We start from the raw sequence: 230,686 nt of genomic DNA on the forward strand, positions 1-230,686 counted from the left end.
GAAAGGTGAGGATAGCTAGGATGGAAGTGAAAAGCAATTTTGACTCGAAATTATCCCAAGGGATCGATCGCATTTAACGAAACCCTTACCCCAACAGCATAAGACAAGAGAAGGACTTATTAAGGAGAAACCCAGCCATGAAAATCGGCGTAATCAAAGAAAGTGACCAAGGCGAGGCGCGGGTGGCGCTAGTGCCGGATACCGTCGCCCGTTTAGTCAAGGCGGGATTTGAGGTAATTGTCCAAAATGGGGCGGGAATTAGTGCCAACTTTGCCGATAGTGCCTATAGTGCCGTGGGAGCCGCCCTGAGCGAAAACGGCGAATATATCTATGAAACTGCCGATATTATTCTCAAAGTCGTCCCTCCTAGCGATAGCGAGATCGATCGCCTGAAAAATGGTGGTATCCTCATCGGCTTTCTCGATCCCCTGCGGCAACCCCGGCGCATTGCCAAATTAGCCGATCGCGGAATCACCGCTTTGAGCATGGAATTAATTCCCCGCAGTAGTCGCGCCCAGAGCATGGATGCCCTCTCCTCTCAGGCTAACCTCGCCGGTTACAAAGCGGTACTCCTCGCCGCCGTGCAGCTGCCGAAAATGTTCCCGATGATGACTACCGCCGCCGGTACGATCGCCCCAGCCAAAGTGCTGGTATTGGGGGCAGGAGTTGCCGGATTGCAAGCTTGCGCCACCGCCCGCCGTTTGGGGGCAGTGGTGGAGGCTTTTGATATTCGTCCCCAAGTCAAAGAAGAAGTGCAGAGTGTCGGGGCGAAATTTATTGAAATGCCCCTAGAAGAAGATACCGTCGCCGATAACGGTTACGCCAAAGAGGTTTCTCTTAGCACACAGGAGCGCATTTGTCAAGCCCTAACGGAACCAATTAAGCGGGCTGATGTGGTGATCACCACAGCCCAAGTACCGGGGAAACAGGCCCCGCTGCTAGTCACCAAAGAAATGATCGCCACCATGAAACCGGGGTCGGTAATCGTTGATTTAGCGGCGGAACAGGGCGGAAATTGCGCCTACACCCAACCGGGACGAGAAATCATCGTTAATGGGGTAAAAATCGTCGGAGCCGTTAATCTTCCTGCCACAGTGGCCACCAATGCCAGCCAGATGTACGCCAAAAACCTGCAAATGCTGCTACAGCTTCTAGTCAGCAAAGAGGGCAGTTTAAACCTCGATTTTGCCGATGACATCATTGATAGTGCCTGTGTCACCCACGCTGGCGAAATCCGCAACCAACGCATTAAATCCGCCCTCAGTGAACAGTTATCCGCTTTTTAGCTATCAGGATTCAGGAGGCAAAAGGCAAAAGGCAAAAGGCAAAAGGCAGAAGGCGCAGCTTTGTTCTCCCCACACCCCACACCCCACACCCCACACCCCACACCCCAATCCCCAAACCCTATCCCCTTTTTACTTAACCAATGACTGCCCAACTTTTAACCGCTTTAGTGGTATTTGTCCTCGCTTCCTTTGTCGGTTTCGAGGTGATCAATAAAGTTCCTCCCACTCTCCATACACCCCTGATGTCGGGAGCCAATGCAATTTCAGGTATCGCCGTTGTCGGTGCGCTCCTCATCGCCGGAGGCACGGATTGGCACGAATTAACCGTAATTTTAGGGTTAATTGCCGTTATTTTGGCGATGGTTAACGTGGTCGGTGGTTTTGTCGTTACCGATCGAATGCTGCAAATGTTCAAGAAAAAAGAGGCTAAATCATGAATAATGCCCTGATCACAGGGATCGAGTTATCCTATCTACTCGCCGCCATTTTATTTATCATCGGTCTTAAACAATTATCTTCCCCCGCTACCGCCCGTCAAGGCAATTTTCTGGCTGCCATCGGGATGCTAATCGCCGTTATTGCCACCTTAATCAATCAAGAAATCCTCAGCTATGGTTTAATCGCCGTAGCGTTGGTGATTGGTTCAATTATCGGCTTAGTTTCGGCGCAAAAAGTCCCGATGACAGCTATGCCCCAAATGGTGGCGATTTTTAACGGTTTAGGCGGTGCTGCCAGTGCTTTAATTGCCATGGGCGAATACTGGCGTTTACTGCAAAGTGGTGAAAATATTGCCTTTGACTCGATACTGATCGCTATTTTGGGTATATTGATCGGTGGTGTCACTTTTACCGGTAGTGTCCTCGCTTTTGCCAAATTACAGGAATTAATCAGTGGTGCACCCGTAACTTTTCCTTTCCAGCAACCCTTTAACATTCTCTTACTACTCACCTTTTTAGGGGGTAGTGTCTATCTCTTTTTTAATCCCACCTCGATCGATGTTTTCCTGACTTTGGTGGGACTTTCCCTAATTTTCGGGGCTTTATTCGTGCTTCCCATCGGCGGCGGCGATATGCCCGTGGTTATCTCCCTCTTAAACTCTTTTTCGGGACTTGCCGCCAGCGTAGTCGGTTTTATCCTGATGAATAGTATGTTGATCATCGCCGGTGCTTTGGTGGGTGCGTCGGGGATTATCCTAACTCAGATCATGTGTAAAGCCATGAATCGATCGCTGGCTAGTGTACTATTTGGGGCATTTGGTACAGGTGCTAGTGCCGGAGGCGAAGCGAGCGCCACTTCTAGCCTCGATAAATCGGTTCATGCTATTGATTCAGAAGAAGGGGCTATGATGCTCGGTTATGCGCGTTCTGTGGTGATTGTACCAGGTTACGGCATGGCAGTGGCCCAAGCACAACACGCAGTGCGAGAATTGGCTGAACAGTTGGAAAAAAATGGCGTTGAGGTTAAATATGCTATTCACCCCGTGGCGGGAAGAATGCCAGGACACATGAATGTACTACTGGCCGAAGCTAATGTTCCCTATCCGCAGCTCTACGATATGGATGATATTAATCCTGAGTTTGAGCGCGTCGATGTGGCGTTAATTATTGGGGCGAATGATGTGGTTAATCCCGCTGCCCGTCATGATAAAGCTAGTCCGATTTATGGAATGCCGATTCTGGACGTGGATAAGGCACAGCACACGATCGTGATTAAGCGCAGTATGCGATCGGGTTTTGCCGGGGTAGAAAACGAATTATTCTACAATCCTAAAACTTTTATGCTCTTTGGTAGCGCTCAAGATGTGGTAGCACAATTAGTATCACAAGTCAAGGATTTGTCATAATTCTTGACAAATAGGACGGGGTTTTCACCCCGTCTTTTTTTTATCGGATTTTTCAGAGTTTAAAGATAATCAAGAACTAATTCCCCTTTGCTCACTTTTTCGGTAATTAAAGTTCTGACTAACTCTAATTCTTCCAGGGTCACTTTACCATCAGACCTCATAGCTAGAGCAATTCTTTCCCTTTCCCCTTGAGTGATCACGCCATCAACACTAGCCTGTTCGATAATAGCGCGCAACTTTTCTAGTTCCTGTTGTTCTTCGGCGGTTAATTCTGCTTGATTAGGACGAGATATTTCCATAAAAATTTCTCCTTGAGGGATCAACACAAACTTGGTAATTTTTTCTAAGTAGTGGAACCCATGGCAGTTATCCCCAGTCAGCATCAGGAATTAGGGACGATGCCTAATCAGTTTACGCTTCATATTTGCTCGGAAACCCTCTCAACAAATACGTTTGTATTAAGAAACATTAATAAAGCTGAGAGCCTTGACTATTGCCTCTGGGTTATTCCCTTGCCTCACGGTTAACTTTAATTTTGTTCGACCACTTAGAGTTGGCGAATACATTATAGCAGTTATCTTAATGGTGAGAGAAACGCTGTAGTATAACTTTGTGTCTTTGTGCTTGACGAAAAAAGCTGTCTTGTCCGCTCCAGAAACTAGGTTAATTTAATCTAATTCTACCTGCAAGGCTCGCAATTTCGCCTCTAGCATTTGCCCTCGTTGTTCAGCAGTTTCTGCCCGTTACGGAATGGGAATGTTTTTTAAACTTAGGGTAGCCTTTCTTTACTTTAACTTTATTTTGGCAATTATCGTAAAAACGAGTAATTGCCCGCAAGGTTCTTTCTACAGCAGTCTGGCAAGCATGGGAGTTTAAATCATCAACAAATTTAAACTCTTTTCTTAATGCTGTGTTGTACCGAAATAACTCTGTTTTGCCAACACCAGGATTATCCATCCAATAACGCAGGACTTTATTCCGAACAAATTGGGTTGTCCGTATTGCTTCGTTAATGGCTTCTATCTGATTAGGTTTTGGCTTAACTTTGTATTTTAGTACAAACATTTTGACAATGCTTGACCGAGTATCAACATCTTAATACAAAATTCCTTAAGTTGACAATACATATTTATTTAAAGCTGCCCGACCCTACACTAAAGGAAGGGTTTGTACCCAAATTTTCGATCAAACTAATCCTATTGAAAGATTAAAAAGGGTTTTACCATTATTCAGCAAGCCCTAATTTAGGTTATACTTCTGGCTGAATGGAAATTAATTTTGCACCACTACAAAATGTGAGACGGGGACGATCACGGAGTTACAGAACCGGTTAGGTTAAGATAAAATACCAGTGGTCGCTTTAATATCACCTAAATAGTCGGTTTTTTGTGTCTTTCCCTCGACTATCGGCTGCTACCACTGGTTTGCTGTTGTTTGTTGTTGTAATCTGAGGAAATATAGTTCTTGCGTTCCCAAGCGCCTGAACTGCATTTATCTCTCTAGTAAAAATTGTAACAGACAATACCCATTTTGTGTAAAAAAAAGTAAACGATTTGGTAAAAAATTATTTTTTGCGGTAATCCTCAACCCTCTGAGGACAGCCCCAGATTACTGTTTCCTGTTTGTAAACCACCATACCGGGCTTTGCGCCCTTGGGTTTATAGACGTATTTGGGACGGGTATAGACAACGGGAACCTGTTCACTATGGCGCGCGCGGCTATAATAAGCGGCGTAATCAGCGGCAAATTGCAGATCGGCGGCTTCTGGAACTGTACCGGGGGTTAAACGGAGTAAAACGTGACTACCAGGGATTTCTTGGCTATGAAACCAGATATCGTAATCGCTGGCACTACGAAAAGTTAGCCGATCATTTTGACGGTTATTTCTGCCAATCCATAATTCGACTCCAGAGGGAGTAGTAAAGCGCATGGGTTCGGATTCTTTGTTATTCGCCCGATTACGCTGGTAATTGCTTTCTAGATACTTCTGTTGAATTAATTCTTCTTGTATCTCGTCTAATGCCTCTAAATCTTCGCTGCTGCTATAATTTTCTAGTTGACTTAAACTCGATCGCACCTGTTCAAGATAATTAATTTCACTGACCACTTCCTCTAATAAAGGTTTCACCGCTAACCGGGCCCTTTTTAATTTCTGATGTTGTTTATACAAATATTGGGCATTCTGCACGGGATTTCTTTCGGGATCGAGAGGAATAATGACAGGTTTTCCTGTTTGGAAATCCGCCAAAGTAATGCTAGTCATTCCCTGCTGTATTTGCTGTAAATTTGCCATTAATAAATCCCCTTGCTCTTTATAGCGATCAGCATGAGCAGATTCTGCTAGTCTTGTTTGAAATCCTGCCGCTTTAGTTTGCAGTTTAGTCAGTAAAGAGGTGATTTTTTGGTTTAATTTTTGCTGTAGTTGTCGAAAGTTTTCTTGATTAATTTGGTCGCTATAATAACGGTTTAATAATTCTTGGACATTTTTAGCCGCTGCCAGCATCTCCCCACCGATAACTGTATAACCTTCTCTCGTCCATCCCGGTTGAAAAGTTTTATTTTCAAGGATTTTTAACCATTCTTGCCAGGCCGAAAAGAGCTTTTCCCAATCATTATTATCTAACTGATCCGTGTTTAATTTTGGGTTAATTTTGGCTTTTTGTAACAGCGATCGAGCGATAACGGGACTAACCCCACGATAGGTACTAACTAGCTGTTTTTCGATAGTTTTAGGGATTAAACTAACTTTCGCTTGCCAACTGCTCAAGGATTCTTCTAAACTGGGGTCTGTTGCCAATAAAACGGGGGGTAGTTGATAGGTTTGTCCCGTTTGTACGGTGCGAACACTAGACTGGGTAGCATTAACTTGATGGGCAACGGTGACAATTTGATTGTCAGCTGCAGTTAAAATGACATTGCTATATTTGCCCATAATTTCTATATACAAATGCCACAGCGCCGGATCATCGGGACGTTTGGCAAATTGCAGATCAATGACTCTTTCCCACGGGGCAACAAATGCTAATTTTGTCAGGGCAAAACCATTGAGTTGATGACGCAATTGATCGCTGAAAGTGAAGGTATCAGGGACTTTCGGCGGTGGATCACCAATATGCAGCCGCGCCCCTTGGGGATGCCAAGAAATAATTAACCATCCCTTGCGATCGAAGGTTCGTAAATGGAGGGCGATGGTTTGGCGATCAATTTGATACACTTGTTCTAGTCTGGCTGGCAGCCAAGGGGCGGCAATTTCGGCACAAGTGGCACTGAGGGTGGTAAAGTCTAGGGATTGCATTTTCAGGATTCAGGAAATCTTCTCGATGCCAAAGTTGGCACCGCCAAGCATGAAAATATAATAGCTTCCCACTAAGGCTAAGACAAAAAAGTTGTTTCCTCAATTAAAAACAGATTTGGTGTCAGAATCTATCGGTGGAGGTATCCCAGTCTTAGCCGAAAAGCTGAGGAGTGCCTTTTCTGAGTTTTCTCTAGATGGCTATTAGCAACTGCACAAGCGTCCATCTTCCATGTGAACAATGCGATCAGCAATATCTAAAATCCGATTATCGTGGGTAACGAGTACAATAGTACGGCGCTGTTCTTTGGCTAAACGTTGCATCAAATTTACCACGTCTCGTCCCGTTTTACTATCGAGGGCGGCTGTTGGTTCATCGGCTAAAACTAATGGGGGATTACCGGCCAAAGCTCGCGCGATCGCTACCCTTTGCTTTTGTCCCCCGGATAAGCTATCTGGATAATAGTCGATCCGATGTCCTAAGCCGACTTTTTCTAATATCAAAGCAGCGCGTTCTTCTGTTTCCCGTCCGCCGAGATGTTCCTGAAGCTCGATCGACATTTGTACATTCTGTCTTGCGGTCAGAAAGGGTAACAAATTATGGGCTTGAAAAATATAACCAATTTGACGGCGGGTTTGGACTAATTGTTCTTCACTAGCCCCCCGTAATTCTTTTTCAAAATGCTGTAAGCTTCCTTCTTGAACAGAGCGTAGGCCACCGATTAAGGATAGTAAGGTTGTTTTTCCGGAACCAGAGGGGCCAGTTAAAATAACGATCTCTCCCTCTGTGATTTTTAAGTTGATCTGAAAAAGAACTTGTTTTTTCAGCGTTCCTTGACCGAAATAGTGATTGAGGTTTTGAATATCAATAACGTCCATAGACAGCCTCTTTCCTTGAGATGAGGTATAGATATTTGTTTCTTTTTTCTAAAAAATATCGGCTGGATCGGCATCTTGCAATTTTTTAACAGCAGTGGCTCCTGAAACGAAGGCCATGACTAAGGTTAAGATAAAGACAAAAACCGCTCGATCAAGCGACATATTGACAGGTAATAAGGTGGCATTTTTAGTCAACTCATATTGAATATTAGCGATCAAAAAACCTGGAATATATCCGAGAACAGCAATTAAAAAAGCCTGTTGTAAAACCATTGATAAGAGATAGCTATGACGATAGCCCATCGCTTTTAGGGTGGCGTATTCTGAAAGATGTTCCGAAACATTTGTATAGAGAATTTGATAGACAACGACAATTCCAACAATAATTCCCAGGATAACACCTAAATTAAAAATGAAACCAATCGCCGTACTACTTTGCCAATAATTCTTCTCAAATTGAATCAACTGTTGCTTTGATAAAACTTTAATATCATTAGGTAAATATGCTTGAATATCTTCGATAAATTTATTGATATTAGTTCCTGGTTTTAGACGAATTAAGCCAATATTAATTAATCCATAAGAACGGTTGCTAAAAATTCTTAAAAAATTCAAATGGCTCATGATTAAATTACCATCTGAACCAAAAGAAGTTCCCAGTTTAAATAAGCCAGCGACTTCTATTTTGCGGTTGTTACCCTTATTGCTAACCTCAGTAATAACCGATCCCTTTTTTTCAAAATCAGCAACAATAGGACCAAATTCAGAGCGAGAATCTTGATCAAATAAAACTTGATCGGGAAGTTTTAATAGATCCATATTTTCTGCGAGACCGGGTAAATCAAATGCCAAATGTTTAAGATCAAATCCAATCACGAATATATTACGCCAATAATTACGAGTTTCAGGGTTTTTCCACTGAGCAAAATCTAAATAAATCGGGCTGACAAAATCTACTTCTTCAAAAGCCAAGGTTTGGAGTAATCGCCGTTGAGGAAAACTTTCCATGCCAATCAGTGAAGTGGTACGAGGACTAATTAAAAAACAGTCCCCTTGTAGAGCTTGGTGAAGCCGAACAGCACTATCAAACAAAGCATCCCGAATCCCCAATTGCATAAAGACAATTACAACCGCAAAAATAACCCCCGATAGAGCCACCAGTAACCTGGTTTTTTGGTAGCGTAATTGCAACCAAGCTGTCGGTAACTTCCCGTGGAATATTTTCATCTTTTGCTCCTCCTAAAGATTCTAGATTGCTCGCGGCTGACTTGTTGACAAATACTACTCCTTATTTAAGACTTTGACCTAACATTATCTCAAGGCTAAAAGTCTTTCTAGATAAGAAATTTAACTAAATAGGTATTCATTTCATATATAGAACTATTTAGTTAGCGCACAACCTAAAAGCAGGCTGTGATTGGGTTATAATTTTTCGATAGCTCTTTTAAAGATTAGTTTTGTTCGTATCGATCACCACATTGACTTGTAAATTAGTCAAGTTAGCCACTTTCTTACTAGAAGATGGATCGAGACGAATTTTGACTTCCACCACTCGCGCATCTGCATCAGCAACTGGATCGGTACCCAAGACATCTTTTTTGCCAATTTGTAAGCCAATTTCAGCGACGGTTCCCCTTAGTTCCCCAATCAATCCATCGGTGGTAATTTTTGCCCGTTGTCCTAGTTTAACCCGACTCACATCGGTTTCGTAAACTTCGCTAGTGACATACATTTGACTGGTTTGACCGAGATCGAGGATGCCTTTATCACCAATTAATTCACCAGGCCAAGTATAAATTTTGAGAATTTGCCCCGCTTTGGGAGCTTTGACAAAAGCTAAATCTAAATCAGCTTTTGCTTTTTGGACAGCACTTTTAGCGGCGATTAATTGGGATTGAGCAACTTCAACATCTACGGGACGGACTTCCGCAACCGCATCTAAGGTCGCTTGATTTTCTTTGATTTTCTGATCTAGAGTTGCTACCGTGCGCTGAAGATTAGCTTCAGCTTCATCAATTCTTGCGGTTAGAGTGGTGACAATTCGACTTAAATTAGCGTTGGCTTCTCGCAGACTTTCTTGGCTAGTTTGAGCCATCAGACAGAAGCGATCGCGTTCTTGCTCTGAGACCGCACCTTCTTGGTATAGAGTATGGTAACGCTGACAATCTTTTTGAGCATTGTGAAACTCAGCTTTAATGCGCTCAATAGTGGCATACTGAGCCATTTTTTCCCCTTGTAATTGAGCCGTTAAACTGGCAATAGTAGCTTTTTGGGTGATAATTTGCCCTTCTAATTCGGAGCGAGTCCCTTCAAATCTGGCATTTTGGGCAATAATATCCCCCTGTTTTGCGCCAGCTTTTACCTGAGCTAAAAGGGATTGAGAGATGCGAACTTCGTCCTGTGCTTGTTTTAGTGCTGCTTGCAGTCTATCCCGACTGTCGAGGATAGCCAAAACTTGTCCAGCTTCAACCTGGTCCCCCCGTTTTACCAACAGTTGATTAATGCGAGACCCTTCCATAAAAGCAGGAGCAGAAATCTTGATTGTTTCTCCCGCCGGTTCTACATAGCCTAAAGCCGCCACGGCTTTCAGCTTTCTCGGAGTAGTGGAAGCGACAGCCGGGGATGTTGTTTTTAAAGATTGATAGCGCCAAATTGAATAAGTCGCTACAGCGCCACTTGCCATAGTCCCGGTGGTGAGACAGGTAATAAGTAGCCAATTAGTTGGTTTGACAAAAAGTGGAGATTTCATAAGAAGCTTTACTCTCTTTAATTATCTGGTTTCATTGAGGTCTTTTCTTCTCGGTCGAGTTATTCGTTCCAAGATTTGCACGGTTATACTGCGTGGCATTAAGCGAGGAACGCTGTGAGCAAGCCAGTAATTTTTTAGTCCGGGAATGACATAATTGCGCCCGTCTTCAAGAGCTTTGAGAGCAACTGCTACCACCCGCTGAGGAGAGGTGGCACTCTCATCATCAAAGATCTTAACTAAAGATCGTGTTGCTGTCGGTCCAGGACAGAGTGCTAAAACCCTTAGTCCTCGATGGCGATACTCAGCCCAAAGCGCTTCACTCAAGGAGAGGACGAACGCCTTACTCGCTCCATAAACGGCCATGTAAGGCATGGGCTGAAAGGCTCCACTAGAGGATAAATTGATTACCGCTCCTTCCCCTTTAGCCAGCATTCCTGGGATAAATTTATGGGTTAAATCAACTAAAGCCACTACGTTAACCATCACCTGTGCGTGATCTTGCTCAAGGGGAATTTGCTCGAAGGGCGCATAGTTAAGAAACCCGGCATTATTAACAAGTAAATCTACAGTAAGTGCCTTTTCCTCGACAGCGCTGAAAACGTCCTGAGCAGCATTTTCACGACTGAGATCGACAACAATTACTTCAGTGCGGACACCGTAAACTTGATAAAGATCGGTTGCTATTGTGCGTAGTTTTTCTTCGGTTCGTGCTACTAAAATGAGATTCATGCCACGTTTAGCAAGCTCGCGGGCGAATATCTCGCCAATCCCAGATGATGCTCCCGTGATTAATGCTGTTTTGCCGCGATAATTGAACATAAACTTTTGCCTTTAAATAAAAAGTTGAACGCCGCTGCTTAGACTGCGAAGTTATTACTAACAAAAATGTTATTGTTAGTCAAATCAAGTCCAGATGATAGTTTAGCAATCTGAATTTGAGCGATTCCGCCTACACCATCGACATCAAAGAATAAAGTGGCGTTAGCTCGGTTATAGATAAATCTATCAGCTGATAGCTACTGCAGAATAAAGGGAAACATAGGGTAAAGTTGACCCTGAAGGAGTCGGAGCTAAATCCGGCACTCCATCCCCAGCTAAGGCAGTAATCAGGGGGACAAAAGGAGTAGTACCTGAAGATATATTGTGGAAGACTTCCAGTTGAACTACGTCGGCAATACCATCAACACTGCCTACATTACCCAGTAAAGGATCGCCAATAATGGCATCAACGGGATTTCCTAATAAAATCTGGGTGTTTCCCTGAAGAATTGCGGTAAAATCTGGTAAATTATTTGGACTAAAGCCAAAGTTAGCACTAACGATAACTGTGTTGAAAAAATTATAGATCTGGCTCGAGCAATTAGAAATCCAATTGTTCCCTGAACCACAGTTTAAAGAAGATGCATTGGCGGGAGTGATTGCTCCTGGCAATAGGGAAACTGTTAAGCTTATAATGCTTGGAACAAGGGGCAGTATTTTAATTTTAGAGTTTTTCATTTGTCTTCTCCTTGAGGTTAGTCTGTTGTAAGATTTTCCTGATTGCATCAACAACTAATTCAGGTTGATCAATATGAATATTATGACCACTGCTGTGAGCGATTTGTAAGCTTCCCGAAGTCGAAAGCTGGGAGGTTTCTGCCTGTAATTGCCGCCAGATAGACTCAGACACTTCTACATTTTGCCCGGAAAACATATTCAGTCCGTGAGAAATTACGACTAAGGGTAAGTGAGAGGGAAAGGAAGTTTTACTGACCAATGCAGCATCTTTTTTCATTAATGCGCTTTCGGCTAAGGCAGTATTAAAGCTTTGGGGTAGGAACTTTGCTAAAACAACAGATTGTACAGACGGGGGCAATTTTTGGACAAATTCGGGAGCGACATCACTGCCTTTGAGTTGAAGCAGGAGGCGCAAGATTCCCAGGCGAGAAATGATGGATAAACTGCGAAACATTTGCCGCGTTGCTGCCATATTTTTCCTAAATTCATTCCCCAGACGGCTATAGACATTTGCCGGTACCGCATCCACTAAAACCACTCCCACTACTTCTGAAGGATACTGGCTGGCAAACAGGCGCATATTCAACCCTCCCAAGGAATGACCCACCAGTAAATAAGGCCCGGCTATTCCCCCTTTTGTTAGTAGAGTGTGTAGTTCTTGAACCATAATCAGGCTGGTGCGAGGATGGGGACTGGGTTCACTCCAGCCGTAGCCAGCGCGGTCGTAAACACAGACAGAGGTGAACTTTGCCACTTCCGATTGAACCCAATGCCAGAGGGGAGATATTCCCCCTAGTCCATAATCCATCACCACAGTGGGACTACCTTGACTTTTACAGTGGAGATGCAAGCGATAACCCCCTACATCTATCAATTGACCAGGTGGTGGATACTTACTTAGGTCTTTAATTGTGGCAACTTGCTGGTAAACCAGTCCTAAAAGTACCAGTAGTGCCACCAAAGTAATAAGTATTCCGCCGAGTAGCCAAAATTTCATCTTTTTTCCCTATGATTCATTAGTTAACTGATAAAATTCTCTGCTAAGACCCGATCTGGAGAACTGGTTTACTATCGGTTAAGGTGAGATAAACACAACGTTTTTTGTCTAAGTCAGAGAGCCAACAGTAAATCGGAATTCCAGGACAACTAGCATTTTCAGGCGGAATGTTTGGCTCAACAAGAGTCGGTAAATCAGAAAACTTAAGCAGCGTTCTCGGCTTACCTAAATTAAGTGGAGCAACAGCGGCTGCCATGATAAATATTGAGCCAATTTCACTCAGTCCTCTACCTTCCAAGTCAACTGAGTTCCCCTGCACGAGTGCATTGAATTCTGATTCGGAAAGATTCAAGCCAATGCGGTTAATTCCCCGGCGCAATTCATTAGGCTCTAAGATGAATTGGGATGAGACAAAGGTGGCTAATTCCATGATAATTACCTCAACTAAGAGCAGGAATTTTACGGGTGAACAGCGATCATTAGTCTCAAATTAAGTAAAAATGATGATTTTTTGAATGTCATAGCGAGGGGGGGATTGACAAAAATGCCGTCTCGCCATGACAGATTATAGTTTGGCTTTGCTTAAGTTGACACCAGTGACAGCTATTCGCTCCTACTAAGCAGGAAAAGACTCAATTGTTACTCTTTCACCGACCACGTTTTGAACAACAGAAGGCGATTTCTTCTGCGGTTGATAGTGATAGTTTTTGAATTCCTCACGCATCTTCTCAATTTGGCTGTTATCAGCTATTCCTCGGGTTTTGCGCTTATAAATTACTTCGGCGATTGTGGCTTGAATCGATAGCTTCAACATCCGACCAAAGTAATACCAATGTTTCGGATTTAACCAACCAGCGATGCCAAAAGCTTTCCATTGAAAGAGAGCATACCAAATAGCAATGTAGAAGTAAGCGGCTTTCATGCTGGCAAAAACATTACAGCGCCGAGGCTCGAACTTGGTATTTTCTAAGAAATCGTCGAAGTGTTTTAAGGTTCCATAACCACCCAGCAATTGATCGGCCCGATAGGCATCCATTAAACCAATATTAGCACCCTGTGACACTAATTGATGAAATTCCTGACATAAATCAGCGAAAATTCCATTAACATTGCCATCGGCAATTGTCACGTAGCGGGGGATAAAATTTAAGTCCAGATGCCATTTACCAATATAGGTGGGAACATGGACACCAAACCACCACATATACTCGAAATAAATCCGCCAACTCATAACACTAGCATGACCGAGTTGATAGGCATGATCTCGGTAGAGACAGTTGACAGTACGAGCATAAGCTAGGTTGAAATCATTGTAAGCGGATCGTTTTTGTTCTGCTGCTGCTTCCTCAGCCAATTTAGCACGGATAATTTCTGTAACACTTTCTACCTCAAAAGCGATCATGGTCGTTCCATAGGAATAAAAAGCATCAAAAATATGGGCAGCATCCCCAATAACGTACCAGTTATCAGGAGAAAAAAGAACTTTGCTTTTGTGGGCAATTTTCGGCCAGTAATGAAAATCAACTACTTCCCCACTTTCAATCAATCGAGAGAGAATAGTATGATTGCTCTTGAGAAAATTGGAAAACTTCTCCAGGTTATTTATGCTCTGGGCGGGAATAACATCGTGATGGTGAATAATGCCAATAGATAGTTCCATCGAGTGCTTATCAATCGGAATCATCCACAACCAGTGACCCTGGCCAAAATAGTGATTGGTGGCATAATAATGGCTGGTAGATGCGCCTTCGGGATGATAGCCACTGTGGAAAATCGTGCGGTCGATATTTTTCACCCGCAGCCACGCTGAACCATTATTGAGTCCCAGGAGATTCTCTGGACCAGAAAGCACATTATCAGTTTTGCGTCCAATAATAAAATTCTTGCCTGCGGCATCGATGACGTGCTTGGCTTGAAGGGTAATATTTTCCTCGCCAACTTTGGAATAAACTGTTTTTAGCTCATCCCCTGAAGTAAGAGCGACATCTTTGACCCGTCCCTCGTAAAAATCGGCTCCCATCTGACAATTCATCACCAGTAAATCTTGCTCAAATTTAGCCCGTTGTAGGTGAAAAGACCCCACTGGAGTTTGACGGTTTGCCCAGACATGATAATAATCATCAAGGGTTTCTGTTTTTGCTGGATCTTTTGGCCAGTGGAAATTGAGACCAGATTTGGGGGGGTGGTTTTCGATTAAATAATCATGTAGTCCCAACTCTTTGCAGAGAAATAAAGCGGCAACTTCGATTAAAGACTCACCGATTTTTAAATCTTTGTCTGTACGTTCAACGGGACGGGGATCGATTAGTGCCACCCGAATATTAGGGATGTTGAGCATGAGATGTCGTGCTTGGCACAGTCCAGCAAAGCCTGCTCCCATAATGACAACATCGTATTCTCGGGATTGAGTAATGGTATAATTCATGGTTAACTCCTTGATAGTTGATGAGGTAATTGACACTCACAGATGATTGAGAGAAGAGCGTTGAATTTGATGCAAGTCAAAATCCTTAAGAATTGGTAGCTTCTGCCAGCCAAGGCTGGAGTTTTGGTTGATATTGATAAGTTTTAAACTCTTGACGCATCGCTTCAATTTCGCTGTTGGCGGGCAGTCCTTTGGTTTTAAACTTATAAATTAACTCGCCGATAGTTGCTTGTCCTGATAACCCTAATAGGCGCAAGAAATGGTAAATATGGCGGGGATTGAGACAACCTTGAATACCAAATCCTTTCCATTGAAAGAGTGCATACCAGAGGGCGGCATAAAAACAGGTAGCTTTTAAACCAGCAAAAACATTACACCGCCGCGGTTCAAACTTGGTATTTTCTAGGAAGTCATCAAAGTGTTTGAGAGTGTGATAACCCTTGAAAAGTTGATCGCCCCGGTAACAATCCATCAAGCCAATATTGACATCCTTGTCTGCTAGTTCGGTAAATTGTTCATTTAAATCAGCAAACAGTCCATCAATATTGCTGTTTAGAGTTTTGAGAAAGATGGGAATATAGGTGAGGTCCAAATGCCATTTACCTACATACATAGGAACTTGCACCCCAAACCACCACATATACTCAAAGTAAATGCGCCAACTCATCACACTGGCTTGTCCTAACTGTTTGGCGTGTCCCCGATAGAGACAGTTGACACTACGGGAGTAGGCTAAGTTAAACTCATTGTAAGCAGCCCGTTTTTGTTCCGCCGATTCTTCCCCTGCCAGTTTGGCCCGCACAATCTCCGTTATCCCTTCAATGGCTAAAGCAATCGTGGTGGTTCCGTAGGAATAGAAAGCATCGAAGATGTAAGCAGCGTCGCCAAGTACATACCAATTATCGGGAGAAAATAGGGTTTTGCTTGTGTGAGAAATCCTCGGCCAATAGTGGAAATCTACTGCTTCTCCACTGTCAATAATATTGGCAAGAATTTGGTGGTTATTTCGCAGGAAATCATGGAATTTTTCCCGGCTGTTTACCTGAGTAGAATTAATCACATCATGGTGATGAATCACGCCAATAGATAATTCCATTGTTTGGGTGTCAATCGGAATCATCCACAGCCAATGTCCTTCGCCAAAATAGTGATTAGTCGAGTAATAATGGCTGGTTGAGGCATTAAGAGGATCGTAGCCACTGTGAAAGATGGTACGATCTACATTTTTGACTCGCACCCAGGCAGAGCCCGTGTTTAATCCCATTAAGTTTTCTGGACCAAATAGGAGGTTGTCAGTCTTGCGTCCGATGATGAATTTGCGTCCTGCTGCATCGATAACGTGTTTGGCTTGCAGTTCCATTCTTTCATCGCCTACCTTGATTTTAACTGTTTTAATGGCATCGCCAGGAGTTAAATCAACATCAACAACTTGCCCGTTATAGAAGTTGATTCCCATGGCTTTATCCATTTTTAGCAAGTCTTGTTCAAACTTGGAGCGGTTGATTTGAAAAGAGGGAATGGGAACTTGTCGGTTCGAGCCAGCATGATAGTAGTCGTCGATTGTTTCAGTTTTTGCTGGATTTTTGGGCCAGTGAAAGTTAAGCCCTTGTTTGGGAGCATGATTTTCAATTAGGTAATCATGTAGTCCCAATTCTTTAGCGAGAAAAAGAGCGGCAATTTCAATGGTGGACTCGCCAATTTTTAAGTCCTTATCTGTGCGTTGTTCGGGACGAGGATCCACTAGAGCAACTTTGATATTGGGAATCTTGAGCATCAGGTGTCGCGCTTGACATAGGCCAGCAAAACCAGCACCCATAATGACTACATCATATTCGAGAGATTTTGATTGTGTTCGGGACATTTTAAACTCCTTTGAGAGAGAGATGGGGTTAATCAAGACTTAGAGTATTTCGAGTTTGTTCTATCTAGCAATTTTATAATCGGTTATTAGCCAGACTATAAAAATGGTTATTCCAGCAGCCAAGTAAAAATTACGAGCTGAAGAAATAGAGGCAAAACCAAGCAACCACGGTAGGACTATCAGAATGAACGGCACGATAAATTCAATGGTGCTGTGTAACTTGAAAGAAATTACTTTGATTAATCCCAGGGGGAAATCCGTGCTTATTGTCACCAATAGGTGAACGCCAGCAATTGCATAAGACATCTTCGCTGGTATGCCAGAAAAATTGAAAAGCATGGGGGCGAACAAAAAAGCAATAACTACGAAATAGTCTAGATACCCATGCACACGCGGACTGAAAATTTTCATTGCCATTTCCTTTGTGGTTTTGAATTGTACTAAAATAACAGCAATAATCGACAACTTATTGCTGTTAAGATTATTTTAGGCAACAACAAAGATGTCATTGTTAGTCAAGGTGAGACCAGAGGCTAGACTTGCTATCTGAATTTGCTGAGTCGCACCAATGCCATCAGCATCAAAGTAAAGAGACCCATTAGTATTGTCGTAAATAAAGCGTTCGTTAGCATTAGTAGCTGTTGTACCAATGACAAACTGAGCGACAGCCACCACATTTTCTGGGGAGATTCCACCGCCGAGATCGGCAGCAGAAACGAAGAGGGTATCGTCAGCGACTACAAAGTCGGTAATTTTAGTTCCTCCTGCGGAAGAAAGTCCAAACAAATCAGCACCACTACCACCAGTAAGAACGTCTGTGCCATTACCACCAATCAAAATGTCATCTCCTGTTCCACCGATCAGAATATCATTGTGATTGCCACCAATGAGGATGTCGTTTCCTGCTTCGCCATACATCGCATCGTTGTTATCTCCTCCATTGAGACGATCGTTTCCCTCACCGCCGAATATGACATCGTTGTTCAGTTCGCCGAAGAGAACGTCATCGCCTTTATTCCCAAACAAGCCATCGTCTCCAGCACCTCCATTGAGAATATCGTTGTCTTGACCGCCAAAGAGTGCATCGTTACCATTACCTCCATCCATGGAGTTAATCCCACTCCCACCAAACATGGCATCGTTACCATCTTCGCCAAACATGGCATCCTGACCGGCTCCGCCAAACATGGCATCGTTACCATCACCGCCAAACATGGCATCAAGTCCCTCCTCTCCGAACATTGTGTCCTCACCGGGACCGCCATTGAGAACATCAGTGCCAGCACCGCCAAAGAGAGCATCATTGCCATCGCCGCCGTTAAGAGCATCATCACCCAAACCAGCAACTAAAATATCATTGCCAGCATCCCCATCAATAGCATCATTACCTGTACTGCCTAATAAGAGGTCATTTCCTGGGGTTCCGTTGACGTAATTGATCAAAAATTCTTCCATGATTGGTTTCTCCTTGTACTTGTTGTTTTAGTTTTGGAATGTCTCTGAGTCTTAGTTTCTCTAAACTCTTGAGATAAGACCAGAGATGTTTAGGATTTTAAGAAGAAGTTAAGCTGGGTTAGTGGGACTTAAACGACAACAAAAGGCCAATCAAGGTATAATCATTGACAGATTAACGTTTCACATCGAGACTGCCCCTATGAGAGAGAACACTCCATCGGCTATGCCCCCCTGCTTTGACAACTGGTGTCAACGCTTCGATGGTTGCCTCAAAACCAAAGCCCAAAAAACAGGCTTTAGACATTACCTGGGAGGATTATTAGGGGAAAGCGAGCGAAAAACCTCAATTCAACTCAACTTAACTAAACCGAAAACAGTGTGGGTAGCTACCTTCAGTGCCAAGGTATCCAGCTTAAAAGGAACGCGGGATTTGGCGTTGTCAGATCAGAATATGAAAGATGCAATGCAATCCTTGCGGCGTTGTCAGATCAGAATATGAAAGATGCAATGCAATCCGGCTCTTCGTTACTTGCTAAGGTTTGATCGGGGGGCATAAATCGACTAAATCCTGATCTGACAAGAGACTTAATTGATTAGTTCGTTCTAGATCAACCACAAAGGTTTTCATCGCGTATAATCCCCGTCTATTACATAACACACACCGAAGAACCAGAATTACGTTAAGTTAGTTCAATTAAGAGGGAGAATCCTCTGAGGAAAGTATGGTTCGGCTCTCCATTAACCATTTTTCGATGCGTCGCCCTTGCCACATCCAAAGTCCAGTGAAGCTTAGGAGGGGAAAGACAACAATCCCGACGGCTATCAGCATTCCTGGATGATTGCGCCAGGGGGAATAGATAAAAATCCCTAACAGAAGTGATGCCAAAATGTGGATCAGTCGGAGTTGGCTTCTCAATGATTTATTCGGCTTGTACATGACAAATTTTCCTGGGCAGATAGATAGAGAAAAGTGAGAAAGCAGAATCTAGTCAGTAGGTTGGTCTGAGGATGGGTTTCCCCCCCATCCTAGAGAGCAGGTTTTTCTAGACCATTAACAGAGCGGCTTCCCTGGTGGTCGCCCTTGCGACTAAAGATTGCTTCACCGCCTCGGGCCAGGGTGCGGCTACAGCCGTTCCATCTTTTCGCCGCTCCACCCAAGCCACATCTTGTTGACCGACATGGAGTTTTTCCAAAGTGCCATCAGGCTGTTCCCGGAAGAACTCAAAGTTGAAGGATGCGCCACACTCGGACACTGAACGCACATAGAGAAGGGTGCGAATGCGGTCAAAAGGCATCGCTTCGCGTAGATAGTCCATGCGGGTATAGAGACAGACCATTTCCCCACAGGGATTAGAAATCCGCAAATATTCGGGAGCAACTGAGTAAAGAAACAGGTCGAGAATGCGTCCTTGCCAGATGAAATAATTGCCGTAGTAAACATTACCGACCAAATTCGATTCTTCCAGGGTGGTTTGGAAGACCTCAGACCGCAATAACCGTCCATAGCGGCTTTCTTGTTGTGGAATGTCATCAATGACAGCCCCCGGCTTGAGGGAAGCAAGGCTGGCGGGTAGGGGAGCCAGAGGCAGGGTTTCTGGGTGTTTTAAATCAAGGCTGGCGGGTTTGTCAGCGGCAAAGCGAGCCAAATAGTCTTGGAGATAGGGCGGGAAAGGCATGGGAGCAGGAACTCCATAGCTGACTAACCGCACCCAAGTGGCTTTAACTTCGGCAATCGCCAGACGCTCTAGGGAATTATCGGGCAGTACCTTACAAAACTCGATGTAAGTCTCAAAGGAAGAGCCGACAATATTGCCCACCCAGGCTCGCGCTTGAATCACATCATAGGAGGTGGCTTCTCCCACAACTCGCAGGCTAACGGAATTGGTAACCATGCCCCAATCTCCGGTTAAGAAGTCGGCTAACATTTGCTGGGCAATACTTTCCATCGGCAATTCCCGAATTTTGCCAATCCAGCGAAAATATTGGGCAAAGTAAACATGACGGCTAATGCTACCACTATCTTTGAAACTGACTTGATAGCGTTGCTCATAGACTAATTGTCCTTGCGGGCCATCATGGGTGTAGCGAGAGCTATGGCTGTCAATTTTCCCAGGCGTCGCTGGGATAATCGCCGCTTCCGTTGCTTGAGGAGACTGGAAATTAGCTTCTGTGGGTACAGACACTGGGGTGTGGGAAACCACCATCGCCACCATCCGTTCCGGTGGACGGGTTAACTTAACAGGGACAGTCAGCACTTGAGACTCGCCCTCCGGGGTTGAGGTGGATAACAAGACTCCATCTCCCTGTTTCGCCACTAGACAAAATTGCGGATCACTACCATTTAAAGCTTTGCGAACTGCTTCTGTGGCTGACCAAATCCTCATACCGGCCCGCTCTTGGGTGTCTCCTTGGCGCACTAATTGCTCCATCAGTTGACTGCGGCGATCACTTAAGAGGGCGACCCAGTCCTCGGTGCTGCGAGGGGTAATTGCTTCGATATCACAACCTTGGGGAGTTTCAGCCACAGTGCAGAGACAATAGCGATCGCAGTGAGATAAAGAAACATTTAACCCAGAAACTTGTGTCCCGCTCAGTTGAGGCTTACCAGAGGGGAGAGACTCAAGCTCGAAAACAAGTTTTTGCTCGGGTTTGAGTCCTAGCTTAGTTTTCAGCGCGCGTTCTACAATGGGTTTTTCCTGTTGGCGGCGCTGTTCTAAGGATTTCCCTTGCAGGTTAGGCGCATAACCAAGCGCAACGGTAGGCGGTGGAATCTCTAATCCCTGGCAAGTTGTCTGTAACACTTGTCGCAGGTGTTGGCGATCGCGAATTTCAGGATTAACTAACTCAGCCGCCGTCGGATTTTCTGGGTGTTCTTCGAGAATCCGTAGGCGATATCCACTCAAGCGTTCAATTAGGTTCCCCTGCTCATCGGTAGCAATCACTTCACTAATATACTCCCGATCTTCCCGCGCCAATAGGTTAACGGTGACAAGGCGGCGACCTTGATCGCTGCTGGCCGGTTTAAATCGCTCAATCTTGGCAATTTCCACGGGTAAACAGATATCTTGGGGAATGGTCAACTGTACCGATTGGAGCAAGACATCGCGAAAATAGGGATCGCCGAGGATTAAAGACTGATTCAATCCTTTGCTAAAGCTTTGATTGGATAAATCTTCTCCAGAAAGTTGAGCGTGGGAACGGAAGACACTCTGTTTTTCACTAAGGGTGTAAATTTCACCTAGGCGTTGAAAACGTTCTCCCTGGAAGAGTAAATCCCCGTAGAGATCGGTTTTGGGAGCGATTGGGAGAGGTTGGCCTAATTCGGGTTTTTCCTGAAAAGCAGAAGTCAACTCTCCGAGAATGAGATTGGCAGAAAAATGAGCCAGAGAAAAGCCCGTTTGCTCGGTATAAATACCCACTTTAACTCGACGTTCCCCATTGCTGGTAGCCTCGGCAATTTCTGCTTCAATTTGAATCTCAACCCCAGTCTCTGGATTAACGACTATTGGTCGTCGCAGAGAAATATCTTCCAGGCGAACAATTGGCGGGTTTGAGGTCCCTGTCAGGTAAGCTACAGCTTGGGCCATGGCACATAACCCAAACACGGTGGGGAATAAATAAGAACCGCGCCAAAGGTGATCCTTGACATAGAGATCCTTCTCTAAACTCAGATGAGTCCGCACAGTCAAGGCTACCTGTGGTTCCACATATTGGACATTTTCGATAAAGCGCAGTCCGGTGGGAGCGGGTAAGGGGGTTGGTAACCAGGTATCTAAGCCACCTAAACGAGCGGTAATCACTACCTGTGAGGTGCTTGGTGCGGTTTGGAAAAGCTGGAGAAAGCGGCTTACTCCTTCACGGGGAGAAATCGCCTTGATCCCCATGCGCTCTAGATGCTTGACACTGCCAAGACGCGCTCCCATGCCGATTTCATCCCAAACGCTATAAGCAAGCGCCAGCACCTGGGTTTGGGGGTGTTGCCGTTGGTACTGTTGTAACAGCAACGACAGGGATTCATTGGCAAAGGCATACCAAGCATTACCAGGCATTCCGGTAACGCCGATAATCGAACTAAAAGCGATAAAGAGCTTGGGTGGGTTAGAGGCTAATGCCTGCAATAAGTTGTAAGCTCCCAAAAGTTTGGGTGAGACTTCTGTTTGAGCATCTTGGGGTCTAACTTGTTCGACGCGACGGGGTTGATTGAGTCCGGCTCCGTGAATTACTCCCGTGATGGGTCCTAATTCCTGGGTCACTTGGTCAACTAACTGCTGAACCTCGGTAGGGTCGGCAATATTGCAGCGATAGTAAGCACCGGTGAGTCCTTGGGCTGCTAAGCGCTTGAGAGTTTGGGCAATTTCGCTGTTGCTATCTCCGGCTGCTGGCACTGCTGCTCGCCCCACCAAAGCCATTTTCACTCCCGTTTCTTGTCCTAAAGCGAGAGCGCATTCGGCGGTAATTCCCTTGGCTCCACCTGTCACCAGAATTACGTCTGAGGCCGACCAGGTGAGGGAACGGGGCGTATAATCAATCGGCTGCTGTAACTGAGCTTGGGGGATTAGCCTTACTTGTCTCGCATCATAGCCAACGGTTGTAATCCCCTCATCTCCGGCTAGTTCCTGAATTACTAATTTACCGGCCTGGGTTGGTTCAATTGCTGCCGCTAGGTCGATTACCCGGACTCGTGCTTCTTGGCGCTCTAGATGAACACTGCGGGCAAAGGCCGCGGCTGAAGCGACTGCGGGATGGTATTCTCCCTCGCTGGTGCCAAAACGCCCCCCACCAAATTGAACATAAGCTAAAGTTGCCGAGGGATTGGCGTGGCTAATGGTAGCAACGCTGCTGAGGCGAGTTACCATGGCGGCGAGGGGTAATTCCGATGGCAAGGGGGAAACACCGGGTAAAATCCCTAGATAGTGGGAGAATGAACCGATACTGGCGGGTTCTGCCGCTGCGATTTCGGCGTAGGTCTTTTGTTGGACTTGAGCGCCCAATTGCTCTAATTGCTTGGTAAGAATTTTAGCAATCGATGTGGCAGCATCAGAGACAATTAAGACTTGAGCTTGTGACCAATCAGTGGCAATTGTCGGAGGAGTCAGAGGTTGAGGCACATACTCAATGGCGTAGTTACGGACCCAGTTGCTTTCCGGGGGAGGATTATTTTGGCTCCCTTGCAGCACTGGTGTTTTCTCTGAAGCGGCAGTTTTGACAGAGGGTTGGTTTGATACCTTCTCCAGCGCCGCAATGACATCCGCTAAAGTTCCATTCGCTAAGGCTGAGGGATCTAGTTTTCCCGTTGCTCCCACTTGTTTGACTGCTGTAGCAACTAGCTCGGCTGCTTTAATAGAATCGAGGTTTAAATCATCAAGAAGACGCAAATCGAGGCTGAGGGTATCTTTAGGAAACCCAGTCTTTTCTTCGACTAATTCCAGTAATTTTTGGGTAATATCAAGGGAATCTGAAGGCGGCAAAACCAGAGGCGCAACTTCTATTTGCTCAGGAACTTCCGTTAGCATTTCCACAGAAACAACGGCATCAATAGCCTGTTTTACTTCTTGCAAAGTAGCATTAGCTAAAGCAGAAGGATCAATTTTTCCGCTCACACCAAAGGTTTTGGCGGCTGTCGCTACTAACTCGCCAGCTTTGATGGAATCTAAATTCAAATCATCTAGTAGTTTGGCATCAAGATTAATGCTGGCTACTGGATAGCCAGTTTTTTCGGCAACTAACTCAATTAAACGTTTTTCAACAGTTAAATTGGTTTGGATTACTGTTGTTTCTGGGATTCGCTTGCTATTGCCATTGCTATGACCATTGCTATTAACAGTGCTATGACCATTACTATTAACAGTGCTATGACCATTACTATTAACAGTGCTATGACCATTACTATTAACAGTGCTATGACCATTACTATTAACTGGGCTATTTACCTGAACACTGCTCTGAAAGGGAATCAGATTAGTTGCTGGACTTTTAAGCAAAATATAAGACTGAAGATCTGCTTTGATAACTTGGGACAAAAACTGGCTTCGGTTAGAGAAGTAATGGGAGAGAAGTTTAACAATCTCTTGATTGCCAACTGCTTGTTTGGAGTCAGAAGAATAAGTCATAATGTCCTCTAGGCATTGTGAGTGTTTACAAAGGGTAAGCTTTGGATATCGGCACTGATTAACTCAGAGAGAAAAGAACCACGTTCCAGCAGGTAATTTGCTAAGACTGTTGTTAGTTCATCATCTGCAAAAAGACTTTCTGGTTGGGAAAAATTCGAGGAATGAGCGAGAGCCGTATTTGGTGATGACTGTTGTATTTCTCTCCAAGAGAAGGCAGAACTCGACTCAATTTCTTCAAGAGATACCGGAAAAGATCGTTCGCAGGGATTATCAACAAACAGACGCTCAGCAGCCGGGACAAAAGGACGAACCAGTCGTTGTTCATACAACGCTTGCCAGTTGACTTCACCTCCTTGCACAAAGTAAGCGGCTAAAAAAGTATTCAAATCGCGAGCGATACCCGGTTTTGACTCTAGGGGAAAACAGAGGGGAGAAGGAACTATTGCTCCTACTAAACCAGAAAGCACTTTTCCCGTTCCAACTTCAACTATCAAGTCACATTTATTCTTCAGATTTTCGACCAGAGAAACAAAATTTACCTGAGCAACAATCTGATGAGCAAAGTGTTCTTTTAAGTTGAGTCCTGAATTAACTATCTGGCCGTTGACACTGGTAAATAGAGGCAGAGAAACCTGTTCTAAAATCTCAGGAATGGGAGCTTCTTTTCGCAAATATTCAGCTGCTTTCGCCACCATTTGGGAGTGAAAAGCATTTGCTACCGGAAGTTGGCGGACTTGAATTTCTTGGGCTAATGCCAGGTCACAAACAGCAGCAACACTGGTTTTTTCTCCAGAAATAACCGTCTGTTGAGGACTATTGATATTAGCAACGGTTACATAACCAGAAATCCCTTGTAAGAGCTTTTGCGCGGTGGCATCCGAGCAAGCTAAACTCGCCATTGTCCCGATAGAATCGCCCTTAACTGTCATTGCTTTTCCCCGCATTGCGGCAAAGCAAAGGAGGGTTTTTTCATCATAAGCACCAGCCGCTTCAAAAGCAGTCAATTCGCCCAAACTATGACCCCCTAGTGCCACTGGTTCCAGTCCAAGTCTTTTCAGGTAATGCTTCCACAGTAGTGAAGTCAAGCAGATTGCTTGCGGTGCAACATCGGTGAGAGCGTTAAACCATTGTTCTACTTGTTGTTGGTTAACAGCGCGGTCAAGAGGACGGTAAATTAATGGACTAATCGGTTCAAAACCAGATTCAATCAGCCATAAATCTGCCTGTTGCACTAACTCTCTTGCCCAAGAATATCGCTCCACCAAAGTCCGGGCCATGTTCAGCTTTTGTGAACCTTGTCCTGGAAAGAGAAAAGCTACTCGAGAACGCTGCACTTGATGGGCGAGCCAGATGTCTTTTCGCTGGGATATATATGTTTCTCCCTCGGCTGGGGGTTGAGAGTGAAGAATGTTGATTAAATGCTCCAAGCGCTCCAGTAATTCTCTGGGGTTTTCTGCCACAATGGCGGCGCGAATTGAAGTCTGAGGGGACAATGTTTGAGCATTCTGCGCTGCTAAATCCACCATATCTGCTAAACTCATCCCTTTGGCTTGTTCTGAGAAAATTTGCAGATATTCCAGCAGTTGGGCAAGAGAATTAGCCCCGAAGACAAAGATTTCGCTATCTTGGTTGGAGACTAAAAGCGAACGCTGGTCTAAACTGGGTTTTAACCGGGGGGAGGGTGCATCACCAGAAGAAAGGGTCACATGGGAGTTAATGCCTCCAAAACCCATCGCCGACACTCCCGCCCGTAAAATCTCCGTTTCCGGGTAGATTTCCCCTAGTTGCACTGGATATAAACATTGGGCGCTCTCCTCGAAAACGGGATTCGGTTCTTGACAGTTAACGGTAGGGGGAACGATCCGCTGATTAACCGCCATGACCGCTTTAATGAAACCCCCGATCCCGGCCGCTGCTTTCGTATGACCAACTAGGGATTTAAAAGAAGTCATGCCACAGGAACGAGGGGGGGCAGGTTTCGAGGCGTTCATGGCTAGGGCTACCCCTTCAATTTCAGCCCGATCGCCTACGGGGGTTCCGGTTCCATGTCCTTCAATAAAATGAAGAGACTGGGGACTATAACCGGCTTTTTCGTAAGCTCTTAATAGGGCTTTGGACTGTCCCACCTTAGAGGGTGCGGTAATGCCTCCTTTGCCGTCGGAGGACAACGCCCAGCCGTCCAACAGGGCATAAATGTAGTCGCCATCGGCCTGTGCGTCCGCTAAGCGTTTGAGGACAACAAAACCACATCCTTCTCCTGGAACAAAACCACTGGCTCGGCGATCATACACTTTCATATCCTGAGCCGTCAGTGCGCCGGTTTTGGCGAAACCAATTAATTCAAAGGTATCGAGACTGATATCAATGCCACCGGCTAAGGCCATGTCTAAATCGCCATTACTTAAAGCGTTGGCGGCAGTGACAACGGCGATTAGGGAGGAGGAACAAGCGCCATCGACGGTATAACCACCACCGTCAAAATTAAAAAAGTTACAGATTCGTCCGGCTATGGTGTTGGACAGTCCCCCAGCTAGGGTATCTTCGGTAATGGGTGGGAAAACGGATTTATAGAATTTCTCCATTGTTTCGAGAAGTTCTTCCACAATTGTTCCAGACAGTCCTTTGACTTCGGCAGCAGCCCGCAAGGCTCTTCGTACGTAGGGCCAACGTAACCGCATCACATTCGAGCGAGTATGTTCTCCAGTTAAGGAATTGCCGAGAATGACTCCAGTTTTCTGGGTGGGAACGGTATCTCGACGATACCCAGCATCTTCGATCGCTTTGTTGGCCACTTCTAAGGCTAACCAATGCACGATGTCGGTTCCATCGACCGTTTTTTTGGGAACTCGACGATTAATCCAGTCGAATTGAAAGCCATCAATGAAGGCCCCGCGTGTTCCGTAGGTTTTATCGGGAGTGGCGGGATCGGGATCATAATATTCCGAGAGTGGTAAACGTTGATCGGGAAACTGGCGAAATTGACAACGACGCGCTAAAATGTTCTCCCAAAGTTCGCTTAATTGGTTGGCACCAGGGTAATGGCAACCCATTCCGACAACGGCTATAGGATGAGCGATTTTATCGCTTTGAGTTTTCGGCATTTTTTTCCTTGTTTTGAGGACAATAATTGTGTTTGATAACTATCTGGTTATCCTAGGAGCGACGGAACCCAGCCAGGTCTTTTTTCGGTATTTCCCGAAAGCTTATGATTTATTGTCATTTAGCAATTACAACTATCTTATTGGCACTCAAAATAACCTTGATAAAATCACGGTATATAAGCCAAGGTATTCAATTATTCAAAGTATTTTCCAGAGAAATGTTAAAGGGAAAACTTTAGCATTTACTCTATAGTTGTAACTTGTTCACAAGTATATAGGTAAGTTTCGGCAGTGACAATCGAAGTTTAGGATGTTAAGCAAGAAGATAAGCGGCTCTTCTGGAAGTTTAGGATGTTAAGCAAGAAGATAAGCTGCTCTTCTCGACTTTGTGTGATCATCAGTGCTGATCATTCGTAGGAGTCTTGGCGACGGCAAGGCTTTGAAGAGTCAATTCGGGAGCATCTCATTTATGCATTAGACAAGGAAAATCAAGCTCTGCGGGAAAAGATAGCCGAGCTGGAGAGGAGACTGGGATTAAATACTCAGAATAGTTCTCAGCCTCCTCAACAGACGGACTTAAGAAGGAACAAGGAACAAACAAGTTTTTACTCAAGTTCTCAAGGGGGAAGTTCTGGTTTTTTCCTAATTTGTCAAGACCTCGGTAGTTACGTTACTTTTTACTTTTATAAAAGGGTTTTTTGACTACGGTAGCGGGGTGGGTGCTGCCGCGGATTTCCACTTCGATCGCCTGTCCGATCGAGGCGAAAGGTGTGGGAAGATAGGCTAAAGCGATCGCTGTGTTTAAAGTTGGTGATAAAGTGCCACTGGTGACTTTACCCACCACTTCCCCAGCGAATACTACCGGATAATCGTGACGGGCGATATGTTTGCCGGACATCTGCAATCCCACCAAGCGCCGATTGACACCATTAAGTTTTTGGTCTTCGAGGACATTGCGACCGATAAAATCGCCTTTTTCTGGCAGATGAACCAACCAATTTAAGCCAGCCTCTAGGGGACTCGTGCTATCGTCGATATCCTGTCCATAAAGGGCTAAAGCTGCCTCTAAACGCAGGGTATCCCGGGCCCCCAAACCGCAGGGAGTCACCCCTAAATTTAAGAATTCTGTCCAAAGTTGCTGCCCGATTTCAGGGGGGGCCATAATTTCAAACCCATCTTCTCCCGTGTAACCGGTCCTAGCGATAAAAACTTTTTCCCCGAAAAGCTGGCTTTCCCAGTGATTAAATAGGCCAAAATCGCTTAATTTTTCCCCGATCAAGGGCTGTAAAATTGTCGCTGCCTTTGGTCCTTGCAGGGCAATTAAGACCCTTTCTCGGGATAAATCCTTTAATTTGACCCCCGATCCCTCTAAATTGCCTAAAATCCATTCTCGATCTTTATCGGTGGTTGAGGCATTAACAATTAATACGCCTTGGCTTTCGCTTTGGTAGTAAAAGATAATATCATCGATTATGCCACCGTCTGGGTTAAGTAAAACGCTATACTGTGCCTTTCCTGCCCTTAAACGGGCTAAATTAGAAGGAACTAGGGTTTGGAGAGATTGAACCAGATTATCTCCAGTTAAGATAAATTTGCCCATGTGGGAAATGTCAAACATCCCGACACCGTTGCGGACAGCATTATGTTCGATTTTTAGGCCGCTAAACTGTATCGGCATCTCCCAACCCGCAAAAGGGGTAAATTTGCTGGTTTGTTGGGCAATTAAGTTGTATAAGGGGGTACGAATAGCGGGGGAAGTTGCTTCTTGGTTAGCCACGGTGTTCTCGATCGAATGGTTTTCTGCCTAGAGTAGCATAGCAGTTATCAGTTATCAGTGACCAGTTATCAGTTATCAGTTATCAGTGACCAGTGATCGATCACTATCCACTAAGCTAAGACGCATTTAAACCGCTTATTCTTAGATTAGCCGAACCTCCCCCAATCCCTTTACTGTTGCCTTTTGCCTCTTGCCTTTTGCCTCGTCTCAACAAGCAATTTAAATTACGAACAGCTTAACTACTATCCACTATCCACTATCCACTGATTACTGATTACTGATAACTGAAAAAGTTCCCCACTCCCTTAACCTTTCTCGCACTCTGTCAATGGGAATTGCTAAACCGCAGCCTAATTTAACGGCATTTTCTAGGGGTTTAGGAGTAGAGGGATTGGGACAAAATAAACCCGCTTGGGAAATCACTCCCACCACTTGATTTTTATCGTTTAAAACTGGACTTCCCGACTGTCCAGAAACGACAAACATGGACAAACTTAAGGATTTTTCGTTATTATCATTAACCGTGCCTTTGCTGACAGTCCAATCTTTTTGATTAAAAGGATTACCGATCAAGATTACTGGTTGATTAGGGGCAATTGGTAGGGGTGCTAAAGCTAAAGGTTTTAAATCTGGGGGGGGATTTTTTACCTCTAATACTGCTAAATCGAGCCAGTCGTTAGGGGGGGTAATGTGGAGAATTTTAGCTTTTGAACGCTTGCGGATTTTTCCTTGGGGTGGTTGGCTATAATACTCCACAAAAATGCGGGATTCTGCATCGATTTCTTGACGGGAATTCGTCACCACATGGCGGTTAGTCAAGATCCAAGCTGTGTCTTGATTTCGTTTTAATAACCAACCAGTGCCGATACCATTTTTATTTTTGCCGCGAATGACAATTTTAACAATTGAGCGTTTTAAATTCACCAGAGGATCACTCTTAACACTGGGAATTATCTCTGGCATTTTTAATAATTCGGGATTGTCGTGAATTAATCGCCCCCGTTGGATTTCCTGTAAAATAAATCTAGCTTCTGATAAATTGGGATCAATTTCTACGGCCTGCCGACACCAATTTAGACCCTCATCGATCTGACCGTTGTTGATATAGATATAACAGAGATTTTGGTAAATCTTAGCATTTTTAGGGCTAATTTGCCGCGCCTGTTGAAAAACTGCCATGGCTTCCCCTAGTTTTCCCTGTTCCGCTAAAGCTTTACCTAAATAATTATAAATATCCCCATCTTTAGGAGCGTAAATTAAAGCCTGTCGATATATTTGCTCTGCTTCCTGCCATTTTCCCTGTTTTGCTAGGGTTTCTCCTAATTTTTTGTAGGTTTCACCCTGATTAGGTATCAATTCTAGAGCTTGCTGATAGGCATAACTGGCCTCTGGCCAGAGTTGCTGTTCACTGTAGGCTTTTCCCAGATAAAAATAGGCTTTTCCCTGACTAGGATCGAGAAAAACCGCTGCTTGCAGAGCTTTCGCCGCCTCATCCCAACGTTGTAAACTATAAAGGGCTTTTCCTAGCTGAAATTGCGCTTTAAAAGTTGGTTTAATGATCATTGCTTTTTGGTAAGCATCGATCGCCTCTGACCATTTTTCCTCCCGCGCGAAGATATCCCCCAAAGCCACTAAATAATTACTTTGGGAGGGTTCCATCGGTGGTTTATGATTAACGATAAAGCCACGATCATAGGCTTGTAAGGCTTCAGAATAGCGTTTTTGACTTTGCAAGACCTGAGCGATTTTTATATGGGCTTGGACTGAATTTTCGTCAAAAGATAAAACAGTTCGGTAAGCAGACAGAGCCGATTCCTTCTCCCCCGCGGCCAAAAGTCGATCGCCTTGCCAGAGATAGGCCAAGGCAATAAGATAAAAAATAGCAAAGGGAGCGGCGACGATGAAGGCAATAATTAAAAATATTTGCAGGGGTTTGCTAGAATAGCGGCGACCGATTTTAATGTCTTTTCTTTTCATTTCTTGGTTAGGATAGACAACAGGCTAGAGGTGGTTCGATAATCGACCTAGACCAATTTAGATGCGCGGGCCGCTTATACATATTTTTCCCCTTTCCTGTTGCCCTTTCCGCAGTTCTAGCCCTCCTTCTTTCTGGGGTGTGGATGTAATTTTGTCCAACTACTTACCGATTACTGCTGCAAGCGCTGGGTAGGATTAACATAGCGTCACCGAAGGAATAGAAACGGAAACGCTCTTGGATAGCTGCTTGATACAATGCCAATAGTCTTTCCCGTCCGACTAAGGCACTGACTAACATCATCAAACTGGACTTGGGTAGGTGAAAATTAGTGATCATGCCGTCGATAACTCGCCATTGATAACCCGGATAGACAAATAAATTCGTTTTTCCCTGAAAAGCGGTTACTTTATCGCTCTTAGTTTCTTTAATTGCCCCTTCCAAGGCGCGAGCTACCGTAGTTCCTACGGCGATAACCCGGCCACCTCTAGCCTTTGTTTGGGCAATTTTTTCGGCAGTTTCGGCGGAAATCTCTAAAAATTCCCGGTGCATTAGGTGTTCTGTAATATTTTCCACTTCCACGGGGCGAAAGGTTCCCACTCCCACATGAAGGGTGATATAGGTGGTATCTATACCCTTCTGGGCGAGCTTATGGAATAATTCGGGAGTAAAATGTAATCCGGCCGTGGGAGCGGCTACAGAACCCTGTTTATCAGCGTAAACTGTTTGATAACGGTCTTCTTCCGCCTCCGATTCGGTGACGTAGGGGGGGAAAGGAATATGACCGTACTCCTCCAACATATCCCAAAAACTGCGTCCGGGATGACGTTGAAATTCCAGCAGACGACCACTGGTGTTCAGATCTCGATCGATTACTTTCGCTAACCATAATTTTTCTTTGTTTTCCGTTCGCCCTGTTTTCGGATAAAAAAGGACTTCTGAACCGACTTTAAAGCGTTTTCCTGGTTTCACTAGAGATAACCAACGATAGTTATCTTGTTCTTCCAATAGTAATATTTCTATGGGTGCGCCGGTGGTTTTACGACCAAATAAACGGGCCGGAATCACGCGGGTATCGTTGAGAACCAACAAATCCCCCGGCTCTAACCAAGTAGGTAAATCCCGAAAAATAGCCAAATTATGACTATTAGGAGAATCTACCACCAAAAGACGGGAACTGTCTCGGGGTTCTGCGGGATTTTGGGCAATTAACTCCGGAGGAAGGTGATAATCGTAGCTGGAGAGTGATTGGTCAGGGATCATCGTCGTTATCATCATAAAGATCTTCGCAAAAGTCGGGTAATTCTACCCAGGCGAACTTCACTAAATCGGGGATTTCTCCCCTTGGTATCTGGAACGGTTTATCGTCAGACTAGAGATATAACACTAATCGTGACTGTTAGCCAACATCCCAGCGGCCAATATGGACTATCTCTATTTTCTTGCTAACGCTAGTTTAACGCTACGAGTCACCGAATACCTGCGATCGATGACTCATCTACCCTCCTCCGTCATGACGGTTATTCATCAGATTAACGGTTGGGTGGTCAAGGTAAAGTTTAATCAAATGCTTACTCCTTGCCAACACGGGGATTTTCGCGCCTACATGAATGAGTTAGGGATTCCCTATCAACCGGAAATGCGTCTCCAGATGGTTTTTTGGAGTTTGGAAACGGGACAATCCCCCATTGATGTCATGCGTCGTTACCAAGTGGCGATCGTCTCCCATGGTACCCCGGATCAGCAAGATATAGAGGCTTTTCGGCAACAATTTACTAAGGGTTTAGGATACTGTCCAGAAACTCTGGCCTAGTATTTATTTTCTCTCGGGATGCTCTTCAAGGGCAACTACAGGACTTAAATCGTTGATGTGATCAATTAATTGATACAAGCGTCCGTAACTCTTGCCGTTGAAGTAAAAAACTAGACGAGGTAAATGGTGGCTGGAATCCCGATTCTCTCGTTCTAGAATTTGACTGGGTTCGATTTTCCCTTTAACTAGGATATCGCCGAAGTTTTGGTTAATTTGTTCGATCTGTTCCTCGCTTAGTTCGTGATTAAGACGAATAACAAAGGATTCTCCCACAAAACGGCTGGAGTGATAGACCCGATAGAAGTGGCGAATTGTTTGACAAGCGTGGTTTAGATCGTTGGTAATAGTATAAAAATTCCGATCTTCGGCGGATATCAGTCCTCTTTTTTGCAGATTTTCACTAATTTGTTCTTGCCAAGTTTGCCAGTAATCCCCATCAGGCTCATCAATTAATACTAGGGGTGCAGGTCCGTATTTACCGGTTTGACAGAGGGTAAGCGTCTCAAAGGCTTCATCTTGGGTGCCGAAACCGCCGGGGAATAAAGCTACTGCGTCACTTTCCCGCAGAAAAAATAGTTTTCTGGTAAAGAAATATTTAAAATCGATTAATTTGGCATCATTTATGATATAAGGATTAGCCCCCTGTTCAAAGGGTAGCTGAATATTTAATCCGAAGGAATTTTCCCGTCCGGCGCCTTCATTCCCTGCCTGCATGATGCCACCCCCAGCACCGGTTAACACCATAAAACCGTATTGACTGATACAGCGTGCGAACTCTACTGCCAGACGGTATTCACTGCTATCGGGTTTGATGCGTGCCGAGCCAAAAATGGTCAGTTTACGAATGTGACGGTAGGGGTAAAATACCTGAAATCCCTTTTCTAAATCTTCGATCGCATAGGTTAGAATTTTCCAATCGAGGCGATCGATTTCCTCCTCGGCAATTCTGACTATTGCTTCCAGAGATCTTTGAATCCATTTGCCATCTTTTAAGTGGGGCAAATGTTGCACCAATTTCAGCAAGTCTTCGGTTAATTGAGAATAAGAGTTGTCCATTTATCAGGTATCAGTTTTGCAGCAATCCAGATATGAATGCTAATTGTACAAAGTATCCACAAGTTAACTTGGTTTGGAGTTTGAAGAATTGCTCAGAAGACAATTCATAATTAAAATCAGCAACGCCGAATCATCTAAGGACTAATATGAATTTGACTGAGAATATAACGCAAGCGATCATAATCATCTTTAAGTAAAACACTTAACTGTCTGCCCACATTCACTAACCATTGTCGATCGGCTTGACGCAATTGATACATCTGACGGATAGAAGCGGCTGCCAAAGCTTCCACGGGAGTATTTTTGACCTGTAATAAAATTCTTAAAAAGTCTAATTGTTCACTAAAATAAACCACTTCTAACGACTCACATTGATAAACTGCCTGATGAATTTGTGGAGGGCGGGGAGGAATATATTGATAGATATAACCTCGACCGGAACCATTGCCATTAAATTGTCCGGATAGGGTTTCAAAACCGACAATAGTTGCCCGAAATTCCGTTTTTAACATAGCGAAAATCTGCGGCTGTTGTTCCCGCAATTCAGCCAAAGATAACCCCAAAGCTCTAGCACGATGTACCGAATCGATGGGGGCAGTGGTGGCAAAGGTGACAATCCCAAAAATCTTATTACCCGTTTCTTCATCGTAGGCTTTTACCCAACTACCAAAAGCGGGCATAAAAGGAAAGTTTAACTCCTCTGGTTCCAAACATTGCGCTAAGAACTCGGTCGTCGTCGTCTCGATAACTTCGGCGATATGATCGGGATGGCGGTTATCCGTGGCTAATTGCGGTAAGGGTGGACGCATGGTTATTTTTTGCCTTTAGCCGGGGCAATAATTAGTTCTTCTAATTCCGAGAGATTAAAGGTGACTAACTTATCCCAGTTGCCCCCCTCAAAAAGAACGGCCACTTTCCCATCGCTTAAACGCTGGGCTAAACCTTCAAATTTATAGTAGGTATCATCGGGATTGGTGACTCGAACGGTACTACCTGGCAAAATCATAGGATTGACGACGAAATTATATTATTAGGGGTCGAGAAGGTCGTCACCGACCTCCCCTCCCATTCAGAACCGTGCGTGAGACTTTCACCTCACACGGCTCCTAGTTTGACTGTTCCCTTGTTAAGGATACAGCTTGACTTCCTTTGGTTAACCTTGTATTATCTAGGTTGACTGTTGATGTCAAACCAGATGATTTTAGGCTTCCATCAGATGCCGATTTATCATCGTGACAGTGGCGGTGTAGTAATTGAAGGTTTTTATATTCATCCTTTCCGCCTAAGCTGAGAGGGTGAATGTGGTCAACTTCAATTAAATCCGATGGTGTGAAATACTGCCCACATCGGCTACACTTGCCTTGTTGCTTCTTAAGTAGTTTGGCTACTCTTGTCGGTGTGTCGATTGCTTGTCCTCTTCTGGTCGCCCAGTAAGTCCAATTTCCGTCGTAAGGTGAAGTTTCGGGGCGTACTAGGGTATGTCTGACAATTGGTGTCCAATTATGTTGCCATAAATGAAGACCATCTTTGGTCTTAAATAACCAAGTTTCATGTCTTTCTTTCCCATTGCTAAGTTTAACTGTACCCGGTCTAAAGTAGTTTCTCAGCTTTTCGTAGTTTGATTTACCGCATCTTGATACTGTCCATGCCCTTAACATTAACCAGATTGTATTGTCTAGTTTATTGAAGGTATCTGTGGATACTACTCCTGAGTAGTAGTTAGCCCAACCTCTAATGATTGGGTTTAAGTGACTAATCAGGGCTGATTGAGGTGCTGTTTTGTGTTTTTTGATTACACCTTTAATCGCTTCTGTGTGGGCTTTAACTGCTTTTTGGCTAGGTTTAATATGTGTTAGAAATGTTTTGGGTATTCCTTTATATATTTTCCCTGCTTTGTATTTTCCTGCTGGGTATTGCCTGATATTGAATCCTAGAAAATCAAAACCGGGTTCTTCAGTTTTCCCATTGTACTCAATGGGGTTGAGTGTATGAGACACTCTGGTTTTTTCTGGTTTGAGTTCTAATCCAATTGGTTTTAACCATTCAGAAATGGCAGTTTGGCACTGTTCAATGATTTCGAGTGATGGTGAAATCACCACAAAGTCATCGGTGTATCTTATTAGAACAGCTTGAGTTTTACTACCCTTTTTGGGGAATAGTGTTTCAATTAATCTTGCCATTCCATCCAGTGCGATGTTGGCTAGTAGTGGACTTATTACCCCTCCTTGTGGTGTCCCTGTTTCTGTTTCTTCAAATACGCCATTATCCAATACTCCTGCTTTGAGCCATTGTTTAATGTCTCTTTTCAAGGCAGTGGGACAATGAATTTTTGACAGTAGGAAGTTGTGATTAATTCGGTCAAAACACTTGGCAATATCAGCATCTAATACGAAGTAGCTACTTTTATTGATGCTAAGGTATATCCTCGATATTGCATCATGGGCAGACCTTCCGGGTCGAAAACCGTAGCTGGTTTCTTCCATTTTTGACTCCCATTCTGGTTCGAGTGCCGATTTAATCAACGCTTGTCTAGCTCTGTCTTTGATGGTTGGTATTCCTAGTGGACGTTTTTCATCCCTGCCGGGTTTAGGAATCCATACCCTTCTTAACGGTTTTGCTTTAAGTTTTCCCTTGATTTCTTCGGTTAGATTTAGCCTTTGTTCTGGGGATATTGCTATCACTCCATCGACTCCTGCTGTTTTCTTTCCTTGATTATCTTGGGTTACTTTGCGGACTGCTAATAGACGAGCGTAGTATGATTTCACCAATAGACGTTGCAACCTTCTAACCTTTGCATCCTGTCCCGATTTAGCCGCTTGGTATATCCTCTTTTGGAGCTTGAAAACATATCTTTGGATTTTACCCCAATTGATAGCTTTCCATACATTCGTAGTCTTAGTGGTTTTCGGTTTCCCGAACCCTTTACCTTCTCTCGATTTCGTCATATAGACTCCTACTAGACTCTATCCTTACAATCAAACCGTAACCTGTGAGCATATCCCGACTATTACCGTCAGGCGTTGGCTTTTGGTTACATCTCACACCCTTGAAGGCTTGCGCTTACACTTGTCACTACTGAGTATTTCGACCGATACTCAGAGCCTGAAAGGGCTTATCACGTTCCGTTTATATGGGCATTCCATCTTTAGATTTGTCCTATCCATCGGGGTACTTTTAAAGGTCTGTGTAAGTGAGTTAGTAAATTCCTTACTTTTCCCCTTGTTCTTTTGAACGCAGTGTATCAACCTATTTCACTACTAGCTAATTACGATGGTTCAGGTCGGACATTCGGTTCACACCTAATCATGGATGGTTGGCAGTGGTCTCGATTCTGGTGTTAGGTTACACCTCGGAGCCTTCCGTTCCCCGCTTCAGTCCCAGAATTGTGATTTCTGAATCTGGGGGTGGCTATCGCCGTTACTCTCACCTTTGTAACAATTTGTGAATAATTGTTACAAAGTGTATTGACCTTGAGTCCCTTTGCCTAGTTTGGTATCACGTTGATACTAAACGTCGGGACATATAAACAGTTATAAGGCTGGTCTGGGTTGACCTGTTAGATTCAGTCAGGGGACTGAAGACCTTACTAGGCGGTTATTTTTGGCATTTCAGCCCTATTTCATGCCTAAACGTTTCGCACTACTGTCTCTTAGCTTATCAAAAATTAGTTATCGCTCGTCGAGTGTCGGCTGGCAATAAAATGAAATATGACGGGATTTGGCATCATCCCCAGAGGACAGACTACTGTTCCCCACAAATAGCCTTAACTGTGTTGGGAGTATAGTGATGGCCGCCTTAGCCCAAGGAAGACTGCGGCAAAAACAGGATTTGCTGGCAGAAGCACTCTCCGGTCGGGTGCGTCCCGGTCAGCAATTTATTCTCGCCCAGTTACTAAGTCTGATTGACAGTATTGACGAGACGATTGCCCAGTTTGACCGAGAAATTTGTGAAAAAACGTCTGGTTAAACGTTTAGAGAAGCTTGGTTATCAAGTTACTTTTGAGCCTGTTCCGGTTGTCTCTTAAATTGGTCTAGAATATTTCCCAGTTGTGCTGTCGCCTTTTCCTGACTTCAGCCATCTACTGCCGTGGTTTTGTGACCACATTGTCATTTTCAAGTCAGTCAGGAGACAGGTTTTAGGTGTTGGGGGTTGGGGTTTTGGGGTTTTAGTTCAATTCCCTCACTTCCCCATTCCCCCACCTCCCCATTCCCCCACACCCCTAATTCTTATGAGAGATTCCCTATCGAGCTGTCTAAGAGTACAACAACACTGCCTCAATCAAGTTAAATTAGCCGTGAGAAAGCAGGGCTTTAGCAGTCAGCGCTCCTTAGCCAAAGAAGCTGAATTTAGTCTGGCTACTGTCAGCAACTTCCTGACTGGTAAACCGGTAGAACAAGCCACTTTTGAACAAATTTGTCGTCGATTATGCCTCGACTGGCAAGAAATAGCCGCCCTGAATTTTCAGCTAAAAACACCCCCTCAAGACAAAATTCCGGTTAATTCGGCAGCCAAGAGCGAAAAATTGGAGACATTGCCCCCCTATCCTAATGGGGCTGTTCCCCTTGGTTCCCCATTTTATTTAGAACGTCTTCCCCTCGAAGAACAGATAAGGCAGGAAATCAAGAAACCGGGGGCTTTAGTGCGGATAAAAGCTCCCAAAGAAATGGGCAAAACCTCCCTACTTTTGAGAATGCTCGATTTTGCTAAACAGCAAGGCTACCGCACGGTGAGTTTGAACTTAGAACAGGTGGACCAGACGATTTTGGCTGATTTAAACCAATTTTTGCGCTGGTTGTGTGCCAATGCCGCCCGTCAACTACAGTTAAAACCACAATTAGATGAGTATTGGGATGAGGATTTAGGTAGCAAGATTAGCTGTACGGTTTACATTCAAGACTATCTCCTGGAATCGATTACCGCCCCCATTGTCCTCGCTCTCGATGAACTGAATCAGATTTTTGAACATCCCCAAGTGGCCAAAGATTTTTTACCGCTGCTGCGTTCTTGGTACGAAGAATCCAAAACCCTACCTATCTGGCAAAAACTCCGTCTTATCGTCGTCCATTCCACAGAAATTTATGTTCCCCTGCAGCTCAATCAATCCCCCTTTAACGTGGGATTCCCCGCACAGTTAAGTCATTTTAGTCTGGAGGAGGTATTGCAATTAGCCCAACGTTATCAACTCACCTGGGAAAATCAGGAAAAAGTCCAACAACTAATGGAGTTAGTGGGAGGACATCCAGCTTTGGTACAAACTGCCCTCTACTATCTCAGTCGGGAGGAAATAACCATGACACAAATATTAACCAGTGCCACCTCTGTCACCGGGATTTATGCCCATCACCTGCGGCGCCATTGGGCGGTATTAGAACAACAGCCGGAACTAGCAAAAGCCCTCGACCGGGTGATGAGCGCGGTGGAACCCGTACAATTAGACCCAATTCTCGCTTACAAACTCAGCAGTATGGGACTACTCAAACAATCAGGAGATAAAGTAGTACCAGGCTATGAATTGTATCGACGCTATTTTTTAGAGGTGAAATCCTCTATCAGTTATCAGTAAACAGTAATCAGTTATCAGTGAGGGTGTAGGGTGTGGGGTGTAGGGTGTAGGGTGTGGGGGGAATAAATAAAATAATCTCCTGACGACCGGCTCCTATCTCCTGACTCCTATCTCCTGACGACCGGCTACTAACCCCACCAACAAACTTTTTGCCGCAAACTCTACTTATGAATATGTCAAACAAAGATACTGTCCAAAATACTGTCAACGTTAGCAATTTTAGTCGCTCGCAACTCGGTCAACCGGATGAGAACAATTTATATAAGGCAGTCGCCACAATTACCGAGGGACATTGGCCGGAAAATCTGTCGGGATACGTTTTTATCGTCTGTCCTTTTCATAGAAAAAATGACCGTCATTTGTTCTCTGGCGAAGGTGTAATTATTAAATGGGACTTGCAAGGTAAAAATAATCAAGTTAACGTTTACAGTAAAAAACTAAAAACTTGGGATAGTTTTTGGCGAAAAGTTTTACCGATATTTAATATTAGTCAAGCCACTTTTCCTGCCGTGGTCAGCATTTTGGGTTGTTCAGAAATAGCGAATACTGCTATGGTTAAACTAGAAAAAGTTGCCGAAGAGCAACAACTAGAAGAAACCCGATTAATTCTCACTGCCGATGCGGGACGTTACTGGGAAGTGGATCCGGTTTCCCTGGATACTATCACTCCGATTGGTTATTTTGACCAACATATTGTTTCCGTGCCTTTGTCTATTTTCCCAGTCCTAGAAAATACCGCTCACCCCTTCTACGACAAAAAGACCCAAGAATTTATCACCTGTGAATTAAAGCTAAAACTTATATCGGGAGGTATGTTAAAAGATTTAGATAAATCGGTGTATATTGTTCTTTGGGATCAACAAAAACAACTTAAACCCTGGAAACTACAGGGAACTACCCTCGATGGTAGCCCCCATTCGGTCATCGTCACCGAAGATTATATCATGATTCCCGATATGCCCTTTCAGATGGGAGTAGCCAAACTATTAGGTATCAGAATTAAGCCTGAAGAAACCTATCCGAAAACTCAAATTTATCTGGTTAAACGTCAAGATCTCAAGGAAGAAGAAACCACCGTTCCCTCGCGATTAATTACCTTCAATGGCGACAGTTATCACTTCCTTTGTAGTTACTATAGTACCAACGGTCAAATTCAGATTGTGGCCATCCAAAATGCCACTATTAGTTTAACCGAAGCGATCGAAAAAGACGATATCCAACATTTTACCGGTCAGAGTTATCCCCCCGAATACCACGGCATCCCCTGGATGTTTTCCTTTGACCCCGGAGTGCTGCGCAAAGTGGTTATCGAAGATGCCAGGGTGATGAGCGAACAAGCTTTCATCCATCCGGGTTGGTTCTGTACCAGTCTCTACACCGCCGACCCCCGGGAATCGGAACAGGGATACAGTGCCGTTTATCAAATTTATCTCGGTTATGTGCGCGAATTAATTTGTCGTCGTCAGTATATGGATTGTCGCGACCAAAGCAATCGCATCCTCAGCGATGCCGAACTTCCCTGTCATGACTTGCCCTCGGTATTAGCCAAGGTTCCCTTCGATAAGGATTGGAATCAGTTAACTGAACAGATTAGCCAAGAAAAAAATGCCAGTGATACTCATGTATCACATTTAGGTCGGGGACTACTGGATTTTTATGTTTGTCCCGATGGCTATATTTTAGATAGCATTCAGTTTATTCCCCAAGAACAGGCCTATCTATTGACGACGGTTTTAACCCCGACCAAAGTATTAGAAGCTTGGTTATTTAACCCTGACAATCTCAAGGACGGACCGATTGCTAAACTGAGTTTGCCTGAAGATGTTCACTTTGGTTTGACCTTGCATTCCGAGTATTTCGAGCAAGTGTTGCCTTCTCCCCGTCCTTCCGTCTCACAGGTAAATCGAGTCCTGTCAGCCTTGCGGAGTCTTGTTTTAGTTCCCGTAGAATTTTTCTTGGGGAGACCCGCAGCCGTTTACAATCGCCGAGTAAAAAAATGATTGTTCTCAAAGGATACGACATTCTTGCCCAGGTTTACGAAAGCGTTAACTCGGAAGTCTATCGGGCTATTCGCATCGCCGATAATCAACCGGTTATGCTCAAAATCCTCAAGCAAGAATATCCCACCACCCAAGAACTAACCCACTACAAACAGGAGTATAAAACCATCTGCGGTCTGAACTTCGAGGAGGCGATTAAAGCCTATGGTTTAGAAACCTACCGCAGAACTCCCGTGATTATTTTGGAAGATTTCGGGGGTGTATCCTTAAAAAAATGGCTAGAGGGCAAACCTCTGGCCTTACGGGACTTTTTAAGCCTTGCACTCCGAATAGTGGCTAATTTAGAGAAAATTCACAACGCCAAGGTTATTCACAAAGATATTAATCCTGCCAATATAGTTCTTAACCCCGAAACCGGACAGATTAAAATCATCGATTTTGGCATTGCCAGCGTCCTGCAGCGGGAAAATCCGGGGCTAAAAAATCCCAACGTCCTCGAGGGGACTTTAGCCTATATTTCTCCCGAACAAACCGGACGGATGAATCGCAGTCTCGATTACCGTACAGATTTTTATTCCTTGGGCGTTAGCTTCTATGAACTGCTCACCGGACAATTACCTTTTCGGGCTAACGATGCTTTGGAATTAGTTCACTGTCATCTGGCAAAACAACCTTTGGAGATTAATAGTCTCGTCAGGGAAGAAATTCCCCCGGTGGTGGAGGCAATCATCAGGAAACTGATGGCTAAAACCCCCGAGGAACGATACCAAAGTGCCTATGGTATTCGGGCAGATTTAGAAGAATGTTTAAGACAACTAGAAACAACGGGTAAAATTGAGGATTTTGTCATCGCTGGGCAAGATCTAGCCAATCAGTTCCAAATTCCCCAAAAACTCTACGGTAGGGAGACAGAAATCGCCACTCTCCTCACTGCTTTTCAACGGGTAGCCACGGCGGCTAAAAACTCCTCTCACACCGAACTGATGCTAGTTACGGGTTATTCTGGCATGGGTAAAACCACCCTAGTTAGGGAAATTTATCAGCCAATTACTGAAAAACGCGGCTTTTTTATCTCCGGTAAATTTGACCAATTTCAGCGCGATACTCCCTACGCTGCCGTGGTTAGCGCTTTGACTCATCTTGTCAAGCAACTTTTGGGGGAAAGTCAGCCACAACTGCAACTATGGCGACAAAAACTCTTAAAGTCTTTGGGGGCGAATGCACGGGTTATTATTGATGTGATTCCTGAACTAGAATTAATTATCGGTCCACAACCAGAGGTGTTACAATTAGGAGCGATCGCTACTCAAAATCGCTTTAATTTAGTCTTTAAAAATTTTATTCGGGTCTTTTGTTCCCCAGAACATCCCTTAGTCATCTTTCTCGATGATTTACAATGGGCAGACTTGGCTAGTCTCCAGTTAATAGAATTAATTATGCTCGATGGCGATATGGACTATTTATTTTTAATTGGTTCCTATCGCAGTAACGAAACTAATTCCACCCATCCCCTAAGTGCTACTCTCGATAAATTAGAGCAGGGGGGCATAATTATCAATCAAGTTATTTTAAAACCTCTGGGTCTTGAACAGGTCAATCAGTTAATTGCTGACACCTTAAACCATTCACCAGAATATGTGCAATCCTTGTCCGCTTTAGTCTGGCAAAAAACCCACGGAAATCCCTTTTTTGTCAATGAATTTCTCAAAACTATCTACTGGGAAAATTTGCTATTTTTCCAATCGGGGCAGCAAACAACCACTAAAACCGATAATAATAGGGGCTATTGGCAATGGCATCTCGGGCAAATTCAAAGGATTGACAGTACCGATAATCTGATTCAATTTATGATGGGCAAAATGCAGAAATTACCTCCCGAAACTCAGGAAATTTTAAGTTTAGCGGCCTGTCTTGGGGCAGAGTTTAATTTAAATATTCTAGCATTAATCTCTGAAAAATCACCCCCAGAACTTTTACCAATTTTAACTTATAGTAGTGAAGCTGGTTTAATTATTCCCCTCTCAGAATTATCAGAATTAGATGAACAATTACTGATTCAAGAATATAAATTTGCTCATGATCGCATTCAACAAGGAGCTTACGCTCTCATCGAAGACAGCCAAAAATCTTTAATTCACCTAAAAATTGGTCGCCTACTTTGGGAGCATAGTTCTGTCAACGAATTATCGGAAAAGATTTTTAAAATAGTCGATCATCTCAATCTTGGTTATCAACTAATTAGCGAGGAAAAAGAACGAGAGTCAGTGGCTAACTTGAATTTACTAGCATCCCAAAAAGCTAAAGCCGCTAATGCCCAAACTGGAGCCTTAAAATATATTAAAATCGCTCAAAAACTTCTCAAAAAAGCAAGCTGGAAGAATAACTATCAACTGACTTTAGATATTTATTCTGAAGCCACAGAAATCGCCTATTTAAGTGGGGATTTTGAGCAGATGCAGTGCTGGGCTAATCTCGTGTTAAAACAGGCAAAAACCACCCTAGATAAAGTAAAAGTTTATGAAGTCATCATCGAAGCCTATCACGCCCAAAATCACGAACTAAAAGCGGTACAAATTGGCTTATCTGTCCTCAAAAGCTTAGATTTCGAGATTCCTGAATCCTTACAATCATCAGCTATCCAGGAAGAACTCACTAAAACTCGACAAAAATTAGCGGGTAAAAATATCGAAGATTTAATTAATTTACCGCAGATAAATGAAGAAGAAAAATTAGCAGTAATGAAGATAGCGGCTGCCATATTTTCTCCTGTTTTTATTGCCGCCCCGCATCTCTTACCTGTCCTAGTATCAAAACAGGTTAACTTATCAATTCAGTACGGCAATAGTTATCTAGCGGCTTTTACTTATGTTAATTATGGCTTAATTCTTTGCGGTCTTTTAGAAGATTGGGAAACGGGTTATCAATTTGGAAAATTGGCTTTAAACATTGCCGATAAATTTCATGCCAAAGCCCTGATGCCGAAAATAATTGCCGTCTTTTCTACCACTATTAGTATCTGGAAAGAACCGATTAAAAATTCCCTGTCTTTGTTAAAATCTTCCTATCAAACCGGTTTAGAAATGGGCGATCTCTACTACGGAACAACCTGCGCCTATCTTTACTGTTTTCATTCCGCCTTTATCGGACAGGAATTAACCGAATTAGACCGAGAAATAGCTAACTATGATCTGGCTTTTGTTAAGCTCAAACAAGAAAACACCCGCAACTATCTAAAAATCTACGGACAAACAGTTTTAAATCTGCTGGGGCGCTCGGAAAATCCCAGCCGTTTAGAAGGAAAATACTATCAAGAAACTCTTATGTTACCGTACCATCTAGAGGCTAATGATCTCTATGGTCTCTGTGCTTTATTTGTCAATAAATTATACCTTTGTTATCTATTTGGACAGTACGAACAAGCTATTAAAAATGCTAACCAAGCCCAACAATATCTAGGAGGAGCCACCGCTACTTTATTGATTTCTCTACATAACTTCTATGATTCTCTCGCCCATTTAGCTATTTATAATCATCTGGACAATGACCAAAAAAAGCAAGTATTAGAACGAGTGACGAATAATCAGAAAAAGCAACAGGAATGGGCTAATCAAGCCCCCTCTAACTATCTTCATAAATTTTATTTAGTGGCAGCGGAAAAGGATCGAGTGCAGGAATCCTATCTAGAAGCCATAGAAAACTACGATCTAGCCATCGCTAAAGCCAGGGAAAATGAATACATTAATGAAGAAGCACTGGCTAACGAACTAGCGGCGAAATTCTATCTCGATTGGGGTAAAGTAAAAATTGCCAAAACCTACATCAATGAAGCTGCCTATCTCTATTCTCTTTGGGGAGCAACAGCTAAAGTCAAAGATATAGAAAGCCGCTATTCTCAGTTAATGGTCAATAATTATGGTTCCAATTCCCTGACCGAAACCACGAGAACTACCACCAGAAAAAATTCAGTTAGTCATGCGGGAGAACTGTTAGATTTAGCCACGATTATGAAAGCATCCCAAGCCATTTCTAGTGAGATAGTTTTAGATCAATTACTCGCCACCCTGATGAAAATTCTCATCGAAAATGCTGGGGCGCAGCTGGGCTATCTTATCCTAGAAAGCGGCGGACAACTATCGATCGAAGCCTCCGGTTCAGTGCAGGAAGATAGGGTGACAGTCTTTAAATCTAATGCGATCGAAGAACATCTTCCCGTCTCAATTATTAACTATGTGGCCCGGAGCGGTCAAACCGTTCTTAATAACGATGCTGCCCATCAGGGCAATTTTAGCAACGATCCCTATATTAAAATCCATCAAACCAAATCGCTGCTTTGCACACCCCTACTCGACCAAGGACAACTGCGGGGAATTGTCTATCTAGAAAATAATCTCACCGTCGGGGCTTTTACCCAAGAAAGATTGGAAGTGCTGCAACTGCTCTCTAGCCAAGCTGCCATCGCAATTACTAACGCCAAACTCTACGCCGAAATCAAAGCTAAACAGAGACAACTAGCGCAATTTTTAGAAGCCATGCCAGTGGGGGTATTTGTCCTCGATGCCGACAGTCAACCCTACTACGCCAATCAAACTGCCCAGGAGATTTTAGGAAAAGAGATAGTTAATATCACCACGGCTAATCAGTTGGGGGAAACCTATCAGTTATATCAAGCTGGAACCGATCGATTGTATCCCACAGAATACCATCCGATTGTCCGAGCTTTAAGGGGGGAAAAAAACACGGTGGATGATATAGAAGTTCACCAAGGAGAGAAGATTATCCCCCTAGAAGTGTATGCCACGCCCGTTTTTGACGAAAAAGGAGAAATTATCTATGCGATCACCGCTTTTACCGATATTAGCGAACGAAAACAGGCGGAAGCGGAACGGATTCGCTTTACCCAAGAATTAGCCGAGTATAGCCGCACCCTAGAACAGAAAGTGCAGGAGCGCACCCTGGAACTCAGCCAAACCCTAGAAATTCTCAAGGCCACCCAAGCAGAATTACTGTTTGAAAATGAACTGCTCAGAAGTACCGAAGAATCTAGCACCTTTGACTACCAAGTGGGGGGCAGTTTGCCTATGGATGCACCCACCTACGTGGTCCGCGCCGCCGACCGTTATCTCTATAAAGCCCTCAAACGCGGCGATTTTTGCTATGTTCTCAATCCCCGTCAAATGGGTAAGTCTAGTTTAATGGTACGCATGATCGATCACCTCCAACACGAGGGCATCTGTTGCGCTCCCATTGATTTAACCCGTATCGGCAGCGAAAATGTCACTCCCGACCAATGGTACAAGGGGATAGCCTTCGAGTTAGGACGACGTTTTGGCCTGCTCAAAAGGGTCAATCTCAAAGCTTGGTGGCAAGAACGGGAAGATGTCTCGGCAGTGCAGCGCTTGGGGGAATTTATCGAAGAAGTGTTATTGCTGGAAGTGGGGATAGTAGAAGGTTCTCCCCCGAAACCAATTGCGATTTTTATCGATGAAATTGATAGCGTTTTGGGCTTAAATTTTGCGGTTAATGACTTTTTTGCCCTGATTCGTTCCTGCTATAACCAGCGTGCTTTTAACCCGCTCTATCGGCGTTTGACCTTCGCTTTCTTCGGTGTTGTCACCCCCTCCGATTTAATTACTGACCACCAAATCACTCCTTTTAATATCGGTCATTCCATTCAATTGGAGGGTTTTAAGGAACACGAAGCCCAGCCTTTACTGCGCGGATTGGCCGAGAAATTTAGTAACCCGCAAACTGTCTTAAAAGAAGTCTTTGCCTGGACAAACGGTCAACCTTTTCTGACCCAAAAACTCTGTCAGTTAATTCGCACCGCCACCTCACCGATTCCACCCAATGGTGAGTCCCTCTGGATTGAGGACTTAGTACAGAAGAAGATCATTGGCAATTGGGAGGCTCAGGATGAACCGGAACATCTGCGGACTATTCGCGATCGGCTTCTCAACAGTCATCGCTCCCAGTTGCTCCTGAGACTCTATGAACGGATTTTAAGGGAAAAAGAGGTGATTGCCGAGGATAGCCCCCCAGAAAAAGAGTTACTTTTATCAGGGTTAGTGATCAAAGATCAGGGCCAGCTGCGGGTCCATAATCCCATCTATCAAGCAATCTTTAACCTCCATTGGCTGGCCCGGGCAAAATCAACCTAGTAAGTAGGTAGATGTTAAAAGTTGTCAGATTTCCCCCCTTTATCAAGGGGAGATTAAGGGGGGGATCGGCACTTCCTTTATTAAGGGTGGCAGGGGAGATCGAAGGTAAAATCAGCCAATACTAAATGGCTCTTCGGTTTGTGTTATGCAATGAACGGGGGTTATAAGGGATGGAACCCTTATATAGAAAAGCATTTAGCGATTTTTGTCAATTATTTTCGATCTAGAGCGAACTAATCAATTAAATCCCTTGCCAGATAAGGATTTAGTCGATTTATGCCCCCCTATCGAACCATACCAAGTAACGAAGAGCCTACTAAATCCTGTTTAATAAGTTATAGGATAGTGGGAAGTTAAAGTTAGATTGGGAGTTATCAAACTATTAAAAATAGATTTGCTATTACACCCTAAGCAGTCGCTGATTTAGCAGCACTCGCTCCTATCATTCGAGAGATCAAAACCCTGGAAGTCCCCAAAAACTCCAAAATCTGAATCGCTAGTTAGGGAGAGAAATGTCAAGATTTATTAAATATAGAGAAATTGCCGCATGGGATATAATATATATGGTTGCCTATTAGTCTAAGTCAAATGAACATTAGACCTCTTGCAAAAATCAAAAATCTTCCGTTAGGTGAGGAATCAGGTTTCGGCCGTGAGACTTCGGAGTGAGACTTCGATGGATCAGATAGTGATGCCATTCAGACTTAAATTGACCTTTTAAATACAGCAACTTTTTCTGAAATGTAGTGATTAGGAACAATTTAAGAATACTTTCTCACCTAGCCCGAGCTTTTATTTAACTAATTCCGAGGATAATTACCGTGAAAACAGCGAAATATCCCGAAAAAATTGCCGCTCTCTGGACAACATTCCTCTTGGGAACTCTATTTCACACCCAACTGGGGTTAATGCCACTCTTCCATGGTCAATCGATCGTCGAGAGTCATCAAACCAGCAATCTCGATCCGATTTTCTGGGGAATGTTGCTCTTTTTTTTGCTGCCAATGTTAGCGATTATCGGGGTCAATTTTAGCGAAAGTCGCTCCTTGCGAAAAGTCCATTTCTGGCTGACAATTCTCTATTCTGTCTTGAATTTAGCCCATCTGATCGCCGATCTTTTGGTTAGACCGATCGCCTGGTATCAAATTGCTCTCATGGCAATTTTATTGATCATCGGACTGATTTTAAATCTAGTTTCCTATCAATGGCTGCGGTTAGCGATCGCCCATCCGCACCATCTCTCGGAAAGTCATTAGTAGTGCCAAGATCAAAAGGTGGCCCGTTGACTAACTGATTCAGACAAAAGGATGCCTTTTGAGCTCAAGTTGGGGCTTATTAGGGTAAAAGCCAGCTTAAACCAGAGCTAAAGGGATTTTTTCTGAGAATTTAACTTAAAAAATCTAATTAATCCCTATTATTTCCCAGATCAGCCCGTAAATTGTTCCTGTTTCCGGGCTGACGCTGCCACCTCATCTCACCAAGTGCGGATCTTTTTAGCTATGATAGTTCAGAACCAAGCCAATAAAGGGAACTTTTGGGGCTGGTTATTCATCAGAAAACTCCTAATCGGAGGAGTTAAGCAGACGATATAGTTCAGATTAACGGCAAATATTGGTTAATAGTAATAACGAGGTAATTATTTTGATGAAATCTCTCATTCGTTGGACGGCAACTCTTGGTTTAGTAGGAACGACAATGTTGACTTCGCTGCTGGGCAGCTATTCTAAAGCACTCGCTTTACCGGAAGAACAAATCGTCAAAACCTTGCAGTCTGTACCTGTCTTCGCTATTGCCGATGATCAAGGAGTTCCCTTAATTGCCGTAGAAAAAGAACAGAAATTCACTGGGGTTTTTATCAGTAAGCAGGACGCACAAAACTTTTTTGAACAACTGAAAAAAGAGAATCCTGAAGTGGCCAGCAAAGTTAAAGTTCAGGCTGTTTCCTTGGCACAAGTCTATAAAATGCAAACCAGTCAAACCGATCAAAATCGTTTAATTATCGATTTTGTTCCCAAAGAGTCGGAAGTAGAATCGGCGAAAAAACTGCTCAGTGAAAGAGGTCAACAGTATCAAGGTGGTGTACCTTTATTTGTGCCGAAAGCAGGAAAAGAGAGTAATTTTCTGGTGGTCAATCGCAATAATCAGGATTTTATTCCTTTCTTCTTTGAAAAAGCCGCCGCTTTGCAAATGGTAGAACAATATAAAAAAGCTAATCCCGCCGAAGCAGCCACGGTGAAAATTGATGTTATTCCCTTAGAAAGTGTCATTGCCACCCTACAACAAAGTAACGATGAAGCTTTAACTAAAATTCTCCTCTATCCTAGCCAAGAAACGATTGATTTTATCCGAGCAAATAGTAACCAAAATGCTCCCAACCAACCCCCAGCAAATCAGCCACGCCCTAATAATAATACCAATAATCCCCCCGCCCCCAATCGTTAAGCCTTGTGTCTGCTAGTATTTCCGGTCAAGAATTAAGTCAATGGCGCCAACAGGCGATCGCGGATTTAGCGCAAGCGCAACTATCTCCGAAGGAAGTGGATATATTTCTGCAAGCAGTGACAGATTTAGATACTCTTTCCCTGCGCTTACAATCCTTTCGCGAACGAGAAAAAATCCCCTTGAGTTATTCTTGGTCGGAAATTACTAAACGCTGGCAAAAACGCCTTCAAGCAAGGGTTCCCTTGCAGTATTTGCTCGAATCGGTGGTCTGGCGTGATTTTACCCTGAAAGTCTCCCCAGGGGTCTTAATTCCTCGTCCCGAAACCGAGTTATTAATCGATATCGTTGGAGAAACCGTCAGAGGAGACGACGGGGGAATCTGGGTAGATCTGGGAACCGGTAGCGGTGCGATCGCTATTGGTTTAGCCAGTATCTTGACAAAAGCAGAGATCTATGCTATTGATTACAGTCAAACGGCTTTAGCGATCGCCAAAGAAAATATCATCAAGACGGGTTTTGCCGACAGAATTATCTTAAAACAGGGTTCTTGGTGGACACCCCTAGAGAAGTGGAAAGGACAGATTAGCGGTATGGTGTCCAATCCTCCCTATATTCCCAGTGCAGAAATCCTCGACCTACAAATTGAAGTGCGGGAACATGAACCCCGTTTGGCCCTCGATGGAGGTGAAGACGGATTGACTGCGCTGCGCTATCTAGTGGCCACTGCTCCCGATTATCTGCGATCGGGAGGCCTTTGGCTAGTGGAAATGAGAGCCGGTCAAGGGGAAAAAGTAGCGCAAATGCTGGAAAATCAGGGCAATTATCGACAAATTCAGATTATTAACGACCTAGCAGGTTTCGATCGCTTTGTTTTGGCCGAGCGAATTTAGCGCAATGCAGCCGCTTCGCAGTCCCGCAGCCAGAGACGCACCGCTTGGCCGATGGTCCCTTGACTGGTTTCTAGGGGAGGTAAGGGGACTTGAGCAGGTTCAAGGGAAGCTAATTGACTGTAAACCGTCACTAATCGCCATCCTTCCCCAGTTTTAGTTAAAAATAACCAGTGATAATTCTGGAGGCTGACAGAGCGATTTTTGCTATACTGACGCTCTAAAGTCGTAAAAAAAACCTGTTGAGTGTCATCGGCAATTTGACCGGAATATTGACTAGCAGTTAAAGGTAGGGGTGCAAATTCGGGACGACCAGCAATAATCACAAAAACCGGTGTAGATAATTCTTGATCGATTTGGGAACGGCTAATAACTCGATTAGCATAACCGGGTAAATCTGACAAGAGGCGATCAACTAAAAGATTTAAATCCTCCGGACAGCTAGAAAGAGGAAGACTAACTACTGGCGAGTTAATCCCGAACATAACCAGTAATAACCCTAAATATCGGCTAATTCGTGACAAATTTTTGCCCATGCTACTTTTGGCTCCTCAGCACCAGTGATCGGTCGTCCAATTACTAGATAATCAGCCCCAGCTTTAAGCGCTTGGGCCGGAGTCATCACCCGACTTTGATCCCCTTTGATTGACCAGGAGGGACGAACTCCGGGGCAAACTAAGAGAAAATCCTCTCCACAGACGCGACGCAATTGCGCCACTTCTTGGGGAGAACAAACCGCCCCATCAATTCCCGATTCTTTGCCCAATAATGCCAGATTTAAGGCATATTCCGATAGTTCTAGGGGAATTTTGAGGTCGAGGGCTAATTCCCTGGCGTTAAGGCTGGTTAAAACGGTGATAGCGAGAAGTTTTGGCGGCGATAGCAGGTCAGAAATTGCCTCCTTAGCCGCCGTCATTGCTTGCCGTCCGGCTGTTGCGTGCAGGGTGAGTAAATCCACTTGATAGCGACTGGCGGAACGACAGGCCCCGGCGACCGTATTGGGAATATCATGGAATTTAAGATCGAGAAAGCTCTTTTTTTGTCTTTCTTGCAGAATCCCTAGAATTTCTGCACCGCTACTAACAAATAATTCTAGTCCCACTTTCCAAAAATTGACTTCTGGCAGCAGATCAAGCAGTGCGATCGCTGATTCTAAATCCGGCACATCAAGAGGAACAATAATTCGGTCTGAGTTGGTCATATTGGGGCGATAAATCAGAGAAAAATCCAATCGGCAAAAGTGGCAGCCTGTCCGCAATAAATGCCATCACGATCGATGATATTCCAAACGATCGCTTTTTCAATACGAAATAGTTGACCGTTTTTCGTGATCCTTACCCCGTGATAATCGTTGATATAGCCCTGTTTTTTGACTAAATCCAGCATTTTTTGGCGTTCTTGGGCGATTTCCTCTCCCTCTACCGTCGCTCGCGAAGGAGTTGTTAATAATTCTGGCCAAGTTAAACCCCAGAGATCGAGGGCACCGCGATTACCATAATTGAAGATTGGATTAGTTTGCGTACCGTGGGAAACCAGCACAAAAGGGGCATAAAAGAGCATTTTACTCTGTTCTTTGCCAGTACCGATCCGGGGTAAAAGCGATCGCCCGATTAACCGTTCATAATTATCCAGCAGCAATTCTGTCCAAGCTATAATAGCTAAATCTTGCCAAATTTCCATAAAATTATCTTGAAAAACCGGTTTAATCTTCCCTTTGCCAATATTTATAGGCCGCGTAGGCTAAAGTAATCACTCCCGTCAGAATTGCCGACTCATCCACTAAAAATTCCGGATGGTGAAGGGGGGGATTGAGGAGGTGAGGAGAACCCACTCCCAGACGGAACATTGTCCCCGGGGCCTGTTGCAAATAAAGGGAAAAATCCTCGGCCCCCATGGAGGGTTCCGAGAGAATTAAAACCCGATCCCGTCCCCAAGCTTCTAAACCAGCTTCTTCCACCAAACGAGTTAAAAATTGGTCATTTTGTACCGATGGCACACCCCGACGATAATTTACTTGACATTTAGCGTTATATGTGCTACAGACATTCGTGACCAAACTCTCGATCCATTCTGGGAGATGGGCGTGGGTTTCTGGGTGCAGCGATCGCACTGTTCCTGCCATGCGTACCTGATCGGCGATGACGTTGGGGGCGCGACCACCGCTAATCTGGCCGATGGTGAGGACAATGGGACGCAAAGGGTTTTGAGTCCGACTAATTGCCTGTTGCAAAGTGGTGATTACTTGCGAAGCGATCCAGATAGCATCGATCGCCTCGTGGGGCCGGGCCCCGTGGCCGGATTCCCCTTGAATAAAAATCTCCAGATCGTCGGCAGCCGCAGTTAAGGCCCCGTAACGAACCCCGATCGATCGGGCCGGAATCGAGGGGAAAACGTGCAGCCCGAAAACGGCGCTGACATCCCGCATCACCCCTTCCCGGATCATCCAATTGGCCCCCTGGGCGATTTCCTCTGCTGGTTGAAAGAGAAAGCGTATTTTTCCCTGCAAAGGTTCCGAGAGACGGGAAAGCACCATCGCCGCCCCTAAACCGACGGTAGCATGAACATCGTGACCGCAGGCGTGCATAATCCCCGGTTTACGCGAAGCAAAGTCTAAATCGGTCTTTTCTTGGATCGGTAGGGCATCCATATCGGCCCGGATGGCTAAAATCCTTCGATCACTGCCTTTTCCCGCCAATTCTCCCTTAACTCCCGTTTTTCCCACCGCTTCCTGCACCGATAGACCACAGGAAGACAAAACCCCGGCAATATAGGCGGCAGTTTGATATTCTTGCCCGCTTAACTCTGGATTCGCGTGAATGTGGCGGCGAATCTCCACTAATCGGGGTGCGAGACTCTCGGCTATGTTTTTAATCTCGGAGAGCATGAAACCAGTTTTACAGTATCTTTAGGGTTAATCATAGAGCATTTTTTACCTGAAAATTGGGCTTGGCTGATTTTCAGTCTCAACTGTCTTCTCGGGACTCTTTCAACCTAGGACTAAGCTAATTTGTCAAGAGGATGCAGGAGTTACTATTCATCTGTTGATTCGGTAACGCCTCTTGAGAGAATATTCCAGCTATGATAGAAAACAGTGTCTAGTTAGGAAAAAAACATGGTTCAGTCTTCCGAAAAAATTGAAGTTAAGTACGGGGAAAGAGAAATTGCCGAAGGAACATTAATTACTTTCCCTAATCCACGTCCTGGCAGAAATTATGATATTCAGATCACCCTGCCGGAATATACCTGTAAGTGTCCCTTTTCCGGTTATCCCGATTTTGCCACTATTTATCTTAGCTACGTTCCCGATCAAAAGGTGATGGAATTAAAGGCGATTAAACTTTATATTAATAGTTATCGCGATCGTTATATTTCCCACGAAGAAGCAATTAACCAAATTTTAGATGATTTGGTGGCCGCTTGCGAACCCTTGCAGATGAAAGTTAAGGGGGATTTTCATCCCAGAGGTAACGTTCATACCGTGGTGGAGGTGATGTATAAAAAAGAATAGCATAATTGTCTAGTTTGGGGATGGGGTTGCTCCCATCCCTTGCTGTTCTAGTTTTTGTTGTTCAAGTTTTTTGCTGTCCTTGTTTTCAATACTTATTTTAAAATTGTCCTCTATACTTAGAGCTTGAATCTTATCGTTAAGAGTTGGTTGATTGCCTTTGACTGCTGCTAGGTAAACTGCCCGCGCATTTAAATTGCTTATTGAGATGAGGCAAGAGGCAAGAGGCAAAACGGAGAATAAATCATCAGTTTTTAATAACCAGATTTAGTATAAGTAGGGCTGGCTGAATAAATCTAAAAACCTTGTTGGATAATATTTTTAGGCTTTTTTGCAATCAAAAACTGCCAACCCTTGGCGTGATCTACACTCCACACCCTGCCCCCGGGAAAAACTTTTTCAGCCAACCCTAAGTAGAATTTAAAATCATCCCCAGTGAGGAACTAGCCATGAAATCCTTTGCCCTTCTTACCACCCTTAGCCTAATCAGCCTTTCCACCCTCGCGACTGTTCGCCCCGTCATGGCGCTAGAGAGCCGACAACCAGCCGAAACCCGGATCGCTCAAGGGAACAATCAAGACGCAATCGGCTACTATAACCGGGGAGTTGGCTACATCCAACAAGAAAAATACGATCTCGCCCTCGCTGAATTCACCAAAGCGATCGAACTCGATCCTAACTATACCGAGGCTTACAACAATCGCGGGTTTCTTTACGCCGGACAGGGGAAACCCGACCTCGCCCTGTCCGATTACAATCAGGCGATCAACATCAATCCCCGATACGCCGAGGCTTACCTCAATCGCGGGCTTCTTTACCAACAACAGGGGAAACCTGACCTCGCCCTGTCCGATTACAATCAGGCGATCAACATTAATCCCCGATTGGCCCTGGCTTACAACAATCGCGGGTTTCTTTACGCCGGACAGGGGAAACCAGACCTCGCCCTGTTCGATTACAATCAGGCGATCAACATTAATCCCCGGGACACCCGTGCTTACGTCAATCGGGGGCTTCTTTACGGCGAACAGGGGAAACCCGACCTCGCCCTGTCCGATTTCAATCAGGCGCTCAACATTAATCCCCGAGATGCCGATGGTTATCTGAATCGGGGGGTTCTGTACGCCATACAGGGGAAACCCGACCTCGCCCTGTCCGATTTCAATCAGGCAATCAACATTAATCCCCGAGATGCCCAGGCTTACAACAATCGCGGGCTTCTTGACAAAGAACAGGGGAAACCAGACCTCGCCCTGTCCGATTTCAATCAGGCGCTCAACATTAATCCCCGATTGGCCGAAGCTTACATCAATCGGGGGAATCTTTACCAACAACAGGGGAAACCTGACCTCGCCCTGTCCGATTACAATCAGGCGATCAACATTAATCCCCAATTGGCCCTGGCTTACGCCAATCGGGGGGTTCTTTATTACTCTCGACAAGAAACGGAAAAAGCGATCAGAGATTTCCGACAAGCCGCCGAACTGTTCCGCCAGCAAGGAAACACGGCGTTATATGAAGCGGTTATGGAAATCCTACGGCTATTAGGCGCGGTCTAGTCCTTTTTCTTGGGTTGAGCGAATCAATAGGTTAAAGAAAACCTCTCAATTTTAGGGGAGAGCGAAACCCAACATCCAACACCTCAATCCGTCTGAATAGGCGATCGCTTCTCATGGCTTTTTGTGGGGTTTCCTTGGGTCAATTCAACCTAGGATAATTGTTATCAGTATTTAGTTTTTTCTAGTCTAGTCTGTTAATTGTTCATTAAAAACCTTCGCGATGGATGTTATTTTATGACCCTAAAACAACTCATACAAGACAAACGAGAGGATATCCTAAAAATTGCCACCAAACATGGTGCTTTTAATGTGCGTGTATTTGGTTCCGTTGCTAGAGGTGAGGAAACCGAAAATAGTGATATTGATTTTTTAATTGATTATGATTTAGCTAAAACATCCCCTTGGTTTCCCGGTGGATTATTAGTTGATTTAGAGGATCTCTTAGGGTGTAAAGTGGATGTAGTAACTGAAAAAAGCCTTCATCATCTAATTAAACAGCGAATTTTAAAGGAGGCAATTAAGTTATGAATGAAGATCAAGGGCTCTTCTCGACTTTGTGTGATAATTTTTGCTTATGGAATCGTGAAATGTTGACGGAGAAAGACTTTTACGACTATTTTGCCGAAGAAACTATCAGTATAGGCTTCGTTTCCACACAGAAACCAGAAGAGCCGATCAAGTTTATCTTGGATACATTTTAGACTGTATTGATAAAATTAAGGAGTATTCCCAAGGAGGAAAACTGGAGTTTTTTGCTAATTCAATGATGAGTGATGCTATCATTAGACGCTTACAAACCTTGGCAGAATCAACTCAACGGCTTTCGGAGGAATTAAAGGCAAATATTCCCGATGTTGACTGGCGTAATATTTCTGGTTTTAGGAATATTTTAGTACATGATTATTTAGGAGGAATTGACCTTAATACAGTTTGGGATGTGGTAGAGAATTATTTGGATAATTTAAGAGAACAGATTTTAAGGCATCTAGAATCAGTCAATACTTAATCAAAGTCTAATTTTGTAGGTTGGGTTGACGCAAGGAAACCCAACAAATCCACCAGTTATGCTTTGTTGGGTTTTCCTTTGGTCAATCCAACCGACAAGGGGGATTATGCGCCAGAATAATCAATATTTATTATGCAGTATCGAAGGGCAAAAATTGAGGGAGGAACTTACTTTTTTACTCTTGTCACTCACAAGCGTAAAAAATTCTTGTGCGAACCAGAAAATATCTCCCTCTTGCGAGAAGCATTTCGCTACGTTATGCAACGTCACCCATTCACAATCGATGCCATTTTCATTTTACCCGACCACCTGCACTGCATTTGGACTTTACCCGAAGGTGATGCCAATTTTTCCACTCGTTGGCGTTTAATAAAAAGCTATTTTAGTCGTAACTGCGATTCACAATATTACGGAAACATGACTACTTCGAGAGAGAATAAAAAAGAACAAACTATCTGGCAAAGACGGTTCTGGGAACACTTAATAAAAAACGAGCAAGATTTCATTTTTCATGTAGATTACATTCATTATAATCCCGTAAAACATCGATTAGTTAATGCTCCTTCAGCTTGGGAATATTCCAGTTTTCACCGTTATGTTCAACAAGAAATCGGCTCTTCTCGACTTTGTGTGATAATTTTTGCTTATGGAATCGTGAAATGCTTATCGGGTAACACTTTTAGGACTATTTTGTCGAAGAAACTATCAGTATAGACCTCGTTTCCACACAGAAACCAGAAGAGCCAGAAATCTATCAGATTGACTGGGGCGCAAATGAAGAAATCATCTTTCCGGCGCCGATTGGCTATGAATAGAGCGATCGCCTCGTTTTCTAGGTTGGATCGTCGGAACGAAACCCAACACCCAACACCTAAATCCGTCTGAATCTTTTTGTTGGGTTTCCTTGGGTCTATTGTTGGGTTTCCTGACGTCAACCTAATACCATTTCTCTAAATGAAAACTACACATCGAATTTAAATCCCCCTTTAAGTTCCCCTTTTTAAGGGGGATTTAGGGGGATTAAACTTCTGTAGTCAGACTTTGGAGAATTGGTATAACTCATTGGACTTGCTCCAGGACTATCGCTATATTTGATCGGTGCAGCGGGATGGCAAGGAAGCAGCGATCGCCGATAAATTGCTAGGGAGCGGAGTCCTTAATCATGCACCCCCTGTGCGACAATATATCGAGTTTGCCCTTGGCTAAAACCATTAATTGATGACCTTGCCCATACAAGTTTTACCCCAAGACGTAATCGATTTAATTGCCGCAGGAGAGGTAATCGACTCTTTAGGCGCTGTGGTGCGGGAATTAGTCGAAAATGCCATTGATGCGGGGGCAGATAGGATTACCATCGATATATCTCCCCAAAATTGGCGAATACAAGTATCGGATAACGGTAGGGGAATGTCTAGAGAAGATTTGCAACTGTGTAGCTATGCCCACAGTACCAGCAAAATCCGCCAACGGGAGGATCTTTGGCAGATTACCAGTCTCGGATTCCGTGGTGAAGCTTTGCACAGTATCGCACAGGTGGCGCGTCTGCGGGTTGCCAGTCGCCATGACGGTGATTTAGGTTGTTATTGTCTTTACAATCACCAGGGTGAGCCGGATAATTTAGAAACGATTCCTATAGCTATCGGCACTATCGTCACGGTAGAAAATCTCTTTGGTAACTTTCCTGTGCGTCGTCAAGCTTTACCGTCAATTAACAAACAATTAAAGGATATACAGACTTTAATTCATAATTTTGCTCTCTGTCATCCCCAAATTACTTGGCAGGTTTTCCAAGATCATCAAGATTGGTTACGCATTAGTCCGGGTAAGGATGCCAGTCAAATATTACCGCAATTAGTTAAATCTCTGCATTTTAACGATTTAGCAGCCCTAAAACTTGACTTAACGACTCCTGACGCAGAATCTGCCCAAATTGAATTAGTCATTGGTTTGCCCGATCGCATTTCTCGCCATCAACCGAATTGGGTTAAAATTGCTGTTAATGGGCGAATGGTGCGCTCATCCGAGTTAGAACAGGCAATATTTCAAGCTTTCGCTCGTACAGTCCCTAAAGATCGCTATCCCGTTTGTTTTCTCCATCTACATCTTAACCCTCGTTCGATCGATTGGAATCGTCACCCAGCTAAAGCGGAAATATACCTGCATAACCTCGTTTTTTGGCAAGAACAGATAATTTCAGCCATAGACAAGGCTTTAGGACTAAATCCCGAACATATACCCGAAAAAGCGCAAAATCAGCGCGTCAGTCAAATTCTCAAGGCTGCCGAAGAAAAAAGCACCTATATAATAGGGGAGAAATCCAGGAAAAATCGGCTGGAATTAAAGGCATTAGCTCAAATTCACCAAACTTATATAGTTGCCGAACATCCTAACGGATTATGGTTAGTGGAACAACATATTGCCCATGAGCGGGTTTTGTACGAACGTTTAGAGGATAACTGGGAAATCGTGCCGTTAGATACTCCGATCATCTTAAATCAGTTAACTACTCGACAAATCGAACAATTACAACGTTTAGGATTAGAAGTTGCTAGTTTTGGCGATCGCTCTTGGGCAATTCGTAGTATTCCTGTTCTACTAAAAGAACGGGAGGATCGGGCTGATGCTTTACTAGAATTAAGTTTAGGGGGCGATTTACAAACCGCTCAGGTTGCTACCGCTTGCCGTAGTGCGATCCGCAACGGTACAGCTTTAAGTTTAGAAGAAATGCAGAATTTACTCGATGATTGGCAAAATACTCGTAATCCCCGCACTTGTCCCCACGGAAGACCGATTTACTTATCCTTAGAAGAAACTTCGCTCGCTCGCTTCTTCCGGCGTCATTGGGTAATCGGCAAAAGTCACGGCATTTAATCAGTTATCAGGATTCAGGAGTCGGGATTCAGGAGATTATTTTTATTTATTCTCCTCTCCCCTCTCTGGGCTCTTCTAGGTTCTGTGTGATAAGTTTAACTTATACCAATTCTCCAAAGTCTGACTACAGAAATTTAATCCCCCTAAATCCCCCTTAAAAAGGGTGACTTAAATTCGATGTGTAGTTTTCATTTAGAGAAATGGTATTACATATCAGGAAAGGCACTGCTGCAAGGGGAATGACTCTCAAATTATTACAGATGTATCAGCAGCTGCGTGTAAGCATCCCACCGAAAAACTAATGCGCTTCGGGGTTTGGGGGGTTCCACCCCCCAAAAGCTTGGATTGAGTGATATACTTTAGACGTTCATAATCTGAGATTTATTAAACTTCTGAAATCGTAGAGTCAGCAAGGAATCCAGTTCTTTTTTATGTTTCAGATGGGCATCATTCAGACATTCATAAATGGCTGAAGAAAAGTCAGAAAAGTTTTCATAATATTTACCATGTAAACATTTCTTTTTGACAAATTTCCACAGCCTTTCAATTAAATTTAGATTAGGCGAATAAGACGGCAGATAGAGTAGCTCTATTGACAAAGAAAGAGCCAATTCTTCAACAATTTTACATTTCTGATAGCGGGCATTATCTAAGACTAGAGTGATGGGAATCATTAGTCCTAAAGCAGCTATTTTTTCAAGAAGTTCACAGACTTGAGTTGCCGTAATATAAGTGTCATTAGTAACTAGAATAACTTCATGAGTTATTGCATTTAATGCTCCTAAAACATTGAAGCGTTTACGCCCGCTCGGTGACTTAACAAAAAGTCTCTCAAAACACCAAACAAAACCGAGAAATGCTCCCATGACGAAGTGAGCGGCATCAACAAAAAAAACAGCCCTTTTTCCTTCTTTAGCCTCATTTAGTCTGGGTTCTAGCTTTTTTTCTTTGTAGTCTTCTTGTTCATCTGGGTCAGCTTTAGAAGGAAGAGAACCTATTTTTAAACATTTCATTCCCAAGGATTTTAAGAATTTCCTCACTTGGGTAGGACTTCGTTTTATCCCTGTCAATTCTTCTATTCTATATACAGCTTCATTTATTGTGGCTGGTGGATTTTTCTCGAAATATTTTTTGAGTGTTTCTCTTTGAGACTCTAATTCACTTTTAGGGCGATAGAAGTTGATTTCTTTTAATTTTTCTATTCCGCCCTCTTGATAATCTCGAAGATAGGTTAATAAGGTATTTGGCGAGATTCCTGCTAACTGACAAATTTTTTTGTGCGGTATCTTTTGGCTTTTTAACCAGAGAACTTCCATCTTCAGTTGAACCCGGGGATGAGGATGATGAAATCTTTCATAATACAGTGAGTTCTTTTCTTCTTCCGTGAATTCTAGGTTAATCATGTTTTTAATGAGTGCTTTGCTTCTAATTATGACTCTTGAACTATATTATTGTCTTTGAGTAAAAAATGCAAGTTATAACCGTGCAAAGTATAGAATCGCAAGCAATACTAAATCCGTTGAGTATGGGCTACATATCAGGAGAGGCACTCCTGCAAAACGGAGAATAAATAATCAGTTTTTATAGCGTTTCCTAAGCTAGTGAGGTACACCTGTTTTTCTTCCCCTTAGCCTTTTGCCTCTTGCATGAGTGCCTAAAACCCATAACTTTTGTACCTCAGCAGACTGAAAAACGCTATAATAACTGGATTTAGTCTGATTACCCTAACGGCAAAAATGCTGTTGATAGGCAATAATCCCTGATCGAGATAAGATTAATTCTGGTGATGATAGGGAAGACAGTGGTGAATAAACTAAGCATTCTGGTTTTACACGGACCGAATTTAAACCTATTGGGGAAAAGAGAGCCGAATCTCTACGGTAACATCAATTTAGAAGCGATTAACCAGTTTTTAAGCGAAGAAGCTACCCGTTTAGGGGTGAATTTAACCGCGCACCAGTCCAATCAGGAAGGGCAATTAGTGGACTGGATTCAGCAAGCATGGGGTCAGCATAACGGTATTTTGATTAATGCAGCAGCTTATACTCATACCAGTATCGCCATCCGCGACGCACTCTTAGGCACAAAAATCGCCTGTGTGGAAGTACACTTAAGCAATATTTACAAACGCGAGTCTTTTCGTCATCATTCCTACATTGCCGATATAGCTATCGGACAGATTAGCGGTTTTGGGGCCGAAAGTTATCGCTTAGGATTATGGGCATTAGTCGATTATTTGCAAAAGAATGGGAAAATTTAAGACAAATGCTGGAACTTCGGGCTTTTAAACCCAAATTTTCGATAAACTAGCGTAGAGGCCGTCTTTAGTTAATAAATCTTCATGGGTTCCCGATTCGACTAATTCCCCGCGTTTCAGGACAAGAATTCGATCGACATTGCGAATAGTGGAGAGACGATGGGCGATAATAATAGCAGTACGATCGACTACAATCTGTTCTAAAGCTTCTTGAATTAATACTTCTGTCCCCACGTCTAAACTAGCAGTAGCTTCATCTAAAACTAAAATTTCAGGGTTACGAATAGCGACTCTCGCAAAAGCGAGTAATTGTTTTTGTCCTCCCGACAAATTTGCGCCCCGTTCGCGTAAAAGAGTATGATAACCATCCGGTAACTCCTCGATAAAGTGATCGATATTAGTTAATTTAGCCGCTGCTTTCACCTGCTCAAAATCATAATTTTCTCCTAAAGTAATATTGCGAGTCACATCTCCAGCAAAGAGAAAAGTTTCTTGGAGAATCACACCGATATAACGTCTTAATTCCGCTTGGGGAAGATAACGGATATCGATACCATCCACTAGAATTCTGCCCTTACTTGGTTCGTAAAGACGACAGAGAAGACGAATAATCGAACTTTTTCCCGCACCAGTGGGACCGACTAAAGCGACTTTTTCCCCCGGATTAATGGTAAAATTGAGACCTTTGATAATATATTCATCTGGTTTATAACCAAACCAAACATTTTCAAAAATAATCTCGCCAGTTTTAAGTTTTGCTGGGAAAGAAATCTCTTTATAATTGTTAGAATCAGTAATTTCAATGGGAATACTCATTAATTCCCCAATGCGTTCAATAGCAGTAAAACCCGATTGAAACATGGTAAATTTTTCGGCAAACTGACGCAGGGGATTAAAGAGACGTTGGGAGAATAAAATAAAAGCCGATAAAACCCCAAAATCAATGGTTTTTTGGAGAATAAAAATACCCCCTAACCATAATACTCCTGCCACGGCAATTAATCCGATCCATTCCAACGTAGCTGAGACGGCCGAATCATAAAAAATTGTTTTATCTAGGGAGCGACGATACTGAGTATTGGTAGCGCGAAACATTTCAGCGTTAAAGCGTTCGCGGCGAAATAATTGAACAATATTAACTCCGACTACATTTTCCTGTAATTGGGCATTAAGTTTTGATAATTGCTCGCGTACCTGATAGTTAGCCCTACGGTATTGTTTTTGAAAAAAGATAATTAAAGCAGTGACAGGAAATAACATCAACACCAACAATAGAGCTAATTGCCATTGCAGGGTAAACATGGTGAGGATAATAACTAAAATATTGACCAGATCACTGACAACTCCGATCGCCCCACTAGCAAAAACTTCTCCTAATGCTTCCACATCGCTGGTTAAACGAGTGACTAAACGTCCCACGGGAGAGCGATCAAAAAAACTAGAGGAAAGGGAAGTAACATGACTAAATAAATCTTCCCGGACATTAGCAGTAATTGACTGACCGACTTTCTGCACTAGATAACCTTGTGTTGTCCCTAAAATCAGTCGTAAAATAATCGAAACCGACAGGATAATAATTAGGGTATTAATGGCTGCTGTTAAGGGCATTTGAGACAAAAACCCCCAGGTTTGTTCCTTTTGCAAAAGGGAAACCGCTTGACCGATAATTAAGGGTTGGATCGCCCCCGTCAGAGATAGGGGAAAAAGAAGTATTAATGACCAAAATAGCAGGGCTTTTTGCTTTTTTGCGTAGGGAAGTAATCTTAATAATAAGCTCCAGTCATTTTCTTTGACCGGAGATGACACAGGGGAGGATGATAGACTCATGAAGTGATTTCCCATGAAATTCTGGGCAGCAGGGGAGAAATTACGCCCCTATTGTTAACTTTTCTAACAGGCGATCGATTTGGAAATGTTCCCCCATTAATTCGCGAATACAAGCGACTTTTACCTGTTCCTGTAAGCGAATTTTCCCGAAGGCCTGATCGACGATTTCCACGGTACTGAGAGTATCTAAATTTACCGAGAGAATCGGTACTTCTAAATCCTCGGCCCGTCCCAAAATTAGGGGATCTGGAGAGATAGAACCAGTTAAGATCAAACAGGTGGTAGAAGTTTCTAGGGCAGCTAACTGGAGGTCTGTGCGATCGCCGCCCGTGATCACGGCCATATTTTCCCCCTTGCGAAAATATTCTAAAGCGGCGTTGACATTCATCGCCCCGATCGCTAAACTTTCTACCATCCAATCTAAACGATCGGGACGACATAATACTTTGGCCCCCAAAAGATGGACAATTTCCCGAACACTAATACTACGCAATAATTTACTAGCAGGTAACAGTCCTAAAACTTCCACTCCTTGGCGGGACAAATAGGGTTTCAGGAGAGATTGTACTTCCTCCCAATCATCTTCCGGGATATCACTAATCACTACCCCCAGCAGCTGATTATTTAATTCCTCTCTTGCTTTCAGCAGACTCTCGGCAATTAGGGGAGAACTATAGCGGGCCACCAATAGGATTGGAGTCTGGAGAATTTTGGCCATCTCCCCCATCGATAACTGAAAAATACTGCCTTCCCAGAGAGTCCCCGGCCCTTCGAGGAGGATAATATCACTGTTAACTCGATCGAGATAACCAGCAAGAATATTGCCGTAGTCCTGTTGATCTACACCTTGTAAACGTTTAGCAACGGAATCCGCATCAGTGTAGATCAGGGGTAAACGCAGCTGCTCCGGGGATAATTCTAATAATTGCCGAATAAATTCTACATCCTCATCGACCAATTGCCCATCGACGTATCCCGGACAATTGCCCACTGGTTTGCCGTAACTTATCTCTAGTCCTTTTTGTCGCAAGAGATGCGCTAACCCGACGACAGTTCCCGATTTACCACTGAGGGGTTCCAGGGAAGAGATAAGTATAGATTTGGCTGATTTGGCCACGATTTGCTCCTTTTAACCCGTAAAATCCCGACTTTTATCATTCAAATTGCAGCAGTTTCCGATAAAATCCCTGCGAAAAGTCGGCCGAACCTAGCTGCTTAAAGGTTTTAATTGCACCGATGAGATACTCGATCAACTCGGCGTTAAGAATCGTCATTTCATAGCTTAGGTCGGCCTGTCCTTCAAATTGTAAACGACAACGGGTCAATTCCGAGGGCAATTTTGATACATACCAAGAGGCCACAAAGGGAATCCCTTCGCTATTTTCTATGTGACGACGACCTTCTAAAGATCCTCCTTGATACAAAGCGATCGCATAGGGCAAGATACTATGTTTGTCCTTGGCATAGTAGGGCATATATACTAACACATCAGCCTTATTAGCGGGTTCTAATTGTTCGATCGTCGGCATAATTAGTCAATTCTTTGGTTCACAGCCAAGTTACCAGTAAAAATGATATTTTCCCTATATTTTAACCGAACGCCCCCATAATCTCCCGATCAAGAAAATAGGCAGATTTTACGGCTAGATCAGCTTTCTCTACTGAGGTGATCATCGGCTATAACTGGCATACTAACCCGAAAAACCGTGCCGGGGTAAGGGGAACTTGTTGGATCGGGATTAGGACTGATAAATTCAATCGTCCCCCCCATGCTGGTAATTAATTCTTTGGCGATCGCTAAACCCAATCCCGTACCAGGTATATCTCCCCCTGCTTGCACTCCCCGGTAGTGACGTTGAAAAATTCTTTCTTGATCACTCCTCGCTATACCATAACCCGTGTCTTTAAAAACAATTTCTACACTATTCTTAACATTTTTTACCTCGACGGTGACTTTTCCGCCAGCAGGAGTATATTTGAGAGCATTATCAATTAAATTGCTGAATACTTCCCGCAAACCGGGGATATTGGCCCGAATAAGTGGTATGTCTTCCCCGTGAATCGTTTCTAGACTGAGATTTCTCTCTTTGGCTACAGCCTGGGCCGAAAGGAGCAGCGGATCGAGAATATCATGGAGATCGATCGGAGTTAGTTGGCTGCTGCCAGCAGGTAAGAGAAAGGTGGTGGGGGAAGATTGCGCTTGCAGGAGAGGAATATCGACGGTGGGGTAATTTTCGCTTTCTTGCTGAATTTGTGCCTCAAATTCGGCAATTAAGTCCCGAACTCGATCGCTTTCCCTCAATATACCGGTAATGGCAGGATCGTTACCTTCTTCGGCTAAAAGCCTTTTGAGTAGAAGTTTACCAAAGGTTTTTAAAGCGGTAAGGGGATTGCGGATTTGATGGAGAAAAGTATCGAGGCGCTGACGTTGCCATTGTCGATAATAACGTTCTTCTCCCAATTGGCGATCGAGTACACAGGCTAAAGCGAGGGTTTGGGTGATTTTTGCCATCTGGGTTAATTCCCAACTTTGCCAAGGTCGTTTTTCTCTGGTTGTCACCAATAATCCGATCATGCCCTCTTCATACATTAAGGGTAAAAACAAGCGATGACCGCTGACGGTCTCCTGATTACTCCAGAGGTGGGATAAATCTTCTAACTTAACCGCAGTTAACAAGTCAGCCGCCGGTTGCCCCGGTTGTAAGGAAAGCCGCTTTTTTTGGGGAGAAGGGGGATTAAAAGGCGGATAAACAACGACTGGAATTAAATTACTCGATAAAGGTTCAGTTAAATAAACCGCACTTCTGTCCGTTTCCATTTGCTCTCGCAAAAGTTCCATCTGTGTCTGACACAGGGCAATAAAATCATCACTCAGGGGAGTCCGGGAGGGGGAGGAGAAGGGCATACTAAGAAAGTAAAAAGTAAAAAATCAGAAAACCTTGATAAAGCTAGGGTTACGAGTTTTATTTCCCAGTTGACAGGGGAGAGAATGACTCTCTCCTTGGGTCGGGTGCAGCCAGTAAAAAGCAATTAGGATAAGGGTTTGGTCACTGTTTTCGGGGTGGATCACGGTATATATTAAAAAAAGTTTAAAAATAATAAGTTTTGTATCGGGATTTGGGGCTGTGTTTTTGTCAGAAAAACTTAAACATAGTCCCAGTCTAGCTTCCGGTCAAACTTGTCCGTAATTGGCTTTCTAAGGGACACTTGATTTCTCGATCTAGAAGGGATATAATCGCTACGGCTTTTGTAACTATCATTACAACGATTAGCCAAAACAGGAGGTAATTGGGTTGGCCAGAAAACGGAAACGTAAGAGTCGCCGTCGTCAAGAAGGACGTAAGATACTTGAACTTGTACCCCAGTATAGTATTGAAAGTGGCGAAGATAAACCCGTAACTGCGGCGCGTAAGTATATTCAAGCTATAGGCATTAGCCCACCAGCTTTATTGGTTGTTAAGCGTAACGAGCATACAACCGATCGCTATTTCTGGGCTGAAAAAGGACTGTTTGGAGCGCAATATGTGGAGGAAAACCACTTCCTTTTCCCAAGCTTGCGCGATCTGCAGCCCCAGCCTCAGCCCGTCAAAGCACCGGTAGCAGTTGCCAAATAACTCAAAGGACTATTAATCGTATCATGGAAAGTGAACTCGTTTACGGAAAAGTAAACGAGTTTTTTTTGAGGATAAGAGGAGCGGGGACCTTTAAGTGATCAGTAATCAGTAAACTGAAAACTCACATCTGATTACCGAAAAGGCGGACAGCTAAGGAGGGAATGGGGTTATGAGAATCTTTTAGGGGTTATTTAGGCTAATTTTGGCTTTAAATCGCTTTAATCAATTAAATTTTCTCATTTAAACCCGATAGGATTGCTGAGGTAATAAATTATTTTCGATCAGGATCGTAAAGTTCAACCTTTAAGGTATGATTGGGAACATTAATTATTTTTTTATGTATTGCACTAGAACGTAGAGGGCAAGCAGCAGTGATTAGAGTAGCGATCAATGGTTTCGGACGGATTGGACGTAATTTCCTAAGATGTTGGTTAGGACGGACTAATAGTGGCTTAGAAGTAGTGGGGATCAATGATACATCAGATCCCCGGAGTAACGCTCACCTGCTCAAGTATGACTCGATGTTAGGCAAACTTAACGCTAATATCGATGCCGATGATAATTCTTTAATTGTTAACGGTAAAACCATTAAATGTTATTCCGATCGCAATCCCCTCAATCTGCCCTGGGCAGAATGGGGTGTAGATTTAGTGATCGAAGCTACCGGTGTTTTCGTTGATGAAGAGGGCGCTTCTAAGCATATTGTCGCAGGAGCTAAAAAAGTCCTCATTACCGCACCGGGTAAAGGTTCGGGAGTGGGAACCTATGTAGTTGGTGTCAACGCTCACGAATACGAACACGATAAATACAATGTCATCAGCAATGCCAGTTGTACGACTAACTGTCTTGCTCCTGTCGTCAAAGTGATTCACGAAAACTTCGGTATCATCAAAGGGACGATGACCACCACCCACAGTTACACTGGTGATCAACGGATTCTGGATGCTAGTCACCGGGATCTGCGTCGCGCTCGCGCCGCCGCCGTTAACATCGTTCCCACCTCCACCGGTGCCGCTAAAGCTGTAGCCTTAGTTATCCCGGACATGAAAGGGAAACTTAACGGTATCGCTCTGCGTGTACCCACTCCTAACGTTTCTGTGGTGGATTTAGTGGCGCAAGTGGAAAAAAGCACGATCGCGGAACAGGTAAACGAAGTCCTCAAAGAAGCTTCGGAAAATTCTTTAAAAGGAATTCTCGAATATAATGATTTACCCCTCGTTTCCTCTGATTATCGCGGTGTTGATGCCTCCTCGATCATTGATGCTAGTCTCACCATGGTGATGGGTGGCGATATGGTGAAAGTTATCGCTTGGTACGATAACGAATGGGGTTACTCCCAACGGGTGGTTGATCTCGCTGAAGTCGTTGCCAGCAAGTGGAAAGGCTAAATCAGTGATCAGTCAACTGTAATCGGTGAACAGTGGGCGTTAATTAGGAGTCAGGAGTGGTTAGTGATAACTGACTAACTGATAACTGTTAACTGATAAGTGATAAATTCTCACCGAAAAAGCGCCGATAGATTCCCTCTGTCACCAATTGAGCGGTGATTAGGTTAGCTAGGGCAATCATAAACAGGATCAGTATCTGGTAGGAAGCGGCGTTTAAAGGTTCACTTCCTGCCAATACCTGTCCGGTGAACATTCCGGGTAAACTGACTAAACCCACCACCATCATCTGATTGAGGGTGGGTATTAAACTAGCTCGAATCGCTGCTTTTTGGTAAGATGCGATCGCTTGTTGAGGGGTTGCCCCTAAACAAAGATGGGTTTCGATTTCCAAACGGTGACTTTTAATGGCACTGCTTAATCTTTCCCCGGCTAAAGAGGCACTATTCATGGCATTGCCTAACACCATCCCCGTCAAGGGAATCAAGTATTGGGGTGAGTACCATTGTTCTGGTTGAATAATTAAAGCGATTGCATAACCTAAAGTTAGACAGCTACTAATCAATAAAGAGCCAAAAACTAGGGGTAATAAGCCTTTATCTCGGCTATCAATGCGATTTTTAGCAACAATAGTCGCGATAGTCATCATTACTGCCAAAATCCCCAGCACGGCTAGAGGATTATCCAGGGAAAAAATAAAGGCGATAACGTAGCCTACCACTAATAATTGCAGGATCGATCGACCAGTCGCCAATAATAATTGGCCCTCTAGAGCTAAATTTGACCAACGGGAGAGGATTAAACAAATACCCATCATCCCCAAAGCCCAACCCAAATCCACCAGATTTAGTTCTACTAATCCATCCATAAAAATAAAAGAAACAAATTACAACAATACTTAATCTATAAATAGCAAGTTTATAATTATTTTTGACTAATTATTCCTTCTTTTCCCCAACAAATCCCGATTAGTCTCTAATTTTGAGTGAAAGCGCGTGAGTACAATTCCCCCCGTCGATTTATCCCGTCAATACCAAGTCATCAGCGAAGAAGCTAACCATGCCGTGTTAGAAATCCTCCGTTCTGGGCGCTATATTGGCGGTGAAGCTGTGAGCGAATTAGAACGACAATTTGCCCTCTATCATGGTGTTAGCGATTGTGTCGCCTGTAATTCGGGAACCGATGCCCTTTATCTGGCACTGCGCTCCCTCGGTATTCAAGCGGGGGATGAAGTAATTACTTCCACTTTTTCGTTTATTGCCACCGCCGAAGCGATTAATTTAGTCGGGGCAGTGCCGGTTTTTGTCGATATCGATATTAATACTTTTAACCTCGATGTGGCACTGTTGGAAAAAGCGCTTACTCCCCAGACTAAAGCGATTATCCCAGTACACCTTTTTGGGCAATCTGTCAATATGTCTGAGGTAGTAAATTTCGCTCGTTCCCATAATTTATTTGTAATCGAGGATTGCGCGCAGGCAACGGGAGCAGAATGGCATGGGCAGAAAGTGGGGAGTATCGGCGATATTGGCTGTTTTAGCTTCTTTCCCACCAAAAATTTAGGCGGTTGTGGCGATGGTGGCGCAATTACCACCAATAACCCCGAGTTAGCGGCACAAATTCGCATGGTTAAAGAACATGGGAGCAAGGTGCGTTATTTTCATGAGGTAATCGGTGTCAATAGCCGCTTAGATGCCATTCAAGCGGTTATTTTGCAAATTAAGCTAAAATATCTCGATTTTTGGAATAATCAACGGATCGAGATTGCCCAACGTTATCGGGAATTACTGCAACCTTTGCCTAATATCACTTTACCTACCGCTTTAGCCGGAGGTAAGCACGTTTGGAATCAGTACACAATCCTAACGGAAAATCGTGACCAAATTCGGGCAGCTTTGCAGGAAAAAGATGTCCTATCCATGGTTTATTATCCGATTCCCCTACATTTACAGCCGGTTTATCAGTATTTAGGCTATAAAAAAGGTGATTTACCCATGGCTGAATTGGCCAGTGAAAAAGTGTTATCTTTGCCTATGTTCCCCGATTTAAGCTGCGAGGAACAACAACAGGTAGCCTACGCGCTGAAAGATTGTTTGCATAGTTCCTAAGTTATCAGTGGGAATTATGAATTATGAATTATGAATTAAGTAGGTAGGTGTTAAAAATTGTCAGATTCCTCCCCTTGATAAGGCTATCCATTAGTCACATCTTTCTTAACATAAAATTTGACAAAAAGAGAAAAGTGTGCAAGATGGCTCAAGGGGGTTCTATGGGGGGACTAATTTGATGAGATAGTTTCCAAGTCTGGCTGATATCATGTAACCTTCGCAGTCCCAACCAAATAGTTTTAACACTTGGTTCACCGTCACCTTTTCTACCTAAAAACCCCCCAAGAGAAGCAATCATTCTGACCGCTTCTCGAAAGGAGGGCGGCTTTTCAGGTGGCGGACTCTTTTTATGAATAGTGGCACACAAAGATTGCCATTCATGTTCTTCCAAAAAACTTTCACAACTCTCCTCTCCGTGTAAGCGTGCTTGATAGGTTAACCAAAGTAGTGCGAAACGTTTAGGCATGAAATAGAGCTGAAATGCCCGAAATAACCGCCTAGTAAGGTCTTCAGTCCCCTGACTGAATCTAAGAGGTCAACCCAGACCAGCCTTATAACTGTTTATATGTCCCGACGTTTAGTATCAATGCGATACCAAACTAGGCAAAGGGACTCAAGGTCAATACACTTTGTAACAATTATTCACAAATTGTTACAAAGGTGAGAGTAACGGCGATAGCCACCCCCAGATTCAGAAATCACAATTCTGGGACTGAAGCGGGGAACGGAAGGCTCCGAGGTGTAACCTAACACCAGAATCGAGACCACTGCCAACCATCCATGATTAGGTGTGAACCGAATGTCCGACCTGAACCATCGTAATTATACTTTAGACGTTCATAATCTGAGATTTATTAAACTTCTGAAATCGTAGAGTCAGCAAGGAATCCAGTTCTTTTTTATGTTTCAGATGGGCATCATTCAGACATTCATAAATGGCTGAAGAAAAGTCAGAAAAGTTTTCATAATATTTACCATGTAAACATTTCTTTTTGACAAATTTCCACAGCCTTTCAATTAAATTTAGATTAGGCGAATAAGACGGCAGATAGAGTAGCTCTATTGACAAAGAAAGAGCCAATTCTTCAACAATTTTACATTTCTGATAGCGGGCATTATCTAAGACTAGAGTGATGGGAATCATTAGTCCTAAAGCAGCTATTTTTTCAAGAAGTTCACAGACTTGAGTTGCCGTAATATAAGTGTCATTAGTAACTAGAATAACTTCATGAGTTATTGCATTTAATGCTCCTAAAACATTGAAGCGTTTACGCCCGCTCGGTGACTTAACAAAAAGTCTCTCAAAACACCAAACAAAACCGAGAAATGCTCCCATGACGAAGTGAGCGGCATCAACAAAAAAAACAGCCCTTTTTCCTTCTTTAGCCTCATTTAGTCTGGGTTCTAGCTTTTTTTCTTTGTAGTCTTCTTGTTCATCTGGGTCAGCTTTAGAAGGAAGAGAACCTATTTTTAAACATTTCATTCCCAAGGATTTTAAGAATTTCCTCACTTGGGTAGGACTTCGTTTTATCCCTGTCAATTCTTCTATTCTATATACAGCTTCATTTATTGTGGCTGGTGGATTTTTCTCGAAATATTTTTTGAGTGTTTCTCTTTGAGACTCTAATTCACTTTTAGGGCGATAGAAGTTGATTTCTTTTAATTTTTCTATTCCGCCCTCTTGATAATCTCGAAGATAGGTTAATAAGGTATTTGGCGAGATTCCTGCTAACTGACAAATTTTTTTGTGCGGTATCTTTTGGCTTTTTAACCAGAGAACTTCCATCTTCAGTTGAACCCGGGGATGAGGATGATGAAATCTTTCATAATACAGTGAGTTCTTTTCTTCTTCCGTGAATTCTAGGTTAATCATGTTTTTAATGAGTGCTTTGCTTCTAATTATGACTCTTGAACTATATTATTGTCTTTGAGTAAAAAATGCAAGTTATAACCGTGCAAAGTATAGCTAGTAGTGAAATAGGTTGATACACTGCGTTCAAAAGAACAAGGGGAAAAGTAAGGAATTTACTAACTCACTTACACAGACCTTTAAAAGTACCCCGATGGATAGGACAAATCTAAAGATGGAATGCCCATATAAACGGAACGTGATAAGCCCTTTCAGGCTCTGAGTATCGGTCGAAATACTCAGTAGTGACAAGTGTAAGCGCAAGCCTTCAAGGGTGTGAGATGTAACCAAAAGCCAACGCCTGACGGTAATAGTCGGGATATGCTCACAGGTTACGGTTTGATTGTAAGGATAGAGTCTAGTAGGAGTCTATATGACGAAACCCTTGAGAAGGTAAAGGGTTCGGGAAACCGAAAACCACTAAGACTACGAATGTATGGAAAACTATCAACTGGGGTAAAATCCAAAGATATGTTTTCAAGCTCCAAAAGAGGATATACCAAGCGGCTAAATCGGGACAGGATGCAAAGGTTAGAAGGTTGCAACGTCTATTGGTGAAATCATACTATGCTCGTCTATTAGCAGTTCGCAAAGTAACCCAAGATAATCAAGGAAAGAAAACAGCAGGAGTCGATGGAGTGATAGCAATATCCCCAGAGCAAAGGCTAAATCTAACCGAAGAAATCAAGGGAAAACTTAAAGCAAAACCGTTAAGAAGGGTATGGATTCCTAAACCCGGCAGGGATGAAAAACGTCCACTAGGAATACCAACCATCAAAGACAGAGCTAGACAAGCGTTGATTAAATCGGCACTCGAACCAGAATGGGAGTCAAAAATGGAAGAAACCAGCTACGGTTTTCGACCCGGAAGGTCTGCCCATGATGCAATATCGAGGATATACCTTAGCATCAATAAAAGTAGCTACTTCGTATTAGATGCTGATATTGCCAAGTGTTTTGACCGAATTAATCACAACTTCCTACTGTCAAAAATTCATTGTCCCACTGCCTTGAAAAGAGACATTAAACAATGGCTCAAAGCAGGAGTATTGGATAATGGCGTATTTGAAGAAACAGAAACAGGGACACCACAAGGAGGGGTAATAAGTCCACTACTAGCCAACATCGCACTGGATGGAATGGCAAGATTAATTGGCTCTTCGTTACTTGGTATGGTTCGATAGGGGGGCATAAATCGACTAAATCCTTATCTGGCAAGGGATTTAATTGATTAGTTCACTCTAGATAGAAAATAATTGACAAAAATCGCTAAATGCCTTTCTATATAGGGGTTCCATCCCTTATAACCCCCGTCCATTGCATAACACAAACCGAAGAGCCGATTAATTGAAACACTATTCCCCAAAAAGGGTAGTAAAACTCAAGCTGTTCTAATAAGATACGCCGATGACTTTGTGGTGATTTCACCATCACTCGAAATCATTGAACAGTGCCAAACTGCCATTTCTGAATGGTTAAAACCAATTGGATTAGAACTCAAACCAGAAAAAACCAGAGTGTCTCATACACTCAACCCCATTGAGTACAATGGGAAAACTGAAGAACCCGGTTTTGATTTTCTAGGATTCAATATCAGACAATATCCAACAGGAAAGTACAAATCTGGGAAAACAGGAGGGAGAGGAAGCCAATTAATTGGTCACAAAACCCACATCAAACCCAACCAAAAAGCAGTTAAAGCCCACACAGAAGCGATTAAAGGTGTAATCAAAAAACACAAAACAGCACCTCAATCAGCCCTGATTAGTCACTTAAACCCAATCATTAGAGGTTGGGCTAACTACTACTCAGGAGTAGTATCCACAGATACCTTCAATAAACTAGACAATACAATCTGGTTAATGTTAAGGGCATGGACAGTATCAAGATGCGGTAAATCAAACCACGAAAAGCTGAGAAACTACTTTAGACCGGGTACAGTTAAACTCAGCAATGGGAAAGAAAGGCAAGAATCTTGGTTATTTAAGACCAAAGATGGTCTTCATTTATGGCAACATAATTGGACACCAATTGTCAGACATACCCTAGTACGCCCCGAAACTTCACCTTACGACGGAAATTGGACTTACTGGGCGACCAGACGAGGACAAGCAATCGACACACCGACAAGAGTAGCCAAACTACTTAAGAAGCAACAAGGCAAGTGTAGCCGATGTGGGCAGTATTTCACACCATCGGATTTAATTGAAGTTGACCACATTCACCCTCTCAGCTTAGGCGGAAAGGATGAATATAAAAACCTTCAATTACTACACCGCCACTGTCACGATGATAAATCGGCATCTGATGGAAGCCTAAAATCATCTGGTTTGACATCAACAGTCAACCTAGATAATACAAGGTTAACCAAAGGAAGTCAAGCTGTATCCTTAACAAGGGAACAGTCAAACTAGGAGCCGTGTGAGGTGAAAGTCTCACGCACGGTTCTGAATGGGAGGGGAGGTCGGTGACGACCTTCTCGACCCCTAATATCTCCAAGCTACAATTGAATAGGTAGCTAAGGCCATCTCAATTCTACGACCCGTTTCTAATTGCAGTTTTTCTAATCCACAACCACTTTTTAAAACAAAATGATAGCGTTCTATTAACCAGCGATAACTATACCAGCGCACACAGGTTATCGCTGATTCAAAGCTACTAATGTCTAGGCTAGTTAAGAGGAGCCAACTGATAGGATTAACTCCAGGACGCGGATTTTCTTCTTCAGCTAAAATTACCTGTAATTTGACCGGTTGACGAGGGTTCGCTTTCGAGTGATGCTTAGGTACTTGTATTTCAAAACTGGCAAATCTAACTGTTAGTTTAGCTAGTCTAGCCTCGTGATTAGGATTGCGTTTTACTTGCACATCTAGGCTACCACAGGCTTTTATTTCTCTGATGGATTGATGTAAATATTTAGGCTCTGGATGCCCTGACTTTTGCTTGTCTTCGAGATAGTTAACTTTTCGGTTATGAGTTCCTCGGATTAATAAATGAGAGTTAGGACTTCTTGATTGGGCAAATAAATCAAATATGTCTGCCTCACAATCTCCGATTGTTACTACTTGAATTTCTTCGGGTATTTGTTGTTGTGTTTCTGACAAAGAATCTAACCATCTTTGACTTTCTTTTTCTTCGGTTTCTCTTTTTTTTCTTTGCTTGGCAATCCCTAAATTCTTTTCTTCTCTTGCCCAGACATATTGATTAATCAGTCCTAAAGGTATTCCTTGCGCTGACACTCCTAAGGTGGTATGAACTTTGAGACCAAAGGATTTTTTATAATCTAGATAACCCATTCCTTTTTTGGCTTTTTGCGTCGTAAAGTCTAAACTTGTTGTGTCTTGCACTGCCAAAACTATTGGATGTTCTTTGATTCTTTCTACTGTACTTTTGGCTTGGGCGGCAATTATATCTGAGGGGTGAAAATAGGGGGAATTCCAAAAGTCGTAGGTGGCACTCGCTGCGGCTAGATTTCCCGAAGCTTGTGGCACACTTGTACTAGGTTGGCTGGCCAAGTTTTCTACGATACTGATTAACCTTTTCTTTCTTCTGGTGTCCCCTAGGTCTGCATACTGTAATTCTTGGGCTGCCCATTTCTCCATTTTTTTGCTCACCTCCACCTTAATTCCTTCTTTCAAAACTATACCTATCAATCGTTTCCCCTTTTTTTAAGTTTCTTCTCTTTTTGTTAAGAAAGATGGTTCTTCGTTACTTGGTATGGTTCGATAGGGGGGCATAAATCGACTAAATCCTTATCTGGCAAGAGATTTAATTGATTAGTTCGCTCCAGATCGCAAACAATTGACAAAAATTGCGGTAATGTCTGTTTCTATAAGGGTTTCATCCCTTATAACCCCCGTCCATTGCATAACACAAACCGAAGAACCAGAAAGATCTGACTAATGGATAGCTTATTAAGGGGGGTGTCTGACAACTTTTAACACCTACCTACTTCCTAAATTTGGTTATTAAAAACTGATTATTTATTCTTCCTTTTGCATGAGTGCCTATCCTGATATGTAGCCTATACTCAACGGATTTAGTATTAGGTATAGACATCGACCTAATATTATCTCAGGCAATTAGACCCACTTTCTGCACTTCTTAACATTCAATTGATAATTTTTACTAATCTATTGCTGACAAACCTTTGCCAATCAGGATTATAGCTACAATGATGGATTTTTTATTAAGGTGAAGAATTGTAAATTTTTTTCTCAGAAAAAATCAATTATTGAAAATGTTCTTAATAGTAGTTTATACAATGAAGGTTTTTTGTCAAAACATCTTGGGGAATGTAAAAATATATAAAAGTATATGAAGATGTGCGGAATGTCGGCCCTGTCTGTGGAGATTTTAGATAGATAGTTTGATATTCAACAAGGGGAAAATGGCATGAACACAAATCACAACCAGAGTTATGGCCGGTTGAAATGGAAAGCGGTGTCGGCGCGGGAGGCCCAGCACCTGAACGAGCAGGGAGTTTCATCGTCAATCCCCCAGGGGCCGAAATTCCTTAAAGAGCTACCCCCCGATAGCGCAGTGTACGAGCCGAAGCAGCCGATCACAAAGAAACTTAAAAAGCTCATCGACGATTACGCCTATGGGGGAGCCTTCCAGAGCGCGATCTTGAAGATAAGACAACAGCGCATCCCCGAACTCGATCGGATACACAACCTCTACCAATTTTACTATTACATCGATGCCCTGGTAACGTGGATCCCCGGGTTGCGGGTCTGGGAATGGCAGGGCGACATTTACCACGAACGCACAGATTATCTGCACCTGACGCAGTTCTATTACTACTTCAACCAACCCGAACTCGTCTCCCTGCAAAGCCCGATCGCTCCCTTTACCGGCGAGGCTCTCACACCGCTATCCCTCTGGCTTCGGGAATTTGCGGTCGAATGGGGCGAATTTCTCGACACACCCGAATCGGCCAACCATCTCGTAACCTATAAGTTCGGGCCGGAATATACCTACCAGGACTACAATGGGGGCGAAAACGGGATCGAGAACTACAAGACATTCAACGAGTGGTTTTCCAGAACTTTCAAGGATATCGATCGACAGCGCCCAGTCGCCCAGCCAGACGATCCTCGGATTATCGTCTTCCCAGCCGAGTCCACTTTTGTCGGCCAATGGACTATCACCACTCGGGTGGGCGAGCCGATGCCCGCAGAGTCCTCAATCGTGGTCAAGCACGTCGAATGGCCTATCCCGGAACTGTTAAAGGGTTCCAAGTATGCCCAGGATTTCGAGGGCGGCATTTTCGTCCACAGCTTTCTCAATGTCTTTGACTATCACCGGCAGCACGCCCCGGCAGCGGGCAGGATAATTGAGGCCAAATTTATCCCAGGACAGGTTTACCTGGATGTCCAACTTGACCTACTCGATGCTGAGGGACGTGCCGATGAAAACTCATCCTTGGCCAACGTGGCCATGCCGCACCGTTATCTGGATGCACAGGATGCCACAGACTATCAGTTTGTGCAGTGCCGTGGGCTTTTTGTCCTGGAAACCGCTATCGGCAAGATCGCCGTGCTGCCCATTGGAATGGCACAAGTATCCTCCGTTGTCTTCGTCAAACCAGGGACGCAGGAACTTATCCGTCTTACCCAACAGGAAAAGAAGGGGCGATCTTATGATGAGCAGGTGGCACTGATCAACGAGAAGGTACGCCAGGAGGTGGTGGGAAAAACGGTGTCGAAGGGCGAGATGATCTCGACTTTCCTCTTCGGCGGCTCCGACATCGTGATGGTATTCGAGCGTCAGTCCAACGTCAACATCACGGCTACGGTAAATGTTCACTATCCGGTGCGGAGTCAGTACGCCTATTCAAATATCGCCAAACTGCTGTCGTTTTGAATGATGGGTTGAAGCAAAGGTTCTTCCAGTGCCTGGTTCACATCCAGGCGCAGAATTCCGAAAATTGATCAGGTAACAAGCCTACCCTTTCCAGGGGATGAAAATTAAGATAAAACCTTTGTGATTTCAAGCTACCTACAAGAGTGGCGATCACACTAAATCACTAAATCAGCAAGGTGCGTTCCCCCTCGTCGATTAGTTGCATAGTCGGAGTTGCAGTGGGGAACGCACCCTACGAAATCTTTGCTGTTAAATATGGGAGAAATGGTGAAGGCAATCATCGAGAATAGTTCGGCAGCTGCCGGTATTTCCGAATTGATGGTTCAAAAGGAATTAGAATTAGGCACATTGCGATCGATTCGAGTCATCGATACTTCCGGTTTATCCCCTCGCTATCTCGAATTTATGCGCCCTTTTTTAAAAATAAAACACCGTCAGCGCTTTCAACCCCGCATCTGTCAAGTTTTCGAGCAGATGTTGTAATCTGATAGAAGTCACCGAAAATTAACTGGAGAGAAAATAAAGCTATGTAGGGGAAATTATTTTTGGCAAAAGAGATGGGGAACGAGGTAATATAAATCTCTCCTTTTAACTCTCAAAAATTGTCATCTATAATATTTTTAGCCGACAAGTTCTTGGGCTTTCTGAGAAAGAACCTCATCCATCCAAGCATTGATACTTTTACCTTTTTTAGTTGCTGCTAAATAGATTTTACGATGAATTTCGGGGGTTGTTTGATAAGGTAGCTTTCCTGAAAAAGGTTGATCGGGTTCTTCTCCTAATTCTTGGCAAAATTCTAGATAGTCATCAACAGATTCATGAAAACACTGTACAGCTTCTTCAATAGTTTTGCCGTGAAAAGTAATCACATCTTTAATGTCAATGACGATTCCAGAGATCAGATTATCGTCAAAGTCAATTTCAAATTTACCTGTATATCCTTTATAAGTTGTGGTGTACATAGTTTTTGTTTCTCTCAATAAATAATCAATAATTGAGGCAATTAAATGATATTAGCATTTTCTAAAAAGAGGCGTATATCCTTGTCTGAATTGCATTCAGAACTCGCTGTTGCTTTTTTTTCATTGAGTAAGGTTCAGTAACTTTTTTTCGTATTATATCAGTATTTTTAGAAAAAGGAAGACTCTCTACGGTATTATTTAATCTATCAATAGGATTGGTTTGAACCCTTTACTTGTAATGCTGATTCTTTTTTCACTCTCTCCCTTCAATAATTTTAATTTCTTCCTCGCTTAATCCATAGAGTTTATAAACAATTATATCGATCAATTCATCGGTGGCGCTTAATTGTTGTTTTAGGGGCAAAAGTTTATCGAGACTGGTTTGATATTCTTTTTCTAGGGTTTCCTGTATTTGACGATCGAGCAAGTTAACGGTAATTTTCTTTTTGTTCTTTTTCAGTATCTCCCACAGTTGATCGCAGCTAAGATGAGGTTCGCTTTTTTGGTAGCCACCGAGATAGTTTTGGATTTTTGATTTGTTGGTTAAATTATCGATCGCACTGCCGATTATTCTCTCTAAATATCTCAAAAAGCTTTTGATTTCTTTTTGTTTTTCCCGATTTATCTCGATCATCTGTTCTGCTAAGTAGGCCAGAATATCATGGACTATATCGGTTTCCTCTCTCCTAATATGTTCCTCGATTTCTTTTAATATCTCTTGCTTTTCTTGATAACTTTTGATAAGTTTCTCTAAACTCTGTTGACGGCGATCGCTATTGGTGTTAAAAGATATTTTTCGGATGGGTATTGAGGCAAAATCATCTAATAAAATTTGAGGAAATGTATCTTCTTCTTGAATTGCAAACTTTTTTCTAAAAACAAATCCCGTTAATTTACTATTTAAAATAGCCAATAGTGATTTCAAGTTATAATTAACACTATCTTTCAACTTTACTACATATAATAGAGTATTACTATAAGCTTCTTCTTGATAAAAACATCCTAACAGTCTAGAGTCAACAACTTTTCTAAATAACAATCTATCCTGACAGAATAGTTCTTTATTTCTTGGTTCTGCTAACCATTTACCCCACTTGATCCAATTATTATGATACCAATCAATCGAATACCTTTGAATTGATTGACCTTCAAAAAATGGGGCATAGCTTTCATCTACTTTATTGTTATTTGTAAAGGGTTTAATCTCCATTACTTCTGTCGTTTGAGGAGGATGACCTTTCCCTTTTTGGTATGCTTTAAGACCATAATTTATGGCAGTTATTTGTTTTAGATCATTACTACAATCATTTATTTTATCTAAAATCACCAATTCTGATGACGAAAGGTAAGGATTGATAATATGTTCATGAAAACTCAACCAGTAATCTTGATTTCTCAAAAGTTGTTTAGTGTTACTATTTGATATTTCATTAATAACGTCTTTTTTTAGAAAAGTTGTGACTAACGTTTCGTGAGATTGAGAGTTAGGGGTTTTTTGTATAACATAAATTGTTGTATCAACTGTGGCACTCTTAAAAACAGTTCTCGGCAGTGCAACAATATTTTTTATAATTCCATTTTTTAAGAAATGAATTCTTAAATTTTCCGTAAAATCAAGATACATCCAGTTGTCGGGAACTATTAGGGAAACTACACCTCCTAATTCTATTAAAAAATTAAAAGTTTTCTCCATAAAAGCAACGTAACTCTCAACTCGATAACTAATGCAGTGGTAGGATTCTTTGAAATAAGTTATCTCATTGTTATTAAAAGGTGAACCATAAGGAGGATTACCGATTACTGCATCAAAACCGGGGTTATCCTTCCAAGAAGCGGAATCAAGATCGATAAAAACTTCAGGAAATTCCAGATCCCAATGAAAAAAACGCTTACTTTTATATAAACTAGCTGCTTGGTCTAAAATTCCTTGATCTGATCGGGGTATCTTATCCCAATTAATTGCCGATATATTACCACCGTAGCGCTGCAGAAACTCGATAGCAGTTTTAACCCCAAAAAAGCGAGAAAGGAAAACATCTAATAAACGCTTGTAGGGTTTAGCTTGACTATCAAAATCACGGAATAACTGTTCACTTGCTTCCACTTCAGCAAAAGTCGCATCGCTGAGGGTACTAATTCCCCGCATAATTTCTGCGGCCCGAAGTAACCCAACAAAAGGGCCAGTTAAAAGAGTTAATTGACCACTTTCCTCCTCAATCATAGCGGCTTCTGCGTCCTTGGCGGTAGTTCCGATCAGAGAGTTCCCACAACGCAAATGATGATCCAAAAAACTCAAAGGTGCGCCCACTGTGAAAGAATGTAACCAGAGACTAACTTTGGCCAATTCTACAGCCATCGGATTGATATCCACCCCATAAATACAGCGCTTCATCACCACTCTCTGTAATAATTGCGTTGGTTCAAGGGTGGGAGAATCGAGAATAATTCCCTGTTGTCGGAGATTGTCGATAATGTTTTGTCGGGTGGTTTCCAACATGGTTAAAACGGGATTATCTTCGGGATAAAGATTGAGAATTTGGATTAACTCATCGGTGAGATAGTCCACTGCTTCTACTAAAAAATGTCCGCTTCCCATGGCGGGGTCACAGAGTTTAAGATCAAGTAAGGTGGTGATCGCTTTTTTTTCTAAGCGTTGTAGCTCTTTTTCTAATCCCTGCTGACTGAGATTTCCTAAACGTCTATCGCTGCTTTCTTGTCTTCGGGTGGCGATTTCTGTCATCACATCCCCGAACTGTCGCGCTCTTTGCTCTAAAATTGGTTTGAGGGTATGACTGACAATATATTTAACAATGTAATCGGGAGTGTAATAGGAACCGGTGGCTTTTCTTTCTCCCCGATCATTTTCCAGATGCACCGATTCCCCCTCAATCACGATGCGATATTCCAGTAATCCTTCGTAAATTGATCCTAACTGTCGCACACCTAAAAAACTATAGTCGATCGGCTGTCCCTCAAAACGTGCTAACTTGTCTAGGATGGGCGCTAAAACCGCATCGGATAACTTATATTGACCGAGAAAACAATTCACCCGGCCTTCTTCCATGTCAAATAAACCCCCGTTGTAACGAGGTACAGCTAAATTAGCATCCCCTCGATCGACAATGCGGAATAAACTGAGGAGAGCATCGTATATTCCCGTCGAGGTGCCACTAAAGGCCTGCTGACGATCGATTTTAACGGCAATTTCTCGCGTCTTTTGCAATAAGCTGTAATCGCGATAGTCTCCCCTCACCGGCAGCAAGTCCCGCGCTTCTGCGTAGAGAAGAAATAATAATTTATACAGCAGGGATAAACTCGCTTCATACAATAAATCTGGCTGTATGTCTGTATTTAATGATACAAAACCTTGAGAAATATCGGGAAAAATGCGATCGAAGACTAACTCTTTTAACTCGTTACCCACTCTGGTGGCATAGGTGGTACTTCCCTCCCGGACCCGTTCAAGGAAATTCTGACCGTGAATATCCTTAATAAAAGCCTCTTGACGGAAAAATAACCAGAAATACCGAAATTTTTGCCGGTCTCCCCCTTCTAATAGTTCCATCAAGTCCACTGGATAAAATTCCGTGGCTGTGGAGGACGCTTGACGATAATATAAGCGCCATTCTCGACCATTAGTGAGAATACCCCAATCTACTCCCGTCCCCGTGAGATAATTGGTGATCTGAAAGGAAGGATTACTATTTTTCCAGATATCTCGCTGATCATTCTTAGAAACGTCACTAAGAGAACGTTGCCAGTATTTGGCCTCAGCGATCGCTAAAACTTGACTATAAAAGGCTCTTTCATTATTCTGGAGAGCATAGGCCTGATAACGGTCATTTTCTGTGGCAAATAGGGCATAATCTGGCCTTTCTGACCTTCCTTTTCCCCTACTGCTTACCTGCGGTATATAACTAAAACCGAGAATTTCTAGAATCGGTTGTATTAATTCTGCTTCCGTTTGCGCTTCGTTAAGAGTCGGCAAAATCGCCTTTTTTTGTTGATAAAGACTCTCTAAGCGGCAAAATACCACGGATACATCCTCTTGCCATTCCCCAGAATCCGGCAGCCGATGCTCAAGATAGTGTTGAGAAAAAAGTGGTTTATTGCCCGTTTGTCCTGACATGGCCGATTATCCTAACATTGAGGGTATCTAGCCTAAAAATGAAGGGTTCGCAGGCAGGCACGGATTCCCATTATACAAAAAGTATATGTCAAGTCTCCGATTTTGTCAAGAGTTTTGGCCAAAAAAAAATTGCCTCTGGGAGGCGGGGGTGAAAGGTATCACCCCAGAGAAATAATTAAACGCCAAAAGACTTACCACAGCCACAGGTTTGACTGGCGTTGGGATTAGTGAATTGGAAACCGCCGCCGATCATCGCGTTGCTGTAATCTAACATGAGACCGTAGAGATAGAGCAGACTTTTTTTATCAGAGACAATTTTAAAGCCATCGTAATCGAAAACCTCATCTTGGGGGCCAATATTGCTAGGATGCTCAAAATCCATCATATAGGACATTCCCGAACAACCCCCCTGACGCACACCCACGCGCAGACATAAATCCTTGCCCTGTTGCTCTTTGAGCGTGGTAAGGTGTTTGAGGGCAGCCTCACTGAGTAAAATTCCTTTTCCTTGAATCTGAGTAGCTTGTGTCATCTTTAGCAGGAACTCCTAAACGCAGTTGAAGGGGACATATAAAACTTTACCTTCTCCTATCCATCTTAACGATAGTTGAGGACTGTTGACTGGATTACTGTGTACTTTTCCCAGCCTCGCAGGAGTTATAGGGCAAAAAAAGCAAAAAACTGGGATTATTAATTAAATAGCGTTGCCAGAGACGACTAGATTCTTGAAACAAACCCTAGAGCCATTCTCAGCCGATTTTCATCACCCAACGGACAGGACAGCGCTGCCTTGGGGATGCCGAAAAAGCAGCCGGAAAAGAGCCAAAGAAATTCACTTTTCTAAGCGGAGATTAGTGCCGCTGCTATTGGTGCGATAAACCCAAGTTTTGTGCTTATAAGTCAGAATAATTCGCCATCCTTGCACCAGTGCTTGAGTACAGAATTCTCCCGGTTTAGCTAATCCTAAACAACCATCGGGCCAGGTTTGTGGTTGTGCTGCTTGAATTTGCAAGCGATTAACGGATATCTTAGTTTTCCGACTCAAATCTTGACGGGTAGCGGCGATGACCGAATTAGGTGGCTCAGGAGATGCTAAACTGGGTGGCACTAAGAGGAGAGAAAGCAGAGTCATTAGCATTAAAGTGCCAGTTGCTCCCTGAATAATTCTCGTTTTACCGATTGGTACTTGCTGGCTTTGGCTAAAATTTTTTCTAGATATCATATTTAGTGCTGCCTCTTTCCAGGGGGTGATAGTCTGAGCAAATTTTCCTGTTTATCATCAGTGTCAGATCCCCCCGCCTATCGGCACCCCCCTTATCAAGGGGGGCAGGGGGGATCGAACCTAAAATCCATTTTTAATTTAATTATAACCAGCTACTTATGTTCCCGCTCTGGTTTTCGAGCAGCGGCAGCAGTCAATGTCGGTTTTCGTTGTCATCTCCTGAAAACTTCCGTCTTTTTAAGGGGCGATGGCGATTAGAATAGATGAGGATGAACTATCTTAGATGGATGGACTTATGTTATCTTTTTTCCTCCGTTGGTTGATTACCGCCGTCTCTTTATTGATTACAGCGCAAATAGTACCAGGTATAGAAATTAAAAATTTTACCGTGGCTTTGATAGCTGCTGTCGTCTTGGGTTTAATTAATGCTATTGTTAGACCCCTGTTGATTCTTTTTACCCTGCCTTTAACTATTTTGACCCTAGGGTTATTTATTTTTGTGGTCAATGCCATTTCCTTTTCTTTAGCCTCCTATTTTATCCCTGGTTTTCAGGTAGAATCATTCTTTGCTGCTTTATTCGGTTCGATCGTGGTTTCGATCGTTTCAGGAGTTTTAAATAGCATTTTCAGTGACTAAAGTGGGCAAAATTCGCTTGTTTAAAACAGCTTGGCTTACTCTGATTGATTAATTTCTGATCTAGAGACGTTGCTATAATCAACGTCTCTCTATTTTTTTGGGTATGAGTAAATCTCTACTGATTTGCTTTGGCTTTTGTCGTTAAAAATCAGGAAAATTTAATCCCAAGATTTCTATCTCAAGCAGCCAGAGCAAGTTCAATTACTGTTAAAATAACTGGAATTGTTGAGCTAAGTTTAAATAATCTCAAGTCAGTTTTTCTCGATTCTCCTAAACCTTACACCCTGATCACTAAAAATCGATGAACCAATTAAACTTAGAAGTTGCGGGAAAAAAAGAACGTTTAGATGCTTGGATGGGGTCACAATTGCCCGATTTATCGAGATCTAGGCTGCAAAAACTGATAGAACAGGGATATATACAGTTAAATGGTCAAATTTGCACCAATAAAAATACTAAAGTTGGTCAAGGCGATCGCTTAAAGATTACCATTCCCGACAGTCAACCCCTCGAATTAAGCGCCGAGGCGATCGAGCTTGATATTCTTTACGAAGACGAATATCTGATTATTATCAATAAACCTGCCGATTTAGTGGTTCATCCGGCCCCCGGTCACGAATCGGGAACCTTGGTCAACGCTTTACTGCATCACTGCCCAAATTTAGCTGGAATTGGTGGAATTCAACGCCCCGGCATAGTCCACCGCTTAGATAAGGATACCACGGGTGCGATCGTTATTGCCAAAACCGACCAGGCCCATCAACACCTACAGGCACAATTAAAAACCAAAACTGCACGCCGGGAATATATGGCCCTTGTCCACGGTGTCCCTAAAAGCGAAACAGGTACAATCGATCTGCCGATCGGTCGTCACCGTAGCGATCGCCAAAAGATGGCTATTATTGCCGTGGAAAAAGGAGGTAGAAATGCCGTCACCCACTGGCAAGTCAAGGAAAGACTAGGCAACTACACCTTAATGGAATTTCGCCTAGAAACTGGCAGAACTCATCAAATTCGCGTTCATAGCAGCCACATCGGTCATCCGATTCTTGGGGATCCCCTCTATAGTTCCGGTCGTTCCATCGGAATTAATCTACCCGGACAATTACTCCACGCCTATCGTTTAATTTTAATACATCCGGTCACGGGAGAGAGCCTAGAAGCGATCGCTCCCTTACCCGCTATTTTCCCGAAAGTTTTAGCTATTTTACGCCAGAGAAACCCCTAGCGCACAAATTGCGGCATAATCTCCGCTGCTGTCCATAATCCGTAGATACCGCGACGATGCAGGGAAACCCCTGCTTTCAGATAACCGAAAGCGGGCCCACAGACATTGGCCGCCATACTGGTTTCATCACCTAAAGTGAAGGTATGGGTGGAAATTTTGCCTTCAAAAGTCCGCCCCGTGACTTTAACATTGGTACTTAAAGGCTTTTTCGGGTTGCGCGTATCCACCACACCCCCGACGGAAACGCGATCGCGTCCACAAATTCCAGCCAATTCCAGCATAATATCGTCCGCGTGTTCCATATTTTCGAGGCTAAGAATGCCATTGGTTTTATTTAACAGCATTTCCACTTCCGCATCACTCATCTGGTGGGCTGTTTCTGGGTTGTAACCGGGTAAATGGGCGATATCTTCGCGAATAGTGGCACGATAAGCCTCCCAGTTGGCAATTCCCACGCCAAAGGTAATTTTAACGCTATGAATCTCTGCATAACTCTGGGCAGCTAGGGCAGCGGCCGCAGTTAACAGTCCGGGGGTAGCACCGCAGCCGGTCATGTAGGTGATGCCGGCGGCTTCTAGGTCTGCTTGTAGTGCTAAGATTTGTGCCATGGCGCTGGTACGTTTGAGAGCATCGACTAAAACCCCGCGCCAACCTAAGCGAATGAAAGTTTTAGCGATATCGGCCATGAAATTGTTAGGTAAATTCGGTAAGGCGAGAAAATAGCCCTCTACGTCGGCAGTTTTGATTAATTCCTCGATACTGTTCTGGCTGAGACTGCCGTAATTTTCCAGATAACCAATCGAACCCCGGTCATGATAAATTTTGTTACAGGTATTGACATCTAGACCGTCTTTGTGGTATGCAAAACCGGCTTTATCGGCGGCGGCAGTCCAGAGCATTTCCTGTTTGGGGGCGAGAATTCTAGCGGCAGCCTGTCCCAAACCACCAAAACCTAAAACACCGATCCGAAGGCGATCGCTGGCTATTTGTTTATTCATATTTGTTCTGATTCCTATAGACAAAATTCTATGATCTCGGCGGTCGTGGTTCGCCGTTGCATCTCCTTTATTTTCAATTTATCGCTTCAGGTCGTCTTTTTTGTGTAGTTTTGTTAAATTATGCCCTCCGGGGATAGGTTCGCCGTTGACGATAAAGAAAAGTTACGCGAAACTTACAAAAAATGAAAGTGGTTAGGTGACGTAATATAAAGTTTTGCTAAAATTTTAACCAGATTGCTACGATTAGCAAACTATCGTAAATTAAAACGATAGGGAGCTTTGCAAACCCCAGATTACGCCGAGAAGACCTATGAGCATGGAAAGCCTAGAGTTTATTATCTATCCCGATGGTCGCGTCATGGAAAAGGTGACAGGCATAGTCGGTTCATCTTGTCAAGAGGTGACGGCGGCGATCGAGGCACAACTCGGGCAGCTGATGTCTCAAGAGAAAACCTCGGATTATTACCATCAAACCGTCAGCCAGTCAGAGAAAGTCAGCAACGCAGCCACTTTTAGCGACTGGTAATTTTTCATTTTTCCCAATCCCTTTATTTAAGCCACTGAAAAGCCATGTCACACTTTAGCAATATCAAAACCAAAATCCGCGATCTATCCTACCTAAAAGCCGCCCTGAGCGATATGGGGATGGAATGGAAAGAGGGTTCCCACCCCGTCAAAGGTTATCAAGGTCAAACTTTAAGCGCAGAGGTGGTAATCGAGCAGGATAACAATTACGATATCGGTTTTCGCTGGAATGGCAACGAGTACGAGTTAGTTGCCGATTTACAATACTGGCAACAACCTCTAACCGTAGAGGGATTTTTAAGAAAAGTAAATCAAGGTTATGCCTACCACACCATCCTGGCAGAAACTGCTAAACAGGGTTTTCAGGTGGCAGCACAGGAAAAAAATACTGATGGTTCTATTCGTCTAGTGGTACAACGTTGGAGTGCCTAATGGCTGATTTTTCTCCCGAACGCTCTGGTTTTGAACCAGAGTTAGGGGGATTCCTAAGAGATTCCCCTGATCGCACCGGTTTTGAACCCGAATTGGGCGGTTTACTGCGCCAGAAAGCGGTTTACGTCGATGAGGTCACTTGTATTGGTTGTAAACACTGCGCCCACGTTGCCCCCAATACCTTTTTTATTGAAGGCGAATACGGTCGCTCTCGTGTCTATAATCAGGACGGTGACGAAGAAGAAATTATTCAAGAAGCGATCGAGACTTGTCCGGTTAACTGTATTCACTGGGTTAATTATAATAATTTGCAATCCCTTGAGGAAGAACGCAAACATCAAGTGATTAAACAGTTAGGTTTTCCTCAGATTAACAAGAAATTTAGCCCCGCAGATTTAGATATCTAGGGTGGATAGGTACAGCCTCATCCACCCATTATTTCCTAGAAGTCATGGCAGCGGTTCTCGATCGAATCTGCTACAGTTCTCAGGGGAAATAATCCTATCTCGGATTTTAACGACAATGAACACCCAACTGATTGATTCTCTCGCGCGAATTATTCTCTCTCTCTCCGAGGAAGAAAGAGAGTTACTGAATCGGAAAATTGAGAGCGAACAACGGGAAAATTTGCAGATTAACGCTCAAATTTTGGATTTAGAAACCCGTGTCAAGCAATACGAAAATCAATATCGCATGAGTTCGGAAGAATTCTCTCCTAGATTTCGTTCTGGTGAGCTAGGGGACGCTATGGATTATTTCGAGTGGAATGTTTATTATGAAATGCTATTGGCAGCTAGAAAAGAGATAAGTTTACGATCAAATTAGATGGAGATAGCCGATTATATTCGCAAGGTTAAACGGAAATTATCTGAGAGTTCGATTGTGAACTCTTTCACGATTGTCGATGAAAGAATTTTATTCGATCGAGGCTATTTCCGAGCGAGAATCCTTTTAACGAACGGAGATTTTTTAGAAATTGCGGAGGCTTTTACCTCGATCGATCAACGCATCGTTACGATAAGCTATCGCTATCAATGGATGGACGCAAGCAAACAGAAGTTAAGAAAACGCTGGGATAACGTGGAACATTTTCCCGATTTACCGAATTTTCCCGATCATGTCCATGTAGGAGATGAGTTAAACGTTCAACCTGGCGAATCTAGAAATATTTTACAAATTATCACCGTAATCGAGCGCGAGATCGAGATTTTGTCAACATAACGCGTCCTAGAGCGAAACCAACTCCTATAACTCGCCAAATCCTGAGCAAGTTGCGAGAATTATCCGATTGGAGGATAAATACCTGACTATTTCCCGAAATATTGATCGATTGAGAATCAAGAGAGTTGTTTTTTCTTGTATTTGAATTGATAAAAATAAATTTATTTGATGTTGTCTGTGGAGATTTTTGGGGTAAGTAGCTGGTTATAATCTAATTGAAACCACTTAATTGGGTAGTATTTTGTTAAGTAAAGAGCCGCTATGTACGTTTTAATTGGTGGGGCGGGAATGGTGGGGCTAGGTTTAGCCCAACAACTTTTAGACTTGGGACACACCGTCGCCATCGTTGATGTGGATCCTTTAGCTTGTCGGTTTGCCCGGGAAAAAATTGGTGTCATGGCCTTTGAGGGGAGTGCTGTCAGTACGAAAGTTCTGCTAGAGGCGGGGATTCGACAAGCTAACGCGGTTGTTGCCGCATTGAGGGACGATGCGATGAATCTAGCCCTAGTTACCTTGTCCAGAAGTTATGGCATTTCCCATATTGTGGTGAGAATGTGCGATCGCGAATTTCTCGAAGCCTATCGTCTTGCTGGAGCTAGTCACATCATTAGCACGATTGATTTAGCCGTTGTCACTATGGCTAATGCGATCGAATACCCCGAAGTAGAATCGATGATGCACTTTGAACAGGGACAAGTGGAGGTGCTAAAGCTGCCCGTCCCCAAGTATTGTTATGTAGCTGGGCGTACCGTTGCCCAAATCGCTCAAGATGCCAACTTTCCGACCGGTTCGCTGATTATTGGCTATCAGTGTCACCCTTCTGCCAGTTTAGAGATTCCCAACGGCAATACCGTCCTAGAAGCAGACTCAACTATTCTGGTGGTTACTCGTCCGGAATTCGTCAAACCGATGATCGATTACCTCGGCATTCAAACTAATCATCGTCCAACGATAGAAGTTTCTCATCCAAACCTTTAACGTAGGATTGTACCAAGTCTTCCGGTACAATGCGTTTGCGAAGTGCATCGCTCAAGGCTGCTTTCTCAGCGAGGAACAATCGTCGTCGAATGGCATCTAACTGACTGTTGTTAGGCTCCATTTGCCCCGATCGAGACTGATTATAAGCATCCCGCAGCAGCCGTTCCGATACCGCCACTTTTGCCTGATAAGATGCCCACAGTTCTTCGTACACTGCTTTCGGTAAAACGCCAGATTTCAGTAAATTGGCTAACTCATCTTGTGCCGCTTTCGACGCGATCAACTGCAGCTGCAACTGGCCAATCTCCTGGGTTACTGCCGAAACCTGACTAATATTGAGCTTTTTAATTAACCAGGGTAAGGCTAATCCTTGGATAACCAGAGAAAATAACACAGAGCCAAAGACTAGCTCGATGATCAATTCCCTCCCTGTTAGAGTCAAAGGAATAGCAACCGCTAGGGCCATGGAGAGGGAACCCTTGATGTTGCCCAAAATCAGAATATGTTGCCAGCGCAAGGGGATCGGTCGATCAATCCAGCGAAGTACCCATAGTAAAGAATACACTGACAGAATACGCCCCAATTGATAAGCCAAAATGACCAGCACAATCGATGGCAAGGTTTGCCATAGGGTCAAGGGGTTGATTTCAATGCCAATGAGCAGAAAAATAAAGGTATTGACGATAAAACCGGCGTATTCCCAAAAACTGATCAGGGTAATGCGATCGGATGCAGAGGCGCTGCGAGGCAGCCCCAAGTTACCAAAGACAAGTCCGGCAATAACTACCGCTACCGCTCCCGATACACCCAAAAACTGCCCGAGTTGAAAAGCTCCCAAGGCAAGCGCAACCGTAAGCAAAAGGCTACTAAGCGGATCCCGTAAGCGCACATAGATAGGCAGACACAGGTAGCCTAGGACAGCGCCCACTAATCCCCCACCCAGAGCAACGATCAACACTTCCTTGATGACTTGTGTAGTGCTGATGGTTCCAGTCGCGTAAATCACCAAGAGCAAATTAAAGGTGACGAGTGCGGCTGCATCATTAAATAGTGTTTCCCCTTCCACAATAGTCGAGAGCCTAGAGGGAACCCGAATTTCTCTAAAGACGGCAATGATTGAGACAGTATCGGTGTTTGCTAGAATCACTCCCACCAATAAGGCGGGAATCCAATCTAGCCCCAGGCCAAATTTTACCAAAACTGCAATAACCGCCGCAGAAAAAACCGAACCAGGTCCTGCGAGCAGTGCGATCGGTTTAAAGGTGCTGCGAAGACGGCTGATATCCGTATTAATCGCCGCTTCAAAAATCAGAATCGGCAGAAAAAGGTTAAGCACTAAAAACGGATCTAAGCCAATACGACGAGATAACAGATCGGTAATCGGTAATCCTGCTAACACTAAACCTGCCACATAGGAAATGCGTAATCGCTGGGTTACTAGGGCCACAGCAGTGGCAATCAGTAGCAGCAGGATCAAGACAAGAACCAGTTCAGGAATGTCTCCCACCGTTTGGCTGTTCACAGCAGAATTGCTATCGAAGGATTTTTGTTGTGCTGCCCAGGCTACTAATAATTCTCCCCTCATAAGACGATATTCTCGGTAAGACCGACAATTAAGAACTTGACTATTTTTACAATATAAAGGGGCTCTTCGGGAATTGTTATGCAAATAATTAACTTAAAATAAAATTCGATGAGAGCAACTACGCTCAAAAGTAGCTGAAATTCATACAGGAAAAGACTTAAGGCACAAATAGGTTAATACCAAAAGATAGACAATCGAGTTAAGATTTAATATAATAGCCAAAAACGAGATTATTTTACTTATAATACTTGACAAATTTTTGAACCTACAAGGAACCTGTATTCAAGGCTATCGACACCTAGAAAATATCGGTATAGTTTAACCAGTCGAATCGAAAAATAAAAAAGCAGCCTGTCCTCGTTGTGGGTTAGAGAGCGATAAACTCCACCAAAATCATCGACATTTAGTCAAAGATTTACCGCTCTCAGGTCAACCAGTGTACCTACAAGTTAATCGTCGTCAATTTAAGTGCGGTAATTGTCAGAAATCCTTTAGCGAAGAGTTAGATTTTGTCGCCAAGAAACGAACCTATACGAAAAGACTAGCCGAGAATATACTCGAACAATTAAAAGAAGGAGATATTTTAAATCTTAGCCGAAGAAATGACGTAACGGAAGAAGAGATTCAAAGAATGATAGAGGACATCGCCGAAGAAATTACAGAGCCAGACCTATCGGAATTAAAAAGACTAGGAATTGACGAAATCGCTCTAGTCAAAGGACAAAAAAATTACTGTGCAGTTTTAGTAAATTTAGATACGGTAAAACTAATAGCTATTCTAGAGAAGCGAACACAAGAAGAATTGAGGGAAACGCTTACGGGGTGGGGAAAAGAGGTGTTAGAGCAAATTGAAGAAGTCAGCATAGACCTTTGGTTGCCCTATAAAAATTTGGTGAAAGAATTGATGCCATCGGCCGAGGTAGTCGCCGATAGATTTCATGTAATGAAACAAATTAATCAAGAGTTAGACGAACAGAGAAGAGCGGAAAAAAGAGCCGTAGAAGCGCAGAAAAATAAAAAACAGAAAACGGAAAAAGAAGCAAAGCTAGAAGTTTTAAAGCGAAGTAAATATAGTCTGTTAAAAAATGAAGAAGATTTAACGGAAACTCAAAAAATCAAACTAGAAGCTATCAAAGAAAAATTCCCAAATTTGAAAAAGATGCACGAGTTAAAGGAAGAATTTAGAAAGATTTATGAAACCTCAGAGAATCCGACAGAAGGACTGCTATCTATCTCGGACTGGTTGGCAAAATCCTCCAGTGTTTTTACCAAGAGTTGTCAAACAATCCGAAACTGGTTTGGAGAAATCATTAGTTATTTCGAGCGAAGGACAACTAATGGGGTGGTCGAGGGAATCAACAATAAACTTAAACTAATAAAACGGAGAGGCTATGGCTTTAGAAACTTTCGAAATTTTTGGGTTAGAAGTATGTTGTCTTGGCATCTTGTCTGTTGATTTAGCATAAAGGATAACGAAGAGCCTATAAAGGAGGTTATGGCAGTTACAGCCTTTCTCAGAAAGATGAGGTTAGTTATTGTTGCTAAAATACTTGATGAGTAAGGATTAATCTGTACTTCATCTTTAGGAGAAAGAATGAGAAATTTTCTACTTACCCGGTGATTGCTGTGGGGAGGGAAAAGTTAGAGGCAATCGGGGCAAAATGATAAGTATTTTATATACAAACACCTTCAATACTTAAAAATATTTCAATTTACAATTAGTAATATTTATTTTTACTCAAGAATTTATTGAGAATAATTTCTATTTATTTACGAGGTGGCAATACTTCCAGCGATTCTGGTATAATTTCGCATTATGCTATGGTGGAGTTTTCTGTGCTTTTTTGAAGTTCTCAAGTTCTAGCTTGCCTTGAAACCATTGCTAAATCTAGACTTTTCCTTTTAGCCAAACCAAACACTTCCGCTAATTCTCCCTTTTTTCCCTAACAACGTTGATCTAATTTTTGTGTAGTTTTGTTGCAAAGTCAAAATTTTTTTGACAAAATGCCTAAATTGTGGTAGGGACGAAATGACGGGATTTAGCATCATTTCTAGTTCCAGTGTTTCCTAAAATCAGAGACTTCGTACCTCACCCTTAAGATAACTGCTAAGTAGGGTTTGCTGGAAAAGGCCTAGGATGGGGTCAGGCAGAAGACAGGAGTTTAAGGCTTTGTTGCTCCCCTTTTTTTTACCAGTTTGCGTACCACAAAAAGGATAATGCAAGGTTTTTGAAGGTCTCAATCTATTTTCGCAGCATGAACATCGGCTCTTAAAAGGTCAAAAGTCTTATTTTAAAAGGGTTCTACCATTATCTAGCAAGCCCTAATTACTATAGCGTTTCCTAAGCTAGTGAGGTACACCTATTTTCTTCCCTTTTGCCTTTTGCCTAAAACCCATAACTTTTGTACCTCAGCAGACTGAAAAACGCTATATCATAATATTTCTTCTCAAAAAAAGAGGAGAAAAAAGCAAGTTCTGCCTTTCTCTCCTCCAGTCTAGCGATTAATTACATTGGAACAGTAGCCAGTAATCTTGAACTACTATTCACCGCTTTAGTAAGCACCGTTATTTTTGGGAAAAACCACAACACCGATAGTTCTGAAGATTACCCAGATATCGGTTAACCAGTTACGCGAATTAACGTAATACACATCCATCTGCACCCGCATGGGATAGGGGATGTCATTACGTCCAGAAACTTGCCATAAACCAGTTAAACCGGGGCGAATAGTTAAGACCTTGTCGATGCGATTGCCATATTTCTGCAATTCTTCGGGAACTAAAGGCCGCGGACCGACGACGCTCATATCTCCTCGCAGGACGTTCCAGAATTGGGGAAACTCGTCCAAACTGGTTAAGCGGAGAAACTTGCCAATCCAAGTTATGCGGGGATCGTCCTTGAGCTTGAAATTATCCTCGAATTCCGCCCGCAGTTGGGGGGAGTCTTCCATCAGTCTCTCTAACACCTTATCCGCGTCCATTACCATAGTACGGAACTTGATACAGTTGAAATGCTGGAAGTTTTGACCGACGCGCTTCTGCATATAGAAGACCGGACCGGGGGAACTAATCGCGATCAATAAGGCTAAGATCAAATAAAGCGGCGAAAAGAAAATTAGAACCGATAGGGAGAAAACGATATCGAATAATCGTTTTGAGGTATCGCCGTCTAAAGCTATTAACCAAGATTTTTGATGCCGTCTACCAGAGACCGAAGGTTTGAACCCTCGCTTCATCAAAGCTTGTAGAGCCTTGACGGAGATAAGTTGGCTATTAGCAGTCATCTTACTCCTTCACATCACACACACCACACAGTACCCATGATAAAGCCACAAGACTGAAAAAACAAGTCTTCGGGTCAATAACTGGCACGGGCCATTCTAGAGCCTTTGTACTAAAAAATCTCTAATTAGGGTTTACTGAAAAAGTTTCTTGGTGGAGTCAGCAGTCGGCAGTCAGTAGTCAGGAGATTATTTTTATTTATTCTCCCTTATCCCCACTCCCTGCTCCCCTATGCCTTTCAAACAGGATTTAGTATTGTAGGACGCTTTTGAATCAGCAAAAATTAATTATGCAAGAGGTTTAATAAAAAAAAGAGCATCGGCAAATGATACCCTTTGTGGCTGAATATCTAAGTAGTTACAGATTTGATCCTAAGGATTAAGTATGCTGTTGTCCGCGCTCGTCTGCTGAGTCCATTCGGAACTCGGCGTGAGCTTTTGTCGAACGCTGAGCTCCTGGCCGAAGCCCGAATTTTGGCTCCCGAAAACGAAAACTTTAGACTTCATCATTTAAGATAAATCCCCTACTTAGGCGATGGGTTGTTTCATACTACTTAGTTCTCGAATGCCTAACCAACCGATCAAACTATAGCAAATCGATAGCAACATACTTTGATTACCAATTCTTAACCACTGTTTCAAAGCCTCCAAGTTAGCTTGGCTTTCTGCCTGTTTTCGCCGCTCTTGCAGCTGAGTTTGTAGCTGATTTTTGATCTCATCTAATCGCTGTTTAAATTCCCTCGGGCTTTTGGATAAATCGCGTAAATTAGTTAATTGCTCTCTTTGTTGGCGAAGGGTTTGTAACTGTTCTGTGCTGATCGGTTGTCCTTGGACACGACCAGTTTCAATCACTTGAGTTCTCTGAGAGATCTGCTGGTCTAATAGTTGGGGATTTTGCGATAGAGTATTTAACTGGGCTAAGAAAGCTTGAATTTGTCCCTCCCCTTGGTCAACACCCTGTTCAATTTGAGTCAAAGCGTCGTTTTTAATCTGGTTGATATTATTGATATGAACAGGAATCATCAACAGAAAAACTAAGCCTAACAGTGTGGAAAGAATAAAGATCGGCCAACGCAATTCAAAGTGGTATTTCCTAGTAGTGAAATTTTTATTGTTATCGTCAATCCAGTAAGCGATTAAAACGAGAACGATACCCAGAAGAGGAACAATTCCTCGATCGACAAAGGTGGTGACGAACCCTACCTGCCATTGGGATTGACTGAATTGATAGGGCAGCGGCAGGATAAACGCATCCAAAAGGAAGGAAAGAATGAAAACCAATCCCGTTAATTTCAGGGACAAAGAAGTAAAACTGTTCATCGCTGTTTCTGTAATGGTATGTCAATGAATAGATTCATTAGTCTGTTTAAAAGTTCTCGCTGGGGGTTCCCAGACGGATTTTGCCGAGAGGCAATCTGACAAACTGCAATTTCTAATTAACTTTTGCTCAACCTCCCGCTAAACCCTACGCTAAATCGTTCTGCTTGTCAACCTCTTTCGAGAATCGACTCTAGAAATATTACCTCAATATGGCATCGGTAAACCTATCCCTGTCAAAGAATAAAATTTTCCCAAGCTCTCAGACTGGGTTTTCCCCAGATCTCTTCCCTAAGACAGAGACTGTCAAAGAATAAAATTTTCCCAAGCTCTCAGATGAGTCCTCAATGGTTAGCCTATAGTAAAGACAGCCCCCCTGAGTTGATAACAAAACCCATGCAGAAATTGGTGGAAGTTTTAGCTGATAAACAAGCTCTGATCGCAAAATCTCTGGCGCTGGTTCTGGAAAAAATCACAACCAGCCTCGACCAACAGGACTATTTTACCATCGCTCTGTCCGGCGGTAGTACCCCGAAACCTCTCTACGAGGCTTTATCCTCTCAACCCCTCGACTGGTCAAAAATTCACGTTTTCTGGGGAGATGAGCGCTACGTTAGTCCCGATCATCCTGACAGTAATCAACGCATGGCCCGGTTAGCATGGCTCGATCGCATACCGATCCCAGCCGCTAATATTCATCCCATGCCCACGGATGAACCCGATCCCCAGCTGGCCGCCCAAAAATACGATGATCATCTCCGCCAATGGTTTGGGGTCAATTCTCCCGATTTTCCCGTTTTTGACCTGATTTTATTGGGAATGGGCGATGATGGTCACACCGCCTCTCTCTTTCCCCACACGGCAGCTTTAACGGTGAGCGATCGCTGTATCACCGTCGGCGAGAAAGACGGCAATCCCCGCTTGACTTTTACCGTTCCCCTGATCAATCAGGCCCGTTGTGTGATCTTTATCGCTGCCGGCGAAAGTAAACGCCCCGCTCTACATCAGATTTTCTCTGCCTATGGTGACTCTTTCTCCTATCCTTCCCGTCTCATCCACCCCCCGGCCGGGGAATTATATTGGTTGCTCGATGCGGCCGCTGGTTCCTCTTTTGTCTAGAGAATAGGGGAATAGGGGAATAGGGAAATGGGGTAATTCAACTAAAACCCCAACACCCCAACACCCCAACACCCCAACACCCCAACACCCCAACCCCTAATCTGCTTTTTTACTTTTTACTTTTTCCTTTTTACTTTTTCCTTAAAAATGATCGTTTGTCCTAATTGCGAACATATTAACCCCGATGAGGCCACTCAATGCGAGGCCTGTTACACTCCCTTGCCGCGGATGTCTTCCTGTCCTAGTTGTGGGGCAACCATCCAAACTGATGCCACCTTTTGCGGTCAGTGTGGGTACAATTTACAGCCTAATTCCGTTCCCATGGTGGCAGCCCAACCCGAATCGGAACCTGAACCCGTCCCACCGGTCCCTACAGCCACCGGCGCCTCGATCGCACCTCCTCCTGTTGCCCCCCCACCGGTTCCGGCCGCCACCCGCTTGCAGACGGAAATGGCCAGTCTCCAGCACCTACAAACCGATAGCAAAATTGAATTACCCCTACATCTATCGGTAATTCATATCGGCAAACCTAACGATCGCATTCCCCCCGATATCGATGTTTCCGGTTTTCCCGATTCTGACATCGTCTCCCGGGTTCATGGCGATATCCGCGTCGAAGGGGGCATCTATTACCTTGAAGACACGGGCAGCGCTAACGGAACCTACGTTAATCACAATCCCCTACCCCCCGGCAATCGTCATCGTCTCCGGGCTGGCGATCGCATTTCCCTCGGTAAAGGGGACAAAATGACTTTTATTTTCCAAATGTCTTAAAAAAGGTTAGGGGTTAGGGATTTAGGGTGATGGGGAAATTTCAGCTAAATTTCCCATTTCCCCACTTCCCACTTCCCCACTTCCCCATTTCCCCACTGAAAATTATGCGTACAAATTGGCGAATTGGCTCTTTATTGGGCATTCCTCTCTATATTGATTCCTCGTGGTTTTTGATTCTGGCTTTTGTCACCTTGATCAATGCCACCGATGCAGAAATTCAGTCTCTGGCCGCCCATAGTGCTGTTTTAGCGTGGTTACTTGGTTTAATCATCGCTTTATTGCTGTTTATCTCGGTTTTACTCCACGAATTAGGTCATAGTTTCATGGCTCGCTCCCAAGGCATCCAGGTCAATTCCATTACCCTGTTTCTCTTTGGGGGTATGGCCTCGATCGAGCGAGAATCTCGGACTCCTCCCGAGGCCCTGCAAGTAGCGATCGCTGGACCCCTCGTCAGTTTTCTCCTGTTTTGTCTCCTCTCCCTAGCCAGTCACTTACCCTATTTAAACGCCAATTTAACCTATATATGCGGGCATTTAGCGATAATTAACCTGTTTTTGGCTCTATTTAATCTTATCCCCGGTTTACCCCTCGATGGGGGTCAAATTTTCAAAGCAATGGTCTGGCAAGCAACTGGCGATCGCTGGAAAGGTTTACATTGGGCTGCGATCAGTGGTCAATTCATCGGTTGGTTAGGGATTATTTTAGGGATTTTCTTGGTTCTCTTGACGGCAGATGTGGGGGGTGCCTGGTTAGGATTAATGGGCTGGTTTATCCTCAGAAATGCCCGCGCCTACGATAATTTAACTAATTTACAGGAAAGTCTCCTCAATTTGCAAGCGGGAGAGGTGATGAGCAGAAATTTGCGGGTTTTAAACGCCCATCAAACCCTAGAGGAATTCGCCCAAGAATACGTTTTAGACCGAGCGGCTGCCAATACTGCTTATTTTGCCGCTTCCGAGGGACGTTATCGGGGATTAATTCGGGTGGCAGATTTACAGGCGATCGAGCGCAGTTTCTGGTCAGAAAAACAACTGCTTGATATTGCCCATCCCCTCACGGAAATTGCCACTGTTGAGGAAAAAACCCCCTTAGTGACGGTGGTGCAGAAATTGGAAACCATCCAGGACCCAATGCTCACGGTGTTAACACCGGCCTCCGCCGTAGCGGGAGTAATCGATCGCGGCGATATCCTCAAGGCAATTGCGATAAAATACCAACTTCCCCTAGAGGAAACGGATATTAAACGCGCTCGCGAGGGAGTTTACCCCAGTTATTTGCCCTTAAATGTCATTGCTGCCGCTCTTGACAAGAGTGAACGGCCAAAAATCGGCGAACCGTCCTTAATGTCCTGACGTAGAGAGGATGGAAGATAATAATCTTGAATCTGGCTAATGCGAAAATTTCCTCGCTGGTTAACCTGCCACAATTTCCCCGTTTCCACATCTAAACAACTTAACCAGCCTTGGCCGTAGGCCCAAGTATCAATACAAATGGCATGGCCGAGATTAATCGGTTTCCCGCTTTTTTGGCTGGTATGGCCGCAAATCATGGTTTTTCCCGAACTATGGGCGGCGGGATATTGAAATTTCTCCCAAAAGAGCTTGTATTCTGGTTGTCTGGCTAGGGGTAGATGGGGATCGAGACTAGCGTGAACAAATAAATGATTTGCAGTTTCGTAGCTATTTATACAGACTTTTCCTAAAAAATCCCAGTGAGATTCAGGAATTTTAATCAGGTGGCCTTCACTATAGGATTTTAGAGTAGCTTTACCGCCTTTTTCTAACCAGAGACGCTGTTTGAGGGGGTTATGACGGGCTTGCAGCATAATAATCTCGTGATTACCTTTGAGGGGAATCAAATTTCCCTGTTTATGTAGGGAAATCAGGCGATCGATCACCCCTTTCGAGTCTTTGCCCTTATTAACGTAATCACCGAGGGTGATTAAAGTATCTTGCGGTTTGGGATTGACGATCTCTAGCAAGTGATCTAGAGCTTTCGAGCAACCATGAATATCGCCGATCGCTAAGGTTCGCATGAGGATTTGGTAGGGGATTAGGGCATAGGTAAAGGTAAAAGTATTAAAGAAATCTGTTCACGACAAACAGCGATTATCGGTGATCTTGCTTAGGGTAACAAAAAGGCTTAGAGTAAAATGTACCATAAATTATCAAATCTACTAAATTAATTAAGCTGTGCCGAAAGTTGTTATTGCAGGTAACTGGAAAATGCACAAAACCCAGAGAGAAGCTTTGGAGTTTTTGCAAGATTTTAAATCCCATCTAGATGAAACCCCCGACGACCGAGAAGTGGTTCTTTGCGCGCCTTTCACAGCTTTAGCTGTCCTCTCTAAAACCCTCCACGGCGGTCGTATTCGCTTGGGGGCGCAAAATGTCCACTGGGAAAAATCGGGGGCTTATACGGGCGAAATCTCGGCGGATATGTTAACCGAAATTGGGGTTCACTATGTGGTTATCGGTCACAGTGAACGCCGGCAATATTTCGGCGAAACCGATGAAACCGTCAATTTAAGGGTCATATCTGCCCAAAAACAAGGTTTAACCCCAATTATCTGCGTGGGAGAAAGTAAAGCCCAAAGAGATGCCGGAGAAACGGAAAAGGTAATTATCAAGCAAATTCAAGCAGGTTTAGTCAATGTTGACCAAAAAAACCTCGTTATCGCCTACGAACCCATCTGGGCGATTGGCACGGGGGAAACCTGCGAAAGTGAGGAAGCCAATCGGGTTATCGGTTTGATTCGGCAACAATTAGACAATCCCGAAGTCATCATTCAGTACGGGGGTTCGGTAAAACCGGATAACATCGATGAAATTATGGCTCAATCGCAGATAAACGGGGCTTTAGTCGGTGGGGCAAGTCTAGACCCCGCCGTATTCGCTAGGATTGTTAATTATCGTTAATTGATTTCTGCTGCCATGACGCTATTTTCCAAAACCCCGATGCCTTCTATTTCCACCCGAACCTTATCCCCCACCTGCATCGGTCCGATTCCTTCGGGAGTTCCCGTTAAAATTACATCCCCCGGCAGCAGGGTCATCACTTGGGAGATATAAGCCACCAAAACATCGGGGGGAAAGACCATATCACTGAGATAACTGCTTTGTTTGGGTTCGCTGCCATCATTGACAAAAGTGGTTAATTGCGCCCCGATACTCAATTCCCGGACAATCCAGGGGCCGAGGGGACAAAAACTGTCAAATCCTTTCGCCCGCGTCCATTGGCTATCTTTTTTCTGTAAATCCCTAGCGGTGACATCGTTAGCAATGGTATAACCCCAGATTTTGCTTCTGGCTTGGGCTGTGGTGCAGTTTTTGGCGGTTTCTCCCATAATTAATGCCAATTCTCCCTCATAATCCACTCTTTCCGATTGGGGCGGATAAAAAATCGTTTCACCATCGGCGATAATTGTCGTCGGTGGCTTGAGAAATAAAAGCGGTTCTTCCGGTACAGGTGTTCCCATCTCGGCGGCGTGGGCGCGGTAATTTTTGCCCACGGCAATAATTTTCGACGGGAAACAGGGGGCTAATAGTTGGTAGCTATCAGGTTCTAATTCTATTTTGGTTAGTTGCCCTCCTTGCCAGGGAGGGGCATCAAAGACAGCAACGCTACGGTTTAGCTGTAACAGTCCGTAGAAGATTTGTCCTTGACGATGTTTCACTCGTACATAGCGTTGCGCCATATTTTTCTGGGAATGACTAGCGATCGACTCTCGGATAGTAGTATGATCATATATCCTTGCTTCTTTATTAAAAGCTAGAGAGTTATGAAAATCAATTAACTCCTGGCCTTGACAAAGAAGCCTTCTAGTCCATAAGGATTCTGAGATGAGCAATAACTACGAAACTCTTTACATTCTCCGTCCCGATTTAGGGGAAGAAGTCGTTCAGCAACAAGTGGAACGTTATCGGACTCTGATTACCGAACACAGCGCCACAGACATTGAGGTTAAGGTGTGGGGTAAAAAACGTCTGGCCTATCCCATCAAAAAACTCAATGATGGTGTCTATGTGCAGATGAATTATCAGGCCAGCGGCAAACAAGTCGCCCCCATGGAACGGGCCATGCGTTTAAGTGATGAGGTTATTCGTTATTTAACCCTAAAACTCGATCGCGTGATGCCCCCCCCTGCGGATTTATCTCCCTTAACGGAAATTCCCCCCTCTCCTATCACCGAAGCGGTGGTGGAAGAGGACGGCATCTCCGCTGAAGATTAATTATAGTCACAACTGTGTCGGATCAATGCCCAATTCGCGTAATCGGGCAAAAGCGCGATCTCGTTCTTGTTGTGCTTGGTCGCGTTCTTGTTGTGCTTGGTTGCGCTCCTCAAAGAGGGTTTCAGGGTCTTTAAATCGTTCCCCATTGGGATAAAAGACCTCTAAACCCTCTTCAAACATCTCAAACCGAATTCCTAGGATTGGGGAAGTCCAAGGAAAATTCAAGGCCGTCACCGGGAAAAAATCCTCTTGCTGATTGGCCCGCACCAATCCCCAGAAATCGTGGGAGTCTGGGTCATAGAAAAACATTTCTAATACCCCATGCTCCCGATAGAAAGACTGCTTTTTGAGCATTTCCCTGGCACTATTGCTCGGAGAGAGGATTTCAAACACTACCTGGGGGGCAATATTGTCTTCTTCCCATTGTTTATAGCTGCCGCGCTCACCCGGTGGACGGCCGAAAACTACCATGGCATCGGGAGCTTGACGGGGAGCGGGTGGTACAGTTACCTGCTGGGGATACCAGAGCAAATCTCCGGCGACAAAGACGGTTTGCTCTTTAAATAAATACCTGAGATTGGCAACCAAGCGAACAATCCAGCGATATTGAACTGTGTTGTCGGCCATAGGTTTACCGTCGGAGTCAGGATAGAAAAGTTGGGGTTCGATGGGTGCTTGAACCATGCTTTATCTCTTGCGATCGCATTTTTGCCTAGCTTTATTGTATCACCGCAAATCCTCGGTTTGAAACCCTGTCCTTTTATACTAAATCCGTTGAGTAACGCACAGAAAACGGGTTTCTCCGAGAAACCCGTTTTCTGCTCAGGCAAAAGGCTTCGGCCGTGAGCTCAGCCGAACGGCAAAAAGGGGAATAAATAATCAGTCTTTAATAAGTACCTAGGCAAAATTAATTACATACTCGCCTCCAAAATTGTCCAGCACTTTTTTAACGTAAGCGAGGAGGCTCTTTCGGTCTTTATAGGCGCTAAATTCAATCCATTCATATTTTAAAAATCTCCATAATATTTCAATTAAATTTAAATGAGGTGAATAAGTGGGCAACCAAAATATTTTCAAATTTTTCTTTTCCCATTCCTCAAGTTTCTCCATAAATGCCTCGCTGGTATGAATGGAAGCTTGGTCAATTATTATGACAGTTTTTTTCTGTATATTTTGGCAATATTTATCCAGAAAATTAATAACTATCTCGCTAGTAACCGTTCCGACCTGTGTCTCATAAAATAATTGATTATCTCGTTTCATTATTCCTAAAATATTTAGTCTTTTACCTTCAATTGGTGGTAACTTTATCGTGGTTTTTTCTTCTTGCCAAGCGTAAGGAATACAAGGCTTTGAATCCCATCCCATTTCATCCAAATATCCTATCTCAATCTCTCCTCTTTTTTCCTGTTTTTTTAGTTCTTCTAAAATAGGTAGTTTGACCTCAAGCTCCCACTCATCAGGGGTTTTGGCGACCCCTCTTCTCACCCTTTTCCACCTCATGTTGATTTTTTTTATGAGTCTTTTTATCGTGTCTTTGCTTACGGTTAATTTCCATTCTTCTACAATTTTTATCTGGATTTTTTTTAAGCTTTTCGGTTCTTCTTTTACCCAGTCAATAACTTGTTGACCTTGTGCTTCTGTCAATTTAGGTTTTCTCCCTCTTCCTCGACGATTATAAAAACCAATTAGTTTTCTATCTTCCCAGGCCGTCAACCAATTATAGATGGTCTTTCTCGTAACTCCAAATATTCCGCTCAATTCTTCTATCGTGGTTCCCTGAAAACTTAAGAGTATACATTTCGCTCGCTCTCTTACTTGATGATGTTTACTAGCTCGATAAATTCTCTCTAGCATTTTCTGGCTCTCGGGGTTTAGGTCTCTAATCAATCTCATTGTATTTTCCTGCTGCTTCGTTTTTTTATGTATTATACTTCTTAATTTTTTATTTGGGTAATTAATTTTGCATGACTACTTAACCAGATTTAGTATTAGGACGACTTTGCCTTAGACCTCTGGCAAAAGTTGTATAAGTAGGGCGTGTTACGCTGTCGCTAACGTACCTTTATTTTTATAAGTAACTTAGAGTATTTTTAAGATTTATTAAAGTCAATGGTAAGATTAAGTAAAATCAATGGTTAATAGATATACCTCTAGGGGAATATCTATTACGGTTGAGGCAGAACCACATTTTTTAAGAGGAGAAAGAGAAAAATCTGCCCAACAGTATGCTGTTTTTGTGGTTAAAACTGCGTCCATTAACTCAAAAGTTGCATCTTTGGCAAGTCCAATCAAGTTATAGGTCTCTGTTCTAAATTTTTGAAGTTCCAGAATGTTATTATGGCTCTTCCGAACTTGTCATGTAAAATTAAAGAAAAAACAGACAATTATTGCTGACCAATAAAATAATAATTCATCTTTAAAAGCTGACTATGCTTGCAATACAGCAATTTATTGTTTAAAATATAGACAGCCAAGATCAGCAATTTTAGACACAAGCTATACTTATGCCATCAAATCCACAATTAAAGTTAATGACCGAGCTACTTCACCTAGAAGGAGTTGTCGTTACCAATTATCAAATTATTACCGATATAGGAATTGTTTTACATTTAGAAAATATGTCAAGAGAAAGCCAGTGCATTCATTGTGGAAGTAAAACGGAAAAAGTTCATCAAAACAATGAATTAACGATCCGAGATTTACCCTTTGGAGAACAGGCATTATATCTGAGAATCAATCGTCGTCAGATGAGATGCGAGAAATGTGGGAAAAAATTCACAGAAGAACTAAATTATTTGCCGAAGAAAAGAACCTACACAGACAGATTTAGAAAAAAAATAGTGGCCGAAGTCCTGAATAGTGATCTCAAAAATACGGCAGAAAGAAATGGAGTAAGCGAACAAGAAATAGAGACGATGCTCAAAGACTTAGGAGAAGAGCTAATAACCGCAAAACCTCAAGGGCTAAAAAAACTAGGAATAGATGAAATAGCCATGATAAAGGGAAAAGGAAATTACTATGCTGTGTTAGTAAATATAGACACAGGAAAAATTATAGGCTTAGGGGAAAAAAGAACAGAAGAAGCATTAAAAGAATATCTAAAACACTGGGGAGAAGAGGTTTTGAGCCAAATAGAGGAAGTAAGTATAGACTTGTGGATAGGGTATAAAAATGTGGCAGAAAAACTAATGCCTCAAGCTCAAATAGTAGGGGATAGATTCCATGTAATGAAACAAGTAAATAACGAGCTAGATGAAGCAAGAAAGGAGGTAAAAAGAGAGGCAGCTAAGATAAAAAATAAGAAAAATAAAGAAAATATCTTAGCAGGAATAGCCAAGAGCAAATATGCCTTATTAAAGAATGAAGGAGACTTAGTAGAGAAAGAAAGGAAAAAATTGGAAGAAGTATATAAAGTGTCTCCAAAACTTGGGGAAATGCACAAATTAAAAGAGGAATTTAGAGAAGTATTTGAGAAAAATACGGAGGGGAATGAGGGATTATTTGCCTTGAGTGATTGGCTCACAAAGGCGATGACTTACTTTCCTAAAAGCTGCCAGACAATTCGGCGGTGGATTGACGAAATAACTGCCTATTTTGATAACCGAACAACCCAGGGAACAGTTGAAGGAATTAATAATAAACTGAAGGTGATTAAAAGGAGAGGCTATGGATTTAGAAACTTTAAAAACTTTAGTCTTAGATGTTTATTAAATTGGCATTTTGCTAGTTGATTTTACATGGTAAGTTCGGAAGAACCGTTATTATTCATCTAAGGGAGTTTCTTTAATGCTTGTATTTTTTATTTTCTCCCTTTTTGTTATTCTTGCTTTATTAATATAAGGAAAGGGGCTCTCTTGGATTTGGTGGGTAAAATGTATTCTAAGATACAGTCCTGCTGGCGAGGGAGTAGAAGGAACCACTCCAGACACAGAGGACACAAAGATCGATCCTATGTAAGTTAAACTTATCACACAGAACCTAGAAGAGCCGGAAAGGTTACTATTGAGTAAATACTTGAGTTTGGCTATAAAAATTGCAAAATATGAAATGTAAAAATCCTTGACGACGGTGGAAAATTTTGCCATATTTTTCGCTAATAAAGATTCATATCCTGGGTTTGCTGGAGAAGGAAGCACTGTCTATTCCCTGTTCCTGAAAATGCCCAGACTTGTCTGTTCTCATTGGCGACGTGCCAAAAAAGGAAAGAGCAGCGAGTGTCAAAATCGCTACAATATATAGATAAAATCCTAATTGCGAGGAAAGCCTATCGATACCATCTTCGGCAATACCCAGGGACTAAAAGCTAGTCAGATGAAACAGCTACAAAGGCTGTACCATGAACGCTTGCCTATTGATACCCTCACCACCCCAGAATTCGCCCAAAGACTGGCGGCCATCAGTACCGATATCCATCAACCCCTCTGCACCTATATCAACCGTCGCGGCCAGGTAATTCGAGTGGGAGTGGGAACCCCCCGACAAACGCAATTTTCTCTCTTGGAACTACCCCGCTATGGTTCCGAACGTCTTTGCGGAATTCGTTGCATCGCCACGGAACTCAAGCAAGAACCGCCAAAAGAATCTAGTCTAACCGCCATGGCTTTGCAAAGATTAGACGCACTGGTGATCTTAACCCTAACTGGCACAGGCATGATCCGTCGCGGTGGTGGGGCGACCGGTTATGTGGAGCAAGTCTATCTGGCGCATCTCATACCACAAAGTCAAACAAATGTCAATAGTAATATATACTGGTCTGTCTCCCCGCCCTTAAATCTAGAGGATTTAAGCAAACAGGACTTTTTAGAGTTAGTGGAAGGACTAGAGGCGGAGTTTCAGCGAGAATTTACCGCTATAACCGTTGATACAGCCGAAGATCAGGTGCTATTGGTTGGTTTAATGACCGACGATATGAGCGATCGCCAGTTTGAGGACGGTTTAAGCGAATTAGAGCGTTTAGTTGATACCGCCGGGGGTAAAGTTTTGCAAGTCACCCGACAAAAACGGGATCATCCCCATCCTCAAACAGTGATCGGTTCGGGAAAAGTGGCAGAAATCGCCCTACAGGTGCAAACTTCGGGAGCTAACTTAGTTGTATTCAATCGCGACCTTTCTCCCGCCCAAATTCGCAATCTAGAGAACCAAATCGGGGTGAGAGTGGTCGATCGCACCGAGGTTATCCTGGACATTTTCGCCCAACGGGCCCAATCGCAAGCGGGTAAACTACAGGTAGAATTAGCCCAATTAGAATACACTTTACCGCGTCTCACCGGGCGCGGATTAGCCATGTCGAGATTAGGGGGAGGAATTGGCACTCGCGGACCGGGGGAGACAAAATTAGAAACAGAACGCCGAACTATTCAACGTCGTTTATCCCGTCTCCAGGATGAGGTGGATCAACTGCAAGCTCATCGTTCCCGTTTACGCAAACAACGGCAAAAACAAGATGTAGCCAGTGTGGCGATCATCGGTTACACCAATGCGGGAAAATCTACTTTAATTAATGCTCTCACCGCTGCCGAAGTTTATACCGCCGATCAACTGTTTGCTACCCTCGATCCCACCACCCGACGCTTAACTATTACCGATCCCCTCACCCAGGTCTCTCACACCCTGTTACTAACCGATACGGTGGGTTTTATCCACGAATTACCCCCCTCGCTGGTGGATGCTTTTCGGGCAACTTTAGAGGAAGTAACGGAAGCAGAGGCATTACTCCATCTGGTGGATCTCTCCCATCCAGCTTGGGAAAGTCAGATTGCCTCGGTGTTAAAAATCCTCTCGGAGATGCCGATTCAAACCGGTCCGATGTTAATGGTGTTTAATAAGTTGGATCAGGTAAAAAGCGACGATTTGGAAATAGCTAAGGAAAAATATCCCCAAGCTGTTTTTATCTCGGCTATTCGTCGCCTCGGATTGGAAACTTTAAAACAAAAGTTAATCGATTTAATCGCTTAATTAGGGTGATCAGCAAACCTGAGCGCTCGGAGGGCGCAGGTTCCTTGCGCCCCTACAGTAACGGATTTTGTCCACAATCTAGGGGCGAACTGCGTTCGCCCAAAAGGTACATTATCAAAGCGCAAGTCCCTTATGCCCGAATGCTTCGCCCCTACAGGACGCGGGCCGATGAATAAGAGCTTTGCGATCGCCAATAAAAATACCAGGTTTTTGAAGAGGGCGAATGCAATTCGCCCCTACAATCATATTATCGCGCCAATGGTAGGGGCGCACCGTGGTCTCGCGCTTAGAAATTAATTGAATGGAAACACATAAATAGTTGATTTATGTTCAGGATTTAGGGGGCAAAACTCAGTTTTCATCTCAAAGTTGCTGGCGAAATAACAGGAAACCCTTATTTTCTCGTTGGGGACTGTCCTTGAAAATTGAACATAAAATACTAGAATTATGTTCAAAAATCATCCTTCCAGGGGGTTGTCATCTGCTGGGAGAGCGATTAATCTAGGAACAGATGAGTGAGGTAAACCCAATCTCAAGCCAACTACTTTTTTCTTAATTAGGAGTATAATTCCAATGTCCCAACTTCAAATTACTGATTTGGTTCTTGTCAATTCAGAATACGATCAAGTTCAAGATATTACAGAATACGATTACCGAAATATCATGGGCGGAATAACAATCACAATAACGGAGTACGACAAGAACGGTAAGATTACGAAGGTAACTAAAGTTGAAATTTAAGTAAAAAGTGATTGCTTTTCTAGGAAAAGCAATCACCAATTCCAGATATTTTTAGGTAACTGTTCAGGGAGAGATTAATAACTCTTGCTCCAATGCTCTGCCTCAGAACGCCATATCTAAGGCTCTGCTTTATTTCCTTATTTATGTTCAAAAATAATCCTTCAAGAGGGTTGCCATCTGCTTTAAAAAGCATTATATAAAAATAGGTGAGTAAGGTAAACTCAATCTCAAGTTAACTACTTTTTCTTTGATTAAGAGGACAATTTCAATGGCTAGAATTTCGATTAACAATCTACACGCTGATGACCTTAACTCTTCACTTATTTCCTTTAGACCTCTTGCATAATTTTTTTATGGTATAATGTAAGGTTTTGCTTTTTTCTCAATTCTTAGATTGAAGTGGAAAAAAGAATAAAATGTGATCTTAGGTCAGGAAATCATCTATAATTTTGCTATGTTTATTAGCAAAATTATGGATTATCAAAACTTATCAGATGAACAATTCAAACGCCGTTTCGGTGTGTACAAACAAACATATAGAAAGATGGTAGAATCAGTAAAAAGTGTTGAAGCCGACTCTAATTCACCATCTAAAAGGGGACCGAAACCTAAACTATCTATAGAAGAACAAGTTTTAGTAACGTTAGAATATTGGCGAGAATATAGAACATATTTTCACATTGGTACAAGCTGGGAACTATCAGAATCAACTATATGTCGGATTGTAAATAAGACGGAAAAAATGCTTTTACAATCGGGAAACTTCCGTTTAAAAGGAAAAAAAGCTTTACTCAATCAAGCAGAGATACCGGTCATAACGGTAATGGATGTAACGGAAACTCCCATTGAACGCCCCCAAAAGAAACAGAAAGATTTTTTTTCGGGTAAAAGAGGTTATCATACTTTAAAATCCCAATTAGTAGCTGATCAAAATACAGAGGAAATTATCTGTGTCTTCTGTGGGAAAGGTAGAGGTCATGATTTTAGTTTATTTAAAAAAAGTCGAGTTCGTTTTCATCCTTTAACTACCAGCATAGAAGACAGTGGTTATCAGGGAATAGCTGCATACCATAGTAATAGTTATACACCGAAAAAGAAATCGAAAAATAGAAAATTAACAGAGTTAGAAAAAGAGTATAACAAGGCTTTAGCCAAAGAAAGGATTATCATTGAACCTATAAATAGGAAACTCAAAATCTTTAAAATCTTATCCTGTAAATATCGGAATCGTCGTCGAAGATATAGTTTAAGAGTTAACTTGTTGGCGGCTATTTATAACTGTGAGTTAGGGATAGGTATAGCAGCTTCTTAAAAGTTGCCTAAAGATTAATCAAGTCAAGGAGAATTTATTCTCAATTTTTATAATTGAGATAGTTTGTGCCGCTTAAATAAAGAGGTTTTGATAACCAAATTAAAGCAGCTCTAAAGAGTTTTGAGTTAAAAGTTAAACTTCAAGTTTTCATTCAGGACGAATGTACTGATTAACTAATTTTTTGGGGAAAATTAGTTAACCCATTATTATAACATATAATTAATTTGCAAGAGTTCTTTTGAAGACAAGGAAACTAACTTAGTTAAAGCCGCAGTTGAACCTTCGCTTAAACCGAACTTCTAGCTTGCGGTTCAGCTTATTGGTCATGCCATCTAACACAAATCGGTCCACTAATAGCGTGTTAGATTTGGACTGACGAAAAACGTAAATATGTTCCAGTGCGGCAATGACTTGTACTGGCGCAACTACGGTTATATTTTCGGTTTTGTAAAGGGATTTGAGGAGATATTGACTGGTATTTTGTTGGTGAGTCAGTTCGGCTTTTTCTTTCTCAACTACCGACTGGTCATCAGCTTCATCGGGAAATTCTAGTGTTTGCCAGTTTTCCCAGCCGGTTCTTTCATCGGCGGGGGTGTTGAGGTAGCTATCTTCAAACCCATCTTGCTTGACTGTGTAGGAAATTTTCCCCTCGGCATCGGTGGCGAACACCACTATCTTGCTCTCGTGGGTAATCGTACTAATATGTTGTAGTTTGTCTTTGAGTAGGTGCATAAGTGTCTTTTTAGTTAGTTGGTTTACAGATCCGACAAAACAAAAACGATGACCGCACTATCCCCGGCCATCTCGCCTAATCGGCCTTTGGGTTCCGGGATAACTACGGATTATTCAGAAAAGTTTCCTTGACTTTTACCTTTAATCCGCCAGCCGTCCTTAATCATAATTACCGATTATCCGCCCCGCCCCGATTTTTTAACAAATTCTTAGTTTTAACCGTTCAGGGCGGAGATATAATGATCTAGGAGACTGCTGGCTCTCCTCGACTTTGTGTGATAATCAGTGCTTATCATTCGTAGGAGTCTTGCTAGACAAGGCTTTAAAGACTATATTGCCAGAAAATTATGGTTCTTCGTTACTTGGTATGGTTCGATTGGGTGGCATAAATCGAGTAAATCCTTATCTGGCAATAGATTTAATCGAAAACAATTGACAAAAATCGCCAAATGTTTTTCTCTATAAGAGTTTCATTTCTTATAATCCTGTACGTTGCATAATACAAACCGAAGAACCAAAATTATCGGCTGCATCTCCTATTTGTGACTTTCCCTCACATATATGTGGGCAGCAGCAGTTAAGTAGCTGGTTATAATTAAATTAAAAATGGATTTTAGGTTCGATCCCCCCTGCCCCCCTTGATCTATCCATTAGTCACATCTTTCTTAACATAAAATTTGACAAAAAGAGAAAAGTGTGCAAGATGGCTCAAGGGGGTTCTATGGGGGGACTAATTTGATGAGATAGTTTCCAAGTCTGGCTGATATCATGTAACCTTCGCAGTCCCAACCAAATAGTTTTAACACCTGGTTCACCGTCACCTTTTCTACCTAAAAACCCCCCAAGAGAAGCAATCATTCTGACCGCTTCTCGAAAGGAGGGCGGCTTTTCAGGTGGCGGACTCTTTTTATGAATAGTGGCACACAAAGATTGCCATTCATGTTCTTCCAAAAAACTTTCACAACTCTCCTCTCCGTGTAAGCGTGCTTGATAGGTTAACCAAAGTAATCTCCAAGCTACAATTGAATAGGTAGCTAAGGCCATCTCAATTCTACGACCCGTTTCTAATTGCAGTTTTTCTAATCCACAACCACTTTTTAAAACAAAATGATAGCGTTCTATTAACCAGCGATAACTATACCAGCGCACACAGGTTATCGCTGATTCAAAGCTACTAATGTCTAGGCTAGTTAAGAGGAGCCAACTGATAGGATTAACTCCAGGACGCGGATTTTCTTCTTCAGCTAAAATTACCTGTAATTTGACCGGTTGACGAGGGTTCGCTTTCGAGTGATGCTTAGGTACTTGTATTTCAAAACTGGCAAATCTAACTGTTAGTTTAGCTAGTCTAGCCTCGTGATTAGGATTGCGTTTTACTTGCACATCTAGGCTACCACAGGCTTTTATTTCTCTGATGGATTGATGTAAATATTTAGGCTCTGGATGCCCTGACTTTTGCTTGTCTTCGAGATAGTTAACTTTTCGGTTATGAGTTCCTCGGATTAATAAATGAGAGTTAGGACTTCTTGATTGGGCAAATAAATCAAATATGTCTGCCTCACAATCTCCGATTGTTACTACTTGAATTTCTTCGGGTATTTGTTGTTGTGTTTCTGACAAAGAATCTAACCATCTTTGACTTTCTTTTTCTTCGGTTTCTCTTTTTTTGCGTTGCTTGGCAATCCCTAAATTCTTTTCTTCTCTTGCCCAGACATATTGATTAATCAGTCCTAAAGGTATTCCTTGCGGTGACACTCCTAAGGTGGTATGAACTTTGAGACCAAAGGATTTTTTATAATCTAGATAACCCATTCCTTTTTTGGCTTTTTGCGTCGTAAAGTCTAAACTTGTTGTGTCTTGCACTGCCAAAACTATTGGATGTTCTTTGATTCTTTCTACTGTACTTTTGGCTTGGGCGGCAATTATATCTGAGGGGTGAAAATAGGGGGAATTCCAAAAGTCGTAGGTGGCACTCGCTGCGGCTAGATTTCCCGAAGCTTGTGGCACACTTGTACTAGGTTGACTGGCCAAGTTTTCTACGATACTGATTAACCTTTTCTTTCTTCTGGTGTCCCCTAGGTCTGCATACTGTAATTCTTGGGCTGCCCATTTCTCCATTTTTTTGCTTACCTCCACCTTAATTCCTTCTTTCAAAACTATACCTATCAATCGTTTCCCCTTTTTTTAAGTTTCTTCTCTTTTTGTTAAGAAAGATCTGACTAATGGATAGCTTATTAAGGGGGGACTAAGGGGGGATCAGAGGCAAAATCTATCTTTAATTTAATTATAACTACTTACTTATAATCTCTCTTTTTTAACAAAAAATAATTTCCCCTACATAGCTTTATTTTTGCTCAGGTTAATTTTTGGTGATTGCTATCAGATTACAACATCTGCTCGAAAACTTGACAGATGCGGGGTTGAAAGCGCTGACGGTGTTTTATTTTTAAAAAAGGGCGCGTAAATTCGAGATAGCGAGGGGATAAACCGGAAGTATCGATGACTCGAATTGATCGCAATGTGCCTAATTGTAATTCCTTTTGAACCATCAATTCGGAAATGCCGGCAGCTGCCGAACTATTCTCGATAATCGCTTTCACCATTTCTCCAGTATTTAACAGCAAAGTCACCTTTAATGTGCGTAAATCGATACTCCAATTCCGTAGCGCTTCCTCGAATCTTTGTTGAGTTCCCGATCCCGATTCTCGCATTACCCAAGGGGTTTCCACTAATTCCGGCAATTCGATCGCTTCTCTTTTATACCAGGGATGAGAACGTCCGACAATAATTAATAGGCGATCGCTGCTGACGATCTCCTGTTCTAAACAATTTGTTAAATCACTCTTGACTTCTCCCTCGATTAATGCTAGGTCAAAACGTCCGTTAGCCGTACCCAGACAGATTTCTTCCGTATTAGCTAGGGTGCAGTTGATCTTAATTGCCGGATAGCGCTCCTGAAAATCGCTAATTTTTGCCGGCAGCCAATAGTTACCAATAGTCAAACTCGATCCTAATTGTAGTTCTCCCCGTTGCAAGTCGTTAAATTCCGCCAATCCCCTTTCTGTCAAAGTTACCTGGGTAAGAATGCGTTGCGCTTCTAATTGCAGTAAACGTCCTGTTTCCGTGATCTCGATATGACGACCGACGCGATGGAATAATTTCACCCCGTATTCACTTTCTAGGGAGGCAATGGCGGCACTGACGGCCGGTTGGGTGATATATAAAGCTTCTGCTGCTTTGGTGAAGTGGAGATGTTCGGCAGTCGCTAGAAAGATTTCCAGTTGATCTAGGGTCATTCTGGCCATGGCAAGGAGTTTTTCCGTCTCTATTGGTCTTTCCATCATTTTAATTTATTAAATCAACAAGAAAGAATATTTGATTTTATTAATAGCTCTTTCTAGAGTGGAAGTAGGGCGATCGAGACCAGAAGAGCCGATTAAGAAAAAAATCCTATGACTACCATGATTACTGCCATATCCACAGCAATAGCGGCCTTTATTGCCACCAATCTCGATGACATCCTGATTTTGACGATTCTTTTTACCCAGGTCAATAAACTTTTTCGCCGTCGTCATATCGTTATCGGTCAGTATTTAGGCTTTATCCTGCTGATTTTGGCGAGTTTAACCGGCTTTTTCGGGAGTTTCTTAATTCCGGCTCAGTGGATTCGTTTTCTCGGTCTGTTACCCGTGATTTTCGGGATTCGGAGTCTCTGGCAGCGAGAGGAAACCGAGACGGATAATCCTCTGGAGGTGACTGTAGAATCAGCACCTTCTTCTCCTTTGGCGGCCTGGTTTTCCCCTCAAACCGGCGCTGTGGCGGCAATTACCATCGCCAATGGTAGTGATAATATCGGCATTTATCTGCCGCTGTTCGCTAGTAATACCTGGCCAAATTTAGTCACTATCGTCAGCGTTTTTCTCATCTTGGTGGGTGTTTGGTGTTTTACTGCTCATCAGTTGACTAAATTACCGGCGATCGCTAATTTAATTACCAGTCACGGCAGCCACTTTGTCCCCTGTGTGTTGATCGGTTTGGGTGTATTTATAATCAAGGAAAGTCTTCCCCTCGCTTTCTTGGCCCTATCCTTAAGCTATGGATGGGCGCTTTTCCAGCAGCAAGCAGAATCTATTTAATTTTTGATTCAATACAAATACATTTAAAAAGAGATTTTAGATTTTTTCCATACCATCTATAACTCAAGTGCCATAGAATAACATCATCTTCTCAAGTGCTCCCCTTGAAACGGACCCCCAGTCATCTCGATCATGTTATTTTTTCTCAAATCACCAGTGACGGAAAGCAAGACCAGCATTAAACCGAAAAAAGTCAATCCCAATCGAGTCCGCGATCATCTGGCCAATGAACGCACCTATCTGTCTTGGATGCGAACGGCGATCGCATTAATGGGTTTTGGTATGGTTATCCTGCGTTTACGGGCCTTTCATCCTCCTCTGGTTCCCCGGCCCGGTTATGGCTGGAAATTAGGCTTAATGTTTGCTTTAGTGGGTTTATTGACCGTATTTTTGACCACAGCACATTATTTTACAGTCAGACGAGATATAGATGAAGATACCTACGAACCAGCCGATCGATGGGTGGTACTATTTAGTTTAGCGATCGTCATTCTCGGTGCGGGAATTATCTATTTTGTCGCCACCAGTCCCGATCTGTTGATCGGTAGTATGATGACTTTCGAGTAAACTCTGGGGATTAGGTGGGTTGGAGTAAGCGCCAACTGACCGTGACTAGAACCGTATAAAGCAGTATTTTTAGGGCATTTTTGGGCAAATATTCCGATAATCTTGCTCCCACTACCACCCCCGGTATCCCACCTAACCAGATGGGAAGTACCAGATTCCAATCTACCGTTCCTAATCCCAGATGACCGATGGAAGTACAGGTTAAGAGGATGGACGCTTGCGATAGATCTGTACCGACTAATTTGCGAGAATCAAGCTGAAAAAAGGTCATCAAGACCAATGCAAACAAGGAACCACTGGAAATACTGGTTAAACCGACCAAATAGCCTAAAACTGCCCCTAATATCGTTGTTTTTATCTGACCGGAGCGAGTGGTTAAATCTAATTTTGGCCAGGACCAAGGGGACAAATCGGGAAAAAACAAGGAGATTAGTAGTTCTAGGGCCGCTAGGACAGTCACGATCATCAAGACAAGACCGATGATATGGGGCAACCATTGATCGAGATTGAGGGAGCTATTCTGCTGAAAATAGCGAAAACCGACTAATCCTAACAGAGAACCGGGTACACTGCCAATTACCAGCCATTTTACCACCTCTAACTCGATCGTTTGCTGTTGCCAGTGACGAACGGTGCCGACCACTTTCATCAACCCGGCCGCCACCACATCGGAACCCACTGCGGTGGTAGCGGGAACCTGAAATACAAAGATCAATAGGGGTGTAATCAAGGATGAACCACCAATTCCCGTTAATCCCACGATAATTCCGATAAAAAAGCTAAATATTGCCAATAAAGAATAGTCCATTTTTGCCTCAGTCGTCTCTCTTCTCTAGTGCGTTTCTGGTCGTTAATGGACAAAATTAGTTAATTAAGCCTTTAAAAAAGTAAAAAAGAGTAATAGTAAGCTTTTATCGCTGTTTAATCTTTTTAGTCTCCGTTTATAACCAGTAATCTCCCGAATCGAAACTTAATTTTCTTGCTATCTTGTAAAATGTAATTGTATTTTAATACGACTGCGATTAAATCATGGTTAAAATACGGTCAAACCCTATACATTTTTTGCCAGAGGATTAGCCACCGTGAGTATCATCATCGAGCAAGTATCGAAAAAATTCGGCACCTTTACCGCTTTAGACAACATCAATCTAGAGATCAAATCGAATCGTCTGGTGGCACTGCTGGGGCCGTCTGGTTCAGGAAAAACTACTCTCCTGAGAGCGATCGCAGGATTAGAACCCCCCGACACAGGCAAAATTATCATCAACGGCAAAGACACAACCCATTTAAACGTCAGAAAAAGGAATATTGGCTTTGTTTTTCAGCATTATGCGCTTTTTAAACACCTGACGGTGCGTCAGAATATCGCTTTCGGTTTAAATATTCGCAAAGCTACCCCGAACTACATTCAAAAACGAGTGGACAATCTCTTGAGTTTAATTCAATTGCAGGGATTAGGCGATCGCTATCCGGCCCAACTATCCGGGGGTCAACGTCAACGGGTTGCCCTGGCCCGGGCCTTAGCGGTGGAACCGGAAGTATTATTATTAGATGAGCCTTTTGGGGCCCTGGATGCCAAAGTTAGAAAAGAGCTACGGATTTGGTTGCGACAGTTACACGAGGAAGTCCATGTCACCAGTGTTTTCGTCACCCACGACCAAGAGGAAGCCATGGAAGTGGCCGACGAGATCGTAATTTTCAATGAGGGTAAAATCGAACAGGTGGGAACTCCCGATCGAGTGTACGATCATCCTGCCTCTGCTTTTGTGATGAGTTTTATCGGCCGGGTGAATGTTGTACCACCAACCTCGGCTGCACTGTTCGAGCAGCTTGGGGGGGGTACTAACGGAGTCAAGATTTTTATTCGTCCCCACGACCTGGAAATTCTCTCTTCTCCCAATGGGTCTAGCATTGAGGCAAAAGTCGAGCGCATTATCCATCTGGGTTGGGCCATCGATGTGGAATTAATTCTACCGGATCGCTCTCTCCTGATTGCCCATCTGAATCGAGAACAACTGGCTCAACTGCATCTCAAAGTCGGGGAGCAAGTTTATGTTCGTCCTCGGGATGCTCGCGTTTTTGCCTAAAAGTCAGCCTTATTGTTAGCACCTGACTCGAATAAAATCGTCAACATTAAAGGTCCTAATAGGTGTAGGGTCATGAATGCACACGGCTGCTGGTAGCTTCGCATCATGTCCCTACACACCCTTAGGAGTCTTATAGACCTCTTGCAAAAGTCTTAAGTCGATCCTTGTACAGCAACATTTTTGAAGATTATCAACTACTAATAAATAATTAACTGAAAGTCCCTCCCATTATTGTTTCTATCGTTTGTTTTCGGATTTATGCAAGAGGTCTTATGCAAATAATACTAAATCCGTTGAGTATAGGCTACTTATAAGCATAGGCACTCATGCAAGAGGCAAGAGGCAAAAGGGGGAATAGATAATCAGTCTTTAGTAACTGGATTTAGTATCAGCTTTTAATATAGCGTTTTTCAGTCTGCTGAGGTACAAAAGTTATGGGTTTTAGGCAAAAGGCAAGAGACAAAAGGCAAAAGGGAAGAAAAACAAGTGTACCTCACTAGCTTAGGAAACGCTATAACTAGATTTAGTATAAGGCCTTTTTGAGTTGTAAATTAAAAGCTACCAACTCCAGTCCACAAAAGGGTTCTATCCAGCGATCAAAGTTTTGCTGATCTGCTAAACTTTTGGTCGATGATACCAGTTTAGTTTTGATACCTTGACATTTAATCGGGGGAACAATGACGGTTGTTTTCATTAACAACTAATAGATAATTAAATGAATACACTGGGGGAAACATTGAAAATCTCTCCTAAAATTTTACCTTGAGCTTTACTAATCGATCGCTTGCCATTAACAATTTCTGAAACCACACCCTTAGAACCAATTTTACCAACTAAATCAGCTTGTTTCCTGTTGTTAGCTGACATTAAGTGTAATAATACTTCCTGGGGTGAAGCTGGTTCGGGTTGAGGTTGTTTGGCATCAAAATCCTTAATAATTGTCGCCATTAATTTAACCATCGCGGTTTCTTCTGGTAGTCGCTCCTGTTTACTAATTAGATTAAGGAGAAGATGACGCACTTGCTCATATTCTTCTTCATTTTCAATAATCTTGGGTTGAAATTTAGTCAACAGTTGATTATAAATATTGTCATCAAGTGCTAGAGTCATTTTTCTTTCGGTTAGACTGAACTTTTTGGGTGTGTTACTACTTAACTTAAACCAGCGATTTTAACCAACCGTACCAAGCATCTAAACCTTCTCCTGTGGTAGCGGAAACTTGAAAAACTTTCAGATTGGGATTAACCTGATAGGCGTAATCTAAACAGCGATCGAGGTTAAAATTAACATAGGGCAGTAGGTCTATTTTTGTCAAGATCATGACTTGAGAAGCGTGGAACATATAGGGATATTTAATCGGTTTATCTTCCCCTTCGGTGACGGAAAGAATGACGACTTTGGCATTTTCTCCTAAATCAAATAAAGCAGGACAAACTAGATTACCGACATTTTCGATCATGACTAAAGAATTCATCGGTGGATCGAGTTCGATTAATCCTCTCTCTACCATTGATGCTTCTAAATGACAACCTGTTCCGGTGTTAATTTGGATAACCTGACAACCGGTTTCACTAATTTTTTGAGCATCATTAGCTGTAGCTTGATCTCCCTCAATCACACTGATAGGAATAGCGGTTTTTAAATCGGCAATTGTGCGAGTTAACAGGGTAGTTTTTCCCGAACCGGGGGAAGAAACCAGATTAAGAGCAACAGTTTTTCTACCCTTCAACCAACCGCGATTTTGTGCCGCTAATAGATTATTTTTTGCCAGCAGATTTTGCTCAACTTGGAGAATATTACCATGAATTTGAGCGTGAATTTCCGCAGGATGATGGGGATGCTCATGATCGTGAGCGTGAGCGTGAGCATGATCGTGAGCGTGAGCATGATCGTGAGCATGATGGCTATGACTAATAACAGTACCATCGGCTAAAATATGTTCATGGGTTCCCGTTTGCGGATTAGTTACCGTTACTTCCGAGTTATCAGAGCAACCACAGGTTATACACATAAGGATTCTGTCTCCAACGATTTAAGATTTAATTCTTGACCCTGTAAAATGATTATATTGCGACTACCACATCGATCGCAGATTCGGTAGGGATATTCTAGTTCTAGCTCATTTCCGCAATCTTGGCACTGTCCTAAACCGGAAATTTCCAGAATCTCTAACATTGCCCCCTCTATATTAGTACCTTGACAACAGGTATCAAAACAGAAAGCGATCGATTCTGGCATAATTGCCGTTAGTTTACCAATCTCTAACACCACGCGCTTAACTTTCATTCCTCGGGAATGTTCTAAGGCAAGTTCGATAATATTTTGGGTGATTCCTAGTTCGTGCATTTTCAGTTATCAGTTATCAGTTATCAGTTATCAGGGAACAGGGAACAGGGAACAGGGAACAGGGAAATTTCAACTAAAACCCCAAAACCCCAAAACCCCAAAACTCCAACTATCTGTTTTTTTAGTTTTCACTTTTTCCTTTAAAACTGTCTCCTGTCTAATTAACATATTCTCGGTAATTGTTCACCGACTAACATATCGAGAATCCTTTTAGTGCCGAAAGCGGTTTTTAAGTAAACTAAATTGGGGGGAGAAGCGACGACTTCCCCGATACAAGCGGCATTTTTACCGTCAGGATGGGAACGCATCACTGCTAAAACGCGATTTTCTGCCTCCGGAGGCACGACAAGGACTAATTTGCCCTCGTTTGCCAGATAAAGCGGTTCTAAGCCCAATAATTCGCACATTCCTCGCACTTCTTCCCGGATGGGGATCGCCGTTTCCTGCACCTCTATTCCCACCCCTGAACTTTGGGCAAATTCGTTTAAAACCGTGGCTAATCCGCCTCTAGTGGCATCCCGCATCGCTTTAACTTGTGGGCAAACGGCCAGAATTGCAGAAATTAAAGAATTCAGGGCTTGACAATCGCTTTCGATTGTGCATTGTAGGTCTAATTCGCCCCTGGCAATCAGAATGGCGGCGCCGTGATCCCCCAGAAAACCGTTAAGCAAAATGCGATCGCCAACTTGTAAATTATTCGCCCCAGAATTGATTCCGGCTGGAATTACTCCCACTCCAGAGGTATTAATAAATATTTGATCCCCTTGTCCCTTGGGAACGACTTTTGTATCCCCGGTGACGATTTTTACCGCTGCTTTTTCGGCGGCTATTTTCATGTTGGTAACGATGGTTTTTAGGGTGTCGATAGATAAACCTTCTTCGAGGATAAAACTACAACTGAGATAGAGAGGAATTGCCCCACCGACAGCCAAATCATTAACGGTTCCATTGACTGCTAAACTGCCAATATCACCCCCCGGAAAGAATAGGGGAGAAACCACATAGGAATCGGTGGTAAATGCCAAGCGATCGCCTATTTTAGCCAAATCTTTAATTTCAAATCGGGCTTGATCTTCAAGGGTTGCCAGTAGGTTATTATCAAAATTATTAACAAATATCTCATTAATTAAATCCCGCATTGCTCTGCCACCGCTGCCATGGGAGAGAGTGATATTTGTGTCGGTAATTTTTGTTTTTTTTAATTTTAAAGAAGCTGAAGGAGTGCTAGTCATAGGTGAGGTAGGAAGTTTTCATTTTGGCGAGTCGCTGGTCGATAGCAAATTAGGTTACACTTTATCTTGATCGGAAACGGTGTCATAGCTTACTGCTAGATTAGCTTAATGGGTTTCTGGTATTTCTCGCACTTTTTCTACAGTTAAGTCCAAGGCTTGAGCAATTTGTTCTACCGTTAAACCTAAAGCCAATAAACGCGGCACAGATTCTAGTTTACCTTCCAGTTTACCTTCCAGTTTACCTTCCAGTTTACCTTCTTCTCGAACGTCTTGAAAATAACGGGTTTGTTTCAGTTCATCTAAACTAAACATAGCTTCTATCTCCCGGCGACTTAGACGTGGTAATTTATAAATAAGGATCGTTTCTATTAATTGTAGGAGGTTTTGCGGTTGGGTAAATTCAGTTCGCACTCGTGTAATAAGTTGTTTGGCTGTTGCCACTGCTTGATTTTCTTTAGCAATAATTAATTTTATGGTGGCAATACCCAGGGAATCTTGATTAATATCATCTAGTTCATCTAAATAGATTCGCGTCACTCTCCCAGATGTCAATAAGTCTTGATAACGTACAATCTTATCTGATTCTACCCGACGATGGGGATAAATGACCACCCCGCGCCAATCATTGTTAAAAGCAGTTTTACTGAGATATAGGAAGATTTCAGCAAAGAAACGGCCATAAAAATTCTGATCATCTTGAAATTGCACCTCGCAGAAATAAATAGGAATGCTAGGATTGGTAATATTGGGCAAAAATACGCCATCAATACGAAAAGCTAGTTGCTTGATTTCGACGGAATCAAAGCGGTAATTCTCTGCTTCTCTGGGAGAAAGGTTGATTAATTCAAAGAAAATTGACGGATAAGATTGAAAAAGATCATAAAAAATACTGTCGGTTTTCATGCCCGGACTTGTGGTGTAAACTATGCAAAAATGTAGAGATAGAGAGTTTTCCTACTAATTAGCCTGATTATAGCAGTTATCTTTGCCAAAACCAATGCTAAAAGCCGATCCGGGAAAAGCTAAGTAGGTAGGTGTTAAAAGTTGTCAGATACCCCCCTTATCAAGGGGGCAGGGGGGATCCCCCCACCTATCGGCACCCCCCTTATCAAGGGGGGCAGGGGGGATCAGAGGCAAAATCTATCTTCAATTTAATTATAACTACTTACTTAATCGCTAAAATAACTGACAATCGATCAAGTCTGAGCATCTCCCCCTGGTCAGGGTGCTATAGCTGACAATGAGTCGCTATAATAGAATTCGCCGATCGCTAACTTCTCCCTCGGTAAAATTTCTATGACTGGAAGACTGAACAAGCTACAACAAGATTTAAAGAACATAGAAACGGAAGTGGCAAATTTAGCCGAAAGAATGCGGGAAAAATACCGAATTTATCTTGATTTACTCGGTGAATCTCTCTATAAACAGGCGATCGGAGCAGTGTATTATATCTGTACCCGTTACTATGGGGGGGAATTTCTGGCTCTCTCCCACAGCAATCGTCAGAAACTACAAGAGGAGATCAAAGCTCTAGGACAAGAGGCTAAAGCCAGTTTACAGCAATTGGGCGAGCAGAGCTTCGATCGAGGGACATTTTCAGGGGGAGGATTCTCTAAAAGTCCAGCAGAGACGAAAAATACCCCAGATTTCTTAAAACTTTTTCTAAACAAACCGGAAAATCTAGCCGCAACTGGAGAGATTAATAACCCCGATATTTTACTCCATTGTTGTCGAGTGCTGGAAAAAAACTGTATCGAGATTCTCAATCATCTCTCTAAACAAATTAATCAGCAACTACAAAAAGCTTATATTCTTCCCCCTTATCTACCCAGTCAAATTATCGATATGGCAATTCAAGCGGGAGAAGAGGGACAATCCCTAGGTGGAGGAAATAATATGTTAAACATTCTAGTGGAAGCTAAAACCCCTGAACCAGAGGAAGAAAAAGATGAAGATGAAGATGATGGGGATGGGGATGATCATGATTTTTCAAGTGGCAAAGTCACTAAAGTAACGGCGATTCATCTACGAATGGCTGAACTTGAATTTGCCGATGCGCGCTTAAGTGTCGAAAGAAATCAAATTCGCTCCCTTTGGGAACAATTAAATCGTCTAGGTAAACAATATTATCACCTTCGCAAAGAATATACTATTGCTCAAGCGGAAGCGGCGTGGCGCAGTAGTTGGTATGATTAATCAGTTATAATTAAACAGAGGTAAGCTATTAAGAATTTAAATTGCTTGTTGAGATGAGGCAAGAGGCAAGAGGCAATAGTAAAGGGATTTGGGGAGATTTAGCCAATCTAAGGATAGGCGGTTAAAATGTGTCTTAGCTTATTAGGGAAACATAATACTGGGAAATTTGGAATCAAGAGGCAATTATGAAAGGGGAAATACCCGACTGGGTGAGATTACAAAAAGCCTTATCTGTAGAAGCGGAAAAAGGTTATCCCGATCTTCAGGGAAATCAGTACCGTTTTAGCGAGTTTTTGTGTCTTAGTTTCGGGGATAATCCTCCCGTGGGAATTGCCACCAGTGAGAGAAATCGCTGGCGAGAATTAGCCCAAAAATTTGCCCAATATTCCCAATTTAATCCCAGACAAAGACAACAATTAGTCGCCGAAACTCGCAATTTTTTGCAACAATTACGGCAAACTTTAGAAGCAACCCCGACCCCAAAAGAACCAGCTGCGGCGAAAATTATTAATACCACTCCCATCACGGCAAAGGCTAATTCTCCACGGCAAGTCACCCTGGAACAACCCTTGAAATATCTAGCGGAAGTGGGAGAGAGAAAAGCCAGTCTTTTAGAAAGATTAAACCTCCACAAAGTTGAAGATTTATTATATTATTATCCCCGGGATCATGTGGATTACAGTCGTCAAGTTAATATCGCTAATTTAACCGAGGGAGAAACGGTAACTTTAGTGGGGAATGTCAAGCGCTGTAATTGTTTTAATAGCCCCAAAAATACCAAGTTAGCTATCTTTGAATTGCTCTTACAGGATCGTACTGGACAGATAAAATTAAACCGTTTTTATGCGGGAACTCGCTATAATAATCGTGCTTGGCAAGAAGGACAAAAAAAACTCTATCCCGTCGGTTCTGTGGTGGCGGTTAGTGGTTTAGTCAAAGCGGGAAAATATGGGTTAACTTTAGAAAATCCTGAATTTGAATTATTAGACAGTTCTGGGGCAAGTATTGAGTCCTTAAAAATCGGGCGTATCCTGCCGGTTTATCCCCTCACCGATGGAGTACCCGCCGACCTAATTAGGAAGGCTGTAGTCGCCGCTTTTGGGGCAGTAGAGGCGATAAAAGACCCCCTACCTTTCGGTCTAAGAAAACAATACGGATTAATCGATTTAAAAACAGCAATTACTAACATTCATTTTCCCAATAATTCCGAGATTCTCAGTCAAGCGCGACGGCGATTAGTCTTTGATGAATTCTTCTTTTTACAATTAGGTTTTCTGCGGCGGCGGCAACAGTATCGTCAGACACAGAAAAGTGCTATTTTTAGTGCTAGGGGTCAATTAATTGATCAATTTAATCAGATAATTCCCTTTCAATTAACCAATGCTCAAAAACGAGTTATTGAGGAAATTTTAGAGGATTTAGATTCTAGCACCCCGATGAATCGTCTTGTGCAGGGGGATGTGGGTTCTGGCAAAACAATTGTCGGAGTTTATGCCATTTTAGCAGCCCTACAATCCGGTTATCAAGCAGCATTAATGGCTCCCACGGAAGTTTTAGCAGAACAACATTATCGTAAGTTAGTTAGCTGGTTTAATCTCTTACATTTACCCGTAGAATTATTAACTGGTTCCACAAAAACCGCTAAACGGCGAGAAATTCACGCCCAATTAGAGACAGGAGAGTTACCACTTTTAGTGGGAACTCATGCCCTAATTCAAGATGCAGTTAATTTCCGCAAATTAGGTTTAGTTGTTATTGATGAACAGCATCGCTTTGGGGTACAACAAAGGGCAAGATTATTAAGCAAAGGAGAGTCTCCCCACGTTTTAACCATGACAGCAACACCGATTCCCCGTACTTTAGCTTTAACCCTACATGGGGATTTAGATGTGAGTCAAATTGACGAATTACCCCCCGGCAGACAACCGATTCAAACCACCGCTTTAAATGGGAATCAAAGAAGGGCTGCCTATGATTTAATTCGCCGTGAAATTGCCCAAGGCAGACAAGCTTATGTGATTTTTCCCTTGATTGAAGAATCGGAAAAATTAGATGTGAGGGCTGCGGTGGAAGAATATCAAAGTTTATCAGAAAAGATTTTTCCCAATTTTAATATCGGTTTACTCCATGGTCGCATGAGTTCCGCCGAAAAAGAGGAAATCTTAACAGCTTTTCGCGATAATATTCTACAAATTATTGTCTCAACTACGGTTATTGAAGTGGGGGTGGATGTTCCCAATGCCACGGTGATGTTAATTGAAAATGCCGAACGTTTTGGCCTTTCACAATTGCATCAATTACGGGGGCGCGTCGGCAGAGGTTCCCATCAATCCTATTGTTTACTTTTAAGTGGCAGTAATAGTGCTAATTCCCGTCAAAGATTGACGGTTTTGGAACAATCCCAAGACGGCTTTTTTATCTCGGAAATGGATATGCGATTTCGCGGTCCAGGAGAAGTTTTAGGACAACGACAATCGGGTTTACCAGATTTTGCCCTCGCTAGTTTAGTCGAGGATCAAGAGGTGTTAGTTTTGGCAAGAGATGCCGCCGAAAAAATTATGTTAGATGATCCCCATTTAATCACTTTGCCCAATTTGAAACAAGCTTTAGAAGCTAAATATCAACGGATGTTAGGAGCGGATATTTTAACTTGATTTAGATGTTCAGTGATCAGTAAACAGTAATACTAAATCCAGTTATTAAAAACTGATTATTTATTCTCCGTTTTGCAGGAGTGCCTCTCTTGATATGTAGCCCATACTCAACGGATGGCCGTATTACTTTCGATTTTATCACTCAATCCAAGCCTTTGGGGGGTAGAACCCCCCAAACCCCCCGTTGGGGGCGTGGCGCCGCCCCCAAACCCCCCGCGCATTAGTTTTTCGGTGGGATGCTTACACGCAGCCGCTGACTCATCTGTAATAATTTAGGAGTCACTGATAATTGCTGATTGTCGGTATTTCTACAAATGTGAGATGCACCCAATCAGTAAACAGTGATCAGTAATCAGTAAACAGTAATCAATAATCAGCGAAAAGACAGCAGCAAACTGGCATTTGATGAGGCTCACCTAATACATACTGCTCATTCAAAACTTAAAACTCAAATCTTATAACTGATAACTGATAACTGATAACTGATAACTGATTCAATTAACCAAATTTAATCATTTCTCGTCCTACCATCACCGGTAATTCCCCTTTTAAAATCGGAATTAATGTCTCGCGAATTCTGTCCGCATCGGGGGGGCATCCCGGCATAAAAATATCGATGGGAATGACTTGATGGACTGGCAGCACTTGATCTAATAATTCGGGAACGATACCGGGTTCTTCTGGTAGTTGAGGGGTGTTATCTCCTAACTCTAAATAAGCCCTTTTTAGCACGGGATCGGCAGTTCCTAACATATTCCGCATAGCGGGAACGTTAGCAGTCACGGCGCAATCACCAAAAGAAACGACGGTTTTGGTATTTTGACGGACTAGATGAATTAGTTCTAAATTATCCTGATTAGCGATCGCTCCTTCCACTAAACAGACATCGACATTTTCTGGATAGGTTTTCAGATCGCAGCCGACGGGACTATATACCACGTCAACTTTTTCGGCTAATTCTAACAGCCATTCGTCCAAATCGAGGAAGGACATATGGCATCCCGAACAACCGGCTAACCAGACAGTAGCGAAGCGAATTTTAGACATAATTTTAATTCCTTGTTTGTTAGGTTTTGGCAATAGTGATTACTAGCTAATAGAAAAGCGGCTGTTTACCGAGGGGCGGGTTTTTGCCTGTCTCGACAAGTTCCTGATTATCTGCAATTAAAGAAAAAAGATCGATCCCCTTCCATTCTTGCAAAAATTCACAGATTAGCTGTGGTGTCCAATTTTCACCTCTAAAAAACTTAAAATTTTTCGTGTGGACATTGAGAAAAAAATGCAAGATATTACATTGATCCTGCGCCCCGAAAATAGTCCCCTTGACTGTCCAATTATCCACACTACTGGCGTAATCCTCGATCGCCCGATCTGCCGCCGCCACAAGCTCTCGGTATTGATCACAGAATTGGCGAAGCATCTGGGGAAATCGCCCAACTTCGGCGAAAAGTTCGATCGCAGACCAAGCTAAATTGGTTGGTTGAGATTGATAATCCAGCAGGGATAGACAGCGATCCAAGGCTTGCAGAAAGATCTGTTCGAGATTTGTATCATTCATAACATTATTGATTCCCTTGACGCAGTAGGACAGACCAACCATATTGAGCTTGAGCGATTTCGTGAGCAGAAGGCTGATTCATACCCTGATTAATCACTAAATCCGATTCTAAGATTTCGTGTTGTAAAAAGACACGATCGATCGCCGTTCCCTGTCCTCGCGCCATCCTCAACCACGCCTTTGCCATATCAATACTAGGCCAAAATTCATACTGACTGACACCGCTACCGAAAGCGTAGTCCTTTGCTCGTTGAGTTTCCCGAGCAGAAATACCGCAGTAATCGGAAATCAAGGGAATATCTTCATTCATCCCCATAATCTCGTCATACAGAGCCATTTCCGCCCGCAGATACTTGGCATAAATACCTAGATGTCCCCAACGAGGGTTTTGAGAATCTACCATTTTTCGCTAACGCGTCCATTGGTGTTGAGTCCTAGCATTAACTAAAAATTCCAACTTCGATCGATCTTCCTCTTTTTCAGAAACGGCGGAACCCTTGCGGAATATCGCCCCGGTTGGACAAGCGGCAACACATTTGCCGCAGGAAGTACAGGCGGAAACGCTGCCCCAAGGCTGATCCATTCCCGCAATAATTTTATCTTTTTCGCCGCGATAAGCCAGATCCCAAACGTGCGCCCCTTCAATTTCATCACAGACTCGTACACAACGGGTACAGAGAACACAACGATTATGATCGATACCAAAAAGATGATGGGAAATATCTACTTCTCGCTTGGGAAAACGGTAGGGAAAACGACTATGATCCATACCCACTTCGATGGCTAAATCTTGCAATTCACAGTTACCATTAGCCACACAAACTGCACAAACGTGATTACCTTCAGCGAATAATAATTCCACTGTCATGCGGCGATATTCTTTTAGTTTTGGGGTATCGGTATGAACCACCATTCCTTCCGCCACTTCCGTTACACAGGCAGGTAATAATTTATTAATACCTTCAATTTCTACCAAACATAAGCGACAGGCAGCCACTTCGGAAACCCCATCGAGATGACAGAGGGCGGGAATTTTTATTCCTACCTGACTAGCGGCTGCGAGAACTCGCGAACCTGCTTCGATCGCTACATCTTTGCCATCAATGCTTAAAGTGATTACGGACATAAAAATTATTCTCCTTGAGGATAATATCCCTCTCCTTCCCATAGGCCACAATTTGTGGCCGAGGGTGGGATTTTTACAGAAAGTTTTAACCTAGACAAGCGGCTAAGTCTTTTGCGGGGGTGGTAATCGGCTGCAGATGATAGGTATCGGAGAGGAATTTGAGGACGTTAGGGGAGATAAATGCCGGTAAAGTTGGTCCCAGACGGATATTTTGAATACCTAGATGCAGCAGGGTGAGCAGTACAGCGATCGCTTTTTGTTCGTACCAAGAGATAATTAGGGAGAGGGGAATCTCGTTGACGCTAACGTTAAAAGCGTTGGCTAATCCTAGGGCGATTTTGATGGCACTATAGGCATCGTTACATTGTCCCACGTCCATCAGCCGGGGTAATCCTTCGATGCTACCTAATTGTTTGTCGAAAAAGCGGAATTTTCCACAGGCAAGGGTTAAAACGATGCAATCTTCGGGGACTTGTTCCACGAATTCGGTGTAGTAATTGCGATCGGGTTTTGCCCCATCGCAGCCCCCAACTAGGAAGAAGTGACGGATTTTACCCTGTTTAAGGGCATTAACCAGCGTATCAGCGACACTGAGAACGGTATTGTGGGCAAATCCCACCATTACCTGCCGAGGTTCGCTTATTTCAGTAAATCCGGGCAATGATTGCGCTTTAGCAATCACGGGACTAAAATCGATCGCACCGTCCACTGTTTCTAAGCGGTTAATATGGGCATAACCCACAGGTCCGAGGGTAAAGAGTTTACTTTCATAGTTTTCGTGGGGGGGCATGAGACAATTAGTAGTTAAAACTATTGCCCCCGGAAACTTAGCAAATTCTTTAGTTTGATTTTGCCAGGCGGTGCCATAATGACCGTAGAGATGGGGATATTTTTCTTTGAGTTTTGGATAACCGTGGGCGGGTAATAATTCTCCGTGGGTGTAGACTGTTATCCCAGTATTGGCAGTTTGTGCCAGTAAAGCCGCTAATTGTTTAATATCATGGCCGGAGACTAAAATGGCTTTACCTAGACGCGGATTTAAGGGAACATTTGTCGGTATGGGATGACCGTAGGTTTCGGTATGACCTTGATCTAATAATTCCATGGCCCGCAGGTTTGCTGCCCCAACTTTTAGACAGATTGCCACCCAATCATTCAGGTTTAAATCACTGCGGTCAATCGCCGCTAAAGTCTCTTGGATAACCTGATAAACTGAGTCATCCTCTTGACCTAATTCCTGAGCGTGGAAAGTATAGGAAGCAAGACCTTTAACTCCGTAGATAGCGGTTAACTTTAGGGAAAAAATATCGAGGTCTTGTACTTTTTCAATTAGTTCTAAGGATACTTCTTGACCTTGGCTGACTAGGCTCTCATTAAAATTAGGCTGATAGTTAGCAAGTGCAGACCAGTCCAGCGATCCCAATTGTGCTTTTAAATTTTCCCGAATCTCTAAACAACGCTGAATATAATCGGTAAAACGTCTTTGATCGAAGTTCACATTGGTCATGGTGGCGAAAAGCGACTCGCAGGTAAAAATATCGGCTTCGCGAGTAGATATCGCCGCTTCTTTGGCTTTTAAAACCACCGATGCTAATCCCCGCAGACAATAAACTAATAAGTCTTGAACAGCGTTGACTTCGGGACTTTTTCCACAGGCTCCCCACTGATGACAACCATTACCACTAGCGGTTTGTTCGCATTGTTCACAAAACATAAGTTTTCTCTCTTTTTTCAGTGGATTGACAGATTGTTGCGATTTTTTTCTACTAAATTTAATTCTGCTTTTTTGAAAGTTAGTTATCGGCCCTCACCCGGCAGGAATTGTGGATTTTACGACTGGAAAGCTTGTCTTGACAGCCTCTACTCTCTGAACTATGTTTTTATTCTCTCACTTTTTTTGCCAGTTGGGTTCTGATTTTAGATTTCCTCAAGAATTACCGATTAAACAATTATTTAGTTGTCTTATTAAATTAAGTATTTTTTGTGATTTTTATGATATAATGAGCGAAATTTTCGATTTTTAGGTGGGTGGTTGCCAGTGTCATAGCAATCGGTCTCCTGATTAGGATAGAAAGTTGGAACTTAAGAGTTATTATCGCCTAACTGTGATGATAGGATTGCTTTCGACATAGATAGTTATCTCTTTTGTTATTTACTTAACTTAGCAATGATTGAAACCGCTCATCTCCCCGAATCTGCTCGAAATCTTTATCTGTTTTTGCCAGATCCTGATATTTGACATCAAGACTGATGAACGATTTATTTTATTAGTGGTATTCCGATATCTTTGCAGATTTTATTAGCGAGAATATCCCTAATTTCCGTATGTCTTGGAATCGCAGATCTTTTATTTAATTGGGGGTTAAACCACCAAGAATGGCTAGGACTTGCTGAAAAAGTAGGGGCGAAGCATTCGGATAGAAAATCTACGGTTTCACCGATAGGTTATTGTCCGAATGCTTCGCCCCTACAGGACGCGGGCCGATGAAGACGCAAGGTTTTGAACGACGATTCTCTCAAAATCTTGCACCTGTGAGAGCAAAACAGAACCCTAAAACTCTTACCTCGTCTATATTTCACATTTATTCAGCAAGCCCTATCTACCAATCTATCTGAACAGGATATTTTGCTAATATTGAATCATGGCTAATCAGTCTAGCATTTTCAAGATTAGCTTGAGCAACTAACAAGCGGTCAAATGGATCTTTATGGATGTTAGGTAAAGTATTTAAAGCTAAAACATGGCTGACTGTAATTGATAAAAGGCCAATTTGGTTAGTTTCCTGCTGAGTATTAATCATTTCTGCTAAAGGTATCTTGAGTGATAGTTTACCTAGTTGTAGTTTGATTTGCATTTCCCAAATACTTGTAATACTAAGTAATAGCGTATTACTAGGATCTCTACACAGTTCTAAAGCTCTTTGAGAGAGTTTTTCTGGTTCGCTATCCCACCAAATAAATGTATGGGTATCTAAAAGAAATTTCATGATTCACCTGTCCAAAATTCTTCAGGAAGTGGCTCATCAAAATCTTCGCTAGTCCTAATTTTTCCAGCGTGTAGTCCTGGTTGTCGTAACTTAGGAGAAGGAGTTTCAGACGTTGTTTTTTCAGTATCTCCCCAAGGAATTAGACGAGCTACAGGCTTGTTTCCTTCGGTTATAATAATTTCAGTATCTACCTTTATTAAGGCAAGTAGTTCTTGTAAAGTTAACTGTACTTGATTGAGATCAATAGTTTTGTTTGACATGAATAATTTTCTCTCTTTATTTACTTCACAAAATAAAACAGGATTCAGTGATAACTGCCTCACAAGTTAATAAAGGTTTGGCAACTTTTTCCCATTGCTGAATTGCCCAATTGTGATAATTATCACTCCGGTCGAGAACGGCGACTAAGACCCCCGTATCTAGAATTACTCTTTTAAGCATATTAGACTAGATGCTTCTTTTTAAATTCCCTCTTTTTTAGGGATAAATCTCCTTTACCACTGTCTAAACACCCCACTAAGTCTCCGGCTGATTCTAAAGCAGAAATTTCTCTTTCTCCCTCATGAATTGCTGTCTTATCTGCTTTAAGTTGCAAAAATTCAATAAACTCTATTACTTGTTGTTGTTGTGGGTTGAGGGTTTGCAGTTTTTCTAAAATGGTTTGTTGGTGGGTGTTTGCCAGTGTCATAGCAATTGTTCTCCTGATTAGGATCGAAAGTTGTGACTTAAGAGTTATTATACCCTAACTCTGATGATAGGATTGCTTTCAACATAGATAGTTATCTCTTTTGTTATTTATTTAACTTAGCAATGATTGAAACCGCTCATCTCCCCGAATCTGCTCAAAATCCTTATCTGTTTTCGCCATATCCTGATATTCGACATCAAGATTGATGGCGCTTTGTAAGTTTTCGATAGCTAATTCCACATTATTTTGTAAGCCATAACAGCAAGCTTTATTGTAGTAAGCATCAGCATCATTTGAATTAATTTTAATAGCTTGATCGAAGGCTGCGATCGCTTGTTCAAATCTGCGTAAATTCCTTAACGCAATCCCTCGGTTGTTCCAAGCTTTATGGTAATCGGGTTTAAATTCTAAAGCTCGATCGAAGGCTGCGATCGCTTGTTCAAATCTGCGTAAATTCCTTAACGCAATCCCTCGGTTGTTCCAAGCTTGATGGTAATCGGGTTTAATTTCTAAAGCTCGATCGTAGGATGCGATCGCTTGTTCAAATCTGCGTAAATTATCTAAGGCAATCCCTCGGTTGTTCCAAGCATAAGGGTCATCGGGTTTAATTTCTAAAGCTTGATCGTAGGATGCGATCGCTTCTGCAAATCTGCCTAAATTACCTAACGCATTCCCTCGGTTGTTCCAAGCTTCATGGTAATCGGGTTTAATTTCTAAAGCTCGATCATAGGATGCGATCGCTTGTTCAAATCTGCCTAAATCATCTAACGCATTCCCTCGGTTGTACCAAGCATCATGGTAATCGGGTTTAATTTCTAAAGCTCGATCATAGGATGCGATCGCTTGTTCTAATCTGCCTAAATCATCTAACGCATTCCCTCGGTTGTTCCAAGCTTCATGGAAATCGGGTTTAAATTCTAAAGCTCGATCCCAGGATGCGATCGCTTGTTCGTATTCTTTTCCCATTTGATGAATTAAGCCTTTTTCATGCCACAATTCAGATGCTTGAACAGGATCGAGAGATGGGGAATCGCTTAAATAGGCTTTAATTTCGGCTAACTTTTCCTGTCGTTGTTGGGGAGTGAATTGTTGATAGGTATCGAGATCGCCGTCTAAATAAACCAGTCTTTCAATTTCTCTTTCCAATATGTCCTTATCCGTCGGAAATTCATAAACTCCCGAATACCAATCAAAAAAATCCGACGCACGACGAATAAAATACCGCAAGGCAAATTCCGGCAATAGGAATACTAAAGTAAAGGGAAATTGCCGCTCAAATCGCTCACGGGATAGGTTTAAATAGCCTAAAATCTTAGGAACTCCGGCCCAGGTTCCCCCATAAACCGGACTTTGACTCGACAAGAAATAGCCTTCACTTTCCGCTTCTTCGTAGCGCAGTAGTGCATTTTCTAAACCGCGCACAAAAAGAATGTTTAGATTTGTATAATTTGGTAGATCGACAATTTTCTCATACAAATTATCGGTTTCTGAATCAAGCTGCAGGACTTGAATATTTTTATTAGGTAAATCTTGACTGACTCTCCGAATAATCTCATCAGCTTGCACGGGAGAACAGCGAACAAAGAGTAAATTAAAGCCATTTTTTCGTCTCAGCGATCGCAGTAATGATTGATAGGATTCTGCTGCTGTTAGGGGTTGCTCTTCTCGCAATCCTTCAAAATCCGACTCCTGAAAGTTAGTTAAGGGTTTTACTTTTGGGTTTGTCATTATTATATATAGCTGTATTCAGATTTATGAGGTACACTAATTTTCTCACCTGTTCCCTGTTTCCCGCTCCCCATTCATCATTCATAATTCATCATTCATAATTCATCATTAAACTCCTTAATTTTGGTAATTAAAGGATGCACATCATACCAACTTTTCAACTCTGCATCTGCATCAAAATAAGCATATTGTAAAATACAACGATTGAATAATAATTTACGATGAGCTTCATCATTTTGAATTTCGTTGGTACGATATACCTTAGCCAGAATTTTCCACTGCTCATGTTCTACTGTTCTCTGATAGACATCTCTAGCTTGGGTTATTGCTCTTTGAGCAGCTTTTGCGGTAATAGGTAAAGCATCCACATGATCTAAAGCGGTTTGCATTAATAAAATTAGGTTTCGTACATGACCTCCAGTCATTAAACATAATCGCTCCAGAACTTCTTGACTTTCAAAAATATCTGTTTCTAGCTTTTTCGTCGGTAAAAATTGCTGCGTTCTTTTCTCAATGATAGCCTTAATTTTTGCCATACCATCAGGATTAATAGTACGATCAAGATTACGAAGCATAATCATCGGTAAAACCATCGGGTCATTATCATAAATATCGCGTAGATCATTGGCCCGATTAGAATAGGCCATTGAAATAGGTATAGTATAAATCAAATGACAATTTAACCCCTTTAATTGATTAGCTCGATCTAAAAAAATCTCATCATGATTAGTTTTATGATCTCGCCGATATATCGGTACAATGCGATCTAAGTTATCAACAATTACCACTAATTTTGTTGAATCATCTAAGACAGTTTTGCTATTATCAATAAACTCATTTAGTGCTGTTAACAGCGTAACAGTATGAGGATTGATTTTATTTCTTATTTCTTGTCTTTGACTGGGAATTGCCCGAATCGCCGCAGACATTTTACCAAAATATTTAATCAATTCTCCCGTTTCTAATTTGACATCTTCCACTTTAATCTCTGTTAAAGCTAAATCAATTAAATCCTGCCAACGGGATTTTATCCAGTTTTTTAATGGGGTTGAATTAGCCTGTTTTAGTTGTTCTAATAAATGGCGCGTACAGGCAATGAGAATATCTGTATATTGAGCATCTTCTGGATCGATATCGTCTTCATCTGCCGCAAAATAAACAACAAAACAATTTTTTTGCTCTAGATATTTTTTCAGCCGCAATAATTCCGTGGATTTCCCCCCTCCTCGATGTCCTGTGTAGAGTTGATGGGTGTAGTCTGTTGGCAGCGAACGAATAATTTTTCTGCCTAAATCTTGACAAACATCAGCATCCGCTCTCACTGCGTTTAGATCCACATAAAAGGGACTATCGGCAGGTAAAGGAACTGGTTTAAAGGCATTAGCAAGCCTAGCGATCAATTGTTCAGACATAGGCGACTATAGCTTAATTGATGTCATTATTATAACAATACTTATTGACAAGATGTTATACCGAATCCGCTTTTAATATTACGACTAACTCTCGATCGAACTTCAAAAACCCAGTTATGGATTTTTTCCCCACTTTCCTAGAATTGATTTATGAATCAACCCTACCTTTAATCCCCCCCTTGATAAGGGGAGTGCCGATCCCCCCTTAATCCCCCCTTGATAAGGGGAGTGCCGATCCCCCCTTAATCCCCCCTTGATAAGGGGGGTGCCGATCCCCCCTTAATCCCCCCTTGATAAGGGGAGTGCCGATCCCCCCTTAATCCCCCCTTGATAAGGGGGATGCCGATCCCCCCTTAATCCCCCCTTGATAAGGGGGGCATCTGATAGTTTTTAACACCTACCTAGTTAGAATAATCGACTAAACCTAATAAATCCCGATTAATCGGACAAAATAGGGAAATTTGCCCATTCATGGGCCAGAGGAGAGAAAAATTGTCAGACCATCGGGAAAAAGTGACAGGGGAAAAATTTTTCTAGACTGGAGTAGCCAAAAAATCCCAGTCCGGTTAAAATTGATTATCGATCGATTGTGTGAGGAGTCCGACCCCCATGACCAATAAACACACAGCAAGGCTGCTGGGTAGTTACCTGCAGCGCCTGCCTGCTCATAGCTGGCTCATCCTAGTTTTTTGGGCTTTGATTATCGCTCCAGTCCAAGCTGCTGTCGAATTACGCATTGCCATCAGTAAAGGTGTTAGCGCCGTCTCCGTGGGTAGTTCCACCGATGCTGTGGTGAAAGATGGGGCCGGGAGAGTCCTAGGAGAATTAACCGCCATGAATGCCCTCAATGCTAATCCCAGAGGAAAAGCGGTGGGTTTGGCCGATTGGCAGGCCAGTCAATTGATCATCGAACCGGAGAATGATGGTTACGTCTGGATTAATGATCGCTGGTATCGAGGACGCACAAGGATCATTCGGCAAGGTTCTGGGGTGACAGCCCTAAATTTAGTCGATTTAGAGGAATATCTCTATAGTGTCGTCGGTGCGGAGGCGATTCCCTCCTGGCCGCAAGAGGCCCTAAAAGCCCAATCTGTGGCGGCGCGTACCTATGCTCTCTACCAAATGAATACTTCTGGTAATCGCATCTACGATCTCGATACTACCACCCGCACCCAAGTTTATAAGGGTCTAGAAAGCGAGTTTACTAGCACCCACGAGGCGGTTAATGCCACCGCCGGACAAATTATGAGTTTCAACGGCAAACCGATTTTAGCGGTGTTTCACTCCTCCTCCGGGGGTCATACGGAAAATGTCGAAGATGTTTGGAATTCCCCCTTACCCTACCTGCGCGGTGTCGTCGATTACGACCAAGTCGCCCCGGTATTCCAGTGGTCAAAAAACTTTAGCGCCGGGGAATTAGGCCGTTTAATTGGTGGTGTTGGTCGTGTGCGATCGCTATCTCCCGAAAGAACCACTCCCCACGGACGAGTGATTAGAATGCGTATAGTGGGCGATCAAGGCTCTAAATTAATCTCTGATACCCAATTACGGCGATTCCTCGAGCTGCGTAGTACCCTATTCACGATTTCAGCTAATAACGGTACTTTTGCCATTAATGGTCGCGGTTTCGGTCATGGGATCGGTTTAAGTCAATGGGGCGCTTTTTCCCTCGCTGACCAAGGGGTGACTTATGACCGCATTCTCAGCCATTATTATCAAAATGCTCGTTTAACTGAAATGCCCAATTAAAAAGGCTGTCAGCCGTTTCCAGTAAACTGATCACTGATAACTGATAACTGATTGTGAGATAATGTCTAATCTCACTTGTAATTTTTGACTTGCATGACCATCGTTACCGAAGCCTTAACCGAGTTGGAACCAGTCATAAAAACTACCTTTACCGTTGAGGAAATTCGCCAACTACTCCCCCATCGTTATCCCTTTGCCCTGGTCGATCGGATTATTGACTATGTACCAGGTAAAAAGGCTGTTGGCCTAAAAAATGTCACGATCAACGAGCCTTTTTTTCCCGGTCATATTCCCAGTCGTCCCTTGATGCCGGGGGTGTTAATTGTGGAATCCATGGCCCAAGTCGGGGGAGTGATTTTGACCCAATTACCCGGGATGAAAGGGAAATTTTTTGCCTTCGCTGGCATTGATAAAACCCGTTTTCGTCGTCCTGTGGTGCCGGGAGATCAATTAATTATGACGGTGGAATTATTATCCTTCAAGATGAATAAAATTGCTAAAATGCAGGGGGAAGCAAGAGTCGATGGGCAATTGGCCGCCCAGGGTGAAATGATGTTTTCTGTCTTTGATTGACCTATGAATTTTGATCGAGATCGTCTCCGACAAGAACTAAATTTATTTGCTATTCTAGGGGCTTTTATTACCAATATTTTCGCTAATATTTTTCCTCTTAAGGGCGAAAATATCGGGGCTATCTCGAATACAGTTTTTCAAGATGTCTTAATTGTTCCCGCTAATTATGCTTTTGCGATCTGGGGATTAATTTATCTGGGTTTAATTAGTCTGGGAATTTACCAAGCTTTGGCTTTTAATAAAACTGAACCACGTTTGCGTCGGTTAGGCTACGAATTAGCCATCGCTAGTGCTTGTCAGATTCTCTGGGTAATTCTCTTTCAATTGCGTTTTTTTACCCTGTCTTTACTGGCAATGCTAGGCATTTTAATTCCTCTCATCCGGCTTTATCTTCGCTTAGAAATTAATCGCTTGATTGTGAATCGTAAACAGGGTTTATTAGTTAATGCTCCTATTAGTATTTATTTCGCTTGGATTAGCGTAGCCACGATTGTCAATGTCGCTTCGGTGCTAGATTGGATCGACTGGCAGCGATGGGGTCTAACTGACCAGATCTGGACGGTAATAATTCTGCTTATCGGGGCGATAATCGCGATTTTAGTCGGTTTAAAAAGAAAAGATCGGGCTTTTATCGGGGTGTTTATCTGGGCTTTTTTGGCGATCGCTGTTAAACAGATTTCTCTGCCTCTAATTGCGATAACAGCGATTATATTAGCGATTATCCTAACTTTTTTGGTTTTTCGTGGCAATTTTCGCCCTCTGAGTCGTTAAAATGCGGGATCACAGCGAATTTCGACGATAAAGCCATCGGGATCGTAGAAGTAAACCCCTCTCCCAGTCGGCCGGGTTACGGGTCCACTAGCAATAGTAATTCCCTGACTTTGTAGCACTTCTAGGGCAAAATCGAAGCATTCCGGGGCAATATCGAAGGCTAAATGGTTGGCACGGGTAAAAGCGATTTCGGGATTGTCGTCGGGAGGGTTTAAATCTGGTTCCCAAAATAGGTCAATTACTGTACCATCGGGGGTGATAAAATTGGCCACTTTTCCCTGGGCAACTAATTCTTTTAAGGTACTGGGAATTTTTTCCCCCACTAATTCCTCTAATCCTAATATTTCCCCATAAAAATGACGAGAGGCATCCATATCTTTGACGTTGAAAGCGATATGATGAACTTTTCGCAGTTGACCGATTTTGAGTTTTTTCGCAGTTACGAAAGGGCTAATAGTCATTTTAGTTATCATTTATCAGTAAAGGATTGGGGGATTTTTCAGTGAACAGTAATCAGTAATCAGTGAAAAGACAGCACTATTAATGTCATTTAATACTCCTCATTTAATACCGTTAACTGATAACTGATAACTGATTGGCGACTTAAGAGTTAATTTTTTGCAATAATTGTCGAATGGATTCGGCATCTTGAGCGTTGGGTAGGAGAGCGAGATAGAAGCCTAAATCCTGTTGCGCTTGGCTGAGTTGTCCAATTTGATAGTAAACTAAACCTCGATCGCGCAGCTCTAGGGGATGATTAGGAATGAGCAAAAGTAGTAGATCTATTGTCCGAATTGTCTGAGACCATTGTTGACGATTCAGGTAAATATATTTTAAATTAGTCAACAAACGTAATAAAATTTGCTGATTGGTAGCAATATTGAGAAAATGTTCTTCTAATTTAACTGGCTGTTGATAAATTTGACTTAATCTTTCTTGACAGTCCTGTTTAAATAGGATTTCACCACCGTGAAAGGGATCGACAAAGATTTCTACTTCCTCGAAATCGGGACGGATAATAAAATGCCCTGGCATACCAATTCCTACCATGGGAAAATCGATCTGTTTGGCAATCTCTAAATAGATAATCGAGAGAGTGAGTGGGATACCAGTGCGGCGATCAATTACGTCATTTAAGTAGCTATTGCGGGGGTCATAGTATTCTTGGGTATTACCGGTAAATTGTAAATCTTCAAACAAATATTGATTGATAACCTTGACTATTTTTAAAGGATATAATCTATCGGGTAGGCGTTTTTTTACCTCGTCAGCCATTAAGTTTATCCTATTTAAATAGTGATCAATCTTGAGACGGGGATATTCAAAATTGGCTATTTGTAGAGCTGCCCGAGCTAGATTTATCTCATGATCAGGATGTTGAATTGTTTCGATGAAGGCCTGGTATAAGAGTTCAAGGGTCATTAGAAAAGGGTATTAATCAGATTATCAACTATTTTAACCGATCCTTCTGGTTTTATCGCTTCTCTTTTCTGATCACTATTAAAGATTCAGCGCTTTAGATGAGCTTTCCCCGGAGGAGTAACGAGAAATCTTGTCAAGGTCTAGATTAACCACCGCTTTTTCTAAAGGGATCGTGCGACAATTTTTAGATTGATCCTGCACTTGATAAACTAATTGATTTGTCCAATCTAAAGCAGTTAACCAACCACTTTGGGGATGATAAACCCCAGTTTCAATGTCTAGCCAACCGCTGCCGCGAGCTAGTTGTCCCGGTTTGACATCAGGAAAGGTAAAGGTTAAAGTATGACCTGTGATAATTAGTTTATCCTTGAAATAGGGTTGGGTCATGGTATGAAATTCGTTTCTAATCCAACAAAACTCCTCGTTTGTTTGCTGTTCAAGGGGATATTCTGGGTGTACTCCCGCATGAACTAACCAAATATCTCCTAGGTCTAAATAAGCGGGTAGGGATTGGAACCAATTGATATGCTCGGCGGGTATATTGTTATTATAACTTAGTAGTGTCGCCGCCCCGCCACTCTCGATCCAACCGTTTAACCATCTTTCAGAAACTTCTTTTCCTGCTAAAGCTTTTAAGAGCATATATTCATGATTTCCTAGGAGACACTGGTAGTTATTTTTGATGACAAAATCCACCACTTCTAAGCTCTGCTCTCCTCGATCAATTAAATCCCCCAGAAAATAAACCTCATCCTCACTATCAGGAGCAACTCGGTTTAATAGTCGCAAAAGTGCCTGAAAATTGCCATGCACATCTCCGATAATAATACGACGCGGTTCTTGAGTTTGTTTCCCTATGTTTCTAAAAAACATACACCCCTCCCTAATCCCTGAGATTGCTACTCTTTTATTGCTAAAAAAGTAGTTTTTATATAGTCTTAATTTTATTATAGGACAAGCCTTTCCCTTTGACAGTCACTCCCTCCTAAGAACCGCCAGAGAAAGGCTGTAATTATTTTGTAAAGTATTTTTACAATCTCTGGACAGAGAGCGGTCGGGTTATGGTACTATTTTTTTATGATCAGTTTTTATATAATTGGACATCAGCACTCATAGCTAAACGCAAAGATTCCCATTGTATAAAAAAGTATCTCAAAAAAATGCTCCCTTGTCAAGCATCATCAAAAAAAAAGTTTTTTTTTGAGATTATAATAAAAAAAAATTAGTTTTCTGCTGCTATGATAACCCTAATTAACGCTAGAATTCCCGCCCATCAGGATCGACAACAAATAGAGATAAATGCTGCGGGAAAGATCAAGAGAATCACGGAGATGGGGGGAAGGAAAAAAGGGGAAAAGATTATCGATATGGAAGGGGATTGGCTATCCTTAGGAGGAGTAGATTTACAGATCAACGGAGGATTAGGATTAGCATTTCCTGACTTAGAAATAACAGATCTAGAAAAATTAGATAATATTAGCGATTATCTGGGGAATCAAGGAATTGATGGTTATCTTCCCACCCTAGTCACCACGTCCGTGGAGAAATTTCAAAAATCCCTCTCAGTAATTGCCAAATATATCGAAAAACAGCAACAGGAAAATCGAGCGAGCGCCCAGGTTTTAGGAGTACATTTAGAGGGACCATTTTTAAACTATGAAAAAAGGGGAGCGCATCCGTCCCAATATCTTTTAAACCCAAGTATAGAAACAGTAGATAAAATCTTTGGGGACTACTTATCGATTGTAAAAATTATCACTCTAGCACCAGAATTAGATAGTAGCGGTACTGTGATTAAATACCTAAGCGATCGAGGAATTACCGTCAGTTTAGGACATTCGCAAGCGAGTCAAGAAATAGCCAAAAAAGCCTTTTTCCAAGGGGCAAAAATGGTTACTCATGCCTTTAATGCCATGCCTCCTTTACATCATCGTCAACCAGGTTTATTAGGGGAAGCAATTATCAATCGCGAGGTGTATTGTGGGTTAATTGCCGATGGTCAACACATCCATCCAACCATGATAGAATTATTACTAAAAGCCAGTAATTATCATCGAGGAATTTTCTTAGTTAGTGATGCTTTAGCACCGATCGGTTTAGGGGATGGTGTCTATCCTTGGGACGAGAGAGAAATTGAAGTCAAACAGGGAACAGCAAGACTTTTTGACGGTACTTTAGCGGGAACAACCTTACCCTTATTACAAGGAGTAGCCAATTTAGTTAACTGGGGAATATGTGATTTAGAAACGGCAATTCTTCTAGCGACAGAATCCCCCAGAAAAGCGATCAGATTAGCTGGTTTATCAGTGGGACAACCTGCCAACTTTTTGCGCTGGCAATCGGCATCAAATTGGGAAAGATTGGATTTCCGTCAGCATTTTGGACTCTAACTGTTGAATGAGGGTATCAAGATCGACTTCGAGGCGATCAAAACATTCAGGAGGGGAAAGATCGGGTTGAAAATAAATCAATTTTACCTGACCATCACCGATAGCGACTATAGCCACTTCTTCGCTGGGATTATAGCGATAAATAATCCCAAGCATCTCTTGAATTTTACAATTAACCTTGCGATTTAATTTCTCTAGGGACTCCCTAGAACAACAGACAAAATGAGGCTGAGGTTTAAGATCGATGCCTAGGGTTTCTTGAGCATCTTCTCCCCATTCCGAGAGTAAACCCCACATTAAACCGGCTAATTCCTGTTGATTTTCTTGCACAAATTGATCTAATTGATAGCGCCATTGATTAGCGGGATCATCGGGTATTGCTTGTTCAAATCTCATCATTAGCCTCTTTTCAGTTATCAGTTATCAGTTATCAGTTATCAGTCATCAGTTATCAGTTATCCGTTATCAGTCCTTAATAAGGGGGGTGCCGATCCCCCCTGCCCCCCTTGATAAGGGGGGTGCCGATAGGCGGGGGGATCCCCCTTAATAAGGGGGGAAAGCTGAGAATTTTTAACACCTACCTACTTATAGACAACTTTTCCTCTAGATAGGGATTGAATAGGGATAGAACTATTCACCTTTTCAGTTAACGACGGTACTCATCGCCGCAATCACCGATTAACTGCAATAAATCCCGGGATTTTTCCAAGACATGATCAATTTTTTGATAGTCTTGGGGAGATAATTGAAAATCGAAAATACGGGCATTTTCTGCGATATGTTCAGCAACACCCAAACGCACCCCGATAATTGCTCCAGCTACGGCTTTTTGTTCAAGAACGTAACGCACTGCCACATTAGGAATGGTGACATGATAGGAATCAGCGATCGCTTTAAGAACAGTTAATAATTCTTGGAATAATTGCCAGTTTCCCCAAGCATCGATCATGTTTTTATATTTCCGTAAACTAGCGGTATTGAGACTCATGGCATTGGGTTCAGGATGACCGAGATATTTAGCTCCTAATAAGCCTCCTGCTAGAGTACCATAGGCCAGGAGATAGATGTTATGTTCTTGGCAAAACTGCGCCATTTTGACGAGGGGACGGCGATCAATCAGGGAAAACTGGACTTGATTGGAGACTATTGTAATCCCGGCGCTGAGAATAATTTTTAAATGTTCCGTGTCGAAATTAGTCAAGGCTAGGTGTTTAATTTTGCCTTCCTGTTGTAATTCCCCTAAAAAATATAAGGCATCTAGATAATTTTTATCGCGATAATCCCACCAGTGAAACTGCAATAAATCGAGACTATCCACATCCATGCGACGCAGGGAAATAGCGATATTTTTTGCGACTATTTCCTTAGTCATTTTACCCGGACGGGGAACCCATTTAGTGAAAGCTTGCAGATTATTTAAAGCATCAATACCCCTTTGAGCGACTAATTGACGACGAAATTCACCGATAAAATCTTCAGCCGGACCGTAATGATCGGCCAGATCCCAAGTGGTGAAACCGGCATCTAGATAGGAGAACATACTAGGGATCGCTTTTTGGGGTGCGATCGAACCATGGGTGCCTGAAACTTGCCACATTCCGTTCAAAATACGACAAATTTCCAGATCGGGGGTAAACTGTAAGCGACGAGATTCGGACATGGGGACTTTTCAGTGATCAGTAAACAGTAAACAGTAATCAGTGAAAAGACAGCAGAAAACTGCCATTGAATACTGCTCACTTAATATTCTATTCTCCTACTGACCACTAATCACCGATTACTGATTCAAGACAGATCGATCGTCCCTGTCTGGAAAAACGCAGTCAAGGGGAAGACTTTCGGAAAAATCTCCCCCTGTTTAGGTTTTTGCTGCTCAATTTTTGCCCGGTTAATATTCCACTTCCAATCGCGCTGCGGTGACAGCATCAAAAGCGAAAGCGAGAACTATAGGCATAGGACAAGCGAGGATGACACAGAGAATTAAAGCTGTCACAGTCAATCCAATCGCCATTCCTAACCAAAGTTTTTCGGCAGGGGATAGACCTTTTTGACGCTTAATATTTTGTAACACTTTGGTGGGAATTGGTTCTGGCATGACGGCATTGGGAGGGAATGCCCAATAATTACTGTAGCGTTCGAGAAATAGCTCTGTCCAGCCGTTTTCTTGACACCATTCTTGAATCCATGGTTCGTGAAAGTGTTTCATTGCTTCCCTGTTGACTTTTTCTGGTGATTACTTTAAACATCTCTTGATGCGAACTTCATCCTAGCAAAGCTATCTTAAGGGTCGATCGGATTCAATAAAACTTAATATATGAGTAGTCGGTGGGTAAAATGTATTCTAAGATACAGTGCCAGCGAACGACCAGAACGAACCACAAAGACACAAAGGACACAAAGATCGATCGCTCCTATATAAGTTAAACCGATCACACAAAAGGAAATAATTGTTAAAAAATTTCGGTTCTTGATTCGGTACAGATTGCCTGTAATTTTTGGTCCCAAGTATCGAGGGGAAGGGTATCGAGATAGGCAAAGTCAAAGACAATCCCGATCGAGGGGATAGCTTGCCATTCGGGGGAATGTAGGAGACGATCAAAATAACCTCCCCCGTAACCTAAGCGATAACCTTGGCGATCGCAAGCGACGGCGGGAATTAACAGTAAGTCCACTTCGGTCGGTAAAATGAGAGGAGCGATCGCTGTTGGTTCATAGATGCCATAACGATTTAATTCTAGGGGATCGTCGGCAGTCCAACAGTGCCAAGTCAGGCTATCTCCGTCACAACGGGGAAAACCCCAGCGATGGTGTTGACAAAATAAGGAACTTAAATCCGGCTCTTGACGATAACTGAAGTAAGCGAGAATGGTTTTAGCGTGTTGAAAGAGGGGTAAAGATTGTAAATTTTTGCAAAGTTGCTGACTATTTTCTTGCCAAATATGCTTAGGAAGCGATCGTCTTTGGGCAATTAGTTGTTTGCGTAATTGGGCTTTTTTGGTAGCAGAATCCATAAAATAAAGATAAATAGGAGAGTAAGTAGCTGGTTATAATTAAATTGAAGATGTATCCCCCCTTAATCCCCCCTTAATAAGCTGTCCTTTAGTCACATCTTTCTTAACATTTCAAACCTTTGTAGCACAAGGCTTTCAAGACTCGGTTAACAATTTGTAATATTCCTTGTTGACACCCTTACTGACAAAGAAAAAACTGAAATCAAGTCAGGATAAGGGTTGGAGTGCTTACTGCAAAAATTGTTAAGAAAGATCCCTATAAGGGATAGCTTAATAAGGGGGGTGTCGATCCCCCCTTAATCCCCCCTTAATAAGCTATCCTTTAGTCACATCTTTCTTAACATTTCAAACCTTTGTAGCACAAGGCTTTCAAGACTCGGTTAACAATTTGTAATATTCCTTGTTGACACCCTTACTGACAAAGAAAAAACTGAAATCAAGTCAGGATAAGGGTTGGAGTGCTTACTGCAAAAATTGTTAAGAAAGATCCCTATAAGGGATAGCCTTAATAAGGGGGGCATCGGACAGTTTTTAACACCTAACTACTTAGTAAGAACGATGCTAAATCTATTTAACTCGCTTTTTGGGCGTTATAACGAGAATATCAAGGCCAATGTGGAAATTTACACGTGGGCAACTTGTCCCTACTGTATTCGTGCTAAATGGTTGCTGGGTTGGAAAGGGGTAAAATACACCGAATACAAGATTGATGGGGATGAAAGCGCTCGTCAAGCCATGGCCGAACGGTCCAACGGTAAACGCAGTGTACCACAGATTTTTATCAATAATGAACATATCGGTGGTTGTGATGATTTGTATGCTTTGGATGGTCAGAAAAAATTAGATAATTTATTGGCTAAATGTGGGACTATCTAAAGTCTATTGACGAAAAAGCCTATGAGAAACATCGGCAATGGATGCAGTTAGCTTTAAATTTAGCGGCAACTGCGGGGGACAGGGGTGATGTACCTGTGGGAGCGGTTATCGTGGATAAACAGAGCAATTTAATCGCTCAAGGGGCTAATTGCAAGGAAAAACACCATGATCCCACCGCTCACGCTGAAATTCTGGCGATTCGTGCCGCTAGTCAAGTGTTAGGCAATTGGCACTTAAATGATTGTACCCTCTACGTCACCCTCGAACCCTGTCCCATGTGTGCTGGAGCAATCATTCAGGCTAGATTAGGATTATTAGTGTACGGTGCTGACGATCCCAAAACAGGAGTTATCCGCACTGTGGCTAATTTTATGGATAGTCCTTTTTCTAACCATCGTTTACTGGTAATCGCGGGAATTTTAGCCAAGGAATCCGGGGAATTATTACAAACATGGTTTGAGAAAAAAAGAAATGTTTAAAGGAGTCAGGGAGATAGGAGTCAGGAGTCAGGAGTCAGGAGTCAATCCTACTGTTAAAAGCGGATTGGGTAAGCTGTTGTGCATCTGAATTTGATATTCGTTTTACCTTGTCTCAACTAGAACTTGAATGCGGACTAGCTGATCACCGATCGTAATATGAGAACAGGAAATCGTTAATCTTCCCTCTGTGCTGATGATTGCCGCTTGTCCCTCGTAGGTGATAGTTATCGCATTACTGATCTGGAGTTACTCTGATTTTACCAATAAGGTAGTTGATATGTACGAGAAACAGGATCTACCTGCATTTGACAAAAGATTGCTACTTCTCCCTCCCAATTCATGTATCGAGAGCCAGGCGTTTCTAGAATTAACTCCGTATCTTTAGGATTGCGATAGAATTGGATATTAGGAGTTTCCTTGTCAAATTCATTTTGATAAAACAAAGATGGCAAATTACTTATTTTCTCTGCAATTGACTCTAGATCATATTGACAACTTGTATGTCGAATCGAACCTGGATACGGCAAGTCTATTGTCTCGACGTGATGTACGGTTTTTACGATAGCTTTCTTTAAATGACGACCGATTCGATATAAATTGGCAAAATGATAACGCAAATCACGGTTTAAAGAAATAGCCGATTTTCCATTCGGATGAATTTCGATATCGGGTCCGATATTGCCATTGGGATGAACTCCTTCCAAGAAATATCCTACGATACGAGCATCTCTGGGAAAAATTTGAATTTTTTTCCTGATCGGCTTTGTGACTATTCTGCGATCCCGTGAGTAAATTACGATAGAACGTAATTGACCGCCATTATGCTTGATTTTATTAACAATAGGGGACAATAAGTTTTTATAATCTTTAATATTATTTTCAAAGTCTTTTTTTGCAGGATTTTTAGCCTTATCTAGCCACTTATCATTATATTTGACTTGATTGGAACTATCATAAGGATGGAGAACCTTAAGAATACGGTAGCAATCATCAATATGAGCCATTAAAGCCTCTAGTAATTCTTTTTGTAAGATAGGCAGTTTCGCTAATGAATAATCGAGACGACCTTCAGCATCAAATAAAGCATGATTTATTCGCTCTATTTCATCTAAAATTGGCCAATTCAAGTCTGAATTGCATCACTGTCTGATCTACCTTTATAGAATACCTCATTCGGGGTACGATAGTCAAGACATTTTCGAGGACGATTGTTAATCAAGTTTACGGCTCTTTCCACCTCCTCTGGCTTAACGATTTTAAAATTCGTTCCCTTAGGGAAAAATTGTCTTAACAGTCCATTGGTATGCTCGTTTAATCCCCTCTCCCACGAATGATAAGGAGTAGCAAAATAAAAATCTGCTCCTAGTTTCTGACTCAACTCTTGATGTCCACAAAATTCTTTAACCTTGTCACAAGTAAAGGTTTTTCTTTTGTCAGGGTGAATCTCTTGAAAAAGTTTTTCTGTGACTCTATTGATTTCCGATGCGGTTTTGTTTTTGGCTAATCCTGCTACTAAAAATTTCGAGGCTTTATCTACATGAGTAACGAGAACTCCTAGATGATTGCCTCCAATCATTGTGTCACTTTCCCAATGACCGATTTCAGTTTTCTGGTCAGCAATTACTGGTCGCTCGCTGATATCTACACGCCCTGGAATCCCTCCACGCTTACTTTTTGCTCCGCCTCGACTCTTTCTTTGACAAAGCCCCCGGCGTAAATATTTCTGGTACTCTCCACATCCGTGATAGTTCTGATAGATCATTTGATAGATGGTTTCGTGACTGAGAGATTCTTGACTGGCTCTTTTCAGACGACCTGCTATTTGTTCGGGACTATGATAATCTTTCAATCCTTCTTTGACCAACTCTAAGGCTGACTCGCTGACATTTTTAAAGGGTTGTTTGGCATTTTTTCGCCTTGTCTCGCTTTCAGCTTGTGCTGTGTCAGGTAGATAGCAGCCAAGAGAACTTTGATTCCTTTTTAATTCCCGTGATATTGTGCTTTGATGACATCCGAGCCAGACGGCCATTTGCCGTTGAGATAAATTTCCCTCCTGACTAAGTTGGTAGAGCAAGTTTCTTTGTTCTATGTTAAGATGTTGGTGGCTCATTTTGGGTCTGATTTGTTTTTGTTAATGATCAGACAGTACCTGATGAGCCTTTCTTTGTCAACTCTTGAGGTTGATGCGTTTCATTTTTGAATTGGCGAAGACTGATCGGGTTCCAATTATTTTTATTAATAAATATTTTACACAATTCATACCAGGTAAGCAACAGAGCTACGCCACTACTACCGAATCATTACCGCCTTTTTCAATCTGTCCCTGAAAAGGTCTTAATTTTAGGGAAATACAGTTAAAGGAATCCATTCGTAGGTGTTGACAATGCCTTGAAAATAATCATTAATAGTTTCTCTGGAATAGGGAACAACACCATCTTCACCAAACCAACGTTCATAAATTGTCACCGCTTGTTGTTGGTCGCTAACGATCCCTTCCATGAATTTTAATAAGGTGTAATTCACTGTATCGCGCCATTTAGAATCATTTTCGGGTAAAGTACAGGCATAGGATTCGTAGGCGTAGGGATAGGAGGGAACTATGGCTAAATTATTAGGATTTTTAGCACTTTTCCTTAAACCTTCTAGGGTAATGCCATCACTGGCAAAACCATCAATTTCTCCCGCTTCTAGTTTTTGTAAACCCTCGCCACGATTTTTAACTTTGACCAAAATAGCGGCGGGTTGTTGGGTTTTAATTACCGATTCATTAGTAGTATTGGCAATCACTCCAATGCGTCTGCCTGCCAGGCTACCGATGTCATCGAGATTACTACCTTTGCGGGTGAGCAATTGAGTACCACCGGCAAAGTAACTAACGGAAAAATCCACTTCATTTTCTCTTTTCCAAGTAAAAGTAGTGGAGCCACATTCGATATCGATAACCCCTGTTTTCAACTTTTCAAAACGATTTTGGGGATTAATCTCAACAATTTTTAACTTAATTGGTTTTCCTAACTTCCGTTCGGTTTCCTTGCGAATTAACTCTAACATATCAAGGCTGTAACCCACCCACTTGCCCTGGGAGTTGACAAAACCAAAGGGAATAGCATCTTTACGAGCGCCGGCAATAATTACCCCAGTTTTTTGAATGCGATCGAAGATTGCTCCCGCAAGGCTAGAATGGTTACTGGTGACGGTTAAAGCTACTGTCATCGTCATGACGGCAAGTGTACGCTTCATTTTTTTCCCTAATCTGAAAGTGGCTCAAGTCTGGGACTGTTTTAGGAGACTGAGAGTTTCCCAGAGGAAGATTTTTTAGCGGCGATTGCTGGGGACAAAAAAAGAGGAGAGATGTTACTCTCTCCCCCTTTTAGTTTTTTCGACAACATTTTAAATTGTTTTTTCAGTTGTCGCTGTCGGGCCGAACCGCCCTTGCCTTTGTCGTTACGTCCCTGACGGCGGGGGGACTCCCATCGCTTAAGTCGCATAGTTTTTAATTCCAATTTAGTCAGTTATATTTTTTATTGTAACAGGTTTAACGTCAGTTTGGATTAAGGAATGCTGAACTCTAGTTAACCAACCTTGTCCACCTAATTAGTATTTTCCCATGCTTAGTCAGCAACTTTGGCACAGCCATCAAGATCTAGTACAAGCTTGTCTAGAACACCCTTTTGTGCGAGGTATCGCCACAGGAGAGCTTAAACGGGATTGTTTCGCTTTTTATGTCGGTCAGGATGCTTTTTTTCTGGAATCTTTCGCCCGTGCTTACAGTATCGCCGCCGCTAAAGCTCCCGATTGGCAGGGATTTACTAGCTTTCATCGGTTAGCGGCGGGGGTATTAAAGGAGTTAGAATTACATGAAAATTATGCTTTACAGTGGGGAGTTGACCTGAGAAAGGTTCAGCCCGCTAATGCCACCCGTCGCTATACGGATTTTCTTCTCGCTACCGCTTGGATGGGTGACATCGGTGCGATTGCTGTGGCGATGAGTCCCTGTATGCGTCTTTATGCTTATCTGGGTCAACAATTAGCCTTAGAACCAATTTCTGAGAATCCCTATCAAGCTTGGATTGATAGTTATAGTGGGGATGAATTTGAAGCTTTAGCAAGCCAGTTAGAGGAATTGGCGGATAAATACACCCTGATGACCGAAAATATCTCTTTATCCTATCGTTATGCCCTTAGTTGTGAACTGGATTTCTTTAGTGCCGCCTGCAGCTGGGGCAAATCTTAAAATTTTTCCGTCACAATGTTAAGAAATATAAATGACGCTAAGATTAAGGTAAGCAAAATCGTCATTATAAAAATAATGTTCCCTTCGCAACCCGCCGAAAACGAACTCCTGAAAACCATCTTGGAACCTCTACTAGAGGATTTCACCTATTGGTTTTCCCGTTCCCGTCTTCTCCTCGAATCCGAGAGATTATCCTTTCTCAGCCTCGAGGAACAAAACGATTTATTAGCAAGAGTCAAAAACGCCCAACAGGAGGTAGCCACGGCTCATTTACTCTTTAAAACCACAGGTGGTCAGGTGGGTATCGAGGCCAAGATGTTGTTGCCTTGGCACCAGCTGGTGGCAGAGTGTTGGGGGGTCAGCAGTCGTCGTCGTCGATTACAGGGTTGGGGAGAATATCAATCTCCTCAAACTGACGCTTAACCTGAAACTTTTTTGGTAAGCTAGAGAATTGAGCGAATTTTTAGCATAAAGTTTTGGCAATTAGGAATATTCACACATAATTCATGGGAGACTCGGCCAATGTTACATCTGCTCTATATCCTCGCCTTCACAGTTATCGCTTTTTTGACCATTAATAATTTAATTCGGAGTCTGATTACTGTCAGCATGGATTCCCAGAAACGTCCTGCTAAATCGGCTAATTCCTATAATCCCTACGGTTATCCCATGACTTCCCATCCAGAACTTTTGGACGAGGCCGGACAACCGATTAATGAACCTCTGTTAGTGATTCGTTCTCTCACTGTCGAAGATGCTCGTCAACAGTTAGATGCTATTTATAATTCTTCTCCCAGTGCTACCAAAGAGCAAGATGAAGAAATCTAATTGGGGTTGGCTGAATAAATCTAAAAATCTTGTTGGGTAAGACTTTGAGACCTTTTTGAAATCCAAAAGTGCTAGGCAAGAGAGTGATCAGGGGGAAAATTCAGGTGCTTTTTCCCCGAAAATTAGGTAATTGACCTCCTCAAAATCGGTAAAACCCTGCACCCCACACCCCACACCCTGCCCCCACCAGCAAACTTTTTCAGCAGACCCTAATTGGTTCTAGAATGGCAGTCCTTGAAAACAGATATATTTATCTACACGGTTTTGCTTCTGGCCCCCAATCAACAAAAGCGCAATTTTTGAGACATTGTTGGCAAAAGAGGGGTTTAGCAATGGAAATTCCCGATCTTAACGGTGATGACTTTTCTAGCTTAACTCTCACTCGTCAGATTGTTCAAGTCGGCCAATTGATTGAACAATCTCAGTTTCCCGTTACACTGATTGGTTCCAGTTTTGGCGGTTTAACGGCAGCTTGGCTGGCAGAAACTTATTTTCAGGTGCAAAGGCTCGTTTTATTAGCTCCCGCTTTTAATTTCGGGCCGATTTGGTTAGGACAATTGGGAGCAGAAACCCTAGCCAATTGGCAAAAATCTGGGAGTTTATCGGTTTATCACTACGGTTATCGCCGTTATCTGCCAATTGATTACAAGTTGATCGAGGATTTAGCCAATTATCCCCTAGAAAAGTTGATCAGGCAGCTGCCTACCCTGATTATTCCTGGTCGTGCCGATGAGGTGATTCCCCTAGAAAATAGTCGCCATTATTGCATGAATCGCCCTTGGCTGAAATTAAGCGCATTAGATAGTTAAAGATGCCCGCACTACTACATCTTATACCTAATTTAAATGCAGGACAGCTGACGACGGCTTTGTGCTAAAATGTTTTCAGGAGACTTGAAACGGACCTGGAGGAAGGCGTAAGACTACCGCTAAGGTAGCGGCATCCAGTGAAGCGTCAACAGACCTGAAGATCGTTCAATTAAGTTTGTTTGATCTGCCCGGAATCACCGTCCGATCAAGGCGGTGAGGATGCCAACGCAACCGTTCAATCCACATCACTATTACCACAGAAAAAAAATCAAATGCAACCCAGCGACAAAAGTGTTTTAACCCCTGAAGAACGGCTTCAAATTTCATTTTTACTCAAAGTAAGTGTTTTAACCCCTGAAGAACGGCTTAAACTTTCATCTTTACTCAAAGCAATGGAAAGCAAAGAACAGGCTCTCCGCAACCTTGACCCGATGGTGTTGGATCTTTCGATTCGCGAGCCTGCTGTAGGTTCCCCCATAGGCCATGTTCTTGAAAACAAACTCGCCCTTTTAAGCCTGGCGAGAAAATTCGGCTTTAAGGAGATTTTACTGGCAACTTTCAATGTGTCGATGCCAGAGATTGAGCAAGTTGACGATGCCTTCTGCAAATTACTCAACGAAAGGAAAGAAGACCTGACAGGTACTTTTGGATTCGCCTCGCCCGGGAAGTTTTCCGCTGACCAAAAGGTGTTTAATGCAGACATCAGCATGGAGAAGCTGAAAAAATATAAAATCCCTAACGCTATCTTTGATCTTGACATCACTAAGGCCTACGTCCGCGTAGAAGACCGCGACAATTACCTACGGGAACTTGCCGCCACCATTAAATGGACTCATGAAAATATACGCGGTGATAACGGAGGCGCTCCCCGCGTGTATATCAACTACCAGGATGGTGTAGATGCGTTTTTCGAGGATTGGGAATGGGTGGCAAGGGTTACGAAGTTTCTAGCGACTCAACCCATCGCCGCCATTCTCTACGAGGATGGAAAAGGAACGGCGCTACCTTTCCAGATCGCCACATTGACCGCCATGATCAAAGGACTTATGCCGCCCAATATCAAATTGCTAGTGCATATGCATGCGGGAAATGGTATGGAAAATGCGTCAATCATGGAAGCTTTGTTAAACGGAGCCGATGGCATTTGGGCTGGTTTCACACGCGAGGCAGCAACCAATGGTCATGCGCCAAGTTCCGAGCTGTTGGCGAATCTGCGCCGACTCGGCAACCAAATAGTGGAGAAAAAGTATGCTTTCAAGCAAATGGTTCCCATCGCCCACGAAATGACCAAAATCAACACTGGAGAACAGACCCAACCCGATGTTCCGATTATCGGCAGGAATGCCTACCGGACAATCCATACGTTTTTCATGCAAGACAAGAATCAAAAAATGGATTTGGCCCCAGAAGCCATAGGTGCCAAACCAGGCTGGCGCATCACAATGAGCAGCGACAATGCAGTATTGCGCAATCGTTTGAACGAAGTGCGGCCCGGCACGGAACTTGACGACGCGACTGCAAATCGTATGCGCGCCCTGTTGCGTAGCGATCTGATGGCAGGCAAGCGCATCGCCTATGACGAGCCGAACAACCTGATCGACCTATACGTTCGCGCTACAACCAAGCCTTAAAACTTAACGCGAGTCGAATTGGTCTGTGAATATCGAAAAATTTCCCTATCTGGATTCGGTCAGGGATTTCTGAAAATTCCAGAAGAGCATTAATATTATGGAAATGTCTAATAATAATGGTTCTTCGGTTTGTCTTATGCAATGTCTGTCTCTATAAGGAATGAAACCCTTATAGAGACAGACATTGCCGCAATTTTTGTCAATTGTTGGCGATCTGGACGAACTAATCAATTAAATCTCTTGCCAGATAAGGATTTAGTCGATTTATGCCCCCATATCGAACCATGCCAAGTCCCGAAGAGCCAGAATAATCCCCCTTTTATCTGAAAAAGAGGGATTTATAGCGGTTCTCGCATCTGGGCGGCACACTTAAACCTTTGCTGATTAAGCTGTTCAGGATCGGGAATGTACCTCTTGTGAATCAGAAACGCTATATTTAGTCCAAATTGGTTAGATTGTGAGGAAAGTTTTCACCCTTCTCAGTCTCAAGACAAGAGATTTTCTGCTGATGTCTTCCCACTACCAAAGTCCGCGGATAGGAGATACACTAGGCTCGGGAGCAGGTTGGGGAGCAACTTCAGTAAAGGTTCTGGTTTCCGGGGGTAAAGCGGGAAGTCCCCAAGCGGGTTGTTTTTCGTTGATTTCTCTTAAAAGTTGCGAGCGAGTGCTACTGACGGCGATTTCTGATTTTAGTTTCAAGCGGGAAACCCAATAGGGATGAGCTTTACCCACATAAACTAATTTGCCATCTACCACTTGCAAAATCACGTCATCACCACCCATGGCATCCCCAACAATACGAGTGGTGGTTCCGTCAGCAAAGTCGCCGTTGAAAATTTCTTTGCCATCCACTGTTACAAGTCTGATCAATTGGATGGACATAATGCCACCCACGGTTCCCCGGACGCGACCGAGTATATAGTCACCGGGGTTGAGTTGCGGCTCACCTCTGTAGGTGTCATGGCCGCGCAGTTGACTGATCAGGATTTCGTTATTTTGCGGTTCTGCTTGTACGGGTACAGCACCAACGGTAGTTAGGGCAACTAAACCGGCAAAACCAGCGACAAGGGAAATTTTGTTAAACACAATTACCTCAAGCAAAAAGTTAGTAAATTGTCTATAGACGTTTTAGATTATAACCTAGTTCCCAATTTTGTCTATATTGCGAAATATTAGTTTAATAATTTCTCGATCGAGCGGTTGGAGGTTTCAGTTATCAGTTATCAGATTGCAGTTTTAAGTAGACAGTGTTGGGTGAAAACTTCGGTGTCTTCTGGACATCAGGTGAAAAATGTTCACTATGTCACATAATGGGCGCAAGCAGTTCGATAAACTCACTGACCACCTTGCGCCCCTACAGCCGGCACGATGTTAATGGTAGGGACATAAGGCTTATGCCGTTTTTTCGATAAGATAAGCTTATCACTTTAACTCCAATATAACCAAACTTGGGAGCTTTCTTTTCACTGATTACTGATTACTGTTTACTGCTCACTGAAAAACCCCCACCCCCCCACTTCCCCTGAAAACTGGATTAAGCTAGGCTCTAAGACCGCTCGACATTGCTGAATAATTCAGGATCGAGGGTGGGTAGTTCGATATCTTTTTCTGCTGGGGAAGAGGCCAACTGGAAGCGGTTTAAGGTTTGTTGAACGCGATCAAAAATGGTGATTTTTTGCTCGCTATTGTTCTGGGGTTCGGGAATAGGTTCCACTTCTAGCGGAGGCTGAATCCCAGGGGCCGGTTCGTTAATCTCCTTTGTCTCTGGTATGGTGGTTAGGGGAGATTCGATCGCTTCAGGGGTTTCCTCTAGCTTTTCGACTGTTTCTGTCTCTACTGGTTTTTCTTCCACGATTGGGCTTTCTGGCTCAATAACAGGGTTTTCCTCAACTATGGGGCTTTCTGGCTCAATAACAGGGTTTTCCTCAACTATGGGGCTTTCTGGCTCAATAACAGGGGTTTCCTCAACTACAGGGTTTTCTTCCTCAACTATAGAGGTTTCTGGTTCGATAACAGGGGTTTCTTCCTCTGGACTGGGAATAGTTTGATAGTTGGGATCAACGATGCTACGGGCAATTGTAGGGGATAAATCGCCGCGGACTAATTGACTGAGGCCGTCTTGGTAAGAGGGATCAAAGCTAATCACGCGCACGCTGGTATTAAACTCGTTTTCGACTTTATTTCCCTGACCATCGATGAATTCTAGTTGTACCCAGTTATTGCCCTTGGCAAAACCCTTGAGATAAATCGGTTCCCAAGTATCAAGCAGAAAACTGTCACCGTTGACAGTGACACGAATGCGCCAATCTTGAAGATTATTATCCCCGTTGGCAGTATTGGACAGACGTAGAGGAGCATTACTCAGATAAAAATCGAGCAGGATCGGTTCCGCACCGTAGATTCCTTGCGGACTACTGTAGGTTAACAGGGGTAAGTTATGATCAGGGGCATTTTTGCCTGTTTTTGTCAGAATATGAAAGGTTGTTTCAGCAAATGCCCCATCATTTTTAAAACTTTCCTGCCAAGGACGCAGGGCCAAGACGCGCAGGGTATGAGTACCTGGGGCAAGATTTTCTAGGATAATCGGTTGCTTGAGGTCGTAAATAGCTGCTGCTGGTTCATTATCGACAATTAGACTCAAGTGGGGTCCTAATTTCAGGGTATCGTCTTGGAAAATTGGCAGATCTGACACTTGTAGTTTAACTATCACCTGGGTGTCATCGAAAACCTGTTCGGCCAGAGGGCTGAGAATCGTTACTTGGGGGGCGTAACGCTCTAAACTGGGGCGCAGTTCCTGAATTAGGGCCGGGGGAGCAACCTCAGAAATGCGGCCTTGGACGACGGGAAGATTAGAGGTTTCGGAAGTGGGGAGATTGGTGGCTGTCAAGCGATCGCCACAGGCGTTTAACAGAGTGGTCAGTAAACCGATCACAAGACATATATGAAGGGTTTTGACTGGGATTAATTTATGTAGTAGGGATAGCACGTTCCTCCTAGAGCCAAGGCCAAAATCTATACAAACCATTGATTTTTGCTAGAGTCATTGAATGCTCTGGTGTCAGCAAAAGCGCGAGAAGATGAGGTCATGGCCTCAATTTTACAGAATTGTTTGATTGTTTTTTGAGAATCTATCTATTGAATTTTCTATATGGTCTGGTGAGGGAGAAAAAGGTGAAATCGGCTTCTGGGGCGACAATTAATAAACTTTTGTAAAGAAAAATTACCGGTCTGACCCTGACTAAGACCGTCCATAGCAGAAAATGTCTCTCCTATCAAGGATTGAGAGAATTTTAATTATTGTTAAGCACAACGAACAGAGGAGAGAACAAAGACTTATCATCTACTATTGATGCTTTCGACTGAAATCTCACCCAAGAGGAAAGTCAAGCGACATTAACAAAAGGTGGGTCAGATTTCAACTTGCCTTTTTTAGGTTAAAAAATCTATCCTCAAATAAAACGCTAAGTCTATTGTCGAGAGAGGAGAATCCTCATGGCACTCCCCCCCAAAGAGGCGGTAGCTAAAGTGATTGTAGATAAAGACCCAGTACCTACTTCCTTTGAGAAGTGGGGTCAACCGGGGCATTTTGATCGCACTTTAGCCAAAGGACCCAAAACCACTACCTGGATTTGGAACCTACACGCCAACGTCCACGATTTTGATAGTCAAACCAGCGATCTAGAAGATATTTCTCGGAAAATCTTCAGCGCCCACTTCGGACATCTCGCCGTTGTCTTCGTTTGGCTAAGTGGAATGTACTTCCACGGCGCGAAATTTTCTAACTATGAAGCTTGGTTAACCAACCCGCTCGCCATCAAACCCAGCGCCCAAGTGGTCTGGCCGATCGTCGGTCAAGGCATCCTCAACGGCGATGTGGGCGGCGGTTTCCACGGGATTCAGATCACCTCTGGTCTGTTCTACCTCTGGCGGGCTTCTGGGTTCACCAACAGCTATCAGCTATACTGCACCGCTATCGGTGGTTTAGTGATGGCGGGCCTGATGCTGTTTGCTGGTTGGTTCCATTACCACAAAAGCGCACCGAAACTGGAATGGTTCCAAAACGTGGAATCGATGATGAACCACCACTTGGCGGGTTTACTCGGCTTAGGTTCCCTAGGTTGGGCCGGTCATCAGATTCACGTTTCTTTACCGGTGAACAAACTCCTCGATGCGGGAGTAGCTCCCCAAGATATCCCCTTGCCCCACGAGTTCATCCTCGAACCGAGCAAGATGGCGGAGTTATATCCCAGTTTCGCCCAGGGTTTGACCCCCTTCTTTACCCTTAACTGGGGTGCTTACTCGGATTTCCTCACCTTCAAAGGTGGCTTGAACCCCGTGACCGGTGGTCTCTGGCTTTCCGATACCGCTCACCATCACTTGGCGATCGCTGTATTATTTATCATTGCTGGTCATATGTACCGTACCAACTGGGGTATCGGTCACAGCATGAAGGAAATCCTTGAAAACCACAAAGGTCCCTTCACCGGTCAAGGTCACAAAGGACTGTACGAAATCCTGACCACCTCTTGGCACGCCCAGTTAGCGATTAACCTTGCTCTCTTAGGTTCGCTAACCATCATCGTGGCCCACCATATGTACGCCATGCCGCCCTATCCCTATCAGGCGACGGACTACGCCACCCAACTATCCTTGTTCACTCACCACACTTGGATCGGTGGCTTCTTAATCGTCGGTGCGGGAGCGCACGGAGCGATCTTCATGGTGCGCGACTACGATCCAGCCAAAAACGTGGATAACCTGCTCGATCGGGTGATCCGTCATCGCGACGCAATTATCTCCCACCTGAACTGGGTATGTATTTTCCTCGGCTTCCATAGCTTCGGTTTATACATTCACAACGACACCATGCGGGCTTTTGGTCGTCCCCAAGATATGTTCTCGGATACGGGAATTCAACTACAACCCATCTTTGCCCAATGGGTACAAAGTCTCCACACCCTAGCCCCCGGCAACACCGCTCCTAACGCTCTCACTACCGCTAGTTATGCTTTCGGTGGCGACGTGGTAGCAGTGGGTGGCAAAGTGGCCATGATGCCGATCACTCTCGGTACTGCCGATTTCCTCGTGCATCACATCCACGCCTTCACCATCCATGTCACCGTGTTGATTCTCCTCAAAGGGGTTCTCTACGCTCGCGGTTCCCGTCTGATTCCCGATAAAGCGAATCTCGGTTTCCGTTTCCCCTGCGATGGTCCCGGTCGCGGCGGTACCTGCCAAGTTTCCGGTTGGGATCACGTCTTCCTCGGCCTGTTCTGGATGTACAACTCCATCTCGGTCGTAATCTTCCACTTTAGCTGGAAAATGCAGTCCGATGTCTGGGGAACCGTCGCCCCCGATGGCACTGTCACCCACGTTACCCTCGGTAACTTCGCCCAAAGTGCCATCACCATCAACGGTTGGTTACGCGATTTCCTCTGGGCGCAAGCGGCGCAAGTCATTAATTCCTATGGCTCTGCTCTGTCTGCCTACGGAATCATGTTCTTAGCCGGTCACTTCGTCTTCGCGTTTAGCTTGATGTTCCTGTTCAGTGGTCGCGGCTACTGGCAAGAATTAATCGAGTCGATCGTCTGGGCGCACAACAAGTTAAGAGTTGCCCCCGCTATCCAACCTCGCGCCCTGAGCATCATTCAAGGTCGTGCCGTTGGTGTGGCTCACTACCTCTTAGGCGGTATTGTCACCACTTGGGCATTCTTCTTGGCCAGAAGTCTCTCGATTGGCTAAACTTGCCTATAAGGACTTGCCAGTCCCCCGGGGATTGGCAAGACTAGGCAGAACCAGCGTCGATTGACCGATACCTCTGTAAGCGTTTCCTATTACAGTAGGTGAATTGAAAAAAGGAAATAACCAGCACTCGTGTAAGAGCCTCAGTTATTTAGAGAGGAGAATTTCCTAAACAGCTATGGCAACTAAATTCCCTAAATTTAGCCAAGATCTAGCCCAAGATCCGACTACCCGTCGGATTTGGTACGGGATCGCCACAGCCCACGATTTTGAAAGTCATGATGGCATGACGGAAGAGAATCTCTACCAAAAGATTTTCGCGTCGCACTTCGGCCACATTGCAATCATTTTCCTGTGGACTTCCGGTACCATATTCCACGTCGCTTGGCAAGGTAACTTCGAGCAGTGGATCAAAGATCCCTTAAACATCCGTCCCATCGCCCACGCGATTTGGGATCCCCAGTTCGGTAAAGGCGCTGTAGATGCCTTCACCCAAGCTGGCGCTTCTAACCCTGTTAACATCGCCTATTCCGGGGTTTACCACTGGTTCTACACCATCGGTATGACCTCCAACCAAGACCTATACCAAGGTGCGGTGTTCCTGCTGATTCTCTCGGCGATTTTCCTCTTTGCTGGCTGGTTACACTTACAACCTAAGTTCCGTCCTAGCCTCGCTTGGTTCAAAAACGCTGAATCTCGCCTGAACCACCACCTCGCCGCTCTGTTCGGTGTTAGCTCTCTGGCTTGGACCGGACACCTCGTTCACGTTGCTATCCCCGAATCCCGCGGTCAGCACGTTGGTTGGGACAACTTCCTCTCCACTCCCCCCCACCCGGCGGGTTTACTACCCTTCTTCACCGGTGACTGGAGTGTGTATGCGGAAAACCCTGATACTGCTAACCACATTTTCGGTACTGCCCAAGGCGCGGGAACTGCGATCCTCACCTTCTTAGGTGGTTTCCATCCCCAAACCGAGTCCCTCTGGTTAACCGATATGGCTCACCACCACTTGGCGATCGCTGTGATCTTCATTGTGGCTGGTCATATGTACCGCACCAACTGGGGCATTGGTCACAGCATCAAGGACATCCTCAATGCACACAGACCCCCCAGTGGTAAGTTAGGAGCCGGTCACAAAAATCTTTATGACACGGTTAACAACTCTCTCCACTTCCAACTCGGTTTGGCTCTCGCTTCTTTAGGCGTGATCACCTCTCTGGTGGCGCAGCATATGTACGCGCTACCCCCTTATGCCTTTATCGCTAAGGACTACACCACCCAAGCGGCTCTTTATACGCACCACCAATACATCGCTGGTTTCCTAGCGGTGGGTGCTTTCGCTCACGGTGCTATCTTCTTCGTGCGTGACTATGATCCCGAAGCGAACAAAGATAACGTGCTGGCGCGGATGCTGGAGCATAAAGAAGCGATCATCTCTCACCTAAGCTGGGTTTCCCTTTTCTTAGGTTTCCACACCCTCGGCCTCTACGTTCATAACGATGTGGTCGTCGCTTTCGGTACTCCCGAAAAACAAATCCTGATCGAACCTGTGTTCGCTCAATTCGTGCAAGCAGCTTCGGGTAAAACCCTGTACGGCATGAACGTACTGTTGTCTAACCCCGATAGTATCGCTTACACCGCCTATCCCAACTACGGTGATGTTTGGTTACCCGGTTGGCTAGACGCGATCAATAGCGGCACTAACTCCTTATTCTTAACCATCGGTCCTGGCGACTTCCTCGTTCACCATGCGATCGCTCTTGGTTTACACACCACCGTTCTAATCCTGGTTAAAGGTGCTTTAGACGCTCGTGGTTCCAAATTAATGCCCGATAAAAAAGACTTCGGGTATTCCTTCCCTTGCGACGGTCCCGGCCGTGGCGGTACTTGCGACATCTCTGCTTGGGATTCCTTCTACCTAGCCATGTTCTGGATGTTGAACACCTTGGGTTGGTTAACCTTCTACTGGCACTGGAAACACCTCGGTGTCTGGTCGGGTAACGTGGCTCAGTTTAACGAAAACTCCACCTACCTGATGGGCTGGTTCCGCGATTACCTCTGGGCTAACTCGGCTCAGTTAATCAACGGTTACAACCCCTACGGTGTTAATAACCTTTCTGTCTGGGCCTGGATGTTCCTCTTTGGACACCTCGTTTGGGCAACCGGTTTCATGTTCCTGATCTCTTGGCGTGGTTACTGGCAAGAATTGATCGAAACTATCGTTTGGGCCCACGAACGCACTCCTCTGGCGAACCTCGTTCGTTGGAAAGACAAACCCGTGGCTCTCTCGATCGTTCAGGCTCGTTTGGTTGGTTTAGCTCACTTCACCGTTGGCTATATCTTCACCTACGCCGCCTTCTTGATCGCTTCCACTGCTGGCAAGTTCGGCTAAACCTTGAATTAGGTGACTAAAAAACCCCCCGCCCATTGGTGGGGGGTTTTGTTTATGATTGATCATAAAAGCGCGGCTCAATCTCAAAAATCTATGCAGTGGGAAGAATTAAAACAGCTTTATGATCAGGACTTTGTTTTGTGGATTGAGCGAACCACCGAACAAATTCGACGCGGGGAGATGAAAAATTTAGATTGGGAACATCTTTTAACGGAGATAGAAGATTTGGGGCGAGAACAAAGAAACCAAGTGGAAAGCTATCTAATTCAAACCGTTAAACATTTATTGATTTATCAGTATTGGCTGACGGAAAAAGGTAATTGTGGCTGGGGATGGGCCGATGAAATCGATAATTTCCGTCTAGAACTAGAAATTTTATTCCAGTCAAAAACCCTCTACAATTATGGGGATTCTAGGCTAGATATAATTTATGATAAAGCCAAGCGATCGGTGATCAAAAAAACTGGTTTATCTGTTGATACGTTTCCGCAAGTTTGTCCTTATACCTTTGCAGAAATTATAGATTTTGATTTTTTACCAGTTTAGAATAGGAGAATTAAAGGCAAGAAAGAAAATTATCGTTATAATGAAGTTGTGGCTTATTCTTGAATCAGCTTATTCTGTCAGCGATAGAGTATTATGGGTCAAAAATCTTACGCAGTTTTCCAAGCAGTGGAAAATAAAGCTAACCTTCTAGCGGGTTATTGGGGTGACTTCAAAACGGAGATTATTCAGCATTTGCCTGAATCCTATCATGGTGAAATCCACGAACTTTCTAGTAATCTAGAGAAAGCTTTAGAAGTTTTAATCAATGAATTGCGCCATCCTACCCTGATTTTAGCGACGACTGGCACGACGAGCAGTGGGAAGAGTACCCTAGTTAATTTCCTCTGTGGTGCTGATATTGTGCCGATGGCACAGCGAGAAATGAGTGCAGGAACAGTTACCATTGAGTATAGCGAAGAAAAGACTTTAATTATTGAAAAAACACCGGGGGCGTTGTGGGAATGCGGGAAATGGGAAAAGATTAGCGACGAAGATATTTATAGTCGCTTAAAACAGTTAATGAAGGCTTATATTAAAGCCAGAAAAAAACAACCTGATTTAGCTTATCCTCGATCTATTATTTATTATCCTTTTAGACTGGTTAAAGATGAAAGTTTCTTAGAATTGCCTAAAGGGGTTAGAGTTAAATTATTAGATTTACCCGGGTTATCTTATGTAGGAGATGAGGGAAATATTGGGATTATCAAACAATGTCGTGAAGCTTTATGTTTAGTAACATATAACAGCGCAGAAACAGATCCTTATAAAGTTGATAATCTGTTATCAGAAGTTGTTGATCAAGTTAAAGATTTAGGCGGCTCTCCTGCACGAATGCTATTTATTTTAAATCGTATTGATATATTCAGATCAGATGATGATTGGCAAGAAAGTGAAAGTGAGTTTGTTGAAGAAACGACTGAAAACATTAAGGAAAAACTGATCGAGAATTTAAGAGAATATACAAAAGATATTGAAAATTTGAGAATTGTAAAACTGAGTACATGGCCAGCTTTATTGGCTTTACAAATTCAGGATAATAAGAAATTGCTTCAGGATCTGTTAGAGGAATTACCTAAAAGAGAGGAAAATTGGTCAGAGTATGATCAAACTAGACTTGAGAAAGTATTAAAACCCTATGAGCAAGCCATAGATAACTTTCAAGTTTTAATTAAGGAAATCATGAAGCGAGGAAACTTAAGTCTTGATGCTAAACAATGGACTATCTCTCAACAAGAACAAATTGCCAAAGAGTTATTCAAACAATCCTATGCAGAAGAATTTGAAAAGAAACTAAGCAAGCACATAGCAGAACATTTTCCTAAATTAGTTATTCCCCAAGCTATAGAAAAATTTAATGTAGCGGCGGGAAATAGTATTGCACAATGGGCAGTACAAACTACTACGGCAATTCTTAACAGTTCGGAAGAAAATTATCAGCAAGAATCTGAATTGTTATCACAAACAAAAGAAAATCTTGATTCTTTTCTCCAAGCTAGTGATGCCAAATTAAGACAGCCCCTAGCCGTTTTTGAAAAATTAGATATTGATACCAAAACAGCCGATAATTTAGTAGCTAGTTTAAGAGAGGCTATCAATGAACTTCAATTTACTCCCCCTTATGACCAAATTCAAGAGAAATTAGTTCCCTTAGTTGAGTGGAGAGAGGCACTAAAGACTGTTATTAGAAACGTCTTAGAAGCAGTAGTTAAATCTTTAGATAATGGCAGAGTTGATTTGGACAATATCAACTTTAAAAATGCCAATGTTAATCAGGTTAATATGCTAAAAAACAACTTGGATATCCTGATTCAATTGGGCTATACAGGTTCAGATGCAAGAAATGTTTTATTAATCACAGCAAAAAGGGATAAAGAGAAATTAAGTCTTCAAATAATTAAAAAAGAGTTAAATAATTTATCAATTAATCTAACTATCATATTATCGCAAATATTAAAGAGAGTGTCTGCTCAGGAGATTAACAGAATAGAGGAATCTGTAGCTGAATTGTTTAGATTTCATATTAAACATATAGAAAAGGGTGCTGAAGAAAAAGCACCAAATTTTGTTATAAAATTTCCACAATCTGAACTTAATACATTTACTAGAAAACTGGAATTTGACTTTAATTTGGAGTCTGATATTGAAATCAGTTCTGGTACTTACAGAAGTTTTAAACACTGGCTATGGATGAAAAAAAAGGAAAGCATGATTGCAGAAATTCCAAGCACTGAAACTCTTTTACAGAATTGGATTCATCAATTCCAGCAACAGGGCGAACCTGAAATGTTATGTTCAATGTTTGAATGGCTATTAGAACAGATTGATAATTTAAAAAAAAATGTAGATCATAAAACCCATGACATTTTTAATAGCTATTTAGCCAGCCTAGAAAAAGCTCAACAGGAAATAACTACTAACTACGAGGAAACACAAATTATATGGAAACCTATCCAAGAAAGAGCTAAATTTTTAGAACAAAGCCTTGCGGAATTAGAAAATTTTGAAAAAGAGGAGGTGAATTAGTGAATAATAAATATTTTTCGAGTATTTGTAAAGATGTTTTTGCAATTGTGTATCCAAAAATAAAATCTAAAAAAGGAGGTGTACTCTATCATGTTTTAAGTATTATTCTTGAAAGAGAAGAATCTCAGAGAGATGATCTATGTCGTTATTTTGGAATTAATCAATCCTCTTGTTTAGATGAAGATAAAAGGTTGTCTGGTGAATTTCTTAATGATGTAACAAAGCTCGTTTATGTAGAAAGGCTTAAATTCGGGGACTTTAATTCAACAAATCTTGCAACTGGCATAAGTGATATCTTAGATAACGTTGATCTAACAAAATCAAATCAATCAAAGGAAGAACGCCAAATGGAATTAATTATTACAGTAGCTTGTTTAATGGTAGGGGCATTTACTTGTTTTAAATATCTACAAAGGACTCGTTCTAAAAATGAAATTAGTCCGACAGCTTCTTTATGTCTAGCTGTTCCTGCATCAGAAGTTTATAATTTACATGAAGGGTATGATCTTAATAGAGATGATGTTGTAAGATTAATTGATTGTGCTACAGAATTTTTATGTGTGCCAGAGTATAAAAAAATATCTGTAGAGACTATACCGGAGGAAGGACGCTCTCCTGAAAGTCGATTAAAATTCTACGTTAGAATTAATCTCAAAAATGGAGGTAATATCATTGGTAAAGAAACTCAGTATGGAATGAAGCGAGAACTTCCACTTAATGTAACAGGAAAAGTTATACAGATAGGGTTTCTCAAAAATGTCTCTATTCTCAGAGAATTCAACCGTATTTAAGGAGTTAATTTAATGGATTGGAAATCGGCCTCATCCTACTATGAAACCCGTCTCAGTGATGTCTTAAATATCCAACATTTTGCCGTTGACTTAGCCAAACTTCCCCAAGCTGAAGTTCCCTCTAAATTAACAGAAATCCTCCTGCAAGAGGCAATACCTGCTAACCGTCAACTCGAAAGACTGAGAAAAAGAGAATTTCGTATTGCTGTGGTTGGCTTAGAAAAGGCGGGAAAAAGTACCTTTATTAACGCATGGTTAGAATGTGATTTACTTCCTGCCAAAGGAGGAAGATGTACCTTTACCACCACGCAAATTTATTCCGTTAAAAGCGAATCTGAACAAAGATTAGAAGTGCAAACCCGCAGCGAAGAACAATTTATTCATCTTCTCAAAGAATTAGAAACCGTTGGCGCAAAAGAAGACTTAAACACCATTAGAGAAAACGAAATCACCCTAAAACAAGTCAGACGAGAAGGTAATTTAGTTATTCCTTTTACTCGACTAGAAGACATCCGAGAACAACTAAAAAAATACGTTGCTGATGAAAAATACGCCCATGCGGTCCTAGAAGCACGACTTTATACTAATAAACTCGCTCAAGCAGAAGGAATCGTCTTTTATGATGTTCCTGGTTCAGATTCTGGGTTAGCCAAGCACGTTGATGAAGCACAACAAATGTTATCAGACTGTGATGCAGTCATCGTGATTCAGCGTTTTCGCAGTATTAGAGAAGCCGAATTAGAAATTATTAAATTTACCGAACAAGGTGATAAGAATGTCACCATTGCTGATAAGTTATTTGTCTTTTTAAGTCATATTGACTCTCTTGGTAGCCCAGAAGCCCTTAAAACTCATATTACAGAAGCCTCTCAGGATTGGTCAAAACGCGCTAATTTACCGGTTAATCGCATTGTTTCTGGTTCAGCAGGAGCTTATTTAATCTTAAATAATCTGGCGGAAGAACATACTCAATTAGAAATCGGAAAAGCCAGCAATATTCAAGATAAATTAAAAACTTTGACTGGAATTATAGATGATGAAATGTTAAGAACTCAAGCGACAGGAATCCCTGAAATTAAACAAAAAATCTTTAATTATATTAATACTGAGCGAGTAGCAATTCTCAAGAAACGCTGTGAAGCTTCCATTGATAAAATTGTCAGCACCTCAGAAGATATTCACCATTTTGTCAGTCAAAGATTTCCCGAAAATCCTGAAGAAGCACAACGCTTTGAAGAGGAAAGAAGAAGAATTGATTTTTCAGAATGGTGGCATAGAAAATGGGAACAGATAAAAGCTGATTTACAAAACTTTTATGAAACATCTGCCATTAACAAACCCTTAGAAAAAGTTAATAACGAATCTTCTAGTAGTATCGAAAAGTTTAAAGAACGCTATGGGCAACTGTTAGCCAGTGAAATGGCAAAATTAAGACAAGAAACTTTAAGAAAAAAAGAAATTATTTTTGATGCAAATTCTTTTCCAGACTTCGACAAGGCAAAAGCTAATTATGCTTGGCGGGATGACTTGTATGGGGATGTTAGAAAATTTTTGGATGCCCTTGCTCGACAATTAGCGGCAGAATTAAAAGATGAAGCTTTAAAATTAGTCGATTATATGTCCTCTTTATTATGGGGAAGTTCTCAAGTAAAAGAACGATTAATTGGTTATTCAGAACAGGAGTTTTTAACTCGCTTAGAAAATAGCTTATCAGTGTTATTTTTAAGATTTGCTCGTCCCGTTGCTGAAGCATTAATTCGCGGTCCTGTTAACAGTGATACCCGCAGCCAAATTGTCAAATCCTTAGGAGCTGATGTGGAACTGATTGATAACTATTATCAAGGAGATGAACCTGCTTTTAGAGTCTTAAAAAAATACGTTAAGTATGGTTCTGATTTACTCTTTGATCCTAATCTTCGTCAACAGGTGTTAGGTGTAACAGAAATTGCCAAAAACGTTATCGGAATGACGGTAGATACAGTTGGGGTTAATTGGATCGATTTGGCTGACCAATTAACCCCACCCAGAGACGTTGTTACCTTTGAAGTAACTAATGATATTAACGCTTTTGAAGAATATCTACGCCATGGTATTTTTGAAGCTGCAGGATTTGAGTCCTACTGTATTCAAGAATTAAGAGGATTAGTGGATATTTTTCGAGAAAAAGAAGGAACATGGGCAGGTGTCGCCCAAAACGAATGGTATAAGGAGAATCCTCAGCTTGTAGCAGAATTACCCGCTAATTTGAAATCTCAAGAATTTAATTTAGAAGTTAGTGAACGACTGAGACAATTAGCAATTGCCTTGAAAAGAAATAGTTCCTCTTAATAACGTCAGTTCGGGTTAGGGGAATTTTCTCAGGACTCGGACGGGAGAAGGAAAGTTTTAACCCGGGACAGGATCAAGCTTTCAGCTAATCCAGGATTCGGGTTAAATAGACTCTAATAGATTGTATCCCGTTGACGGGCGGGGCGATCGAGGGATTTAATCGCCGTTTCTAACTCCTCGACGGTCAAACAGGTACCGCCCAGGGCCCCGGCCATAGTGGTAATATGTTCTTCCATGAGAGTACCACCGAGATCGTTGCAACCCCAGTTTAAGGCTTCTGTCGCCCCCTGTAAGCCCAATTTTACCCAACTGGGTTGATGATTTTTAATGCTATTGCCCAGATAAATCCGCGCCACTGCTGTTAATTTTAATGTATCGGCTAAAATTGGTTGATCCCGTCCGACTCGATTTCTCAGGGGTTTGGGGGCCGATTGTCCCACAAAAGGCAATAAAATAAATTCGGTGATTTTAGCCGGATAATTATTTGCTAGGGCGATTTCTTGCTGTTTTCTAATTTTTTCAAGGTGCTGCACCTGTTGACTAGGGGTTTCAATATGACCGCAGAGCATGGTACTGGTGGTATGTAACCCCAAGCGATGGGCAATACCGACTATTTCTAACCAAGTGGCGGCATCGATTTTTTCTGGACAAATTACCCGTCTTACCTCATCGACTAACACCTCGGCAGCCGTCCCCGGTAGAGAATTCACTCCTGCTTCTTGCAGGGAAGCGATAACTTTTTCGTAACTTAAACCGTCTTCTCTAGCGATAAATTGGACTTCTTGGGGCGAAAAAGCGTGTAAATGCAGGTTGGGAAAGGCTTGTTTCAGGTTTTTAACAATTTCTAGGTAATAGTCTAAGGAATTGCCCTTAATCTTGGCTTTTGGGTTTAATCCTCCCTGCATACAAATTTCCGTCGCCCCACGATGGACAGCATCCGCCGCTTTAGCGATAATTTCCTCTAAATTAAGCCAGAAGGCCCCTTCTTCATTTTCATCGCGTCTGAATGCACAAAAACTGCAATGCTGCTCACAAATGTTACTAAAATTAATGTTGCGATTGATCACGTAGGTGACGGTATCTCCCACCTGTTGACGACGCAAAAAGTCGGCCGTTTCCCGAATCTGGGCAATTAAACGGTTATCGGTAGTTTCTAGCAAGATAATCGCTTCTTTTGCCGATAAATTTGCCCCTGACCGCGCTTTTGCCAAAATATCGGTTACGGGTGCGGTGATGGAGGAGTTAGTCACGGGAAATAAATATTGAGGGTTGCCGATCCTAATTGTAGAACGAGGTCAGAAGGAACAGTAAAGAAAGAGAGCCGATTTAATCCTTTTTCTGTTCCCTATTCCCTTGTCTGCACGCGGTAATTTCCGGTTGAGAGCCTTTATTGCAGGGTGGTTTGTTTTTCCTGTTCTTTTTGTTGACGTTTTTTCTTTTCCGCTTCTAGAGCATCTTCGATAACCTTGAGCAGCTGATCCATTTTATCGAGATTACCGCGATAAACATCGAGGTCTTTTTGCAGTTTTTCGCTGGAGAGATGCAGAATTTCTGAGAATTTTTGCAAAATTGGTTCGCGTTTTTCTTTTTCCTTGATTATGTCTGGTTGTGCTTCGGCTAAAATAGTATAAAGACCGATGGCAAACAGGCGACTATACTTAAACTTGGGCGCATTAATCACCGAAACTAAACTATCAGACAACTGATTGTTACCACCTAGGGCAGGGTTTTGCAGTTGGGAAAGCAAGGAATCAATATTAGTTTCTTTGGCAATAGCGATCATATTTTCGGCATCATGACGATAGACTTCGGGATTACCGTTAACCGCTTGGCACAAAGCATTAAAAATATTCGGTTTATCTTCCCCCGGACGATAGCCTTCCATGAACTTCTCGAAAGAAGTAACCACACCAAGGGCATAAATTGGATCATAATGGAAATCTACATTAACAGAGAGCAGGTGCATCTCGACTAATAATTCCTCAACCACGCGCCGATACACCGAATTGATGGGGCGGGTGTGGCGAGTATAAAAATCACGCTTACTATCGGAAACAGTACGAATTTTGTCCACAGAACCAAACTTCATAAAAATTTAACACTGCTCTCATTTTCCCCCTTCTCGTTCCCCCTGACAAGGCCGGTGATCACCAAAGAGCCACCAGCAGTCAGTCCCCAGAGAGCAAAAGAACGAGTAAGATATAAAGATAAGGACATGGAAAAATCGAGATAATTAGCCGATACTGCCTCTACCAATCGCTTTTTTACTTTTCACTTTTCACTTGACTATATGGCCAATCAAGACGACAAAATCAAAATTATCACTGATAACCGGCAAGCACGCCATCTCTACGAGATTTTAGAGACTTTTGAAGCGGGGGTGCAGTTGCTGGGGACCGAGGTTAAATCTGTGCGCGCTGGTAAGGTAAACCTGCGGGATGGTTACGTTTTAGTCCGCAATGGTGAAGCGGTGTTAATTAATGTTCATATTTCCCCCTACGAACAGAGTAGCGAATATTTTAATCACGACCCGCGCCGGACGAGAAAATTGTTGATGCACAAAAAGGAAATCAGCAAACTCATCGGTCAAGTGGAACAGAAAGGCTTAACTCTTGTGCCTTTGAAGATGTATTTTAAAGGTAGTTGGGTAAAAATCAGCATTGGCCTCGGTAGAGGCAAGAAATTACACGATAAACGCGAAGATTTAAAACGTCGTCAGGATCAACGGGATATGGCACGAGCGATGAAGCGTTAACCAAGACACTTATCGGACTGGCAAAGGTCTAGGTAAGAAACGAGCGAGTTTTGTTAGAGTTGAACTGTATTCGGCTCCTTGCAGCCATCACCATCCCCCTCACCTTGGATTGAAATTTATGTTAAAACTCTTGACAAAAGTAATTAAATATGCTAGGACACCCGCTTTGATCGCTCTATCCTTAGGGGTGGGTGCGGGAATTATTTTACCAAAAACAACTTTAGCCAATGGCAACCCCGGCCTAACAATTTTTAGTGGAGTCGATCGCAAGGATATATTAGATTATTTTTTGCAATTTGGCGGTCGTCCCAAGCAAATGGATCGTTATAAACTCTATATTCCCGCGAAAAAACTCTCCCAAGGAGCTTCAGCTTTTTTTATTTCCTATCCCGATTATTTTAACGGCCAGTTTGACACCAATAAAATCGAGGTACGCATCAACGGCAAATCTTTACCTTTAAAGGAAGTGGTTTGGGATAAGGATAGTCGCGTTATTCAAATTGTCCCCGAACAAGCGATCGATCCCACCAGCAAAGTTGAAATCGTCATGTCTAATGTCAGAAATCCCGAATTAGGCACTTATTACTTTACCTGTGATGTGACTGCCTCTGGCAATATTCCCGTCCGTCTCTACGTCGGTACTTGGATTGTCAGTATTGAACCTTAAAGTATTTATTGGGGATGGGGAAATGGGGGAATGGGGAATTTAACTAAAAACCCCAACACCCCAAAACCCTAGCAAAAATAAATTCAGAACGATTTTGCGCCGTTTCAGCGATCACTAAAATTGTTAAGAATTGTACAACCCTCTTGTTATAAGGCTTTTTATGTCATGAAACCTTAAAATGAGAATTGCTGCCAAAACCCTCTCAGTCCCAGAAAAAGTCAACCAAAGTCAACTATTTGCTTCCGAGTTGCCAAAATCTGAGGAATTTTCACCTATAGACTCGTTGACTGGGGAATTTTCCCCGGAGTTTAAGTTTTTGCGACTGCCTTTGTGAGAATTTTTGCCCCCTTCCCGTCCAATAGCTGCCATGTGGGACCGATCTCGGCTAACCGCTTCACCACCTTTTCGTCCCGCTTCGCGAGCTTCTTCGGAGGTAAATTCGTGGGCTGTCCCTTTTTGATGAGCAGCTTTACCACCTTTACTAGCGATTTCCCTTTGTTTAGCTTGATCCATAGAGGCAAAACCGCGTTTACTCTTACCTGTCATAATATCCCTCCTGTGTGAATGCTGATTTTAAAAGTTCTTAAAGACTTATGCGAGATTTTTAAAAGATCAAAATCATGGTCTTGTGGGTGAGCAAAACATTGAGATTGCCCCGCTTTTTTCCTCTAAGAACTATGGATCCCTACCTACGATTATAACTCATTAGCTTGACTTCTAGGGAACCAATTACAGCAATCAAAGAGCAGATTTTATGTTAAAAAATATTAAGAGAATCGAGCATTTATCAGTCTAAAGATATAGAAGTTATCTTAATAGTGAGGTACAAAGTTTTCGTTTAGGGGAGTCAGTCCTCAGTTATCAGTTTTTTTCCCCCTGCTCCCATCTCCCATCTCCCCACTTCCCAATTCATAATTTCGAGGTTTTTTGGGGATTTAATCGGAAAAAATTAGGGTAAGACTTGGGTTTTTTCGATCAACCATTTATCTCCTTGCCGTACCAAATCATAGCGCACCTTCAAGGACTCATTATAGGAACGATTGACAATTTCCTTGCCATTATGGAAATACATGGCCTTTTCGTTGACTATCGCTTCCACCGTGGCTAAATTAGGATTTTTCGCATTATTAGTGACCGATCGCACATCCACTTGATGATCGTAGCGCCAATAGTTATTTCCCTGTAAAGCCGCCGCCCGTTTTTGCCAAATTTCCAAAGCTGAACCCGTTAAAACCTCTTTCAATGGCTCTTTTTGGTGTTCACTGCCAAAAGCCGCCGATTTTGCTGCTAACCAAGCTTGAATCGTCTCCTTGGCCTTTTCCTTGTCTAAGGGATTCCCTTCCATCACCTCCGCGTTAGCCGAAGGAATTTCTAGTATGGGAGTATTTAAAGAAATCGGTAACTGTTCCCCTTGCAAGGCTGCCAAAGGAGATTGACTATCGACAATTGCCTTTACCCCCAAGGACAAAACCACGAGCGTTCCCACTAATCCTACTCCCAATATCGCCACTCGATCGAGTCGTAGTTTTCTGCGGACTGGTCGTCTCCGTTTCGGTGCGACTAGGGCAGTTTTTACCGTTTCTACGGCTGCTGGCCCGGAGTTGCCCGCTGCTGGGTGGCGCGAGCGACTAGGACGACGACGGGGGGGATTAAGTGCTGGTTGACGATCGGCTGCTGTCACCACCACACTGCCCTGAGTATAGGGGGTGAAAGTTTCCTGCTGAGGGGTGGCTCTCAGGGCAGGTACAGCAGTGCCTGTCCGCTCACCGTTAGCTCTAGCTAAAGACGGTTTTTGGGGACGAGAATGGGAAGAATAAGCAGATTCCCTCATCGGTGTCGCTCCTGGCACTGGGTTTAAATGGGTGGGGGGGGTGTGGGTTTTGAGAACATTTACTTCCGATTCTAAAGGTTCCCCAACCTTTTCTTGAACTGACACGGGAACTTTTTCGTCAGGAAAACCTGACAATTCTTCCAAATAATTTTGTACCTCTTCCTCGGCAAAATACTCTTTGAGTGAGGCTTTCCGCTCGACTAAATCCCTAAAATGGCAGAAAACTTCTGTTTGTAACCAACGCTCACCGTAACGACATAACCCAGGTAGAAGATCGGGAGATTGCCCAGATTGTTCCTTAATATAATTTAATATTTCTTGCTCTTGACTTTTTTCTAAAATTGTGCTTGCTTGTTCGGTTTGACCGAGCAGCAGGGCGCAGATCGATCGCTCGATGGAAACATCCTGATGTTTTTGTAATTGCTGCAGGCGATCGCTGGCTGCCACAATAGCGGCGGGTTGTTTTTGGGCGAAACCGCGGGCAATCAAGGCATAAACCAGCAGATAATTACCCACCGCCGAGGGGCGTTCTGCCTCTTTTGCCCAGATTTTCTCCTGTTCGGCCTGAGTCAAATAAACCCGTAACTGTTGAATAAAGCGTAAAAAATTATCCACCCCCAACCCAGAGCGATCGTCGCCCTGGCCATCGATGCCACCGCGAGCGGCCAACATATCCTCCAAGAGATTTAAGCCCCGCTGACGGGCAAGACCGGGGTTTTTTTCTTGGGATAACAATTCCAGAACCTGGTAGGGACGCAAGCGATCGCAATCATGACGAATCTCGCCAGCCACTTGCGGGAACATTTGTTCTTGTTCCAAGCAGATCAAGGCCTTGGCTGCGGTGCTGGCCGCCTGTTCATAATTTTTATCCTGCCAATATTCCCGACTTAATTCCCCGTAGGCCAAAGCCAAGGTTAAGATCATATCTGGGCGAGTAGTTGGCTCCAAATCTAGATAAGTTTCAGCCAAACGAATCACTAACTCGTATTCTCCCAACTCTTGCAGGATGAGCAAAGCTCCCACCAGATCGGCGGGGGCAATGGTAATCTGGGGAGTGGGATATTCTGAGGAAGCGGCGGCCACCTCCCCACCCTGAGAATCGAGGTTTTCGGCGCTGCTATCTGGGTTGAGAAGCAGGGGATTGGGAGCGAAAAATTGGGCATCGTAATCACGACGGCGATCTGGATCACTTAACACTTGGTAAGCTTCATCTAACAAGTGCTGACGGGCAACGATCGCTGTTTGACTGTATTCTTGACGTGGCAATTGCCGTCCCCGATCGGCGTGGGCCAAATCAATCTGCTCGGCATTCACCTGAAAAGGGATTCCCAATATCCTGTAGTAGTCAAGAGGAATTCGCACGGTTAGCTGTACCTCAACTCTGGAGAGTCCTTAGTGAATTAAATGATGTAAGTGAGAGCGGAGCGAGTAAAATAACAAGATACCATCTTATCCTAGCCAATCTCTGACTGACTAAGATTAGATTTGAGAGAGAAAATACCAAGAACCCCTTGGTTTAAGACCAAAAAATTCACTGCCAGAATTCTCGAAAAATCTACCGCTTCCTCTCCCCTTGCCTTTTTGTTGTCTAAATGATACTACAGACCCTATGATTTCCGAACGTACTTTACCAACCTTTAATCCTGCTTCCATCATTATCACCAAAGCTGAAGGTCTTCGCCTATACGAGGATATGGTTTTGGGGCGGATGTTTGAAGATAAATGCGCCGAAATGTATTATCGGGGCAAAATGTTCGGTTTTGTCCATCTCTACAACGGTCAGGAAGCCATATCTAGCGGTATTGTTAAAGCCTTGCGTCAGGGAGAAGATTACGTTTCTAGTACCTATCGCGATCACGTCCACGCCCTCAGTGCCGGAGTTCCCGCTCAAGAGGTGATGGCGGAGTTATTTGGCAAAGCTACCGGTTGTAGTAAAGGACGGGGCGGCTCCATGCATATGTTTTCCGCCGAACATAAGCTTTTAGGGGGTTACGCTTTTGTGGCCGAGGGGATTCCCGTCGCTACCGGGGCGGCTTTTCAGAGTAAATACCGTCGGGAAGCCATGGGTGATGCCAGTGCCGATCAGGTAACGGTCTGTTTCTTTGGGGATGGGGCGAGTAATAATGGCCAGTTTTTTGAGTGTCTGAATATGGCCGCCCTCTGGAAGTTGCCGATTATCTATGTGGTGGAAAATAATAAGTGGGCGATCGGAATGGCCCACGATCGAGCCACTTCTCAACCAGAAATCTATAAAAAAGCCAGTGTTTTTAGTATGGTCGGTGTGGAAGTGGACGGTATGGATGTGGTCGCCGTTCATGCCGCCGCCAGAGAAGCCGTGGCCCGCGCCCGCGCCGGTGAGGGGCCGACTTTGATTGAGGCCTTAACCTATCGTTTCCGGGGTCACTCTCTAGCAGATCCCGACGAGTTACGCAGTGCTGACGAGAAACAATTCTGGGGCGAAAGAGATCCGATCACTCGCTTTGCCGCCTACCTCTACGAGCGAGATCTGGCCACGAGAGAAGAATTAAAAGAAATCGAGGAGAAAATTCAAGCTGAAATCGAGGCAGCGGTTAAATTTGCCGAATCTAGCCCCGAACCCGATCCTAGTGAACTAACTCGCTTTATTTTCGCCGAAGACGAGTAATTTCAGTGATCAGTTACCAGTTATTCAGAGTTGAGTTTTCAGTTCACTGATCACTGATTAGTGATCACTGATTACTTAAGGTATTCTATGAGGGGGAGCAGCAAAATCACGCCTTGAATCTGGTTGCTGTTGAAAAAATCCGTAAAAAATAGTTGCGCTCTTGTATAATTCGCTAAAATCCAGAGAAATAGCTTTTGCCATGGCGACTACAGAAGCATTGAACCCCAGTCAGTTCGCATTCTTAACCAACCTCACCGCTGATCGTTCAAGTTTACCCAACCCACAAGAAGAAATGGACAAAGTTATCATTCTCGTTAATGCCGAAGCTCAAGCCAGTGGTCAGATGTCTCGGCTATCGCCCGTTACCGAAAAAATGGTGATTGCCTTAAAAAATGCGGTTCCTAAATCCCTGGCGGTGGAGGTGACGGGGACGGCTTCCTTGTGGTCAAAAATGGAGTCGGGTAAAACCGGCCAAAATAATTTAATCTGGTGTCCCTTAACAATTCAATTGCCCAATTGGGTGAATTTTCCGGGTAAAAAAGTTTATCAAGCTTGTCGGGATATCGAAGAAAGACGCGCTTGGGTTGCCCATACCCTGCACTATAAAACCAGTCAGGGAGATTCTTCTTTTGGGGATCTTTGGTTGCCGATCACGGTGACATCTAAGGGTTTAGAATACGGTGAGGTAATCGGGGAGGGTATGATCCCTAACGCCTACAGTCAACCGATTAGTCTAGAAAGAGAGAGTCTTAAGTCTTTATATCGGCTGGCAGCGCAATTACTGGATAATTTACAGGCTCCTGCTTCTGTTTATTTGCTACAGTTTCGTTTGGCTCATCGGGAAGTGGTTTTTGATCGTCTCTGGCCTTTTCCTGCCGCACCTGCGATCGCTTCCCTACGCGGTCAACAGACGGATCTCTATGCAGCCTACTGGAATTGTTTACGTCGGCAAGCAATGGTCGATCATTCCTTGGCTATTTAATCCAATAGCAAAGAAAAACTGTCCAACTTTGGCCACAATAGCGATCAATCCCTCAACTATCTAAAATTAAATCCCTGTCGGCGTTAGCGATCGCAAATTCACTATAAAAACTTCTGGAGGGGATGTAAGACCAAAAGCTGGGCGTAAGTTCGTCTTAAGGCAGTCCCCCGTGAAATAGGAAGCTCTCAACGACCTTGAGAGTAGTTCAAAGGCACTGTCTAGCAGTAATCTATTAAGTTGACAAAAGGGATACTTTAGCAGAATATTTAGCGTAGCAGCCGCCATAAAAACACGGCTTTTGTCCGTTCAACCTCTCGAAAATGCCGAAATATTCGCTAATTATCCCGATTTATAACGAGGAAGAAACCATTCCAGAACTCTATCGCCGTGTCAGTGATGTCATGGATAGTTTAGATGATTCTGTGGAACTGATTCTGATCAATGATGGCAGTCGGGACTGTTCCTTAAATTTAATGCGGGAACTACAGGAAAGAGATGCTAGGGTCTGTTACATTAGCTTTGCTCGTAACTTTGGCCATCAGGCAGCAGTAACGGCAGGACTTAATTTTGCTAGGGGTCAAGTTATTGTTGTCCTCGATGCCGACTTGCAAGATCCACCGGAATTGATTCCCAAAATGATTGAGTCTTGGCAAGCAGGTTATCATGTGGTTTACGCCCAGAGAACAAAACGGAAAAAAGAAAGTTGGTTTAAACGCCTAACTGCCTACGTTTTCTATAGATTGCTGCGACAATTAGCCGACGTGGATATCCCTGCGGACACGGGGGATTTTTGTCTGATGGATCGTCAGGTGGTGGACGTATTAAATTCTATGCCAGAACGGAATCGTTATATTCGCGGTTTGCGCGCTTGGATTGGTTTCCGACAAACTGCTGTTAAATTTGAGCGGGATCCCCGGTTTGCTGGCGAAGTCAAGTACACTTTTAAAAAATCCCTAGCTTTAGCGGTTAATAGCTTGGTGTCTTTTTCTAAGATTCCCCTGCGTATTTCCACTTATTTAGGCTTATTTTCTGCTTTAATTGCCCTGTTGATGGCTTTACTGGTTCTCTACTGGCGCTTACAGCAACCCGACTCTCCTGTTACTGGTTTAGCTACTATCTTGATCGCTGTGTTTTTCTTGGGTTCGGTACAATTGATCAGTATTGGCATATTAGGGGAATACGTCGGGCGAATTTACGAAGAAGTTAAGGGCCGACCAGCCTACACGATCGCTGAGATCGCTGGGTTGGAAATTAATTAAACCTTCCCAACAACTATCAATTAATTCTTGTCGATTAAAGATTTTGTTAACTTCTTAAATAAGCAATAAGCTGTTGACTATCTAAATTACTGGTTAAGACCGTCTATGATCGAGGAGAGAGGGTTTGATCATTTGTCCTAAAATTTCTAATAGGCAGTGCAGCTTACCCCATTCGTACAAAAAAATTAGCAGAGCAGCTAATAGAAATTAAACTCCAATAGCAGAGAAAAACTGTCTAACTTTGCCCACAACAGCGATCGATCCCTAAACTATCTAAAATTAAATCACTAACGGCGTTAGCGATGGCAAATTCACTATAAAAACTTTCGCGGAAATCAAAAGCTTGCATCTCGGTAACGATCGCAATCACCAAGTTACCGAGATCGTTTTCCCCTTCCAAACGCTGACGCAGAAAAATTTGACTAGCACGTTCAGCGATAGTATCGTTAATAGCTTCGGGAATAAATTCCGCATCTAACCAACGATGCAAAGCGGTGCGCAGCCAAGTTTGTTCCTGTTGGGGATTTTCGATCGGTGGTAAAGTAATAGGCGGAATTGGTGCGGGATGATCGGGCATAATTAGAGAATGATCAGGCTACGAGACTGAATTCTTGGGGGGAGTTGTGGATACCGCCTCTATTATACAAGGATACGCACGCGGTTACTTTCTCATGGCCGATGAGGGGGGGCGATTGGATTGGTATTCTAGTAAAAATCGCGCTCTTATTCCTCTAGATCGGCGTTTTAGCTATCCCAAGTCCCTAAAACGAGTTTTGAATCAAAATCGCTTTACCGTGGCTATTAACCGCGATTTTGCTGGGGTTTGTGCCGGTTGTGCCGATCGCTCGCTGACTTGGATTTCCCCGGAGTTAATCCAAATCTATCAGCAATTACACCAAGCCGGTTGGGCCTACAGTTTCGAGACTTGGCAAGGGGATCAATTAGCGGGGGGGATTTTAGGTTTAGCAATTCGCGGGGTTTTTATCGGAGAATCGATGTTTTATAAAATTCCCGATGGTTCTAAGGTAGCCATGGTCAAGTTAGTTGAACACCTCAGAGAACGGGATTTCTGTCTATTTGATGCCCAAATGCAAAATCCCCATCTGGCTAGATTTGGGTCCTATACTATCCCCGAAAAAGAATATCATCTCCTATTGAAAAGCGCTCTGTTGAAGCATTGCCATTTTGTTTAAGTATTGTTTCCGATTGTAAGTAGCTAGACACAATCTAAGTACAGGACAAGGTGGCGCATCTTAACAATTTTTGACAAAATCAACTTTGTCTGAGTTGCTTACCCAGTCGGCGATTTAGGCATATTTGAGGAGAATTGGCCATCTCAATTGTTAAGCAAAAATCGACCAAATGTTAAGATTTCGCAACTATTTTGATTGACTTGTATCACCTGAAATGCCCATGAGGATCACAAAATTGGCCAATTGTCAATAGCTTTTGAGATGCTCTCATCCTGATTGGCGCGAGTTATGCTATACTATAAGCTTAGGCTTTTCGTTACTTGGCATGATTCGATCAGGGGGCATAAATCGAAGCAATGTCTTTCTGTGTAAGGGTTTTATCCTTTATAACCCCCCTCCATTGCATAACACAAACCGAAGAGCCTAAACTGCTAAAAGCTGAACTTTTTCTGGATCGGCTAGAAGAAATCACAGACCAAGCTTCTGACGGTATTCAGAAAGCCAAGCTTTAAACCGTTCGCAGTACCCAAATCAAACTATCTCTTTCATTTAATCAACTCAAACTACTGGAGAGGCTCATGGTTGAAACTACAACAAAACTCAAAAGGTTTACGATTTTACATTCCAATGATATGCACGGCGACTTTTTAGCGGAGGCTAAAACTGGACAAGGTGGTTTGATCGGCGGGTTATCATTGCTTTCTGGTTATATCAATCAAGTGCGTCAAACGGAAAAAAATACACTTTATGTTATTTCAGGTGATATGCTTCAAGGTTCGATGATTGATACCGAATTTAAAGGCTTATCAACCATGGAAATTATGAATTACCTAGCACCTAATGTAGTGACTTTAGGAAACCACGAATTAGACTATGGCTTTCCTCATTTGCTCTTCTTAGAAAAAATGGCAAACTTTCCTATTGTTAATGCCAACTTGTACATTAAAAAGTACGGTAAAAGGTTGATGAACCCCTATATCATCCTCAATGTAGATGGATTTGATGTTATGTTCATTGGTATTGTCACCGAAGAGGTTCTTAGTGCCTTAAAGCTGGACAAAAGCATTGGTACATTTGTTGGACTAGAAGATGCGGCGGCTGAAGTTGGTAAGATCTGTAATACCTACAAAAATGAAGATATTGATTTGACAATACTCCTAACTCACATTGGTTTTGAAGAGGATCAAAAGTTAGCGGCTATGTTAGACCCTGAGTGGGGGGTGGACATGATCATTGGTGGACATTCTCATACACTTTTAGAACAGCCTGCCCAAGTAAACAACATTTTAATCACCCAGGCCGCCGTTGGGACTGATCAGATCGGACGTTTCGATATTACAGTAGACGACGATACGAACAGCATTGTCGAATGGAAATGGGAGCTTATTCCTATTAATGATCAGGTAGCTAGTCCTGACGTAGATTTGCAAAATTTTATCAATACCTACAAAGAACAAGTAGATCGCAAGTACAATCGTATTGTTAGCCGTTTAAATCGTCAATTGACTCATCCCGTGCGCGAACAAGAAACTGAGTTAGGTAATTTAATCGGGCGTTGCATAATAGAGATATGAATGGAGGAAATCAAAATGCAATGCCCTGAATGTAAATCTACCCATATCCGTAAAAATGGCATCAATAAACAAGGTAAACAAAATCATATTTGTGTAACCTGTGGCCGTCAATTTATTGATAACTATGAAAAACAGAAAGGCTATGACGAAAAAACGAAGCGAGAATGCCTAACTGCCTATGTTAATGGGATGGGATTTAGAGGAATAGAAAGGCTAAAGGGAGTTCATCATACGACCGTAATTAATTGGGTAAAATCTGTGGGAGAATTATTGCCAGTCGCCTATGACCCAGAAACAATTCCTGAAGTAGGGGAACTGGATGAATTGGAAACCTTTGTTGGCTCAAAAAAAACAAAATCTGGGTGTGGACAGCCGTTGACCACTTTAAAAAAGGAATTTTAGGTTGGGTAATCGGAGATCATAGTAGCGAAACGTTTCGCCCATTATGGGAATTAGTTAAGTCTTGGGGATGCTATTTTTATGTGAGTGATGGATGGTCAGTTTATCCATGTTTTATAGCAGAGGGCGACCATATAATTAGTAAGACTTATATGACCAGAGTAGAGGGTGAGAACACACGTTTAAGACATTATCTAGCCCGATTGCATCGCAAAACACTCTGCTATTCTAAGTCTACAGAAATGTTAGGATACTCTATTCGTTTATTAATTCATTATCTGAAGTTTCAAGAAGTGCCTATTCCTTACTGATTCATAGCTTAATTCAGCAACGCCTTTAATCGCTGATATCTTCTTAGAAATAGATACGATTGATGTCGTGCTTGTCGGTAGTGGTTCCATACGAGGTAAAGAATTAGGGCCTGTGGTCACTCTTGAAGATCTTAAGAAGGTTTATCCCTATGATGGTTCTCTTTATAAAATTAAAGTTACCGGAGCGCAACTGACAAAGGTATTTACCCATTTTCTGCGCCCAGAAAACAGAAAGCCTGGGGAAAGTCAATGTTATCAAATCAGCAAAGGTGTTCGAGTAGTTTATAACAATACTAAGAAAGCAATTGAATCTTTCAGTATTAATGAACAACCTGTAGAGGCTGATCGTTTATATGTAATCTGCGTGCAAGATTATCATTATCAAAATTCACTGAAGAGTTTGAATCTCACGCCTGAAGAAATAGCTAACGCTAAAGTTGTTACTACTTCAAGCCAAGGTGTTCTTGAAGAATATTTAAGTACTCATCAACTTCTTGACGGTCAAGTGGAAGGACGCTGGACTTTTGTTAACTAGAGTTTATGACTCTAGCAAATTCGTGAAGCGTCTGAATGGAAACGATGTGTAGGGTTAATTCATGAATTAACCCTACAATTTTTTTACTTCTAATTAGTTAAGCGTCTGGTACTAAATTCGGTTATTAAAGACTGATTATCTATTCCCATTTTGCTGTTCGGCTATCCTGATATGTAGCCTATACTCAACGGATTTAGTATTAAACATCCGAAGTAACCGTGAGCGGCGATGCTGTATGCTTTTTTATGTTAATGGATTCTTTAAATCCTTTTATAATCCCTATTATTCGAGTTCTTGAGGTTCAATAACCAACTTAATTCCCTGAATAATTAATTTGATTTTTTTCCTTGTGGTTCTCCTAAATCAATCCAATAAATATCACCTTGAAAAATCGTCATATTTACTCAGATAATTGGCGTTGATGATGGCGTATTCCCTCTAACATCAAAGTTTCTGATTCGTCCAATCCATCACTATAAGCTTCATTCCAACTATCTATTAATCGTTGTTTAGTTGTTTTTTGATCATTCAATCCTAATTGTTGATGTAACTGTTCTAATAACCATTTTTTATCTTCAAGAGAACAGTCTCGTAACTTTTGTTCCAGTTCAATAATTTGAGGGGATATCATAAAATTAACTCCATTTAACATTGAGCTATATCATAATTCTAACAACAAAAAAGCACCCCCTCGCGGGAGTGCCTTTTCGTTCAGACTAGGAATTAACCATTGATAGCAGGAGCAGTCAGAGCTACAGGAGCCTGTTCACCACTAGCCAAGTCTAAGGGGAAGTTGTGAGCATTACGCTCGTGCATTACTTCCATACCGATACCAGCGCGGTTTAACACATCGGCCCAGGTACCGATTACACGACCTTGAGAATCGAGAATCGACTGGTTGAAGTTGAAACCGTTGAGGTTGAACGCCATGGTGCTAACACCCATTGCCGTAAACCAGATACCGATTACCGGCCATGCACCCAAGAAGAAGTGCAGGGAGCGGCTATTGTTGAAAGAAGCGTATTGGAAGATTAAACGTCCGAAGTAACCGTGAGCGGCAACGATATTGTAGGTTTCTTCCTCTTGACCGAATTTGTAACCGTAGTTCTGAGATTCGATTTCAGTGGTTTCACGCACTAAGGAAGAAGTTACTAGAGAACCGTGCATCGCGGAGAACAGAGAACCGCCGAACACACCGGCAACACCTAACATATGGAAGGGGTGCATCAGAATGTTATGTTCTGCTTGGAACACGAACATAAAGTTGAAGGTTCCAGAGATTCCTAAAGGCATACCATCAGAGAAAGAACCTTGTCCGATGGGATAGATTAAGAATACAGCAGTAGCGGCGGATACAGGTGCCGAGTAAGCAACACAAATCCAAGGACGCATTCCTAAACGGAAAGACAGTTCCCACTGACGACCGAGGTAGCAGAAGACACCTAGTAAGAAGTGGAAAATGACTAACTGGTAGGGACCACCGTTGTATAACCACTCATCTAAGGAAGCAGCTTCCCAGATGGGGTAAAAGTGGAGTCCAATCGCGTTGGAAGAGGGAACAACCGCACCAGAGATGATGTTGTTTCCGTAGAGTAGAGAACCAGCTACAGGCTCGCGGATACCGTCGATATCTACAGGAGGAGCGGCGATAAAGGCGATGATGAAGCAGGTGGTGGCGGTGAGCAGGGTGGGGATCATGATCACACCGAACCAGCCGACATAAAGACGGTTGTTGGTGCTGGTAATCCACTGGCAGAACTGCTCCCACAGGGAAGCACTCTCGCGCTGTTGTAAGGTGGTGGTCATTGGTTTATGATTCCTATTAAGTTATCGAGGTACGATTGATTGATGATGTCTCTATCTTAAGGAGTTTGTAACGGTTTGTAAAGGGGTTTGACAATATTGTTACTTATACCATTGATAAGCTGAGGTTATGTTAGGTTAGTTGGTCGCACTACCGACAATGAACTATGAAGCACCTTTTGTTTTAAGCCGGATGCGATCGCTTGTCCCGTTCGATCTTACCAGCGATCGCATCTAGTCTTGCTTTGATTCTGGTCATCCACTGGTTAAACTCGGCCGATTGCCGATTGATCGCTTCCTTGCGTTGTCTTATCTCATCGGTTGTTTTTTCGGGGGCCTCTAACCGGATATTTAATTCTGTAATCATCATTGCCTCAAGTATCCATGGATTCTTTACGGCAGGGAACTTGACATATTAATCAATGGGAATCACCCTCTTTACGGAAATTTTGCTGTTGACATCCTCACCACCTTAAAATGGACGGCAATACCACCCCAAAACCATGAAGCGCCTTTTCCTTTTAGCCGTAGGGTGCGCTCCCTAAGATGGCTCATACTACTCCACCGATAGATTTTTGGGAACGCACCCTGCACATTCATTGAAGCTGTGAGTTTAAGTGCGGTCGCTGATCTTATAGCGTTTCCTGTTCGCAAGAGGTACATTATCGATGTTGAAAAGCTTAATTAGCAAAGGTTTAAATGTGCCACACAGGTGTGAGAACTGCTATAATAAGCTACATTAACAACAATACTTAAAAAAAAGGCTTAAAGATGATCAGTAACAAGGGTAAAAAAACAAGTCGCTCCTGGTGTTTTTGCCCGACGATAGGCTCTCTTGGGTTTGGTGGGTAAAATGTATTCTAAGATACATTCCTGCGGGCGAGCGAGTGAAACGAACCACAAAGACACAAAGGACACAAAGATCGATCGCTCTTATATAATTTAAACTTATCACACAAGGTCGAGAAGAGCCGACGATATTGCAGATTATAATTAATGAAACAGGTTTTGTTGCTATGGGGATTCGTTTTGTCCAACCATTACCGATGAAGATGATTGGCAACCTTGCCAAGAATTAGTGGTACAATTACCAAATAAACAGTAATTTTTTCCATAAGTATCTAAGCACAATTAATTACACATCTAAGCCACTACTCCGTCAGACTTCTGCTGTGAGTAAACAGTGAACTGAAAACTCAAATCCGATCCCTAATAGCTTTATCCCGTCTCCCGTCTCCTGTCTCCCATTTCCCATCTCCTGTCTCCTGTCTCGACTAGGAAATTAGTTTTGCACGACTACTTAACCCTAATCCCTCACCCCCAATAGGATTATGATGCACGGTTTTATTCCCCCTCATCGTTATTTTCCCTATCTTACTTGGACTGATATAGATTCAATGCTAGATAAGGAAAATGTGGTAATTATTCAACCCATCGGTGCGATCGAACAACACGGACCCCATCTCCCTATTGCCGTCGATGCTGCCATTAGTTTAGGGGTTTTAGGCAAAGCTTTCGAGAAATTAAATACAAATGTTCCCGCCTTTGCTTTACCCTGTCTCTACTACGGAAAATCTAACGAACATTGGTCTTTCCCCGGCACGATTACCCTCTCGGCAGCCACCTTATTAACCCTCATTCAAGAGATAGCTGAAAGTCTCTATCGTTCGGGGTTTCGCAAGTTAGTATTAATGAACTCTCACGGCGGACAACCGCAAGTTATGGAAATTGCCGCTAGAGATATTCACCAACAATATCCCGATTTTTTAGTATTTCCTTTTTTCACTTGGCGAGTTCCCCACAATGCGGCTGAATTATTCTCGGAATATGAATTAGAATACGGTATTCATGCAGGAGATGTGGAAACTAGCATTATGTTATCATTACTGCCAGAACAGGTCAAAATTGAGCGGGCTGTCCGAGAATATCCCCAAGGTTTGCCAGAAAATAGTTTATTAACTATGGAAGGAAAATTACCCTTTGCTTGGTTAACTAAGGAATTAACTAAAAGTGGAGTGATGGGAGATGCTACTAATGCAAGTAAAGAAAAAGGCGATCGATTATTAGAATCTGTTGCTAATGGTTGGGTACAGGCGATCGCTGATGTTTATCAATTCCGTCAACCGAAGTTATAGCAAATTGAACATTCCGACACCAACAATTAATTTTTCTCAAGCAATATCCCGAACCTGTTGATAGCAGTTATCTTAATGATCGGGTACAAAATTTTCGTTTTCGGGAGTCGGTCTTCCATACCAGATTAGATTACACTTCATCTTTATGAGAAACACTGTAACACACAAAAATTAGCCGTTTCAGTCCCCTAAGGCTGCTGACTGAGAAACAATTGCGTTAGAATTAAAGAAATATTACAAGTGGTTGACAAAAATGAGCAGACATGAAAGGGAAACATCTCCTTACAGCTAGACAGCCCTAATTCTCAGGGGCGTTTCCCTGCTTTAGCCGAGTTTTTATTGGCGGTTGAATTTGCGCTTGAGCAAGGAACCGACACCAATAGCGACACCAACACCAAGAAGGGCAGAAAGATTGGAAGGTTCGGAGTTTGCGGTGGTCTTACTAGGTTGGAAAGTCCTCTCTATTCAAATTCCGAAAATTCTCATCATAATCTGCTTGTTCCCAATTGCGTGCTGTTTTTAGCTGTGCAATCTCAAGACCATTACAATTCTTAAAATTAGCCTTTTGTAACTCTGCTCCTTCTAAAATGGCATTAGTTAAGATTGCCCCTCCTAATTGAGATTGAGATAATCCAGCGCGATTCAAGTCTGCATTTGTTAGATCGGCATCTTTGAGATCTGCGCCTGATAAATCGGCTCCAAATAAGTGGGAGTTATTCAATTTAGCTCCCTTGAGGTGAGCGCCTCTAAGCTCACTTTTTTCTAGGTTAGCCCCTTGAAGATCAACGTGGTCCAAGTAAGCATTGTTGAATTTAGTCTTGATAAGATGAGAACCTCGCAAATCTAGCGTTCTGCTTGTAACACCATACTTTGGTTGGCGATACTCTAGTATGGTATCCATCGCTTTCTGAATTGCATAACTATATTCATTAGAAGGAGGAGCAGCAGTAGGGAGAGATTTTTCTCTAATAAATGCTGCCAAACCTTCTACTACGGTTGCGCGGTCTGTAGGAGAATCTTGGGCAACTTGCTCTAGTAAGTAAATCGCCCCCAGGCAAACTAGCGGTTTAGTTTCAGCCAAGTTTTTAAATGCTTCTCCTAGTCTTTCACTTATTTGCTTCTGGTCGGCAGTTTGAATGTTACGCCAGCTAAAGTAGGCCGTGACAATAAAGAAAAAAGCTCCTAGAATCTGAATTATGGTTAGCAGAAATGAATTTAAAACATTGACTTGTTCTTTTCTCAGTGCCAATACATCTTTATATTCAATTGCCTTGTTAATGTTCTGCTCGGGTAAGGTGTTTATCTCTTGAGAAATTTTACTAATATCTTCCAGTATTATCTTTTTCTCTTGTTGATTGAGAGATGAATTATTAATTTTTTCCTCTAACTTTTGAGTCTTGTTGGTTAGTAATGACTTTGAACCAGTCTTATTTAAGTTGCTAACAGAAGTATCTAGTGAGAAATATTCGTCTTTTATTTGCAGGAATATGTATGAGGCAGCAACTAATGAGATAGGTAAAATGATGAGAGCCAATAATAAAAAAATTAAAGGCTCTAGTCTGATTCTTAAAGGCGGGAGTCTGAACTGCAAAATCATAAGCTTCAAAGTTATAAGCTAATAGTGTCACTGCTGTCTACTAGGCTTAAAAATTTATTGGCTTCTGTGACGAATAGATAAGCACCTGCCTTAATGCTATTGACAGAAAATTCTGGTTGATTGTTGTAATATTTAATTCCATCTTCCATGATTAGGGTTGCACCAATTAAAATTCCCTCTATCGTCCTCAAATATGAAGGAAGCAGTGCATGGCTAATAGTTGCTTTTTGCTGGCAAGATTGAAATTTCTGTAAGCTTTTTTGAAAAGCAGTTACTGGAGACATTGAAAAGGTTGAAGGGACTTGAGCAGCGAGGTCATCGATTCTTTTTTCATTCAGCTTTAATTGGCTCTGTAGCCAATTTCTTTCATTAGGACCTATGTGAACTTGACCTTGAAAACTAATCAGTTTTTGGTCGATAGAAGAGAGCATTGGATCTTGCGGAAGGTTTTTATGATTTTGAAAATCAATATATTGTTTAAGATGCCGCAAGCATTTATCCAAAATCTCAAATTTTATCTTGTTAATATCTTGTTCATTTACCTTTGCCAGATTACGATCTGCTCTTTGCATTAAATTGCGCAGATAGTGAAATTGCTCAGTAACATACTTTAAATTTTCTTGGCGATGTTGACAAATTTGTTTTGGCCCTTGCCCTTTGTTTTTCTTATTGTTAGCCATGATTCCTCCCTGAGAGCGGCGATTACAATTACTGGCAGTGCCTAAGTATAATCCTAATTTGGTGTTTTAGTCAAGCTTAACCGCTGCACCGCCCACCGCTTCACCTTGTCAAGATGACACTTTAGGTATCTAACAGACAGAAATTAGCTGTTTCAGTCCACTAGGGCTGCTGACTTAGAAAAAATTGCGTTAGAATTAAAGAAATATTACAAGTGATTGACAAAAATGAGTAAGCCTGATATGGAAACCATTGCCCTGCAGTTAGAAAGCAGCAACTCTAAAGATCGTCTGCTGGCCTTGGCATCCCTGCGAGAAGTGGCCCCGGAGGAGGCTGTACCCTTGATCAAAAAAGTCCTTTATGATGAAATGCTGCCGGTGCGATCGATGGCTGTCTTTGCTTTGGGAGTCAAACAAACCGAGGAATGCTTTCCTATCCTCGTGGATTTGTTAGCCAATGATGCCGATTATGGCATTCGCGCCGATGCTGCGGGGGCCTTAGGTTATTTAGAAGATATTCGCGCTTTTGAACCCCTACAACGAGCTTTTTACGAAGATACGCAATGGTTAGTCCGCTTCAGTGCTGCCGTCGCTTTGGGCAATTTACGCGATATTCGGGCTAAACAGGTGTTATTATCGGCTCTCGATAGTAACGAAGCGGTTATTCAACAGGCCGCTATTGCCGCTCTTGGGGAAATCAAAGCAGTGGAAACCGTCGAGAAGCTTTTAACCTTTGTTAACTCCGATGACTGGTTAATCCGGCAGCGATTAGCGGAAGCTTTAGGCCAGCTTCCGGCGGAAAAAACGATCGCAGCCTTAAAATTTTTGGTCAAGGACGAACATCCACAAGTGCGGGAAGCAGCCCGTTTATCTTTGCAAAAATTGGCCAACGTCTAGGGATAGGATAGAATAAATAATCTATTCTTCCAGAGCGATCGATCTTTGCCTACAGCCATTCATGGACATTCAAGAATTTATTAATCTCTGTGCGGGTAAATGGTTTTCTCAGCGCACCAGTTATCAATTAGCTGCCCAAAAAGTTGCCAATAATAAAGCAGAAATCACCATCGATTTGCTGGCTGCCGATGCTGCCGATGTGGTGCAATTATGTTTAGAAAATAACTGTCAGTCCCAGACCAGTCTAGGGGGATGGAAAGCGACTTGGGATAATTCCGTGGACTATGGACAACCGAAAAAAATCGGTTCTAGCTATTTAGTTTGGCTACCCTCAGAAAATTCTTGGCAAGGAAAATTAATCACAGCGGTCGGTAAATCGGCAGCGCTGGGAGAATATCATCTCAGAAGCGATCAAGCTTTAACTTTAACCATCGAGGACAATCACCATCGTATCGAGGAAAGAATCTGGTTTGCTAGTCCTAATCTGAGATTGCGTACCAGTATTATTCAGTCGGCCAATGGCGATCGCCAAACGGTTTTCTATTCGGAAATTCGCAAAATGGTTGCTTCTTAAGTAGCTGCCATCCCCAATCTCTGAGGTGGGGAAGACAGGATTAATCTTCCACCACTCCAGTCAAATCCTCCTAACGTCGGCCGCGTCTGCTGCTGCCGAAACCACTGCGACTAGGGGTACGACGGGAACCAGAGGAACCGAAACTAGGAGAACGTTTGACATTATCAGATTTACCCGAATTCTTCAGGGTACTGGAACCATAACCGGAACCACTGGGTTTTGTGGTGGTGGTGCTGCTGCGATTGGGACTAGAGGGAGTATTGCTAGGATAACGACGTAAATTGCCGGTAGAACGGAGAGTTTGCCGGTTTTTGACCGCCGGAGGTGGACTATTATGTTTAGTCCGGTATTGATCCACTGCCTGATTATAGGTGGAACCGTAACCACCAAAACCGGTCATCACACCCCCCGGAGTATAGAGGGGAGGAACGTAGTATTGAGGACGAAAGAGCAAACTACCCAAAGCTTGACCAGCAACAGCACCGAAAAAAGGACTCCAAAAACTCGATTCTTGTCGAATCACCACGGTTTCCTGTTGTCCGGTTTGGGGATTGTTCCGCACTTCCGTGACATTATGGACATACTCAATTTTAAAATCTTCGGTCATGTACAGGGTAGCCTGATCACCGTTGATTTCTACTGCGGTTTTTTCCCCTTTAGCAATGTCCTCCTCGGTTAATCTAGCCATTTGCAGGTTAGTGGTGCGAAAGAGGGGTGAAGTCCCCCCGGGGGTGTTTAACAGCATTAAGGTATAAGTGCCATCTCCGTCATCGTAGGTAGCTTGTTGCACCTCGTAGCGACCGCTACTAACCTGATTGGATTCTCGTCTTACACTACTGTTATTAGCTGACGGTGACTGAGTTTGATTTGACGAGGAACCACAGGCCACCGTTGTCCAACAAAGGGTAAGAATTAAAAAAATTGTCGTTACTTGGCGCAGCATAAGGGCAAAATTAAGACTATAAAGGCAGCAATTCGGGGAAATTGAGTAATAGTTGCTCATTGGTCAATTCATCTCCCAATTGAGCAGGAGAAAAATGTACCTGAATCGCACGCAGCCGACCTTGGTAGTGAAGGTTAATTATTGATTTTAAACCATCTTCCAGGGCCTCTCGATCGGCTAGGCTAGTTTCTAAAGCAGCACTCTCACCCTCGAAGGCTATTGTGATCATAACAACTAAGTTATCGGTGACGGGTAAAGTTAAGGGTTCGTTTTCCCCCAACTGTGAAGACACCGATTCACTTAGGTATCTGGCCGCAGAATCGGTAAACAGTTCGTTAACGTAGTCTCCCGCTTCCCCCTCATGCCAAAAAACATCGCCCTCATTAGCCACAGAAAACCAATAGAGGTTCATCTGCAGCAGATTTTGACAAATTTCTACTAAACCCTCTCCCATGACCTCTAAATCGCCTTCGGAATCGATCGCCTCCCGGCCGGCACGATTAAGAATACCGATCAGCGGTGCGATTTCTTGGCCGTAGAGATGCAAAAATAAGCGACAGACCACATAGCGAGTTCTACCCGCAAATTTCTTGAAGCGATCGCCTAAAGAACCCATAATAGACCTCTGGTAAAAATCAAAAATTGTCGTTAAGGTTAGGAGTCAGGAGATAGGAGTCAGGAGACTTTTTTTTTATTTATTCTTCCCACTTCCCACTTCCCACTTCCCACTTTCAAGTCAGTAGTCTTGAAGCCATCAGCTAGATCAAGATGATAATCAAGTAAACAGCCAAAAAAGCCACCAGCTTTTATTTATCTTGCCATTTTCTAGGGTTCTATGCCTTGATGTCCTGTTAACAGTCTATAATGACTTAGAATCCTATTGGTGTGAGCAAATGGCTGTCCAACTACAACAAGCTTTAGTGGTTGCTTCCTATATCTTGAAACAGCGTCTAGCAGGAAAAAAGCGTTTTCCCTTAGTTTTAATGCTAGAACCCCTATTTCGCTGTAATTTAGCCTGTACTGGCTGCGGGAAGATTCAACATCCCCCGGAAATCCTCCGCAATCATCTTACCCCGGCAGAATGTTTCGCAGCGGTGGAAGAATGCGGGGTTCCCGTGGTTTCCATCCCCGGGGGTGAGCCGCTTTTACATCCACAAATCGATGAAATTGTCAAGGGGTTAGTGGACAGAAAAAAATTCGTCTATCTGTGTACCAATGCCCTGTTATTGGAGAAAAGCCTAGATAAATTTACTCCTTCACCCTATCTTACCTTTAGTGTCCATCTGGATGGTCTCAAAGAACATCACGATCGCTGTGTGGATCGAGAGGGAGTATTCGATAAGGCAGTAAAAGGGATTAAAGCGGCGAAAGCGAGAGGTTTTCGGGTTACTACTAATACCACGGTTTTTGAAGGCACAGAACCGCGAGAAATGCAGGAATTTTTCGATTTTCTCGCTACTTTGGGTATCGATGGCATGATGATTTCCCCCGGCTACAGTTATGAGTGGGCCCCGGATCAAGATAGTTTCTTAAAACGGGAGCAAACCAGAGCTTTATTCCGAGAAATTCTCTCACCCTGGAAATCAGGTCAGAAAAAGTGGAATTTTAACCATAATCCTCTCTTTCTTGATTTTCTCATCGGTGAACAGGACTATGAATGCACCCCTTGGGGTAGTCCTAGCTATAGTCTTTTAGGATGGCAAAAACCCTGTTATCTGCTCAACGAAGGTCATTACAAAAGCTTTCGGGAACTTTTAGCAGAAACCAATTGGGATAACTACGGTCGGGCCAGTGGCAATCCTCAATGTGCCGATTGTATGGTACATTGCGGCTATGAACCGACCGCGGCCATGGCAGCTTTTAAACCGGCTAATATGAGACGTGCCATGCAGAGTTTAATCGGAGTCTAATCCTAAACTGATTCTAACCAGACGGCGGGGACTTGACTAGGGCGATCGGGTAATTGCATCCATCCCATTTCGCACAGACGAATTACCGAACTTAATTTTTCTACCAAAGCGGGATCGAAACGAATCCCGCTATAATTTTGACAGCGCTCTAGGGCCTCTCCCAAATCTAGAGCTAGTCGGTCGCCTCGCGGTTGAGTTAATTCCTGAAAATAGGCTGATAATCCTAAAATTCGCGACTCTAGGCTGATTTCTTCCCCTTTTAAACCGTTGGGAACCCCGCTACCATCCCAGTATTCAAACTCATGGTAAATAATCTGTTGAATTGGGGCTAATTCGGGCATAGTGGCGAGTAATTGTGCGCCTAACACCGATCGATCCCGCCAAAATAACGCATTTGCTCCCTCTAACTGACTGGCACGCTGTCTAAAAACTTCGATCGGAGCCTCCGCTAGACCGATGCGGTATAATAAACCAGCTAATCGTAAGCGTCGTAATCTCAGGGTGGGTAAATCGAGCAATTGTCCCAACATTTCCGCTAAAGCGGCCACCTGTAGGGAAGCAAGGGGATTATCAATATCTCTTTCATCGACTTTTTGAGCCATTCTTAGAAAAGCTTGCAGTTTATTAGCGGCTAAATTTTTATTTAAACGGGATGCTTGTCCTTCTAAGTCGCTTAATTCTCGCGCTTGTCTGCTGACGGTGACTAACTGCTGTTGACTGGTTTGCAGATAGGTGACAATGCGAGAGACTACTCCGGTTAAATCCGTGGGAATGGGATTAATATTTTGACTAATTTCCTGCTGTTGTCTGCTTAAATCGGCCGCTAGACTGGGATTATAGGGATGCAGACGCTCAATTAAGATCCTAGCGGCTTTTTCAACTAAATCGCGATCGAATGTCCATAAACCGTAGAATTTTCGCTCCGTGTCTATTTGGGGTTGACTATCGGACCGGTATTCTTCCGGGGATAACTCATGACAGAGTACCATGGAGGCGTAATCGGGGGAAAGAATGATTAAATTCCACTCATTAACCAAACTATCGCTATTATCTAAGTTGACTAGGGAAACATTCTCTAAACTGCCGGTTTTATGCTCAGAAAAACCACTATCGGCCACGGCGGCGATCGCAATGTGACGAGAAGAGCGAGCAATATCTAAATAGCGCTCAGCTTCCTGTAAATACCATTTACCCTGTTGAAAGGTGACTAAGACCAGTGGTTTATTTGTACTATCAGGGCTGCTAGTTTGCAAGATATGATCTTCAAGAGCATGACAGAGGGCCACAAGGGTATTCTTAAAATAGACCCCGTAACTGCTGGGTAATCGTCCCGATGAAGCTCTTTTTAACTGTTGTAAACTGGATCCTACGGTCATAAGTGGCAAGATTAGGGGGAGTGGGGTGTGGGGAGTGGGGAGTGGGGAGAATAAATAAAAATAATCTCCTGATTTCTGACTCCTGATTACTGATGACTGATGACTGACTCCTCATAGCTTTTTACTTAATTTTATCTCAAATGTCAGGGACTCTTAACAGGTAAATTGGAGGCTTAACAGTTTACTTGGGCCCCTAGGGTATCTAAAGCCAAAATTTTGGCACTGGAGTTAATCCCCACTTCCTCCCAAGCATTGGTCATCTCTGTGGCTGTTTTTTGGGCATTTTCAGGGTTAGTTAAAGCTAATAGGCTCGGACCTGCGCCACTAATTACCATCCCGTAAGCACCCGCGTTAAGGGCGGCTTTTTTCACCTTTTCGTAACCCGGGATCAAAGATTGGCGATAGGGTTGATGCAGTTTATCCTCTAGGGCAATTCTCAGCCAATCGCCGTTACCCGTCTCTAATCCCCGCAATAATAAACCCAAGCGGGAAATATTGAAAATAGCCTCCTGACGGCTAATTTTTTCGGGTAAAACCGCCCTAGCTTTTTCCGTAGCCAGTTCAAAATCGGGAATCCCTAGGACGGGAATGAGATTTTTTTGCCAAAATACTTGACAAATAGCCCAATTTGTGCTATCACCTGCCGATAGCTGACAGTTGCCCCGCAAAGCTGGCACCACATTATCTGGATGGCCCTCCAATGCGATCGCTAATGCTTCGATTTCCCCCATAGATAAAGGATTGCCCGCGCATTGATTGGCGGCCAATAACCCACCGACAATAGCAGTGGCAGAACTACCTAAACCTCTAGCCAGAGGAACCCCTAAACCGATCTCGATGGCGATAGGGGGCGGATTCTGTCCTATTTTTTGATAAACTTGCAAAAAAGAAGTGTAGATTAAATTATCAGCCCCTTGGCTAACTTTAGCTGATTCATTTCCCTTGACACTAATGCTGACAGGGTTAGCTGTCGTTGCCGGCAGCAGGGTAAAAGTAAACTGATTATATAGGGTTAAGGCCGCTCCGAGACAATCGAAGCCGGGCCCAATATTAGCAGTGGTAGCGGGAACTGTTACCGTAAAAGTTGTCATGGTTAAGCTTTTGCCTGAAGATAGCGGCGATTTACCTCCTCCCAGTTAACCACATTCCACCACTGTTTTAAATACTCAGCCCGTTGATTACGATATTTTAAGTAATAGGCGTGTTCCCAAACATCATTGCCCATAATTGGCTGTAATCCCATCATTAGGGGGCTATCTTGGTTAGCAGTGCTGGTAATTTCTAGTTGTCCTGACTTATTTAACACCAACCATGTCCAACCACTACCAAAAAGTTTAGTACCTGCTTGGTTGAAAGCGTTTTTAAATTCCTCGAAACTGCCAAATTTAGCGATTATTGCCGCTCCTATTTCTCCTGTTGGTTCGCCACCGCCATCGGGGGACATAATCTGCCAAAACATCGTATGATTAAGATCGCCGCCGCCATTATTGCGGATAGTGATGCGAAGATCGGCGGGTAAAGAGTCAAGATTTTTAATTAATTCTACTACTGTTTTTTTCTGCAATTCTGGATATTTTGCCACTGCCGTGTTGAGATTATTAACGTAGGCTGCATGGTGTTTATCGTGATGAAATTGCATCGTTTCCTTATCGATATAAGGTTCTAGGGCATCATAGCTATAGGGTAGGGCGATAAGACCATAGGGACCAGTAGCAGCAAAAGCGGGACGGTTAAAACCGGCAAGAGTGGCTGTGCCAAGGGTAGCACCTAAAAGATAAAGAAATTGACGGCGATCGAGAGACATATTCTCAGAGCAGATGTTCCAATGATCAATTATCCTATCGATCGGTACTTCGGGAGACAAAAATTTTTATCGACAGACTCCCAGAAGTAATCAGAATCTAGTGGCAGTTCTCCCTAATTACCATAAACGATAAAAATTTTTCAACAAATGTGGCGGAATTTTTAGATAATAACCAATAATTATTAATTGATTAACTAAGGTAGTTTTGCCAACTCCTAATTTTTGCCAACGTCTTGCCGAGGTAATCACCGCAGTAGAAACTATGGCTATTTTACCCCTTTTTTTCAATCTTTGTATTAATTCAAAATCTTCCATAATTGGCAACTCAGGAAACCCCCCTAAATCGGTCAATATTGAGGCTTTTAAAAATATTCCTTGATCTCCGTAGGGAAGAGAAAACCAGTGAGAACGCCAATTAACTAATTTTTCCACTAAACGCAGGGTTTTTTCCTCTCCATCAATTTTTAATTCAAAAGCCCCCGCTACTATCCCAGATTGGGATAAAGTATTGATAATTTGTTCTTGAAATTCCTGGGGAAGTAAAGTATCTCCATGCAGAAATAACAAAATATTTCCTTTCGCTATTTTGGCTCCTAAATTCATCTGAAATGCACGACCTTTACTCGGTGAAATAATTACTTTTGCTCCCAATTTTTCAGCTATTTCTCTGGTTTTATCTATACTTCCCCCATCGACAACAATAATTTCTACTCCTTCACCTATCTGTTTTAACGTTGCTGCAATTCTTAACTCCTCATTAAGAGTCGGAATGATAATACTAAGATAATTCATGAGGTTTTGTACTAACTAAAGTCAGAGGATTTAGGGGCAACCATCGGGTAAATTTTCCTACAGATACCGAGGAATTGATTGGGATTGGTAATAAGTAAGTAGTTATAATTAAATAGAAGATAGATTTTGCCTCTGATCCCCCCTGCCCCCCTTAATAAGGGGGGTGCCGATAGGCGGGGGGATCCCCCCTTAATCCCCCCTTGATAAGGGGGGTGTCTGACAACTTTTAACACCTACCTACTTAACTGTTTTTCCGATATAAAAGTTAAACATTGCTGCCAGTTCTCCAGAGGGGCTAAAGCTGCAGTTAAAAGTTGATACCAAACTAGGTTACACTTCATCTTTATGGGAAACGAAACTCTGTTCTAAGATAGGTGGGACAATGCCGAATATTAAAGGAGACGATGGTGCGCTCAAAACCATTTTCAGCAATAGTAAAATTATCGCAGTGGTGGGGCATTCTGAGAAATCGAGTCGCGCCAGCTATCAGGTAGCCAAATTTCTGCAAGCGGTGGGTTATCGAGTCTATCCTGTCAATCCGATGGTCAAGCAAATTGATGGTCAAAGGTGCTATCCTTCTCTAGAGGCTATCCCTGAACCCGTGGATATTGTTAACGTTTTTCGTCATCCTGATTATCTACCTGAAATTGTCGAGTCAGCTATTGCTATTCAGGCTGCTACCCTTTGGACACAATTGAAAATTTATCACCCAGTTGCGGAAAAAAGGGCGATCGAGGCGGGTTTAAATGTGATTATGGATGCTTGTATCCAGATAGAATATCAGCGTTTAGGGATTTCCCAAAAATAAACTATAGCGGTTCTCGTACCTGTACGGCACATTTAAACCTTTGCTGATTAAGCTTTTGAACATCAATAATGTACCTCGTGCGAATAGAACACGCTATATACTTTTTGAAAAATGGTATTATCGGGGCTTGGTTGTCAGTCGTTTGAGCGCTGTTGCATCAAGCTTTTTTTGTTTGTGGTCTCTCCTTGGAAAAATTTGCTATGATGTAGAGACTTGTTTAGTATTTGGTAAAAATAACCATAAATCTCACCGTGTTCACAACTGTTCAACCCGCAAATCGATCGAGCTTACCTGATGACCTATTTACGGCAATTAAAGAGCTTAAAAGGGAATTAAACGCCGTTATTCTGGCTCACTACTATCAAAATTCTGACATACAGGATATAGCTGATTATATTGGTGATTCTCTAGGTTTATCCCAGCAGGCTGCCCAAACGCCAGCAGATGTAATCGTATTTGCGGGGGTTCACTTCATGGGAGAGACAGCTAAAATCTTAAATCCGGATAAGTTGGTATTGCTGCCGGATTTAGATGCGGGATGTTCTTTAGCTGATAGTTGTCATCCTGAAGATTTTGCTCGTTTTAAAGCCCAATATCCCGATCATATCGTGATTTCCTATATCAATTGCAGTGCAGAAATTAAGGCCATGAGTGATATTATCTGCACCAGTTCCAACGCAGTCAAAATAGTGAATCAAATCCCTGTCCATCAACCGATTATCTTCGCTCCTGATCGCAATTTAGGCCGTTATGTCAGTCAGCAAACTGGCAGAGATTTATTTCTCTGGCAGGGTAGTTGTATTGTCCATGAAACTTTTTCCGAACGCAAGATAATAGAATTAAAAGTTGCCCATCCAGAAGCAAAAATTATCGCCCATCCTGAGTGTGAATCATCGGTTTTACGCCATGCCGATTATATTGGTTCCACGACGGCACTATTAAATTATTCCCTGAAAAGTTCCGAAAAAACCTTTATTGTCGTCACAGAACCGGGGATTATTCACCAGATGCAAAAATCCGCGCCAGAGAAAGCATTTATACCCGCACCAGCTTTAAATAACTGTGCTTGTAATGAGTGTCCCTATATGAGACTGAACACTCTCGAAAAATTGTATCTCTGTATGCGAGATAAAACTCCAGAAATTACTATTTTTGAAGATTTAAGAGTTAAGGCACTGTTGCCGATTCAAAGAATGTTAGAAATGTCTTAATCAGTTATCAGTTATCAGTGCGCCAATTCAAAAACGAAAAGCATCAACCCCAAGAGTTAGCTCTTCTGGTGTTTGTCTGGAAGGAAAAAGAATAGGGATAATTTGGGTTAACCACAGAAACCAAAAACCTACCTAAAGCCTTTTAAAGTTACTCATTTCTGTAGCTAGATAACTAAAATAAGTAACTTTGGCCACCGATAGATTTTAAGAACGTTATCAGGTATAATCAAGATATGAAGCTAGTTGAACGTCATATTATCAGTCAAAACCATCCCTTATGGTCAGAAATCGACCATTATGCCTTCTTGTCAAAAAATTTGTTCAATCTAGCTAACTACCATTATCGCCAATATTTCTTTGAAAACTCCCAAAAACTGAGTTTTAATCAACTCTATCATCTGGTATCTAAAACCTCTTAGCTTCACCATGAGTGATTATTGTTGACTGATCACTGAAAAATCTCTCCAACCTCCCACTTAAAAAGGGGAAGAGCATAGCTCTTCCCCTTTTTTTAAGGATTTATTCAAGATGATTGTAGATGCACAGCAGTCGAGGCCGAAATTACATTAAGCCTAACTGAGCAAGGATGCCTTTGTGGGTTAAGTATTCCGTAGCTACGCCAATAACGAAACCGAGCATGGCTAAACGACCATTCCAGTTTTCAGCGAAAGCGGTGAAACCGAGTTTGTTTTCTTGCTTATCCATGGTGAATTGCCTTCCTATAAGAAAATTGCGTTTAAGTCAAGTGCTTGATATTTAATGTAACATAACTTTCCAGACTATGCAACATTTCTTTACATAAATTTTATTGATGTTGGCCATAAACTTTTATGGGGGTAGGGTCAAGGGTGGGCAATGGCGGCCGAAAATCAAGCCTGATCCTAGTTCTCAGACTAAATAACGGTTTTCCCATCCCTGACCGAAAAAGATTACAATCAAGCGAAAGGTCAAGAATCGATCGCCGTCGAGCGAGGAGTGAATATGCGTGCCTTACTGATTTATCCCGTTTTTCCGCCGACTTTCTGGTCTTATAACAAAATTCTGGAATTAGTCGATCGCAAAGTCTTACTTCCTCCCCTGGGTATGGTGACGGTGGCGGCGATTTTACCCCAGGAATGGGAATTTAAACTGGTTGATCGCAATATTCGGGCAGTGACAGAAGCAGAATGGGACTGGGCCGAAATAGTCATTCTTTCGGGTATGATCGTCCAACGTCAAGATTTAATCGAGCAAATTCACGAAGCCAAGCAACGGGGTAAACTGGTGGCCGTGGGGGGTCCCTATCCCACTTCTATCCCCCACGAAGTGGCCGAGGCCGATTTTCTGATTCTCGATGAGGGAGAAATCACCATCCCGATGTTTGTGGAAGCATTGGCAAAAGGAGAAACTAAAGGTGTTTTCCGCACCACAGAAAAACCCGATGTGACAATTACCCCGATCCCCCGCTACGATCTGCTCGATTTTGAAGCTTATGATTCCATGTCGGTGCAGTTTTCGCGGGGATGTCCCTTCCAGTGCGAATTTTGCGATATTATCGTTCTCTACGGTCGTAAACCCCGCACCAAAACCCCCGCACAATTATTAAAAGAATTAGATTATCTCTACGAGTTAGGTTGGCGCCGGGGCGTGTTCATGGTGGATGATAATTTTATTGGCAACAAGCGCAACGTTAAATTACTTCTCAAAGAATTAAAAGTTTGGCAAGAAGAACACCAGTACCCTTTCCGGTTTAACACGGAAGCGTCGGTGGATTTAGCCGCCGATCCCGAATTAATGGAAATGATGGTTGATTGTTACTTTGACGCGGTCTTTTTAGGGATTGAAACCCCCGACGAAGAAAGTTTACAATTAACCAAAAAATTCCAAAATACCCGTAGTTCGTTAACCGAGACGGTAGAAAAGATTATTAAAGCCGGATTGCGCCCCATGGCGGGATTTATCATCGGTTTTGATGGCGAGAAAAAAGGAGCGGCCGATCGCATTATTAATTTTGTCGAAGAAGCGGCCATTCCCACGGCTCTATTTGGAATGTTACAAGCTTTACCGAATACCGCCCTATGGACTCGCTTGGAAAAAGAAGGACGACTACGATTAACGGGGAAACAGGACATTAACCAAAGTACCCTAATGAATTTCGTTCCCACCCGGCCGATCGAAGATATTGCCACAGAATATATTGAAGCCTTCTGGAAATTGTACGATCCAGAGGTATTTCTTGATCGCACCTATCGCTGTTTCCTGAAATTAGGCGCACCTAAAGCTAAACCTGCCTTTAAACTGCCTCGTCGGGCCGATCTCTATGCCCTAGCGGTAATTATCTGGCGACAGGGCTTTAAACGTTCCACTCGCTGGAAATTCTGGCAGAATTTATTCGGTATTTTGCGCCATAATCCCGCCAACGCCGAACACTATATCACTGTCTGCGCCCACAACGAGCATTTCCTGGAATACCGTCAGATTGTTCGGGATGAAATTACGGCACAATTAGCCGAATTTCAACGCCAAGAGGCATTAACATCGGAAAAAACCGCCATAGCGGCCTAATTATTCCGAGGATGGGTAAATAACCCATCCTGAACATTTTCTGTCCTGATGGTGGGCGATCGATAAATCAATAATATTCCTAGTTTTCCGGTTAAAAATTCCCTCAATCTCTGCCAAAGCAATTCAGTATAATTTCTTAATTTTCTAGATATAATTACATTTTTTCCCTAAAATGTTAGCTGGAATACTGAATAAATCGAGAAAACCTGGATAAAGACAGTATTTTTAGCTCCTTAACCCTATCAATCAAGCTAAAATCAATGATTACTCGTCAAGAACTTAAGAAACTACAATCCCTAACTCAAATACCCGCCCTTTCCATTCTCTTACCTACCCATCGCACCTCACCGGATAACAAACAAGACCCTATTCTCGTTAAAAATTTGGTCGATGAAGCAAAGCGCCGATTATCAGCAGAATTCTCTAAACGTGAAATCGAACCTTTGTTCGATCGCCTCGATAGTCTAGTAGCTGAAATAGATTATCCTTATACTCTAGATGGGTTAGCTCTCTATATTGGTCCGGATATTGCCAAGCTTTATAACCTGCCTTTTTCTGTCCAGGCAAGGGTTGTCATCGATAAAACCTTTGCTACACGGGATTTAGTTTATGGATTACATCGAGAACAACCCTATTGGCTGTTACTATTAAGTCAGGGTTCTACTCGTTTAATCTCAGCTACAGGAGAAACTCTCGAAGAAATTCGCGATCAGAATTTTCCCTTAGAAATGACTGGACCGGGGGCCACCGCACCACTGCCCTTTGATGCCGATACCAGTTATCTAGATGATAGAATCCGGCGATTTTTCCAGCAGGTAGATAATGCTCTGGGTGAATACATTGACATTGATGATTCTTCCCCTTTGATTGTGGGTGGAGTGGTTCGTCAAATTTCCTTCTTTCAAGAAGTTTCACAGTACACATCAGCAATTGTTGGCACTTTAACCGGCAATTTTGACAAAACCTCACTGCCAGAATTAATTCCACAAGTATTGCCGATTATGCATTCAGTGCGTCAGACTCAAAAAACTGAAGCCCTGCAAGCTTTGGACGCGGCAGTCAGCGCTCAAAAAGTTATCTCTACCCTGGGAGAAGTGTGGCGTTTAGCGCAGGAAGGTCGAGGAAAATTGTTATTAGTGGAGAAAAATTACCATGTACCCGCAGTTTTAAGCGAAAATGGTGACTTGATACTGGTGGAAAACGTCGGTGGTACGGAGGTAATCGATGACGCAGTGGATGAAATTATCGAAGTGGTATTGGCCAAGGGAGGACGTGTAGCTTTAGTCGAGGAGGATTCCTTGAACGATTACCAAAAAATTGCCTTGATTTTACGTTATTAGACCTAACACTCCGTTTCACAGGCCCCAATACTAACCCATTGACTAGAACCATCAGACCAGTATTCTTTTTTCCAGATGGGGGCATTATGCTTGAGAGTATCAATAGCATAACGACAGGCTGCGAAAGCTTCCCCTCGATGGGGACAACCCACCGCTACTAAGACGCTAATTTCACCGATTTTGAGCTTACCAGTGCGATGGTGAATGACAACTCGATTGGTATCGGGCCAGGTTTGTCGAATTTGCCGAGCAATTTGCCGGAAAACCTCCATCGCCATGGGTTCGTAGGCCTGATAATCAAGATAAATAACCGGTTTACCGTCGGTTTGCTCTCGTACAGTGCCACTCATTAGTACAATAGCACCATTCGCCCCATCATCGGCTAATTGATATACTTCCTGCAAAGACAAGGGAGCAAAACTGATGCGAAAATTATCTAGCGTCATGGATGCTTTTTTCAGTAAATAGTAAATAGTAAATAAGTAGCTGGTTATAATTAAATTAAAAATGGATTTTAGGTTCGATCCCCCCTGCCCCCCTTGATAAGGGGGGTGCCGATAGGCGGGGGGATCCCCCCTTAATCCCCCCTTGATAAGGGGGGCATCTGATAATTTTTAACGCCTACCTACTTAGTAATCAGTGAAGTGACAAGACAGCACTGTTAATGCCATTTAATACTCCTCACTTGATACTGCTCACTGAAAACTCAAATCTGATAACTGCTCACTGATAACTGATAACTGATAACTGATTCCAGGCTGACAGCTATATTAATCCAGGGTGCGGCGAATTTCGATACAGCACCATTCTTGACGTTTCCACAGGGCAGCCACTGTCCAGCCTTGGGGTTCTAAAATATCTGTAACTGCTTGTGCTTGGGTGACAAGAATGCCGCTTAAAATTCCCCAAGTGGTGGGTTTTGCCAGACGGGTGATTTCGGGCATTAAAGCGATAATTGTCTCGGCTAAAATATTACAAACGATGCCATCAACACCATCGGGAATTAATTCTAATAACTCCTCGACACTACCCTGATTAACAGCTAAATTTTCGGGGTTAATCCCGTTGAGATGGCGATTACTGTACGTCGCATTCACCGCCAGGGGATCTATATCGACAGCATAAACTTTTTTAGCCCCCAATAAAATCGCCCCGATCGCCAGTATGCCAGAACCACAACCGATATCGGCGATAATTTTAGGCTCTGGATGGCTACTTAAACGCATTTCTAGGGATTCTAAACATAATTGCGTGGTGGGGTGCGTTCCCGTGCCGAAAGCGGAACCGGGGTCAATTTTAATCACCAATCTCTGGTTATTTTCCGGAGGATTTAACCAAGCAGGACAGATCAAAAAGCGATCGCCGATCTCGCTAATTTGCCAATGTTGTTTCCAACTGCTGGCCCAGTCTTCCTCGTCCATTAACTGCCAATAGCTGACAGGTTCAGAAAAACCTAAAATCAAAGCATCCTGCTTTAACCAGAGGCTTAGTGCCTCTAAATCGGGCAATTGCGCTTTAATTTCTGGTATATAGGCCTTAACCTCTAAAGAGGATTGTTTTTTAGCAGTGGCCGTTCCCGAACAGCCAAAATCTTCCAGTCTCCAGAAAACCGTTTCTTCGAGACTAGGTTCGCACAAAACCGTAATTTCCCACCAACTATTAGACATATATCAGTTATCAGCTTCTGAAGGCAAGAGGCAACAGGCAAGAGGCAAAAGACAGAATCTGACAATTCTCCTACCTAAAAAGAAGGTTAGAAACTAAGCACATCAAAGCTTTTAGCTTAACCAATTAGGTCTGAGATTCGGCCCTTGTTATCAGTTATCAGATTTGGGTTTTCAGTCAACAGTATTAAGTGGCAAGTGCAGAGCTTTCCTTTCACTGATTACTGTTGACTGTTTACTGATAACTGATTTAATCTAGAGTTTCACTGTGTAAGCATCGCGGATACCGGGGACTTTAGTAATTTCCGAGAGAAGACCTTCTGGTAGAGGATCATCGAGACTCAGGGCCATAACTGCATCACCGCGAATAATTTTGCGTCCTACCTGCATACTGGCGATATTGACATTAAAACTGCCTAAAAGTGCGCCAATTTTGCCGATAATACCGGGCATATCCTGGTGAAGGGTAAATAACATATGATTACTCGGTGGCACGTTAATGGGGAACTCATCGAGGTCAGTAATGCGGATTTCTCCCGTACTTAACAGCGCTCCGGTGACGGAATGGGTCCCCATGGAACCATTAGCTTCCAAATGAATCGATCCCGAATAGTCCCGGGTGGAAGCATCCCGGGTTTCGATTACCCGGATACCGCGTTCCTTAGCTTCGATCGCCGCATTAACATAGTTTACCCGTTCCCGGAGGGCTTGGGAAAGTAAGCCCTTAATTGCCGCTACCACCAGAGGTTGACTGTCTTTAGTGGCCAATTCTCCCTGTAAACGGACATTTAACGAGTCACAGCGACCTCCTGCCAACTGACTGACGAGATTACCCATAGTTTCCGCTAATTGCAGGTAAGGGCGCAGTTTTTCCATAACATCGGGAGTTAGTCCGGGGATATTAACGGCCGAACGCGCTGGCAAACCGAGGAGGACATCGCGAATTTGTTCGGCCACATCAACAGCTACACCCACCTGTGCTTCCGTAGTCGATGCACCTAGGTGGGGAGTGAGGATGACGTTAGATAATTCTCTTAATCTAGATTCGCCTAAAGGTTCCTGTTCAAATACATCCAAGGCTGCCCCGGCGATTCTACCGGATTCGAGGGCTTCAATTAAAGCCAACTCATCGATAATGCCGCCTCTGGAACAGTTAATGATGCGGACTGTGGGTTTCATCTTAGCGATGGTTTCCCGACCGATGAGATGCTGGGTTTCGGCAGTTTTCGGGACGTGGAGAGTGATAAAATCGGACTCGGCAAAGAGTAATTCTAGATCCACCAAGGTGCAACCGAGTTGATCGGCGCGTTCTTTGGAAATAAAGGGATCGTAGGCGAGAATTTTCATGCCTAGGGATCTAGCAACGGTGGCGACATGGGAGCCAATTTTACCTAAACCGACGACTCCTAGGTTCTTTTTATAAACTTCTGTGCCGATAAAGCGATTTCTTTCCCATTTATTCGCTTTTACCGACTGATTGGCATTGGGAATATGACGGGAAAGGGATAACATCATGGCCAAGGCGTGTTCGGCAGCGGCGATCGTGTTACCTTCGGGAGAGTTAACGACAATAATACCCTGACGAGTGGCCGCAGGAACATCGATATTATCGACTCCTACCCCTGCGCGGCCGATAATTTGCAGTTTGCTGCCCGCTTCGACGATTTCTTTGGTGACGCGGGTACTGGAACGGAGCATCAGTGCGTCGTATTCGGGGATAATTTGAATGATTTCCTCGGCGGATAGTCCTGTTTTCACGTCCACTTGGGCAACCTGTGACAGAATTTCTACTCCTACCGGATCGATCGAATCGGATACCAGAACTTTGGCCATAATCTTTATAACGTGCTTTTTTCAGTCTACGGGCAAATGCTAGACCAATACTGGTATCTAGCCGCAATAGCCCATTTTAGAAGCAAAGGGTGCAGTCTATGGCAAAATTAGCGAAAAGATTTTAGGTTGTTATTCTTAATTGTCGTCCATGGGGTTGATGTCAGGCTCTTGCCGTTGTCACTGAGATATGCCTAATTTAATCACGGTGGCGATCAAGTTTTTCGCTCCTTTTTCTAAGGCTTTTTCTAGGGCTGTCATTGCTTCTATTTGAAAATTTCTAAGTAGCTGGTTATGATTAAATTAAAAATGGATTTTAAGTTCGATCCCCCCTGCCCCCCTTGATAAGGGGGGTTTCTGATAATTTTTAACGCCTACCTACTTATGATATTCACACAGTAGAGAAAAAGCCAAAAACCTCCGTTATACTTAACGGAGGCTGGTTAATTAATTAACAATTTTCAGCTACAATTTCGCCCCACATTCAGGACAGAATTTATTATTCCAACTGTTAACCGCGCCACAACTGGGACAATTGTGCATTTCACAACCCCCGGTGACAATTTTCGGTAAACCAATCATACGCGCATTACTTTGGCCGGGGGCAACCATGGGATAACAATTTTCGTCTTTAGTCACGATCGCATTGACCAAAACTGGACCATCATGGGCCAACATTTCGGCAATTTTTGCGGCTAATTCATCTCGATGGCGAATAGTAATCCCTTTAATGCCGTAAGCTTGGGCTAACAGTTCCACATTTGGCATTCCCGCTTCCATATTGGAATTAGAATAACGTTCCCCATAGAAAGCTTCTTGCCATTGACGTACCATACCCTGCCAACCATTATTAATAATAATCGTCTTGGCATGAATATTAAATTGGGTTAGGGTGGCCAATTCCTGTAGATTCATTTGGAAACTGGAATCACCACTAATACAGATGACCTCCTCATCGGGAATAGCCACCTTTACCCCCATCGCAGCGGGTAAACCGAAACCCATCGTCCCCAATCCCGCGCTAGAAATCCAACGTCGGGGTCCATTTTTGAGGAATTGGGCTGCCCACATCTGATGCTGGCCCACATCGGTGGTATAGTAGGCGTGGGGTGCCTGACGGCCCACCTCAACGATTACTTCTTGGGGAGAAAGTCTGCCTTCCGGTAGGGGTACTTGCAGGGGATAATCTTGGCGCCAGCGCTCGATCTGGGCTAACCAAGCTTGGGTGCGATCGGAATTAGTGGGATAATCAAATTCTCTGGCTTTTTGGAGTATTTGTTCTAAAACTACCCGCACATCCCCGACAATCGGCACGTCAGGGGCGCGATTTTTGCCCACTTCCGCCGGGTCGATGTCCACATGAATTACCTTAGCTTTCGAGGCGAATTCGTCCAATTTCCCCGTTACTCGGTCATCAAAACGAGCGCCGACGGCAATTAATAAATCACACCCGGTCACGGCAAAATTAGCGTAGGCAGTGCCGTGCATTCCTAACATTCCCACCGAGAGGGGATGATGTTCATCAAAAGCACCGATACCCATTAACGTGGTGGTGACGGGTAACTGAAAACGTTCGGCAAACTCGGCAATTTGGGCGTGGGCATTAGCTGCGATCGCACCTCCGCCAACGTAAAGTAAGGGTTTTTCGGCGGTTTCCAAGAGGTGCAAAGCGGCCTCGATTTGACGGCGATTACCCTTAACCGTGGGACGATAACCGGTTAGTTTCACATCTCCCGGTTCGACGGGGATATAATCGCATAGTTCTAAACCGACATCTTTGGGAATATCGACTAAAACCGGTCCCGGTCGTCCTGTACTGGCGATGTGGAAGGCTTCAGCGACGATTCTCGCTACTTCCCGGGCATTTCTAGCCACATAGGAATGTTTAACAATCGGTAGAGTAATACCATAAATATCGGTTTCTTGGAAAGCATCGGAACCGATGGCCGCCCGGCTGACCTGACCGGTGATAATTACCATCGGGATGGAGTCCATGTGTGCGTTAGCGATGCCTGTCACCAAATTGGTCGCCCCGGGGCCGGAAGTACCGAAACAGACCCCGACTTTGCCGGTGGCCCTAGCGTAGGCATCGGCGGCATGGGCGGCCGCTTGTTCGTGGCGCACTAAAATATGTTGTAATTCTCCCCGCTCTTCAAAGCGGTAGAGTTCGTCATAGATGGGCAGGATCGCACCTCCGGGATAACCGAAGATGTGCTTAACGCCATGACGTTTGAGACTGTCCATCAAGGCATAAGCACCAGAACAACGCTGGGGAACCGTTGTTAAAGAGTTATTGGGCTTGGGAAGTGATGAAACCACAGGGCAAACCGTCCAATTTCTAACTAGAGGGATAATTGCAATTCTGTTGCCTAGGATGCAACTTGAAAAATAGCAAAATTGATAACCTTATACTTTTAGTGTATTCCATCTCACCTTTTTGGCTGCAGTTTTTTTTCTTTTTGCATCTTACCCATGCAATATCTGGGAAGTGGGGTGTGGGGTGTGGGGTGTGGGGTGATGGGTAAGAGGGGAGATAAGATAATAAATATTGGTGATTTCACCTGATCTTGACTGAGCCTGGGAGTTTTATGAATAGTCTTTTGATTGCGGCTACGGATACCGATGCGGGTAAAACCGTTGTCACCACTGCTTTAGTGGCTTATTGGCAAAAATACTATCCATCCAAGGCCTTGGGGCTGATGAAATTAATGCAAACGGGTCAAGGCGATCGAGAATGGTATGAGGGCTTATTTCAGGGTCAATTAGAAATGATCACACCGCTGCAATATCAAGCACCCTTAGCGCCTCCTGTGGCTGCTGATTTGGAAGGTCGAGATATTCCTTTAGGGACAGTGTGGCAAGCTCTGCTGAACCTACAAAAAAGCCAAGATTTGGTTTTAATTGAGGGTTTGGGGGGTTTAGGTTGTCCTGTCACCCACGAGCTAACTTTGGCGGATTTAGCGGCTCAATGGCGGTTAAAAACCCTTTTGGTGGTGCCGGTGAAATTGGGGGCGATTTCCCAAACGGTGGCTAATATTGCCCTAGCAGAGCAAAAAAAGGTCAATTTGGGCGGAATTATCCTTAATTGTCTCGAACCGCGCACGGAGACGGAAATAGAGCAGTTAACACCGATCGATTTAATTCAATCCTTGACTAATTGTCCGGTTTTAGGTGTTTTTCCCTTTATCGAAGATCGTCGGGATTTGGATAAATTGGCCTCAGTGGTAGCTAGTTGGCCAGAAATTATCTAGAGCAGGAAACCATACCAGATTTTGGAATTTTTGTCAAGAGATATTTGTTAAATATATATTATTTCTGATAAAAATATATATTTATTTGGAAAAGTTTAAGTTCTTTGGCAAAAATACAAAGTCTTATGAAAATTCTTGAAAAATTATGGCAAAACTTGGCAAATACGAGCAGAATTTCGGGACAATGGGAGCTAGAGGGATGGATTCGTCAATTAGTTAGCCGCACATTAGACCTCTTGTGAAAACTAAAAATTGTTGTTAGGGTTAGGAGTCAGTAGCCAGTAGTCAAGAGAATTAAGAATGAATAATAATTAACTAAATAGTCTATTTACAGATTTTAGGCAGTTTAGTTCTTATTTTTGCCGTTTTTGAACCCTCAAAAATTAATTATGCAAGAGGTTTAATAAAACGCATCCGTTCATCGCTGTTTGAGTTGCCTTTTTTCTTCTTGAGCATCACCAGAGAATGGGTATGACTACCAAATGACCAATTGGTGCGGTCAATACTCAATAGCCAGGGTTGAGGGATAGGGAGCCACTGGACTACAATGGGAGCTATTTCAATGGAGCGAGTAAAGAGAGTCTTGCTCCGTGCCATCCCTTTAGGAGGTTTGAGAGCTTGTTTCAAGGCGTTATACTGGGGAGCATCTCATTTATGCAAGTGAGTAATTATACTTGTCCCTAAAACTGGTTTCTGGCAAGGCTTTTAAAATAGCTTGACATAAAACCTGATTTAGGGGTTACAAAGGTGAGATGCTCCCTTATACTGGTTCACGGGGGTTTCGAGATTAGTGCTATTTCTCATAAAACCCTACTCCCGCCTACTTTTCAAGTTTTTCGTCCTGTACTTAGATGACTATTAACTATGGTGATCTGCAAGAACCCTTTAATAAATTCTCAACCCTAGTTGAATTACTCCGTTATCGGGCAAGCAGTCAACCGGAACGCCTCGCCTATATTTTTCTGCGAGACGGAGAAATCGAAGAAGCTCGTTTAACCTATGGGGAACTGGATCAAAAGGCTAGGGCGATCGCCGCTTATCTACAATCCTTAGAAGCCGAGGGCGAAAGGGGTTTACTGCTCTATCCCCCAGGACTAGATTTTATTTCAGCTTTTTTTGGTTGTTTATATGCGGGAGTCGTTGCCATTCCCGCCTATCCACCCCGACGGAATCAAAACCTTTTGCGTTTACAGGCGATTATTGCCGATTCTCAAGCCCGATTTACCTTCACCAATGCCGCTCTATTTCCCAGTTTAAAAAACCAATGGGCTAAAGACCCTGAATTAGGAGCAATGGAATGGATTGTTACCGATGAAATTGACCATCACCTCAGGGAGGATTGGCTAGAACCAACCCTCGAAAAAAACAGTCTCGCTTTTCTACAATACACCTCTGGTTCAACGGGAACTCCAAAGGGAGTAATGGTCAGTCACCATAATTTGTTGATTAATTCAGCCGATTTAGATCGTGGTTGGGGCCATGATCAAGATAGCGTAATGGTCACTTGGCTACCGACCTTCCATGATATGGGTCTGATTTATGGGGTTATTCAGCCTTTGTACAAAGGATTTCTTTGTTACATGATGTCCCCTGCCAGCTTTATGGAACGACCGTTACGTTGGTTACAGGCCCTTTCTGATAAAAAAGCAACCCATAGTGCGGCCCCCAACTTTGCCTACGATCTCTGTGTGCGGAAAATTCCCCCTGAAAAACGGGCCACGTTAGATCTAAGCCATTGGTGCATGGCCTTAAATGGGGCCGAACCCGTCAGAGCGGAGGTACTTAAAAAGTTTGCGGAGGCTTTTCAAGTTTCTGGTTTCAAAGCCACAGCCCTTTGTCCTGGCTACGGTTTAGCAGAAGCCACCCTGAAAGTTACGGCGGTTAGTTATGACAGTCCCCCTTACTTTTATCCCGTTCAGGCTAATGCTTTAGAAAAAAATAAGATTGTGGGAGCCACTGAAACGGATACCAATGTGCAGACCCTCGTGGGCTGCGGCTGGACAACGATTGATACTCAAATCGTCATTGTCAATCCTGAAACCCTGAAACCTTGCTCCCCTGAAATTGTCGGCGAAATTTGGGTATCAGGTTCAACAATTGCCCAAGGCTATTGGGGAAAACCTCAAGAGACTCAGGAAACCTTTCAAGCTTATTTGGCAGATACAGGAGCCGGGCCTTTTCTGCGAACAGGAGACTTGGGCTTTATCAAAGACGGTGAATTATTTGTCACAGGTCGGCTCAAGGAAATTATTCTGATTCGAGGACGCAATAATTATCCCCAGGATATTGAATTAACCGTCCAAAATAGTCATCCCGCTCTGCGTCCCAGTTGTGGGGCTGCTTTTACCGTTGAAAATAAGGGCGAAGAAAAGCTCGTGGTCGTTCAGGAAGTGGAGCGCACCTGGCTCCGTAAGGTAGATATAGATGAGGTAAAAAGAGCCATTCGTAAAGCTGTTGTCCAGGAATATGATTTACAGGTTTATGCGATCGCGCTGATCAGGACTGGTAGTTTACCAAAAACCTCTAGCGGTAAAATTCAGCGTCGTGGCTGTCGGGCCAAATTTTTAGAGGGAAGCCTGGAAATTTTGGACTAAGAAAATTTCTTGATCGGCACTTAATGTGTTAAATTCGTATATCGATTGAAACTTCGAGCAATTCTTTCTCTCCCCTTAAGTCCACGTCCCTAGACTTGGAAATTCCTTAAAAATTAGCTACATTTCTAAAGAAAGCAAACTGAGTCTAATGTCCACAGAAATTCCAAACAACAAAAAACAACCGACCCTAACGGCAATTCAAAACTGGTTAGTGGCTTATATGACAGAGATGATGGAAGTGGACGAAGATGAGATTGATCTAAGCGTTCCCTTTGATGAATATGGTCTCGATTCTTCTATGGCAGTTGCTTTGATCGCCGATCTAGAGGATTGGTTAGGACGAGATTTAGATCGCACCCTGATCTACGATTATCCAACTCTAGAAAAGTTGGCTAAACAGGTTAGTGAACCCTGACATTTTTATAAAGTTTGTGCTTAAAAATTTTGAGGAAGTTCTAAAATGACAAATTATGGCAAATCTATGTCTCATTACTATGATCTAGTGGTAGGACATAAAGGTTATAACAAAGATTACGCCACTGAAGTAGAATTCATTCACAATTTAGTTGAGACTTACACAACTGAAGCCAAATCTATCCTAGACTTGGGCTGTGGTACGGGTTATCATGCCGCTCTTTTAGCACAGAAAGGGTATTCTGTACATGGTGTTGATCTCAGTGCTGAAATGTTAGAGCAGGCTAAAACTCGCATTGAAGATGAAACAATAGCTTCTAATCTGAGTTTTTCTCAAGGAAATATTTGTGAAATCCGTTTAAATCGTCAGTTTAATGTTGTTCTTGCTCTATTTCATGTGGTTAACTATCAAACGACCAATCAAAATTTACTGGCAACGTTTGCAACGGTTAAAAACCATTTAAAAGCTGGGGGGATTTTTATTTGTGATGTGTCCTATGGGCCTTACGGACTGGGGGAATTTAAGAGTCGGCCTACAGCATCAATATTGCGTTTAGAGGATAATTCCAATGGTAACGAAGTAACCTATATTAGTGAACTAAATTTTTTAACCCATGAAAATATAGTGGAAGTTACTCACAATTTATGGGTAACAAATCAAGAAAATCAACTTCTAGAGAATTCACGGGAAACACATCCTCAGCGCTATCTTTTCAAGCCTGAAGTTGAATTGTTGGCTGATGCTTGTGAACTAACTGTTCTTGATGCGATGCCCTGGCTTGAACAACGTCCTTTGACAAACATTCCTTGTCCTTCAGTTTGTTTTGTTATTGGGCATAAAACAACCCATTCAGCTTAAATTCTGCTAAAAAAAATCCAACTTACCTTATTCTCTGAAACCACACAAGCCATGAATACAATTCAAGATGCCAAGACCGAAAATTACTCAATCTTAAATCAGTCAATTCCAAGACCTCTCAAACTGAGTAATATCCTATTATGATAAGATTTTGCGTTCTCCTTTGTTTGGAATGTCAGCAGAGGAGTCTCTATATTGGCTAGAAAGATGTTTATGTCAAGAGCATCAGGGCTTCGATGTACAAGTTAAGTATCATCAAAAAATGCTGAAGAATATGTTACGTTTGACCGATAGTTTGGATTATCTATGGCCAGTTAACCGTGAAATGCGGCTCATGAAAGCTGGGGGGTCAATTGAACGGGCGATCACCAATAACATTAAAGCTTTTCTTCAATTTAAAGAAACTGTAACCGTATTAAATTAGAAAAACCGCAGTGAGGAATTTGAATGGAACCCATCGCAATTATTGGTCTTGCTTGCCGCTTTCCAGGGGCTGACAATCCAGAAGCTTTCTGGCAACTCATGCGAAATGGGGTGGATGCGATCGCCGATATTCCTCCTGAACGTTGGGATATTGAGCGTTTCTACGATCCCACACCTGCCACTGCCAAGAAGATGTATAGTCGCCAGGGCGGTTTTCTAAAAAATGTCGATCAATTTGACCCTCAATTTTTCCGAATTTCTCCCCTAGAAGCCACCTATCTAGACCCTCAACAAAGACTGCTACTGGAAGTCACCTGGGAAGCCTTAGAAAATGCTGCCATTGTGCCTGAAACCTTAGCTGGTAGCCAATCAGGGGTTTTTATTGGCATCAGTGATGTGGATTATCATCGTTTGGCTTATCAAAGTCCTACTAACTTAACGGCCTATGTGGGTACAGGCAACAGCACCAGTATTGCGGCTAACCGTTTGTCCTATATCTTTGATTTGCGTGGCCCCAGTTTGGCCGTAGATACCGCTTGCTCTTCTTCCCTCGTCGCCGTTCACTTGGCCTGTCAGAGTTTGCAAAATCAAGAATCGAACCTCTGCTTAGTGGGGGGAGTTAATCTCATTTTGTCGCCAGAGACAACCGTTGTTTTTTCCCAAGCGAGAATGATCGCCCCCGACAGTCGTTGTAAAACCTTTGACGCAAGGGCCGATGGTTATGTGCGCTCGGAAGGCTGTGGAGTAGTCGTACTTAAACGTCTTAGGGATGCCATTCAGGACGGCGATCGCATTTTAGCAGTGATTGAAGGTTCGGCGGTGAATCAGGATGGTTTAAGTAATGGACTCACGGCCCCTAATGGCCCTGCTCAACAGGCGGTGATTCGTCAGGCCCTGGCAAATGCCCAGGTAAAACCGGCCCAGATTAGCTATGTCGAAGCCCATGGCACGGGGACAGAATTGGGGGATCCGATCGAAGTTAAATCTCTGAAAGCGGTTTTGGGTGAAAAGCGATCGCTCGATCAAACCTGTTGGCTCGGTTCTGTGAAAACCAACATTGGTCATTTAGAAGCGGCGGCGGGAATGGCGGGTCTGATTAAAGTCGTTCTCTGCCTACAACACCAAGAAATTCCCCCTAATCTCCACTTTCAAACCCTTAATCCCTATATTTCCCTAGCTGACACAGCTTTTGCGATTCCCACTCAGGCTCAACCCTGGCGGACCAAACCCCCTAAGCCTGGTGAAAACGGTGTCGAACGACGTTTAGCCGGTATCAGTTCCTTTGGGTTTGGGGGGACAAATTCCCATGTGATTCTCAGCGAAGCCCCTGTCACCGTTAAAAACAATCAACAAAATGGGCAGAAGTTGATGGAACGTCCCTGGCATTTGCTGACTTTATCTGCCAAGAATGAAGAAGCCTTAAAAGCCTTAGTCCATTGTTATCAAAAGTATTTAGTTGATCATCCTGAAATTTCTCTCACTGATGTTTGTTTTACGGCCAATAGTCGGCGATCGCACTTTAATCATCGTTTAGGAGTAGTGGCTAGAGATCGCTTAGAAATGTTGCAGAAGTTAGAGAACTTTAGTAACCAAGAAAGGATGAGAGAACCGAAGAATATTAACAAAAAGAAAAAACCTAAAATTGTTTTTCTATTTGCCGGTCAAGGTTCTCAATATGTAGGTATGGGTCGTCAACTGTACGAAACCCAACCCATCTTTCGCCAAACCTTGGATCGCTGTGCTGAAATCCTGCGACCCCATTTAGATCAACCCCTCTTAGAAATTCTTTATCCTGCTGACCCAGAAGCCGAAACAGCGAGTTTTTACCTAGAGCAGACTGCCTATACCCAACCCACTTTATTCGCATTCGAGTATGCCCTAGCACAGTTATGGCGTTCCTGGGGAATAGAACCGGCGGCAGTAATTGGTCACAGTGTCGGTGAATATGTGGCGGCTACTGTTGCCGGAGCCTTAAGCTTAGAAGACGGATTAACGCTAATTGCCAAACGGGCAAAACTGATGCAGTCTCTCCCCAAGAATGGGACAATGATCGCCGTTTTTGCCGCAGAAGAGCGGGTTAAAGCTACTATTGAGCCTTATAGGACTGATGTAGCGATCGCTGCTGTTAATGGACCAGAAAATTTTGTTATTTCAGGAAAAGCGCCGATTATTGCTGAGATTATCATTCATTTAACGGCAGCAGGAATAGAAGTTCGTCCTCTCAAAGTTTCCCATGCTTTTCACTCGCACCTGTTGGAGCCAATTTTAGATTCCTTAGAACAGGAAGCTGCTGCTATTTCCTACCAACCCCTGCAAATTCCCTTAGTTGCTAATTTAACGGGGGAAGTTCTACCAGAAGGAGCAACGATTGAGGCTCGTTACTGGCGAAATCATGCACGCAACCCTGTACAATTTTATGGGAGTATCCAAACGCTGATCGAGCAGAAATTCAGTCTTTTTTTAGAAGTTAGCCCTAAACCGACTTTATCTCGATTGGGTCAACAATGTTGTCCAGAAAGATCGACCACTTGGCTATTTTCCCTCGCCCCTCCTCAAGAAGAAGAACAAAGCCTACTAAATAGTTTGGCGATTCTCTATGATTCCCAAGGAGCCGAAATAAACTGGGAAGGTTTTAATCAAAATTATCCCCACCATTTACTGGCTCTACCGACCTATCCTTTTCAACGTCAACGCTATTGGCTTGAAACCGTTAAACCGACTTCTGAAGAAACAACCATGACGACCAATGCCACTAATGTCCAAGCTATCTCCAGCAATCAAAAACAACAGGAGATTCTAATCACATTGCAAACCCTAGTGGGAAATTTACTGCAATTGTCCCCTGCTGATGTCAATGTTCATACACCTTTCCTGGAGATGGGGGCAGATTCCATTGTCATGGTTGAGGCGGTCAGACGGATTGAAAATACCTATAACGTTAAAATTGCTATGCGTCAGTTATTTGAGGAGTTATCAAATTTAGATGCTTTAGCTATTTATTTGGCTCAAAATCTGGCTAATGATTTCCAGAATACTCAAGTTAATACCGAGGTGTTTTCTGCGCCCATTGCCTGCTCAAATAACCGATCGCCCAATGTCGTGCTGAGTTCTAATAGCAACGGCTTTCAACGTCAAACAGCTTCTCCAAAGGTTTCGGCGATCGCCGCCCTTGCAGGAATGGGAGGAGCAGGGGGAATGGGAGGAGTTGAAGTGCCTCAAGTTTCTGTGCCACAAACCAGTGCGGTAACAGCCTCAGGTTCAACCGTTTCTAGTTCTGCCCTGGAAAACATTATGGGTCAACAGTTACAACTGATGGCCAAACAGTTAGAAGTCTTGCAAACGGCCAATTTTGCCCCGACGACTCCCCGAACCACAGAAAATTCCCCATCTTCCGTCAGTCAAAATAGGTCAAACGGACTTACACAACAGTTAATTCCCCCCCAGCAATCAGCGGCGAACCTAGAGCCAATAGCCAGTCGCACCCGTCAAACCAGCAATCAAGCTTCTGCTCCTAAACCGACAGTAACAGCCACTCCCTGGGGGCCGAAAAAACCACCCACAGGTGGATTAACTCCCCAACAACAGCAACATCTAGAGGCATTAATTGCTCGCTTTACGGAACGTACCAAAACCTCTAAGCAAATTGTGCAACGTGATCGCCCGCGTTTAGCAGATAGTCGAGCCTCGGTCGGATTCCGTATGTCCATTAAAGAGATGCTCTATCCCATTGTGGCCCAACGTTCTCAAGGATCAAGAATTTGGGATGTGGACGGTAATGAATATATTGATATGACGATGGGGCAAGGGGTAACGCTGTTTGGGCATCAACCAGACTTCATTATGTCGGCCCTACAAAGCCAACTCACTGAAGGCATTCATCTCAATCCGCGATCGCCAATTGTGGGAGAAGTGGCCGCCTTAATTTGTGAACTAACAGGAGCCGAACGAGCTTGTTTTTGCAACTCTGGAACCGAAGCCGTAATGGCCGCTATTCGTATCGCCAGGGCAACAACAGGTCGGAGTAAAATTGCCATCTTTGAAGGCTCCTATCATGGCCATGCGGACGGAACCCTTTTTAGGAACCAAATTATTGATAACCAACTCCACTCTTTTCCCCTAGCTCTAGGCGTTCCCCCCAGCCTTAGTTCCGATGTGGTGGTATTGGACTATGGCAGTGCGGAAGCTCTGAACTATTTACAAACCCAGGGACAGGATTTAGCGGCGGTCTTAGTAGAACCGATTCAAAGTGGTAATCCTTTACTACAACCCAAGCAATTTCTCCAAAGTCTGCGGCAAATTACCAGTCAAATGGGCATTGCCCTGATTTTTGATGAAATGATTACGGGTTTTCGATCGCACCCAGGGGGAGCGCAAGCTTTATTTGGAGTACGGGCGGATATTGCCACCTATGGCAAAGTAGTTGCGGGAGGAATGCCCATTGGAGTTATTGCAGGTAAGGCCCATTATCTGGACAGCATTGACGGGGGAATGTGGCGTTATGGCGATAAATCCTATCCTGGGGTGGACAGAACCTTTTTTGGGGGAACCTTTAATCAGCATCCGTTAGCAATGGTAGCGGCTAGGGCTGTCCTGACCCATTTAAAGGAGCAGGGGCCAGGTCTGCAACAACAATTAACTGAACGCACTGCGGCCTTAGCCGATACACTGAATCATTATTTTCAAGCCGAAGAAGTTCCCATTAAAATCGAACAGTTTAGTTCTTTCTTCCGGTTTGCCCTCTCTGGCAATTTGGATTTACTTTTCTATCACATGGTAGAAAAAGGTATTTATGTCTGGGAATGGCGTAAACATTTTCTTTCAACCGCCCATACGGAAGCCGATCTTGCCCAATTTGTCCAAGCGGTTAAAGATAGCGTCACAGAATTGCGTCAGGGAGGTTTTATCCCCGCAAAAAAGCCTTCCTGGTCAATGCAAAGGCCTCAAACTGATCCCCCCCTAACCTCCCTTGATAAGGGGATTGATCCCCCCCTAACCCCCCTTGATAAGGGGATTGATCCCCCCCTAACCCCCCTTGATAAGGGGGGAGATGTTGATGTCACCCTTGATAAGGGAGGAAATTCTCGTTCTGTTAGGGACAGTAAGTTAGGGAAAGGGAGCGGGTCTCAAGACCAAAAAACGATACAGTTTAGCCTCTACTACTTTGGTAGCTATGAAGCGGAATTTAACCCGAATAAATATAACTTACTGTTTGAAGGAGCTAAATTTGGCGATCGCGCTGGTTTTACGGCCCTTTGGATTCCTGAACGTCATTTCCACGCTTTTGGTGGTTTTTCTCCCAATCCTTCGGTTTTGGCGGCGGCTTTAGCACGGGAAACCAAACAGATTCAACTGCGATCAGGCAGTGTGGTTTTACCGCTACATAATTCCATCCGAGTCGCCGAAGAATGGGCAGTGGTGGACAATCTTTCCCAGGGCCGTGTCGGTATTGCTTTTGCATCGGGTTGGCATCCCCAGGATTTTGTCTTGGCTCCCCAGTCCTTTGGCCAACATCGGGAATTGATGTTCCAAGAAATTGAAACCGTCCAGAAACTTTGGCGAGGGGAAGCGATCACCGTGCCAGACGGAAAGGGTCAAAGGGTAGAGGTAAAAACCTATCCCCAACCGATGCAGTCCCAGTTACCCAGCTGGATTACTATTGTCAATAATCCCGATACCTATATCAGAGCAGGGGCGATCGGCGCTAATATCCTTACCAATCTGATGGGGCAAAGCGTGGAAGATTTAGCTCGTAATATTGCTCTATATCGTCAATCTTTAGCAGAGCATGGTTATAATCCCGCGTCGGGAACGGTGACAGTTCTCCTGCATACTTTTGTTGGCAAGGATTTAGAACAAGTTCGAGAACAAGCTCGCCAACCCTTTGGGCAATACCTCACCTCCTCTGTCGGACTCTTGCAGAACATGGTCAAGAGCCAGGGCATGAAAGTGGATTTTGAACAATTAAGAGACGAAGATCGGGACTTTCTCCTCGCTTCTGCCTATAAACGCTATACAGAAACCAGTGCTTTAATTGGCACACCCGAAACCTGTCGTCAAATTATTGATCATTTGCAGTCCATCGGTGTGGATGAAGTGGCTTGTTTTATTGATTTTGGGGTAGATGAACAAACAGTTTTGGCCAATTTACCCTATCTCCAGTCCCTAAAAGACTTATATCAACCTCATCTCCCCCCTTATCAAGGGGGGTTAGGGGGGGATCAATCCCCTTATCAAGGGGAGTTAGGGGGGGATCAATCCCCTTATCAAGGGGGGTTAGGGGGGGATAAATCCCCTTATCAAGGGGGGTTAGGGGGGGATCAATCCCCTTATCAAGGGGGGTTAGGGGGTGATCAAGTCCCTCTCACCGAAGCCCAACGACAACTGTGGATTTTGGCTCAATTAGGAGACAACGGCTCGACTGCCTATAACCAATCAGTGACATTGCAATTAAGTGGCCCCTTAAATCTCGTTGCGATGACCCAAGCTATTCAACGAATCAGCGATCGCCATGAAGCGTTACGAACCAAAATTAATGCCCAGGGAGATAGTCAAGAAATCCTGCCCCAGGTCGAAATTAACTGCCCTATCTTAGACTTCAGTCTTGACCAAGCTTCGGCCCAACAGCAAGCAGAACAATGGTTAAAGGAAGAAAGTGAAAAACCCTTTGATTTGAGCCAGGGTTCTCTCGTGCGTTGGTATATACTCAAATTAGAACCAGAATTACATTTGTTAGTATTAACGGCCCATCACATTATCAGTGACGGTTGGTCAATGGGAGTAATCCTTCGGGAATTAGGAGAGTTATATTCAGCCAAATGTCAGGGGGTTACAGCTAATCTTAAAACCCCAAAACAGTTTCGAGAATTGATTGAATGGCAAAGCCAGCCAAGCCAAGGGGAAGAACTGAAAAAACAGCAGGCCTATTGGTTAACAACGCTTGTCAATCCGACCGTTTTGAATTTACCCACTGACAAACCTCGTCCAGCTTTACCCAGTTACCAAGCCAATCGTCAAAGTCTAACTTTAGATAGCCAATTTACAGAAAAACTAAAGCAATTTAGTCGTAAACAGGGCTGTACTTTTCTAATGACACTGTTATCAGTTTATAACATTCTCATTCATCGTTTGACGGGACAGGATGATATTCTGGTGGGTCTGCCAGCGTCTGGACGTGGCCTTTTAGATAGTGAAGGAATGGTGGGTTATTGCACTCATTTTTTACCAATTTGCAGTCAGTTAGCGGGTAATCCCACTTTTGCTGATTATCTCAAACAAATGCGGGGGGTTCTGTTGTCGGCCTATGAACATCAGGACTATCCCTTTGCTCTTTTGCTCAATCAGTTAGATTTACCGCGTAATACCAGTCGCTCTCCTTTAATTGATGTCAGTTTCAATTTAGAACCAGCCATTAATTTACCCAAAATGAAAGGATTAGAGATTAGTTTACTGCCTCAAAAGGTTAGTTTTAGGGATCGAGATTTGCATTTGAATGTGACAGAAATGGGCGGAGAAGCTCTAATTGACTGTGACTATAATACAGATTTATTTAAAGATGAAACGATTCAGCGTTGGTTGGGTCATTTCCAAACCTTACTTGAGGCAGTTATTAATGATTCGCAACAAAATCTGCGGGAATTACCCTTATTAAGTTCTGCTGAACGACAACAGTTATTAGTGGATTGGAATAATACCAAGACCGACTATCCGCAAGATCAGTGCATTCATCAATTGTTTGAAGCGCAAGTTGAACGGACTCCCGATGCGATCGCGGTGGTATTTGAAACTCAACAATTAACTTACAGTGAATTAAATTGTCGAGCCAATCAGTTAGCACATTATTTACAAAAATTAGGAGTAAAACCAGATGAATTAGTAGGGATTTGTCTAGAACGTTCTTTAGACATGATTGTAGGATTATTGGCTATTCTTAAAGTCGGCGGAGCTTATGTTCCTATTGACCCAGATTATCCTCAAGAACGCATTAGCTTTATGCTCCAAGATACCCAGGTTAAAATACTGTTAACCTGCGAATCTTTACAGACTTCTCTGCCAAATCATCAGTCCATTGTTGTCTGTTTAGATAAAGATTGGCAACCAATTAATCAAGCAAGTCAGGAGAATCTGAACAGCACAGTTTCTGCGGATAATTTAGCCTACATTATTTATACTTCTGGTTCTACAGGTAAACCTAAAGGCGTTGAGATTACTCATCGTAGCGTTAATCGTCTTTTGTTTGGTGTAAACTATGTACATCTAGATGCAACGCAAAGATTTTTACAAATGGCTCCCATTGCTTTTGACGCTTCTACCTTTGAGATTTGGGGTGCTTTATTACATGGTGCGAGATGTGTGATTTTTACGGAAAATATTCCTACCTCTACAAGTTTACAAAATGCAATAGACAAAAATGGCATTACTGTTTTATGGCTAACGGCTGCTTTGTTCAATAAGATTATTGACGATAATTCCCAAGCTTTATCAGGAATTAAACAGCTACTAATTGGTGGAGAAGCACTTTCAGTTGCTCATGTTCATAAAGCACTGGCTGCTTTGCCATTGACACAAATTACTAATGGATATGGACCAACGGAAAGTACAACTTTTACCTGTTGCTATCCTATTCCTAAACAACTAGAGGCAGCAATAAAGTCAATCCCCATTGGTCGTCCAATCTCCAACACACAGGTTTACATTCTAGATAGCTATCTCCAACCTGTACCGATTGGTGTAGTCGGAGAATTACATATTGGTGGATTTGGGGTGGCAAGGGGCTATTTAAATCGTCCTGAATTAACCCAAGAAAAATTTATTGCTAATCCTTTTAGTAATGACCCAGATGCTCGGCTCTATAAAACCGGAGATTTAGCTCGTTATTTACCCGATGGTGATATTGAATATCTGGGACGCATTGATAATCAAGTCAAAATTCGCGGTTTTCGGATTGAGTTGGGAGAAATTGAGGCTGTTTTGCTTTCCCATCCCCAGGTACGAGAAGCGGTGGTTTTGGTGAATGAAAGCGATCGCTCTGAAAATCGGGCTTTGGTCGCTTATATTGTCCCTAATGATCCTGCTTGTACGACTCAATCATTACGAGAGTTTGTTAAACGGCAGCTTCCCGACTATATGATTCCAGCTTATTGGCTTGTGCTAGAAAAATTACCGTTAACCAGCAATGGCAAAATTGATCGTCGGGCTTTACCGTTACCTAATCCAGAGTTAAATCGTTCGATAGACTATGTGGCTCCCAAAAATCCTACCCAGGAGGCGATCGCCGCTATTTTTGGTCAAGTTTTAAAACTGGAAAAAGTGGGAATTTATGATAACTTTTTTGAGATCGGCGGTAATTCTTTGCAAGCCACTCAAGTTATTTCAAGGTTACGAGAAAGTTTTGCCCTAGAGTTGCCCCTGCGTCGCCTATTTGAACAACCGACTGTGGCGGATTTGGCTTTAGCCGTAACGGACATTCATGCCACTTTACAAAAACTACAAACCCCTATTGATAACTTATCAGGCGATCGCCAGGAGATCGAAATATGAAATCCATTGAAACCTTTTTGTCAGATTTAGCCAATCAAGATATTAAACTCTGGATGGACGGCGATCGCCTGCGTTGTAATGCTCCCCAGGGCCTATTGACCCCAGAGATTCAAACAGAACTGAAAAACCGTAAAGCAGAAATCATTCAATTTCTTGAGCAACTGGGTTCAGAGGAGCAGGTTAGCTCTAGAACCATTCTTCCGACTGCCCGTGATACCCAATTACCCCTCTCCTTTGCCCAGGCGCGACTTTGGTTTCTGTATCAATTAGAAGGAGCCACGGGAACCTATAACATGACAGGGGCCTTAAGTTTAAGCGGGTCTCTCCAGGTAGAAGCCCTCAAACAAGCCCTGAGAACTATCATTCAACGCCATGAGCCATTGCGTACCAGTTTTCAATCGGTTGACGGGGTTCCAGTGCAGGTGATTAATCCCTATCCTGTTTGGGAATTAGCGATGGTTGATTTGACAGGAAAGGAGACAGAAGCAGAAAAATTGGCCTATCGGGAATCCCAAACCCCCTTTGATTTAACCCAGAGTCCTTTACTGAGGGTAACGCTCCTCAAATTGCAGCCAGAAAAGCATATTTTATTAATTAATATGCACCATATTATTTCTGATGGCTGGTCAATCGGTGTTTTTGTTCGTGAATTGTCCCATCTCTATGGGGCTTTTGTTGCGGGTAAAGAACCAACTTTACCGACTTTACCAATTCAATATGCGGATTTTGCTGTTTGGCAGCGAGAGTGGTTACAGGGTAAGGTTTTAGCGGCTCAATTGGAATATTGGAAGCGACAATTGGCAGATGCTCCTCCTCTGCTGGAACTGCCCACTGATCGCCCTCGTCCCGCAATCCAAACCTTTCAAGGCAAGACAGAAAGATTTGAGCTAGATAGGAAACTGACCCAAGAATTAAAGGCATTAAGTCAACAGTCGGGTTGTACTTTATTTATGACTTTGTTGGCCGCTTTTGGGGTGGTTTTATCCCGTTATAGTGGCCAGACTGATATCGTCATTGGTTCGGCGATCGCCAACCGTAATCGCCAAGACATTGAGGGGTTAATTGGCTTTTTTGTTAACACTTTGGCGTTGAGGTTAGATTTATCAGAAAAACCCAGCTTTGCCGCTTTTTTAAAACAAGTACAGGAAGTCACTCAGGATGCCTATGAGCATCAAGACTTGCCCTTTGAAATGTTAGTGGAAGAATTACAACTAGAGCGCAAATTAGACCGTAATCCCCTTGTTCAGGTGATGTTTGCCCTTCAAAATGCGGCCAATGAAACCTGGAATTTACCTGGGTTGGCTATTGAAGAAGTGTCTTGGGAGCTTGATTCTGCCCGTTTTGACTTAGAGATTCATTTATCAGAAGTTAACGACGGCATAGCTGGATTCTGTTGCTACAACATTGACTTATTTGATGGCTCAACGATCGCCCGTCTATTGGAACATTTTCAGAATCTTCTCAGGGCGATTATTGTTAATCCTCAAGAGTCGGTAAGCCTATTACCTTTATTGTCAGAACAGGAACAAAAGCAACTTTTAGTTGATTGGAATCAAACCAAAACTGATTATCCCCAAGAGCAGTGCATTCATCAATTATTTGAATCACAAGTTGAACGGACTCCTGATGCGATCGCCGTAGTCTTTGAAGAGCAATCATTAACTTACGGTGAACTAAATTGTCTAGCCAATCAGTTAGCCCATTATTTACAAAAATCAGGAGTAAAACCAGATGAATTAGTAGGGATTTGTCTAGAACGTTCTTTAGACATGATTGTAGGATTATTGGCTATTCTTAAAGTCGGCGGAGCTTATGTTCCTATTGACCCAGATTATCCCCAAGAACGCATTAGCTTTATGCTCCAAGATACCCAGGTTAAAGTAATATTAACCTGTAAATCTTTACAGACTTCTCTGCCAAATCATCAGTCTATTGTTGTCTGCTTAGATAAAGATTGGCAACAAATTAATCAAGCAAGTCAGGAGAATCTGAACAGCACAGTTTCTGCGGATAATTTAGCCTACATTACTTATACTTCTGGTTCTACAGGCACTCCCAAGGGTGTTGCCGTTACTCATCGTAGCGTTAATCGTCTTTTGTTTGGTGTAAATTATGTACATCTAGATGCAACGCAAAGATTTTTACAAATGGCTCCCATTGCTTTTGACGCTTCTACCTTTGAGATTTGGGGGGCGTTATTGCATGGTGGGAGATGTGTGATTTTTACGGAAAATATTCCTACCTCTACAAGTTTACAAAATGCAATAGACAAAAATGGCATTACTGTTTTATGGCTAACGGCTGCTTTGTTCAATAAGATTATTGACGATAATTCCCAAGCTTTATCAGGAATTAAACAGCTACTAATTGGTGGAGAAGCACTTTCAGTTGCTCATGTTCATAAAGCACTGGCTGCTTTGCCATTGACACAAATTACTAATGGATATGGGCCAACAGAAAGTACAACTTTTACCTGTTGCTATCCTATTCCTAAACAACTAGAGGCAACAATAAAGTCAATCCCCATTGGTCGTCCAATCTCCAACACACAGGTTTACATTCTAGATAGCTATCTCCAACCTGTACCGATTGGTGTAGTCGGAGAATTACATATTGGTGGAGCAGGGTTAGCACGAGGTTATCTCAATCGCCCTGAGTTAACGGCTGAAAAATTTATTGCCAATCCCTTTGATCCCCCCCTAACCCCCCTTGATAAGGGGGGAGAAGAACCCTCAAAACTCTATAAAACGGGAGACTTAGCCCGTTATTTACCCGATGGCAATGTAGAATTTTTGGGACGTATTGACAATCAGGTAAAAATTCGGGGTTTTCGCATCGAAACTGGGGAAATCGAAGCCGTTTTAAGTCAATATTTCCTATTAGCGGGAAATGTCGTCGTTGCCAGGGAAGATAATACTGGGGATAAACGTCTCGTTGCTTACCTGGTTCCTGCCTTGCAAAAGGTCGCCCTACCAGAGCAATTAGCCCAATGGCAAAGTGAATACATTAGTGATTGGCAGAGTCTTCACGAAAGAACCTATAGTCAAGGGCAAGACAGCCTAGCTGATCTCACTTTTAATATCACGGGTTGGAATAGCAGTTATACTCGTCAACCCCTTCCTGCTTCAGAAATGCGAGAGTGGGTCGAAAACACTGTCAGTCGCATCCTAGCCTTGCAACCAGAACGCAGTTTAGAAATTGGTTGTGGTACAGGTTTGTTGCTCTCCAGGGTAGCAAAGCATTGTCTTGAATATTGGGCAACGGATTATTCCCAGGGGGCGATAAATTATGTTGAACAGGTTTGCAATGCCGTTGAAGGTTTAGAACAGGTTAAGTTAGTCTGTCAAACGGCGGATAATTTTGAGGGCATTCCCCCGCGTCAATTTGATACCGTCGTCTTAAATTCGATTATTCAGTATTTTCCCAGTGTGGATTATCTGTTACAGGTGCTTGAAGGGGCGATCAACGTCATTGGCGAGCGAGGTCAGATTTTTGTCGGGGATGTGCGGAGTTTACCGCTATTAGAGCCATATCATGGGGCTGTGCAATTAGCCCAAGCTTCTGATTCCAAAACCGTTGAACAATGGCAACAACAGGTGCGTCAAAGTGTAGCAGGTGAAGAAGAACTGGTCATTGATCCCACATTTTTCCTGGCTTTAAAACAACATTTTCCTCAAATTAGCTGGGTAGAAATTCAACCGAAACGGGGTGTAGCTCACAATGAGTTAACTCAATTTCGCTATGATGTCACTCTCCATTTAGAGCCTATCAATAATCAATCATTATTGAGCAGTAATCCAACGGTAATTACCTGGTTAAATTGGCAACTTGATCAACTTTCTTTAGCTCAAATTCAAGAGCAATTGTTGACAGAAAAACCTGAATTATTGGGAATTCGTGGTATTCCGAATCAGCGAGTTGAACAGGCTCTCAAAATTTGGGAATGGGTGGAAAATGCCCCTGATGTTGAAACGGTTGAACAACTTAAAAAACTGCTCAAAGAACAAGTAGATACTGGTATTAATCCTGAACAGGTTTGGCAGTTAGCTGAGTCTTTAGGTTACACCGCTCACCTTAGTTGGTGGGAAAGTAGTCAAGACGGTTCCTTTGATGTCATTTTTCAGCGTAATTCAGGGTCAGAAGGCGTTTCTAACTTGGCTTTCTGGGATGAAAAAGCCCTTAAAACAAAACCCTGGACTGATTACACCAATAATCCTCTGCGTGGTAAGTTAGTCCAAAAGTTAATTCCTAAAGTACGAGAATTTCTGCAAGAAAAGCTACCCAGTTATATGGTTCCCCAGGCCTTTGTGTTGCTGGATTCCCTTCCTTTGACTCCCAATGGCAAGGTGGATCGTAAAGCATTGCCTTCTCCTGATGCGACGACTCGTAATTTGGCTAACAGTTTTGTCTTACCCCGCAATCCGATTGAAGCTCAACTTACTCAAATTTGGAGTGAAGTTTTGGGACTGGAACGTATTGGTGTTAAGGATAACTTTTTTGAATTGGGGGGGCATTCCCTGTTAGCCACTCAAGTTATCTCTCGCTGCCAACAAGCCTTTGAAATTTCTTTACTCCTACGTTATCTGTTTGAATCACCAACTATTGCTCAGTTAAGTGCAGTGATTTTAAGGGAACTACAAACTGGCTCAGGGCTAAAGCTGCCAGGGATTGTACCAGTTAACCGTGATGGGGACATCCCCCTATCCTGGGCGCAGGAACGTCTGTGGTTTGTCAATCAATTGGAAGGAGAAAGTGGGGCATATACCATTGATTTTACTATGCGTTTACTAGGCAATCTCAACGTTAAAGCCCTAGAGCAAGCTTTTCAGGCAATTGTGCAACGCCATGAACCTTTACGAACTCAGTTTAAGCTCAAGGATAATAAGCCGATCCAGGTAATCGCGCCTAATGTAACTTTCACCTTACCAGTTGTCAATTTGCAAAACCTGAGTCATCCTGAGTCACAGGTAAAACACCTGTTAGTAGAATCAGCATCCGAACCCTTTGATCTCGAATCAGGTTCGGTATTACGAGTCAAATTATGGCAATTGAAGACAGACGAATATGTACTATTATTGGCTATTCACCATATTGCGGCGGATGGTTGGTCAATAGGTGTTTTAATTGACGAATTATCGGTCTATTATCGAAGTTTCTCCACAGGAACAAAAGCAGATTTACTCGCTCTACCGATACAGTATGCTGACTTTGCGATGTGGCAGCGTCAATGGTTAACAAATGAGGTTTTAGAACATCAATTAAGCTACTGGACACAACAGTTAA

Annotated in this window: 194 protein-coding genes and 9 pseudogenes (1 of these 203 only partly in view); 92 read left to right on the forward strand and 111 right to left on the reverse strand. The window is 43.0% G+C overall.

The window, feature by feature from the left end; translation table 11 throughout:
* The first annotated feature begins 137 nt into the window (after positions 1–137).
* From ACQY1X_RS11535 to ACQY1X_RS11545, 3 genes are all read left to right on the forward strand, one after another.
* On the forward strand, positions 138–1,286 hold the full coding sequence (locus ACQY1X_RS11535) for a Re/Si-specific NAD(P)(+) transhydrogenase subunit alpha (protein ID WP_430014602.1): 1,149 nt from the start codon (positions 138–140) through the stop codon (positions 1,284–1,286).
* Between the two features lie 140 nt (positions 1,287–1,426).
* Complete coding sequence (locus ACQY1X_RS11540) at positions 1,427–1,723, forward strand: NAD(P) transhydrogenase subunit alpha (RefSeq protein WP_002733247.1); 297 nt, start codon at positions 1,427–1,429, stop codon at positions 1,721–1,723.
* Positions 1,720–3,129 (forward strand): NAD(P)(+) transhydrogenase (Re/Si-specific) subunit beta, encoded by a 1,410-nt coding sequence (locus ACQY1X_RS11545; protein ID WP_002733654.1) that lies wholly within the window; start codon positions 1,720–1,722, stop codon positions 3,127–3,129. Before ACQY1X_RS11540 ends, ACQY1X_RS11545 begins: the two co-directional genes overlap by 4 nt.
* Before the next feature lie 59 nt (positions 3,130–3,188).
* Here the strand turns inward: ACQY1X_RS11545 and ACQY1X_RS11550 are convergent, their stop codons facing one another.
* The 14 genes and pseudogenes from ACQY1X_RS11550 to ACQY1X_RS11615 all read right to left on the reverse strand — a co-directional run bounded on the left by ACQY1X_RS11550 (position 3,189) and on the right by ACQY1X_RS11615 (position 18,284).
* Positions 3,189–3,428, reverse strand: coding sequence for a hypothetical protein (locus tag ACQY1X_RS11550; RefSeq protein WP_002757689.1), 240 nt, complete (start codon positions 3,426–3,428; stop codon positions 3,189–3,191).
* Positions 3,429–3,873: 445 nt separating this feature from the next.
* Positions 3,874–4,194 (reverse strand): annotated as a pseudogene (locus tag ACQY1X_RS11555) (RNA-guided endonuclease TnpB family protein); the annotation flags it as partial.
* A 499-nt stretch (positions 4,195–4,693) separates the two neighbouring features.
* Positions 4,694–6,424, reverse strand: coding sequence for an Rqc2 family fibronectin-binding protein (locus ACQY1X_RS11560; RefSeq protein WP_430015704.1), 1,731 nt, complete (start codon positions 6,422–6,424; stop codon positions 4,694–4,696).
* A 201-nt stretch (positions 6,425–6,625) separates the two neighbouring features.
* Positions 6,626–7,300, reverse strand: coding sequence for a DevA family ABC transporter ATP-binding protein (locus ACQY1X_RS11565; RefSeq protein WP_430014605.1), 675 nt, complete (start codon positions 7,298–7,300; stop codon positions 6,626–6,628).
* Positions 7,301–7,348: 48 nt separating this feature from the next.
* Entirely contained in the window at positions 7,349–8,527 is a 1,179-nt protein-coding gene (gene devC, locus ACQY1X_RS11570) for an ABC transporter permease DevC (RefSeq protein WP_430014606.1), read from the reverse strand.
* A 217-nt stretch (positions 8,528–8,744) separates the two neighbouring features.
* Positions 8,745–10,049 (reverse strand): ABC exporter membrane fusion protein, encoded by a 1,305-nt coding sequence (locus ACQY1X_RS11575; protein ID WP_430014607.1) that lies wholly within the window; start codon positions 10,047–10,049, stop codon positions 8,745–8,747.
* A 21-nt stretch (positions 10,050–10,070) separates the two neighbouring features.
* On the reverse strand, positions 10,071–10,868 hold the full coding sequence (locus tag ACQY1X_RS11580; protein WP_430014608.1) for an SDR family NAD(P)-dependent oxidoreductase: 798 nt from the start codon (positions 10,866–10,868) through the stop codon (positions 10,071–10,073).
* 186 nt (positions 10,869–11,054) lie between these two features.
* Positions 11,055–11,546, reverse strand: coding sequence for a hypothetical protein (locus ACQY1X_RS11585; protein WP_430014609.1), 492 nt, complete (start codon positions 11,544–11,546; stop codon positions 11,055–11,057).
* On the reverse strand, positions 11,533–12,543 hold the full coding sequence (locus ACQY1X_RS11590) for an alpha/beta fold hydrolase (protein WP_430014610.1): 1,011 nt from the start codon (positions 12,541–12,543) through the stop codon (positions 11,533–11,535). The genes ACQY1X_RS11585 and ACQY1X_RS11590 overlap by 14 nt, the downstream gene beginning before the upstream one ends.
* 43 nt (positions 12,544–12,586) lie before the next feature.
* Positions 12,587–12,973, reverse strand: coding sequence for a hypothetical protein (locus ACQY1X_RS11595; protein WP_002731634.1), 387 nt, complete (start codon positions 12,971–12,973; stop codon positions 12,587–12,589).
* Positions 12,974–13,159: 186 nt separating this feature from the next.
* Positions 13,160–14,968, reverse strand: a complete 1,809-nt coding sequence (locus ACQY1X_RS11600; protein WP_002733802.1) for an NAD(P)/FAD-dependent oxidoreductase — start codon at positions 14,966–14,968, stop codon at positions 13,160–13,162.
* Between the two features lie 85 nt (positions 14,969–15,053).
* On the reverse strand, positions 15,054–16,829 hold the full coding sequence (locus tag ACQY1X_RS11605) for an NAD(P)/FAD-dependent oxidoreductase (protein WP_430014612.1): 1,776 nt from the start codon (positions 16,827–16,829) through the stop codon (positions 15,054–15,056).
* Positions 16,830–16,889: 60 nt separating this feature from the next.
* The gene (locus ACQY1X_RS11610) at positions 16,890–17,294 is read right to left on the reverse strand and encodes a hypothetical protein (protein ID WP_430015705.1); all 405 of its coding nucleotides are present in this window, start codon (positions 17,292–17,294) and stop codon (positions 16,890–16,892) included.
* A 21-nt stretch (positions 17,295–17,315) separates the two neighbouring features.
* Entirely contained in the window at positions 17,316–18,284 is a 969-nt protein-coding gene (locus ACQY1X_RS11615) for a calcium-binding protein (protein WP_430014614.1), read from the reverse strand.
* Positions 18,285–18,483: 199 nt separating this feature from the next.
* On the opposite strand from ACQY1X_RS11615, the pseudogene ACQY1X_RS11620 reads away from it, so the two are divergent.
* Positions 18,484–18,639 (forward strand): annotated as a pseudogene (locus ACQY1X_RS11620) (IS701 family transposase); the annotation flags it as partial.
* Between the two features lie 339 nt (positions 18,640–18,978).
* Here ACQY1X_RS11620 and ACQY1X_RS11625 read toward each other — a convergent pair.
* The 3 genes from ACQY1X_RS11625 to ACQY1X_RS11635 all read right to left on the reverse strand — a co-directional run bounded on the left by ACQY1X_RS11625 (position 18,979) and on the right by ACQY1X_RS11635 (position 27,495).
* Positions 18,979–19,170 (reverse strand): hypothetical protein, encoded by a 192-nt coding sequence (locus ACQY1X_RS11625; protein WP_002733463.1) that lies wholly within the window; start codon positions 19,168–19,170, stop codon positions 18,979–18,981.
* A 157-nt stretch (positions 19,171–19,327) separates the two neighbouring features.
* Positions 19,328–24,394, reverse strand: coding sequence for an SDR family NAD(P)-dependent oxidoreductase (locus ACQY1X_RS11630; protein ID WP_430015706.1), 5,067 nt, complete (start codon positions 24,392–24,394; stop codon positions 19,328–19,330).
* Positions 24,395–24,402: 8 nt separating this feature from the next.
* Positions 24,403–27,495, reverse strand: a complete 3,093-nt coding sequence (locus ACQY1X_RS11635) for a type I polyketide synthase (protein WP_430015707.1) — start codon at positions 27,493–27,495, stop codon at positions 24,403–24,405.
* 465 nt (positions 27,496–27,960) lie between these two features.
* Here ACQY1X_RS11635 and ACQY1X_RS11640 point away from each other — a divergent pair, with 465 nt between their 5' ends.
* A complete protein-coding gene (locus ACQY1X_RS11640; RefSeq protein ID WP_430014671.1) occupies positions 27,961–28,197 on the forward strand; it encodes a DUF6444 domain-containing protein in 237 nt (78 codons plus the stop codon).
* Here ACQY1X_RS11640 and gcvT read toward each other — a convergent pair.
* The 3 genes from gcvT to queA all read right to left on the reverse strand — a co-directional run bounded on the left by gcvT (position 28,166) and on the right by queA (position 32,510).
* A complete protein-coding gene (gene gcvT / locus ACQY1X_RS11645) occupies positions 28,166–29,272 on the reverse strand; it encodes a glycine cleavage system aminomethyltransferase GcvT (protein WP_002732746.1) in 1,107 nt (368 codons plus the stop codon). The genes ACQY1X_RS11640 and gcvT overlap by 32 nt on opposite strands.
* Positions 29,273–29,539: 267 nt before the next feature.
* Positions 29,540–31,249: a tetratricopeptide repeat protein gene (locus tag ACQY1X_RS11650; protein ID WP_430015708.1), complete on the reverse strand. Its 1,710-nt coding sequence runs from the start codon at positions 31,247–31,249 to the stop codon at positions 29,540–29,542.
* A gap of 163 nt (positions 31,250–31,412) precedes the next feature.
* The gene (queA, locus tag ACQY1X_RS11655; RefSeq protein WP_002794208.1) at positions 31,413–32,510 is read right to left on the reverse strand and encodes a tRNA preQ1(34) S-adenosylmethionine ribosyltransferase-isomerase QueA; all 1,098 of its coding nucleotides are present in this window, start codon (positions 32,508–32,510) and stop codon (positions 31,413–31,415) included.
* 160 nt (positions 32,511–32,670) lie between these two features.
* On the opposite strand from queA, the gene ACQY1X_RS11660 reads away from it, so the two are divergent.
* Complete coding sequence (locus tag ACQY1X_RS11660; protein WP_002733765.1) at positions 32,671–33,060, forward strand: hypothetical protein; 390 nt, start codon at positions 32,671–32,673, stop codon at positions 33,058–33,060.
* A 3-nt stretch (positions 33,061–33,063) separates the two neighbouring features.
* On the opposite strand, the gene ACQY1X_RS11665 is transcribed toward ACQY1X_RS11660, so the two are convergent.
* The 4 genes from ACQY1X_RS11665 to ltrA (ACQY1X_RS11680) form a co-directional block, all read right to left on the reverse strand.
* The gene (locus tag ACQY1X_RS11665; RefSeq protein WP_002733478.1) at positions 33,064–34,116 is read right to left on the reverse strand and encodes an LOG family protein; all 1,053 of its coding nucleotides are present in this window, start codon (positions 34,114–34,116) and stop codon (positions 33,064–33,066) included.
* A gap of 134 nt (positions 34,117–34,250) precedes the next feature.
* Positions 34,251–34,925, reverse strand: coding sequence for an HAS-barrel domain-containing protein (locus ACQY1X_RS11670; RefSeq protein WP_002740888.1), 675 nt, complete (start codon positions 34,923–34,925; stop codon positions 34,251–34,253).
* A gap of 2 nt (positions 34,926–34,927) precedes the next feature.
* On the reverse strand, positions 34,928–35,122 hold the full coding sequence (locus ACQY1X_RS11675) for an NAD(P)H dehydrogenase subunit NdhS (protein ID WP_002732940.1): 195 nt from the start codon (positions 35,120–35,122) through the stop codon (positions 34,928–34,930).
* A gap of 100 nt (positions 35,123–35,222) precedes the next feature.
* Positions 35,223–37,061: a group II intron reverse transcriptase/maturase gene (ltrA, locus tag ACQY1X_RS11680; RefSeq protein ID WP_430015709.1), complete on the reverse strand. Its 1,839-nt coding sequence runs from the start codon at positions 37,059–37,061 to the stop codon at positions 35,223–35,225.
* A gap of 841 nt (positions 37,062–37,902) precedes the next feature.
* Between ltrA (ACQY1X_RS11680) and ACQY1X_RS11685 the strand changes: the two genes are divergently transcribed.
* The 7 genes from ACQY1X_RS11685 (at position 37,903) to prmC (ending at position 51,169) form a co-directional block, all read left to right on the forward strand.
* Entirely contained in the window at positions 37,903–38,082 is a 180-nt protein-coding gene (locus ACQY1X_RS11685) for a hypothetical protein (RefSeq protein WP_430014617.1), read from the forward strand.
* A 262-nt stretch (positions 38,083–38,344) separates the two neighbouring features.
* A complete protein-coding gene (locus ACQY1X_RS11690) occupies positions 38,345–39,679 on the forward strand; it encodes an AAA-like domain-containing protein (protein ID WP_430014618.1) in 1,335 nt (444 codons plus the stop codon).
* Positions 39,680–39,846: 167 nt separating this feature from the next.
* The gene (locus ACQY1X_RS11695; protein ID WP_430014619.1) at positions 39,847–41,679 is read left to right on the forward strand and encodes a carotenoid oxygenase family protein; all 1,833 of its coding nucleotides are present in this window, start codon (positions 39,847–39,849) and stop codon (positions 41,677–41,679) included.
* Complete coding sequence (locus tag ACQY1X_RS11700; protein WP_430015710.1) at positions 41,676–47,837, forward strand: AAA family ATPase; 6,162 nt, start codon at positions 41,676–41,678, stop codon at positions 47,835–47,837. Before ACQY1X_RS11695 ends, ACQY1X_RS11700 begins: the two co-directional genes overlap by 4 nt.
* An 821-nt stretch (positions 47,838–48,658) precedes the next feature.
* The gene (locus tag ACQY1X_RS11705; RefSeq protein ID WP_002733588.1) at positions 48,659–49,093 is read left to right on the forward strand and encodes a hypothetical protein; all 435 of its coding nucleotides are present in this window, start codon (positions 48,659–48,661) and stop codon (positions 49,091–49,093) included.
* Positions 49,094–49,481: 388 nt separating this feature from the next.
* Positions 49,482–50,279, forward strand: coding sequence for a Tic22 family protein (locus tag ACQY1X_RS11710; RefSeq protein ID WP_002755148.1), 798 nt, complete (start codon positions 49,482–49,484; stop codon positions 50,277–50,279).
* A gap of 5 nt (positions 50,280–50,284) precedes the next feature.
* Entirely contained in the window at positions 50,285–51,169 is an 885-nt protein-coding gene (prmC, locus tag ACQY1X_RS11715; RefSeq protein ID WP_430014621.1) for a peptide chain release factor N(5)-glutamine methyltransferase, read from the forward strand.
* On the opposite strand, the gene ACQY1X_RS11720 is transcribed toward prmC, so the two are convergent.
* From ACQY1X_RS11720 to ACQY1X_RS11735, 4 genes are read right to left on the reverse strand one after another with little or no spacing between them, the layout of a single operon-like run.
* Positions 51,166–51,702, reverse strand: coding sequence for a hypothetical protein (locus ACQY1X_RS11720; protein ID WP_430015711.1), 537 nt, complete (start codon positions 51,700–51,702; stop codon positions 51,166–51,168). The genes prmC and ACQY1X_RS11720 overlap by 4 nt on opposite strands.
* The gene (gene pyrF, locus ACQY1X_RS11725; RefSeq protein WP_430015712.1) at positions 51,666–52,367 is read right to left on the reverse strand and encodes an orotidine-5'-phosphate decarboxylase; all 702 of its coding nucleotides are present in this window, start codon (positions 52,365–52,367) and stop codon (positions 51,666–51,668) included. The genes ACQY1X_RS11720 and pyrF overlap by 37 nt, the downstream gene beginning before the upstream one ends.
* A 14-nt stretch (positions 52,368–52,381) precedes the next feature.
* A complete protein-coding gene (locus ACQY1X_RS11730) occupies positions 52,382–52,846 on the reverse strand; it encodes an MEKHLA domain-containing protein (protein ID WP_002797035.1) in 465 nt (154 codons plus the stop codon).
* Between the two features lie 22 nt (positions 52,847–52,868).
* Positions 52,869–54,050, reverse strand: coding sequence for a M20 family metallopeptidase (locus ACQY1X_RS11735; RefSeq protein ID WP_002778079.1), 1,182 nt, complete (start codon positions 54,048–54,050; stop codon positions 52,869–52,871).
* A gap of 228 nt (positions 54,051–54,278) precedes the next feature.
* Here ACQY1X_RS11735 and queF point away from each other — a divergent pair, with 228 nt between their 5' ends.
* The 7 genes from queF to mutL all read left to right on the forward strand — a co-directional run bounded on the left by queF (position 54,279) and on the right by mutL (position 60,107).
* On the forward strand, positions 54,279–54,674 hold the full coding sequence (queF, locus tag ACQY1X_RS11740) for a preQ(1) synthase (protein WP_002740916.1): 396 nt from the start codon (positions 54,279–54,281) through the stop codon (positions 54,672–54,674).
* A 446-nt stretch (positions 54,675–55,120) separates the two neighbouring features.
* Positions 55,121–56,230 carry a tetratricopeptide repeat protein gene (locus ACQY1X_RS11745; protein WP_069475423.1) on the forward strand — a complete coding sequence of 370 codons (1,110 nt, stop codon included), beginning with the start codon at positions 55,121–55,123 and terminating at the stop codon, positions 56,228–56,230.
* A 234-nt stretch (positions 56,231–56,464) separates the two neighbouring features.
* Positions 56,465–56,758 (forward strand): nucleotidyltransferase family protein, encoded by a 294-nt coding sequence (locus ACQY1X_RS11750; RefSeq protein ID WP_002733639.1) that lies wholly within the window; start codon positions 56,465–56,467, stop codon positions 56,756–56,758.
* Positions 56,755–56,931 (forward strand): hypothetical protein, encoded by a 177-nt coding sequence (locus ACQY1X_RS11755; RefSeq protein WP_176721684.1) that lies wholly within the window; start codon positions 56,755–56,757, stop codon positions 56,929–56,931. The genes ACQY1X_RS11750 and ACQY1X_RS11755 overlap by 4 nt, the downstream gene beginning before the upstream one ends.
* Positions 56,925–57,236 carry a HepT-like ribonuclease domain-containing protein gene (locus ACQY1X_RS11760; protein WP_069475422.1) on the forward strand — a complete coding sequence of 104 codons (312 nt, stop codon included), beginning with the start codon at positions 56,925–56,927 and terminating at the stop codon, positions 57,234–57,236. The genes ACQY1X_RS11755 and ACQY1X_RS11760 overlap by 7 nt, the downstream gene beginning before the upstream one ends.
* 132 nt (positions 57,237–57,368) lie before the next feature.
* On the forward strand, positions 57,369–57,950 hold the full coding sequence (locus ACQY1X_RS11765; RefSeq protein ID WP_002734993.1) for an REP-associated tyrosine transposase: 582 nt from the start codon (positions 57,369–57,371) through the stop codon (positions 57,948–57,950).
* Between the two features lie 504 nt (positions 57,951–58,454).
* Positions 58,455–60,107 carry a DNA mismatch repair endonuclease MutL gene (mutL, locus tag ACQY1X_RS11770; protein ID WP_069475421.1) on the forward strand — a complete coding sequence of 551 codons (1,653 nt, stop codon included), beginning with the start codon at positions 58,455–58,457 and terminating at the stop codon, positions 60,105–60,107.
* Positions 60,108–60,466: 359 nt separating this feature from the next.
* Here mutL and ACQY1X_RS11775 read toward each other — a convergent pair whose 3' ends face one another.
* Entirely contained in the window at positions 60,467–61,510 is a 1,044-nt protein-coding gene (locus tag ACQY1X_RS11775) for an IS630 family transposase (RefSeq protein WP_069474877.1), read from the reverse strand.
* 401 nt (positions 61,511–61,911) lie between these two features.
* On the opposite strand from ACQY1X_RS11775, the gene aroQ reads away from it, so the two are divergent.
* A complete protein-coding gene (aroQ, locus tag ACQY1X_RS11780; protein WP_002734113.1) occupies positions 61,912–62,367 on the forward strand; it encodes a type II 3-dehydroquinate dehydratase in 456 nt (151 codons plus the stop codon).
* 24 nt (positions 62,368–62,391) lie between these two features.
* On the opposite strand, the gene ACQY1X_RS11785 is transcribed toward aroQ, so the two are convergent.
* The 4 genes from ACQY1X_RS11785 to ACQY1X_RS11800 all read right to left on the reverse strand — a co-directional run bounded on the left by ACQY1X_RS11785 (position 62,392) and on the right by ACQY1X_RS11800 (position 67,096).
* Positions 62,392–64,191 carry an ABC transporter ATP-binding protein gene (locus ACQY1X_RS11785; RefSeq protein WP_430014626.1) on the reverse strand — a complete coding sequence of 600 codons (1,800 nt, stop codon included), beginning with the start codon at positions 64,189–64,191 and terminating at the stop codon, positions 62,392–62,394.
* Positions 64,192–64,231: 40 nt separating this feature from the next.
* Positions 64,232–65,308 carry a phosphotransacetylase family protein gene (locus tag ACQY1X_RS11790; protein WP_193977943.1) on the reverse strand — a complete coding sequence of 359 codons (1,077 nt, stop codon included), beginning with the start codon at positions 65,306–65,308 and terminating at the stop codon, positions 64,232–64,234.
* Between the two features lie 37 nt (positions 65,309–65,345).
* Entirely contained in the window at positions 65,346–65,720 is a 375-nt protein-coding gene (gene ebsA, locus ACQY1X_RS11795) for a type IV pilus biogenesis protein EbsA (protein ID WP_103111116.1), read from the reverse strand.
* A gap of 119 nt (positions 65,721–65,839) precedes the next feature.
* Positions 65,840–67,096 carry a GAF domain-containing sensor histidine kinase gene (locus ACQY1X_RS11800; protein ID WP_430014627.1) on the reverse strand — a complete coding sequence of 419 codons (1,257 nt, stop codon included), beginning with the start codon at positions 67,094–67,096 and terminating at the stop codon, positions 65,840–65,842.
* 388 nt (positions 67,097–67,484) lie between these two features.
* Between ACQY1X_RS11800 and ACQY1X_RS11805 the strand changes: the two genes are divergently transcribed.
* Positions 67,485–67,805 carry a DUF3155 domain-containing protein gene (locus tag ACQY1X_RS11805; RefSeq protein WP_002732265.1) on the forward strand — a complete coding sequence of 107 codons (321 nt, stop codon included), beginning with the start codon at positions 67,485–67,487 and terminating at the stop codon, positions 67,803–67,805.
* Positions 67,806–68,176: 371 nt separating this feature from the next.
* Positions 68,177–69,193 carry a type I glyceraldehyde-3-phosphate dehydrogenase gene (locus ACQY1X_RS11810; RefSeq protein WP_002731954.1) on the forward strand — a complete coding sequence of 339 codons (1,017 nt, stop codon included), beginning with the start codon at positions 68,177–68,179 and terminating at the stop codon, positions 69,191–69,193.
* Positions 69,194–69,281: 88 nt separating this feature from the next.
* On the opposite strand, the gene ACQY1X_RS11815 is transcribed toward ACQY1X_RS11810, so the two are convergent.
* Positions 69,282–70,058, reverse strand: coding sequence for an ABC transporter permease (locus tag ACQY1X_RS11815; RefSeq protein WP_002734326.1), 777 nt, complete (start codon positions 70,056–70,058; stop codon positions 69,282–69,284).
* 127 nt (positions 70,059–70,185) lie between these two features.
* On the opposite strand from ACQY1X_RS11815, the gene ACQY1X_RS11820 reads away from it, so the two are divergent.
* Complete coding sequence (locus tag ACQY1X_RS11820) at positions 70,186–71,298, forward strand: DegT/DnrJ/EryC1/StrS family aminotransferase (protein WP_002734534.1); 1,113 nt, start codon at positions 70,186–70,188, stop codon at positions 71,296–71,298.
* Positions 71,299–71,446: 148 nt separating this feature from the next.
* On the opposite strand, the pseudogene ACQY1X_RS11825 reads toward ACQY1X_RS11820, so the two are convergent.
* Positions 71,447–71,749 (reverse strand): annotated as a pseudogene (locus tag ACQY1X_RS11825) (IS4 family transposase); the annotation flags it as partial.
* Positions 71,750–72,127: 378 nt separating this feature from the next.
* A complete protein-coding gene (locus ACQY1X_RS11830) occupies positions 72,128–73,171 on the reverse strand; it encodes an IS630 family transposase (RefSeq protein WP_069474877.1) in 1,044 nt (347 codons plus the stop codon).
* Positions 73,172–73,653: 482 nt separating this feature from the next.
* Between ACQY1X_RS11830 and ltrA (ACQY1X_RS11835) the strand changes: the two are divergent.
* Positions 73,654–75,621, forward strand: a pseudogene (ltrA, locus tag ACQY1X_RS11835) (group II intron reverse transcriptase/maturase).
* Positions 75,622–75,699: 78 nt separating this feature from the next.
* On the opposite strand, the pseudogene ACQY1X_RS11840 reads toward ltrA (ACQY1X_RS11835), so the two are convergent.
* Positions 75,700–76,809 (reverse strand): annotated as a pseudogene (locus ACQY1X_RS11840) (IS4-like element ISMae7 family transposase); the annotation flags it as partial.
* A gap of 86 nt (positions 76,810–76,895) precedes the next feature.
* Positions 76,896–77,076 (reverse strand): annotated as a pseudogene (locus tag ACQY1X_RS11845) (hypothetical protein).
* Between the two features lie 526 nt (positions 77,077–77,602).
* On the opposite strand from ACQY1X_RS11845, the gene ACQY1X_RS11850 reads away from it, so the two are divergent.
* Together ACQY1X_RS11850 and ACQY1X_RS11855 are read left to right on the forward strand one after the other, a co-directional pair.
* Positions 77,603–79,075, forward strand: coding sequence for a phosphatidylserine decarboxylase (locus ACQY1X_RS11850; RefSeq protein WP_430015713.1), 1,473 nt, complete (start codon positions 77,603–77,605; stop codon positions 79,073–79,075).
* A gap of 240 nt (positions 79,076–79,315) precedes the next feature.
* Positions 79,316–79,558 (forward strand): annotated as a pseudogene (locus ACQY1X_RS11855) (LysR family transcriptional regulator); the annotation flags it as partial.
* A gap of 137 nt (positions 79,559–79,695) precedes the next feature.
* Here the strand turns inward: ACQY1X_RS11855 and ACQY1X_RS11860 are convergent.
* The 4 genes from ACQY1X_RS11860 to ACQY1X_RS11875 form a co-directional block, all read right to left on the reverse strand.
* Positions 79,696–80,037 (reverse strand): type II toxin-antitoxin system HicB family antitoxin, encoded by a 342-nt coding sequence (locus ACQY1X_RS11860; RefSeq protein WP_002767352.1) that lies wholly within the window; start codon positions 80,035–80,037, stop codon positions 79,696–79,698.
* A 253-nt stretch (positions 80,038–80,290) separates the two neighbouring features.
* Complete coding sequence (locus tag ACQY1X_RS11865; RefSeq protein ID WP_430015714.1) at positions 80,291–84,166, reverse strand: Eco57I restriction-modification methylase domain-containing protein; 3,876 nt, start codon at positions 84,164–84,166, stop codon at positions 80,291–80,293.
* A gap of 175 nt (positions 84,167–84,341) precedes the next feature.
* Positions 84,342–84,698 carry an iron-sulfur cluster assembly accessory protein gene (locus ACQY1X_RS11870; protein ID WP_002732517.1) on the reverse strand — a complete coding sequence of 119 codons (357 nt, stop codon included), beginning with the start codon at positions 84,696–84,698 and terminating at the stop codon, positions 84,342–84,344.
* A 300-nt stretch (positions 84,699–84,998) separates the two neighbouring features.
* Entirely contained in the window at positions 84,999–85,388 is a 390-nt protein-coding gene (locus ACQY1X_RS11875) for a hypothetical protein (protein ID WP_430014631.1), read from the reverse strand.
* 295 nt (positions 85,389–85,683) lie between these two features.
* Between ACQY1X_RS11875 and ACQY1X_RS11880 the strand changes: the two genes are divergently transcribed.
* Both ACQY1X_RS11880 and ACQY1X_RS11885 read left to right on the forward strand, forming a co-directional pair.
* Positions 85,684–86,025: a phage holin family protein gene (locus ACQY1X_RS11880; RefSeq protein ID WP_008197697.1), complete on the forward strand. Its 342-nt coding sequence runs from the start codon at positions 85,684–85,686 to the stop codon at positions 86,023–86,025.
* Between the two features lie 301 nt (positions 86,026–86,326).
* On the forward strand, positions 86,327–87,253 hold the full coding sequence (locus ACQY1X_RS11885; protein WP_002734135.1) for an RluA family pseudouridine synthase: 927 nt from the start codon (positions 86,327–86,329) through the stop codon (positions 87,251–87,253).
* Here the strand turns inward: ACQY1X_RS11885 and bioU are convergent.
* Positions 87,250–88,251 carry a (S)-8-amino-7-oxononanoate synthase BioU gene (gene bioU, locus ACQY1X_RS11890; RefSeq protein ID WP_024969126.1) on the reverse strand — a complete coding sequence of 334 codons (1,002 nt, stop codon included), beginning with the start codon at positions 88,249–88,251 and terminating at the stop codon, positions 87,250–87,252. The two genes, ACQY1X_RS11885 and bioU, sit on opposite strands and share 4 nt — an antisense overlap.
* A 310-nt stretch (positions 88,252–88,561) precedes the next feature.
* Between bioU and ACQY1X_RS11895 the strand changes: the two genes are divergently transcribed.
* From ACQY1X_RS11895 to ACQY1X_RS11920, 6 genes are all read left to right on the forward strand, one after another.
* Positions 88,562–88,777 carry a DUF2997 domain-containing protein gene (locus tag ACQY1X_RS11895; RefSeq protein WP_002752708.1) on the forward strand — a complete coding sequence of 72 codons (216 nt, stop codon included), beginning with the start codon at positions 88,562–88,564 and terminating at the stop codon, positions 88,775–88,777.
* 44 nt (positions 88,778–88,821) lie between these two features.
* Positions 88,822–89,208 (forward strand): DUF1257 domain-containing protein, encoded by a 387-nt coding sequence (locus tag ACQY1X_RS11900; protein ID WP_002731926.1) that lies wholly within the window; start codon positions 88,822–88,824, stop codon positions 89,206–89,208.
* Entirely contained in the window at positions 89,208–89,615 is a 408-nt protein-coding gene (locus ACQY1X_RS11905) for a ferredoxin (protein WP_104396940.1), read from the forward strand. The genes ACQY1X_RS11900 and ACQY1X_RS11905 overlap by 1 nt, the downstream gene beginning before the upstream one ends.
* A gap of 115 nt (positions 89,616–89,730) precedes the next feature.
* A complete protein-coding gene (locus tag ACQY1X_RS11910; RefSeq protein ID WP_149973990.1) occupies positions 89,731–90,033 on the forward strand; it encodes a hypothetical protein in 303 nt (100 codons plus the stop codon).
* Positions 90,034–90,090: 57 nt separating this feature from the next.
* A complete protein-coding gene (locus ACQY1X_RS11915; protein WP_430015715.1) occupies positions 90,091–90,429 on the forward strand; it encodes a toxin-antitoxin system TumE family protein in 339 nt (112 codons plus the stop codon).
* A 261-nt stretch (positions 90,430–90,690) separates the two neighbouring features.
* Entirely contained in the window at positions 90,691–91,407 is a 717-nt protein-coding gene (locus ACQY1X_RS11920) for a potassium channel family protein (protein WP_430015716.1), read from the forward strand.
* On the opposite strand, the gene ACQY1X_RS11925 is transcribed toward ACQY1X_RS11920, so the two are convergent.
* Positions 91,364–92,992 carry a cation:proton antiporter gene (locus ACQY1X_RS11925; protein WP_430015717.1) on the reverse strand — a complete coding sequence of 543 codons (1,629 nt, stop codon included), beginning with the start codon at positions 92,990–92,992 and terminating at the stop codon, positions 91,364–91,366. The two genes, ACQY1X_RS11920 and ACQY1X_RS11925, sit on opposite strands and share 44 nt — an antisense overlap.
* A 241-nt stretch (positions 92,993–93,233) precedes the next feature.
* On the opposite strand from ACQY1X_RS11925, the pseudogene ACQY1X_RS11930 reads away from it, so the two are divergent.
* Positions 93,234–94,448, forward strand: a pseudogene (locus ACQY1X_RS11930) (ISL3 family transposase).
* A 1,096-nt stretch (positions 94,449–95,544) separates the two neighbouring features.
* On the opposite strand, the gene ACQY1X_RS11935 reads toward ACQY1X_RS11930, so the two are convergent.
* Together ACQY1X_RS11935 and ACQY1X_RS11940 are read right to left on the reverse strand one after the other, a co-directional pair.
* Positions 95,545–96,276, reverse strand: coding sequence for a sugar transferase (locus ACQY1X_RS11935; RefSeq protein ID WP_002752714.1), 732 nt, complete (start codon positions 96,274–96,276; stop codon positions 95,545–95,547).
* 525 nt (positions 96,277–96,801) lie between these two features.
* Entirely contained in the window at positions 96,802–97,593 is a 792-nt protein-coding gene (locus tag ACQY1X_RS11940; protein WP_069475430.1) for an HpsJ family protein, read from the reverse strand.
* A 393-nt stretch (positions 97,594–97,986) separates the two neighbouring features.
* Here ACQY1X_RS11940 and pgl point away from each other — a divergent pair, with 393 nt between their 5' ends.
* The 3 genes from pgl (at position 97,987) to ACQY1X_RS11955 (ending at position 100,835) form a co-directional block, all read left to right on the forward strand.
* Positions 97,987–98,709 (forward strand): 6-phosphogluconolactonase, encoded by a 723-nt coding sequence (pgl, locus tag ACQY1X_RS11945; RefSeq protein ID WP_103113406.1) that lies wholly within the window; start codon positions 97,987–97,989, stop codon positions 98,707–98,709.
* A gap of 147 nt (positions 98,710–98,856) precedes the next feature.
* Positions 98,857–99,483, forward strand: a complete 627-nt coding sequence (locus ACQY1X_RS11950; RefSeq protein WP_430012811.1) for an FHA domain-containing protein — start codon at positions 98,857–98,859, stop codon at positions 99,481–99,483.
* A 104-nt stretch (positions 99,484–99,587) separates the two neighbouring features.
* Positions 99,588–100,835: a site-2 protease family protein gene (locus tag ACQY1X_RS11955; RefSeq protein ID WP_430014722.1), complete on the forward strand. Its 1,248-nt coding sequence runs from the start codon at positions 99,588–99,590 to the stop codon at positions 100,833–100,835.
* Here the strand turns inward: ACQY1X_RS11955 and ACQY1X_RS11960 are convergent.
* Positions 100,754–101,518 carry a metallophosphoesterase family protein gene (locus tag ACQY1X_RS11960; RefSeq protein WP_430014723.1) on the reverse strand — a complete coding sequence of 255 codons (765 nt, stop codon included), beginning with the start codon at positions 101,516–101,518 and terminating at the stop codon, positions 100,754–100,756. The genes ACQY1X_RS11955 and ACQY1X_RS11960 overlap by 82 nt on opposite strands.
* A 157-nt stretch (positions 101,519–101,675) precedes the next feature.
* On the opposite strand from ACQY1X_RS11960, the gene tpiA reads away from it, so the two are divergent.
* A complete protein-coding gene (tpiA, locus tag ACQY1X_RS11965) occupies positions 101,676–102,401 on the forward strand; it encodes a triose-phosphate isomerase (RefSeq protein ID WP_430014724.1) in 726 nt (241 codons plus the stop codon).
* Here the strand turns inward: tpiA and ACQY1X_RS11970 are convergent.
* Complete coding sequence (locus ACQY1X_RS11970; RefSeq protein ID WP_430015737.1) at positions 102,398–103,180, reverse strand: fumarylacetoacetate hydrolase family protein; 783 nt, start codon at positions 103,178–103,180, stop codon at positions 102,398–102,400. The two genes, tpiA and ACQY1X_RS11970, sit on opposite strands and share 4 nt — an antisense overlap.
* Before the next feature lie 145 nt (positions 103,181–103,325).
* On the opposite strand from ACQY1X_RS11970, the gene rpsF reads away from it, so the two are divergent.
* Positions 103,326–103,715, forward strand: a complete 390-nt coding sequence (gene rpsF, locus ACQY1X_RS11975; RefSeq protein ID WP_002733521.1) for a 30S ribosomal protein S6 — start codon at positions 103,326–103,328, stop codon at positions 103,713–103,715.
* Between the two features lie 6 nt (positions 103,716–103,721).
* On the opposite strand, the gene ACQY1X_RS11980 is transcribed toward rpsF, so the two are convergent.
* The 3 genes from ACQY1X_RS11980 to ACQY1X_RS11990 all read right to left on the reverse strand — a co-directional run bounded on the left by ACQY1X_RS11980 (position 103,722) and on the right by ACQY1X_RS11990 (position 106,010).
* A complete protein-coding gene (locus tag ACQY1X_RS11980; RefSeq protein ID WP_271988338.1) occupies positions 103,722–104,399 on the reverse strand; it encodes a Uma2 family endonuclease in 678 nt (225 codons plus the stop codon).
* A 213-nt stretch (positions 104,400–104,612) separates the two neighbouring features.
* A complete protein-coding gene (locus tag ACQY1X_RS11985; RefSeq protein WP_052275630.1) occupies positions 104,613–105,611 on the reverse strand; it encodes an IS630-like element ISMae24 family transposase in 999 nt (332 codons plus the stop codon).
* Positions 105,612–105,836: 225 nt separating this feature from the next.
* A complete protein-coding gene (locus tag ACQY1X_RS11990; RefSeq protein WP_430014725.1) occupies positions 105,837–106,010 on the reverse strand; it encodes a hypothetical protein in 174 nt (57 codons plus the stop codon).
* 212 nt (positions 106,011–106,222) lie between these two features.
* Here ACQY1X_RS11990 and ACQY1X_RS11995 point away from each other — a divergent pair, with 212 nt between their 5' ends.
* Entirely contained in the window at positions 106,223–107,449 is a 1,227-nt protein-coding gene (locus ACQY1X_RS11995; RefSeq protein ID WP_430014726.1) for an ISL3 family transposase, read from the forward strand.
* Positions 107,450–107,479: 30 nt separating this feature from the next.
* On the opposite strand, the gene ACQY1X_RS12000 is transcribed toward ACQY1X_RS11995, so the two are convergent.
* Positions 107,480–107,854: a hypothetical protein gene (locus ACQY1X_RS12000; RefSeq protein ID WP_430014727.1), complete on the reverse strand. Its 375-nt coding sequence runs from the start codon at positions 107,852–107,854 to the stop codon at positions 107,480–107,482.
* A 115-nt stretch (positions 107,855–107,969) separates the two neighbouring features.
* Between ACQY1X_RS12000 and hflX the strand changes: the two genes are divergently transcribed.
* The 3 genes from hflX to ACQY1X_RS12015 all read left to right on the forward strand — a co-directional run bounded on the left by hflX (position 107,970) and on the right by ACQY1X_RS12015 (position 111,726).
* The gene (gene hflX, locus ACQY1X_RS12005; protein ID WP_430014728.1) at positions 107,970–109,673 is read left to right on the forward strand and encodes a GTPase HflX; all 1,704 of its coding nucleotides are present in this window, start codon (positions 107,970–107,972) and stop codon (positions 109,671–109,673) included.
* A gap of 573 nt (positions 109,674–110,246) precedes the next feature.
* Positions 110,247–110,414 carry a hypothetical protein gene (locus ACQY1X_RS12010; protein ID WP_176721685.1) on the forward strand — a complete coding sequence of 56 codons (168 nt, stop codon included), beginning with the start codon at positions 110,247–110,249 and terminating at the stop codon, positions 110,412–110,414.
* Positions 110,415–110,868: 454 nt separating this feature from the next.
* Complete coding sequence (locus tag ACQY1X_RS12015; RefSeq protein ID WP_002735720.1) at positions 110,869–111,726, forward strand: IS5-like element ISMae4 family transposase; 858 nt, start codon at positions 110,869–110,871, stop codon at positions 111,724–111,726.
* Positions 111,727–111,984: 258 nt separating this feature from the next.
* On the opposite strand, the gene ACQY1X_RS12020 is transcribed toward ACQY1X_RS12015, so the two are convergent.
* From ACQY1X_RS12020 to ACQY1X_RS12030, 3 genes are all read right to left on the reverse strand, one after another.
* On the reverse strand, positions 111,985–112,458 hold the full coding sequence (locus ACQY1X_RS12020) for a hypothetical protein (RefSeq protein ID WP_069474333.1): 474 nt from the start codon (positions 112,456–112,458) through the stop codon (positions 111,985–111,987).
* Positions 112,459–113,166: 708 nt separating this feature from the next.
* Positions 113,167–114,576, reverse strand: coding sequence for an IS4-like element ISMae7 family transposase (locus ACQY1X_RS12025; protein ID WP_080601601.1), 1,410 nt, complete (start codon positions 114,574–114,576; stop codon positions 113,167–113,169).
* 266 nt (positions 114,577–114,842) lie between these two features.
* Positions 114,843–115,763 (reverse strand): LysR substrate-binding domain-containing protein, encoded by a 921-nt coding sequence (locus ACQY1X_RS12030; protein ID WP_016514554.1) that lies wholly within the window; start codon positions 115,761–115,763, stop codon positions 114,843–114,845.
* Between the two features lie 147 nt (positions 115,764–115,910).
* On the opposite strand from ACQY1X_RS12030, the gene ACQY1X_RS12035 reads away from it, so the two are divergent.
* Both ACQY1X_RS12035 and ACQY1X_RS12040 read left to right on the forward strand, forming a co-directional pair.
* Positions 115,911–116,594: a cadmium resistance transporter gene (locus ACQY1X_RS12035; RefSeq protein ID WP_430012817.1), complete on the forward strand. Its 684-nt coding sequence runs from the start codon at positions 115,911–115,913 to the stop codon at positions 116,592–116,594.
* 132 nt (positions 116,595–116,726) lie between these two features.
* On the forward strand, positions 116,727–117,161 hold the full coding sequence (locus ACQY1X_RS12040) for a YidH family protein (protein ID WP_002734854.1): 435 nt from the start codon (positions 116,727–116,729) through the stop codon (positions 117,159–117,161).
* 10 nt (positions 117,162–117,171) lie between these two features.
* Here the strand turns inward: ACQY1X_RS12040 and ACQY1X_RS12045 are convergent, their stop codons facing one another.
* Positions 117,172–117,969: a sulfite exporter TauE/SafE family protein gene (locus ACQY1X_RS12045; RefSeq protein ID WP_002733781.1), complete on the reverse strand. Its 798-nt coding sequence runs from the start codon at positions 117,967–117,969 to the stop codon at positions 117,172–117,174.
* A 274-nt stretch (positions 117,970–118,243) separates the two neighbouring features.
* Here ACQY1X_RS12045 and ACQY1X_RS12050 point away from each other — a divergent pair, with 274 nt between their 5' ends.
* Positions 118,244–119,248 (forward strand): sulfate/molybdate ABC transporter ATP-binding protein, encoded by a 1,005-nt coding sequence (locus ACQY1X_RS12050; RefSeq protein WP_130757115.1) that lies wholly within the window; start codon positions 118,244–118,246, stop codon positions 119,246–119,248.
* 523 nt (positions 119,249–119,771) lie between these two features.
* Here the strand turns inward: ACQY1X_RS12050 and ACQY1X_RS12055 are convergent.
* From ACQY1X_RS12055 to ACQY1X_RS12080, 6 genes are all read right to left on the reverse strand, one after another.
* The gene (locus ACQY1X_RS12055) at positions 119,772–119,942 is read right to left on the reverse strand and encodes a restriction endonuclease (protein WP_430012818.1); all 171 of its coding nucleotides are present in this window, start codon (positions 119,940–119,942) and stop codon (positions 119,772–119,774) included.
* Between the two features lie 17 nt (positions 119,943–119,959).
* Positions 119,960–120,358 (reverse strand): helix-turn-helix domain-containing protein, encoded by a 399-nt coding sequence (locus ACQY1X_RS12060; RefSeq protein ID WP_430012819.1) that lies wholly within the window; start codon positions 120,356–120,358, stop codon positions 119,960–119,962.
* Between the two features lie 46 nt (positions 120,359–120,404).
* The gene (gene hypB, locus ACQY1X_RS12065; protein WP_430012820.1) at positions 120,405–121,259 is read right to left on the reverse strand and encodes a hydrogenase nickel incorporation protein HypB; all 855 of its coding nucleotides are present in this window, start codon (positions 121,257–121,259) and stop codon (positions 120,405–120,407) included.
* The gene (locus ACQY1X_RS12070; protein ID WP_430012821.1) at positions 121,250–121,594 is read right to left on the reverse strand and encodes a hydrogenase maturation nickel metallochaperone HypA; all 345 of its coding nucleotides are present in this window, start codon (positions 121,592–121,594) and stop codon (positions 121,250–121,252) included. Before ACQY1X_RS12070 ends, hypB begins: the two co-directional genes overlap by 10 nt.
* A 161-nt stretch (positions 121,595–121,755) precedes the next feature.
* Positions 121,756–122,826 carry a hydrogenase expression/formation protein HypE gene (gene hypE, locus ACQY1X_RS12075; RefSeq protein ID WP_430012822.1) on the reverse strand — a complete coding sequence of 357 codons (1,071 nt, stop codon included), beginning with the start codon at positions 122,824–122,826 and terminating at the stop codon, positions 121,756–121,758.
* Positions 122,827–122,931: 105 nt separating this feature from the next.
* Positions 122,932–123,729, reverse strand: coding sequence for an Rpn family recombination-promoting nuclease/putative transposase (locus ACQY1X_RS12080; RefSeq protein WP_069475229.1), 798 nt, complete (start codon positions 123,727–123,729; stop codon positions 122,932–122,934).
* Positions 123,730–124,122: 393 nt separating this feature from the next.
* Here ACQY1X_RS12080 and ACQY1X_RS12085 point away from each other — a divergent pair, with 393 nt between their 5' ends.
* Both ACQY1X_RS12085 and recG read left to right on the forward strand, forming a co-directional pair.
* Positions 124,123–125,022, forward strand: coding sequence for a hypothetical protein (locus tag ACQY1X_RS12085; RefSeq protein WP_430012823.1), 900 nt, complete (start codon positions 124,123–124,125; stop codon positions 125,020–125,022).
* Positions 125,023–125,207: 185 nt separating this feature from the next.
* Positions 125,208–127,676, forward strand: a complete 2,469-nt coding sequence (gene recG, locus ACQY1X_RS12090) for an ATP-dependent DNA helicase RecG (RefSeq protein ID WP_430012824.1) — start codon at positions 125,208–125,210, stop codon at positions 127,674–127,676.
* A 498-nt stretch (positions 127,677–128,174) separates the two neighbouring features.
* On the opposite strand, the gene ACQY1X_RS12095 is transcribed toward recG, so the two are convergent.
* The 12 genes from ACQY1X_RS12095 to ACQY1X_RS12150 all read right to left on the reverse strand — a co-directional run bounded on the left by ACQY1X_RS12095 (position 128,175) and on the right by ACQY1X_RS12150 (position 137,175).
* Positions 128,175–128,723: an oxidoreductase gene (locus tag ACQY1X_RS12095; RefSeq protein ID WP_002733074.1), complete on the reverse strand. Its 549-nt coding sequence runs from the start codon at positions 128,721–128,723 to the stop codon at positions 128,175–128,177.
* A gap of 46 nt (positions 128,724–128,769) precedes the next feature.
* Entirely contained in the window at positions 128,770–129,234 is a 465-nt protein-coding gene (locus ACQY1X_RS12100; RefSeq protein ID WP_223210955.1) for a hypothetical protein, read from the reverse strand.
* Between the two features lie 4 nt (positions 129,235–129,238).
* Positions 129,239–129,637, reverse strand: a complete 399-nt coding sequence (locus ACQY1X_RS12105; RefSeq protein ID WP_271935334.1) for a hypothetical protein — start codon at positions 129,635–129,637, stop codon at positions 129,239–129,241.
* A 6-nt stretch (positions 129,638–129,643) separates the two neighbouring features.
* Entirely contained in the window at positions 129,644–130,360 is a 717-nt protein-coding gene (gene hoxU, locus ACQY1X_RS12110; RefSeq protein ID WP_002794250.1) for a bidirectional hydrogenase complex protein HoxU, read from the reverse strand.
* 85 nt (positions 130,361–130,445) lie between these two features.
* The gene (gene hcp / locus ACQY1X_RS12115) at positions 130,446–132,074 is read right to left on the reverse strand and encodes a hydroxylamine reductase (RefSeq protein WP_430012825.1); all 1,629 of its coding nucleotides are present in this window, start codon (positions 132,072–132,074) and stop codon (positions 130,446–130,448) included.
* A 442-nt stretch (positions 132,075–132,516) separates the two neighbouring features.
* Positions 132,517–132,612 (reverse strand): TPR end-of-group domain-containing protein, encoded by a 96-nt coding sequence (locus ACQY1X_RS12120; protein ID WP_394296123.1) that lies wholly within the window; start codon positions 132,610–132,612, stop codon positions 132,517–132,519.
* A 348-nt stretch (positions 132,613–132,960) separates the two neighbouring features.
* Positions 132,961–133,347 carry a type II toxin-antitoxin system VapC family toxin gene (locus ACQY1X_RS12125; protein WP_002734288.1) on the reverse strand — a complete coding sequence of 129 codons (387 nt, stop codon included), beginning with the start codon at positions 133,345–133,347 and terminating at the stop codon, positions 132,961–132,963.
* Positions 133,344–133,607, reverse strand: a complete 264-nt coding sequence (locus tag ACQY1X_RS12130) for a type II toxin-antitoxin system Phd/YefM family antitoxin (protein ID WP_002752677.1) — start codon at positions 133,605–133,607, stop codon at positions 133,344–133,346. Before ACQY1X_RS12130 ends, ACQY1X_RS12125 begins: the two co-directional genes overlap by 4 nt.
* Positions 133,608–133,632: 25 nt before the next feature.
* Positions 133,633–133,788 (reverse strand): PIN domain-containing protein, encoded by a 156-nt coding sequence (locus ACQY1X_RS12135; protein WP_002733855.1) that lies wholly within the window; start codon positions 133,786–133,788, stop codon positions 133,633–133,635.
* A gap of 1 nt (position 133,789) precedes the next feature.
* Positions 133,790–134,035, reverse strand: coding sequence for a hypothetical protein (locus ACQY1X_RS12140; RefSeq protein WP_061430649.1), 246 nt, complete (start codon positions 134,033–134,035; stop codon positions 133,790–133,792).
* A gap of 111 nt (positions 134,036–134,146) precedes the next feature.
* Positions 134,147–135,763 carry a tetratricopeptide repeat protein gene (locus tag ACQY1X_RS12145; RefSeq protein WP_430012826.1) on the reverse strand — a complete coding sequence of 539 codons (1,617 nt, stop codon included), beginning with the start codon at positions 135,761–135,763 and terminating at the stop codon, positions 134,147–134,149.
* A gap of 95 nt (positions 135,764–135,858) precedes the next feature.
* Positions 135,859–137,175 carry a P-loop NTPase fold protein gene (locus ACQY1X_RS12150; protein ID WP_430012827.1) on the reverse strand — a complete coding sequence of 439 codons (1,317 nt, stop codon included), beginning with the start codon at positions 137,173–137,175 and terminating at the stop codon, positions 135,859–135,861.
* 609 nt (positions 137,176–137,784) lie between these two features.
* On the opposite strand from ACQY1X_RS12150, the gene ACQY1X_RS12155 reads away from it, so the two are divergent.
* The 3 genes from ACQY1X_RS12155 to ACQY1X_RS12165 all read left to right on the forward strand — a co-directional run bounded on the left by ACQY1X_RS12155 (position 137,785) and on the right by ACQY1X_RS12165 (position 140,268).
* Positions 137,785–138,924, forward strand: coding sequence for a SpoIID/LytB domain-containing protein (locus tag ACQY1X_RS12155; RefSeq protein WP_287637295.1), 1,140 nt, complete (start codon positions 137,785–137,787; stop codon positions 138,922–138,924).
* Positions 138,925–139,017: 93 nt separating this feature from the next.
* Complete coding sequence (fabZ, locus tag ACQY1X_RS12160; protein WP_002734156.1) at positions 139,018–139,497, forward strand: 3-hydroxyacyl-ACP dehydratase FabZ; 480 nt, start codon at positions 139,018–139,020, stop codon at positions 139,495–139,497.
* A 3-nt stretch (positions 139,498–139,500) separates the two neighbouring features.
* Positions 139,501–140,268: a tryptophan-rich sensory protein gene (locus ACQY1X_RS12165; protein ID WP_016515158.1), complete on the forward strand. Its 768-nt coding sequence runs from the start codon at positions 139,501–139,503 to the stop codon at positions 140,266–140,268.
* On the opposite strand, the gene ACQY1X_RS12170 is transcribed toward ACQY1X_RS12165, so the two are convergent.
* From ACQY1X_RS12170 to ACQY1X_RS12180, 3 genes are all read right to left on the reverse strand, one after another.
* Positions 140,265–140,729: a VOC family protein gene (locus tag ACQY1X_RS12170; RefSeq protein WP_002734772.1), complete on the reverse strand. Its 465-nt coding sequence runs from the start codon at positions 140,727–140,729 to the stop codon at positions 140,265–140,267. The two genes, ACQY1X_RS12165 and ACQY1X_RS12170, sit on opposite strands and share 4 nt — an antisense overlap.
* A 142-nt stretch (positions 140,730–140,871) precedes the next feature.
* Positions 140,872–141,690 carry a SirB1 family protein gene (locus ACQY1X_RS12175; protein ID WP_002751728.1) on the reverse strand — a complete coding sequence of 273 codons (819 nt, stop codon included), beginning with the start codon at positions 141,688–141,690 and terminating at the stop codon, positions 140,872–140,874.
* Positions 141,691–141,768: 78 nt separating this feature from the next.
* Positions 141,769–142,563, reverse strand: coding sequence for a metallophosphoesterase family protein (locus ACQY1X_RS12180; RefSeq protein WP_002751729.1), 795 nt, complete (start codon positions 142,561–142,563; stop codon positions 141,769–141,771).
* A 365-nt stretch (positions 142,564–142,928) separates the two neighbouring features.
* Here ACQY1X_RS12180 and nagA point away from each other — a divergent pair, with 365 nt between their 5' ends.
* Positions 142,929–144,080 (forward strand): N-acetylglucosamine-6-phosphate deacetylase, encoded by a 1,152-nt coding sequence (nagA, locus tag ACQY1X_RS12185; protein WP_430014729.1) that lies wholly within the window; start codon positions 142,929–142,931, stop codon positions 144,078–144,080.
* On the opposite strand, the gene ccmS is transcribed toward nagA, so the two are convergent.
* The 4 genes from ccmS to ACQY1X_RS12205 form a co-directional block, all read right to left on the reverse strand.
* Positions 144,036–144,476: a beta-carboxysome assembly chaperone CcmS gene (ccmS, locus tag ACQY1X_RS12190; RefSeq protein WP_002751731.1), complete on the reverse strand. Its 441-nt coding sequence runs from the start codon at positions 144,474–144,476 to the stop codon at positions 144,036–144,038. The genes nagA and ccmS overlap by 45 nt on opposite strands.
* A gap of 250 nt (positions 144,477–144,726) precedes the next feature.
* Positions 144,727–145,740, reverse strand: a complete 1,014-nt coding sequence (locus tag ACQY1X_RS12195) for an aldo/keto reductase (protein WP_123229875.1) — start codon at positions 145,738–145,740, stop codon at positions 144,727–144,729.
* A 228-nt stretch (positions 145,741–145,968) separates the two neighbouring features.
* On the reverse strand, positions 145,969–146,286 hold the full coding sequence (locus ACQY1X_RS12200) for a hypothetical protein (protein WP_002733676.1): 318 nt from the start codon (positions 146,284–146,286) through the stop codon (positions 145,969–145,971).
* 244 nt (positions 146,287–146,530) lie between these two features.
* Positions 146,531–147,091: a 5-formyltetrahydrofolate cyclo-ligase gene (locus ACQY1X_RS12205; protein WP_002751733.1), complete on the reverse strand. Its 561-nt coding sequence runs from the start codon at positions 147,089–147,091 to the stop codon at positions 146,531–146,533.
* 558 nt (positions 147,092–147,649) lie between these two features.
* On the opposite strand from ACQY1X_RS12205, the gene grxC reads away from it, so the two are divergent.
* On the forward strand, positions 147,650–147,967 hold the full coding sequence (grxC, locus tag ACQY1X_RS12210; protein ID WP_002751734.1) for a glutaredoxin 3: 318 nt from the start codon (positions 147,650–147,652) through the stop codon (positions 147,965–147,967).
* On the forward strand, positions 147,952–148,446 hold the full coding sequence (gene tadA, locus ACQY1X_RS12215; protein WP_024968786.1) for a tRNA adenosine(34) deaminase TadA: 495 nt from the start codon (positions 147,952–147,954) through the stop codon (positions 148,444–148,446). Before grxC ends, tadA begins: the two co-directional genes overlap by 16 nt.
* A 257-nt stretch (positions 148,447–148,703) precedes the next feature.
* Here the strand turns inward: tadA and ACQY1X_RS12220 are convergent, their stop codons facing one another.
* From ACQY1X_RS12220 to ACQY1X_RS12235, 4 genes are all read right to left on the reverse strand, one after another.
* Positions 148,704–149,573, reverse strand: coding sequence for a hypothetical protein (locus ACQY1X_RS12220; protein ID WP_430014730.1), 870 nt, complete (start codon positions 149,571–149,573; stop codon positions 148,704–148,706).
* Positions 149,570–150,556 carry an IS30-like element ISMae39 family transposase gene (locus ACQY1X_RS12225; RefSeq protein ID WP_430012831.1) on the reverse strand — a complete coding sequence of 329 codons (987 nt, stop codon included), beginning with the start codon at positions 150,554–150,556 and terminating at the stop codon, positions 149,570–149,572. The genes ACQY1X_RS12220 and ACQY1X_RS12225 overlap by 4 nt, the downstream gene beginning before the upstream one ends.
* A 230-nt stretch (positions 150,557–150,786) precedes the next feature.
* Positions 150,787–151,686, reverse strand: coding sequence for an amino acid ABC transporter substrate-binding protein (locus ACQY1X_RS12230; RefSeq protein ID WP_002732878.1), 900 nt, complete (start codon positions 151,684–151,686; stop codon positions 150,787–150,789).
* A gap of 41 nt (positions 151,687–151,727) precedes the next feature.
* The gene (locus tag ACQY1X_RS12235) at positions 151,728–151,934 is read right to left on the reverse strand and encodes a hypothetical protein (RefSeq protein ID WP_002732891.1); all 207 of its coding nucleotides are present in this window, start codon (positions 151,932–151,934) and stop codon (positions 151,728–151,730) included.
* A gap of 119 nt (positions 151,935–152,053) precedes the next feature.
* On the opposite strand from ACQY1X_RS12235, the gene ACQY1X_RS12240 reads away from it, so the two are divergent.
* From ACQY1X_RS12240 to ACQY1X_RS12260, 5 genes are all read left to right on the forward strand, one after another.
* Complete coding sequence (locus tag ACQY1X_RS12240) at positions 152,054–152,680, forward strand: TenA family protein (protein ID WP_069475683.1); 627 nt, start codon at positions 152,054–152,056, stop codon at positions 152,678–152,680.
* 15 nt (positions 152,681–152,695) lie between these two features.
* Positions 152,696–153,103 carry a DUF2605 domain-containing protein gene (locus ACQY1X_RS12245; RefSeq protein ID WP_002777118.1) on the forward strand — a complete coding sequence of 136 codons (408 nt, stop codon included), beginning with the start codon at positions 152,696–152,698 and terminating at the stop codon, positions 153,101–153,103.
* Between the two features lie 99 nt (positions 153,104–153,202).
* The gene (locus tag ACQY1X_RS12250; protein ID WP_002732775.1) at positions 153,203–153,508 is read left to right on the forward strand and encodes a DUF2973 domain-containing protein; all 306 of its coding nucleotides are present in this window, start codon (positions 153,203–153,205) and stop codon (positions 153,506–153,508) included.
* A 224-nt stretch (positions 153,509–153,732) separates the two neighbouring features.
* A complete protein-coding gene (locus ACQY1X_RS12255; protein WP_002733444.1) occupies positions 153,733–154,317 on the forward strand; it encodes a YqiA/YcfP family alpha/beta fold hydrolase in 585 nt (194 codons plus the stop codon).
* A 272-nt stretch (positions 154,318–154,589) separates the two neighbouring features.
* Positions 154,590–155,948 (forward strand): hypothetical protein, encoded by a 1,359-nt coding sequence (locus ACQY1X_RS12260; RefSeq protein ID WP_002733101.1) that lies wholly within the window; start codon positions 154,590–154,592, stop codon positions 155,946–155,948.
* 519 nt (positions 155,949–156,467) lie between these two features.
* Here ACQY1X_RS12260 and ACQY1X_RS12265 read toward each other — a convergent pair.
* Positions 156,468–157,034: a hypothetical protein gene (locus ACQY1X_RS12265; RefSeq protein ID WP_002777135.1), complete on the reverse strand. Its 567-nt coding sequence runs from the start codon at positions 157,032–157,034 to the stop codon at positions 156,468–156,470.
* Between the two features lie 460 nt (positions 157,035–157,494).
* Positions 157,495–158,973, reverse strand: a complete 1,479-nt coding sequence (locus tag ACQY1X_RS12270; RefSeq protein ID WP_430012832.1) for a hypothetical protein — start codon at positions 158,971–158,973, stop codon at positions 157,495–157,497.
* A 467-nt stretch (positions 158,974–159,440) separates the two neighbouring features.
* On the opposite strand from ACQY1X_RS12270, the gene psaA reads away from it, so the two are divergent.
* The 6 genes from psaA (at position 159,441) to ACQY1X_RS12300 (ending at position 170,270) form a co-directional block, all read left to right on the forward strand.
* A complete protein-coding gene (gene psaA / locus ACQY1X_RS12275; RefSeq protein ID WP_396888879.1) occupies positions 159,441–161,690 on the forward strand; it encodes a photosystem I core protein PsaA in 2,250 nt (749 codons plus the stop codon).
* A 178-nt stretch (positions 161,691–161,868) separates the two neighbouring features.
* Complete coding sequence (psaB, locus tag ACQY1X_RS12280; protein ID WP_002732591.1) at positions 161,869–164,082, forward strand: photosystem I core protein PsaB; 2,214 nt, start codon at positions 161,869–161,871, stop codon at positions 164,080–164,082.
* Positions 164,083–164,136: 54 nt separating this feature from the next.
* On the forward strand, positions 164,137–164,628 hold the full coding sequence (locus ACQY1X_RS12285) for a DUF29 domain-containing protein (RefSeq protein ID WP_272014886.1): 492 nt from the start codon (positions 164,137–164,139) through the stop codon (positions 164,626–164,628).
* Between the two features lie 93 nt (positions 164,629–164,721).
* Positions 164,722–167,151: a dynamin family protein gene (locus ACQY1X_RS12290; RefSeq protein WP_430014731.1), complete on the forward strand. Its 2,430-nt coding sequence runs from the start codon at positions 164,722–164,724 to the stop codon at positions 167,149–167,151.
* Positions 167,151–167,942 carry a hypothetical protein gene (locus ACQY1X_RS12295; RefSeq protein WP_002733763.1) on the forward strand — a complete coding sequence of 264 codons (792 nt, stop codon included), beginning with the start codon at positions 167,151–167,153 and terminating at the stop codon, positions 167,940–167,942. The genes ACQY1X_RS12290 and ACQY1X_RS12295 overlap by 1 nt, the downstream gene beginning before the upstream one ends.
* A 12-nt stretch (positions 167,943–167,954) precedes the next feature.
* The gene (locus ACQY1X_RS12300; RefSeq protein ID WP_430012834.1) at positions 167,955–170,270 is read left to right on the forward strand and encodes a dynamin family protein; all 2,316 of its coding nucleotides are present in this window, start codon (positions 167,955–167,957) and stop codon (positions 170,268–170,270) included.
* A 113-nt stretch (positions 170,271–170,383) separates the two neighbouring features.
* On the opposite strand, the gene cofH is transcribed toward ACQY1X_RS12300, so the two are convergent.
* The 3 genes from cofH to ACQY1X_RS12315 all read right to left on the reverse strand — a co-directional run bounded on the left by cofH (position 170,384) and on the right by ACQY1X_RS12315 (position 172,487).
* The gene (gene cofH, locus ACQY1X_RS12305; RefSeq protein ID WP_430012835.1) at positions 170,384–171,520 is read right to left on the reverse strand and encodes a 7,8-didemethyl-8-hydroxy-5-deazariboflavin synthase subunit CofH; all 1,137 of its coding nucleotides are present in this window, start codon (positions 171,518–171,520) and stop codon (positions 170,384–170,386) included.
* A 137-nt stretch (positions 171,521–171,657) separates the two neighbouring features.
* Positions 171,658–172,344 carry a photosystem II biogenesis protein Psp29 gene (psb29, locus tag ACQY1X_RS12310; protein ID WP_180995430.1) on the reverse strand — a complete coding sequence of 229 codons (687 nt, stop codon included), beginning with the start codon at positions 172,342–172,344 and terminating at the stop codon, positions 171,658–171,660.
* 11 nt (positions 172,345–172,355) lie between these two features.
* The gene (locus ACQY1X_RS12315) at positions 172,356–172,487 is read right to left on the reverse strand and encodes a hypothetical protein (RefSeq protein WP_256094100.1); all 132 of its coding nucleotides are present in this window, start codon (positions 172,485–172,487) and stop codon (positions 172,356–172,358) included.
* Positions 172,488–172,560: 73 nt separating this feature from the next.
* Here ACQY1X_RS12315 and smpB point away from each other — a divergent pair, with 73 nt between their 5' ends.
* Positions 172,561–173,025, forward strand: coding sequence for an SsrA-binding protein SmpB (smpB, locus tag ACQY1X_RS12320; RefSeq protein ID WP_002732921.1), 465 nt, complete (start codon positions 172,561–172,563; stop codon positions 173,023–173,025).
* A 118-nt stretch (positions 173,026–173,143) separates the two neighbouring features.
* A complete protein-coding gene (locus ACQY1X_RS12325) occupies positions 173,144–173,692 on the forward strand; it encodes a DUF2808 domain-containing protein (RefSeq protein WP_002733402.1) in 549 nt (182 codons plus the stop codon).
* Between the two features lie 228 nt (positions 173,693–173,920).
* Here the strand turns inward: ACQY1X_RS12325 and ACQY1X_RS12330 are convergent, their stop codons facing one another.
* Positions 173,921–174,238, reverse strand: a complete 318-nt coding sequence (locus tag ACQY1X_RS12330; RefSeq protein ID WP_002732376.1) for a KGG domain-containing protein — start codon at positions 174,236–174,238, stop codon at positions 173,921–173,923.
* A gap of 403 nt (positions 174,239–174,641) precedes the next feature.
* Positions 174,642–176,885, reverse strand: a complete 2,244-nt coding sequence (locus ACQY1X_RS12335; protein WP_430012836.1) for an IMS domain-containing protein — start codon at positions 176,883–176,885, stop codon at positions 174,642–174,644.
* Between the two features lie 247 nt (positions 176,886–177,132).
* On the opposite strand from ACQY1X_RS12335, the gene pdhA reads away from it, so the two are divergent.
* The 3 genes from pdhA (at position 177,133) to ACQY1X_RS12350 (ending at position 180,408) form a co-directional block, all read left to right on the forward strand.
* On the forward strand, positions 177,133–178,167 hold the full coding sequence (gene pdhA, locus ACQY1X_RS12340; RefSeq protein ID WP_002754242.1) for a pyruvate dehydrogenase (acetyl-transferring) E1 component subunit alpha: 1,035 nt from the start codon (positions 177,133–177,135) through the stop codon (positions 178,165–178,167).
* A 199-nt stretch (positions 178,168–178,366) separates the two neighbouring features.
* A complete protein-coding gene (locus ACQY1X_RS12345) occupies positions 178,367–179,149 on the forward strand; it encodes a hypothetical protein (protein WP_002777147.1) in 783 nt (260 codons plus the stop codon).
* Between the two features lie 320 nt (positions 179,150–179,469).
* The gene (locus ACQY1X_RS12350) at positions 179,470–180,408 is read left to right on the forward strand and encodes a glycosyltransferase family 2 protein (protein ID WP_430014732.1); all 939 of its coding nucleotides are present in this window, start codon (positions 179,470–179,472) and stop codon (positions 180,406–180,408) included.
* Positions 180,409–180,643: 235 nt separating this feature from the next.
* Here ACQY1X_RS12350 and ACQY1X_RS12355 read toward each other — a convergent pair whose 3' ends face one another.
* Entirely contained in the window at positions 180,644–180,985 is a 342-nt protein-coding gene (locus tag ACQY1X_RS12355; protein WP_002731952.1) for a hypothetical protein, read from the reverse strand.
* Between the two features lie 34 nt (positions 180,986–181,019).
* On the opposite strand from ACQY1X_RS12355, the gene aat reads away from it, so the two are divergent.
* From aat to ACQY1X_RS12375, 4 genes are all read left to right on the forward strand, one after another.
* The gene (gene aat, locus ACQY1X_RS12360) at positions 181,020–181,601 is read left to right on the forward strand and encodes a leucyl/phenylalanyl-tRNA--protein transferase (RefSeq protein WP_036396144.1); all 582 of its coding nucleotides are present in this window, start codon (positions 181,020–181,022) and stop codon (positions 181,599–181,601) included.
* A gap of 578 nt (positions 181,602–182,179) precedes the next feature.
* On the forward strand, positions 182,180–183,175 hold the full coding sequence (locus ACQY1X_RS12365; protein ID WP_430014733.1) for a bifunctional metallophosphatase/5'-nucleotidase: 996 nt from the start codon (positions 182,180–182,182) through the stop codon (positions 183,173–183,175).
* Positions 183,176–183,190: 15 nt separating this feature from the next.
* A protein-coding gene (locus tag ACQY1X_RS12370; RefSeq protein ID WP_128575271.1) for an IS1 family transposase occupies positions 183,191–183,885 on the forward strand; the annotation gives its coding sequence in 2 pieces (ribosomal slippage) (positions 183,191–183,533 and positions 183,533–183,885; 696 coding nt in all).
* A 67-nt stretch (positions 183,886–183,952) separates the two neighbouring features.
* Positions 183,953–184,420, forward strand: coding sequence for a 5'-nucleotidase C-terminal domain-containing protein (locus tag ACQY1X_RS12375; RefSeq protein ID WP_002733707.1), 468 nt, complete (start codon positions 183,953–183,955; stop codon positions 184,418–184,420).
* 400 nt (positions 184,421–184,820) lie between these two features.
* Here the strand turns inward: ACQY1X_RS12375 and ACQY1X_RS12380 are convergent, their stop codons facing one another.
* From ACQY1X_RS12380 to ACQY1X_RS12390, 3 genes are all read right to left on the reverse strand, one after another.
* On the reverse strand, positions 184,821–185,051 hold the full coding sequence (locus ACQY1X_RS12380) for a hypothetical protein (RefSeq protein ID WP_043997424.1): 231 nt from the start codon (positions 185,049–185,051) through the stop codon (positions 184,821–184,823).
* A gap of 92 nt (positions 185,052–185,143) precedes the next feature.
* Positions 185,144–186,226, reverse strand: a complete 1,083-nt coding sequence (gene psbA / locus ACQY1X_RS12385) for a photosystem II q(b) protein (protein ID WP_002731626.1) — start codon at positions 186,224–186,226, stop codon at positions 185,144–185,146.
* 181 nt (positions 186,227–186,407) lie between these two features.
* Positions 186,408–186,593 carry a hypothetical protein gene (locus ACQY1X_RS12390; protein ID WP_042790318.1) on the reverse strand — a complete coding sequence of 62 codons (186 nt, stop codon included), beginning with the start codon at positions 186,591–186,593 and terminating at the stop codon, positions 186,408–186,410.
* Positions 186,594–187,554: 961 nt separating this feature from the next.
* On the opposite strand from ACQY1X_RS12390, the gene ACQY1X_RS12395 reads away from it, so the two are divergent.
* A complete protein-coding gene (locus tag ACQY1X_RS12395; protein ID WP_430014734.1) occupies positions 187,555–188,358 on the forward strand; it encodes a creatininase family protein in 804 nt (267 codons plus the stop codon).
* Positions 188,359–188,694: 336 nt separating this feature from the next.
* Here ACQY1X_RS12395 and ACQY1X_RS12400 read toward each other — a convergent pair whose 3' ends face one another.
* The 3 genes from ACQY1X_RS12400 to ACQY1X_RS12410 form a co-directional block, all read right to left on the reverse strand.
* Positions 188,695–188,823 carry a PEP-CTERM sorting domain-containing protein gene (locus tag ACQY1X_RS12400; protein WP_430015738.1) on the reverse strand — a complete coding sequence of 43 codons (129 nt, stop codon included), beginning with the start codon at positions 188,821–188,823 and terminating at the stop codon, positions 188,695–188,697.
* Positions 188,801–189,892, reverse strand: a complete 1,092-nt coding sequence (locus tag ACQY1X_RS12405) for a pentapeptide repeat-containing protein (RefSeq protein ID WP_430014735.1) — start codon at positions 189,890–189,892, stop codon at positions 188,801–188,803. Before ACQY1X_RS12405 ends, ACQY1X_RS12400 begins: the two co-directional genes overlap by 23 nt.
* Before the next feature lie 74 nt (positions 189,893–189,966).
* Complete coding sequence (locus ACQY1X_RS12410) at positions 189,967–190,635, reverse strand: hypothetical protein (protein WP_430014736.1); 669 nt, start codon at positions 190,633–190,635, stop codon at positions 189,967–189,969.
* 225 nt (positions 190,636–190,860) lie between these two features.
* On the opposite strand from ACQY1X_RS12410, the gene ACQY1X_RS12415 reads away from it, so the two are divergent.
* A complete protein-coding gene (locus ACQY1X_RS12415; RefSeq protein ID WP_430014737.1) occupies positions 190,861–191,529 on the forward strand; it encodes a HEAT repeat domain-containing protein in 669 nt (222 codons plus the stop codon).
* Between the two features lie 61 nt (positions 191,530–191,590).
* Positions 191,591–192,103: a phycobiliprotein lyase gene (locus ACQY1X_RS12420; protein ID WP_002791543.1), complete on the forward strand. Its 513-nt coding sequence runs from the start codon at positions 191,591–191,593 to the stop codon at positions 192,101–192,103.
* A gap of 70 nt (positions 192,104–192,173) precedes the next feature.
* On the opposite strand, the gene ACQY1X_RS12425 is transcribed toward ACQY1X_RS12420, so the two are convergent.
* Positions 192,174–193,106, reverse strand: coding sequence for a hypothetical protein (locus ACQY1X_RS12425; protein WP_080694061.1), 933 nt, complete (start codon positions 193,104–193,106; stop codon positions 192,174–192,176).
* The gene (locus ACQY1X_RS12430) at positions 193,063–193,662 is read right to left on the reverse strand and encodes a DUF1517 domain-containing protein (protein ID WP_430014738.1); all 600 of its coding nucleotides are present in this window, start codon (positions 193,660–193,662) and stop codon (positions 193,063–193,065) included. Before ACQY1X_RS12430 ends, ACQY1X_RS12425 begins: the two co-directional genes overlap by 44 nt.
* Before the next feature lie 277 nt (positions 193,663–193,939).
* On the opposite strand from ACQY1X_RS12430, the gene hpnH reads away from it, so the two are divergent.
* The gene (gene hpnH, locus ACQY1X_RS12435; protein ID WP_430014739.1) at positions 193,940–194,956 is read left to right on the forward strand and encodes an adenosyl-hopene transferase HpnH; all 1,017 of its coding nucleotides are present in this window, start codon (positions 193,940–193,942) and stop codon (positions 194,954–194,956) included.
* A gap of 2 nt (positions 194,957–194,958) precedes the next feature.
* Here hpnH and ACQY1X_RS12440 read toward each other — a convergent pair whose 3' ends face one another.
* The 4 genes from ACQY1X_RS12440 to ACQY1X_RS12455 all read right to left on the reverse strand — a co-directional run bounded on the left by ACQY1X_RS12440 (position 194,959) and on the right by ACQY1X_RS12455 (position 198,928).
* Positions 194,959–196,332, reverse strand: a complete 1,374-nt coding sequence (locus ACQY1X_RS12440) for a DICT sensory domain-containing protein (protein ID WP_430014740.1) — start codon at positions 196,330–196,332, stop codon at positions 194,959–194,961.
* A 173-nt stretch (positions 196,333–196,505) separates the two neighbouring features.
* A complete protein-coding gene (gene thrB, locus ACQY1X_RS12445) occupies positions 196,506–197,423 on the reverse strand; it encodes a homoserine kinase (RefSeq protein WP_430014741.1) in 918 nt (305 codons plus the stop codon).
* Positions 197,424–197,425: 2 nt separating this feature from the next.
* Positions 197,426–198,136 (reverse strand): superoxide dismutase, encoded by a 711-nt coding sequence (locus ACQY1X_RS12450; RefSeq protein ID WP_149106851.1) that lies wholly within the window; start codon positions 198,134–198,136, stop codon positions 197,426–197,428.
* A 117-nt stretch (positions 198,137–198,253) separates the two neighbouring features.
* Complete coding sequence (locus tag ACQY1X_RS12455; RefSeq protein WP_430012843.1) at positions 198,254–198,928, reverse strand: TIGR04283 family arsenosugar biosynthesis glycosyltransferase; 675 nt, start codon at positions 198,926–198,928, stop codon at positions 198,254–198,256.
* 382 nt (positions 198,929–199,310) lie between these two features.
* Between ACQY1X_RS12455 and ACQY1X_RS12460 the strand changes: the two genes are divergently transcribed.
* The 3 genes from ACQY1X_RS12460 (at position 199,311) to ACQY1X_RS12470 (ending at position 201,366) form a co-directional block, all read left to right on the forward strand.
* Positions 199,311–199,736: a CoA-binding protein gene (locus tag ACQY1X_RS12460; RefSeq protein ID WP_002733015.1), complete on the forward strand. Its 426-nt coding sequence runs from the start codon at positions 199,311–199,313 to the stop codon at positions 199,734–199,736.
* Between the two features lie 251 nt (positions 199,737–199,987).
* On the forward strand, positions 199,988–200,947 hold the full coding sequence (nadA, locus tag ACQY1X_RS12465; protein WP_430012844.1) for a quinolinate synthase NadA: 960 nt from the start codon (positions 199,988–199,990) through the stop codon (positions 200,945–200,947).
* A gap of 233 nt (positions 200,948–201,180) precedes the next feature.
* The gene (locus tag ACQY1X_RS12470; RefSeq protein WP_002733156.1) at positions 201,181–201,366 is read left to right on the forward strand and encodes a hypothetical protein; all 186 of its coding nucleotides are present in this window, start codon (positions 201,181–201,183) and stop codon (positions 201,364–201,366) included.
* Between the two features lie 142 nt (positions 201,367–201,508).
* On the opposite strand, the gene ACQY1X_RS12475 is transcribed toward ACQY1X_RS12470, so the two are convergent.
* Complete coding sequence (locus tag ACQY1X_RS12475) at positions 201,509–201,652, reverse strand: high light inducible protein (protein WP_002734821.1); 144 nt, start codon at positions 201,650–201,652, stop codon at positions 201,509–201,511.
* A 276-nt stretch (positions 201,653–201,928) separates the two neighbouring features.
* On the opposite strand from ACQY1X_RS12475, the gene ACQY1X_RS12480 reads away from it, so the two are divergent.
* On the forward strand, positions 201,929–203,491 hold the full coding sequence (locus tag ACQY1X_RS12480; RefSeq protein ID WP_002752235.1) for a B12-binding domain-containing radical SAM protein: 1,563 nt from the start codon (positions 201,929–201,931) through the stop codon (positions 203,489–203,491).
* Between the two features lie 260 nt (positions 203,492–203,751).
* Positions 203,752–204,831, forward strand: a complete 1,080-nt coding sequence (locus tag ACQY1X_RS12485; RefSeq protein WP_002752236.1) for a hypothetical protein — start codon at positions 203,752–203,754, stop codon at positions 204,829–204,831.
* 2 nt (positions 204,832–204,833) lie between these two features.
* On the opposite strand, the gene ACQY1X_RS12490 is transcribed toward ACQY1X_RS12485, so the two are convergent.
* The 4 genes from ACQY1X_RS12490 to ilvB all read right to left on the reverse strand — a co-directional run bounded on the left by ACQY1X_RS12490 (position 204,834) and on the right by ilvB (position 210,644).
* Positions 204,834–205,277, reverse strand: coding sequence for a molybdenum cofactor biosynthesis protein MoaE (locus ACQY1X_RS12490; protein WP_002795233.1), 444 nt, complete (start codon positions 205,275–205,277; stop codon positions 204,834–204,836).
* 324 nt (positions 205,278–205,601) lie between these two features.
* Complete coding sequence (gene prmA / locus ACQY1X_RS12495) at positions 205,602–206,498, reverse strand: 50S ribosomal protein L11 methyltransferase (RefSeq protein ID WP_430012845.1); 897 nt, start codon at positions 206,496–206,498, stop codon at positions 205,602–205,604.
* A 252-nt stretch (positions 206,499–206,750) separates the two neighbouring features.
* Entirely contained in the window at positions 206,751–208,328 is a 1,578-nt protein-coding gene (gene serA / locus ACQY1X_RS12500; protein WP_002733093.1) for a phosphoglycerate dehydrogenase, read from the reverse strand.
* A 462-nt stretch (positions 208,329–208,790) separates the two neighbouring features.
* Complete coding sequence (ilvB, locus tag ACQY1X_RS12505; protein WP_002752240.1) at positions 208,791–210,644, reverse strand: biosynthetic-type acetolactate synthase large subunit; 1,854 nt, start codon at positions 210,642–210,644, stop codon at positions 208,791–208,793.
* A 269-nt stretch (positions 210,645–210,913) separates the two neighbouring features.
* On the opposite strand from ilvB, the gene bioD reads away from it, so the two are divergent.
* Positions 210,914–211,576 (forward strand): dethiobiotin synthase, encoded by a 663-nt coding sequence (bioD, locus tag ACQY1X_RS12510; RefSeq protein WP_002733082.1) that lies wholly within the window; start codon positions 210,914–210,916, stop codon positions 211,574–211,576.
* 393 nt (positions 211,577–211,969) lie between these two features.
* Here bioD and ACQY1X_RS12515 read toward each other — a convergent pair.
* A pseudogene (locus ACQY1X_RS12515) lies at positions 211,970–212,203 on the reverse strand (IS4 family transposase); the annotation flags it as partial.
* 224 nt (positions 212,204–212,427) lie between these two features.
* Here ACQY1X_RS12515 and ACQY1X_RS12520 point away from each other — a divergent pair.
* From ACQY1X_RS12520 to ACQY1X_RS12545, 6 genes are all read left to right on the forward strand, one after another.
* The gene (locus ACQY1X_RS12520) at positions 212,428–214,170 is read left to right on the forward strand and encodes a fatty acyl-AMP ligase (RefSeq protein ID WP_430014742.1); all 1,743 of its coding nucleotides are present in this window, start codon (positions 212,428–212,430) and stop codon (positions 214,168–214,170) included.
* A gap of 148 nt (positions 214,171–214,318) precedes the next feature.
* Entirely contained in the window at positions 214,319–214,585 is a 267-nt protein-coding gene (locus ACQY1X_RS12525; RefSeq protein ID WP_430014743.1) for an acyl carrier protein, read from the forward strand.
* 45 nt (positions 214,586–214,630) lie between these two features.
* A complete protein-coding gene (locus ACQY1X_RS12530; RefSeq protein ID WP_130757053.1) occupies positions 214,631–215,443 on the forward strand; it encodes a class I SAM-dependent DNA methyltransferase in 813 nt (270 codons plus the stop codon).
* Between the two features lie 172 nt (positions 215,444–215,615).
* Entirely contained in the window at positions 215,616–215,867 is a 252-nt protein-coding gene (locus ACQY1X_RS12535) for a hypothetical protein (protein ID WP_042790330.1), read from the forward strand.
* 23 nt (positions 215,868–215,890) lie between these two features.
* Positions 215,891–225,403, forward strand: coding sequence for a MupA/Atu3671 family FMN-dependent luciferase-like monooxygenase (locus ACQY1X_RS12540; RefSeq protein WP_430014744.1), 9,513 nt, complete (start codon positions 215,891–215,893; stop codon positions 225,401–225,403).
* Positions 225,400–230,686, forward strand: partial view of an amino acid adenylation domain-containing protein gene (locus ACQY1X_RS12545; protein WP_430014745.1) — the 5' portion only. Its footprint extends 3,878 nt past the window's final position; only the first 5,287 of its 9,165 coding nucleotides appear in the window; the start codon lies at positions 225,400–225,402; the stop codon falls past the right edge of the window. Before ACQY1X_RS12540 ends, ACQY1X_RS12545 begins: the two co-directional genes overlap by 4 nt.

This window comes from Microcystis protocystis FBCC-A270 (assembly GCF_050500235.1).
Lineage (GTDB): Bacteria > Cyanobacteriota > Cyanobacteriia > Cyanobacteriales > Microcystaceae > Microcystis > Microcystis ichthyoblabe_A.

Excerpts from the sequence above, each read along its gene's own strand:
- ACQY1X_RS11535 (WP_430014602.1), top strand. The coding sequence starts at position 138 with ATGAAAATCGGCGTAATCAAAGAAAGTGACCAAGGCGAGGCGCGGGTG.
- ACQY1X_RS11540 (WP_002733247.1), top strand. The coding sequence starts at position 1,427 with ATGACTGCCCAACTTTTAACCGCTTTAGTGGTATTTGTCCTCGCTTCC.
- ACQY1X_RS11545 (WP_002733654.1), top strand. The coding sequence starts at position 1,720 with ATGAATAATGCCCTGATCACAGGGATCGAGTTATCCTATCTACTCGCC.
- ACQY1X_RS11550 (WP_002757689.1), bottom strand. The coding sequence starts at position 3,428 with ATGGAAATATCTCGTCCTAATCAAGCAGAATTAACCGCCGAAGAACAA.
- ACQY1X_RS11560 (WP_430015704.1), bottom strand. The coding sequence starts at position 6,424 with ATGCAATCCCTAGACTTTACCACCCTCAGTGCCACTTGTGCCGAAATT.
- ACQY1X_RS11565 (WP_430014605.1), bottom strand. The coding sequence starts at position 7,300 with ATGGACGTTATTGATATTCAAAACCTCAATCACTATTTCGGTCAAGGA.
- devC (WP_430014606.1), bottom strand. The coding sequence starts at position 8,527 with ATGAAAATATTCCACGGGAAGTTACCGACAGCTTGGTTGCAATTACGC.
- ACQY1X_RS11575 (WP_430014607.1), bottom strand. The coding sequence starts at position 10,049 with ATGAAATCTCCACTTTTTGTCAAACCAACTAATTGGCTACTTATTACC.
- ACQY1X_RS11580 (WP_430014608.1), bottom strand. The coding sequence starts at position 10,868 with ATGTTCAATTATCGCGGCAAAACAGCATTAATCACGGGAGCATCATCT.
- ACQY1X_RS11585 (WP_430014609.1), bottom strand. The coding sequence starts at position 11,546 with ATGAAAAACTCTAAAATTAAAATACTGCCCCTTGTTCCAAGCATTATA.
- ACQY1X_RS11590 (WP_430014610.1), bottom strand. The coding sequence starts at position 12,543 with ATGAAATTTTGGCTACTCGGCGGAATACTTATTACTTTGGTGGCACTA.
- ACQY1X_RS11595 (WP_002731634.1), bottom strand. The coding sequence starts at position 12,973 with ATGGAATTAGCCACCTTTGTCTCATCCCAATTCATCTTAGAGCCTAAT.
- ACQY1X_RS11600 (WP_002733802.1), bottom strand. The coding sequence starts at position 14,968 with ATGAATTATACCATTACTCAATCCCGAGAATACGATGTTGTCATTATG.
- ACQY1X_RS11605 (WP_430014612.1), bottom strand. The coding sequence starts at position 16,829 with ATGTCCCGAACACAATCAAAATCTCTCGAATATGATGTAGTCATTATG.
- ACQY1X_RS11615 (WP_430014614.1), bottom strand. The coding sequence starts at position 18,284 with ATGGAAGAATTTTTGATCAATTACGTCAACGGAACCCCAGGAAATGAC.
- ACQY1X_RS11630 (WP_430015706.1), bottom strand. The coding sequence starts at position 24,394 with ATGACTTATTCTTCTGACTCCAAACAAGCAGTTGGCAATCAAGAGATT.
- ACQY1X_RS11635 (WP_430015707.1), bottom strand. The coding sequence starts at position 27,495 with ATGCCGAAAACTCAAAGCGATAAAATCGCTCATCCTATAGCCGTTGTC.
- ACQY1X_RS11650 (WP_430015708.1), bottom strand. The coding sequence starts at position 31,249 with ATGAAAAGAAAAGACATTAAAATCGGTCGCCGCTATTCTAGCAAACCC.
- queA (WP_002794208.1), bottom strand. The coding sequence starts at position 32,510 with ATGATCCCTGACCAATCACTCTCCAGCTACGATTATCACCTTCCTCCG.
- ACQY1X_RS11660 (WP_002733765.1), top strand. The coding sequence starts at position 32,671 with ATGGACTATCTCTATTTTCTTGCTAACGCTAGTTTAACGCTACGAGTC.
- ACQY1X_RS11665 (WP_002733478.1), bottom strand. The coding sequence starts at position 34,116 with ATGGACAACTCTTATTCTCAATTAACCGAAGACTTGCTGAAATTGGTG.
- ACQY1X_RS11670 (WP_002740888.1), bottom strand. The coding sequence starts at position 34,925 with ATGCGTCCACCCTTACCGCAATTAGCCACGGATAACCGCCATCCCGAT.
- ACQY1X_RS11675 (WP_002732940.1), bottom strand. The coding sequence starts at position 35,122 with ATGATTTTGCCAGGTAGTACCGTTCGAGTCACCAATCCCGATGATACC.
- ltrA (WP_430015709.1), bottom strand. The coding sequence starts at position 37,061 with ATGACGAAATCGAGAGAAGGTAAAGGGTTCGGGAAACCGAAAACCACT.
- ACQY1X_RS11685 (WP_430014617.1), top strand. The coding sequence starts at position 37,903 with ATGGCCGCCTTAGCCCAAGGAAGACTGCGGCAAAAACAGGATTTGCTG.
- ACQY1X_RS11690 (WP_430014618.1), top strand. The coding sequence starts at position 38,345 with ATGAGAGATTCCCTATCGAGCTGTCTAAGAGTACAACAACACTGCCTC.
- ACQY1X_RS11695 (WP_430014619.1), top strand. The coding sequence starts at position 39,847 with ATGAATATGTCAAACAAAGATACTGTCCAAAATACTGTCAACGTTAGC.
- ACQY1X_RS11700 (WP_430015710.1), top strand. The coding sequence starts at position 41,676 with ATGATTGTTCTCAAAGGATACGACATTCTTGCCCAGGTTTACGAAAGC.
- ACQY1X_RS11710 (WP_002755148.1), top strand. The coding sequence starts at position 49,482 with ATGAAATCTCTCATTCGTTGGACGGCAACTCTTGGTTTAGTAGGAACG.
- ACQY1X_RS11720 (WP_430015711.1), bottom strand. The coding sequence starts at position 51,702 with ATGGGCAAAAATTTGTCACGAATTAGCCGATATTTAGGGTTATTACTG.
- pyrF (WP_430015712.1), bottom strand. The coding sequence starts at position 52,367 with ATGACCAACTCAGACCGAATTATTGTTCCTCTTGATGTGCCGGATTTA.
- ACQY1X_RS11730 (WP_002797035.1), bottom strand. The coding sequence starts at position 52,846 with ATGGAAATTTGGCAAGATTTAGCTATTATAGCTTGGACAGAATTGCTG.
- ACQY1X_RS11735 (WP_002778079.1), bottom strand. The coding sequence starts at position 54,050 with ATGCTCTCCGAGATTAAAAACATAGCCGAGAGTCTCGCACCCCGATTA.
- queF (WP_002740916.1), top strand. The coding sequence starts at position 54,279 with ATGGTTCAGTCTTCCGAAAAAATTGAAGTTAAGTACGGGGAAAGAGAA.
- ACQY1X_RS11745 (WP_069475423.1), top strand. The coding sequence starts at position 55,121 with ATGAAATCCTTTGCCCTTCTTACCACCCTTAGCCTAATCAGCCTTTCC.
- ACQY1X_RS11750 (WP_002733639.1), top strand. The coding sequence starts at position 56,465 with ATGACCCTAAAACAACTCATACAAGACAAACGAGAGGATATCCTAAAA.
- ACQY1X_RS11755 (WP_176721684.1), top strand. The coding sequence starts at position 56,755 with ATGAATGAAGATCAAGGGCTCTTCTCGACTTTGTGTGATAATTTTTGC.
- ACQY1X_RS11765 (WP_002734993.1), top strand. The coding sequence starts at position 57,369 with ATGCAGTATCGAAGGGCAAAAATTGAGGGAGGAACTTACTTTTTTACT.
- mutL (WP_069475421.1), top strand. The coding sequence starts at position 58,455 with ATGACCTTGCCCATACAAGTTTTACCCCAAGACGTAATCGATTTAATT.
- ACQY1X_RS11775 (WP_069474877.1), bottom strand. The coding sequence starts at position 61,510 with ATGATTAACCTAGAATTCACGGAAGAAGAAAAGAACTCACTGTATTAT.
- ACQY1X_RS11785 (WP_430014626.1), bottom strand. The coding sequence starts at position 64,191 with ATGAGTCTATCATCCTCCCCTGTGTCATCTCCGGTCAAAGAAAATGAC.
- ebsA (WP_103111116.1), bottom strand. The coding sequence starts at position 65,720 with ATGCCGACGATCGAACAATTAGAACCCGCTAATAAGGCTGATGTGTTA.
- ACQY1X_RS11800 (WP_430014627.1), bottom strand. The coding sequence starts at position 67,096 with ATGCCCTTCTCCTCCCCCTCCCGGACTCCCCTGAGTGATGATTTTATT.
- ACQY1X_RS11815 (WP_002734326.1), bottom strand. The coding sequence starts at position 70,058 with ATGGATGGATTAGTAGAACTAAATCTGGTGGATTTGGGTTGGGCTTTG.
- ACQY1X_RS11830 (WP_069474877.1), bottom strand. The coding sequence starts at position 73,171 with ATGATTAACCTAGAATTCACGGAAGAAGAAAAGAACTCACTGTATTAT.
- ACQY1X_RS11850 (WP_430015713.1), top strand. The coding sequence starts at position 77,603 with ATGAACACAAATCACAACCAGAGTTATGGCCGGTTGAAATGGAAAGCG.
- ACQY1X_RS11860 (WP_002767352.1), bottom strand. The coding sequence starts at position 80,037 with ATGTACACCACAACTTATAAAGGATATACAGGTAAATTTGAAATTGAC.
- ACQY1X_RS11865 (WP_430015714.1), bottom strand. The coding sequence starts at position 84,166 with ATGTCAGGACAAACGGGCAATAAACCACTTTTTTCTCAACACTATCTT.
- ACQY1X_RS11870 (WP_002732517.1), bottom strand. The coding sequence starts at position 84,698 with ATGACACAAGCTACTCAGATTCAAGGAAAAGGAATTTTACTCAGTGAG.
- ACQY1X_RS11875 (WP_430014631.1), bottom strand. The coding sequence starts at position 85,388 with ATGATATCTAGAAAAAATTTTAGCCAAAGCCAGCAAGTACCAATCGGT.
- ACQY1X_RS11880 (WP_008197697.1), top strand. The coding sequence starts at position 85,684 with ATGTTATCTTTTTTCCTCCGTTGGTTGATTACCGCCGTCTCTTTATTG.
- ACQY1X_RS11885 (WP_002734135.1), top strand. The coding sequence starts at position 86,327 with ATGAACCAATTAAACTTAGAAGTTGCGGGAAAAAAAGAACGTTTAGAT.
- bioU (WP_024969126.1), bottom strand. The coding sequence starts at position 88,251 with ATGAATAAACAAATAGCCAGCGATCGCCTTCGGATCGGTGTTTTAGGT.
- ACQY1X_RS11895 (WP_002752708.1), top strand. The coding sequence starts at position 88,562 with ATGAGCATGGAAAGCCTAGAGTTTATTATCTATCCCGATGGTCGCGTC.
- ACQY1X_RS11900 (WP_002731926.1), top strand. The coding sequence starts at position 88,822 with ATGTCACACTTTAGCAATATCAAAACCAAAATCCGCGATCTATCCTAC.
- ACQY1X_RS11905 (WP_104396940.1), top strand. The coding sequence starts at position 89,208 with ATGGCTGATTTTTCTCCCGAACGCTCTGGTTTTGAACCAGAGTTAGGG.
- ACQY1X_RS11910 (WP_149973990.1), top strand. The coding sequence starts at position 89,731 with ATGAACACCCAACTGATTGATTCTCTCGCGCGAATTATTCTCTCTCTC.
- ACQY1X_RS11920 (WP_430015716.1), top strand. The coding sequence starts at position 90,691 with ATGTACGTTTTAATTGGTGGGGCGGGAATGGTGGGGCTAGGTTTAGCC.
- ACQY1X_RS11925 (WP_430015717.1), bottom strand. The coding sequence starts at position 92,992 with ATGAGGGGAGAATTATTAGTAGCCTGGGCAGCACAACAAAAATCCTTC.
- ACQY1X_RS11935 (WP_002752714.1), bottom strand. The coding sequence starts at position 96,276 with ATGACTGCTAATAGCCAACTTATCTCCGTCAAGGCTCTACAAGCTTTG.
- ACQY1X_RS11940 (WP_069475430.1), bottom strand. The coding sequence starts at position 97,593 with ATGAACAGTTTTACTTCTTTGTCCCTGAAATTAACGGGATTGGTTTTC.
- pgl (WP_103113406.1), top strand. The coding sequence starts at position 97,987 with ATGCAGAAATTGGTGGAAGTTTTAGCTGATAAACAAGCTCTGATCGCA.
- ACQY1X_RS11950 (WP_430012811.1), top strand. The coding sequence starts at position 98,857 with ATGATCGTTTGTCCTAATTGCGAACATATTAACCCCGATGAGGCCACT.
- ACQY1X_RS11955 (WP_430014722.1), top strand. The coding sequence starts at position 99,588 with ATGCGTACAAATTGGCGAATTGGCTCTTTATTGGGCATTCCTCTCTAT.
- ACQY1X_RS11960 (WP_430014723.1), bottom strand. The coding sequence starts at position 101,518 with ATGCGAACCTTAGCGATCGGCGATATTCATGGTTGCTCGAAAGCTCTA.
- ACQY1X_RS11970 (WP_430015737.1), bottom strand. The coding sequence starts at position 103,180 with ATGGCGCAACGCTATGTACGAGTGAAACATCGTCAAGGACAAATCTTC.
- rpsF (WP_002733521.1), top strand. The coding sequence starts at position 103,326 with ATGAGCAATAACTACGAAACTCTTTACATTCTCCGTCCCGATTTAGGG.
- ACQY1X_RS11980 (WP_271988338.1), bottom strand. The coding sequence starts at position 104,399 with ATGGTTCAAGCACCCATCGAACCCCAACTTTTCTATCCTGACTCCGAC.
- ACQY1X_RS11985 (WP_052275630.1), bottom strand. The coding sequence starts at position 105,611 with ATGAGATTGATTAGAGACCTAAACCCCGAGAGCCAGAAAATGCTAGAG.
- ACQY1X_RS11995 (WP_430014726.1), top strand. The coding sequence starts at position 106,223 with ATGCCATCAAATCCACAATTAAAGTTAATGACCGAGCTACTTCACCTA.
- ACQY1X_RS12010 (WP_176721685.1), top strand. The coding sequence starts at position 110,247 with ATGTCCCAACTTCAAATTACTGATTTGGTTCTTGTCAATTCAGAATAC.
- ACQY1X_RS12015 (WP_002735720.1), top strand. The coding sequence starts at position 110,869 with ATGTTTATTAGCAAAATTATGGATTATCAAAACTTATCAGATGAACAA.
- ACQY1X_RS12020 (WP_069474333.1), bottom strand. The coding sequence starts at position 112,458 with ATGCACCTACTCAAAGACAAACTACAACATATTAGTACGATTACCCAC.
- ACQY1X_RS12025 (WP_080601601.1), bottom strand. The coding sequence starts at position 114,576 with ATGGAGAAATGGGCAGCCCAAGAATTACAGTATGCAGACCTAGGGGAC.
- ACQY1X_RS12030 (WP_016514554.1), bottom strand. The coding sequence starts at position 115,763 with ATGGCCAGAATGACCCTAGATCAACTGGAAATCTTTCTAGCGACTGCC.
- ACQY1X_RS12035 (WP_430012817.1), top strand. The coding sequence starts at position 115,911 with ATGACTACCATGATTACTGCCATATCCACAGCAATAGCGGCCTTTATT.
- ACQY1X_RS12040 (WP_002734854.1), top strand. The coding sequence starts at position 116,727 with ATGTTATTTTTTCTCAAATCACCAGTGACGGAAAGCAAGACCAGCATT.
- ACQY1X_RS12045 (WP_002733781.1), bottom strand. The coding sequence starts at position 117,969 with ATGGACTATTCTTTATTGGCAATATTTAGCTTTTTTATCGGAATTATC.
- ACQY1X_RS12055 (WP_430012818.1), bottom strand. The coding sequence starts at position 119,942 with ATGAAAACAACCGTCATTGTTCCCCCGATTAAATGTCAAGGTATCAAA.
- ACQY1X_RS12060 (WP_430012819.1), bottom strand. The coding sequence starts at position 120,358 with ATGACTCTAGCACTTGATGACAATATTTATAATCAACTGTTGACTAAA.
- hypB (WP_430012820.1), bottom strand. The coding sequence starts at position 121,259 with ATGTGTATAACCTGTGGTTGCTCTGATAACTCGGAAGTAACGGTAACT.
- ACQY1X_RS12070 (WP_430012821.1), bottom strand. The coding sequence starts at position 121,594 with ATGCACGAACTAGGAATCACCCAAAATATTATCGAACTTGCCTTAGAA.
- hypE (WP_430012822.1), bottom strand. The coding sequence starts at position 122,826 with ATGACTAGCACTCCTTCAGCTTCTTTAAAATTAAAAAAAACAAAAATT.
- ACQY1X_RS12080 (WP_069475229.1), bottom strand. The coding sequence starts at position 123,729 with ATGAAAACCGACAGTATTTTTTATGATCTTTTTCAATCTTATCCGTCA.
- ACQY1X_RS12085 (WP_430012823.1), top strand. The coding sequence starts at position 124,123 with ATGACTGGAAGACTGAACAAGCTACAACAAGATTTAAAGAACATAGAA.
- recG (WP_430012824.1), top strand. The coding sequence starts at position 125,208 with ATGAAAGGGGAAATACCCGACTGGGTGAGATTACAAAAAGCCTTATCT.
- ACQY1X_RS12095 (WP_002733074.1), bottom strand. The coding sequence starts at position 128,723 with ATGTCTAAAATTCGCTTCGCTACTGTCTGGTTAGCCGGTTGTTCGGGA.
- ACQY1X_RS12100 (WP_223210955.1), bottom strand. The coding sequence starts at position 129,234 with ATGAATGATACAAATCTCGAACAGATCTTTCTGCAAGCCTTGGATCGC.
- ACQY1X_RS12105 (WP_271935334.1), bottom strand. The coding sequence starts at position 129,637 with ATGGTAGATTCTCAAAACCCTCGTTGGGGACATCTAGGTATTTATGCC.
- hoxU (WP_002794250.1), bottom strand. The coding sequence starts at position 130,360 with ATGTCCGTAATCACTTTAAGCATTGATGGCAAAGATGTAGCGATCGAA.
- hcp (WP_430012825.1), bottom strand. The coding sequence starts at position 132,074 with ATGTTTTGTGAACAATGCGAACAAACCGCTAGTGGTAATGGTTGTCAT.
- ACQY1X_RS12125 (WP_002734288.1), bottom strand. The coding sequence starts at position 133,347 with ATGAAATTTCTTTTAGATACCCATACATTTATTTGGTGGGATAGCGAA.
- ACQY1X_RS12130 (WP_002752677.1), bottom strand. The coding sequence starts at position 133,607 with ATGTCAAACAAAACTATTGATCTCAATCAAGTACAGTTAACTTTACAA.
- ACQY1X_RS12135 (WP_002733855.1), bottom strand. The coding sequence starts at position 133,788 with ATGCTTAAAAGAGTAATTCTAGATACGGGGGTCTTAGTCGCCGTTCTC.
- ACQY1X_RS12140 (WP_061430649.1), bottom strand. The coding sequence starts at position 134,035 with ATGACACTGGCAAACACCCACCAACAAACCATTTTAGAAAAACTGCAA.
- ACQY1X_RS12145 (WP_430012826.1), bottom strand. The coding sequence starts at position 135,763 with ATGACAAACCCAAAAGTAAAACCCTTAACTAACTTTCAGGAGTCGGAT.
- ACQY1X_RS12150 (WP_430012827.1), bottom strand. The coding sequence starts at position 137,175 with ATGTCTGAACAATTGATCGCTAGGCTTGCTAATGCCTTTAAACCAGTT.
- ACQY1X_RS12155 (WP_287637295.1), top strand. The coding sequence starts at position 137,785 with ATGACCAATAAACACACAGCAAGGCTGCTGGGTAGTTACCTGCAGCGC.
- fabZ (WP_002734156.1), top strand. The coding sequence starts at position 139,018 with ATGACCATCGTTACCGAAGCCTTAACCGAGTTGGAACCAGTCATAAAA.
- ACQY1X_RS12165 (WP_016515158.1), top strand. The coding sequence starts at position 139,501 with ATGAATTTTGATCGAGATCGTCTCCGACAAGAACTAAATTTATTTGCT.
- ACQY1X_RS12170 (WP_002734772.1), bottom strand. The coding sequence starts at position 140,729 with ATGACTATTAGCCCTTTCGTAACTGCGAAAAAACTCAAAATCGGTCAA.
- ACQY1X_RS12175 (WP_002751728.1), bottom strand. The coding sequence starts at position 141,690 with ATGACCCTTGAACTCTTATACCAGGCCTTCATCGAAACAATTCAACAT.
- ACQY1X_RS12180 (WP_002751729.1), bottom strand. The coding sequence starts at position 142,563 with ATGTTTTTTAGAAACATAGGGAAACAAACTCAAGAACCGCGTCGTATT.
- nagA (WP_430014729.1), top strand. The coding sequence starts at position 142,929 with ATGATAACCCTAATTAACGCTAGAATTCCCGCCCATCAGGATCGACAA.
- ccmS (WP_002751731.1), bottom strand. The coding sequence starts at position 144,476 with ATGAGATTTGAACAAGCAATACCCGATGATCCCGCTAATCAATGGCGC.
- ACQY1X_RS12195 (WP_123229875.1), bottom strand. The coding sequence starts at position 145,740 with ATGTCCGAATCTCGTCGCTTACAGTTTACCCCCGATCTGGAAATTTGT.
- ACQY1X_RS12200 (WP_002733676.1), bottom strand. The coding sequence starts at position 146,286 with ATGAAACACTTTCACGAACCATGGATTCAAGAATGGTGTCAAGAAAAC.
- ACQY1X_RS12205 (WP_002751733.1), bottom strand. The coding sequence starts at position 147,091 with ATGGATTCTGCTACCAAAAAAGCCCAATTACGCAAACAACTAATTGCC.
- grxC (WP_002751734.1), top strand. The coding sequence starts at position 147,650 with ATGCTAAATCTATTTAACTCGCTTTTTGGGCGTTATAACGAGAATATC.
- tadA (WP_024968786.1), top strand. The coding sequence starts at position 147,952 with ATGTGGGACTATCTAAAGTCTATTGACGAAAAAGCCTATGAGAAACAT.
- ACQY1X_RS12225 (WP_430012831.1), bottom strand. The coding sequence starts at position 150,556 with ATGAGCCACCAACATCTTAACATAGAACAAAGAAACTTGCTCTACCAA.
- ACQY1X_RS12230 (WP_002732878.1), bottom strand. The coding sequence starts at position 151,686 with ATGAAGCGTACACTTGCCGTCATGACGATGACAGTAGCTTTAACCGTC.
- ACQY1X_RS12235 (WP_002732891.1), bottom strand. The coding sequence starts at position 151,934 with ATGCGACTTAAGCGATGGGAGTCCCCCCGCCGTCAGGGACGTAACGAC.
- ACQY1X_RS12240 (WP_069475683.1), top strand. The coding sequence starts at position 152,054 with ATGCTTAGTCAGCAACTTTGGCACAGCCATCAAGATCTAGTACAAGCT.
- ACQY1X_RS12245 (WP_002777118.1), top strand. The coding sequence starts at position 152,696 with ATGTTAAGAAATATAAATGACGCTAAGATTAAGGTAAGCAAAATCGTC.
- ACQY1X_RS12250 (WP_002732775.1), top strand. The coding sequence starts at position 153,203 with ATGTTACATCTGCTCTATATCCTCGCCTTCACAGTTATCGCTTTTTTG.
- ACQY1X_RS12255 (WP_002733444.1), top strand. The coding sequence starts at position 153,733 with ATGGCAGTCCTTGAAAACAGATATATTTATCTACACGGTTTTGCTTCT.
- ACQY1X_RS12260 (WP_002733101.1), top strand. The coding sequence starts at position 154,590 with ATGCAACCCAGCGACAAAAGTGTTTTAACCCCTGAAGAACGGCTTCAA.
- ACQY1X_RS12270 (WP_430012832.1), bottom strand. The coding sequence starts at position 158,973 with ATGGTTTGTATAGATTTTGGCCTTGGCTCTAGGAGGAACGTGCTATCC.
- psaA (WP_396888879.1), top strand. The coding sequence starts at position 159,441 with ATGGCACTCCCCCCCAAAGAGGCGGTAGCTAAAGTGATTGTAGATAAA.
- psaB (WP_002732591.1), top strand. The coding sequence starts at position 161,869 with ATGGCAACTAAATTCCCTAAATTTAGCCAAGATCTAGCCCAAGATCCG.
- ACQY1X_RS12285 (WP_272014886.1), top strand. The coding sequence starts at position 164,137 with ATGATTGATCATAAAAGCGCGGCTCAATCTCAAAAATCTATGCAGTGG.
- ACQY1X_RS12290 (WP_430014731.1), top strand. The coding sequence starts at position 164,722 with ATGGGTCAAAAATCTTACGCAGTTTTCCAAGCAGTGGAAAATAAAGCT.
- ACQY1X_RS12300 (WP_430012834.1), top strand. The coding sequence starts at position 167,955 with ATGGATTGGAAATCGGCCTCATCCTACTATGAAACCCGTCTCAGTGAT.
- ACQY1X_RS12315 (WP_256094100.1), bottom strand. The coding sequence starts at position 172,487 with ATGTCCTTATCTTTATATCTTACTCGTTCTTTTGCTCTCTGGGGACTG.
- smpB (WP_002732921.1), top strand. The coding sequence starts at position 172,561 with ATGGCCAATCAAGACGACAAAATCAAAATTATCACTGATAACCGGCAA.
- ACQY1X_RS12325 (WP_002733402.1), top strand. The coding sequence starts at position 173,144 with ATGTTAAAACTCTTGACAAAAGTAATTAAATATGCTAGGACACCCGCT.
- ACQY1X_RS12330 (WP_002732376.1), bottom strand. The coding sequence starts at position 174,238 with ATGACAGGTAAGAGTAAACGCGGTTTTGCCTCTATGGATCAAGCTAAA.
- pdhA (WP_002754242.1), top strand. The coding sequence starts at position 177,133 with ATGATTTCCGAACGTACTTTACCAACCTTTAATCCTGCTTCCATCATT.
- ACQY1X_RS12345 (WP_002777147.1), top strand. The coding sequence starts at position 178,367 with ATGGCGACTACAGAAGCATTGAACCCCAGTCAGTTCGCATTCTTAACC.
- ACQY1X_RS12350 (WP_430014732.1), top strand. The coding sequence starts at position 179,470 with ATGCCGAAATATTCGCTAATTATCCCGATTTATAACGAGGAAGAAACC.
- ACQY1X_RS12355 (WP_002731952.1), bottom strand. The coding sequence starts at position 180,985 with ATGCCCGATCATCCCGCACCAATTCCGCCTATTACTTTACCACCGATC.
- ACQY1X_RS12365 (WP_430014733.1), top strand. The coding sequence starts at position 182,180 with ATGGTTGAAACTACAACAAAACTCAAAAGGTTTACGATTTTACATTCC.
- ACQY1X_RS12380 (WP_043997424.1), bottom strand. The coding sequence starts at position 185,051 with ATGATATCCCCTCAAATTATTGAACTGGAACAAAAGTTACGAGACTGT.
- psbA (WP_002731626.1), bottom strand. The coding sequence starts at position 186,226 with ATGACCACCACCTTACAACAGCGCGAGAGTGCTTCCCTGTGGGAGCAG.
- ACQY1X_RS12390 (WP_042790318.1), bottom strand. The coding sequence starts at position 186,593 with ATGATGATTACAGAATTAAATATCCGGTTAGAGGCCCCCGAAAAAACA.
- ACQY1X_RS12395 (WP_430014734.1), top strand. The coding sequence starts at position 187,555 with ATGATGCACGGTTTTATTCCCCCTCATCGTTATTTTCCCTATCTTACT.
- ACQY1X_RS12410 (WP_430014736.1), bottom strand. The coding sequence starts at position 190,635 with ATGGCTAACAATAAGAAAAACAAAGGGCAAGGGCCAAAACAAATTTGT.
- ACQY1X_RS12415 (WP_430014737.1), top strand. The coding sequence starts at position 190,861 with ATGAGTAAGCCTGATATGGAAACCATTGCCCTGCAGTTAGAAAGCAGC.
- ACQY1X_RS12420 (WP_002791543.1), top strand. The coding sequence starts at position 191,591 with ATGGACATTCAAGAATTTATTAATCTCTGTGCGGGTAAATGGTTTTCT.
- ACQY1X_RS12425 (WP_080694061.1), bottom strand. The coding sequence starts at position 193,106 with ATGAGCAACTATTACTCAATTTCCCCGAATTGCTGCCTTTATAGTCTT.
- ACQY1X_RS12430 (WP_430014738.1), bottom strand. The coding sequence starts at position 193,662 with ATGGGTTCTTTAGGCGATCGCTTCAAGAAATTTGCGGGTAGAACTCGC.
- hpnH (WP_430014739.1), top strand. The coding sequence starts at position 193,940 with ATGGCTGTCCAACTACAACAAGCTTTAGTGGTTGCTTCCTATATCTTG.
- ACQY1X_RS12440 (WP_430014740.1), bottom strand. The coding sequence starts at position 196,332 with ATGACCGTAGGATCCAGTTTACAACAGTTAAAAAGAGCTTCATCGGGA.
- thrB (WP_430014741.1), bottom strand. The coding sequence starts at position 197,423 with ATGACAACTTTTACGGTAACAGTTCCCGCTACCACTGCTAATATTGGG.
- ACQY1X_RS12450 (WP_149106851.1), bottom strand. The coding sequence starts at position 198,136 with ATGTCTCTCGATCGCCGTCAATTTCTTTATCTTTTAGGTGCTACCCTT.
- ACQY1X_RS12455 (WP_430012843.1), bottom strand. The coding sequence starts at position 198,928 with ATGAATTATCTTAGTATTATCATTCCGACTCTTAATGAGGAGTTAAGA.
- ACQY1X_RS12460 (WP_002733015.1), top strand. The coding sequence starts at position 199,311 with ATGCCGAATATTAAAGGAGACGATGGTGCGCTCAAAACCATTTTCAGC.
- ACQY1X_RS12470 (WP_002733156.1), top strand. The coding sequence starts at position 201,181 with ATGAAGCTAGTTGAACGTCATATTATCAGTCAAAACCATCCCTTATGG.
- ACQY1X_RS12475 (WP_002734821.1), bottom strand. The coding sequence starts at position 201,652 with ATGGATAAGCAAGAAAACAAACTCGGTTTCACCGCTTTCGCTGAAAAC.
- ACQY1X_RS12480 (WP_002752235.1), top strand. The coding sequence starts at position 201,929 with ATGCGTGCCTTACTGATTTATCCCGTTTTTCCGCCGACTTTCTGGTCT.
- ACQY1X_RS12485 (WP_002752236.1), top strand. The coding sequence starts at position 203,752 with ATGATTACTCGTCAAGAACTTAAGAAACTACAATCCCTAACTCAAATA.
- ACQY1X_RS12490 (WP_002795233.1), bottom strand. The coding sequence starts at position 205,277 with ATGACGCTAGATAATTTTCGCATCAGTTTTGCTCCCTTGTCTTTGCAG.
- prmA (WP_430012845.1), bottom strand. The coding sequence starts at position 206,498 with ATGTCTAATAGTTGGTGGGAAATTACGGTTTTGTGCGAACCTAGTCTC.
- serA (WP_002733093.1), bottom strand. The coding sequence starts at position 208,328 with ATGGCCAAAGTTCTGGTATCCGATTCGATCGATCCGGTAGGAGTAGAA.
- bioD (WP_002733082.1), top strand. The coding sequence starts at position 210,914 with ATGAATAGTCTTTTGATTGCGGCTACGGATACCGATGCGGGTAAAACC.
- ACQY1X_RS12520 (WP_430014742.1), top strand. The coding sequence starts at position 212,428 with ATGACTATTAACTATGGTGATCTGCAAGAACCCTTTAATAAATTCTCA.
- ACQY1X_RS12525 (WP_430014743.1), top strand. The coding sequence starts at position 214,319 with ATGTCCACAGAAATTCCAAACAACAAAAAACAACCGACCCTAACGGCA.
- ACQY1X_RS12530 (WP_130757053.1), top strand. The coding sequence starts at position 214,631 with ATGACAAATTATGGCAAATCTATGTCTCATTACTATGATCTAGTGGTA.
- ACQY1X_RS12535 (WP_042790330.1), top strand. The coding sequence starts at position 215,616 with ATGTCAGCAGAGGAGTCTCTATATTGGCTAGAAAGATGTTTATGTCAA.
- ACQY1X_RS12540 (WP_430014744.1), top strand. The coding sequence starts at position 215,891 with ATGGAACCCATCGCAATTATTGGTCTTGCTTGCCGCTTTCCAGGGGCT.